General features: G+C 69.4%; 209 protein-coding genes, 1 tRNA gene and 3 rRNA genes (2 of these 213 cut by a window edge). 56 read left to right on the top strand and 157 right to left on the bottom strand.

The annotated features are described in order from the left end of the window. The 6 genes from rapZ to coaE all read right to left on the bottom strand — a co-directional run. Positions 1 to 687, bottom strand: the 5' portion of a protein-coding gene (gene rapZ, locus NFR93_RS01335; RefSeq protein WP_251449534.1) for an RNase adapter RapZ. Its footprint begins 195 nt before the window's first position; the window shows 687 of its 882 coding nt (coding positions 1–687); the start codon lies at positions 685 to 687; its stop codon lies beyond the left edge, outside the window. Positions 688 to 712: 25 nt separating this feature from the next. Further along, a complete protein-coding gene (uvrC, locus tag NFR93_RS01330; protein WP_251449533.1) occupies positions 713 to 2,620 on the bottom strand; it encodes an excinuclease ABC subunit UvrC in 1,908 nt (635 codons plus the stop codon). Positions 2,621 to 2,633: 13 nt separating this feature from the next. Beyond that, positions 2,634 to 5,534 carry an excinuclease ABC subunit UvrA gene (gene uvrA, locus NFR93_RS01325; RefSeq protein ID WP_251449532.1) on the bottom strand — a complete coding sequence of 967 codons (2,901 nt, stop codon included), beginning with the start codon at positions 5,532 to 5,534 and terminating at the stop codon, positions 2,634 to 2,636. A 66-nt stretch (positions 5,535 to 5,600) separates the two neighbouring features. Continuing rightward, a complete protein-coding gene (gene uvrB, locus NFR93_RS01320; protein ID WP_251449531.1) occupies positions 5,601 to 7,682 on the bottom strand; it encodes an excinuclease ABC subunit UvrB in 2,082 nt (693 codons plus the stop codon). A 68-nt stretch (positions 7,683 to 7,750) separates the two neighbouring features. Beyond that, positions 7,751 to 8,374: a hypothetical protein gene (locus NFR93_RS01315; RefSeq protein WP_251449530.1), complete on the bottom strand. Its 624-nt coding sequence runs from the start codon at positions 8,372 to 8,374 to the stop codon at positions 7,751 to 7,753. Between the two features lie 61 nt (positions 8,375 to 8,435). Beyond that, entirely contained in the window at positions 8,436 to 9,059 is a 624-nt protein-coding gene (gene coaE / locus NFR93_RS01310) for a dephospho-CoA kinase (RefSeq protein WP_251449529.1), read from the bottom strand. A gap of 151 nt (positions 9,060 to 9,210) precedes the next feature. Between coaE and NFR93_RS01305 the strand changes: the two genes are divergently transcribed. After that, entirely contained in the window at positions 9,211 to 9,357 is a 147-nt protein-coding gene (locus NFR93_RS01305; protein ID WP_251449528.1) for a hypothetical protein, read from the top strand. After that, a complete protein-coding gene (locus tag NFR93_RS01300) occupies positions 9,354 to 10,208 on the top strand; it encodes a response regulator transcription factor (RefSeq protein ID WP_251449527.1) in 855 nt (284 codons plus the stop codon). The genes NFR93_RS01305 and NFR93_RS01300 overlap by 4 nt, the downstream gene beginning before the upstream one ends. On the opposite strand, the gene NFR93_RS01295 is transcribed toward NFR93_RS01300, so the two are convergent. Both NFR93_RS01295 and NFR93_RS01290 read right to left on the bottom strand, forming a co-directional pair. Next, a complete protein-coding gene (locus NFR93_RS01295; RefSeq protein ID WP_251449526.1) occupies positions 10,187 to 11,383 on the bottom strand; it encodes a hypothetical protein in 1,197 nt (398 codons plus the stop codon). The two genes, NFR93_RS01300 and NFR93_RS01295, sit on opposite strands and share 22 nt — an antisense overlap. Beyond that, on the bottom strand, positions 11,383 to 13,068 hold the full coding sequence (locus NFR93_RS01290; RefSeq protein WP_251449525.1) for a sensor histidine kinase: 1,686 nt from the start codon (positions 13,066 to 13,068) through the stop codon (positions 11,383 to 11,385). Before NFR93_RS01290 ends, NFR93_RS01295 begins: the two co-directional genes overlap by 1 nt. A 49-nt stretch (positions 13,069 to 13,117) precedes the next feature. Here NFR93_RS01290 and NFR93_RS01285 point away from each other — a divergent pair, with 49 nt between their 5' ends. Next, positions 13,118 to 13,720, top strand: coding sequence for a DUF4126 domain-containing protein (locus NFR93_RS01285; RefSeq protein ID WP_251449524.1), 603 nt, complete (start codon positions 13,118 to 13,120; stop codon positions 13,718 to 13,720). A 1-nt stretch (position 13,721) separates the two neighbouring features. Here the strand turns inward: NFR93_RS01285 and NFR93_RS01280 are convergent, their stop codons facing one another. From NFR93_RS01280 to NFR93_RS01260, 5 genes are all read right to left on the bottom strand, one after another. Further along, complete coding sequence (locus tag NFR93_RS01280; RefSeq protein ID WP_251449523.1) at positions 13,722 to 14,393, bottom strand: hypothetical protein; 672 nt, start codon at positions 14,391 to 14,393, stop codon at positions 13,722 to 13,724. A 98-nt stretch (positions 14,394 to 14,491) separates the two neighbouring features. Continuing rightward, entirely contained in the window at positions 14,492 to 15,052 is a 561-nt protein-coding gene (locus tag NFR93_RS01275; RefSeq protein ID WP_251449522.1) for a GIY-YIG nuclease family protein, read from the bottom strand. An 87-nt stretch (positions 15,053 to 15,139) separates the two neighbouring features. Beyond that, on the bottom strand, positions 15,140 to 16,585 hold the full coding sequence (rpsA, locus tag NFR93_RS01270; protein ID WP_251449521.1) for a 30S ribosomal protein S1: 1,446 nt from the start codon (positions 16,583 to 16,585) through the stop codon (positions 15,140 to 15,142). 216 nt (positions 16,586 to 16,801) lie between these two features. After that, complete coding sequence (locus NFR93_RS01265; protein WP_251449520.1) at positions 16,802 to 17,452, bottom strand: SDR family oxidoreductase; 651 nt, start codon at positions 17,450 to 17,452, stop codon at positions 16,802 to 16,804. A gap of 40 nt (positions 17,453 to 17,492) precedes the next feature. Beyond that, entirely contained in the window at positions 17,493 to 17,990 is a 498-nt protein-coding gene (locus NFR93_RS01260) for a DUF427 domain-containing protein (RefSeq protein ID WP_251449519.1), read from the bottom strand. 97 nt (positions 17,991 to 18,087) lie between these two features. On the opposite strand from NFR93_RS01260, the gene NFR93_RS01255 reads away from it, so the two are divergent. The 3 genes from NFR93_RS01255 to NFR93_RS01245 all read left to right on the top strand — a co-directional run bounded on the left by NFR93_RS01255 (position 18,088) and on the right by NFR93_RS01245 (position 20,774). Then, positions 18,088 to 18,948: an LON peptidase substrate-binding domain-containing protein gene (locus NFR93_RS01255; RefSeq protein WP_353049891.1), complete on the top strand. Its 861-nt coding sequence runs from the start codon at positions 18,088 to 18,090 to the stop codon at positions 18,946 to 18,948. A gap of 63 nt (positions 18,949 to 19,011) precedes the next feature. Further along, a complete protein-coding gene (locus tag NFR93_RS01250) occupies positions 19,012 to 20,610 on the top strand; it encodes a sodium-dependent transporter (protein WP_251449518.1) in 1,599 nt (532 codons plus the stop codon). After that, the gene (locus tag NFR93_RS01245) at positions 20,607 to 20,774 is read left to right on the top strand and encodes a methionine/alanine import family NSS transporter small subunit (RefSeq protein WP_251449517.1); all 168 of its coding nucleotides are present in this window, start codon (positions 20,607 to 20,609) and stop codon (positions 20,772 to 20,774) included. The genes NFR93_RS01250 and NFR93_RS01245 overlap by 4 nt, the downstream gene beginning before the upstream one ends. Before the next feature lie 15 nt (positions 20,775 to 20,789). Here the strand turns inward: NFR93_RS01245 and NFR93_RS01240 are convergent, their stop codons facing one another. Further along, positions 20,790 to 21,194, bottom strand: a complete 405-nt coding sequence (locus NFR93_RS01240) for a YchJ family protein (RefSeq protein WP_251449516.1) — start codon at positions 21,192 to 21,194, stop codon at positions 20,790 to 20,792. Positions 21,195 to 21,840: 646 nt separating this feature from the next. Here NFR93_RS01240 and NFR93_RS01235 point away from each other — a divergent pair. Both NFR93_RS01235 and NFR93_RS01230 read left to right on the top strand, forming a co-directional pair. Then, a complete protein-coding gene (locus tag NFR93_RS01235; protein ID WP_251449515.1) occupies positions 21,841 to 22,374 on the top strand; it encodes a hypothetical protein in 534 nt (177 codons plus the stop codon). A gap of 86 nt (positions 22,375 to 22,460) precedes the next feature. Then, positions 22,461 to 23,165 (top strand): hypothetical protein, encoded by a 705-nt coding sequence (locus NFR93_RS01230; protein WP_251449514.1) that lies wholly within the window; start codon positions 22,461 to 22,463, stop codon positions 23,163 to 23,165. Here NFR93_RS01230 and NFR93_RS01225 read toward each other — a convergent pair. From NFR93_RS01225 to NFR93_RS01210, 4 genes are read right to left on the bottom strand one after another with little or no spacing between them, the layout of a single operon-like run. Then, a complete protein-coding gene (locus tag NFR93_RS01225; protein ID WP_251449513.1) occupies positions 23,084 to 24,421 on the bottom strand; it encodes a DUF6716 putative glycosyltransferase in 1,338 nt (445 codons plus the stop codon). The genes NFR93_RS01230 and NFR93_RS01225 overlap by 82 nt on opposite strands. Continuing rightward, the gene (locus tag NFR93_RS01220) at positions 24,418 to 25,290 is read right to left on the bottom strand and encodes an N-acetylneuraminate synthase family protein (RefSeq protein ID WP_251449512.1); all 873 of its coding nucleotides are present in this window, start codon (positions 25,288 to 25,290) and stop codon (positions 24,418 to 24,420) included. Before NFR93_RS01220 ends, NFR93_RS01225 begins: the two co-directional genes overlap by 4 nt. Further along, positions 25,287 to 26,483 carry an acylneuraminate cytidylyltransferase gene (locus NFR93_RS01215; protein WP_251449511.1) on the bottom strand — a complete coding sequence of 399 codons (1,197 nt, stop codon included), beginning with the start codon at positions 26,481 to 26,483 and terminating at the stop codon, positions 25,287 to 25,289. The genes NFR93_RS01220 and NFR93_RS01215 overlap by 4 nt, the downstream gene beginning before the upstream one ends. Next, on the bottom strand, positions 26,480 to 27,397 hold the full coding sequence (locus tag NFR93_RS01210) for a hypothetical protein (protein ID WP_251449510.1): 918 nt from the start codon (positions 27,395 to 27,397) through the stop codon (positions 26,480 to 26,482). The genes NFR93_RS01215 and NFR93_RS01210 overlap by 4 nt, the downstream gene beginning before the upstream one ends. A 195-nt stretch (positions 27,398 to 27,592) precedes the next feature. Here NFR93_RS01210 and NFR93_RS01205 point away from each other — a divergent pair, with 195 nt between their 5' ends. After that, the gene (locus NFR93_RS01205; protein WP_251449509.1) at positions 27,593 to 28,516 is read left to right on the top strand and encodes a 5'-3' exonuclease; all 924 of its coding nucleotides are present in this window, start codon (positions 27,593 to 27,595) and stop codon (positions 28,514 to 28,516) included. A 30-nt stretch (positions 28,517 to 28,546) separates the two neighbouring features. Here the strand turns inward: NFR93_RS01205 and NFR93_RS01200 are convergent, their stop codons facing one another. From NFR93_RS01200 to trpD, 3 genes are read right to left on the bottom strand one after another with little or no spacing between them, the layout of a single operon-like run. Then, positions 28,547 to 29,809: an MFS transporter gene (locus tag NFR93_RS01200; RefSeq protein ID WP_251451419.1), complete on the bottom strand. Its 1,263-nt coding sequence runs from the start codon at positions 29,807 to 29,809 to the stop codon at positions 28,547 to 28,549. 20 nt (positions 29,810 to 29,829) lie between these two features. Further along, positions 29,830 to 30,825, bottom strand: coding sequence for a PHP domain-containing protein (locus NFR93_RS01195; RefSeq protein WP_251449508.1), 996 nt, complete (start codon positions 30,823 to 30,825; stop codon positions 29,830 to 29,832). An 18-nt stretch (positions 30,826 to 30,843) separates the two neighbouring features. Further along, positions 30,844 to 31,902, bottom strand: a complete 1,059-nt coding sequence (gene trpD, locus NFR93_RS01190; RefSeq protein ID WP_251449507.1) for an anthranilate phosphoribosyltransferase — start codon at positions 31,900 to 31,902, stop codon at positions 30,844 to 30,846. 123 nt (positions 31,903 to 32,025) lie between these two features. Here trpD and ctaE point away from each other — a divergent pair, with 123 nt between their 5' ends. The 5 genes from ctaE to NFR93_RS01165 all read left to right on the top strand — a co-directional run bounded on the left by ctaE (position 32,026) and on the right by NFR93_RS01165 (position 36,944). Continuing rightward, complete coding sequence (gene ctaE / locus NFR93_RS01185; protein ID WP_251449506.1) at positions 32,026 to 32,670, top strand: aa3-type cytochrome oxidase subunit III; 645 nt, start codon at positions 32,026 to 32,028, stop codon at positions 32,668 to 32,670. Between the two features lie 20 nt (positions 32,671 to 32,690). Then, entirely contained in the window at positions 32,691 to 33,494 is an 804-nt protein-coding gene (qcrC, locus tag NFR93_RS01180) for a cytochrome bc1 complex diheme cytochrome c subunit (protein WP_251449505.1), read from the top strand. 36 nt (positions 33,495 to 33,530) lie between these two features. Next, on the top strand, positions 33,531 to 34,610 hold the full coding sequence (gene qcrA, locus NFR93_RS01175) for a cytochrome bc1 complex Rieske iron-sulfur subunit (RefSeq protein WP_251449504.1): 1,080 nt from the start codon (positions 33,531 to 33,533) through the stop codon (positions 34,608 to 34,610). Further along, positions 34,607 to 36,451: a cytochrome bc1 complex cytochrome b subunit gene (gene qcrB / locus NFR93_RS01170; protein WP_251449503.1), complete on the top strand. Its 1,845-nt coding sequence runs from the start codon at positions 34,607 to 34,609 to the stop codon at positions 36,449 to 36,451. The genes qcrA and qcrB overlap by 4 nt, the downstream gene beginning before the upstream one ends. 73 nt (positions 36,452 to 36,524) lie before the next feature. Then, positions 36,525 to 36,944, top strand: coding sequence for a rhodanese-like domain-containing protein (locus NFR93_RS01165; protein WP_251449502.1), 420 nt, complete (start codon positions 36,525 to 36,527; stop codon positions 36,942 to 36,944). Positions 36,945 to 37,024: 80 nt separating this feature from the next. On the opposite strand, the gene NFR93_RS01160 is transcribed toward NFR93_RS01165, so the two are convergent. From NFR93_RS01160 to NFR93_RS01140, 5 genes are all read right to left on the bottom strand, one after another. Beyond that, positions 37,025 to 37,489, bottom strand: a complete 465-nt coding sequence (locus NFR93_RS01160; protein ID WP_251449501.1) for a cytochrome c oxidase subunit 4 — start codon at positions 37,487 to 37,489, stop codon at positions 37,025 to 37,027. Further along, positions 37,490 to 39,253, bottom strand: coding sequence for an aa3-type cytochrome oxidase subunit I (gene ctaD / locus NFR93_RS01155; protein ID WP_251449500.1), 1,764 nt, complete (start codon positions 39,251 to 39,253; stop codon positions 37,490 to 37,492). A gap of 2 nt (positions 39,254 to 39,255) precedes the next feature. Continuing rightward, positions 39,256 to 40,140 (bottom strand): aa3-type cytochrome oxidase subunit II, encoded by an 885-nt coding sequence (ctaC, locus tag NFR93_RS01150; protein WP_251449499.1) that lies wholly within the window; start codon positions 40,138 to 40,140, stop codon positions 39,256 to 39,258. A gap of 156 nt (positions 40,141 to 40,296) precedes the next feature. Then, a complete protein-coding gene (gene erpA / locus NFR93_RS01145; protein ID WP_251449498.1) occupies positions 40,297 to 40,662 on the bottom strand; it encodes an iron-sulfur cluster insertion protein ErpA in 366 nt (121 codons plus the stop codon). Between the two features lie 77 nt (positions 40,663 to 40,739). Then, positions 40,740 to 42,140 carry a dipeptidase gene (locus NFR93_RS01140; RefSeq protein WP_251449497.1) on the bottom strand — a complete coding sequence of 467 codons (1,401 nt, stop codon included), beginning with the start codon at positions 42,138 to 42,140 and terminating at the stop codon, positions 40,740 to 40,742. A 48-nt stretch (positions 42,141 to 42,188) separates the two neighbouring features. On the opposite strand from NFR93_RS01140, the gene NFR93_RS01135 reads away from it, so the two are divergent. After that, positions 42,189 to 42,755: a DUF3043 domain-containing protein gene (locus NFR93_RS01135; RefSeq protein WP_251449496.1), complete on the top strand. Its 567-nt coding sequence runs from the start codon at positions 42,189 to 42,191 to the stop codon at positions 42,753 to 42,755. Here NFR93_RS01135 and NFR93_RS01130 read toward each other — a convergent pair. The 5 genes from NFR93_RS01130 to dnaE all read right to left on the bottom strand — a co-directional run bounded on the left by NFR93_RS01130 (position 42,733) and on the right by dnaE (position 50,375). Continuing rightward, positions 42,733 to 43,764, bottom strand: a complete 1,032-nt coding sequence (locus tag NFR93_RS01130; RefSeq protein WP_251449495.1) for a quinone-dependent dihydroorotate dehydrogenase — start codon at positions 43,762 to 43,764, stop codon at positions 42,733 to 42,735. The two genes, NFR93_RS01135 and NFR93_RS01130, sit on opposite strands and share 23 nt — an antisense overlap. 10 nt (positions 43,765 to 43,774) lie before the next feature. Then, positions 43,775 to 44,257 carry a transcriptional regulator NrdR gene (gene nrdR, locus NFR93_RS01125; protein ID WP_251449494.1) on the bottom strand — a complete coding sequence of 161 codons (483 nt, stop codon included), beginning with the start codon at positions 44,255 to 44,257 and terminating at the stop codon, positions 43,775 to 43,777. A gap of 12 nt (positions 44,258 to 44,269) precedes the next feature. Then, a complete protein-coding gene (gene hisD, locus NFR93_RS01120) occupies positions 44,270 to 45,571 on the bottom strand; it encodes a histidinol dehydrogenase (protein ID WP_251449493.1) in 1,302 nt (433 codons plus the stop codon). Positions 45,572 to 45,600: 29 nt separating this feature from the next. Further along, positions 45,601 to 46,788 carry a hypothetical protein gene (locus NFR93_RS01115; protein ID WP_251449492.1) on the bottom strand — a complete coding sequence of 396 codons (1,188 nt, stop codon included), beginning with the start codon at positions 46,786 to 46,788 and terminating at the stop codon, positions 45,601 to 45,603. A gap of 74 nt (positions 46,789 to 46,862) precedes the next feature. After that, positions 46,863 to 50,375: a DNA polymerase III subunit alpha gene (dnaE, locus tag NFR93_RS01110; protein WP_285814529.1), complete on the bottom strand. Its 3,513-nt coding sequence runs from the start codon at positions 50,373 to 50,375 to the stop codon at positions 46,863 to 46,865. A gap of 138 nt (positions 50,376 to 50,513) precedes the next feature. Between dnaE and NFR93_RS01105 the strand changes: the two genes are divergently transcribed. Further along, on the top strand, positions 50,514 to 50,990 hold the full coding sequence (locus NFR93_RS01105; RefSeq protein WP_251449491.1) for an NUDIX domain-containing protein: 477 nt from the start codon (positions 50,514 to 50,516) through the stop codon (positions 50,988 to 50,990). 9 nt (positions 50,991 to 50,999) lie between these two features. Here NFR93_RS01105 and NFR93_RS01100 read toward each other — a convergent pair whose 3' ends face one another. From NFR93_RS01100 to NFR93_RS01010, 19 genes are all read right to left on the bottom strand, one after another. After that, positions 51,000 to 51,920 carry an RluA family pseudouridine synthase gene (locus NFR93_RS01100; protein ID WP_251449490.1) on the bottom strand — a complete coding sequence of 307 codons (921 nt, stop codon included), beginning with the start codon at positions 51,918 to 51,920 and terminating at the stop codon, positions 51,000 to 51,002. A 5-nt stretch (positions 51,921 to 51,925) separates the two neighbouring features. Then, complete coding sequence (gene lspA, locus NFR93_RS01095) at positions 51,926 to 52,519, bottom strand: signal peptidase II (protein WP_251449489.1); 594 nt, start codon at positions 52,517 to 52,519, stop codon at positions 51,926 to 51,928. Between the two features lie 8 nt (positions 52,520 to 52,527). Continuing rightward, positions 52,528 to 53,121 carry a DivIVA domain-containing protein gene (locus NFR93_RS01090; protein ID WP_251449488.1) on the bottom strand — a complete coding sequence of 198 codons (594 nt, stop codon included), beginning with the start codon at positions 53,119 to 53,121 and terminating at the stop codon, positions 52,528 to 52,530. A gap of 134 nt (positions 53,122 to 53,255) precedes the next feature. Further along, positions 53,256 to 53,555 carry a YggT family protein gene (locus tag NFR93_RS01085; protein WP_251449487.1) on the bottom strand — a complete coding sequence of 100 codons (300 nt, stop codon included), beginning with the start codon at positions 53,553 to 53,555 and terminating at the stop codon, positions 53,256 to 53,258. 3 nt (positions 53,556 to 53,558) lie between these two features. Next, positions 53,559 to 54,017: a cell division protein SepF gene (locus tag NFR93_RS01080; protein ID WP_251451415.1), complete on the bottom strand. Its 459-nt coding sequence runs from the start codon at positions 54,015 to 54,017 to the stop codon at positions 53,559 to 53,561. Positions 54,018 to 54,049: 32 nt separating this feature from the next. Beyond that, on the bottom strand, positions 54,050 to 54,739 hold the full coding sequence (locus tag NFR93_RS01075) for a YggS family pyridoxal phosphate-dependent enzyme (RefSeq protein ID WP_251449486.1): 690 nt from the start codon (positions 54,737 to 54,739) through the stop codon (positions 54,050 to 54,052). Between the two features lie 19 nt (positions 54,740 to 54,758). Then, positions 54,759 to 55,907 (bottom strand): cell division protein FtsZ, encoded by a 1,149-nt coding sequence (ftsZ, locus tag NFR93_RS01070; RefSeq protein ID WP_251449485.1) that lies wholly within the window; start codon positions 55,905 to 55,907, stop codon positions 54,759 to 54,761. Positions 55,908 to 56,061: 154 nt separating this feature from the next. Further along, on the bottom strand, positions 56,062 to 57,075 hold the full coding sequence (locus NFR93_RS01065; protein ID WP_251449484.1) for an FtsQ-type POTRA domain-containing protein: 1,014 nt from the start codon (positions 57,073 to 57,075) through the stop codon (positions 56,062 to 56,064). Positions 57,076 to 57,081: 6 nt separating this feature from the next. Further along, positions 57,082 to 58,545, bottom strand: coding sequence for a UDP-N-acetylmuramate--L-alanine ligase (gene murC / locus NFR93_RS01060; protein WP_251449483.1), 1,464 nt, complete (start codon positions 58,543 to 58,545; stop codon positions 57,082 to 57,084). Positions 58,546 to 58,612: 67 nt separating this feature from the next. Next, positions 58,613 to 59,698 (bottom strand): undecaprenyldiphospho-muramoylpentapeptide beta-N-acetylglucosaminyltransferase, encoded by a 1,086-nt coding sequence (gene murG, locus NFR93_RS01055; RefSeq protein WP_251449482.1) that lies wholly within the window; start codon positions 59,696 to 59,698, stop codon positions 58,613 to 58,615. Positions 59,699 to 59,708: 10 nt separating this feature from the next. Then, on the bottom strand, positions 59,709 to 60,959 hold the full coding sequence (gene ftsW, locus NFR93_RS01050) for a putative lipid II flippase FtsW (RefSeq protein ID WP_251449481.1): 1,251 nt from the start codon (positions 60,957 to 60,959) through the stop codon (positions 59,709 to 59,711). Further along, positions 60,913 to 62,460 (bottom strand): UDP-N-acetylmuramoyl-L-alanine--D-glutamate ligase, encoded by a 1,548-nt coding sequence (gene murD / locus NFR93_RS01045; RefSeq protein WP_251449480.1) that lies wholly within the window; start codon positions 62,458 to 62,460, stop codon positions 60,913 to 60,915. Before murD ends, ftsW begins: the two co-directional genes overlap by 47 nt. Next, entirely contained in the window at positions 62,457 to 63,569 is a 1,113-nt protein-coding gene (mraY, locus tag NFR93_RS01040; protein ID WP_251449479.1) for a phospho-N-acetylmuramoyl-pentapeptide-transferase, read from the bottom strand. The genes murD and mraY overlap by 4 nt, the downstream gene beginning before the upstream one ends. Then, positions 63,566 to 64,996, bottom strand: coding sequence for a UDP-N-acetylmuramoyl-tripeptide--D-alanyl-D-alanine ligase (locus NFR93_RS01035; RefSeq protein ID WP_251449478.1), 1,431 nt, complete (start codon positions 64,994 to 64,996; stop codon positions 63,566 to 63,568). Before NFR93_RS01035 ends, mraY begins: the two co-directional genes overlap by 4 nt. A gap of 25 nt (positions 64,997 to 65,021) precedes the next feature. Further along, positions 65,022 to 66,818 carry a peptidoglycan D,D-transpeptidase FtsI family protein gene (locus NFR93_RS01030; protein ID WP_251449477.1) on the bottom strand — a complete coding sequence of 599 codons (1,797 nt, stop codon included), beginning with the start codon at positions 66,816 to 66,818 and terminating at the stop codon, positions 65,022 to 65,024. A gap of 4 nt (positions 66,819 to 66,822) precedes the next feature. Further along, entirely contained in the window at positions 66,823 to 67,401 is a 579-nt protein-coding gene (ftsL, locus tag NFR93_RS01025; RefSeq protein ID WP_251449476.1) for a cell division protein FtsL, read from the bottom strand. Continuing rightward, complete coding sequence (gene rsmH, locus NFR93_RS01020; protein ID WP_251449475.1) at positions 67,398 to 68,351, bottom strand: 16S rRNA (cytosine(1402)-N(4))-methyltransferase RsmH; 954 nt, start codon at positions 68,349 to 68,351, stop codon at positions 67,398 to 67,400. The genes ftsL and rsmH overlap by 4 nt, the downstream gene beginning before the upstream one ends. Before the next feature lie 101 nt (positions 68,352 to 68,452). After that, positions 68,453 to 68,884 (bottom strand): division/cell wall cluster transcriptional repressor MraZ, encoded by a 432-nt coding sequence (gene mraZ, locus NFR93_RS01015; protein ID WP_251449474.1) that lies wholly within the window; start codon positions 68,882 to 68,884, stop codon positions 68,453 to 68,455. A 161-nt stretch (positions 68,885 to 69,045) separates the two neighbouring features. After that, positions 69,046 to 69,417, bottom strand: a complete 372-nt coding sequence (locus NFR93_RS01010) for an SCO2097 family morphological protein (RefSeq protein ID WP_251449473.1) — start codon at positions 69,415 to 69,417, stop codon at positions 69,046 to 69,048. A gap of 67 nt (positions 69,418 to 69,484) precedes the next feature. On the opposite strand from NFR93_RS01010, the gene NFR93_RS01005 reads away from it, so the two are divergent. Beyond that, positions 69,485 to 70,579: a polyprenyl synthetase family protein gene (locus tag NFR93_RS01005; RefSeq protein WP_251449472.1), complete on the top strand. Its 1,095-nt coding sequence runs from the start codon at positions 69,485 to 69,487 to the stop codon at positions 70,577 to 70,579. Positions 70,580 to 70,591: 12 nt separating this feature from the next. On the opposite strand, the gene NFR93_RS01000 is transcribed toward NFR93_RS01005, so the two are convergent. Next, positions 70,592 to 70,918 (bottom strand): Rv2175c family DNA-binding protein, encoded by a 327-nt coding sequence (locus NFR93_RS01000; RefSeq protein ID WP_251451413.1) that lies wholly within the window; start codon positions 70,916 to 70,918, stop codon positions 70,592 to 70,594. Between the two features lie 173 nt (positions 70,919 to 71,091). Here NFR93_RS01000 and NFR93_RS00995 point away from each other — a divergent pair, with 173 nt between their 5' ends. Both NFR93_RS00995 and pknB read left to right on the top strand, forming a co-directional pair. Then, a complete protein-coding gene (locus NFR93_RS00995) occupies positions 71,092 to 72,294 on the top strand; it encodes a LysM peptidoglycan-binding domain-containing protein (RefSeq protein WP_251449471.1) in 1,203 nt (400 codons plus the stop codon). Between the two features lie 61 nt (positions 72,295 to 72,355). After that, complete coding sequence (gene pknB / locus NFR93_RS00990) at positions 72,356 to 74,296, top strand: Stk1 family PASTA domain-containing Ser/Thr kinase (RefSeq protein WP_251449470.1); 1,941 nt, start codon at positions 72,356 to 72,358, stop codon at positions 74,294 to 74,296. Between the two features lie 656 nt (positions 74,297 to 74,952). Here pknB and NFR93_RS00985 read toward each other — a convergent pair. The 4 genes from NFR93_RS00985 to NFR93_RS00970 form a co-directional block, all read right to left on the bottom strand. Beyond that, positions 74,953 to 76,038 (bottom strand): hypothetical protein, encoded by a 1,086-nt coding sequence (locus NFR93_RS00985; RefSeq protein WP_251449469.1) that lies wholly within the window; start codon positions 76,036 to 76,038, stop codon positions 74,953 to 74,955. Positions 76,039 to 76,555: 517 nt separating this feature from the next. Beyond that, positions 76,556 to 77,893, bottom strand: a complete 1,338-nt coding sequence (locus NFR93_RS00980) for a class II 3-deoxy-7-phosphoheptulonate synthase (protein ID WP_251449468.1) — start codon at positions 77,891 to 77,893, stop codon at positions 76,556 to 76,558. A 156-nt stretch (positions 77,894 to 78,049) separates the two neighbouring features. Beyond that, complete coding sequence (locus NFR93_RS00975) at positions 78,050 to 78,748, bottom strand: lysophospholipid acyltransferase family protein (RefSeq protein WP_251449467.1); 699 nt, start codon at positions 78,746 to 78,748, stop codon at positions 78,050 to 78,052. A gap of 2 nt (positions 78,749 to 78,750) precedes the next feature. Further along, a complete protein-coding gene (locus NFR93_RS00970; protein WP_251449466.1) occupies positions 78,751 to 79,686 on the bottom strand; it encodes an ROK family glucokinase in 936 nt (311 codons plus the stop codon). A gap of 144 nt (positions 79,687 to 79,830) precedes the next feature. Between NFR93_RS00970 and NFR93_RS00965 the strand changes: the two genes are divergently transcribed. Continuing rightward, positions 79,831 to 81,657: an AMP-dependent synthetase/ligase gene (locus tag NFR93_RS00965; protein ID WP_251449465.1), complete on the top strand. Its 1,827-nt coding sequence runs from the start codon at positions 79,831 to 79,833 to the stop codon at positions 81,655 to 81,657. A 54-nt stretch (positions 81,658 to 81,711) separates the two neighbouring features. Here the strand turns inward: NFR93_RS00965 and NFR93_RS00960 are convergent, their stop codons facing one another. From NFR93_RS00960 to NFR93_RS00950, 3 genes are read right to left on the bottom strand one after another with little or no spacing between them, the layout of a single operon-like run. Further along, complete coding sequence (locus tag NFR93_RS00960) at positions 81,712 to 82,203, bottom strand: peptide deformylase (RefSeq protein ID WP_251449464.1); 492 nt, start codon at positions 82,201 to 82,203, stop codon at positions 81,712 to 81,714. Positions 82,204 to 82,209: 6 nt separating this feature from the next. Continuing rightward, positions 82,210 to 83,955 (bottom strand): MinD/ParA family ATP-binding protein, encoded by a 1,746-nt coding sequence (locus NFR93_RS00955; protein ID WP_251449463.1) that lies wholly within the window; start codon positions 83,953 to 83,955, stop codon positions 82,210 to 82,212. 48 nt (positions 83,956 to 84,003) lie between these two features. Then, positions 84,004 to 87,411 carry a pyruvate carboxylase gene (locus tag NFR93_RS00950; RefSeq protein ID WP_251449462.1) on the bottom strand — a complete coding sequence of 1,136 codons (3,408 nt, stop codon included), beginning with the start codon at positions 87,409 to 87,411 and terminating at the stop codon, positions 84,004 to 84,006. Between the two features lie 72 nt (positions 87,412 to 87,483). On the opposite strand from NFR93_RS00950, the gene NFR93_RS00945 reads away from it, so the two are divergent. After that, positions 87,484 to 88,293: a ParA family protein gene (locus tag NFR93_RS00945; protein WP_251449461.1), complete on the top strand. Its 810-nt coding sequence runs from the start codon at positions 87,484 to 87,486 to the stop codon at positions 88,291 to 88,293. A 1,294-nt stretch (positions 88,294 to 89,587) separates the two neighbouring features. Here the strand turns inward: NFR93_RS00945 and NFR93_RS00940 are convergent. The 3 genes from NFR93_RS00940 to NFR93_RS00930 form a co-directional block, all read right to left on the bottom strand. Continuing rightward, the gene (locus NFR93_RS00940) at positions 89,588 to 90,133 is read right to left on the bottom strand and encodes a MerR family transcriptional regulator (RefSeq protein WP_251449460.1); all 546 of its coding nucleotides are present in this window, start codon (positions 90,131 to 90,133) and stop codon (positions 89,588 to 89,590) included. A gap of 110 nt (positions 90,134 to 90,243) precedes the next feature. Next, positions 90,244 to 90,936: a transcriptional regulator FtsR gene (gene ftsR / locus NFR93_RS00935; RefSeq protein WP_251449459.1), complete on the bottom strand. Its 693-nt coding sequence runs from the start codon at positions 90,934 to 90,936 to the stop codon at positions 90,244 to 90,246. Next, positions 90,936 to 91,445, bottom strand: coding sequence for an FHA domain-containing protein (locus NFR93_RS00930; protein ID WP_251451411.1), 510 nt, complete (start codon positions 91,443 to 91,445; stop codon positions 90,936 to 90,938). The genes ftsR and NFR93_RS00930 overlap by 1 nt, the downstream gene beginning before the upstream one ends. A gap of 171 nt (positions 91,446 to 91,616) precedes the next feature. Here NFR93_RS00930 and NFR93_RS00925 point away from each other — a divergent pair, with 171 nt between their 5' ends. After that, positions 91,617 to 91,976, top strand: a complete 360-nt coding sequence (locus NFR93_RS00925; protein WP_251449458.1) for a hypothetical protein — start codon at positions 91,617 to 91,619, stop codon at positions 91,974 to 91,976. Positions 91,977 to 91,998: 22 nt separating this feature from the next. Here the strand turns inward: NFR93_RS00925 and NFR93_RS16090 are convergent, their stop codons facing one another. Further along, positions 91,999 to 92,310 carry a four-helix bundle copper-binding protein gene (locus NFR93_RS16090; RefSeq protein ID WP_502846266.1) on the bottom strand — a complete coding sequence of 104 codons (312 nt, stop codon included), beginning with the start codon at positions 92,308 to 92,310 and terminating at the stop codon, positions 91,999 to 92,001. A 192-nt stretch (positions 92,311 to 92,502) separates the two neighbouring features. Between NFR93_RS16090 and NFR93_RS00910 the strand changes: the two genes are divergently transcribed. Together NFR93_RS00910 and lpdA are read left to right on the top strand one after the other, a co-directional pair. Then, positions 92,503 to 93,153, top strand: coding sequence for a copper resistance CopC family protein (locus tag NFR93_RS00910; protein WP_251449455.1), 651 nt, complete (start codon positions 92,503 to 92,505; stop codon positions 93,151 to 93,153). Positions 93,154 to 93,163: 10 nt separating this feature from the next. Beyond that, a complete protein-coding gene (gene lpdA / locus NFR93_RS00905) occupies positions 93,164 to 94,561 on the top strand; it encodes a dihydrolipoyl dehydrogenase (protein WP_251449454.1) in 1,398 nt (465 codons plus the stop codon). Positions 94,562 to 95,038: 477 nt separating this feature from the next. Here the strand turns inward: lpdA and NFR93_RS00900 are convergent, their stop codons facing one another. Continuing rightward, complete coding sequence (locus tag NFR93_RS00900; RefSeq protein ID WP_251449453.1) at positions 95,039 to 95,662, bottom strand: CYTH domain-containing protein; 624 nt, start codon at positions 95,660 to 95,662, stop codon at positions 95,039 to 95,041. Next, positions 95,649 to 95,882, bottom strand: a complete 234-nt coding sequence (locus tag NFR93_RS00895; RefSeq protein WP_251449452.1) for a response regulator — start codon at positions 95,880 to 95,882, stop codon at positions 95,649 to 95,651. The genes NFR93_RS00900 and NFR93_RS00895 overlap by 14 nt, the downstream gene beginning before the upstream one ends. 235 nt (positions 95,883 to 96,117) lie before the next feature. Between NFR93_RS00895 and NFR93_RS00890 the strand changes: the two genes are divergently transcribed. Both NFR93_RS00890 and NFR93_RS00885 read left to right on the top strand, forming a co-directional pair. After that, positions 96,118 to 98,661, top strand: coding sequence for a rhamnogalacturonan lyase (locus NFR93_RS00890; protein ID WP_251449451.1), 2,544 nt, complete (start codon positions 96,118 to 96,120; stop codon positions 98,659 to 98,661). 147 nt (positions 98,662 to 98,808) lie between these two features. Further along, a complete protein-coding gene (locus NFR93_RS00885) occupies positions 98,809 to 99,543 on the top strand; it encodes a glutamine amidotransferase (RefSeq protein WP_251449450.1) in 735 nt (244 codons plus the stop codon). 96 nt (positions 99,544 to 99,639) lie between these two features. Here the strand turns inward: NFR93_RS00885 and NFR93_RS00880 are convergent, their stop codons facing one another. Beyond that, the gene (locus NFR93_RS00880) at positions 99,640 to 100,377 is read right to left on the bottom strand and encodes an NAD(P)H-hydrate epimerase (protein ID WP_251449449.1); all 738 of its coding nucleotides are present in this window, start codon (positions 100,375 to 100,377) and stop codon (positions 99,640 to 99,642) included. Beyond that, positions 100,374 to 101,375, bottom strand: coding sequence for a YihY/virulence factor BrkB family protein (locus NFR93_RS00875; RefSeq protein WP_251449448.1), 1,002 nt, complete (start codon positions 101,373 to 101,375; stop codon positions 100,374 to 100,376). Before NFR93_RS00875 ends, NFR93_RS00880 begins: the two co-directional genes overlap by 4 nt. A gap of 157 nt (positions 101,376 to 101,532) precedes the next feature. Between NFR93_RS00875 and NFR93_RS00870 the strand changes: the two genes are divergently transcribed. Then, positions 101,533 to 103,146 (top strand): GspE/PulE family protein, encoded by a 1,614-nt coding sequence (locus tag NFR93_RS00870; protein WP_251449447.1) that lies wholly within the window; start codon positions 101,533 to 101,535, stop codon positions 103,144 to 103,146. A 327-nt stretch (positions 103,147 to 103,473) separates the two neighbouring features. On the opposite strand, the gene NFR93_RS00865 is transcribed toward NFR93_RS00870, so the two are convergent. From NFR93_RS00865 to NFR93_RS00805, 13 genes are all read right to left on the bottom strand, one after another. Further along, positions 103,474 to 104,706: a type II secretion system F family protein gene (locus NFR93_RS00865; RefSeq protein WP_251449446.1), complete on the bottom strand. Its 1,233-nt coding sequence runs from the start codon at positions 104,704 to 104,706 to the stop codon at positions 103,474 to 103,476. Position 104,707: 1 nt separating this feature from the next. Then, entirely contained in the window at positions 104,708 to 105,847 is a 1,140-nt protein-coding gene (locus NFR93_RS00860) for a type IV pilus twitching motility protein PilT (protein WP_251449445.1), read from the bottom strand. 1 nt (position 105,848) lies between these two features. After that, on the bottom strand, positions 105,849 to 106,529 hold the full coding sequence (locus tag NFR93_RS00855) for a hypothetical protein (RefSeq protein WP_251449444.1): 681 nt from the start codon (positions 106,527 to 106,529) through the stop codon (positions 105,849 to 105,851). Continuing rightward, entirely contained in the window at positions 106,529 to 107,182 is a 654-nt protein-coding gene (locus tag NFR93_RS00850; protein ID WP_251449443.1) for a PilN domain-containing protein, read from the bottom strand. Before NFR93_RS00850 ends, NFR93_RS00855 begins: the two co-directional genes overlap by 1 nt. After that, a complete protein-coding gene (gene pilM, locus NFR93_RS00845; protein ID WP_251449442.1) occupies positions 107,179 to 108,234 on the bottom strand; it encodes a pilus assembly protein PilM in 1,056 nt (351 codons plus the stop codon). Before pilM ends, NFR93_RS00850 begins: the two co-directional genes overlap by 4 nt. 28 nt (positions 108,235 to 108,262) lie before the next feature. Next, the gene (locus NFR93_RS16085) at positions 108,263 to 109,129 is read right to left on the bottom strand and encodes a prepilin peptidase (RefSeq protein WP_251449441.1); all 867 of its coding nucleotides are present in this window, start codon (positions 109,127 to 109,129) and stop codon (positions 108,263 to 108,265) included. A gap of 3 nt (positions 109,130 to 109,132) precedes the next feature. Continuing rightward, positions 109,133 to 110,698, bottom strand: a complete 1,566-nt coding sequence (locus tag NFR93_RS00835; RefSeq protein WP_251449439.1) for a hypothetical protein — start codon at positions 110,696 to 110,698, stop codon at positions 109,133 to 109,135. A gap of 50 nt (positions 110,699 to 110,748) precedes the next feature. Further along, positions 110,749 to 111,282: a PilW family protein gene (locus NFR93_RS00830; protein WP_251449437.1), complete on the bottom strand. Its 534-nt coding sequence runs from the start codon at positions 111,280 to 111,282 to the stop codon at positions 110,749 to 110,751. A gap of 440 nt (positions 111,283 to 111,722) precedes the next feature. After that, the gene (locus NFR93_RS00825; RefSeq protein WP_251449436.1) at positions 111,723 to 112,127 is read right to left on the bottom strand and encodes a prepilin-type N-terminal cleavage/methylation domain-containing protein; all 405 of its coding nucleotides are present in this window, start codon (positions 112,125 to 112,127) and stop codon (positions 111,723 to 111,725) included. A gap of 306 nt (positions 112,128 to 112,433) precedes the next feature. After that, positions 112,434 to 112,733, bottom strand: a complete 300-nt coding sequence (locus NFR93_RS00820; RefSeq protein ID WP_251449435.1) for a DUF1905 domain-containing protein — start codon at positions 112,731 to 112,733, stop codon at positions 112,434 to 112,436. Further along, positions 112,730 to 113,137: an SRPBCC family protein gene (locus NFR93_RS00815; RefSeq protein WP_251449434.1), complete on the bottom strand. Its 408-nt coding sequence runs from the start codon at positions 113,135 to 113,137 to the stop codon at positions 112,730 to 112,732. The genes NFR93_RS00820 and NFR93_RS00815 overlap by 4 nt, the downstream gene beginning before the upstream one ends. A 70-nt stretch (positions 113,138 to 113,207) precedes the next feature. Further along, on the bottom strand, positions 113,208 to 114,875 hold the full coding sequence (locus NFR93_RS00810; RefSeq protein ID WP_251449433.1) for a PxKF domain-containing protein: 1,668 nt from the start codon (positions 114,873 to 114,875) through the stop codon (positions 113,208 to 113,210). A gap of 176 nt (positions 114,876 to 115,051) precedes the next feature. Further along, positions 115,052 to 115,588 carry a hypothetical protein gene (locus tag NFR93_RS00805; protein ID WP_251449432.1) on the bottom strand — a complete coding sequence of 179 codons (537 nt, stop codon included), beginning with the start codon at positions 115,586 to 115,588 and terminating at the stop codon, positions 115,052 to 115,054. Positions 115,589 to 115,719: 131 nt separating this feature from the next. On the opposite strand from NFR93_RS00805, the gene NFR93_RS00800 reads away from it, so the two are divergent. Continuing rightward, the gene (locus NFR93_RS00800) at positions 115,720 to 116,337 is read left to right on the top strand and encodes a GNAT family N-acetyltransferase (RefSeq protein ID WP_251449430.1); all 618 of its coding nucleotides are present in this window, start codon (positions 115,720 to 115,722) and stop codon (positions 116,335 to 116,337) included. Between the two features lie 120 nt (positions 116,338 to 116,457). Continuing rightward, the gene (locus NFR93_RS00795) at positions 116,458 to 118,020 is read left to right on the top strand and encodes an HNH endonuclease (RefSeq protein WP_251449428.1); all 1,563 of its coding nucleotides are present in this window, start codon (positions 116,458 to 116,460) and stop codon (positions 118,018 to 118,020) included. A 365-nt stretch (positions 118,021 to 118,385) separates the two neighbouring features. Here NFR93_RS00795 and NFR93_RS00790 read toward each other — a convergent pair whose 3' ends face one another. Continuing rightward, positions 118,386 to 119,378, bottom strand: a complete 993-nt coding sequence (locus NFR93_RS00790) for an aldo/keto reductase (protein WP_251449426.1) — start codon at positions 119,376 to 119,378, stop codon at positions 118,386 to 118,388. Between the two features lie 57 nt (positions 119,379 to 119,435). Continuing rightward, complete coding sequence (locus NFR93_RS00785; RefSeq protein WP_251449424.1) at positions 119,436 to 120,056, bottom strand: LOG family protein; 621 nt, start codon at positions 120,054 to 120,056, stop codon at positions 119,436 to 119,438. Positions 120,057 to 120,166: 110 nt separating this feature from the next. On the opposite strand from NFR93_RS00785, the gene NFR93_RS00780 reads away from it, so the two are divergent. Further along, on the top strand, positions 120,167 to 120,772 hold the full coding sequence (locus NFR93_RS00780) for a TetR/AcrR family transcriptional regulator (RefSeq protein ID WP_251449422.1): 606 nt from the start codon (positions 120,167 to 120,169) through the stop codon (positions 120,770 to 120,772). Beyond that, positions 120,769 to 121,860, top strand: a complete 1,092-nt coding sequence (locus NFR93_RS00775; protein ID WP_251449420.1) for a glycosyltransferase — start codon at positions 120,769 to 120,771, stop codon at positions 121,858 to 121,860. Before NFR93_RS00780 ends, NFR93_RS00775 begins: the two co-directional genes overlap by 4 nt. Positions 121,861 to 121,883: 23 nt before the next feature. Here the strand turns inward: NFR93_RS00775 and NFR93_RS00770 are convergent, their stop codons facing one another. The 3 genes from NFR93_RS00770 to NFR93_RS00760 form a co-directional block, all read right to left on the bottom strand. After that, positions 121,884 to 123,242, bottom strand: coding sequence for an MBL fold metallo-hydrolase RNA specificity domain-containing protein (locus NFR93_RS00770; RefSeq protein WP_251449418.1), 1,359 nt, complete (start codon positions 123,240 to 123,242; stop codon positions 121,884 to 121,886). Between the two features lie 62 nt (positions 123,243 to 123,304). Next, complete coding sequence (locus tag NFR93_RS00765) at positions 123,305 to 124,210, bottom strand: L,D-transpeptidase (protein WP_251449416.1); 906 nt, start codon at positions 124,208 to 124,210, stop codon at positions 123,305 to 123,307. A 183-nt stretch (positions 124,211 to 124,393) separates the two neighbouring features. Further along, positions 124,394 to 124,963, bottom strand: coding sequence for a mismatch-specific DNA-glycosylase (locus NFR93_RS00760; RefSeq protein ID WP_251449414.1), 570 nt, complete (start codon positions 124,961 to 124,963; stop codon positions 124,394 to 124,396). A 54-nt stretch (positions 124,964 to 125,017) separates the two neighbouring features. On the opposite strand from NFR93_RS00760, the gene NFR93_RS00755 reads away from it, so the two are divergent. The 7 genes from NFR93_RS00755 (at position 125,018) to NFR93_RS00725 (ending at position 132,015) form a co-directional block, all read left to right on the top strand. Continuing rightward, positions 125,018 to 126,052, top strand: coding sequence for a winged helix DNA-binding domain-containing protein (locus NFR93_RS00755; RefSeq protein WP_251451409.1), 1,035 nt, complete (start codon positions 125,018 to 125,020; stop codon positions 126,050 to 126,052). A gap of 30 nt (positions 126,053 to 126,082) precedes the next feature. Continuing rightward, positions 126,083 to 126,835, top strand: a complete 753-nt coding sequence (locus tag NFR93_RS00750; protein ID WP_251449412.1) for an SDR family oxidoreductase — start codon at positions 126,083 to 126,085, stop codon at positions 126,833 to 126,835. Positions 126,836 to 126,972: 137 nt separating this feature from the next. Continuing rightward, a complete protein-coding gene (locus tag NFR93_RS00745) occupies positions 126,973 to 127,725 on the top strand; it encodes an enoyl-CoA hydratase/isomerase family protein (protein ID WP_251449410.1) in 753 nt (250 codons plus the stop codon). Further along, positions 127,722 to 128,576 carry a 3-hydroxyacyl-CoA dehydrogenase family protein gene (locus tag NFR93_RS00740; protein ID WP_251449408.1) on the top strand — a complete coding sequence of 285 codons (855 nt, stop codon included), beginning with the start codon at positions 127,722 to 127,724 and terminating at the stop codon, positions 128,574 to 128,576. The genes NFR93_RS00745 and NFR93_RS00740 overlap by 4 nt, the downstream gene beginning before the upstream one ends. A gap of 1,070 nt (positions 128,577 to 129,646) precedes the next feature. Continuing rightward, entirely contained in the window at positions 129,647 to 130,567 is a 921-nt protein-coding gene (locus NFR93_RS00735) for a restriction endonuclease (protein WP_353049890.1), read from the top strand. Between the two features lie 274 nt (positions 130,568 to 130,841). Beyond that, a complete protein-coding gene (locus tag NFR93_RS00730; protein ID WP_251449404.1) occupies positions 130,842 to 131,369 on the top strand; it encodes a hypothetical protein in 528 nt (175 codons plus the stop codon). A 103-nt stretch (positions 131,370 to 131,472) separates the two neighbouring features. Further along, positions 131,473 to 132,015 carry a hypothetical protein gene (locus tag NFR93_RS00725; RefSeq protein ID WP_251449402.1) on the top strand — a complete coding sequence of 181 codons (543 nt, stop codon included), beginning with the start codon at positions 131,473 to 131,475 and terminating at the stop codon, positions 132,013 to 132,015. A 66-nt stretch (positions 132,016 to 132,081) separates the two neighbouring features. On the opposite strand, the gene NFR93_RS00720 is transcribed toward NFR93_RS00725, so the two are convergent. Together NFR93_RS00720 and NFR93_RS00715 are read right to left on the bottom strand one after the other, a co-directional pair. Then, a complete protein-coding gene (locus NFR93_RS00720; protein WP_251449400.1) occupies positions 132,082 to 136,158 on the bottom strand; it encodes a PDDEXK-like endonuclease domain-containing protein in 4,077 nt (1,358 codons plus the stop codon). A 107-nt stretch (positions 136,159 to 136,265) separates the two neighbouring features. Then, positions 136,266 to 137,141: a hypothetical protein gene (locus NFR93_RS00715; RefSeq protein WP_251449398.1), complete on the bottom strand. Its 876-nt coding sequence runs from the start codon at positions 137,139 to 137,141 to the stop codon at positions 136,266 to 136,268. A 357-nt stretch (positions 137,142 to 137,498) separates the two neighbouring features. Here NFR93_RS00715 and NFR93_RS00710 point away from each other — a divergent pair, with 357 nt between their 5' ends. Further along, a complete protein-coding gene (locus NFR93_RS00710) occupies positions 137,499 to 138,341 on the top strand; it encodes a hypothetical protein (protein ID WP_251449396.1) in 843 nt (280 codons plus the stop codon). A 162-nt stretch (positions 138,342 to 138,503) separates the two neighbouring features. Here the strand turns inward: NFR93_RS00710 and NFR93_RS00705 are convergent, their stop codons facing one another. From NFR93_RS00705 to NFR93_RS00690, 4 genes are all read right to left on the bottom strand, one after another. Further along, positions 138,504 to 141,599 (bottom strand): type I restriction endonuclease subunit R, encoded by a 3,096-nt coding sequence (locus NFR93_RS00705; protein ID WP_251449394.1) that lies wholly within the window; start codon positions 141,597 to 141,599, stop codon positions 138,504 to 138,506. Further along, positions 141,596 to 142,816 carry a restriction endonuclease subunit S gene (locus NFR93_RS00700; protein ID WP_251449392.1) on the bottom strand — a complete coding sequence of 407 codons (1,221 nt, stop codon included), beginning with the start codon at positions 142,814 to 142,816 and terminating at the stop codon, positions 141,596 to 141,598. Before NFR93_RS00700 ends, NFR93_RS00705 begins: the two co-directional genes overlap by 4 nt. Next, a complete protein-coding gene (locus tag NFR93_RS00695; protein ID WP_251449390.1) occupies positions 142,813 to 144,381 on the bottom strand; it encodes a type I restriction-modification system subunit M in 1,569 nt (522 codons plus the stop codon). Before NFR93_RS00695 ends, NFR93_RS00700 begins: the two co-directional genes overlap by 4 nt. A 239-nt stretch (positions 144,382 to 144,620) precedes the next feature. After that, positions 144,621 to 144,848, bottom strand: coding sequence for a hypothetical protein (locus tag NFR93_RS00690; RefSeq protein WP_251449387.1), 228 nt, complete (start codon positions 144,846 to 144,848; stop codon positions 144,621 to 144,623). Between the two features lie 373 nt (positions 144,849 to 145,221). Here NFR93_RS00690 and NFR93_RS00685 point away from each other — a divergent pair, with 373 nt between their 5' ends. Both NFR93_RS00685 and NFR93_RS00680 read left to right on the top strand, forming a co-directional pair. Beyond that, on the top strand, positions 145,222 to 146,502 hold the full coding sequence (locus tag NFR93_RS00685) for an HAD domain-containing protein (protein ID WP_251449386.1): 1,281 nt from the start codon (positions 145,222 to 145,224) through the stop codon (positions 146,500 to 146,502). Between the two features lie 30 nt (positions 146,503 to 146,532). Continuing rightward, on the top strand, positions 146,533 to 147,348 hold the full coding sequence (locus NFR93_RS00680) for a metallophosphoesterase family protein (RefSeq protein ID WP_251449384.1): 816 nt from the start codon (positions 146,533 to 146,535) through the stop codon (positions 147,346 to 147,348). 89 nt (positions 147,349 to 147,437) lie between these two features. Here NFR93_RS00680 and NFR93_RS00675 read toward each other — a convergent pair whose 3' ends face one another. Continuing rightward, on the bottom strand, positions 147,438 to 147,995 hold the full coding sequence (locus NFR93_RS00675) for a hypothetical protein (protein ID WP_251449382.1): 558 nt from the start codon (positions 147,993 to 147,995) through the stop codon (positions 147,438 to 147,440). A 181-nt stretch (positions 147,996 to 148,176) separates the two neighbouring features. Here NFR93_RS00675 and NFR93_RS00670 point away from each other — a divergent pair, with 181 nt between their 5' ends. The 4 genes from NFR93_RS00670 to NFR93_RS00655 all read left to right on the top strand — a co-directional run bounded on the left by NFR93_RS00670 (position 148,177) and on the right by NFR93_RS00655 (position 152,414). Further along, a complete protein-coding gene (locus NFR93_RS00670; protein ID WP_251449380.1) occupies positions 148,177 to 148,500 on the top strand; it encodes a hypothetical protein in 324 nt (107 codons plus the stop codon). 164 nt (positions 148,501 to 148,664) lie between these two features. Then, positions 148,665 to 149,408, top strand: a complete 744-nt coding sequence (locus NFR93_RS00665; RefSeq protein ID WP_251449378.1) for a hypothetical protein — start codon at positions 148,665 to 148,667, stop codon at positions 149,406 to 149,408. Positions 149,409 to 149,505: 97 nt separating this feature from the next. Continuing rightward, entirely contained in the window at positions 149,506 to 150,498 is a 993-nt protein-coding gene (locus tag NFR93_RS00660; protein ID WP_251449376.1) for a tyrosine-type recombinase/integrase, read from the top strand. Positions 150,499 to 150,611: 113 nt separating this feature from the next. Beyond that, positions 150,612 to 152,414, top strand: coding sequence for a hypothetical protein (locus tag NFR93_RS00655; RefSeq protein WP_251449374.1), 1,803 nt, complete (start codon positions 150,612 to 150,614; stop codon positions 152,412 to 152,414). A gap of 260 nt (positions 152,415 to 152,674) precedes the next feature. Here the strand turns inward: NFR93_RS00655 and NFR93_RS00650 are convergent. Continuing rightward, positions 152,675 to 152,748, bottom strand: a tRNA-Pro gene (locus NFR93_RS00650). A gap of 108 nt (positions 152,749 to 152,856) precedes the next feature. On the opposite strand from NFR93_RS00650, the gene NFR93_RS00645 reads away from it, so the two are divergent. Together NFR93_RS00645 and NFR93_RS00640 are read left to right on the top strand one after the other, a co-directional pair. Continuing rightward, positions 152,857 to 153,465, top strand: a complete 609-nt coding sequence (locus NFR93_RS00645) for a GNAT family N-acetyltransferase (RefSeq protein ID WP_251449372.1) — start codon at positions 152,857 to 152,859, stop codon at positions 153,463 to 153,465. Between the two features lie 12 nt (positions 153,466 to 153,477). Then, positions 153,478 to 153,849, top strand: coding sequence for an RNA-binding S4 domain-containing protein (locus NFR93_RS00640; RefSeq protein WP_251449370.1), 372 nt, complete (start codon positions 153,478 to 153,480; stop codon positions 153,847 to 153,849). 15 nt (positions 153,850 to 153,864) lie between these two features. Here NFR93_RS00640 and NFR93_RS00635 read toward each other — a convergent pair whose 3' ends face one another. After that, positions 153,865 to 154,512: a TetR family transcriptional regulator gene (locus NFR93_RS00635; RefSeq protein ID WP_251449368.1), complete on the bottom strand. Its 648-nt coding sequence runs from the start codon at positions 154,510 to 154,512 to the stop codon at positions 153,865 to 153,867. A 56-nt stretch (positions 154,513 to 154,568) separates the two neighbouring features. Here NFR93_RS00635 and NFR93_RS00630 point away from each other — a divergent pair, with 56 nt between their 5' ends. Next, complete coding sequence (locus NFR93_RS00630; RefSeq protein WP_251449366.1) at positions 154,569 to 156,059, top strand: MDR family MFS transporter; 1,491 nt, start codon at positions 154,569 to 154,571, stop codon at positions 156,057 to 156,059. Position 156,060: 1 nt separating this feature from the next. Here NFR93_RS00630 and NFR93_RS00625 read toward each other — a convergent pair whose 3' ends face one another. The 34 genes from NFR93_RS00625 to pheS form a co-directional block, all read right to left on the bottom strand. After that, complete coding sequence (locus NFR93_RS00625; protein WP_251449364.1) at positions 156,061 to 156,969, bottom strand: NUDIX domain-containing protein; 909 nt, start codon at positions 156,967 to 156,969, stop codon at positions 156,061 to 156,063. A gap of 40 nt (positions 156,970 to 157,009) precedes the next feature. Further along, positions 157,010 to 158,548, bottom strand: a complete 1,539-nt coding sequence (der, locus tag NFR93_RS00620; protein WP_251449361.1) for a ribosome biogenesis GTPase Der — start codon at positions 158,546 to 158,548, stop codon at positions 157,010 to 157,012. Further along, the gene (gene cmk, locus NFR93_RS00615; protein WP_251449355.1) at positions 158,538 to 159,248 is read right to left on the bottom strand and encodes a (d)CMP kinase; all 711 of its coding nucleotides are present in this window, start codon (positions 159,246 to 159,248) and stop codon (positions 158,538 to 158,540) included. Before cmk ends, der begins: the two co-directional genes overlap by 11 nt. Then, positions 159,241 to 160,362, bottom strand: a complete 1,122-nt coding sequence (locus tag NFR93_RS00610) for a prephenate dehydrogenase (protein ID WP_251449354.1) — start codon at positions 160,360 to 160,362, stop codon at positions 159,241 to 159,243. Before NFR93_RS00610 ends, cmk begins: the two co-directional genes overlap by 8 nt. Continuing rightward, positions 160,359 to 161,147: a pseudouridine synthase gene (locus NFR93_RS00605; RefSeq protein WP_251449353.1), complete on the bottom strand. Its 789-nt coding sequence runs from the start codon at positions 161,145 to 161,147 to the stop codon at positions 160,359 to 160,361. Before NFR93_RS00605 ends, NFR93_RS00610 begins: the two co-directional genes overlap by 4 nt. After that, on the bottom strand, positions 161,144 to 161,758 hold the full coding sequence (gene scpB, locus NFR93_RS00600; protein ID WP_251449352.1) for an SMC-Scp complex subunit ScpB: 615 nt from the start codon (positions 161,756 to 161,758) through the stop codon (positions 161,144 to 161,146). The genes NFR93_RS00605 and scpB overlap by 4 nt, the downstream gene beginning before the upstream one ends. Next, on the bottom strand, positions 161,748 to 162,551 hold the full coding sequence (locus NFR93_RS00595) for a segregation and condensation protein A (RefSeq protein WP_251449351.1): 804 nt from the start codon (positions 162,549 to 162,551) through the stop codon (positions 161,748 to 161,750). The genes scpB and NFR93_RS00595 overlap by 11 nt, the downstream gene beginning before the upstream one ends. Further along, on the bottom strand, positions 162,535 to 163,398 hold the full coding sequence (locus NFR93_RS00590) for a ParA family protein (protein WP_251451407.1): 864 nt from the start codon (positions 163,396 to 163,398) through the stop codon (positions 162,535 to 162,537). The genes NFR93_RS00595 and NFR93_RS00590 overlap by 17 nt, the downstream gene beginning before the upstream one ends. A gap of 122 nt (positions 163,399 to 163,520) precedes the next feature. Next, positions 163,521 to 164,459 carry a site-specific tyrosine recombinase XerD gene (gene xerD / locus NFR93_RS00585; RefSeq protein ID WP_251449350.1) on the bottom strand — a complete coding sequence of 313 codons (939 nt, stop codon included), beginning with the start codon at positions 164,457 to 164,459 and terminating at the stop codon, positions 163,521 to 163,523. Beyond that, the gene (locus NFR93_RS00580) at positions 164,460 to 165,074 is read right to left on the bottom strand and encodes an NUDIX domain-containing protein (RefSeq protein WP_251449349.1); all 615 of its coding nucleotides are present in this window, start codon (positions 165,072 to 165,074) and stop codon (positions 164,460 to 164,462) included. It abuts the gene before it with no gap. Then, positions 165,071 to 166,798 carry a CTP synthase gene (gene pyrG, locus NFR93_RS00575; protein ID WP_502846242.1) on the bottom strand — a complete coding sequence of 576 codons (1,728 nt, stop codon included), beginning with the start codon at positions 166,796 to 166,798 and terminating at the stop codon, positions 165,071 to 165,073. Before pyrG ends, NFR93_RS00580 begins: the two co-directional genes overlap by 4 nt. 14 nt (positions 166,799 to 166,812) lie before the next feature. Continuing rightward, positions 166,813 to 168,507, bottom strand: a complete 1,695-nt coding sequence (gene recN, locus NFR93_RS00570) for a DNA repair protein RecN (RefSeq protein ID WP_251449348.1) — start codon at positions 168,505 to 168,507, stop codon at positions 166,813 to 166,815. Then, positions 168,504 to 169,484: an NAD kinase gene (locus NFR93_RS00565; RefSeq protein WP_251449347.1), complete on the bottom strand. Its 981-nt coding sequence runs from the start codon at positions 169,482 to 169,484 to the stop codon at positions 168,504 to 168,506. The genes recN and NFR93_RS00565 overlap by 4 nt, the downstream gene beginning before the upstream one ends. Continuing rightward, complete coding sequence (locus NFR93_RS00560; RefSeq protein WP_251449346.1) at positions 169,481 to 170,281, bottom strand: TlyA family RNA methyltransferase; 801 nt, start codon at positions 170,279 to 170,281, stop codon at positions 169,481 to 169,483. Before NFR93_RS00560 ends, NFR93_RS00565 begins: the two co-directional genes overlap by 4 nt. Then, positions 170,278 to 170,430: a hypothetical protein gene (locus NFR93_RS00555; protein ID WP_251449344.1), complete on the bottom strand. Its 153-nt coding sequence runs from the start codon at positions 170,428 to 170,430 to the stop codon at positions 170,278 to 170,280. Before NFR93_RS00555 ends, NFR93_RS00560 begins: the two co-directional genes overlap by 4 nt. A gap of 26 nt (positions 170,431 to 170,456) precedes the next feature. After that, on the bottom strand, positions 170,457 to 171,500 hold the full coding sequence (locus NFR93_RS00550; protein ID WP_251449342.1) for an HAD-IIA family hydrolase: 1,044 nt from the start codon (positions 171,498 to 171,500) through the stop codon (positions 170,457 to 170,459). Beyond that, positions 171,500 to 172,555: a tetratricopeptide repeat protein gene (locus tag NFR93_RS00545; protein WP_251449340.1), complete on the bottom strand. Its 1,056-nt coding sequence runs from the start codon at positions 172,553 to 172,555 to the stop codon at positions 171,500 to 171,502. The genes NFR93_RS00550 and NFR93_RS00545 overlap by 1 nt, the downstream gene beginning before the upstream one ends. 359 nt (positions 172,556 to 172,914) lie before the next feature. After that, positions 172,915 to 173,031, bottom strand: a 5S ribosomal RNA gene (rrf, locus tag NFR93_RS00540). Positions 173,032 to 173,135: 104 nt separating this feature from the next. After that, positions 173,136 to 176,242 (bottom strand): 23S ribosomal RNA (locus NFR93_RS00535). Between the two features lie 425 nt (positions 176,243 to 176,667). Then, positions 176,668 to 178,190: ribosomal RNA gene (locus NFR93_RS00530) — 16S ribosomal RNA — on the bottom strand. The 16S, 23S and 5S rRNA genes sit together here, the layout of an rRNA operon. Positions 178,191 to 178,654: 464 nt before the next feature. After that, on the bottom strand, positions 178,655 to 179,455 hold the full coding sequence (locus tag NFR93_RS00525; RefSeq protein ID WP_251449338.1) for a DUF4184 family protein: 801 nt from the start codon (positions 179,453 to 179,455) through the stop codon (positions 178,655 to 178,657). A gap of 21 nt (positions 179,456 to 179,476) precedes the next feature. Then, positions 179,477 to 180,790 (bottom strand): tyrosine--tRNA ligase, encoded by a 1,314-nt coding sequence (gene tyrS / locus NFR93_RS00520; RefSeq protein WP_251449336.1) that lies wholly within the window; start codon positions 180,788 to 180,790, stop codon positions 179,477 to 179,479. Between the two features lie 34 nt (positions 180,791 to 180,824). Further along, on the bottom strand, positions 180,825 to 181,598 hold the full coding sequence (locus NFR93_RS00515) for a hypothetical protein (RefSeq protein WP_251449334.1): 774 nt from the start codon (positions 181,596 to 181,598) through the stop codon (positions 180,825 to 180,827). Continuing rightward, positions 181,595 to 182,239, bottom strand: a complete 645-nt coding sequence (locus NFR93_RS00510; RefSeq protein WP_251449332.1) for a SatD family protein — start codon at positions 182,237 to 182,239, stop codon at positions 181,595 to 181,597. The genes NFR93_RS00515 and NFR93_RS00510 overlap by 4 nt, the downstream gene beginning before the upstream one ends. A 72-nt stretch (positions 182,240 to 182,311) precedes the next feature. Further along, entirely contained in the window at positions 182,312 to 183,742 is a 1,431-nt protein-coding gene (argH, locus tag NFR93_RS00505; protein ID WP_251449330.1) for an argininosuccinate lyase, read from the bottom strand. Between the two features lie 9 nt (positions 183,743 to 183,751). After that, complete coding sequence (locus tag NFR93_RS00500) at positions 183,752 to 184,855, bottom strand: heparan-alpha-glucosaminide N-acetyltransferase domain-containing protein (protein ID WP_251449328.1); 1,104 nt, start codon at positions 184,853 to 184,855, stop codon at positions 183,752 to 183,754. Next, positions 184,834 to 185,757, bottom strand: coding sequence for an ornithine carbamoyltransferase (gene argF / locus NFR93_RS00495; protein ID WP_251449326.1), 924 nt, complete (start codon positions 185,755 to 185,757; stop codon positions 184,834 to 184,836). Before argF ends, NFR93_RS00500 begins: the two co-directional genes overlap by 22 nt. Continuing rightward, positions 185,754 to 186,968 (bottom strand): acetylornithine transaminase, encoded by a 1,215-nt coding sequence (locus NFR93_RS00490; RefSeq protein WP_251449324.1) that lies wholly within the window; start codon positions 186,966 to 186,968, stop codon positions 185,754 to 185,756. Before NFR93_RS00490 ends, argF begins: the two co-directional genes overlap by 4 nt. Then, complete coding sequence (argB, locus tag NFR93_RS00485; protein ID WP_251449322.1) at positions 186,965 to 187,864, bottom strand: acetylglutamate kinase; 900 nt, start codon at positions 187,862 to 187,864, stop codon at positions 186,965 to 186,967. The genes NFR93_RS00490 and argB overlap by 4 nt, the downstream gene beginning before the upstream one ends. Further along, complete coding sequence (gene argJ / locus NFR93_RS00480; RefSeq protein ID WP_251449320.1) at positions 187,861 to 189,018, bottom strand: bifunctional glutamate N-acetyltransferase/amino-acid acetyltransferase ArgJ; 1,158 nt, start codon at positions 189,016 to 189,018, stop codon at positions 187,861 to 187,863. Before argJ ends, argB begins: the two co-directional genes overlap by 4 nt. Beyond that, the gene (gene argC, locus NFR93_RS00475; protein WP_251449318.1) at positions 189,015 to 190,061 is read right to left on the bottom strand and encodes an N-acetyl-gamma-glutamyl-phosphate reductase; all 1,047 of its coding nucleotides are present in this window, start codon (positions 190,059 to 190,061) and stop codon (positions 189,015 to 189,017) included. Before argC ends, argJ begins: the two co-directional genes overlap by 4 nt. Positions 190,062 to 190,354: 293 nt before the next feature. Beyond that, a complete protein-coding gene (locus NFR93_RS00470) occupies positions 190,355 to 191,341 on the bottom strand; it encodes an NAD-dependent epimerase/dehydratase family protein (RefSeq protein ID WP_251449316.1) in 987 nt (328 codons plus the stop codon). A gap of 38 nt (positions 191,342 to 191,379) precedes the next feature. Beyond that, positions 191,380 to 193,881, bottom strand: coding sequence for a phenylalanine--tRNA ligase subunit beta (gene pheT, locus NFR93_RS00465; RefSeq protein ID WP_251449314.1), 2,502 nt, complete (start codon positions 193,879 to 193,881; stop codon positions 191,380 to 191,382). Then, positions 193,881 to 194,921, bottom strand: coding sequence for a phenylalanine--tRNA ligase subunit alpha (gene pheS / locus NFR93_RS00460; RefSeq protein ID WP_251449312.1), 1,041 nt, complete (start codon positions 194,919 to 194,921; stop codon positions 193,881 to 193,883). The genes pheT and pheS overlap by 1 nt, the downstream gene beginning before the upstream one ends. A gap of 153 nt (positions 194,922 to 195,074) precedes the next feature. On the opposite strand from pheS, the gene NFR93_RS00455 reads away from it, so the two are divergent. From NFR93_RS00455 to NFR93_RS00445, 3 genes are read left to right on the top strand one after another with little or no spacing between them, the layout of a single operon-like run. After that, positions 195,075 to 196,103, top strand: coding sequence for an iron ABC transporter substrate-binding protein (locus NFR93_RS00455; RefSeq protein ID WP_251449310.1), 1,029 nt, complete (start codon positions 195,075 to 195,077; stop codon positions 196,101 to 196,103). A 41-nt stretch (positions 196,104 to 196,144) separates the two neighbouring features. After that, the gene (locus NFR93_RS00450; protein ID WP_251449308.1) at positions 196,145 to 197,674 is read left to right on the top strand and encodes an ABC transporter permease; all 1,530 of its coding nucleotides are present in this window, start codon (positions 196,145 to 196,147) and stop codon (positions 197,672 to 197,674) included. 1 nt (position 197,675) lies between these two features. Next, positions 197,676 to 198,785: an ABC transporter ATP-binding protein gene (locus tag NFR93_RS00445; protein ID WP_251449306.1), complete on the top strand. Its 1,110-nt coding sequence runs from the start codon at positions 197,676 to 197,678 to the stop codon at positions 198,783 to 198,785. 17 nt (positions 198,786 to 198,802) lie between these two features. On the opposite strand, the gene NFR93_RS00440 is transcribed toward NFR93_RS00445, so the two are convergent. The 8 genes from NFR93_RS00440 to infC form a co-directional block, all read right to left on the bottom strand. Continuing rightward, positions 198,803 to 199,738 (bottom strand): amino acid ABC transporter permease, encoded by a 936-nt coding sequence (locus NFR93_RS00440; RefSeq protein WP_251449304.1) that lies wholly within the window; start codon positions 199,736 to 199,738, stop codon positions 198,803 to 198,805. Next, complete coding sequence (locus NFR93_RS00435; protein ID WP_251449302.1) at positions 199,735 to 200,382, bottom strand: amino acid ABC transporter permease; 648 nt, start codon at positions 200,380 to 200,382, stop codon at positions 199,735 to 199,737. Before NFR93_RS00435 ends, NFR93_RS00440 begins: the two co-directional genes overlap by 4 nt. Positions 200,383 to 200,448: 66 nt before the next feature. After that, positions 200,449 to 201,318: a glutamate ABC transporter substrate-binding protein gene (locus NFR93_RS00430; protein WP_251449300.1), complete on the bottom strand. Its 870-nt coding sequence runs from the start codon at positions 201,316 to 201,318 to the stop codon at positions 200,449 to 200,451. A gap of 81 nt (positions 201,319 to 201,399) precedes the next feature. After that, complete coding sequence (locus NFR93_RS00425) at positions 201,400 to 202,197, bottom strand: amino acid ABC transporter ATP-binding protein (protein WP_251449298.1); 798 nt, start codon at positions 202,195 to 202,197, stop codon at positions 201,400 to 201,402. Between the two features lie 81 nt (positions 202,198 to 202,278). Beyond that, entirely contained in the window at positions 202,279 to 203,082 is an 804-nt protein-coding gene (locus NFR93_RS00420) for a TrmH family RNA methyltransferase (protein ID WP_251449296.1), read from the bottom strand. Positions 203,083 to 203,150: 68 nt separating this feature from the next. Then, positions 203,151 to 203,534 carry a 50S ribosomal protein L20 gene (gene rplT / locus NFR93_RS00415; protein ID WP_251449294.1) on the bottom strand — a complete coding sequence of 128 codons (384 nt, stop codon included), beginning with the start codon at positions 203,532 to 203,534 and terminating at the stop codon, positions 203,151 to 203,153. Positions 203,535 to 203,563: 29 nt separating this feature from the next. Beyond that, complete coding sequence (gene rpmI / locus NFR93_RS00410; protein WP_191718014.1) at positions 203,564 to 203,758, bottom strand: 50S ribosomal protein L35; 195 nt, start codon at positions 203,756 to 203,758, stop codon at positions 203,564 to 203,566. A gap of 70 nt (positions 203,759 to 203,828) precedes the next feature. Further along, entirely contained in the window at positions 203,829 to 204,518 is a 690-nt protein-coding gene (infC, locus tag NFR93_RS00405; RefSeq protein ID WP_251449292.1) for a translation initiation factor IF-3, read from the bottom strand. 207 nt (positions 204,519 to 204,725) lie between these two features. Here infC and NFR93_RS00400 point away from each other — a divergent pair, with 207 nt between their 5' ends. Beyond that, positions 204,726 to 205,136 (top strand): DUF1844 domain-containing protein, encoded by a 411-nt coding sequence (locus tag NFR93_RS00400; RefSeq protein WP_251451403.1) that lies wholly within the window; start codon positions 204,726 to 204,728, stop codon positions 205,134 to 205,136. A gap of 31 nt (positions 205,137 to 205,167) precedes the next feature. Here the strand turns inward: NFR93_RS00400 and NFR93_RS00395 are convergent, their stop codons facing one another. The 6 genes from NFR93_RS00395 to NFR93_RS00370 are packed head-to-tail and all read right to left on the bottom strand — an operon-like array spanning position 205,168 to position 209,484. Next, a complete protein-coding gene (locus tag NFR93_RS00395; protein WP_251449290.1) occupies positions 205,168 to 205,947 on the bottom strand; it encodes an SseB family protein in 780 nt (259 codons plus the stop codon). Next, positions 205,931 to 206,677 (bottom strand): bifunctional 1-(5-phosphoribosyl)-5-((5-phosphoribosylamino)methylideneamino)imidazole-4-carboxamide isomerase/phosphoribosylanthranilate isomerase PriA, encoded by a 747-nt coding sequence (gene priA, locus NFR93_RS00390; protein WP_251449288.1) that lies wholly within the window; start codon positions 206,675 to 206,677, stop codon positions 205,931 to 205,933. The genes NFR93_RS00395 and priA overlap by 17 nt, the downstream gene beginning before the upstream one ends. Before the next feature lie 55 nt (positions 206,678 to 206,732). Then, entirely contained in the window at positions 206,733 to 207,383 is a 651-nt protein-coding gene (gene hisH, locus NFR93_RS00385; protein WP_251449285.1) for an imidazole glycerol phosphate synthase subunit HisH, read from the bottom strand. Beyond that, the gene (gene hisB / locus NFR93_RS00380; protein WP_251449283.1) at positions 207,380 to 207,988 is read right to left on the bottom strand and encodes an imidazoleglycerol-phosphate dehydratase HisB; all 609 of its coding nucleotides are present in this window, start codon (positions 207,986 to 207,988) and stop codon (positions 207,380 to 207,382) included. Before hisB ends, hisH begins: the two co-directional genes overlap by 4 nt. Next, positions 207,985 to 209,070, bottom strand: coding sequence for a histidinol-phosphate transaminase (locus NFR93_RS00375; RefSeq protein WP_251449282.1), 1,086 nt, complete (start codon positions 209,068 to 209,070; stop codon positions 207,985 to 207,987). Before NFR93_RS00375 ends, hisB begins: the two co-directional genes overlap by 4 nt. Before the next feature lie 45 nt (positions 209,071 to 209,115). After that, a complete protein-coding gene (locus NFR93_RS00370) occupies positions 209,116 to 209,484 on the bottom strand; it encodes a LysM peptidoglycan-binding domain-containing protein (RefSeq protein WP_251449281.1) in 369 nt (122 codons plus the stop codon). Between the two features lie 251 nt (positions 209,485 to 209,735). On the opposite strand from NFR93_RS00370, the gene lexA reads away from it, so the two are divergent. Continuing rightward, a complete protein-coding gene (lexA, locus tag NFR93_RS00365) occupies positions 209,736 to 210,410 on the top strand; it encodes a transcriptional repressor LexA (protein WP_251449280.1) in 675 nt (224 codons plus the stop codon). 53 nt (positions 210,411 to 210,463) lie between these two features. Further along, the gene (locus tag NFR93_RS00360; protein ID WP_251449279.1) at positions 210,464 to 211,486 is read left to right on the top strand and encodes a hypothetical protein; all 1,023 of its coding nucleotides are present in this window, start codon (positions 210,464 to 210,466) and stop codon (positions 211,484 to 211,486) included. Here the strand turns inward: NFR93_RS00360 and metE are convergent. Together metE and NFR93_RS00350 are read right to left on the bottom strand one after the other, a co-directional pair. Beyond that, positions 211,405 to 213,741: a 5-methyltetrahydropteroyltriglutamate--homocysteine S-methyltransferase gene (gene metE / locus NFR93_RS00355; protein WP_251449278.1), complete on the bottom strand. Its 2,337-nt coding sequence runs from the start codon at positions 213,739 to 213,741 to the stop codon at positions 211,405 to 211,407. The two genes, NFR93_RS00360 and metE, sit on opposite strands and share 82 nt — an antisense overlap. Beyond that, positions 213,738 to 214,697 (bottom strand): methylenetetrahydrofolate reductase, encoded by a 960-nt coding sequence (locus NFR93_RS00350; RefSeq protein ID WP_251449277.1) that lies wholly within the window; start codon positions 214,695 to 214,697, stop codon positions 213,738 to 213,740. Before NFR93_RS00350 ends, metE begins: the two co-directional genes overlap by 4 nt. Before the next feature lie 307 nt (positions 214,698 to 215,004). Between NFR93_RS00350 and NFR93_RS00345 the strand changes: the two genes are divergently transcribed. Continuing rightward, a complete protein-coding gene (locus tag NFR93_RS00345; protein WP_251449275.1) occupies positions 215,005 to 216,915 on the top strand; it encodes a prolyl oligopeptidase family serine peptidase in 1,911 nt (636 codons plus the stop codon). A gap of 15 nt (positions 216,916 to 216,930) precedes the next feature. On the opposite strand, the gene hflX is transcribed toward NFR93_RS00345, so the two are convergent. Then, positions 216,931 to 218,481 carry a GTPase HflX gene (gene hflX / locus NFR93_RS00340; RefSeq protein ID WP_251449273.1) on the bottom strand — a complete coding sequence of 517 codons (1,551 nt, stop codon included), beginning with the start codon at positions 218,479 to 218,481 and terminating at the stop codon, positions 216,931 to 216,933. Between the two features lie 100 nt (positions 218,482 to 218,581). Between hflX and NFR93_RS00335 the strand changes: the two genes are divergently transcribed. Further along, positions 218,582 to 219,223, top strand: a complete 642-nt coding sequence (locus tag NFR93_RS00335; protein ID WP_251449271.1) for a class I SAM-dependent methyltransferase — start codon at positions 218,582 to 218,584, stop codon at positions 219,221 to 219,223. A 6-nt stretch (positions 219,224 to 219,229) separates the two neighbouring features. Here the strand turns inward: NFR93_RS00335 and dapF are convergent, their stop codons facing one another. The 13 genes from dapF to NFR93_RS00270 all read right to left on the bottom strand — a co-directional run. Further along, on the bottom strand, positions 219,230 to 220,102 hold the full coding sequence (gene dapF, locus NFR93_RS00330) for a diaminopimelate epimerase (RefSeq protein ID WP_251449269.1): 873 nt from the start codon (positions 220,100 to 220,102) through the stop codon (positions 219,230 to 219,232). Between the two features lie 39 nt (positions 220,103 to 220,141). Next, complete coding sequence (locus NFR93_RS00325; RefSeq protein ID WP_251449267.1) at positions 220,142 to 220,564, bottom strand: GNAT family acetyltransferase; 423 nt, start codon at positions 220,562 to 220,564, stop codon at positions 220,142 to 220,144. Continuing rightward, a complete protein-coding gene (gene miaA / locus NFR93_RS00320; protein ID WP_251449264.1) occupies positions 220,561 to 221,508 on the bottom strand; it encodes a tRNA (adenosine(37)-N6)-dimethylallyltransferase MiaA in 948 nt (315 codons plus the stop codon). The genes NFR93_RS00325 and miaA overlap by 4 nt, the downstream gene beginning before the upstream one ends. Continuing rightward, the gene (gene miaB / locus NFR93_RS00315) at positions 221,505 to 223,055 is read right to left on the bottom strand and encodes a tRNA (N6-isopentenyl adenosine(37)-C2)-methylthiotransferase MiaB (protein WP_251449262.1); all 1,551 of its coding nucleotides are present in this window, start codon (positions 223,053 to 223,055) and stop codon (positions 221,505 to 221,507) included. The genes miaA and miaB overlap by 4 nt, the downstream gene beginning before the upstream one ends. Positions 223,056 to 223,100: 45 nt before the next feature. Then, positions 223,101 to 223,838 carry a regulatory protein RecX gene (locus tag NFR93_RS00310; RefSeq protein WP_251449260.1) on the bottom strand — a complete coding sequence of 246 codons (738 nt, stop codon included), beginning with the start codon at positions 223,836 to 223,838 and terminating at the stop codon, positions 223,101 to 223,103. Next, the gene (gene recA / locus NFR93_RS00305; RefSeq protein WP_251449258.1) at positions 223,838 to 224,890 is read right to left on the bottom strand and encodes a recombinase RecA; all 1,053 of its coding nucleotides are present in this window, start codon (positions 224,888 to 224,890) and stop codon (positions 223,838 to 223,840) included. Before recA ends, NFR93_RS00310 begins: the two co-directional genes overlap by 1 nt. Before the next feature lie 282 nt (positions 224,891 to 225,172). Continuing rightward, entirely contained in the window at positions 225,173 to 225,394 is a 222-nt protein-coding gene (locus NFR93_RS00300) for a DUF3046 domain-containing protein (RefSeq protein ID WP_251449256.1), read from the bottom strand. Positions 225,395 to 225,416: 22 nt separating this feature from the next. Continuing rightward, a complete protein-coding gene (locus NFR93_RS00295; protein ID WP_109211855.1) occupies positions 225,417 to 225,725 on the bottom strand; it encodes a helix-turn-helix domain-containing protein in 309 nt (102 codons plus the stop codon). A 153-nt stretch (positions 225,726 to 225,878) separates the two neighbouring features. Beyond that, positions 225,879 to 226,346 carry a CinA family protein gene (locus NFR93_RS00290; RefSeq protein WP_251449254.1) on the bottom strand — a complete coding sequence of 156 codons (468 nt, stop codon included), beginning with the start codon at positions 226,344 to 226,346 and terminating at the stop codon, positions 225,879 to 225,881. Further along, entirely contained in the window at positions 226,343 to 226,915 is a 573-nt protein-coding gene (pgsA, locus tag NFR93_RS00285) for a CDP-diacylglycerol--glycerol-3-phosphate 3-phosphatidyltransferase (RefSeq protein WP_251449252.1), read from the bottom strand. The genes NFR93_RS00290 and pgsA overlap by 4 nt, the downstream gene beginning before the upstream one ends. Next, positions 226,912 to 229,608: an FtsK/SpoIIIE family DNA translocase gene (locus NFR93_RS00280; protein ID WP_251449250.1), complete on the bottom strand. Its 2,697-nt coding sequence runs from the start codon at positions 229,606 to 229,608 to the stop codon at positions 226,912 to 226,914. Before NFR93_RS00280 ends, pgsA begins: the two co-directional genes overlap by 4 nt. A gap of 70 nt (positions 229,609 to 229,678) precedes the next feature. Continuing rightward, the gene (locus NFR93_RS00275) at positions 229,679 to 230,173 is read right to left on the bottom strand and encodes a GNAT family N-acetyltransferase (protein WP_251449248.1); all 495 of its coding nucleotides are present in this window, start codon (positions 230,171 to 230,173) and stop codon (positions 229,679 to 229,681) included. Positions 230,174 to 230,210: 37 nt separating this feature from the next. Further along, positions 230,211 to 230,686: the 3' portion of a ribonuclease J gene (locus NFR93_RS00270; protein ID WP_251449246.1), read on the bottom strand. 1,111 nt of this gene lie beyond the right edge of the window; the window shows 476 of its 1,587 coding nt (coding positions 1,112–1,587); its start codon lies beyond the right edge, outside the window; its stop codon occupies positions 230,211 to 230,213.

Here is a 230,686-nt window from a genome sequence, read left to right as displayed (position 1 = left end):
GACGAACTCGGTCGCTCCGCGCTGGGCGAGAACGTAGTCCCGGACTTCGGCGTCCTCGCCGGTCTGCGCGCGAAGGGCGTCGTTCCAGAACGGGTTGGGCAGGAAGCGCATGTCGGCGACCAGATCCGCGTCCGGCGGCAGTCCGTACTTGAAGCCGAAGCTGACCACCGTGAGGGTGTGCCGGGCATCGGTCTCATCGGCGAAGAGGTCCACGATGCGCGAGGCGAGCTGATGGATGTTGAACTGCGACGTGTCGATGATGACGTCGGCGTCCTCCCGGACCACCGCCAGTCGCTCGCGCTCCTGCACGATGCCGTCCAGCAGCGTCCCGTCGCCTTGCAGCGGGTGCGGCCTGCGAACCGCCTCGAAGCGGCGGACCAGCACGTCGTCCGCGGCGTCGAGGAAGAGCACGCGCAGCTTCGATCGCTCACGGAGGGCCTGCACGGCCCGGGGCAGCTCCGAGAAGAGATCGCGACCCCGAACGTCCACGACCACGGCGATGCGTGGCAGCGACTCCCCCGCGAGGCCCGTGAGATCGAGGAGCGGACGCAGCATCTGCGGCGGCAGGTTGTCGACGACGTACCAGTCGAGGTCCTCGAGGGCGTTGGCCGCTGTCGAGCGGCCGGCACCGGACATCCCCGTCACGATCAGGATCTCGCCCGGTTCCCGGCGTTCTCCGTCGGTCATGACCACCCCCGTCGTCGGACCCAGCCTAGCCGCTCGCCAGATGCGCGTGCACCGCGGCGGCGAGCTTGGGCCCCACGCCGGGCAGCGCCTCGATCTCGTCCGGACTCGCGTTCTTGAGCGCGGCGACCGAACCGAAATGCCGCAGGAGCGCGCGGATGCGCGCCTCCCCCAGCCCGGGCACCTCGGCCAGCACGCTCTGGATGTCGCGCTTGCGCTTGCGGCGCTGGTGCGTGATGGCGAAGCGGTGGGCTTCGTCGCGCAGCCGCTGCAGCAGGTAGAGCGCTTCGGAGGTGCGGGGCAGGATCACCGGATAGTCCTCCCCCGGCAGCCAGACTTCTTCGAGCCGCTTCGCGATGCCGCAGAGGGCGAGCTCCTCGTGACCGGCGTCGCGCAGCGCACGCGCCGCCGCCTCCACCTGCGGGCGCCCGCCGTCGACGACGAGCAGCTGCGGGCGGTACGCGAACCTCGGCTTGCGACGTTCGGTCACCACGGGCGCGTCCGCATCGAGCACGGCGTCCGGCTCGGGCCGCTCGTCGGCCTCGTCGGGGCGGTCGAGGTAGGCCAGGCGGCGCATCAGCACCTGGTGCAGGGAGTCCGTGTCGTCCGTCGTCTCGGCGACCGAGAACGATCGGTACTGGTCCTTTCGCGGCAGCCCGTCCTCGAAGACCACCATCGAAGCCACGACGTTGGTCCCGCCGAGGTGCGACACGTCGAAGCATTCGATGCGCAGCGGCGCCTCGTCGAGCCCGAGGGCGGACTGAAGATCGGTCAGAGCCTGGGACCGCGCGACGTAATCGCTCGTTCGCCGGGTCTTGTGCAGCATCAGCGCCTGCTGGGCGTTGAGCGTCGCCGTCTTCATGAGGTCCGCCTTGCGCCCCCGCTGAGCGACCTGGATCGTGACGTTGCGCCCGCGACGCTCGCGCAGCCACTGCTCGAGCTCTCCGGCGTCATCGGGCATCGTCGGGACGAGCACCTGCCGGGGGATGTCGGCGGGGGCCGCGTCGCCGTAGGTGCGCTGGAGGATCTGATCGACCAGATCGGCGCCCGTGATGTCGAGCTCCTTCTCGATCGTGGTCGCCCGCACACCGCGGACGCGACCACCGCGGACGACGAAGTGCTGGACCGCGGCGGCCAGCTCATCCTCGGCGATGCCGAACAGGTCGGCGTCGGTGTCGGGGGCCAGCACCAGCGCGCTCTTGCCGAGCACGGCTTCGATGGCCTGCAGCTTGTCACGGTACGAGGCGGCCGCCTCGTAGTCCATGGCCGCGGAGGCCTCGCGCATGCGCGCGGAGAGCTCGCGGGCGAACCGCTGATCGCCGCCGGACATGAAGGCGACGAAGTCGTCGACGATCGCTCGGTGCTCCTCGATCGTCACCCGCATCGAGCACGGCCCACCGCAGCGGCCGATCTGACCGGGGAAGCACGGTCGACCGGTCGCCATGGCCTTCTTGTACGACGAGTCGCTGCAGGTGCGGATCGGGAAGACCTTGATCAACAGGTCGATGGTGTCGTGCACGGCCCACACCTTCGGATACGGCCCGAAGTACTTCGCACCGCGGATCCTGCCGTTGCGCGTCACGATCACGCGGGGCGCTTCGTCGCCGAGGGTCACCGCCATGAAGGGGTAGGACTTGTCGTCGCGGTAGCGGACGTTGAACGGCGGATCGAACTCCTTGATCCACTGGTACTCCAGCTGCAGCGAGTCCACGTCCGTCGCCACGACCGTCCACTCCACGGACGCGGCGGACAGCACCATGCGGCGCGTCCGCTCGTGGAGCGTGCGGAGGGGCGCGAAGTAGTTGGAGAGGCGGGCGCGGAGGTTCTTCGCCTTGCCGACGTAGAGCACCCGGCCGCTCGCGTCGCGGAACCGGTACACGCCGGGGTTGGTGGGGATCTCCCCCGCCTTCGGCTTGTACGGGAGCTGGTCTGCCATCGCGGTGGGGCGCCTAGCCGGCCTTGCGACGCTGCTGCGCGGCGCCGAGGATCTCGGCGAGGAACGCACCGGTGTGGCTGCGCTCGACGCGGGCGACCTGCTCGGGAGTGCCCGTCGCGACGATCTCGCCGCCGCCGGAGCCCCCTTCTGGTCCGAGATCGATGATCCAGTCAGCCGACTTGATGACATCGAGGTTGTGCTCGATGACGATCACGGTGTTCCCCTTGTCGACCAGTCCGTTGAGCACCTCGAGCAGGCGCTGCACGTCCTCGAAGTGCAGCCCGGTGGTCGGCTCGTCGAGCACGTACACGCTGCGGCCGTTGGATCGGCGCTGCAGTTCCGTGGCGAGCTTGACCCGCTGGGCCTCTCCACCCGACAGCGTGGTCGCGGACTGGCCGAGGCGCACGTAGCCGAGCCCGACGTCCACGAGGGTCTTGAGATACCGGTGGATCGCCTGGATCGGCTCGAAGAACTCGGCGGCCTCGGCGATCGGCATCTCGAGCACCTCGGCGATGTTCTTGCCCTTGTAGTGCACGGCGAGCGTGTCGCGGTTGTACCGCTTGCCGTGGCACACCTCGCAGTCGACGTACACGTCGGGAAGGAAGTTCATCTCGATCTTGATCGTGCCGTCTCCCGAGCACGCCTCGCAGCGCCCGCCCTTGACGTTGAAGCTGAAGCGCCCGGGCTGGTAGCCCCGCGCCTTGGCCTCGGGGGTCTCGCTGAACAGTGTGCGCACCCGATCGAACACGCCGGTGTACGTCGCCGGGTTGGAGCGAGGGGTGCGTCCGATCGGAGCCTGATCGACGTGCACGACCTTGTCGAGGTTGTCGAGCCCGGTGACGCGCGTGTGCTTGCCGGCGACCCGTCGGGCACCGTTGAGGCGAGTGGCCAGCACTTCGTAGAGGATGCCGTTGACCAGCGACGACTTGCCCGAACCGCTCACGCCGGTCACGGCCGTGAGGACGCCCAGCGGGAAGTCCGCGGTGACGTTCTTCAGGTTGTTCTCGCGCGCGCCGACCACGGAGATCTGCCGCTTCTTGTCGATGCGTCGACGCTTCGCCGGAGTGGGGATCTCGCGTCGTCCCGCCAGGTAGTCGCCCGTGATCGAGCCGCTGTCGGCGAGCATCTGGTCGAGGGGGCCCGAGTGAACGACGTTGCCGCCCTCGACGCCGGCCCGCGGTCCGATGTCCACGATCCAGTCGGCCGCGTGGATGGTCTCTTCGTCGTGCTCGACGACGATAAGGGTATTGCCGAGGTCGCGGAGTTTCACGAGCGTCTCGATGAGCCGGCGGTTGTCGCGCTGGTGGAGTCCGATCGACGGTTCGTCGAGGACGTAGAGGACGCCGGTCAGACCCGAGCCGATCTGCGTGGCCAGGCGGATGCGCTGCGCCTCGCCGCCCGACAGCGATCCCGCGGAGCGACTGAGGCTGAGGTAGTTGAGACCCACCTGGATGAGGAAGTCCAGACGCGCGCGGATCTCGCGGAGCACGGCGGCGGCGATCTTCGCCTCGCGGTCGGTGAGCTGCAGCTTCGCGAAGTAGTCCTGCGCTTCGGCGAGGCTCAGCCGGGACGCGTCGGCGATCGAGTGTCCGTGGACCTGAACGGCGAGGACCTCGGGCTTCAGCCTCGCGCCGTCGCAGACCGGGCACGGCACCTCGCGGAGGTACTCCGCCCAGCGCTGTCGCTGGGTGTCGGACTCGGCCTGCAGGTACTGCCGCTCGATGTAGGGGACGACTCCCTCGAAGCCCGAGGCGTATCGCATCTCGCGCCCGTAGCGGTTGCGCCACTTGACGGTGACCTTGTAGTTCTCCCCGCGCAGCACCGCCTCGCGGACGTCGGAGTGCAGCTTCTTCCAGGGCGTGTCGAGCGAGAAGTCCAGGTCGCGTGCCAGTCCTTCGAGCAGCCGCTCGTAGTACTGGAAGAGGCCCTTGCCCTGCGTGGTCCACGGCAGGAGAACACCCTCGCGGATCGACAGCTCCTCGTCGCCCAGCATGAGCTCGACGTCGACGGACATGCGGGTGCCGAGGCCGGAACAGGCGGGGCAGGCGCCGAACGGCGCGTTGAACGAGAAGGTGCGCGGCTCGATCTCGGTCAGCTGCAGGGGGTGCCCGTTGGGGCACGCGAGCTTCTCGGAGAAGGACTGCCACGCGTCGTCGCCCTCCTCGTCGACGAAGTTCACCTGCATGACCCCGCCGGCCAGGCCCAGCGCCGTCTCGACGGAGTCGGTGATGCGGCCGAGGATGTCGGAACTGGCGACCAGGCGGTCGACGACGACGGCGATGTCGTGCTTGTAGCTCTTCTTCAGTGCGGGCGGCTCGGCGAGCTGCACGAGCTCTCCGTCCACGACGGCGCGGGCATAGCCCTTGGCGGAGAGCTCCTTGAAGAGGTCGACGAACTCGCCCTTCTTCTGCGTGACCACCGGCGCGACGATCTGGTAGCGCGTGCGCTCGGGGAGCTCCATCAGCTGATCGGCGATCTGCTGCACGGTCTGGCGCTGAATCACCTCGCCGCACTCGGGGCAGTGGGGCACGCCGATGCGCGCCCACAGCAGACGCATGTAGTCGTGGATCTCGGTGATGGTGCCCACCGTCGAGCGCGGGTTGCGGTTGGTCGACTTCTGGTCGATCGACACCGCGGGGCTGAGCCCTTCGATGAAGTCGACGTCGGGGCGATCGACCTGACCCAGGAACTGGCGCGCGTAGGCGCTCAGCGACTCGACGTAGCGGCGCTGCCCCTCGGCGAAGATCGTGTCGAACGCCAGCGACGACTTTCCCGACCCGGACAGGCCCGTGAACACGACGAGGGAGTCGCGCGGGATGTCGAGATCGACGTTCTTCAGATTGTGGACGCGTGCGCCGCGGACACTGAGCTTTCCGCTCGTGTGGGCGTGCGTGGAGACGGGGACGATGGGCACCCGTCAAGTGTAGGCGGGGCCTCCGACACGGGCTCCGGGGTTCGTTTGCGGCGAAACGGCGGGCGCCTACGCGTGGCCGGCGCGCTCCATCGCTCGGAGCTCCTTCTTGAGATCCTGGACCTCGTCGCGCAGCCGTGCCGCGAGCTCGAACTTCAATTCCGCCGCGGCCGACAGCATCTGATTGCTGAGGTCGGCGATGGTGGACTCGAGCTGCTCGGCGCCCTCGGCTGCGATGCCCTCGCGGCGCAGCTGCGGGGTCGGCGACTTGCCCTTGCCCGACTTCGCACGGGCGGCATCCTTCTTCGACAGCATCGCCGCCGTGTCGGATGCCTCACGGGCGAGCACCTCGGTGATGTCGGCGATCCGCTTGCGCAGCGGCTGCGGGTCGATGCCGTTGGCGAGGTTGTAGGCGACCTGCTTCTCGCGCCGGCGATCGGTCTCGTCGATCGCATTGCGCATCGAGTCGGTCATCTTGTCGGCGTACATGTGCACCTGGCCGGACACGTTCCGCGCCGCGCGCCCGATGGTCTGGATGAGGGACGTGCCCGAACGGAGGAATCCCTCCTTGTCGGCGTCGAGGATCGACACCAGGGAGACCTCGGGCAGGTCGAGCCCCTCGCGCAGCAGGTTGATGCCCACCAGGACGTCGTAGACGCCCGCGCGCAGCTCGGTGAGCAGCTCCACGCGCCGGAGGGTGTCGACGTCGGAGTGCAGGTACCGCACCCGGACGCCGTGCTCGCCGAGGAAGTCGGTGAGCTCCTCTGCCATCTTCTTCGTCAGCGTCGTCACGAGCACGCGCTCGTCCCGATCGGCGCGGATGCGGATCTCTTCGAGCAGATCGTCGATCTGTCCCTTGGACGGCTTGACGATGATCTCGGGGTCGACCAGCCCGGTCGGACGGATGATCTGCTCGACGACGCCGTCGGCGATGCCCATCTCGTACCGGCCGGGGGTCGCCGACAGATACACGGTCTGCCCCACGCGATTCTTGAACTCGTCCCAGCGCAGCGGTCGGTTGTCCATCGCGCTGGGCAGCCGGAAGCCGTGCTCCACCAGTGTCCGCTTGCGCGACGCGTCGCCCTCGTACATGGCGCCGATCTGCGGCACCGTGACATGGGACTCGTCGATCACCATGAGGAAGTCGTCGGGGAAGAAGTCCAGCAGGGTGTGCGGCGGCTCGCCCGGCATCCGCCCGTCGAGGTGCCGGGAGTAGTTCTCGATGCCCGAGCAGAAGCCCAGCTGCTGCAGCATCTCGAGGTCGAAGGTGGTGCGCATCCGCAGTCGCTGCGCTTCGAGCAGCTTGTTCTGCGACTCGAGCTCCTTCAATCGCTCCTCGAGCTCGTGCTCGATCGTGCCGATGGCCCGCTGCACCGTCTCGGTGCCCGCGGCGTAGTGCGTCGCGGGGAAGATCGGGACCGAATCGAGTTTCTGCACGACGTCACCGGTGAGGGGATGCAGCATGTACAGGGCCTCGATCTCGTCGCCGAACAGCTCGATGCGGATGGCGTACTCCTCGTAGACCGGGATGATCTCGATGGTGTCGCCCCGGACGCGGAAGTTGCCCCGCGAGAAGTCGACGTCGTTGCGGTTGTACTGCATCGCGATGAACTTGCGGATGAGCGCGTCACGGTCGTACCGCTCCCCCACCTGGAGCGCCACCATGGCGCGCAGGTACTCCTCGGGGGACCCGAGACCGTAGATGCACGACACCGTGCTCACCACGATGACGTCGCGTCGCGAGAGCAGCGAGTTCGTCGTGGAGTGGCGGAGACGCTCGACCTCGGCGTTGATCGAGGAGTCCTTCTCGATGAAGGTGTCCGTCTGCGGGACATACGCCTCGGGCTGGTAGTAGTCGTAGTACGACACGAAGTACTCGACGGCGTTGTGCGGCATCAGCTCGCGGAATTCGTTGGCCAGCTGCGCGGCGAGGGTCTTGTTGTGCGCGAGCACGAGGGTGGGGCGCTGGACGGCCTCGACCAGCCACGCCGTCGTCGCGGACTTTCCGGTGCCGGTCGCGCCGAGGAGGACCACGTCGGTCTCACCGGCGTTGATGCGCGCGGACAGCTCGGCGATCGCCTGTGGCTGGTCGCCGGAGGGCTGGTACTCGCTGACGACCTCGAAGGGCCGGACGGATCGGGTGGTCTGCACCCTTCAAGCGTAGGCGCGGGCGCCGACACCGGCGCCCGCGCGGGCACCGACGGGCGCCGACCTGCCGCTCAGGCGAACCCGCCGCCCCCGTCGAACCCGCCCATGCCGCCGTCGAACCCACCGCTGAAGCCGCCGTCGAATCCGCCGCCGACGGAACCGTCGAACCCGGCCGCCCCCGCGTCGAACGTCTCGCCGACCCAGCCGGGCTCGTCCGACAGATGCAGCGAGCCGGCTCCGGCCGTGAAGTACAGCGCCACCGCGCTGGTCATGACGAACTGGTGGGCGATCAGGGCCATCGCCCCCGTGGTCAGGAGGATCGCGCGGGAGTCGACAGCGTCCCTCGGGTCGGCGGACAGCGCGGTCAGCACTCCGTTGCCCTGATCGGCGCCGTCCTGATCGGTGCCCTGGGCGCGGCGCGCCCGATGCTCTTCGGCCCGCCTCATCAGCCGCGCCAGCACGATCGGATCGTCGGATGCGGCATCCCGCTCGGATTCGGCCATGAACGGCCGCAGCTGCTCGAACAGCTCGCGGCGGCGCTCCGGCGGGAGATCCTTGAACGCCGACGCGTGAGCACTCTCGATGACCGACGCGGGAAGAGTGTTGAGCAGATAGACGTAGCGGGCCATCCGCTCCTCGTCGGTGAGCGCGGCGTACGGACGCCGCCGCCGGCGGAACCTGTCCAGCATCCCCATGCGGCACCTCCTCGTGGCACCTCCAGGGTACGCCCGGCATGCGGGCGCGGGGCCGGCGCCGTCAGTCTGCCGCGCGCCGATGCGCGATGTGCTCAGGCAGCGAATCCCACATCCGGTCCACCTGGCGTTCGGTGTCGGCGAGCGACCCGGTCGTGTTGATGACGACGTCCGCCACCTGCAACCGGGCTTCGTCCGACACCTGTGCGTCGATCCGCGCCGCCGCCTCCCGCTCGCTCATGCCCCGCAGCGACACCAGGCGCTCGCGGCGCACGTCGGCCGGGGCGTGGGCGACCACCACCAGGTCCCACGGATCGTCCACCCGCGCCTCGACGAGGAGGGGCACGTCGTAGACGACGACCGCATCGGGGGCCGACGCCAGCGTCTCGGCGAAGCGCCGACCCGACTCGGCGCGCACCGCCGGATGCACTATCGCGTTGAGACGCTCCACTGCGGCGTCGTCGCCGAAGACGCGCGCGCCCAGCGCGGCGCGATCGAGCGACCCGTCGGACCGGATGACGTCCGCGCCGAACGCGGTCGCGATCTCATCGAGCACGGGCGATCCCGGATGCTGCACCTCGCGGACGATCTCGTCGGCGTCGACCACCACGGCACCGTGGTGGGCGAGACGGCGGGCGATGGTCGATTTGCCCGAGGCGATTCCCCCGGTAAGTGCGACGAGCGGCATCCGTCGATGATGGCACGGGCCCACCGCGAAGCGCGCCCAAGCTTTGGGAGGTGCTGAGGTGGGCTTGAGCCGACGCTGAGCAAGCGGCGGTAGCGTCGGCACACGCCGAGAGAACCGGACCCGTTGAGACGGCGTTCCTGGGGAGGACGAAGTGATCGACCACCACGACACCGTGTCGTCGGTCGATGACGGCATCCGTGGTGGACGACCCGAACGTCCACGGCAGTTCCTTTTCTCGCGCTGCGGTGCGGTGGCGATCGTGGGGGCGATCGCCACCGGCACACGCATCTTCCGATGAGCCACCGAGCTCGTCCCTTCGAAGCGGCGTTCTGGGATATCCTGACCGACGTCCACTCGCCGGCCGAAGAAGCGCCGGCATCGGGGGGTGCATCGGTGGAGGAGTCCCGCGTCGCGGTCGTCATCGAGGACGAGGCCGACATCCGCGGCCTGCTGTCCACCGTGCTCTCGCAGGCAGGTTTCACCGTCCACGGTGCCGCCAACGGCGCGGACGGCATCGACCTCGTGCGCACCCACCAGCCGCTCGTGACCACGCTCGACGTGAACATGCCGGGGATGGACGGGTTCGAGACCGCAAAGCGCATCCGCCTCATCAGCGGAACGTACATCGTCATGCTCAGCGCCCGCACCGAAGAGATCGACGCCCTGCAGGGGCTCGAGGCGGGAGCCGACGACTACGTCGCCAAGCCCTTCCGGCCGCGGGAGCTGCGGGCTCGCATCGACGCGATGCTCCGGCGCCCCCGGCACCACGTCCTCGCGGCGACCGACGCCGACGCCGACGCCGGACGCGTCGTGCCCGAGGAGAACGGGTGGGTCGAGCATCGCGGGCTGCGGGTCAACCCGCAGATGCGCATCGCGACGGTCGAGGGCCGCGATCTGGATCTGACGCGCAGCGAGTTCGACATCCTGGCCGACCTGCTCGGCTCGGGCCGGCGGGTGCGCGCCAAGTCTGAACTGGCGCTCATGCTGCGGGGCGAGGCGTTCACCGGCACCGAGTTCGTCAGCGACAGCGACGCACGCGCGATCGAGGTGCACATGGCGAACCTGCGCCGCAAGCTCGGCGAGTCGCCTGCCACGCCACGGTGGATCGAAACGGTCCGCGGGGTCGGCTACCGACTCACCGCCGCCTGAGCATCCTCTTCGCCGTCGGGCTCGCCGAGCAGCACCGCCGCGTCGACGCTCGCTGCCGCTCGGGCGGCGGTCGCGCGGGCCACGTCGATGAGCTCGGCCACGTCGTATCCGACCGTGCTGCTCAGCGCGATGCCCACGCCCACGACGGGGATGACTCCCCCGGCCACCTCGCCCAGCGCATCGATGAGTCCGCGGTAGATGTCTCCACCGCGGGACTCGGCCTGCCGCGCCGAGCCCATGATCGCCCCGACGAGCATGCCCGCGGCCGCGTCGTCGCCGACGAGGGCGTCGGACGGCGCCCACCGGCGCACGCCCGCCCGCCACGTCTCGCTGACATCGCGCGCCACCTCGCTGCCGAATGCGGTCGAGATCTCGTCGAGGTCGGCGATCCGCACCGCGATGACGCCCACCAGCTCCGCCTTCGGCTGCGCGCGCCCCACCAGGGCGGTGAAGGCCGCCGGGAAGGCGTCGTCCGCGAGGATCCCGTCCCCTGAGGGCTCCGCCGGCGCCGCACTGAGGTAGCCGCGCATCGGGGCGCGCCCCGCGCGGAGGACCGACGCGACCACGACCGCGACGATCGTGAGGACGACGGTCAGGAAGCTGGTCTGCACGGTGCCGAAGGCGTTCTGGAAGAGCGGACTGTCGGGGCCGGAGGTGACGAACGCGGTCGTGCGCGAGACGTAGTACAGGGCCTGGACGGCTAGTACCGCGCCGAGCACCCACGCGGTGCGCGATTCCCGCAGCGCGCCGCGGTAGCACTCGACGGCGCCCACCGCCGCGAAGCCCAGTAGCGGCACGAACATCCACAGCGCGCCCGCCCAGGGATCGCCCGATCCGCCCTCCACCGCCGCCGAGACGGCCGCACCGCCGACGCCCGCCGTCACCAGGAGGCACGCCCACAGCATCCGTCGCCCGTTGAATCGCCGACAGCCCAGCCACATGCACCCCGTTGCGGCGACGAACGCGCCGTTGCCGGCCGCGACCGCCCACCACGCGTGCGGGCTCTGCGTCCAGATGAGGTACGCGAGCGTGGTGAGCATGCCGGCCAGGAACGCGAGCGTCCAGATCCGGCCGGCGCCCTCGTCCCGGCGCAGCAGGGTCTCGACGATGAAGACGATGCCCGAGACGTTCACCACGAGTGCGGTCACCACCAGCACGCTGTACATGTCGAACATCACTGCACTCCCCCGTCGTTGCGTTCGCGTGCGGCAGGCAGCTTGACGATGAACGTGGAGCCCAGACCCACGGTGCTGTGGAGGGCGATCTCGCCGCCGTGCGCGCGCACCAGGTCGCGGGTGATCGCCAGCCCGAGGCCGGTGCCGGAGCCCGCTCGCGCGCCGGCCCGGTAATAACGCTGGAACAGTCGGGAGCGATCGGCCTCGCTGATACCGGGCCCCGTGTCGCGGACGAGGATCCAGGTCGCACGACCATCCGTCGTCGTGCCGAGGTGGATCGAGCCGCCCGCGCGGTTGTAGGCGATCGCGTTGGCGACGAGGTTGTCGACCACCTGCCGCAGGCGCAGCGGGTCGGCACGGACGGGCGCGCTTTCGAGCCCCGACAGATCGACCGTCACCGCGCGCGCCCGGGCACGCGGAAGCGCAGCCTCCGCCGCGGCTCTCACCAGCTCGGCGGCGTCCAGTTCACGCGGCGACAGGGAGGCCTCGATCGTCGACGAGGACGAACTGGATGCCGCGAGGATGTCGGCGACGATGCCGAGAAGCCGCTCGGCGTTGCGCTCGGCGATGTCCAGGTCCGAGCGCACCGCCTCGGGGACGTCGGGATTCTCGATCGCCAGATCCAGGTAGCCGAGGATCGACGTCAGGGGTGTCCGAAGCTCGTGCGAGACCGAGGCCACGAGGTCGTCGCGCGCGCGGAGCGCGGACAGCTCGGCGGTGACGTCGCGCGAGACCAGCACCGCGCCGAGGTCGGCGCCGCCCGTCCCGGTCAGCCGCCGCACCGTCATCGACAGCGCCTGGCGGGGCTCTCCCGGCTGCCCGAACCACACCACGGCGCCGTCGAACGCTTCGCCGCGCAGGGCTCTCGCGAGCGGGGTCTCATCGCGCGGCAGCGGGGTGACGCCGTCGTCGCGGAACATCGGGATCTCGGCGTCCTCGTCGTCCCACCTCGCGATCTGCTGCAACTGCGCGTGCGCCTCGTTCGTGATGGCGACCTCGCCCGCCGGACCGATCCGGACGACGCCGAAGTCGAGCGCGTCGAGGACCTCGGTGACCTCCTGCTCCTGGCGGCGCGTACGCGCCAGCACCCGCCGCAGCAGCACCGACTGCTTGGCGAGAAGGACGCGCTGCGCCTCGGTGCGACGGGTGTTGAGGTAGCTCGTCGCCGCGCCCGCGACCAGCACGAGCGGCAGGAGGAAAGTCGAGAAGGTCTCATCGCCGCGGTCGGCCGGAAGCAGCAGAGCGGTGATGCCGGCGATCGACACCGCCACGGCGAACAGCCCGAGGAGCCCGAAGCTGCCCGCCAGCCAGGTGATCGGGAACACCCACAGAAGACCCAGGGCCGAACCCGGCGCCGACAGCTGGAGAAGCCCGATGGCGATGATATCCACGGCGGGGATGACGGCCACCCACCCGAAACGCAGTCGATTCCAGGGCACCACGAGTGTCGCGCCGGTGAGGACGAAGACGACCACCACGCCGAGGAAGAACAGCGCCCCGTCCCCGCTGAACGGCCCCACCGCGACGAACGCGGCGAGCACGAACACCACACCTGCCAGAAGCAGCTGGTTGAGGGTCGCCGCGCGCTCCTGGGTCTGATCCGAGAAGTCCCGCCCGCCCCACAGACCGTGGAGGCGGGCCCGCACGGCACCCGTGTGCGGCGGACCGGGCATGGCGGCGGTCATACCGTGACGCTAATGGATGCCGGGGTCCGGACGCACATAGAGTGAAGGTGTGCTCGAGATCCTGACCGGTACCGGCCTCGCGGCGGCGGCGGGCCTCAATGCGTGGATGCCGCTGTTCGTCCTCGGATTGGCAGACCGCCTGCTGCCGGCGGTCCAGCTGCCCGCGGCGTGGTCCTGGCTGTCGAGCGACCTGGCGCTGTGGATCACCGGCATCCTGCTGGTCGTCGAGATGATCGCCGACAAGGTGCCGGCGGTGGACTCCGTCAACGACATCATCCAGACGGTGATCCGCCCTGCGGCGGGCGGCGTCGTGTTCGGGGCCGGAGCAGGCGCCCAGACGGTACGGGTGGACGACCCCGCGTCACTGTTCGCCGATGCCGGCTGGGTGCCCATCGTCGTCGGCGTGCTCATCGCCCTGGTCGTGCATGTGGTGAAGGCCGCGGCCCGCCCGGTGGCCAATGTCGCGACGGCGGGCGTCGCCGCGCCGGTCGTGAGCAGTGTCGAGGATGTCGCCGCCTTCGCCCTGACGGCGCTCGCCATCTTCTTCCCCGTCCTCGTGGTCGTGGCGCTGGTCGGGCTGGTGGTCGGAGCGGTCGCGCTCATCCGCCTGGGCCGCCGGCGCAGGAGCGCGGCGTCGACGACCCCGGCGTGAGTCAGAACCCGAAGTCCCCCACGTCGCCGAAGCCACCGGCGTCCGCAGCGCCCGCATCGCCCCACCCGCCGTCGCCCCAGCCACCGGCGTCGCCGGACGCGTCGGCGCCGCCCGCGGAGGGGTCGTCGGCTCCGGCATCCGCTGATCCGGCATCCTCGGCACCGGACCCGCCGTCGGCGAAGGCGGGAGCCAGGAACGCCCCGACCAGCGCCGAGCCGATGACGTAGCCGGCCACCGTCCCGAGAAGCGACGATCCGACCATGGCGCCGAACGAGGGTCCGCCCTGGGGGCCATCCCTGCGGGGTCCGAGGGTGCGCTCCATGAAACCCGGGTTCATGTACTCCGCGCGGGTGGCCGCGCGCGCCATGGACTGCGGATCACTCGATCGCGGCTGCTCGGCTGCGGGAAGTCCCGCCGACAGCTCCGCCAGCACCTGCTGCCGCTGGGGCTCGGTCAGCTTGCCGAACGCTTCGGCGTGCACCTGCTCGATCGTCTCGGGCGGCGCGGTCCGCAAGAGGTAGCGATAGCGTTCGATCGCCGCCTCATCCTCGCTCTGCGGGGGCTGCGTCGACACGGGCTGCGCACCCCCTTGCGGGTGGCGTGGGGCGTTCTGCGGCACCGGCGGCGGGGTGCGCTCCGGCTCGGTGCCGAACAGTCGGTCCAGGAATCCCATGATGCCTCCTCGAGTGCTGAGATCGCTCACGTTAGGGCTGACGCCTATGAGCATGCTGACACCTCGCCCTCGTTCCGCAGAGCATCAGCCGCGAAGTGTCAGCCGCGGAGGGCCAGCGCTTCGCTGCACCAGCGGGCGTATCGCTCCCACGGGTCGGGTTCGCCGGCGCGCACGATCTCGAGATGCGCACGCAGCGCCTCTGACAGCCGGAACCACTCCGTACGGTCCCACCTGTCCTCGGCGAACTGCTCGTGCCGACGGCGCTCCAGACGGCGGTCGCCACGCTCGAACGCCAGCAGCTCGTCGTGCCGGATGGCGGACAGCCGCGCCGCCGGACGCGCGGACGTGCCGATCTTCACGCGATCGTCGAAGCGCAGGTAGTAGACCACGTCCACCCGCGGGGGCGGAAGCTCGTCGTCGACGGTGTCGCCGAGGCGCCACTCGCACACCCCGCAGGTCCACCCCGATCGATGCCGCACGCCCCAGCGGCATCCGCACAGCCGGCACGGCGCGGGGAGCACATCGGTGACGCCGTATTCGTCGTCCACCCATTCGGCCGCCGCGGCGAGATGCCCCCGGCACAGGCGCACCGGCGCGTCCGGCCGCACGGGACCCCGGCATCCGTCATCGGCGACGAGGCACGCGGATCCGGTGGTCACGGGGGCGACACTACGCCGCACCTCCGACACTCCCCCGGGAACGCGGAACGGGCCGCCACCCGAAGGTGACGGCCCGTTGCGTGTGGATCAGCGACCCGAGAGCTTCTCGCGCAGAGCGGCGAGGGCCTCGTCGTCGGCGAGGGTGCCGACCGGGCCGCTCTCCGAAGCGAAGGACGGAGCGGCCTCTTCGGGAGCGTTGGCCTCGGCCTCCATGGCCTTGACCACGGCAGCCTTGTGGGCCTCCCAGCGAGCCTGGGCGGCAGCGTACTCCTGCTCCCACTTCTCGCGCTGCTCGTCGAAGCCTTCCTTCCACTGGTTGGTCTCGGAGTCGAAGCCCTCGGGGTACTTGTACTCCCCGTTCTCGTCGTACTCCGTGACCATGCCGTAGAGCGCCGGGTCGAACTCGGTGCCAAAGGGGTCGACCGACTCGTTCGCCTGCTTCAGCGACAGCGAGATGCGGCGACGCTCGAGGTCGATGTCGATGATCTTGACGAAGACCTCTTCGCCGACCGACACGACCTGCTCGGCGAGCTCGACGTGCTTGCCCGACAGCTCCGAGATGTGCACGAGGCCCTCGATGCCGTCTGCGACGCGGACGAACGCACCGAACGGAACCAGCTTGGTGACCTTGCCCGGAGCGATCTGTCCGATCGCGTGGGTGCGGGCGAAGACCTGCCAGGGGTCCTCCTGCGTGGCCTTGAGCGACAGCGAGACGCGCTCGCGGTCCAGGTCGACCTCGAGGATCTCGACGGTGACCTCCTGGCCGACCTCGACGACCTCGGACGCGTGCTCGATGTGCTTCCACGACAGCTCCGAGACGTGGACGAGACCGTCGACGCCACCGAGGTCGACGAACGCACCGAAGTTGACGATCGACGAGACCGTGCCCTTGCGGACCTGGCCCTTGTGGAGGTTGTTGAGGAAGTTGGAGCGCGACTCGGACTGGGTCTGCTCGAGCAGGGCCCGGCGCGACAGCACCACGTTGTTGCGGTTCTTGTCGAGCTCGAGGATCTTCGCCTCGATCTCCTGGCCGAGGTACGGCGTGAGGTCGCGGACCCGACGCAGCTCGATGAGCGAGGCGGGCAGGAAGCCGCGGAGCCCGATGTCGACGATGAGGCCGCCCTTGACGACCTCGATCACCTGACCGGTGACGACACCGTCGTTCTCCTTGATCTTCTCGACGTCGCCCCAGGCGCGCTCGTACTGGGCGCGCTTCTTCGACAGGATGAGGCGGCCTTCCTTGTCCTCCTTCTGGAGAACCAGGGCCTCGACCTCGTCGCCGACCTTGACGACCTCGTTCGGGTCGACGTCGTGCTTGATCGAGAGCTCGCGCGAGGGGATGACGCCCTCGGTCTTGTACCCGACGTCGAGGAGGACCTCGTCGCGGTCGATCTTCACCACGGTGCCTTCGATGAGGTCGCCGTCGTTGAAGAACTTCAGGGTCTTCTCGACCGCGGCCAGGAAGTCCTCAGCAGATCCGATGTCGTTGATCGCGACCTGCTTGGTGGCCGGGGCGGTCGTTGCGGTAGTCATGTAGTGGGTTGTCCTTGTGGTTGGTTGTCTCGGGCTCCGACACGCGGTCGTGCCGATTCCGATCGCGGAGCGAGCGGAGGCACGGATGCGGCCGAAGCGAAGCGGATTGTTCGTGCGATGTCACCTGGACGTCGACAGGAGCCGGCGCCCGGGCGTGGCTGAAAAGCCACACGGGTGACGGTCCAGGGTAGCACGGAGAGGGGGCCGTGCACCCAATCAGCGAGCGTTGCGGAGGGCGTCCTCGATGGGCGTGTCTCCGCCCCCGAAGCGGATCGTGCGGCCCGCCGTGGCCGGGTCTTCGACGGCCGCGACGATCACCCGTGCGACATCGGCGCGCGAGACGGAACCCCGACCCCGGGGGTCCAGTTCGATCGCGCCCGTGGGCTCGTCCATCGTGAGGCCGCCCGGGGCGAGGATCGTCCACTCCAGCCCGGTCGAGCGCAAGTGCTCGTCGGCAGCCCACTTCGCGTCGGCGTAGGCATGGAACGGGTCGTCGGCGGGCACGCCGTGGTCGGCCCGGGATCCGAGCCACGACACCATGACGTAGCGAGGCACCCCGGCGGCCGTTGCGGCATCCATCGTCCGCACGGCGGCATCCCGGTCGACGGCATAGGTGCGTGCGGCGTCCCCGCCCCCGGCCCCTGCGGACCACACCACCGCGTCGTTGCCGCTCAGGAGGTTGGTCAGCTGCTCGACGTCGAGCGTCTCGATGTCGACCACGACCGGCTGCGCGCCGGTGGCGACCACATCGGCCTCGTGCGCGGGATTGCGGAAGACGGAGGTGACCGTGTGTCCGCGCTCGACCAGAAGGGGGGCCGCGAGGAGGGCGACCTTGCCGTGTCCGCCGAGAATCATGATGCGCGCCATGTCGCTTCCTTTCGCCCGCCCGCAGACGGGATCGTGTTCGTCACCAGCCCAGCGAGCCCGGGCCGCCCTTGAAGGGACCGACGACCCATGAGGTGATCCAGCCGCCGTAGAACCCGCCGGGCTGCGGCACCACCTCTTCGCCGCCGACGGTGCATCTGTCCATCGGACGCGGATACACCGCCACGCGGCCGGCGAGTTCGGCGTATGCACCCGTGGGCGTCGGATACGTCCACCCGGCCCGCTCGGCGACCGTCTCGCCACCGACGACGTCGAAGTAGGTGGCGGCCCCCTTGAATTCGCAGAACGACGACCCCGCCGCGGGCCGCAGCGCCCCGACGGCGAACGCGTCGATGGGCAGGTAGTAGACCGGCGGGTGGCTCGTCTCCAGGACGCGCACGACATCGTCGGTGTCGACGATGCGCTCGCCGCCCAGGTCGATGGTCACCCGCTGCGCGACCCGTTCGAGCCGTGGCGGACGCGGATAGTCCCACACGGACTCCTGGCCGTCGCGGACCGGATCAGGCGAAGGATGCCGCATGCACACCAATCTACGGCGGCTTGCGGTCGCAGGCTCCGATCAGCCCAAATGCCGGGTCGCCCGCCCGTGCACCCCCGCCCGCTGGTTGACTGGGGGCATGACGGCCATCGCCATGTTCCCGCTCGGATCGGTGCTGCTGCCCCACATGCCGCTGCCGTTGCGCATCTTCGAGCAGCGGTACCTCATCATGCTCGGCCGCCTGCTCGAGGAGGAGCGCCCCGAGTTCGGCGTCGTGCTCATCGAGCGCGGCTTCGAGGCGGGCGGCGGCGATCAGCGCTTCACGCTGGGCACGCTCGCGCGCATCACCCACGTGGTCCCGCGCGCCGAGGACCTGCAGCTGGTGGCCGTGGGAGGACGGCGGTTCGAGGTCACCGCCTGGCTCGAGGACGATCCCCACCCGGTGGCCGAGGTGCGGTTCCTGCCCGAACTGACCTGGAGCGCGGGGCTCGAGGGGCTGCGCACGGATGCCGAGCGCACGGTGCGCCGCGTGCTCGCCCGCTCAGCCGAGTTCGCCGACACCGTCTGGGACCCCGACATCGAGCTCTCCGACGACCCGATGGAGGCCAGCTGGCAGCTCGCGGGCATCGCTCCGCTCGGGCCGATCGATCAGTTGAGACTGCTCCGCTCCCGCAGCGCGTGGGAGCTGCTGACGCACATCATCGAGCTGACCGAGGCCGCCGAGCCCGCGCTGACCACCGCTCTCGGCGGCGCCGCCCTCGACGACGAGCTCGAGCGGATGCTGCAGCCCGACGGCTCCGAGCCGGCCGAGGCCGGGCCCGGTGACGCCCAGCCGGGTCGGCCCGAGCCGGACGAGCCGGCGCCCGGTGGGGCTGCGCCGGACGAGCCGACGCCCGGTCGGCCCGAGCCGGACGAGCCGACGCCCGGTCGGCCCGAGCCGGACGAGCCGGCGCCCGGTGGGCCCGAGCCGGAGGAGCCCGACGACGCCGCGCCGCGCTGACCGTGGCCCCGGCACGCACCCGCTGGTAGCGTTCGGTCACCGGACGAGGACTGGAGGTACGCGATGACCGACTCCCGCAGCCCTGGGGCCGCCGCGAAGCCGCGCGAGGAATGGACCGGCCAGGTCGGCTTCATCCTCGCCGCGATCGGCTCGGCGGTCGGACTCGGCAACATCTGGCGCTTCCCCGGCGTCGCCTATGAGAACGGCGGCGGCGCGTTCCTCATCCCCTACCTGGTCGCCCTCGTGACCGCGGGCATCCCGATCCTCTTCCTCGACTACGCGATCGGGCATCGCTTCCGCGGCGCCGCACCCACCGCGTTCCGCCGGCTCGGCGGTCCGTCCGGACGGTGGCTGGAGTCACTCGGGTGGTTCCAGGTCGCGATCGCATTCGTCATCGGCCTCTACTACACCGCGGTCATCGCGTGGGCGCTGAGCTTCTTCGTCTTCTCCTTCGACCTGCGCTGGGGCGACGACCCTGCGGGCTTCTTCTTCGGCGAGTACCTCCGCACCGCCGACCCAGGCGTCAGCTTCGAGTTCGTCCCGGGTGTGCTGATCCCCCTGGCCCTGGTCTGGATCGCGGCGATCGTCGTCCTCGCCCTCGGTGTCGCCAAGGGACTGCAGCGCGTCAACGTGATCTTCCTCCCGCTGCTCGTCGTCGCCTTCCTCGTGCTGGTGATCCGGGCCCTCTTCCTCGACGGCGCCGCCGACGGGCTCAACGCCCTGTTCACTCCGAACTGGCCCGCCCTGGCGGACCCCAACGTGTGGATCGCCGCCTACAGCCAGATCTTCTTCTCGCTGTCGATCGCGTTCGGCATCATGATCACGTACGCGTCCTACCGCCGCCGCCGCGCGAATCTCACCGCGCCGGGCCTCGTCGTCGCGTTCGCGAACTCGTCGTTCGAGATCCTCGCCGGCATCGGCGTCTTCGCCACCCTCGGCTTCCTCGCGTTCCAGCAGGGCATCGCCGTCGGCGAGCTCGAGAGCATCGCAGGGGTGGGCCTGTCGTTCGTGACGTTCCCCGCGATCGTGGCCCAGATGCCCGGCGGTCCGCTGTTCGGCATCCTCTTCTTCGGCTCGCTGACCATGGCGGGATTCACCTCGCTCATCTCGGTGCTGCAGGTCGTCTCGGCCGCGATCCAGGAGAAGTTCGGCTTCAGCCCACGCACGGCCGCGATCGGACTGGGCGGCGTCTCGGCGGTCCTGTCGATCCTGCTGTACTCCACCACCACCGGCATCCTTGCTCTGGACGTCACCGACAACTGGGCGAACAACATCGGCATCGTGCTCTCGGCGATCCTGATGACGGTCTTCGTGATCTGGGTGTTCCGTCGCGGTGGCGAGCTGCGCGCCCACCTGAACGCCGTCTCGACCTTCCAGGTCGGACGCATCTGGGTGCTGCTGGTCGGAGTCCTCGCCCCCGTCGTCCTCGGCTACATGCTCATCGCCCGCATCATCACTCTCGTGACCGAGGGCTACGGCGGCATGCCCGGTTGGTACCTGCTGGTCTTCGGCTGGGGAACCGTCGTGTTCCTCATCGTCGCGGCCATCGCGATGTCGCTGGTGTCGTGGCGACGGAACCCCGACGAGCTGCAGACCTGGCCGCCGGTGATCGTGCCGCCTGCCCGCAGTAACCGCACCCTCAGGAAGGAGGGCTCGTCATGACCGGCGTGGCCATCGCATTCCTCATCCTCGCCATCGTCGTGGTGTGGGGCGGACTCATCGCCAGCGCGCTCTACCTGCGATCCCGTCCCGAGCCGTCGAGCTACCCGCCCGGCGGCACCGACGACCACCGCGAGGACAGCGCGCCCATCGAGCACGACACCTGAGCGGATGCCGCACCGCTAGTCAGAGATCACACCGTCCAGGTACCACCAGCGCTCGCTCTGCTTCACGAAGCGGCTGCGCTCGTGCAGATCGCCCGCGCCACCGGGCTCGCGCCATCCCGCGCGGAACTCCACGATGCCGCGCTTGTGGGCCTCTCCCCCGTCGACGACGTCGAGGATCTCGAGGCCGGTCCAGCGCACCGCCGGGTCGAGGTGGAGGGTTGCGGGCGCAGTGCCCGGATGCCACGTCGCCGTGAGGTGTGCGGCATCCCCGACGACGAAGGCGCTGTAGCGGGACCGCATCAGCGCGAGGGCCGTGGCCGCGGGCGTTCCCGCGAGGATCGGGGCGCAGCACGCGTCGAAGCGCGCGCCACTGCCGCACGGGCACGGGTCTGCGCTCTGCACTTTCGCGAATGCGGGCATCGGGCACCTCCCGCTCGAAGGGTACGGTCGCTCCGTGGCCGGTCGCACGAGGCGCACCGCGAGTCTCTCCGGCCGCCCCTCGCGGGTGTGGCGTGCGGGCCGGCGTGGGGCCGACGTGGGAGCCGGCGTGGGCGCCGGTGTGGGGCCGACGTGGGGCCGACGTGGGGGCCGGCGCCCAGTGTGGGGGCCGGTTGGCGCCATCCACCCCGGATGCCGGAGTTGGCGCCATCCACCCCGGATGCCGGAGTTGGCGCCATCTGTCGCCATGCACCCCCATCACCGCAAACCGCGCCCACTCGCAACCGGTCACTTGGCGCCATCCACCCCGGATGCCGGAGTTGGCGCCATCTGTCGCCATGCACCCCCATCACCGCAAACCGCGCCCACTCGCAACCGGGCACGCGGCGCTATCCACCCCTCGGATGCCGCCGGTTGGCGCCATCCACCCCGGATGCCGGAGTTGGCGCCATCTGTCGTCATGCACCCCCATTACGGCAAACCGCGCCCACTCGCGAGGGGTCACTTGGCGCCATCCGCGGTTTCGCGAGCGGATGACACCATCCTGCGCCAACCCCGGGCCGCTCACCCTGCCTCGGAGGTGTGGATAACTGCGGCGCGGCTGGCTCGGGATGGTTACCGTGGTCGGGTGACCGCACGCCTCGCTCCGACGATCCTCGCGATCGGACTGCTCACCGCCGCGCTCACGGCGTGCGACGCGACTCCCGACCCCGTCGAGACTCCCCCGGCCTTCGCATCGGAGGAGGAAGCCTTCGCGGCGGCGGAGGAGACCTACCGCGCCTACGTCGATGCTGTGAATGAAGTCGATCTATCGGACCCTTCGAGCTTCGATCCTGTCTTCGAACTAACGACGGGCGAACTCAACGCTAGCGATCGAAGAAGCTTTTCGGACTGGCATGCCGAGGGGTATGTGAAGTCAGGAGCGGCCAGCGTCGTTGAAGTTCGATCCGTCGGGGTAAATGAGTCGTACACGTCCGTCACCATTGACGTGTGTTACGACGTCAGCCAGGTGAAGGTGGTCGACGAGAACGGTGCGTCCCTAGTGGGCGCGGACAGGCCCGACATCCAGCCGCTCCGGATCTTTCTATCCCGCTCCGCAACCGCTGAGCCGACTTTGAGAGTGTCCTCGATTGAATCAAGCGGAGCCAGTCTCAGATGCTAGACGCGTTATTGCTCCTAGTCGCGCTGACCTTGGGCCCCGCAGTCAGCGGGATCTGCGACTCTGCCTCAACACTCGTTGGCCCGTGCGTGTCGAACTCCGGGTCGCAGGTCGATCTCAGCGCCGGCGGAACCGTTCCTGGCAACGGCGGCGCCGCCAACCCCGGCGGCGGCGTTCCCCCGGCGGGCGGGGGAACGGGAACGGCCCCAGGGGCCGCACAGCCCGACTCCGTCGCCCCCGCCGAGGACGCGGAGGAGGAGGACTGCGGTCCGCTGAACCGCTGCGGCGGGTACACGGTGGTGATGATCCCCGACGTGACGGTCGACGATCTGGCGTCCTTCCGCCCGGACCGTCCGACGCTCTCGGGCGAGCCGGCCGGTTTCGGCGTCGTCGGCATGCCGACGAACCTGGTGGCGACGGCATCCGAACAGGTCCTGACGGGAACGCTGCTGGACTGGGACGTCACCGTCCGCTTCACCCCGTCCGGCTACGTGTTCGACCACGGCGACGGCACGAGTGCGCGACACAGCACCGGCGGGTCGACATGGGCGGCATCCGGCGCGGCGCAGTTCACCCCGACCGAGACCTCGCACGTCTACCGCGCCCGCGGCACCTACGACGTCGGCGTGACCGTGCAGTACGCCGCAGCGGTCGACTTCGGCGACGGCCGCTGGCGCGATGTGCCGGGGTTCGTCACCGCGACGACCGGCGGCTACGGGGTGCGGGTGGTGGAGGTGCGCACGGCACTCGTCGAAGAGACGTGCGCCGAGGATCCGGGCGGTCCCGGCTGCTGACCCCGCAGCCGTCGGAAGAGGATGAGCGCCTGCCGAGCGGGCGCCCCGACCACGAGCGCCACCCAACCCAGCAGGGTTCGGTCCTCGGATCCCAGCACGCGCTTGCGCTCCCACGCCGCCCGCAGCGGCCCGCCGCGCACGGGCAGGGCCGTGCGCGGCGCGAGGTCGCCACGACGGCGGTCGTGGACGAGTCCCGCGACGGCGTCGATCCAGTCGTCGAACACCTCCTCGTGGAAGTAGTTCTCGCGAAGCCAGTCCTCATCGGGATGCCGGAACCACCGTGCGATCACCTCCCCCGTCCCGCCGAAGAGACCGCTGCCGGTGAACACGCCGTTCAGGAGCGGATCCCCCACCCCGAACGTGTCCAGGGCGATGACCGGGATGCCGCGCGCGATCGCCTCGATCGCGCTGGTCGAGCTCACCGTCACGAGGCCCTGCGCGCGCGACAGGGCGCGCGCCATCGGCTCGTACGAGACCACGAGGTTCGCGGGCGCGCCGCCGAGATCGTCGATGAGGTCCGGGTACGCGAACCGCTCGTGATGAGTCTCGCGCTCGCCCTTCGCCGCACGGAGCTTGAGCACCACCCGCCGTGACGGATCGGCCTCGGCGGCATCGATCAGCATGCGCGCGACGACGAGGCGTTCCGCCTTCTCGCGCGGCACGATCGCCTGCGCGGCGAACACGAGGTCGCCTCCGCCGGCGGGCGCGGCGCCGATCCCCCCGGACGCGAAGGGCAGCTGGGCCAGCGCGAACCGCATCGGGATGCTCACGCGGTCCGACAGCTCGCCGAAGGCCTCGACCTCGCGCTGCGAGTGCAGGATGAACAGATCGCACTGCGCGCGATAGATCAGGGCCGCGCGCCGCGCCGGAAGGGAGATCCCGGGCAGGCCGGTCGCGATCACCGGGCGCGGTGACAGATCGGCGACGAGCGCCGTGAGCACCCGGACGAGCGGCCCGCGCGCACCGAGGACGACGGCATCCGGACCGAAGAACCCGAGCCAGGCCGACAGCTCCGCGAATGCGACACGGTGCACCCGATCAGCCCCGAGCCCGCTGCCCTCGAGGGCCGCGCGCTCCTGCGCCGCGCTCACGGTCAACGGAGTGGACACCAGCACGAGTGCGATCTCGGCATCCGGGATCGCAGCCACCAGGGCGCTCGCCCATTTGACGTACGAGTCGCTGTCGGCGATGGCGACGACCCGCAGCCGGGCGGGCTCGTCGTGCTGCGGTCGAGGCGGGTCGGCCGCGGCTGTCACGCCGGGACCCGCCGGAGCTTGGCCATCGGGGCCAGCTCGCCGGGGAAGACACGCTTGACGCCGTCGCCCATCGCCGCCTCGACGATGCGGATGTCGCGCACGAGATGCGCCAGCCCGGTCGGTTCGAGGGATGCCGCGTGATCGGATCCCCACATCGTGCGGTCCAGGGTGATGTGACGTTCGACCGCGACGGCGCCCAGCGCGACGGCGGCGACCGAGATCTGCAGGCCTCGCTCGTGCCCCGAGTACCCGACGGGGACGCCCGGGTAGCGGTCGCGCAAGACCGGGATGACCCGCAGGTTCGCCTCCTCCGGCTCCATCGGGTACGTCGAGGTCGCGTGCATGAGCACGACCCGGTCGGTGCCGACGATCTCGAGGGCGCGGTCGATCTGCTCGATCGTCGACATGCCGGTGGACAGGATCACGGGCTTGCCGGTCTGCCGCAGCGCTTCGAGCAGCTCGACGTCGGTGAGCGACGCCGAGGCGACCTTGTGGGCGACGACGTTGAGGTCTTCGAGGAAGTGCACACTCGGCACGTCCCACGGTGAGGCGAACCAGTCCAGGCCGCGCAGCGTGGCGTGATCGCCGACCTCGATGTACTGGTCGCGGTCGAACTCGACGCGGTGCCGGTACTGCAGGTACGTCATCGTGCCCCACGGCGTCTCACGCGGCACGCCGCGCATGTGCTCGGGGGTGCAGATCTCCGGGGTGCGCTTCTGGAACTTGACCGCGTCGACGCCCGCGTCGGCGGCCACGTCGATGAGGCGCTTGGCGAGCTCGACATCGCCGTTGTGGTTCAGTCCGATCTCGGCGATGACATAGGCGGGCCGGCCGCCGCCGACGACGCGGTTTCCGATGGTGACGGTCATGAGGACTCCGTAGCTGTGGGAAGGGTGGCGAGGGGTGCCGCGGCGCGGGCGTCGAGCACGCGCTCCGCGAGCTCGCGCACCGCGCCGTGGCCGCCGCGGTGGTCGAGGACGACGCGCGCCGCGGCGAGCACGGTCGGGTGCGCCTCGGGGACGGCGACGGGCCAGCCGACGGCGTTCAGACACGCCAGGTCGTTGACGTCGTTGCCCAGGTAGGCCACGCGTGAGAGGGGGATGCCGAGCCCGTCGCACCAGTCGCGCAGCACGCCCAGCTTGTCGTCGAGACCTTGGTGGGCGGGGATGCCGAGCTTCGCGGCCCGCGCCGCGACGACCGGATTCACTTCGGTGGAGAGGATGGCGATGGGGATGCCGGCGCGACGCAGCGCCGCCACCCCCCACCCGTCGGATCTGCTGACCACGACGGATTCGGTGCCGTCCTGCGCGACGGAGGCGGTGTCGTCGGTGTGGACGCCGTCGAAGTCGGTCACGACGGCGTCGGCGGCGACGGGCTCCCGTCCGTCGATGAGGGGCGCGAGCGCGCGCGCGACGGCGAGCTCGCTCTCGGTGTCGATCTCGATCGCGGTGCGCTCGGGCACCTCGACGACACCGACACTGCCGAAGAAGCGGTGGCGCGTCGCGCGGAAGCCGGCCGCCCGCAGCACGTAGAACGCGCCCGTTTCGAGATAGTGCGGTTCACGGTCCTGCCGGCGCGGGCGGTGATCGGCATCGTGATTGACGGCCGCGGCGGCGCCTGCGGCGGACTTCTCCCAGAGGAAGCCGTAGGTCGGCACGGCCGAGAACACGCTGTCGCGGCGGCGGGAGCGCACCAGGCGGATCGCCTCGTCGAGAGCGTCCGAGACGATGAACGGCGAAGTCGCCTGCAGGAACGCCACGACACCGACGTCAACGCCGCGGGCGGCGAGTTCGTCGAGCGCGTGCAGGAGTGCGCTCTCGGATGTGGCGGTGTCGCCGGAGAGCAGCTCCGGACGCTCGACGAGCTCGGCACCCCACTCGGCGGCGACGGCCGCGATCTCGGCGTCGTCGGTGGTGACGACGACACGATCGACATGCTCGGCGCGCGCGGCGGCGGCTATCGCCCGCGCGATGAGCGGGATGCCGCCGACACGGCGCAGATTCTTGCGGGGAACGCCCTTCGAACCGCCCCTGGCGGGGATGATCGCGACGGTCTCGCTCATCGCCGCACCGCCGTGCGCACGGGGCTCGTCCGGGGCGCGGAGCGGATGACCGAGCCGGTGCCGTCGAGGACGTGAGAGAGCGTGGTGGTCGTGCTGGACGGGAGCGTGAACAGCTCCAGGGGACGGGAGTGCCCGGCCAGCACCAGCTCCGCGGGCAGTCCGGCCTCGATGACGTCGACGCCGTCGATGCCCGCCACGGCAGCGAGCTGAGCCTGCGGCTCGCGCCGGTGAGGCAGATACACCGCATCGCCGTGCTCGGCGATACGAGCGACCCACTCGAGGTACTCGTCTCGCGGCATCCGGCCGTCGACGGGTCGCGCCGAGCCGAGGATCACTCGATCCGCGGCGAGCCGATCGCCCTTCGCGGTGGCGCGGGTGAACCCGAAGCGGTGCTCGGCGACGGACACGCCGCGAGCTTGCAGCCGGGTCCTGCGGGACGCGCCGAGGTCGAACGCGGTGAAGAGCTCCACGCCGCCGCGTGCGGCCAGGCGGAGGACGCGGTCGAGGGCGAAGGGCGCCGTGAGCGCCGACGCGCGACCCTCGACGATGCCGGGCCGGGTGTAGCCGCGGTCGCCGAGGAGTGTGTCGGCGTAGGCGATCGCATTCGCCCCGTCGTCCAGGAAGGTGATCCGCCGGGGCCGCAGGACGCTCGCGGCGAGCCGGAACTGCCCCGAGAAACCGTCGCCGACCAGCCAGTGAGCATGACCGCGCAGCGCATTCCACGGCACGCCGAGATACGGTTCGCAGGCGCCGAAGAGTGCACCGCGGTCGATGAGGTCGTCGGCGGTCGTGCCCATCTGCGCCGTCAGCCGGCCGGCGATCGGCACGGAACGACGGTGGAGATGAGCCCATTCGGCTGCGCCGATCAGCTGCAGGGGGGACTCGACCCAGGCGATGACGTCGTCGCGATGCATCGGCGCCTTCCTGTCGTTCGCGCCGGCCCTGGATACGCGGTCCGGCTGTGCGCGACTCCACGTTCACGTACGCGCATGACGGCACGACCCCCGCGGAGCGGCCGGACGGCAACGCTTCGGTGAACGCTCGACATCGACCGCCCGCGCCGCGTCGACCGCCCGCGCCGCGTCGACGCCTCGTGCCAGGATGACCAGGTGACCGATCGACTGATGCTGCTGGACTCCGCCTCGCTGTACTTCCGCGCGTTCTACGGCGTACCCGACACGGTCCGCTCCCCCGACGGCACTCCCGTCAACGCGGTGCGGGGCTTCCTCGACATCATCGCCAAGCTCGTGACCACGTATGAGCCGACGCACCTGGTGGCGTGCTGGGACGACGACTGGCGCCCGCAGTGGCGGGTGGACCTGATCCCGTCGTACAAGACCCACCGCGTCGCCGAGGTGGTCGAGGCCGGCCCCGACGTCGAGGTGGTGCCCGATCCGCTGGAGGCGCAGGTGCCCGTCATCCGCGAGGCGCTCGCCGCGTTCGGCATCGCGGTCCTCGGCGCGGCCGACCACGAGGCGGACGACGTCATCGGAACGCTCGCGACGCGCGCGACCATGCCCGTCGACGTCGTCACCGGGGATCGCGACCTGTTCCAGCTGGTCGACGACTCCCGAGGTGTGCGGGTCATCTACACCGCGCGCGGGATGAGCAACCTCGAGGTGCTCACCGACGCCGCCGTCGTGGCGAAGTACCGGGTCCTGCCGAGCCAGTACGCCGACTTCGCCACGCTCCGCGGCGATTCGTCCGACGGACTCCCCGGCGTCGCCGGCGTGGGCGACAAGACCGCGGCGACCCTGCTGGCCGCGCACGGCGACCTCGACGGCATCATCACCGCGGCCGCGGCGGGCGAGGGCGTGTCGGCCGGACTCCAGGCGAAGATCACCGCGGCGCTGCCCTATCTCGAGGTCGCCCCCACCGTCGTCAACGTGGTCCGCGACCTCGACCTGCCGACCCTCGAAACACGCCTCGACCCGCTGGACGAGACGCAGCGTGCGGATGCCGCGAAGCTGGCCGAGCGGTGGGGACTCGGTGGCGCCGTGGACCGACTCATCGCGGCCCTCGACCGCACCTGAGCGCTCGGGCGCTCAACCCGCACCGGCCGGTCAGGCGGTTGCCCTCCGCGCCGCGGCGACCGCGCCGAGGAGCAGTGAACAGTACACGGCGGACATCACCAGGACGACCGTCAGGGGCACGTCCCAGCCGCCGGTGAGCTGGAACACCGCGCCCATCATCGGACCGCCCGAGGCTGCCACGACGTAGCCTGACCCCTGCACGAGAGCCGACATCCCGGCAGCCTCGCGGTCGCTGCGCGACACCTCGACGAGCGCCGCGAAGATGACGACGAATCCGCCGGCGTGCCCGATCGCACCGAACGACAGCCAGACCCACAGCAGTTCGGGCGCCGCGAGCAGACCGATCGTGAGGACGAGCCAGGACGCGCAGATGACGCTCGGCGCCACGAAGCGCGGTGTGAACCGCGCGAGCAGCGGGACGACGAAGGCTCCCAGGATCCCGGCGCCCTGATAGAGAGAGGCGACCGCACCGGCGGCCGATCGCTCGAGTCCCAGCTCGTCGGCCGCGAGCGTCGGCAGCCACGTCGACAGGGCGTAGTACATGGTCGTCTGCACGGCGAAGGCGCCGACGAGCAGCCACGTCACCGGCCGTCGGAGCATCGACCGACCACCGCCGTCGATCACCGGGAGTGGACCGGTGATGGTCTCGGGGTCGACCGACCCGCCCGCGGACGCTGCGCCTCCACCCCCTCGGGCGGGCACCGACTGCCCCGAGAACCGATCGCCGGTGCCGGCGCGGCGCATGTGCGCGCCCCACAGGAGTATCCCGGCGAGGGTGAGCGACGACCAGACCAGCAGCGCGGCGTTCCAGCCGACGATCTCGGCCAGAGGCGCCGTCAGCAGCGACGTGAGGAGGGAGCCGACGTTCACCGTCGCGGCATAGGCCGCGGTCACGAGCGCCACGCGGGGCGGGGCGACCTCTCGCCGGATGATCACCGGGATGACGACGTTCCCGATGGTGATGGCCGCGCCGATCACGAGCATGCCGGCCAGCATCCAGCCGAACCCCGGCAGCGCGCGCACGAACGTGCCGATGAGCACACCGCCGAGCGATGCCATCAGCGCGATCTCGGCTCCTGCCCGGCGGATCGCCACGGCGGCAAGCGGAGTGAGGGCGGCGAACATGAGCACCGGCGCGGTGGTGAGCAGTCCCGCCGTCGAGGACGCGATGGAGAGGTCGCGCTCGATGTCGCGCAGGACGGGCGTGACGGCCAGGATGGGGCCGCGCATGCTGACGGCGGCGACGAGGACGCCCGCCACGACGAGCCAGGGGGCGCTGCGCCGCGCGTTCATCACTCCCTCACGCTATCGGCTCACCGCGGGCGACCCGTCCATTCCCGCAGCCGCACGAGCGGCCACGTCGTGACGATGCGCTCCGGCGGGACTCCAGCCCGTTCGGCGCGGGCGGCGCCGTGGTCGATCAGCGAGAGCTGGCCCGGGGCGTGGGCGTCGGAGTCGATCGAGAAGAGGCACCCGGCCTCGAGCGCGAGGGCGAGGAGGTCGTCGGGCGGATCCTGCCGTTCGGGCCGCGAGTTGATCTCGACCGCCACGCCATGCGCGGCGCAGGCGGCGAACACCTCGACGGCGTCGAAGGTCGACGGCGGGCGGGTCCCGCGCGATCCCTCGACCAGTCGTCCGGTGACATGGCCGAGCACGTCGACACGGGGGTGGGATGCCGCAGCGACCAGTCGCCGCGTCATCGGCGCCCGCTCCATCCGCAGTTTGGAATGCGCCGAGGCGACGACGACATCGAGACGCTCGAGCAGGTCGTCCTCCTGATCGAGCGACCCGTCGTCGAGGATGTCGACCTCGATCCCCGACAGCAGCGTGAAGGAATCGTCGCGGAAACCCTCGACGACGGTCATCTGTTCGCGCAGCCGCTCCGGCGACAGTCCGCGTGCGACGCGCAGCCGTGGCGAATGGTCGGTGAGGGCGAGGTACTCGTGGCCGAGCGCGCGGGCGGCGGCGACCATGTCGTCGATGGGGGTGAGCCCGTCCGACCACTCGCTGTGACTGTGCAGATCACCGCGCAGCCGGCCGCGCAGACCCGACGGGACCTCGCCGCCGGCGCGCTCCCGGAGATCGGCGAGGTACGAGGGAACTCCGCCTCCGAGGGCTTCCTGGATGACGGCCAGCGACGACTCGCCGATGCCCTTGCGGCGACGCAGCCCGGCGGTGTCGCGCAGCTGCGCGTCCGTCAGCCCGGCGATGGCTCCCGCCGCAGTCCGGAACGCCTGCGACTTGTAACGCGAGGACCGTTCGCGTTCGAGGAGCGTCGCGATCTCGAGGAGGGCGTCGTGCGGGTTCATTCCGGGCCCGGAATCCGTCTACGCCAGCGTCCGGGTCGTCTCGGCCCACGCGGCCAGCTTGGCCGCCGCGGCACCGCTGTCGATCGCGGCGGCGGCGTCCACCTTCGCCTCGGCGAGGCGTTCGACGATCGGCCGCTGCACCTGACCGGTGTCCTGGAAGAGGCGATACGCGACCATGCCGGCCGCGGCATTGAGCAGGACGATGTCGCGCACCGGACCCGGCTCCGCGTCGAACACGCGATGGACGACCTGGGCGTTCTCAGCCGGCTCACCCCCGAGCAGGTCGTCGATGTCAGCCAGGGGGATGCCGATGTCCCGCGGGTCGAGGTCATGCTCGTGCACGTCGCCGCGGCTCACCTCCCAGATACGGCTGTGCCCGGTGGTGGTGAGCTCGTCGAGCCCGTCGTCGCCGCGGAAGACCAGCGCGGTCGCACCGCGCGTGCGGAACACGCCGGTGATGAGCGGCACCCTCTCGAGCTGCGCGACTCCCACGGCGTTCGCCTCGGCGCGCGCCGGATTGCAGAGCGGGCCGAGGAAGTTGAACACCGTGGGCACGCCGAGCTCGGCCCGCGTCACGCCGGCATGGCGGAAGCCGGGGTGGAAGGCCGCCGCGAAGGCGAACGTGATGCCGACCTCGGCGAGGGTCTGCGCGACCGCCTCCGGCGACAGCGTCAGGTCCACGCCCAGCGCCGCCAGCACGTCGGACGACCCCGACTTCGAGCTCGCCGCGCGGTTGCCGTGCTTGACCACCGGAACCCCGGATGCCGCGGCCACGACGGCTGCCATGGTCGACACGTTCACGGTTCCGAAGCGATCGCCGCCGGTCCCGACGATGTCGAGGACCGCGGCGTCGACGGGGAGCGGGCGTGCGGCCTCGAGGATGGCGTCGCGGAAGCCCACGACCTCGTCGATCGTCTCGCCCTTCGCCCGCAGCGCGATGAGGAAGCCCGCGAGCTGCGAGGGCGATGCCTCGCCGGCCATGACTCGCCTCATCGCCCATGTCGATTCCGACACGCTGAGGTCGCGCCGCTCGAGAAGCGAGGTGAGCAGATCGGGCCACGTATACAGCTCTGCCATGAGCCAAGAGCCTACTCGGCGACTTCGAAGCGCACTCGCAGGCGGCTCGAAGGGGGATCAAAGTCCGAATCGAGGCTAATCAGTGACCTGGGATGCGAATCTCCCCCCTCTGCATCGGCCATAATGGGGAGCGTGACGACCTCCACTGCGACCTACTCTCAGGCGATGCGGTCCGTCAAGCGGCCGGATCCGGTCGCCGTCGGCACCATCGTCTGGCTCGGCAGCGAGGTGATGTTCTTCGCGGGTCTCTTCGCGATCTACTTCACCCTCCGCAGCACCTCCCCTGAAATGTGGGCTGAGCGCACCGAGCTCCTGAACGTCCCGTACGCGACGGTGAACACGATCATCCTGGTGCTGTCGTCGGTGACGTGCCAGATGGGCGTCTTCGCCGCCGAGCGCTTCCAGCCGTACACCACCAAGTCGAACTCGTTCTGGCAGCGCTGGGGCATGGTCGAGTGGTTCTGGCTGACCTTCGCGCTGGGCGCCGTCTTCGTCTCGGGGCAGGTCTGGGAGTACGCCCAGCTGGTCGCCGAAGGCATGGCCATCGACACCGACCCGTACGCGTCCGCCTTCTACCTGACGACCGGCTTCCACGCCCTGCACGTCACCGGCGGGCTCATCGCCTTCCTCCTCGTCATCGGCCGCGCATACGCGGTGAAGAACTTCGGGCGCAAAGAGATGACCTCCTCGATCGTGGTGTCCTACTACTGGCACTTCGTCGACGTGGTCTGGATCGCCCTGTTCCTCGTCATCTACTTCCTGAAATAAGAGCGGAGCTGAAACCCCCCATGGCACGAGCAACAACGCGCCGCTCGAACGGACGCCGCAGCCCCTGGGCTGCCGCAGCCCTCATCGGCATCGGCCTGCTCATCACCGGCGGCGCATACGCCGGCGCGTCGGCTGCGGTGGCAGCCGCCGAGGAGCCGGCCGCGGTCAACACGACGCTCACCGTCGACGACGGGCAGAAGCTCTTCCAGGCCAACTGCGCGACCTGCCACGGTCTCGACCTGGAGGGCACGCCCGATGGCCCCGCGCTGTACGGCGTCGGCGAGCTCGCCGTCCACTTCCAGATGAGCACGGGTCGCATGCCGCTGCAGGCGCAGGGACCCCAGGCGCCGCAGAAGCCCGTCCAGTTCACCGACGAGCAGATCGCGGCGATCGGCGCCTACGTCCAGGACGTCGCCCCGGGACCGAGCTTCCCCGACGACGAGGTCCTCGACGGCGAGGGTGACGCCTCCCACGGCGGCGAGCTCTTCCGCATCAACTGCGCGATGTGCCACAACGTCGCCGGCGCCGGTGGAGCACTCACCGAGGGCAAGTACGCGCCCGGGCTGCAGAACACCACGCCGCTGAACATGTACGCCGCGATGGTGACCGGCCCGCAGAACATGCCGGTCTTCAACGACATGACGCTGACGCTCGAAGAGAAGCGCGACATCGTCACCTACCTCCTCTTCCTGCAGGAGAACGAATCCGCCGGCGGCTTCAGCCTCGGCTCCCTCGGCCCCGTCTCAGAGGGCCTGTTCATCTGGATCTTCGGCATCGGCTCGCTGATCGCCATCACCGTGTGGATCACGGCGAAATCCAACTGATGACCGAACGACACACCCCGAAGAACTAGGAGCACCATGGCACACGAGGAAGACGCACTCGTGCACGAGCGGGATTCGTGGAAGCCGTCCTCGGGCCTGGCTGTCGCCGTCAGCGATCCGCTGCGCGCCCCGGGGCTCCCCCCGCACCGCGAGCGGATGACCGACAAGGACCCCGCGGCGATGAAGCGGGCGGTCCGCACGGTCTACACGCTGTTCTACCTCTCGGTCGCGGCGAGCATCTGGGCGATCGCCGCCTATGTGCTGTTCCCGATCGAGAGCGGCCTGATCGTCGACATCCGGGCGAACAACCTGTTCATCGGGCTCGGCATCGGCCTGGCCCTCCTCGCGATCGGCATCGCCGCGATCCACTGGACCAAGGCGATCATGTCCGACAAGGAGCACATCGAGCCCCGGCACGCCACGCGCGGCCGTGACGCGACGCGCGCCGCCGCGGTGCAGGCCTTCGCCGACGCGAACGAGGAGTCCGGGTTCGGCCGTCGCGCCATGATCCGCAACTCGCTCATCGCCGCCGTCGTCGCCTCGGTCGCGCCGGGCATCGTCCTGTTCCGCGGTCTGGCCCCGCACAGCTCGGCGGCCAACCCGATCGCCGGCGACCCGGTCGCGCTGCTCGAGCACACCATGTGGGAAGAGGGCATGCGTCTGGCCCACGACCCGACGGGCAAGCCGATCCGCGCCGCCGACCTCACCCTCGGCTCCGCCGTGCATGTCATCCCCGAACCGCTCGCCGAGCTTTCGCACGAGGACGGATACCTCGAGGAGAAGGCCAAGGCCCTCGTGCTCCTCGTCCGCCTCCTCCCCGAGCAGCTCATCGAGTCCGAGGAACGCCGGGACTGGTCGTACAACGGCATCGTCGCGTACTCCAAGGTCTGCACCCACGTCGGCTGCCCGGTCGCCCTGTACGAGCAGCAGACCCATCACCTGCTGTGCCCCTGCCACCAGTCGCAGTTCGACGTCACCGACGAGGCGAAGGTCATCTTCGGCCCGGCCGCCCGGCCGCTCCCGCAGCTGCCGATCACCGTCGACGACGAGGGGTACCTCATCGCCCGCAGCGACTTCACCGAACCTGTCGGCCCGAGCTTCTGGGAGCGTCATTGAGCACCTCGACCGTCACCGACGACACCAACGCCTCGGCTGAGACGCGCGAGAAGCCGCTCGGCGGCCGATTCGTCGGCGCCACCGCCAACTACATCGACGAGCGCACGAGCCTCTCCGGGTTCGTCAAGGAGCTCGGACGCAAGGTCTTCCCCGACCACTGGTCGTTCATGCTCGGCGAGATCGCCATGTGGAGCTTCGTCGTCGTGCTCATCACGGGCACGTTCCTGACCTTCTTCTTCCAGGCCTCCATGTCGGAGGTGCACTACACCGGTGCGTACATCCCGATGCGCGGCATCGAGATGTCGGCGGCGATGGCCTCCACCCTCGAGATCTCCTTCGACATCCGAGGCGGCCTGCTCGTCCGTCAGATCCACCACTGGGCGGCTCTGGTCTTCGTGGCCGGCATCGGCGTGCACATGCTGCGCGTCTTCTTCACCGGTGCCTTCCGCAAGCCCCGCGAGCTGAACTGGGTGATCGGCTTCGTCATGTTCGTGCTGGCGATGGGCGAGGGCTTCACCGGGTACTCCCTTCCCGACGACGTGCTCTCGGGCAACGGACTGCGCATCATCGACGGAATGATCAAGGGCATCCCCTTGATCGGCACGTGGACGTCGTTCCTGCTGTTCGGCGGAGAGTTCCCGGGCACCGCGATCGTCGGCCGCCTCTACGCGCTGCACATCCTGATCCTGCCTGCGATCCTCGTCGGTCTGCTGGTCGTGCACCTCATGCTGATGATCATCAATAAGCACACGCAGTTCGCCGGCCCTGGCCGGACCAACAGCAATGTCGTGGGCTTCCCGATGATGCCGGTCTACATGGCGAAGATGGGCGGGTTCTTCTTCATCACCTTCGGCGTGATCGTGCTCATCGCCTCGATGTTCACCATCAACCCGATCTGGAACTACGGGCCCTACGACCCCTCCCCGGTGTCGGCGGGAACCCAGCCTGACTGGTACATCGGCTTCGCCGACGGCGCGCTGCGTCTGGTGCCGCCGCACCTCGAGTTCGTGTTCCTCGAGCGCACGTGGTCGATGAACATCCTCATCCCGCTGGTCGGCCTGGGTCTGTTCATCGTGCTGGTCGCCCTCTACCCCTTCATCGAGGCGTGGATCACCGGCGACAAGCGAGAGCACCACATCGCGCAGCGTCCCCGCAACGCCGCCACCCGGACCGCCATCGGCGCCGCCGGCGTCACCTTCTACGCGGTCCTGTGGGCAGCGGCATCCTCCGACATCATCGCGACCCACTTCTGGCTCACGATGGAGGGCGTCATCCACACGCTCCAGGCCGCGCTGATCCTCGGGCCGATCATCGCTTACTTCGTGACCAAGCGGATCTGCATCGCCCTGCAGAAGAAGGACCGCGAGATCGCGCTGCACGGCTACGAGTCCGGTCGCATCGTCCGCCTCCCCGGCGGCGAGTACATCGAGGTCCACCAGCCGGTGGACGAGTACGAGCTCTACAAGCTCGTCGACTTCGAGACCTACGAGCCGCTGGTCGTGCGTCCCAACGCCAAGGGCCGCATCGCGTGGCACCAGAACCTGCGGGCCTCGTTCTCGCGCTGGTTCTTCGAGGACCGGCTGACCCCGATCACCCAGGCCGAGCTCGAAGAGGCCCGTGCTCACCAGCACCACGCTCTCGAGCACATCGCCGCCGAGGAGGACGCTGAGATCCAGGGCGCTCACGAGCGCGCGGGTGTGCCGGACGCACCGCACGTTCCGATCGACGACGGACACAACTCCGAGACGGCGGTCCGCCCCTCGAATGTGATCGTCCCCGAGAACCCCGAGACGGCTCCGCGCGGGAAGAAGCCCAAGGGCGGCAAGCCCGACAACGGCTGATTCGGCAGGAATCCGACGGCGCCTGGCCCCCTCGCCTCTGAGGGGACCAGGCGCTTCGTCGTACGGTGAAGACATGATCGACGCACTCTCGTACTTCACCGCCAAGCTCACCCACGAGACCGACGCATCCGACGTCTACGCCGCACAGAAGGCCGGCGACGCCTTCACCTTGGTCGACGTCCGCGACGATCCGGCATGGCGCCAGGGACGCATCAGCGGCGCCGTGCACATGCCGTACCGCGAGATCGCGGCACGGGCCGCCGCCGAACTGGACCCCGACGTCCCCGTCGTCGTGTACTGCTGGAGCCCCGGCTGCAACGCCGGAGCCAAGGGCGCCGTGGAGTTCGCGGCCCTCGGCTACCAGGTGAGGGAGATGATCGGCGGGTACGAGTACTGGGTGCGCGAGGGACAGCCCACCGAGAACGACCAGGGGCCCCTCCCCCGCACCTTCGATCCGCAGGTGATGGTGGTCCGCACGTCGAGCGAAACCTGACGAGCGACCCGTTACGCATACAGAGAACCGCCCCTGTTCCCGAAGGACAGGGGCGGTTCTCTGTATGCTCTGCGGTGCGCTCAGCGCGCGAAGTGACCGCGGTAGTACTCGTAGACCCAGCCGACGATCGCGACCAGGAAGACGGCGATGCCGATCGGCATCATCCAGGCGCCGACCGCGAGGCCGATCATGCCGAGCGCCGCCGAGAACGCCAGGACGATGGGCCACCACGACCAGGGGCTGAACTCGCCGAGCTCAGGGTCGCCGTCGTCGATGTCGGCGGTCAGGACGTCCTCGGGCAGCTCGCCGCCCTGCGCCTTGTGGACCTTGCCGACGTAGAAGGCGATGAGCGCCGACATGAACGCCGTGAAGAGCAGCGCGACAGACCCGACCCACTCGATCGACAGGGTGACGTTCTCCCAGTACGACTGACCGCCGGTGAGGTTGGTGTCCCACCGCGAGATGAGGTTCCAGACGGTGTAGATGACGAAGACGAGACCGAAGAACCCGGTCAGCAGCCACCAGAGGCCGGCATTCGTGCGCACTTACTTGACCTTTCCATCTGCGGCGTCGACCACGGGCGCCTCGGGCGCGTCCTTCGCCGGTCCCACTCCGACCGGGATGCCGGCCTCGGGGTGGTTCAGGTCGAAGGCGGGACGCTCGCTGCGGATGCGCGGGATCGAGGTGAAGTTGTGACGCGGCGGCGGGCATGACGTCGCCCACTCCAGCGACGCCCCGTAGCCCCACGGGTCGTTGACCGTGACCTTGGGCGCCTTGCGCGAGGTGATCCACACGTTGAACAGGAACGGGATCATCGAGGCGCCGAGGATGATCGCACCGATCGTCGACACCTGGTTCTGCCACGTCCAGCCGTCGGCCTCGGAGTAGTCCGCGTAACGACGCACCATGCCGTCCACGCCCAGCCAGTGCTGGATGAGGAACGTCATGTGGAAGCCGATGAACAGCAGCCAGAAGTGCACCATGCCGACGCGCTCGTTGAGCATGCGGCCGGTCCACTTCGGCCACCAGAAGTAGAACCCGGCGAACATGGCGAACACGACGGTGCCGAAGACGACGTAGTGGAAGTGGGCGACGACGAAGTACGAGTCCGACGTGTGGAACGTCAGCGGCGGCGAAGCCAGGATCACGCCGGTGAGACCACCGAAGACGAACGACACGAGGAAGCCCAGGGCGAAGACCATCGGGGTCTCGAACGTGACCGAGCCTCGCCACATCGTGCCGATCCAGTTGAAGATCTTCACACCCGTGGGCACGGCGATCAGCATCGTCATGAGCGCGAAGAACGGCAGCAGCACCGCGCCGGTGACGTACATGTGGTGGGCCCACACCGCCACGGACAGGGCGGCGATGGCGATGGTCGCGTAGACGAGCGTCTTGTACCCGAAGATCGGCTTGCGGCTGAAGACCGGGAAGATCTCGGACACGATGCCGAAGAACGGCAACGCGATGATGTACACCTCGGGATGGCCGAAGAACCAGAAGAGGTGCTGCCAGAGCAGCACACCGCCGTTCGCCGGGTCGTAGATGTGCGAGCCCAGCACGCGGTCGGAGGCGGCGGCGAGGATCGCGGCGGCCAGCACGGGGAAGGCCATCAGCACGAGGATGCTGGTCACCAGCGTGTTCCACGAGAAGATCGGCATACGCCACATCGTCATACCGGGCGCGCGCATCGTGATGATCGTGGTGATGAAGTTCACGGCACCGAGGATCGTTCCGAAACCGCTCATGCCGAGCCCCAGCATCCACAGGTTGCCACCGGCACCCGGAGAGAACGACGCGTTGGCCAGGGGCTGATACGCGAACCAGCCGAAGGCTGCCGCGCCCTGAGGGGTGAGGAAGCCGGCGACGGCGATGGTGGAGCCGAAGAGGAACAGCCAGAATGCGAACGCGTTCAGCCGCGGGAACGCGACGTCGGGAGCGCCGATCTGCAACGGCAGGATCGCGTTGGCGAACCCGGCGAACAACGGCGTCGCGAACATCAGCAGCATGATCGTGCCGTGCATCGTGAACAGCTGGTTGTACTGGTCCTTCGTCGGGACGATCTGCATGCCCGGCTCGAACAGCTCGGCGCGGATGATGAGGGCCATCACGCCGCCGAGCATGAAGAACACGACCGAGGCGATCAGGTACATGTACCCGATGGTCTTGTGGTCGGTGGAGGTGATCCACTTGACGACGATGTTGCCCTTGTGCTCGACGCGCGACGAGCTGAGCAGCGCCGCCTGACGGGGCGGCAGGGTCGTGGGCCGGCCGGACGGCTTGGCCTGAAGCGGAAGCGTCGTCGCCATGATCACTCGTCTCCCTCGGAGTCTGCGCCCGTGCCGGGCAGGTTCTGCAGACGGTCGTATGCGTCGTCGATGTCACCGGTCTGGCCGGCGGCCTCGAGCGAGGCGAGATAGTCCTCGTACTCGGCTTCGCTGACCACTTCGACGTTGAAGAGCATCATCGAGTGGTACTCGCCGCAGAGCTCGGCGCACTTGCCGGCGTACGAGCCCTCGCGAGTCGGCGTGAAGGACCAGTAGTTGTCCTTGCCGATGTACATGTCCTTCTTGTAGAGGAAGTCGATGATCCAGAAGGAGTGGATGACATCTCGCGACTGCAGCTTGATCTGCACCGTCTGGTCGACGGGCAGGTAGAGCGTGGGCAGCTCGGAGATGATGTCGCCGCGCTCGTCGGTCTGGGCCTGAACGCCCATCGACCACACGGTGTCGTCCTCGGACTCGCCGTTGTACTGGAAGTCCCAGGCCCACTGCTTTCCGATGGCGGTGATCGACACGTCGGGGTCGTCGTACTGGGTCTCGAGGATCGTCTGGTCGCGTGCGGTGAACGCGAAGAACCCGACGACCAGGATCAGCGGAACGACCGTGTAGAAGATCTCGATCGGCATGTTGTACCGCAGCTGCACGGGAAGGCCGGTCTGACCCTTCCGGCGGCGATACGCGATGGCCGCCCAGCCCATGAGGCCCCACGTGATGACACCCACCACGAGCAGCACGATCCAGGAGTTGGTCCACAGACCCGACACCATCTCGGTGCGGTTCGTGGTGGGCTCAGCCCCCTCCACGAAGCCGGGCAGATAGCCGTTCAGCTCGGTCGGCGTGCAGCCGGCGAGGGCGACGGCCGCGGCGATCCCCACGGGGATCAGGGCCCAGCGGAGGCGGCGTTTCGAGGGCACGGGCGCACCTTTCCAGTTTCGAAATGTGACTGTCGCCAGTCTAGGGCAACCTCTCACGGTTCTCCGGCCAACCACCCAGGTTGACCGGCCTCCGTGGCGGGCAGGAGAACGGCCCGGACCGCTCTGGCGAGCTCGGTCCGGGCCGCGGGATCATGCTCAGTGGAAGCTGTCTCCGCAGGCGCAGCTGCCGGCAGCGTTGGGGTTGTCGATGGTGAACCCCTGCTCCGAGATCGTGTCCTTGAAGTCGATCTGGGCGCCGTCGAGATACGGGACGCTCATGTCGTCGATGATCACCTCGACGCCGTCGAAGTCGACGGTCTTGTCGCCGTCGAGATAGCGCTCGTCGAAGTACAGCTGGTAGATGAGACCGCTGCAGCCCCCGGGCTGAACGGCCACGCGCAGACGAAGATCGTCGCGACCCTCCTGCTCGAGCAGGCTCTTCACCTTCAGTGCGGCGGCATCGGTCAGGACGACGCCGTGCTCGCGGACGGACGGGTCGGTCGTCAGTGCGGTGTCGGTCATGGCACTCCTCCGGACGGGCCGCTCGCGCGGCGGGTTCGGTCCGATTCTACGCCCCGCCCCGCGACGCGGCGCCGCGCTCAGGCCTCGAGCGTCCGCGCGTCGAGCTTTTCGAGCAGCAGCGCCTCGGCCAGCAGCGCATGGCGGAACGTGTCCAGGTGCAGCGACTCGTTGGGGCTGTGGGCCCGGGCGTGCGGGTCCTCGACCCCGGTCACGAGGATCTGGGCGCCGGGGAACTCGCGCACGAGGTCGGCGATGAACGGGATCGACCCGCCCACGCCCATGTCCACCGGCGCGGGTCCGTAGGCCTGCTCGAGCGCCACGCGCGCGTCGGCGACGGCCCAGCCGGTGGTGTCGACGAGGAACGGGTTGCCGAAGTCCTGGTCGAAGAACTCCAGCTCTGCGCCGAACGGAGCGTGGGCGCGCAGGTGCGCCTCGATGGCGGCGTAGGCCTCGCGCGCGTCCTGCCCCGGCGCGACGCGTGCGCTGATGACGACGGTCACTTCGGGCGACAGCGTGTTCGACGCGTTGACGACGCTCGGCGCGTCGATGCCGGTGACGGTGATCGAGGGCTTGTTCCAGATGCGTCCGAGGATGCTGTCGCGACCGATCGGGCGCACACCGTCGGGAAGACCGGCCTCGTCGCGGAGCGTCTGCTCGGAGTACTCCGGGGTCTCGACGTCGCGCTCGGTCAGGCCGTCCACCGCAACGGCGCCGTCGGCGTCCCACAGCGTGGACAGCAGCGTGACGGCCGCCATCATCGCGTCCGGGACGGCGCCGCCGAACATGCCCGAGTGCGACGCGTGCTCGAGCGTGCGCACGCGCATGGTGAACCGCGTGTTCCCACGCAGCGACACCGTGAGGGCGGGAGTGCGGGAGTCCCAGTTGCCGGAGTCGGCGACCACGATCACGTCCGCCCGCAGCACGTCGGCGTTCTCGCTGAGGAACGTCGCGAAGGAGCGCGATCCGGCCTCTTCCTCACCTTCGATGAAAAGGGCGACCCCGAGATCGAAGTCTTCGCCGAGCGCCTCTTTCAGCGCGCGCAGCGCGCCGATGTGCACCATGATCCCCGCCTTGTCATCGGCTGCCCCGCGACCGTAGAGCCGGCCGTCACGGACCGTCGGCTGGAAGGGCGGCGAGTCCCACAGCGCCTCGTCGCCGACGGGCTGGACGTCGTGGTGGGCGTACAGGAGGATCGTCGGCCTGCCGTTCTTGGCCGCACGGCGGGCCACGACGGCGGGCTTGCCGATCTCGTCGGCGCCCGGGATCGACGCGCGCCTGATCTCGACCGTCTCGAACAACGCGGTGCCGCGGACGAGGTCGGCGACGGCCTCGGCGCTGCGCTCGACGTCGGCCGGGTCGAATCCCGGGAAGGCGACGGACGGGATCCGCACCAGTCCTCCCAGATCGGCGATGGCGGTCGGGTAACCGGAGGCGGCCGCGTCGTGCACGGCCTGGTGTCGGGAGGGCGCGGATGTCATGCGGGTAATCTTAAGCGCACCCCCGTCCCGCACTCTCGAGGATCTCCTGTGGCCAAGACACCCGCCTCCCCCGCACCCGAGGATGCCGGCGACGTCGCCGGCGCGTCGGGCAAGGGGCGCCCCACGCCCACCCGCGCCGAGCAGGAGGCCGCCCGCAAGCGCCCCCTCGTCGCCGACACGAAAGAGGCGAAGGCACGCGCCCGAGCGGAGCTGACGGCCCAGCGCGAGAAGGCCCGCGTGGGCATGGCGGCGGGCGACCCCCGCTATCTTCCGGCCCGCGACCAGGGGCCGCAGCGCAAGTTCGCGCGCGAATTCGTCGACTCCGGCTGGCACCTGGGCGAGGCTGTCATGCCGGCCATGATCCTCGTCATCATCGCGACCTTCATCCCCGTGGCCGCCGTGCAGTTCTACTCGTTCGTCGTGCTGTGGGTGTTCATCTTCTTCGTCATCGGCGACATGATCCTCACGGCCATCAACGTCAAGCGGGGCGCGAAGGCGCGCTTCGGCGCGGATCGACTCGAGAAGGGTCTCGGCTGGTACGCGGCGATGCGCAGCATCCAGATGCGGTTCCTGCGTCTGCCGAAGCCTCAGGTCAAGCGCGGGCAGAAGCCCTGAGGCCGCGGTTGATCTGACGGGCCCACAGCGGTCCGCGATACAGGAACGCGGTGTAGCCCTGCACGAGGTCGGCACCGGCATCCAGTCGCTCGCGGACGTCGCCTGCCGTCTCGACGCCGCCCACCGACACCACGCAGAAGTCCGCCGGCACGACCGAGCGCACACGTCGCAGCACGGCCAGTGAGCGCTCGCGCAGCGGGGCGCCCGACAGGCCGCCCTCGCCCGCAGCCGCCACGACCGCCGGCGGCGTGGAGAGCCCCGCACGCGAGATGGTCGTGTTCGTCGCGATGAGTCCGTCGAGGCCGAGGTCGACGGCCAGGCGTGCCACGGCCTCGACCTCGTCATCGGGGAGGTCGGGCGCGATCTTCACCAGCAGCGGGGTCGCACCGGCAGCGTCGTGCACGGCCGACAGCAGCGGACGAAGGGTTTCGACCGCCTGGAGGCCGCGAAGGCCCGGCGTGTTCGGAGACGAGACGTTCACGACCAGATAGTCCGCGAGCGGCGCCAGCAGCGTCGCGCTGCGTACGTAGTCCGCCGTCGCCTCGGACACGTCGACGACCCGGCTCTTGCCGATGTTGACACCGACGACCGCGCGCCGACGGCGTCGTCGCAGCTTCTCGAGCCTCTTCGCGGCGGCTTCGGCGCCGGCATTGTTGAAGCCCATGCGGTTGACGACGGCGCGATCCGGGATGAGGCGGAACAGCCGCGGGCGCGGGTTGCCGTCCTGCGGGATGGCGGTGACGGTGCCGACCTCGACATGACCGAAGCCGAGGGCGCGCAGGCCCGCGACGCCCACGACGTTCTTGTCGAAGCCGGCTGCCACGCCGAAGGGCGAGTCGAAGCGCAGGCCGAGCGCGGTGGTGCGCAGCCTCTCATCGGGTCGCGTCAGCGCACGGGCCGCCCACGACAGCGGCGGGACGCCCAGCATCCGGACGACGAACATGCCGGCGTGGTGGGCCGTCTCGGGATCCATGCGGGCGAGCACGGTCCGGAAGAGGAGGGGATACATCCGTCCCAGATTACTGGTCGGCGTCCGCCCGGCCCGACAGGCGGTCGACGTGGTCGGCGCGCAGCTGCGCGATCGACGACTCGAAGTCCTCGAGCGAGTCGAACGCCTGATACACGCTCGCGAAGCGCAGGTAGGCGACCTCGTCTAGTTCCCGCAGGGGCCCGAGGATCGCCAGACCGATCTCGTTCGTGTCGATCTGCGAGGCACCCGTCTGGCGGACCGACTCCTCGACCTTCTGAGCGAGCATGGCGAGGTCCGCCTCGGTGACGGGGCGCCCCTGACAGGCCTTCCGCACGCCGGACATCACCTTCTCGCGGCTGAAGCTCTCGATCACACCCGATCGTTTGATGACGTTGAGGCTCGCGGTCTCGATCGTCGAGAACCTTCCGCCGCATTCCGGACACTGCCGGCGCCGACGGATGCTGAGGCCGTCGTCGCTGGTGCGCGAGTCGATGACGCGGGAGTCGGAGTGACGACAGAACGGACAGTGCATGGCCCCGACAGACTACGCCTCGAAGCGGGCCTCGACGGCCTCGCCGTGCGCGGGAAGGGCCTCGGCCTCGGCGAGGGTCACGATGGCGTGGCGCACGTCGGCCAGCGCGGCGCGGTCGTACTCGATGACCTGCTGGGGCCGGAGGAACGTCGACGCGGACAAACCGGCGGCGTAGCGGGCCTGCCCGCCCGTGGGCAGGACGTGGTTGCTGCCGGCGAGGTAGTCGCCGAGACTCACCGGCGAATCGGGGCCGACGAACACGGCACCGGCGTGGACGAAGTCCTCGGGACGCGGATCGGCGAGGTGCAGTTCGAGGTGCTCCGGGGCGTAGGCGTTGCTGAAAGCGGTGGCCGCGACACGGTCGTCGACGATCACGACGGCGGACTGCGGGCCCTCGAGCGCCGTCTGCACGCGCTGCGCGTGCCGGGTGCGGGGCGCGCGCTCGCGCAGCTCCCCCGCCACGGCGTCGGCCAGCTCAGCGGACCACGTCACGAGCACGGCGGACGCCTGCTCGTCGTGCTCGGCCTGGCTGATCAGGTCTGCGGCGATGAGGCGCGGGTCGCCGCTGTCGTCGGCGACGATGAGGATCTCGGTCGCGCCGGCCTCGGAGTCGGTGCCCACCAGACCCGCGACGGCGCGTTTGGCCGCGGCGACGAAGTTGTTGCCGGGTCCGGTGACGACATCGACGGGTTCGAGGCCCAGCGATGGCACACCGTGAGCGAAGGCGCCGATCGCGCCCGCGCCGCCGACCGCGTAGACCTCGTCGACGCCGAGAAGCCGCGCGGCCGCCAGGATCACGGGGTGCACGCGACCGCCGAACTCGCGCTGCGGCGGAGAGGCGACAGCCACCTCGGACACCCCCGCGACCTGCGCGGGAACGACGTTCATGACGACGCTCGAGGGATACACCGCCTTGCCGCCGGGCACGTACAGACCGACCCGCCGGACCGGCTGCCATCGCTGCCGGACGCGGGCACCCGGACCGAGGACCGTCTCGCTCGGCGGCGGCACCTGAGCCGCCGACGCGGCCCGCACCCGGGCGATCGCCTCTTCGAGCGCCGCCCGCACCTGCGGGTCGAGCCCGTCCAGCGCCTCGGTCAGGTGAGTCGCGGGGACGCGCAGCTCGTGGCCCGAGACGCCGTCGAACCGATCGGCCTGCTCGCGCAACGCGACCTCGCCGCGGGCGGCGACGTCGGCGACGATCGCCGTGGCCGCGGCCAGGGCCTCGGCCCGCGCCGCCGCGGCGCGCGGCACCGTCGCCAGCAGTTCGGCGGGCGCCAGGGCGCGCCCGCGCAGATCGATGGTGCGAAGCATCCTTCTACGGTATCGCGGGCGTGCCCGGCTCAGCCGCGCGTGACGCCCTGGACGTCGTGGAGGTAGCCGATGCGCCCGTCGTCGTGACGGACGACGAACGTCTCACCGCGGTCCTCGATGACGAGGGCCCACGCGGTCGGGCCGATCCGGAAGATCGGGATGCCGACCTCGTCGACGACGTCGCGCTCTTCGGGAGCGAGCGCCCAGAACGCCTGCTGGCGCGTGGGCGTCGCCTGCTCCACGGGCTCGTAGGTGCCTCGCGACTGGGCCGGAGCCCACGCGGCGGTCTCGACGTCGGCCGTCGATGCGGCGGGCGTCGCCGCTGCCGCAGGCTCGGCGTGGTCGTCGTCGGAATCGTCGGCACCCGCGAAAAGCTCGTCGACCGGGTCGGCGGGCGCTGTCGAGCGCGAGCGCTCGGGGACGGAGCGGGCGCTCTCGAGGGTGTCGTCGACGCGGTCGTACGCCGCGGTCGCCGGAGCCTCGTCGACCGGAGCTTCGTCGACGGGGACGTGAGCGGCGGGCCGCGGCTGCGCCTCGGCGCCGGCGGCGTCGTGATCGACGTCTGTGTCGGCGTGCCACACCGCGGTCGGCTCGCCGGCCGGCTGCGCCACGGGCGCGGCGGCAGGCTCGGGAGCGGGGCGCGGCGCCGGAGCCGGACGCGGCGTCACGGGACGGATCGGGCGCGCGTTGCGGTGCGCGGGGATTTCGCGGCGACCCGCGAAGTCCTGATCGAACGGAGCGATGAACGGGCCGAAGACGGTCAGCAGCACTCCGGCGAGCATGAGGAAGAACTCCACCCAGACGACCCATGTCGCGAGGAAGACGTCGCTGGAGGCCAGCGTGACGAAGGAGTTCCAGATCATCGACAGCCACAGGAACGCCGAGACCGAGAACGCGACCGAGGCGAACTGGTCGATGCCGAGAGACCCGACGCGGCGGATGCCGTCCGGCGACAGGCGACGCAGGACGATGAGGAACACCGCCGCGGTCGGCAGACCGATCGTGAGCACCCAGTCGATGCCGTTCGTCCAGACCGAGGGTCCGTTGCCGATGCGCCCGTAGATCGGGAAGAACGACACGATGAGCGCGAGGAGCCAGATGCCTCCGAGCGCGACCTCGCGGATGGAGAACGGCCCGACGCCGTACTGCGGCGCCTCGGTGTCGGTCGTCGACGCCTGCTCTGCAGGCTGGTTGTCGGCGTACTGCTGGTCGGTCACGATTGTCCTTCCCGGCCGCGCGCTGGCGGCTCGCGTCGTCGATGATACCCACGCGTCATGAGACGCACATGAGATCACCCCAGGCACTGGGGGCCGAGCAGGCCCTTGAGCTCCCCGTAGAGGTCGGCTGTCACCCGCACCGGCATGGGCACGTCGAACACCTTGGCGGCCGAGCCGCGATGCAGCCGCAGCGTCACCTCGGTGTCGCCGCGGTGACGCTGGAGCACCTCGGCCAGTTCGGTGACGATGCGCTCGGTCGCACGGCTCTCGGGCAGCAGCAGCGTCAGCGGTCCGGAGGCCTCGAGGCTGCCCAGATCCGGCGAGAACGCCGTCTGCGCGTGCAGGTTCATCCCGTCGTCGCGACGCGACACCCGGCCCCGCACGACGAGGATCGAGTCGGCCTGGAGCATCGACGAGAACTCGAGGTAGGTCTTGCCCATGAACATCACGGTGATCTCGCCGTCGAAGTCTTCGACGGTGATCATGCCGTACGGGTTTCCGCTCTGCTTGGCCACGCGATGCTGGACGCTCGTGACCAGCCCCGCGATGGTGACCTGCGATCCGTCCTCGATGTCGTCCGAGGCGAGCAGGTCGTGGATGCTGGTGGACGCCAGCTTCGCCAGAGGGATCTCGAGTCCGGCCAGGGGATGGTCCGACACGTACAGCCCCAGCATCTCGCGCTCGAAGGCGAGCTTGTCCTTCTTCGTCCACTCCGGACGGTCGGGCACCTTCGTGACCTGCTGGGGCTCGTCCCACAGCGAGTCGAAGTCGAAGCCCACTTCGCCGTTGGCCTCGCGGCGCTTGTCGAGCACCGCCTGCTCCGTGGCATCCTCGTGGATCTCCATGAGGGCACGGCGCGTATCGCCGAGCGAGTCGAAGGCGCCCGCCTTGATGAGCGACTCCACGGTGCGCTTGTTGGCCACATGGACCGGCACCTTCGACAGGAAATCGTGGAACGACGTGAACGGCGCCTCTTGGCGGGCGGCCACGATCGCGTCGACCACGTTGGCGCCGACGTTGCGGACGGCCCCGAGCCCGAAGCGGATGTCCTCGCCGACGGCGGCGAAGTACCGGATCGACTCGCCCACGTCCGGCGGCAGCACCTTGATGCCCATCCGGCGGCACTCGTTGAGGTACACCGCCAGCTTGTCCTTGGAGTCGCCGACGCTCGTCAGCAGCGCCGCCATGTACTCGGCCGGGTAGTGGGCCTTGAGGTACGCCGTCCAGTACGACACCAGCCCGTACGCGGCGGTGTGCGCTTTGTTGAAGGCGTAGTCGGCGAACGACTCGAGGACCTTCCAGAGTGTCTGCTGCGCGGCATCCGAGAAGCCGCGCTCGGTCATGCCGCCGAAGAAGATCTCCTGCTGCTTGTCGAGCTCGGACTTCTTCTTCTTGCCCATCGCGCGACGCAGCAGGTCGGCCTGACCCAGGGTGTAGCCGGCGACGCGCTGCGCGACGGCCATCACCTGCTCCTGGTAGACGATGAGGCCGTAGGTGGTGTCGAGGATGTCGGACAGCGGCTCGGCGAGCTCGGGGTGGATCGGCTCGATCTCCTGCTGCCCGTTCTTTCGCAGCGCGTAGTTGATGTGCGAGTTCACGCCCATGGGGCCCGGGCGGTACAGCGCGAGCACGGCCGAGATGTCTTCGAAGTTGTCGGGCTTCATCAGCCGCAGCAGCGACCGCATCGGACCGCCGTCGAGCTGGAAGACCCCCAGCGTGTCGCCGCGGGTCAGCAGCTCGTACGACGCCCGGTCGTCGAGCTCGAGGTCTTCGAGCACCAGCGGGTGGCCGCGGTTGGCTTCGATGTTGTCGAGGGCGTCGTTGATGATGGTGAGGTTGCGCAGCCCCAGGAAGTCCATCTTGATGAGGCCGAGGGACTCGCACGCGGGGTAGTCGAACTGCGTGACGATCTGCCCGTCCTGCTCGCGCTTCATGATCGGGATGATGTCGATGAGCGGCTCGCTCGACATGATCACGCCGGCCGCGTGCACACCCCACTGGCGCTTGAGGTTCTCGAGGCCGACCGCGGTGTCGAAGACGGTCTTCGCCTCGGCATCCGTCTCGATGAGCGCGCGGAATTCGCTGGCCTCTTTGTAACGGGGATGCTGGGGGTCGAACATGCCCTCCAGCGGCATGTCCTTGCCCATGACCGCGGGCGGCATGGCCTTGGTCAGCCGCTCCCCCATGCTGAACGGGAAGCCCAGCACCCGGCCGGCGTCCTTGAGGGCCTGCTTGGCCTTGATCGTGCCGTAGGTGACGATCTGGGCCACGCGCTCGTCGCCGTACTTCTCCGTGACGTACTGGATGACCTCGCCGCGGCGGCGGTCGTCGAAGTCGACGTCGAAGTCGGGCATGGAGACGCGGTCGGGGTTGAGGAACCGCTCGAAGATGAGGCCGTGCTGGAGCGGGTCGAGGTCGGTGATCTTCATGGCGTAGGCGGCCATCGATCCCGCACCCGAGCCGCGACCGGGGCCGACGCGGATGCCGTTGTCCTTCGCCCAGTTGATGAAGTCCGCGACCACGAGGAAGTACCCCGGGAAGCCCATCTGCGCGATGACTCCCGTCTCGTACTCGGCCTGCGCGCGCACCTCGTCGGGGATCCCCGCGGGGTAGCGGTCCTTGAGGCCGTTCTCGACCTCTTTGATGAACCAGGACTCCTCGGTCTCGCCGGGCGGCACCGGGAAGCGGGGCATGTAGTTGGCGCTGGTGTTGAACTCGACCTCGCACCGCTCCGCGATCAACAGGGTCGAGTCGCAGGCCTCGGGGTGGTCGCGGAAGACCTGGCGCATCTCGGCGGGCGACTTGACGTAGTAGCCGTCGCCGTCGAACTTGAAGCGCTTGGGGTCGTCGAGCGTCGATCCCGACTGCACGCACAGCAGCGCCGCGTGGCTGTTCGCGTCGTGCTGGTGGGTGTAGTGCAGGTCGTTCGTGCCGACGAGCGGGATGTCGAGGTCCTTCGAGATCCTCAGCAGGTCGCTCATGACCCGCCGCTCGATCGACAGGCCGTGGTCCATGATCTCGGCGAAGTAGTTGTCCTTGCCGAAGATGTCCTGGAACTCGGCCGCGGCGGCGCGCGCCGCCTCGTACTGTCCGAGTCGGAGACGCGTCTGCACCTCGCCCGAGGGGCAGCCGGTGGTGGCGATCAGTCCCTTGCTGTAGGTCTGCAGGAGCTCGCGGTCCATGCGGGGCTTGAAGTAGTAGCCCTCCATGCTGGCCTTGGACGACAACCGGAACAGGTTGTGCATGCCCTCGGTGGTCTCGGAGAGCAGCGTCATGTGCGTGTACGCGCCGGCGCCCGACACGTCGTCGTCGCTCTGCTCGGGCGTTCCCCACCGGACGCGGGATTTGTCGGTGCGGTGCGTGCCCGGGGTGACGTAGGCCTCGATGCCGATGATCGGATTGATGCCGGCGTCTTTCGCGGTCTTGTAGAACTCGTACGCGGCGAAGGTGTTGCCGTGATCGGTGACCGCGATCGCCGGCATCCCGAGCCTGACCGCCTCTTGGATCATCGGCCCGATGCGGGCGGCCCCGTCGAGCATCGAGTACTCGCTGTGCACGTGCAGGTGAACGAAGGAGTCGGATGCCACCCGTCGAGTCTACGGACGCCTCCGACATCGACCGCGGGGCCGCCGGGCGGTTCGCGGCGCGCGTTCGCGAGGTCGTTTCACCCTCGAGCTGAGGGTGAAGGTTCGAGCTCTCGACCGACGTCATCGTAGGGTGGCATCGTGCCGATCCCCGACTTCATCGTCGACCTCCGCCGCCTCGTTGGCACCCGCCCGCTCTCACTCGTCGGGGTGACCGCCGTCGTGGTGCGCGGCGACGAGCTGCTGCTCGGGCGGCGCAGCGACAACGGCGCCCTGGGTCCGGTCACGGGCATCGTCGATCCCGGCGAGGAGCCCGCCGACGCCGCGGTGCGCGAGGCCGAGGAGGAGGCCGGCGTGCGCATCCGCGCCGACCGGCTGGCGTGGGTGCATCAGATTCCGCGGATCGTCTACGACAACGGAGACCAGGCCGACTACCTCGACCTCACCTTCCGCTGCAGCTGGATCTCCGGCGAGCCGTTCCCCGTGGACGGCGAGATGACCGAGGTCGGGTGGTATCCGCTCGCCGAGCTGGACGCGCTGCCGCTGGACGACGACATGCGCGCGCGCGTCGCTCACGCGCTGGCGGAGGCCCCGGCTCGCTTCGAGCAGCGGAGCTGAGGCCGCCGGTCAGTCCGCGCGCAGCACCTCGAGCGCGTGCGCGAGATCGGCGGGATAGTCCGAGGAAAACTGCACCCACTCCCCCGTCGCGGGGTGCGAGAACGCCAGCTGCCGGGCGTGCAGCCACTGCCGCGTGAGCCCCAGTCGCGCCGACAGCGTCGGGTCGGCACCGTACAGCGGGTCGCCGGCGCACGGGTGCCGGTGAGCGGCCATGTGCACGCGGATCTGGTGGGTCCTGCCCGTCTCGAGGTGGATCTCGAGAAGCGACGCCCCCGGGAACGCCTCGAGGGTCTCGTAGTGCGTGACCGACTCCTTGCCGTCGGGCACGACGGCGAACTTCCAAGAATGAGACGGATGCCGCCCGATCGGCGCCTCGATCGTGCCGGTCAGCGGGTCGGGATGCCCTTGGACCACCGCGTGGTAGATCTTCTCGACCTCGCGCTCCTTGAACGCGTGCTTGAGCGCCGTATAGGCGCGCTCGGACTTCGCCACGACCATGAGCCCGCTCGTGCCGACGTCGAGCCGGTGCACCACGCCCTGGCGCTCGGCGGCGCCGCTCGTGGTGATGCGGAAGCCCGCGGCGGCCAGCGCTCCGAGCACCGTGGGGCCCTCCCAGCCGAGCGAGGGGTGGGCGGCCACGCCCGCGGGCTTGTCGATCACGACGAACTCGTCGTCGTCGAAGACCACCCCGAGGTCGGGCACCGCCATCGGCACCACGACGGGCTCCTCTTTCGGCCGCCAGGACACCTCGAGCCACGCGCCGCCTCGGAGCCGATCGGACTTGCCGAGCTCGCGCCCGTCCTGCCGCACGCCGCCGGCGTCGGCGACGTCTGCGGCGAAGGTGCGCGAGAATCCCAGCATCTTCGCCAGTGCGGCATCCACGCGCGCCCCGTCGAGCCCATCGGGTACGGGCAGTGTGCGTGACTGCATGCGGGTCAGCCCCGCTCCGGCGTGCCGTCGGCCGGATCCGCGGACCCCGTGTCGATGCGCTCGGCGTCCGTCGGCTCCTCCACGCGGCGCTCGCGCGTGCCGTCGAAGCCGATTCCGACCAGCACCAGCAGAGCGACGGCGATCATCATCGAGACGATGAAGATGTCGGCGACGTTGTAGATCGCCGGCATCATCCACGGGGTGTTGATGAAGTCGACGACGTGGCCCACCGGGAAGCCGGGGGTGCGCAGGACACGGTCGGTGAGGTTGCCCAGCACGCCGCCGAGCAGCAGCCCGAGTGCCACCGCCCACAGGCGGGAGCGCACCCGCATGATCGCCAGGTAGACGATGATGACGGCGACGGCGGCCAGAGCCAGCGTGAAGATCCAGGTCACGCCCTCACCGAGCGAGAAAGCGGCGCCGGGGTTTCGCACGAGGTAGAAGATCAGGAACTCGCCGAGGACCGGAACAGGCTCCTCGGGAGGAAGCCCCTGGATCGCGAGGTGCTTGGTGAACTGGTCGGCGGCCATCACGACCACCGCGAGGATCGCGATGATGGTGCTGGCCGCCGCCCGATGCAGGGGTGTTCGGCCTGCCAAAGGCCGGCCTACAGACCGATGGCCGAGACCGGAGTGGCACCCGACGTGGTCGCAGTGGTCTCGAGGTCGCGGAGCTTGCCCTCGATGTAGCTGCGCAGCTGCGAGCGGTAGTCCCGCTCGAAGTTGCGGAGCTCCGAGATGCGGTTCTCGAGGTTCGCGCGCTCGCGCTCGAGGCGGGCGACCTCTTCGCGGCCGCGGGTCTCGGCCTCGGAGATGATCGAGGCGGCCTGCGCCTTCGCGTCGGCGATGAGCTGGTCGCGCTGCGCGCGTCCCTCGGCGACGTGCTCGTCGTGCAGGCGCTGGGCGAGCTCGATGATGCCGGCACTGGCAGCGGGCGCGGTGGCGTCGGATGCCGGGGCCTCGACGGCGGGAGCCGGGGCGGGGGCTGCGGCAGCGGCCGGAGCGGGGGCCTCGGCCGGAGCGGATTCGCCGGACTCGTACGCAGCCAGCTTCGCCTTCAGCTCCTCGTTCTCGGCCAGGGCCTTGCGCCACTCGACGACGATCTCGTCGAGGAAGTCGTCGACCTCGTCCGGGTCGAAGCCTTCCTTGAAACGGACGTGCTGGAATTGCTTCGTGACGACGTCATCGGGGGTCAATGCCATGGTGATTCCTCTTTCGAGCGCTCAGGTCGCTGGCCGATGTCGGGTGACCGCCGCGATGAGCGGTCGTATCTGGAAAGCATAGTCGCGGGCTCGGGGCCTGTCGAAGGCACCGCCGCGTGGGCGCGTCGCCGCCGTCAGGACGCCAGCGCGCGCGTGACGCTCAGCAGGATGAACACCAGGAGCATCGTGAGCGCGAAACCGAAGTCGATGGCGATGGCGCCGACGCGCAGGGGCGGGATGAAGCGACGGAAGAACTTGATGGGCGGGTCTGTCACCGTGTAGATGACCTCCGCGGCGACGAGTCCCGCGCCGCGCGGCCGCCATTCGCGGTTGAACAGCGGCACCCATTCGAGCACCAGCCGTGCGAACAGCACGAAGACGTAGATGAGAAGCGCGAAATTGAGTACTGCTGCGATGAGCCGGATGATGTCCACGAGTCAATGCTGGACGAACGGAACCGCTTCCGGGTCGGCCTGAGCGACCGCCCCGTCACCGGAGACCGCCACATTCTCGGGCGAGAGCAGGAAGACCTTGCTCGTGACGCGCTCGATGCGGCCGAAGAGGCCGAGCGAGAGACCGCTGGCGAAGTCGATGAGGCGCCGTGCGTCGGCGTCGCTCATCTGCGAGAGGTTGATGATGACGGGCACGCCGTCGCGGAAGTTCTCGGCGATCACCTGGGCGTCGCGGTACTGCTTGGGGTGGACCGTGAGGATCTCGCTGATCGCGCTGGGCGCGGGCTGGCGGACGACGGTCGGACGGTGCAGAGGGGTCACGGGTGCTGCCTTCTCGACGGACTTCTCCTTGCGGGCGGTCGACTGGGGCGCAGGCTCGTCGTACATCTCTTCCTCGTCGGCGAGGCCCAGGTACACCATGGTCTTCTTGAGCGGGTTCGACATCGCATCCTCCGTTGTGCTCATCTGTGTCGAGGCTAACGGCGCTCGGGCCGTGGGCCGGTGATTGCCGAGCCGATCCGCAGGTGTGTCGCACCGGCAGCGATCGCCTCGGCGAAATCGGCGGACATCCCCGCCGAGATCCAGTCCGCGGAAGGCGCCACCGCGCGCAGGCGCCCTGCGTAGTCGGCCAGCCGGGCGAACGCCGCGGCGGGTTCCTCATCGAGCGGGGCGACGGCCATGATGCCCCGCAGCCGCAGCGTGCCGCACGACAGCACATGCTCGGTCAGCGACTCGATGTCGGCGGGAGCGACGCCTCCGCGGTCGGGGTCCTCGGTGAGGTTGACCTGGATCAGCACGTCCAGCGGCGCCGCCCCGTCGGCGCCTGCGCGGTCGAGCGCGTCGGCCAGGCGCGCCCGGTCGAGGGAGTGGACGACGGATGCCGCCTCGCGCACGGCGCGCGCCTTCTTGGTCTGCACCTGGCCGACGAAGTGCCACGTGAGGCCCTCGGGCCGGCCGAACTCCGCGACCTTCTCGGAGATCTCCTGCTGACGGTTCTCGCCGACGTCGCGCACGCCCAGGTCGACGAGGTCGCGGATCAGCGAGAGCGGGTGGAACTTCGTGATGACGATCCGGGTGACCGCGGCCGGGTCGCGTCCCGCGGCACGCGCAGCGCCCGCGATGGACGCATCGACCTCGTCGAGACGGGCGGCGAGATCGGCGTCCACGCGGGCGTGCGCTTTCGGCTTACTTCAGGAAGTCGGGGATGTCGAGGTCGTCGTCGCCGAACGCGGAGTCGTAGCTGCTCTCCGCGGGAGCACTGACGCTCACGCGAGCGGGCTCGGGCTCGGGACGGCTTTCACGCGCGGCATCTTCGGCCGGCACCGCCGGCAGCACCGGGGGCGCGACGACGCGCGAGGTCGTCACCGGGTCGAGGCGCAGCGTGGGCTCTCCGCTGTCGAAGCCCGCCGCGATGACGGTGACCCGCACCTCGTCGCCGAGCGTGTCGTCGATCACGGTTCCGAAGATGATGTTGGCCTCGGGGTGCGCGGCCTCCTTCACCAGCTGCGCGGCATCGTTGATCTCGAAGATGCCGAGGTTCGATCCGCCCTGGATCGACAGCAGCACGCCGTGGGCGCCTTCGATCGACGCCTCGAGCAGCGGCGACTCGACCGCGAGCTCGGCGGCCTTGATGGCGCGATCCGCCCCGCGCGCCGAGCCGATGCCCATGAGGGCGGAACCTGCTCCCTGCATGACGGACTTCACGTCCGCGAAGTCGAGGTTGATGAGACCGGGGGTCGTGATCAGATCGGTGATGCCCTGCACACCGGCCAGGAGCACCTGGTCGGCCGTGGCGAACGCTTCGACCATCGAGATGCCGCGATCGCTGATCTCGAGCAGCCGGTCGTTCGGGACGACGATGAGGGTGTCGACCTCTTCCTTCAGGCGGGCGACGCCGGCCTCGGCCTGACTCTGCCGGCGGCGTCCCTCGAACGAGAAGGGCTTGGTGACGACACCGATGGTCAGCGCGCCGATGGACTTGGCGATCTTGGCGACCACGGGCGCTCCACCGGTGCCCGTGCCGCCGCCTTCACCGGCGGTGACGAAGACCATGTCGGCCCCGCGCAGGGCCTCCTCGATCTCCTCGGTGTGATCCTCCGCTGCGCGGCGCCCCACCTCGGGGTCGGCGCCCGCGCCGAGCCCGCGTGTGAGCTCGCGCCCGACGTCGAGCTTGACGTCGGCGTCGCTCATCAGCAGCGCCTGCGCATCCGTGTTGATCGCGATGAACTCGACCCCGCGCAGACCAAGTTCGATCATGCGGTTGACGGCGTTGACTCCGCCGCCACCCACACCGACCACCTTGATCACGGCGAGGTAGTTCTGGTTCTGGCTCATGCCGGCCTCCGTCTTCCCGAACCCGAAACCTTAAACCTCTAGTAGAGGTATAAAGAATTGCTCGGTATGCAATTCCTGCATTGAAAGTAAGCGCGCGCGACCCCGCGAACCGGCACCGTGCGGGCGTGTCGCGACATCTCCCGCGATAGTCGTCTCAGCGGACGACGATGGCGTCCGGCGACGACACGTCGTAGACGCTCACGTCGGCCGGCGGCCGGGCCGCCATCGTGGTCTCGAGGACGACGGCCTTCAAGGCGGATTCGTCGGCGCTCCCCCACACGATGTCGGTGTCGGTCTCGCCGAGGGTGAGGGTGACGTCGTCCGGCGTCGACGCCGACACCGCCGTCACCTGCACGCGGATCGTCTCGGGAAGCGTGCGCATCACCTGCCCGACCGCGTCGAACGCCTCGGAGTCGGTGCCGCCGCGGATCTCGAGCAGGGGCCTGCCGGCCGCGGGCTTCTCGGTCGTCGAGAGAGCGACGCCCGCGGCATCCACGAGGGTGTATCCGGCCTCGGACGAGATGAGCCCGATGGGGGTGCGCTCGACCACGCGCACCACGAGCTCGTGCGGCGGCCGCGCCTCGAGGGCGTACGACTCCACGAGCGGGAAGGCGATCAGCGCAGCCTTGACCGCGCTGTCGTCCACGAGGGGCAGCGGCGTGCCCAGCTGATCCGCCAGGGCCTCCTCGACCGCCGCGGCGTCGAGCTCCGACGCGCCCACCACGGTGATGTCCTCGACCGCGAAGAGGGGGCTGTAGGCCGCGCCCAGGCTGCCGACGACGAGAAGGGCGAGGGATGCCGCGACGCCGAGCCCCAGCATCCGTCGACGCCGCTGCCGCCCCGTGAAGCGCCGCACCTCGCTGCGCAGCGCGCGCCGGCGCGCCCACGCGGCCCGCCACACGGTCGCCAGACTGATCGGCTCGTCCGCCGCCGCGGAACCCGGCGCCGCGCGATCGGGCGGGGCGGAATCCGGCGTCGCCGGATCGGACGCCGCGGCGAGGGGTATCACGGGGGCGAGTTCGGTCGTGTCGTCGCGTTCGGTGCTGCCCGACCCCTCGCCGACGCGGTCCTCGCGCGCGCGGCGCCGGCCGTCGTCGTCGTCCCGCCGCGCCGACGCCGCGGGGGGCGATCCGGCCGGTGGCGGCGGCAGCGGAGTGGGCCGGCGCATGGAGTGCTACTCCCCCGCGCCGTGCGCGGCCGAGTCGTCCGAGACGGCGGACGCGGAGCCTCCCGCAGCGCCCGGCCCGTGAAGGGTGAGGGCCTGCAGGACCTGCGGGATGATCTGGTAGACGTTGCCGCAGCCGAGGGTGATGACGTAGTCGCCGGGTCGGGCGACTTCGGCGGTGTAGTCGGCCGCCGCCTGCCAATCGGCGACGAAGTGGACGTGGCCGGGATCCTGGAACGCATCGCTGACCAGTTCGCCGGTGACTCCGGGGATGGGATCCTCGCGCGCACCGTAGACGTCGAGCACGACGGTGTGGTCGGCGTGCTGCTCGAGCACGTCGGCGAACTCGCGGAACATCTCCTGCGTGCGCGAGTAGGTGTGGGGCTGGTGGAGGGCGATGATGCGTCCGTCGCCGACCACCGTCCGCGCGGCGGAGAGGGCCGCGGCCACCTCGGTGGGGTGATGGGCGTAGTCGTCGTACACACTGACCCCGCGCTCGACACCGTGCAGCTCGAAGCGGCGGATGGTTCCGGCGAAGCCCTCGACGGCGCGCACCGCGGCCTCGAGGCCGTGGCCGAGGGTGACCAGGACCGCGACGGCCCCGGCCGCGTTGACGGCGTTGTGGCGGCCGGGGACCGGAAGCCGCCCCTCGACCGACGAGCCGCCGTGGACGATGGTGAAGGACACCGGCCCGTCGGTGGCGATGTCGGTGACGCGCACATCCGCCTCTGGCGCCTCGCCGAAGCTCACGACGTTGCGGTGCGAGAGGGCGGCGGCCACGCGACGGGCGCCGGGGTCGTCGGATGAGATCACCACCGCTTCGCGGGCCTCATCGGCGAAGCGGACGAAGGCGTCGTAGAACGCCTCGCGCGTTCCCCAGTGGTCGAGGTGGTCGGGGTCCACGTTCGTGATGAGGGCGATCGAGGTGTCGTACAGCAGGAAGGTTCCGTCCGACTCGTCGGCCTCGATGACGAACAGGTCGTCCGAGCCCGTGCCGCTGGACGTTCCCAGCTGGGCGATGACGCCGCCGTTGACGAACGTGGGCTCCTCGCCGAGGTCCCGCAGCGCGGTGACGATCATGCCGGTCGAGGTCGTCTTGCCGTGGGCTCCGGCGACGGCGACCAGGCGACGACCTCCGATGAGCCAGTGCAGCGCCTGCGATCGGTGGATGACGTGGAGGCCGCGCTCCTTGGCGAGGAGGAACTCGGGGTTCTCCGGCCAGATCGCCCCGGTGTGCACGACGGTGTCGGCATCATCCGGAAGATGAGAGGCGTCGTGACCGACGAACACCGTCGCGCCGCGCGCGGCGAGGTCCCGCAGGGCCGCACTGTCCGCGCGGTCGGAGCCCGAGACCCGGATGCCCCGGTCGAGGAACATGCGGGCCAGTCCCGACATGCCCGAGCCGCCGATGCCGATGAAATGGGCAGCGGTGATGTCGGCGGGGATGGGCAGCGAGAGGTCGGGTCTGATCATGGCCCGTCAATCCTAGATCGGCGACCCGGGGGCGCGGTCCCGGCGCGCTGGTCGCGCGAGCGGCCGGTCAGCGGGCGACGGCGTGATCGATCATCGCGATGAGGTTCTCGGAGCCGGAGCGGGTGCCGACGGTCGCCGCCGCGACCGCCATCGCCGTGCGACGCTCGGCGTCGCGCAGGAGCGGCAGGACGTCACGGCGCACGCGGTCTCCGGTGAACTCGGCATCGGAGATGATCAGGGCGGCGCCCGCGGCGACGGCGGCGGCGGCGTTGAGCGCCTGCTCTCCGTTGCCGACCGCATACGGTACGTACACGGCGGGGATGCCGAGGGCGCTGATCTCCGAGACGGTGGCGGCTCCTGCGCGCGAGACGATGAGGTCTGCCAGCGCGAAGGCGAGGTCCATGCGGTCGACGTACCGTCGCACGGCGTAGCCCGCAGCGCCCGGGTCGGCGAGTGTCGAGCGCTCCCCCGTCACGTGGATGAGCTGCCACCCGGCCTCGATCACGTCGCGCCAGGCCGCGTCATGACCCTCGCCGAAGGCCTCGTTGAGGCGCTGCGCGCCGAGCGAGCCGCCGAAGACGAGAAGAGTGGGCCGGTCCGCCTCGAGCCCGAAGTGCCCTGCCGCCTCCGCGCGGAGTGCGGCTCGGTCGAGGTCGACGATCTCGCGGCGCAGCGGCATCCCGACCATGTGGGAGCGCGCCAGCCGCGTTCCGGGGAAGGCGACGCCGACCCCGGCAGCGCGTCGCGCGCCGAGGACGTTCGCCAGGCCCGGTTTCGCGTTGGCCTCGTGGACGACGACGGGGATGCGCGCGCGGTTGGCGGCGACGTAGGCGGGTGCCGACGCATAGCCGCCGAAGCCGACCACGACGTCCACGTGACGATCCCGCAGGTGCGCGCGCACCTGGGCGATCGCCCGGCTGAAGCGGGCAGGGAAGGCGACCGCGGCCCGATCGGGGCGCCGCGGGAAGGGCACCTTGTCGACGAAGAGCAACTCGTAGCCGCGTTCGGGCACCAGGCGGGCCTCGAGACCCTCTCGGGTGCCGAGGACGAGCACGGTGGCATCGGGGTCGCGCTCACGCAGAGCGTCGGCCACGGCGAGCAGCGGATTCACGTGCCCGGCGGTTCCTCCGCCGGCCAGAAGGTACGTCGTCACCCAGGCGAGGTTACCGGGTCGGGCGCGCGCGGACCGGCGTCGGGCGGGCCGGCGGCAGCGGACGACGCACGGGCAGGGAGCGCGCGAACGCGAGCAGCACACCGCACGCGATGAGCACCGACAGCAGTGACGTGCCGCCCTGCGACATGAACGGCAAGGGCACGCCGAGCACGGGGAAGACCCGCAGCACGACGCCGATGTTGATGAGCGCCTGGCCGACGATCCAGACGGTGATGGCGCCCGAGACGATGCGGACGAACGGGTCGTCGGTCTTGCGGATGACGTGGAAGGCACCGACCGCGAAGAGGGCGAAGAGGGCGAGCACGACGACGCAGCCGATGAGACCGAGCTCTTCGCCGACGATCGCGAAAATGTAGTCGTTGGCGGCTGCCGGCAGCCAGTCGTACTTCTCTTTCGAGTTGCCCAGCCCCAGCCCGAAGATGCCGCCGCCGGCGAGGCCCCAGATGCCGTGGAGGGGCTGGTAGCAGTCGCCGTAGTAGTCGGCGAGGCAGTCGGGGTTGAGGAAGCTCATGATGCGGCGCATGCGGTCGGGGCTGGTGACCGCGAGGGCGGCGACCGCGCCGAGCACGAGCAGCGCCGGCAGGGCGAACAGCCGGAGCCGCACGCCGGAGAAGAACAGCGCTCCGAGGACGATGAGGAACAGCACCATGGCGGTGCCGAGGTCGGAGCCTGCCAGGACGGTGGCGATGACGAGACCGGCGACGGGCACGACGGGGATGAACACGTGCTGCCACTTCGTCAGCAGCGACCGTTTGCGGAAGAGGACGAAGCCCAGCCACAGTGCCAGCGCCAGCTTGAGGAACTCCGCGGGCTGGGCCTGCAGGCCCGCGATCATGATCCAGTTGCGGTTTCCGTTGGCCGTGACGCCCAGCGGGGTGAAGACCAGCAGCTGGAAGATCACGGCGCCGATGAGCGCAGGCCAGGCGATCCGCTTGAAGAACTTCACCGGGAACCGGCTGGCGATGAACATGATCGGGATGCCGAGCAGGGCGAACACGCCCTGCTTGACCATCGCGTCCCACGCGGGCTGCCCGGCGGCGGTGGCGATGGCGCTCGTGGCCGAGAGGACCATGACCAGGCCGAAGCCGGTGAGCAGGAGCGCGGTGGACGCGATCAGCAGGAACTCGCTGGGGACCGGCGCGAACACACGGCCGAGCGAGACGCGGGCGGCGAGCCCGCGAGGGTCCTCGCCGTCAGCGGGCTGGGCCGGCGGCCGGGTCGGCGGAAGCGTCGTGGTCACCGCCGCCCCTTCCGATCCGCTGTCTCACCGCGTCGGCGAAGCGCCGCCCGCGGTCGGCGTAGGACGAGAACTGGTCGAACGACGCCGCGGCGGGGGCGAGCAGAACCACGTCCCCGTCACGGGCGACTCCGGCCGCGATCTCGACGACCCGCGCCATGACGTCTTCAGTCTCGGCGGAGTCGACCTCGAACACCGGCACCGCCGGCGCGTGTCGCTCGAACGCGGCCACGACGGGCGCGCGGTCCTCGCCGATGATCACCGCGGCCGACACCGCGGCTCCGCGCCGGGCGACCAGGTCCGAGATGTCCACCCCTTTGAGGAGCCCTCCGACGATCCACACCGCGCCCGGGTACGCGGCGAGGGAGGACGATGCCGCGTGGGGGTTGGTGGCCTTGGAGTCATCGACCCACGTCACACCGTCGTGGCGCGCGACGACCTCGATGCGGTGCGGGTCGAGCCGGAAGCCGCGCAGCGCGTCGCGGACGGCGGCGGGCGCGATGTCGAGCGACCGTGCGAGGGCCGCCGCGGCGAGGATGTTCGCCGCGATGTGCGGAGCGCCGAGACCGAGCTCCTGCAGCTCCTCGACGGTGGTGAGCTCGAGCGCGCTGGTGCGGCGGTCCTCCAGGAACGCACGGTCGACGAGGATCCCGTCGACGACGCCGAGGTCGCTCGGGCCGGGCACGCCCAGGTCGAAGCCCACCGCCCGGGCGCCCTCGACCACCTCTGCGTCCTCCACCATGCGGCGCGTCGCGGCATCCGCTTTGTTGTAGACGCACGCGACGCGGGTGTTGTCGTAGACGTGCGCTTTGGCGTCGCGGTAGGCATCGGCCGATCCGTGCCACTCGAGGTGGTCGTCGGCGAGATTCAGGCAGACGGCGGCGTGGGGCGAGAGCGGCTGAGGGCCGGTCTGCCTGCCGAGGTACCACAGCTGGTGGCTCGAGAGCTCGACGACGAGGGCGTCGAACCCCTCGGGGTCGCGCACGGCGTCGAGCACCGGTGTGCCGATGTTCCCGACGGGAGCCGCCCGCAGTCCCCCGGCGACCAGCATCGAAGCGGCGAGGCGGGTCGTGGTGGTCTTGCCGTTCGTGCCGGTGACGAGCAGCCACGGCGCGGTCGAGCCGTCGGCGCGGCGCACCTTGTCGCGCACGCGCCACGCGAGCTCGACGTCGCCCCACAGCGCGACGCCGGCCTCCTGCGTCCACATGATGAGCGGATGCGTCGGCGCGAAGCCGGGCGAGGCGATGACGACCTCGGGTTCGAACGAGACGAGCTCGGCGGGCGGCTCGGCGAGGGGCCCGGTCCACAGGCGCGCGCCGATGACCGGCAGCAGGCGCTCGTACTCCTCGTCGGCCTTCTCGGTGACCACGAGGACGTCGGCACCGAGCTCCATGAGCGTGTCGGCGACGGCGAATCCCGTGACGGACAGGCCGAGCACCGCGACGCGCAGGCCCTTCCAGTCGCTGTGCCAGCTCGTGAGGGCGTCCAGCCGTGCCGCGCTCATGTGGCGATGAGCCACTCGACGTAGAAGAAGCCGATGCCCGAGACGGCGAGCAGGCCCGCGATGATCCACATCCGCACGACGATCGTGATCTCCTGCCACCCGCGCATCTCGAGGTGATGGTGCAGCGGGCTCATCAGGAAGAGCCGCTTGCCGCGCGTGAGCTTGAAGTACAGCCGCTGCAGGATGACCGAGCCGGAGGCGATGACGTAGACGCCCGCGACGAGCACCATGAGCAGCTCGGTGCGGGTCAGGATCGCCATCGAGGCGAGCACGCCGCCGATCGCCATCGAGCCGACGTCTCCCATGAAGACCTTCGCCTTCGGCGCATTCCACCACAGGAATCCGACGAGCGCGCCGACGAATGCCGCCGAGACGATCGCGAGATCGAACGGGTCGCGGACCGCATAGCAGGCCGGCTGCACCGTCGGGGCGAGCGCCTCGCCGCCCCAGCACGCCTGGTTGAACTGCCAGAAGGCGATGAGGCTATAGGCGCCCACGACGAAGATGCCCGCGCCGGCGGCCAGTCCGTCGAGGCCGTCGGTGACGTTGACCGAGTTGGACGAGGCGACGCCGATGAACGAGATCCACGTCATGTAGAGGATCCAGCCGATGATCGGGCCGAGCGCCATGAACGACAGCATCGGCACGTCGCGGAAGATCGAGATGTACGGGGATGCCGGGGTCTGACCCCACGCGTTGGGGAAGTTCAGCGCGACGACGGCGAACGGGACGGCCACGAGGATCTGCCCGACGATTTTCCGCCAGCCCGACAGGCCGAGGCTGCGCTGACTGCGCACCTTCATGTAGTCGTCGATGAAGCCGACCGCGCCGAAGCCCACCATCATCCACACCACGAGCCAGCCCGAGATGGTCGGCGGGTTGTTGCCGGTGTACGCGCCGACGAGATAGCCGACGATCGTGCCGACGATGAAGATCGTGCCGCCCATGGTGGGCGTGCCGCGCTTGGCGCCGTGGCTCGGGTTGTAGATGTTCTCGGGCGTGCGGATGACCTGGCCCCAGCCCCACGAACGGAACAGCCGCAGGAAGACGGGGGTGAGGAAGAGGGTGAAGGCCAGCGAGATCGCCGCGGACGTCAGAAGGGATCTCACGAGAACGATTCTCCCAGACGATCGCCCAGGAACCGCAGACCGGCGGAGTTCGACGACTTGACCAGCACGCGATCCCCGTCCCGGAGCTCGCCCTGCAGGTAGTCGAACGCCTCGTCGGCGGTGGCGAAGAACACCGCCTCGCCGTCCCAGGAGCCCTGCGCGACGGCCTCGAGGAACATCCGGCGGGCCTCGGGCCCGACGATCACGATGCGCTGGATGCCGAGGCGCACGGCGAGCAGGCCGATGCGGTCGTGCTCCTCCTCGGCATACTCCCCCAGCTCGCTCATGGCGCCGAGCACGGCGACGGTGCGCTCGCCCGGCCGGGTGATCTGGGCGAGGGTGCGCAGCGCCGCGGCCATCGAGTCGGGGCTGGCGTTGTAGGCGTCGTTGATGATCCGGACGCGATCGGAGCCGAGGGGCTGCATCCGCCAGCGTTCGGCGATCTCGACCGTCTCGAGTCGGGCCACGCAATCGGCGAGCGACACGCCGAGCGCCGTGGCGGCGGCGATCGCAGCGAGGGCGTTCATGACGTGATGCTCGCCGAGGACCCGCAGGCGCAGCGTCGCCGTGTCGTCGTCGGCGTGCACGGTGAACGTCGTGCCGTCGGCGGTCACCTCGACGTCGTCCGCGCGGACGTCGGCTTCGGGCCCGCGGCCGAACCAGCGGACCTCGGCGCCGCGCTCGGCGGCGATCGCGGCCATCGTCGCCACGCGCGCGTCGTCGGCATTGAGCACCGCGAGCCCCCCGGGCCGGACCGCGCGGATCAGCTCGGACTTGGCCGCGAGCGTCGCCTCGATGCCGCCGAACCCGCCTGCGTGGGCCATGCCCACCATCAGCACGATGCCGACGTCGGGGTCGACGAGTCCTGCCAGCCGCGCGATCTCGCCGGGTGCGCTGGCGCCGAACTCGCTGACGAGGTAGCGCGTGTGATCGCTGACCCGAAGCATCGTCAGCGGAGCGCCGACCTCGTTGTTGAACGACGCCTTGGGCGAGACGGTCTCGCCCTCGTCCTCGAGGATGCGGGCGAGCAGGTTCTTGGTCGTGGTCTTGCCGTTGGAGCCGGTGATCCCGATCACGCGCAGGGCGCCGTGCTCGTTTCGCGCGCCGTGCTCGCGCACGCGCCGCACCACCTCGCGGGCGAGGTCGGACAGTGCGGCCACCGCATCGGCCACGACGATCTGCGAAACGGCCGCCGCGACGGGGCGCTCCACGAGCGCCACCGCGGCTCCGGCGGCGGCCGCGGCATCCACGAATTCATGCCCGTCGGTGGTCTCTCCGGGCTTGGCGACGAAGACGTCACCCGGGCCGATGAGGCGGGAGTCGGTGTCGACGGTTCCCGACACGACCGTGTCGGGTCCGTCGCCGCCGGCCGGGCGCAGCCGTCCTGAAACGGCGTCGGCGAGCTGTGCAAGAGTGAGGGCGATCATGTTCTCTCCGGCCTGATCCAGGTGCTCACCCGAACTTGGGGAGCTCCTTGGGCGCCGTCGTGGCGGGCATGACGCGGTAGGTCTTCAGCACCTGGGTCATGGCCTGCTGGAACGCGGTCGCATTGGCCGCAGACGACTTTACCTTCGTCGGCTCGTCCAGCGTGACGACGACGAGGTACTCGGGGTCGTCGGCCGGGGCGAAGCCGATCATCGTGGTGTAGTACGCCCCGGCCTTGTAGCCGCCCTGTCCGTTGGACTTCTCGCCGGTGCCCGTCTTGCCGGCGACGCGGTAGCCGGGGATCTCGACGGCGTCGGCGTACGTGGCCTGCAGGAAGACGTTCTCGAGGATGCCGCGCATCTGGGCGGAGGTCTTCTCGCTGACCACCCGGGTGGGCTCGGGGAGGTCCGGTTCGACGACGGTGCCGTCGGGCAGCGTGCACGCCTCGACCAGGGACAGCGGCATGCGCACCCCGCCGTTGGCGATGGCCGTGTATGCGCCGGCGAGCTCGGGCATCGTCGTGGTGAGGCCCTGACCGTACGCGGTGTTGTAGGTCGTCTGATTGTCCCAGCGCTCGGCGGGGTAGACGAGACCGGACTGCTCGCCCTGGAAGCCCACGGCGCTGCCCTCGCCGATGCCGAACTTCTTCAGGTAGTCGTAACGGGTCGCCGGGCTCACCGTCTCGCTGAACTTCGAGATGCCGGCGTTGGACGAGTCGATGAGCACCCCGGTCAGGGTGTACTCCAGGGCGGGGTGGACGAACGAGTCCCGGACGAACGCTCCGTTGGGGAAGGTCTCGGTGCTCGAGGCGACGACGGTGGATGCCGGGGTCTGGCCCCCCGCGTCGATGACCGTCGCGGCGGTGAGGGCCTTGAAGGTGGAGCCGGGTTCGAACCAGCCGCCGAAGATGCGGCTGCCGCGGTCGTCGGCGTCCGTCGCGAGGACGTCGTTGGGGTCGACCGAGGGGTACTCGGCGGCCGCGCGGATCTTGCCGGTCTTGGTCTCGACCACGAGGATGGCGCCGCTCTGGGCGCGCATCGCCTGCGACTGCTCGGCGATCAGCTGCTGCATGTACCACTGCAGGTCGCGGTCGACCGTGAGCTGCAGTGTCCCGCCGTCCGTGGCGGGCTGGGTGGTCGCGGTGCCGGGGATCACGACGCCGTCCTTGCCCCGCTGGTAGGTGACCCGGCCGTCCGTGGCGGCCAGGCACGAGTCCTCGGTGAGCTCGAGCCCGGCCAGAGCGCCCTCGGCGCCCATGAAGCCGACGAGGTTTCCCCCGACCGCGCCATCCGGATATGTGCGCGCGGGGTGCTGGTCGAAGGTCAGGTAGGGCGCGCCGATGTCGACGAGTGCCCGGTACTGCTCGGTGGTCAGCCCGCGCGCCAGATAGGCGAACTGCGACTGGGGGTTGTCGGCGATCGAGTCGGAGACCCCGCGGCGGATGGAGGCGGCATCCTGCCCCGTGATCTCGGCCATCTCGGAAGCGGCCTGCGCCCACGGGACGCGGACGGTCTCGCCGTCGACCTCGCGCGGGAACCCGCCCTTCTCCTCGTACCCGGTGATGTTGAGCGGGTCCAGCACGCCGTCGTAGGTGAGCACGCTGCCCGCGAGGGTCTGCCCCTGCGCGTCGACGATGGTTCCGCGCGATCCGTACAGCGTGCGCGAGCCGGCGAGGGCGTGCGACATCGAGTCGTCGATGTGCTCCTCGGCGTTGACGACCTGGATGTCGACGAGCCGGACGATGAAGCCCGCGAGGACCGCGAGGACGACGGCGAGGGCTACGACGGTGCGACGGCGGGGGCTTCGGGTGCTGGCCGAGGTCATGAGGTCAGTGTGTGCTCGGAGTGGGCAGGCCGTCGGTCAAGGGCGGCGGCGTGTCGGTCGGCCCGGCCCCCGGGGTCGCTGCGCCGTCGGCGTCTCCGGCCATCGTGGCGCCCGGGTCGGTCACCAGCGGCGTCTCGGCGAGGAGCGCGTTGGGCACCGAGGCACGGCCGAGGGCGTTGACCGAGGCGCGGCCCTCTGCGGCCTCGGAGACCCCGAGGATCTTGCCGTCGCTCAGGCGCAGGTAGTTGGGCGACTCCTCGATCACCATGCCCAGCGCGGTGGCGTTCGCCGCGAGGTACTGCGGCGAGCTGAGCCCCGCCACCTCGTCGTAGAGGATCTGCGCCTGCCAGTCCAGCTCTCGCTGCTGCTGGGTGAGCGCCGACATCTCGTAGGAGGACTGCGTGGTGAGGATCGACAGCGACATCTGCGCGATCGCGATCCCCACCGCGCCGAGGACCGCGATGATGCCGTACGCCAGCCGGGGCCGGCGCCGCGGCAGGGGCTCCGCGACGACGTGGAGCCGCCGGCCCGGGGACGTCGTCCGCTGGGGTGCGAGCGTGGCCGCTGTGGCGATCGTGCTCATGACGACGTCCTCACTCGCTCGGCGGCGCGCAGCCGCACGGGGGTCGCACGCGGGTTGCGTGCGCGTTCTTCTTCGCTCGCCAGCTCGGCGCCCTTGACGAGCAGGCGGAACCGGGGAGCGTGTTCGGGAAGCTCGACGGGCAGACCCGCGGGCGCGGTGGACTTCACGGCATCCGCGAGTTCGCGCTTGACCAGACGGTCCTCGAGGGATTGGTACGACAGCACGACGATGCGCCCGCCCACCGGCAGGATGTCGAGGGCCGCCGGCACCGCGCGCTCCAGAACCGCGAGCTCGCGGTTGACCTCGATGCGCAGCGCCTGGAAGACCCGCTTGGCGGGGTGCCCGGAGCGCTGCGCGACGTACGGGGTCGCCGCGATGAGGATCTCGACCAGGCGACCCGAACGGTCGACGGGCGCCTGGGCGCGGGCGGCGATGATCGCCCGCGCGTAGCGGCCGGCGAGCTTCTCTTCGCCGTAGCGCTCGAAGATGCGACGCAGGTCGCCCTCGCCGTAGGTGGCGAGGATGTCGGCCGCCGTCGTGCCGGCCGACTGGTCCATGCGCATGTCGAGTGGGGCGTCCTGCGAGTACGCGAATCCCCGATCGGCGACGTCGAGCTGAAGGGACGAGACGCCCAGGTCGAAGAGGATGCCGTCGGCCGCGTCGAACCCGGCGCCGGTCACCGCCTCGGCGATGCCGTCGTAGACCGTGTGGACCAGCGTGACCCGGTCGCCGAAACGCGCCAGGCGCTCGCCCGCGATCCGCAGGGCGTCCTGGTCGCGATCGAGACCGATGAGGTGGATGCCGGGGAACCGCTCGAGGAATGCCTCGGAGTGACCGCCCATGCCGAGCGTGGCATCGACGAAGACGGCGCCGGGGCGCTCCAGCGCAGGGGCGAGGAGTTCGACGCAGCGCTCGAGGAGGACCGGGGTGTGGATATCGCGGAGGCTCATGATGGCGGGGCCTTGTCCCTAGACCCTGATCCCCATCCGCTCGGACCTGGCGCCGGGGAAGTGCGACAGGGCGGGAGCGGCTGGGAGTCAGGATCGAGGGCTCAGAACAGGCCCGGGATCACCTCCTGCTCCAGCTCGGCGTACGTCTCTTCGTTGCTCTCCGCGTAGGCGTTCCACGCGTCGGTGTTCCAGATCTCGGCGTGTGCCCCCACACCCGTCACGACGAGCTCCTTCTCGAGCCCGGCGTAGGCGCGCAGCGGCGGGGGGATGGTGATGCGGTTCTGGCTGTCGGGCTTCTCGGCGCTTGCTCCCGAGAGGAACATCCGCAGGAAGTCGCGGGCCTGCTTGTTGGCCAGCGGAGCTTCGCGGATGCGCTCGTGCACTCTTTCGAACTCCTCCGTGCTGAAGACGTAGAGGCAGCGATCCTGACCGCGGGTCACCACCACGCCGCCGCCCAGATCGTCACGGAACTTCGAGGGCAGGATGACCCGGCCCTTGTCGTCGAGCTTCGGAGTGTGGGTACCGAGCAGCATGTCGGCTCCCCCCTCTCCTCCGCCCCCCGACGGCTTGACGCCACTTTACTCCACTTTCCTCCACTTAAACACCCCTGTGATGAGGAATTCTCCCCCACGCTCCCCGGGCACAAAAAGCACCGACCCGGAGGTCGGTGCTTTTCGAGGGGTGGGCGGGCGGGTCAGCGCTCTTCTTGGCGACGGTCCCACCGGTCGTTCATGCGGTCCATGAACGAGGAGCGCGGGGAGGGAGCTCGAGCCGGGCGGGCGCTGTCGGAGGGGACGGCCTTCAGCGGATTCCGGCTCGGGGTGACGGCGAGGACGACGCCGGCCAGCATCACGATGAAGCCGATGACGCCGACGACGATGAGCGGAACGGACACGCCCACCAGCAGACCGCCGAGCCCCAGCAGCACGAGGATCGTGCCGTAGACGATGTTGCGGTAGCTCAGGCTGCGACCGTCGCGAGGCGCGGTGACGACGTCGGCGTCGTTGTGCATGAGATGGCGTTCCATCTCATCGAGCAGGCGCTGCTCCTGTTCGGAGAGTGGCATGCGTCCCCCTCTAAGTGCTCGGATATCGCACGATTCTACGCGTGCGTCTGATCACTAGGCTAGGCCCGTGCGCCCCTCCCACGACCCGATTCAAGCGATTTCCCAGCGACTGGACACGTTCGTGGCCGCACAGCGGGAGGCCACGGCGGGTCTGGGCGACGAGGCCCGACTCCTGATCGACGCCGCGGCGACCGCGCTCAGCGGGGGCAAGCGCCTGCGCGGCCGTTTCTGCCTCGCGGGATGGCAGGCCGTCGCCGGCGCGGGTGGCGCAGCGCCCGAACCGAGCGAGGACGTCCTCGCGGCGGCGGCCGCCCTCGAGATCTTCCACGCGGCCGCGCTCGTCCACGACGACATCATCGACAACTCCGACACCCGGCGAGGGCGGCCCGCAGCCCACCGCTCCCTCGAGTCCGCCCACCGGGCAGCCGGGTGGACCGGCGACCCGGACTCTTTCGGCAGGTCGGGCGCGATCCTGCTCGGCGACCTCCTCGTGGCGTGGAGCGCCGACCTGCTCGACGAGGGGCTGGCGACGGCTCCCCCCGGGACGACCCGCGCGGCGCGCAGCGAGTACACGGTCATGCGCCAGGAGGTGACGATCGGCCAGTTCCTCGACATCGCCGAGGAGTCGGCGTTCGTGAGCGAGCCCGACGAGCGGCACGCCGAGCGCGCGCTGCGCGTGGCGTCGCTGAAATCCGCGCGCTACAGCGTGCAGCAGCCCCTCGCCATCGGAGCCGCGCTGGCGGGCGCGGACGACGCGCAGGCGGATGCCCTCGCGCGCTTCGGGCACCCGCTCGGCATGGCCTTCCAGCTGCGTGACGACGTGCTCGGCGTCTTCGGCGATGCCAGCGAGACCGGCAAGCCCTCGGGCGACGACCTGCGCGAGGGGAAGCGGACGGTGCTGATCGCCTACGCCCGCGAGCGCCTTCCGCTTCCCGCCCGGCGGATCATGGACGAGATGCTCGGCGATCCGACGCTCGAGGCGGGTCAGGTGGCGTCGCTGCAGCAGACGATCATCGACACCGGGGCGCTCGAGCGCGTCGAGACGCTCATCACCGACTTCGCGCGCGAGGCCGATCGCGCACTCGCCGGCGCGCGGCTCGAGAACGCCGCCGTCGGCCGGCTGCGGGACCTGCTGCGCGCGGCGACCGTGCGGGTCACCTGAGCTGACGTCGGGTCAGGCCAGCGTGCGCGCCACGCGGCGCACTTCGCTCTTGCGACCCGCCTGCAGCGCCTCGATCGGGGCGACGCCGATGGTCTCATCAGCGGTCAGCAGCCAGTCGATCGCCTCGTCGTCGCTGAAGCCCGCATCGTGCAGAACGATGACGGTCCCCCGCAGTGACGACAGTGGCCGGTCGTCCTTGAGGAAGACCGCGGGCACCTTCACCGCGCCGTCGCGGCGCGACCCGATCAGGTAGTGCTCGTCGAGGAGCTTCCGGACGCGCCCGAGCGGCTCGCCGAGGATGTCGACGAGTTCGGGAAGCGAGAGCCAGGTGGTTTCGATGCGAGGCGCGGATTCAGCGTTCACCCTGCCACTATTCCACTTCTGCGAGACCTCATCATCGCCTGTCGACATCACTTTCGTCACAGCAGTCACACCAGCCCCAGTGGGTAGCACGTGTTGACACCTGTACACATACGTGACACGGTTCTTCTCAATCCACCCGAGGGGGCACTGTGCGACGTGACATCCGACGAGGCCGCATTCCGGCGACCGTGTCCGCGGGACTTCCGGCGGTGGTCGCCGGCTCGATCGCGCTGGCGCTGACCGCCGCGCCCGCCGCGGTGGCCGTCGAGCCCGCCCCCGCGTCGGATCGCATGCAGCGCGGAGCCGGCGGCGTGTTCACCGCACCCACGACCGCGCCCGCTGCGGCGCCGGTGGCCGCAGCATCCGCCCCGCGCACCTACAAGGTGCGGCCCGGGGACACCGTGAGCACCATCGCCGCACGGCACGGTCTGCGCACGCAGGACGTCCTCAGCCTCAACGGACTTACCTGGAAGTCGGTCATCTACCCCGGGCAGGTGCTGAAGCTGAGCGGTGGTGCCGCCGCGCCCGCCGCGGCAGCCGCACCCAAGCCCGCCGCCCCGGCCGCGACCACCCACACCGTCCGTGCGGGCGACACCATCAGCTCGATCGCCGCACGTCACAAGGTGTCGGTCGGCGCCGTCTTCTCGGCGAACGGCCTCGGCTGGTCGTCGATCATCTACCCCGGCCAGAAGCTCCGGATCCCCGGCGCCGCAGCCGCGTCCGCTCCCCAGCCCGCGCCGGCCGCGTCCGCTGCGTCGGGCATGACGAACGCCGCGGTGACCACGGCGCTGGGCAGCCACACCGTCCGCGCCGGCGACACCATCTACGCCATCGCCGTTCGCTACAAGCTCTCGACCGCGGCCGTGCTCGCCGCCAACGGCCTCTCGACCTCGTCGATCATCTACCCCGGTCAGAAGCTCGTCATCCCGGTCGCCTCGATCGCCGGACTCGATGCCGAGCAGGTCGACAACGCGCGGCTCATCATCCAGGTGGGTCGCGAGCTCGGCGTCCCCGACCGCGGCATCGCCATCGCCCTCGGCACCGCGATGCAGGAGTCATGGATCCGCAACCTCGACTGGGGCGACCGCGACTCGCTCGGGCTGTTCCAGCAGCGACCGAGCAGCGGCTGGGGCACCGCGGCGCAGGTGCGCGACCGCGTGTACTCGATCAAGGCGTTCTTCGGCGGACCGAGCGACCCGAACGGCTCCCGCACGCGCGGCCTCCTCGACATCCCCGGGTGGCAGAGCATGTCCTACGCGGATGCCGCCCAGGCGGTGCAGATCTCGGCGTACCCCAAGCGGTATGCGAAGTGGGAGAAGCCCTCGTACCAGTGGCTCGCCGCTCTCGGGTGAAGCACCACCAGGGGGTGAGCCGTTCCGCGGGCTCACGGCCAGGCATCCGTAGACTCTGAGCGTGAACACGAGCCAGCAGACGGACCCGCTGATCGGCCGTCTGGTCGACGGCCGGTATCGCGTCCGCGCTCGTATCGCCCGGGGCGGGATGGCGACGGTGTACGTCGCTACGGATCTGCGGCTCGAGCGGCGCATCGCCCTGAAGGTGATGCACGGCCATCTGAGCGATGACACGGTCTTCCAGAGCCGGTTCATCCAAGAGGCGCGCGCCGCCGCCCGCCTGGCCGACCCGCATGTCGTGAACGTCTTCGACCAGGGCCAGGACGGCGAGATCGCCTACCTCGTGATGGAGTACCTGCCCGGCATCACGCTGCGCGAGCTGCTGCGCGAGCAGCGGCGCCTCTCGGTGCCGCAGGCGATCACGATCATGGATGCCGTCCTCTCGGGTCTCGCCGCCGCGCACCGCGCAGGCATCGTGCACCGCGACGTCAAGCCCGAGAACGTGCTGCTGGCCGAGGACGGCCGCGTCAAGATCGGCGACTTCGGGCTCGCGCGCGCCACCACGGCCAACACCGCCACCGGATCCCAGCTGCTCGGAACGATCGCCTACCTCGCCCCCGAGCTGGTCACCCGCGGCACCGCGGACGCGCGCAGCGACATCTACGCGCTCGGCATCATGCTGTACGAGATGCTCACCGGCGAACAGCCCTACAAGGGCGAGCAGCCGATGCAGATCGCGTTCCAGCACGCCACCGACTCGGTGCCGCGCCCGAGCGTGAAGAACCCGGGAGTGCCCGAGCAGCTCGACGAGCTGGTGCTGTGGTCCACCGAGAAGAATCCCGACGAGCGGCCCTCCGACGCCCGGGAGATGCTCGACCGGCTGCGCGACATCGAGCGCGAGCTCGGCATCACCCCGCAGGTCACCCGCACCGGCACCACCAGCGTCACGCACGACACCGGTTCGACCGACGAGCTCACGGCCGTCATGCCGGTCGCTCCGACCGGCCCGATCGCCACGGTCGACGACGGCGACAACGCCACCCGCCTTCGGCGCGCGACCAGGCGGCGCCAGGCGAAGGGCGCGTGGCTGGTCGCGCTCGTGCTGGTGCTGGCAGGTCTCGCCGGGGCGTCGGGATGGTGGTTCGGCTCCGGTCCCGGTTCGCTGGTCGCCGTGCCGCAGGTCGAGGGCCTCAGCTTCTCCGAGGCGCAGGCCGTGCTCGCCGACGAGGGGCTCCTCGCCGAGGAGGAGGGCCGCAGCAGCCTCGAGGTCGAAGCGGGTCGGATCATCGAGAGCGAGCCCGCTTCGGGCGCACGCGTCGACAAAGAGACCACCGTCACCGTGTTCGTCTCGCTCGGGCCCGCCGAGGTGCAGGTGGCGGGGCTCATGGGTCGCTCCGAGGGTGAGGCGCGCAGCGCGCTCACCGAATACGGCATCACCCCTCGCGAAGACACGGCGAAGTACTTCCGCGGCGAGGCCCCCGGCACCGTGCTCGGCGTGCTCATCCATCCGGCCGCCGGTGGGGACGACATCGCGTGCGGCGAGGGCTGCACCGCGAACGAGGGCGACGAGGCGACCCTGTGGGTGTCGCTCGGTCCCGTGCCCGACGTCGTCGGCGACAGCGAGGACGCCGCGCGCAGCGAACTGCAGAACGCGGGACTCGAGGTGGCGGGCGACGTCATCGCACAGACCAGCGAGTCCATCGGCGCGGGCCGTGTGATCGGGATCGCCGAGCGCGACGGCGGCGGGAGCTGGCGCCCCGGCGACACCGTGCGTCTCATCGTGTCTACGGGTCCCCCGCTGTTCGCCGTGCCGAACGTCGTGGACATGACCCGCGACGAGGCCATCGCCGCGCTCGAGGCCGAGGGATTCCAGGTCGACTACGCCGTCTTCTGGGCCGCCATCCCCAACTCCCTCACCCAGGTGACCGGCTCCGACCCTGCTGCCGGCGAGATGGTCGTGCGCGGAACCCGCGTCTACATCTTTATCACCGCCTCCGGCTGACACGCTCGCGTTCGCGAGCCGTCACGTGTGGCCGGTTCGGGCGCGACGCGCCGACACGAGTGACGGCTCGCTGGGGTCGGGTGGCGTCGGCTGGATGCCGCGGGTGTGAGTCGCGGCATCCTGTGGGTGTCTGGGGCCGGCGCGTGGGCCGGGGCGCGTGTCGGGTAGGTCAGGGCGCGAGCCGTCACGTATGTCACCCCGCGGCACCCGCACCCGACACACGTGACGGCTCGGAGGGTCTGCGGATGCCGCGGCTGCCAGTCCCGGCATCCTCTGGGGTGTCCGGTCCCTCCGCACGGGACGCCAGGGCGCGAGCCGTCACGTATGTCACCCCACCGCAGCCCCACCCGACACAAGTGACGGCTCGAAGGGTCTACGGATGCCGCGGCTGCCAGAACCGGCATCCTCTGGGGTGTCCGGTCCCTCCGCACGAGACGCCAGGGCGCGAGCCGTCACGTATGTCACCACACCGCAGCCGCACCCGACACAAGTGACGGCTCGGAGGGTCTACGGATGCCGCGGCTGCCAGAACCGGCATCCTCCGGTTGTCCGCCCCTCCCCCTGCACGCCGCAACGCGAGCCGTCACGTATGACACCCCGCCGCAGCCGCACCCGACACAAGTGACGGCTCGCGAGCTCGGAACGGGGCGGCGGGCTCAGCGTCCGAACGACTCCCCCGCCAGTGCCCGCCGAACGCGAGCGGCCAGGGCGACGAGGCCGGGGCCGGGCAGAGGTCCGAATCCCGCGGCCGAATCTCCCGAGGAACCACCACCCGATCCCGACATGGTGCCCGACCCCACCGCGTCCCCTGCGTCCGCCCTGCTGGCGTCGGCATCGTCGACGTCGTCGGCACCGACGAGCATCACGTGGAAACCGGCGTCCTGCATGAGTTGCACCCGCCGGAGGTCCCGCAGCCACCGCTGGCGCGACACGCGATGCTCCTCGCCCTGGTACTCGAGCAGCAGCCGCGCGCGCCGATACCCGAGATCCGCATGCTGAACGCCCTCGGCGGTGTCGACCGCGACCTGGACCTCCGGCTCGGGAAGCCCGAGCGCCACCAGTCCCATCCGCAACTGCGTCTCTTTCGGCGAGTCGACCGGTTCGCGCACCCGCTCGAGCGCCCACTCCAACGCCCGCGCGCCTCTCGCGCCGCGACGCCGGGCGGCGGCGTCCTCCAGCTGCGCCCGCGTGCAGAGCGGATGACGCCGACCGTGCAGACGCGGCCCCGTGAGCAGGTGATCGCCGACCGCCACCAGCCATTCCCGCGTGAGCGTGACTCCCGTGGCGGTCGCCCCACGCGTCGCGAGCTGACCCCACACGTCCGCCGGGCTGATGACAGGCAGGATGCCGCGCACCTCACCCCGCGCGCTCCGACCCTCCCAGCCGGACACACCCGGCCTGCGCATCCGGAGCGACCGACCGTTGGCCTCGTCGTCGGCGAGCGAGATCACATGGAGCGTCTCGTCGTCGCGGTACGGCTTCGGAAGCGGCATCCCCCACAGTCGCGCCGCCGTCGCGTGACTGAACCACTGGCCGGGACCCAGCAACGGGAGCAGCGCTTCACAACGACCCTCGATCCCCTCCGGCACCGTGCCGGCGGGGACGTAGAGCCCGCGGTGCGGATGCGAGATGTCATCGCGCCGCAGTCGGCCGCGCCCGATGTCGGCCTCGCGCGCCTCGCCGAACTCGAAGGGTCCGCTCCCGAGCGGGTCGGGCAGAGGGTCGCGTGCACGTCTCGGCATCCGTCGATCCTGCCCGGCCGCGGCGACACGGCCGCCGAGTTCTCCACAGCCCCGGAGATCAGCGCCGCTCACACGGCCGTCACGTTCGCCGAGCCGTCATTCCTGTCGTCTTCGCGGTCGCAATCCCGACACACGTGACGGCTCGCGCACCGGAGCGCTCGCGACCCCCCGCCGGGCCGGATGCCGCCCCCACAGCCCTCACCGAGCCGTCACTCCGGTCGCCTCAACCCCACCCGAACCCGACACAACTGACGGCTCGCGCACCAAGAAAACCCACGGGCCGGATGCCGCACCCACGGCCCTCACCGAGCCGTCACTCCCGTCGCCTCAACCCCCGCGAACCCGACACAACTGACGGCTCACGCACCAAGAAACCCCCGGGCCGGATGCCGCACCCACAGTCCTCACCGAGCCGTCACTCCCGTCGGCTCAACCCGCCCGAACCCGACACAACTGACGGCTCACGCACCAGACGACCCGCGCCCCGCGCGTCTCCCGGCAGCGCGCCCCGCGCAGGTCAGCGCTTCTCGAGCTCCTCGGCCACGAGGAAGGCCAGCTCCAGCGACTGCATGTGGTTCAGGCGCGGGTCGCACAGCGACTCGTACCGCGTCGCGAGCGTGGCCTCGTCGATCATCTCGGAACCGCCGAGGCACTCGGTGACGTCGTCACCGGTGAGTTCGACGTGGATGCCGCCCGGGAAGGTCCCGACGGCACGGTGCGCCTCGAAGAACCCGCGGACCTCGTCCACGACGTCGTCGAAGCGACGCGTCTTGTAGCCGGTGGGGGTGGTGATGCCGTTGCCGTGCATCGGGTCGGTGACCCACAGCGGGGTGGCGCCGGCGTCGCGCACGGCCTCGAGCAGCGGCGGAAGAGCGTCGCGGATCTTGCCCGCTCCCATGCGCGTGATGAACGTCAGACGCCCGGGCTCGCGCTCGGGGTCGAGCTTGTCGATGAGCGCGAGGGCGGTGTCGGCCGAGGTGGTCGGACCGAGCTTCACGCCGATCGGGTTGCGGATCTTGGAGAAGTAGTCCACGTGCGCGCCGTCGAGCTCGCGGGTGCGCTCGCCGATCCACAGGAAGTGCGCCGATGTGTTGTACGGCGTGCCGGTTCGCGAGTCGATGCGGGTCATGGGGCGCTCGTAGTCCATGAGCAGGCCCTCGTGCCCGGTGTAGAACTCCACCCCGCGCAGCTCGTCGAAGTTCGCTCCGGCGGCTTCCATGAACTTGATGGCGCGATCGATCTCGGACGCCAGGCGCTCGTACTGCTGATTCGCAGGATTCTGCGCGAAGCCCTTGTTCCACGAATGCACCTCGCGAAGATCTGCAAAGCCACCCTGCGTGAACGCGCGGATCAGATTGATCGTCGACGCGGCGGTGTGGTAGCCCTTCAGCAGACGCTGCGGGTCGGCCTGGCGCGAGCCCTCGGTGAAGTCGAACCCGTTGACGATGTCGCCGCGGTAGGCGGGAAGCGTCACGTCGCCGCGGGTCTCGGAGTCGCTCGAGCGCGGCTTGGCGAACTGACCCGCCATGCGTCCCATCTTCACGATCGGCATCGAGGCGCCGTAGGTCAGCACGACCGCCATCTGCAGGACGGTCTTGATGCGGTTGCGGATCTGCTCGGCCGTCGCGCCCGCGAAGGTCTCGGCGCAGTCGCCGCCCTGCAGCAGGAAAGCCCGACCGGATGCCGCGCGCGCCAGTCGCTCGCGGAGGTTGTCCACCTCGCCGGCGAACACCAGCGGCGGGAGCGTGGCGATCTCTGCCGAGACCGCGGCGACCGCCTCCGCGTCGGGCCACTTCGGCTGCTGCTTGATGGGCAGGGTCCGCCAGTGGTCGAGCGCGTCGATCTGCTGAAGCATCCCTCGATTCTAGTCGCGCACCCGGGCGCCGATCCGCCGCATGACGGCGGGCGTCACCGCCCTGCGCCCGCGGGCGTCACCGCCCTGTCCCGACGGGCCTCACCGCCGGGTGTCCGCGGCGTCACCGCCCTGCCCCGCGCGCCGCGTCGAGCGGGGTCAGCGAGTGGCGACGGCGCGGGGCTTCAGCCGGTCCTTGACCGTCGAGGCGTACACGTCCTCGTACTCCTGCTCGCCGAGTCGCTGCAGGGCGACCATGATCTCGTCCGTGATCGAGCGGAGGATGTAGCGGTCGGATTCCATGCCGGCGTATCGCGAGAAATCCAGCGGCTCGCCGATGACGATGCCCACCCGCACGACGCGGGGCACGCGGTGTCCGATCGGCAGCATCGTGTCGGTGTCGACCATGACCAGCGGCACGACCGGCACCCCTGCCTCGAGCGCCATGCGCGCGATGCCGGTGCGACCCCGGTACAGCTTGCCGTCGGGGCTGCGCGTGCCCTCGGGGTAGATGCCCAGCAGGTCTCCCCCGCCGAGCACCTGCAGTCCGGTGTTGAGCGATGCTTCGGAGGCCTTTCCGCCGGAGCGGTCGATCGGCAGCTGTCCGGTGGCCTTGAAGAAGACGCGGGTCGCCCAGCCCTTGAGACCTTTGCCGGTGAAGTAGTCGCTCTTGGCGAGGAAGGACACCGGCCGGTCGATCATGAGCGGCAGGATGACGGAGTCGACGAACGACAGGTGGTTGCTCGCGAGGATGGCGCCGCCCGTGGCGGGGACGTTCCGGCGGCCGACGATCCACGGGCGGAAGATCGCTTTGACGATCGGTCCGATCACCACGTACTTCATCAGCCAGTAGAACATCGTCAAGCCTCCACGACGGCCAGATCCGCGGCGCCGATCAGACCGGCGTCGTTGCCGAGCTGGGCGATGGCGAATTCGGCGACGGGGCGGTCGCCGTAGCCCGGCAGCGACGTCTCGTACGCCAGCCGCACGGGACCGAGGAGGTCCTCGCCGAGCTGGGCGACGCCGCCGCCGATGACGAAGAGCTCCGGGTCGAGGGCGGCCTGGAAGCCGCCGCACGCCTCGCCGAGAGCGGTCGCGACGCGGCGGAGCGCTTCGACAGCGCCCTCGTCGCCGGCCAGCACGAGTCGCGAGATCGCCGGACCGCTGATGGTGCCCTTCTCGGCGCGGAGCGCGGCCAGTCCCGCGCCGATGCCCCCGGCAACCGCGATGCTGTTCGCCTCGCGCTGCAGGGCGCGGCCCGACGCGTACTGCTCGAGGCAGCCGTTCTGCCCGCAGCCGCACGGGAGTCCGTCGCGGGTGAAGCGCACGTGGCCGAGTTCGCCGCCGATGCCGTGGCCGCCGCGGTAGAGCTTGCCGTCGAGGATGACCGCGCCGCCGACGCCGGTGCCCATGGTCAGCATCATCATGTGGTCGACGTCGCGGCCGGCGCCGTAGCGGAACTCGGCCCAGCCAGCGGCGTTGGCGTCGTTCTCGATCGCGACGGGCATGCCGAGGCGGCTCTCGAAGATGGCCTTGAGCGGCTCGTTGCGCCACGCGATGTTCGGGGCGTGGATGACGGTCGCGCGATCGCGGTCGATGAACCCGGCGGCGGCGACGCCGGTGGCGACGACCTCGTGGTGCAGTGAGAGGTGACGGACCATGTTCACGACGGCGTCGGCGAGTTCGACGGTGTCGGTCGGGGTGTCGACGCGGACCTTCTCGATGATCCGTCCGGTCTCGTCCACCACGCCGCCGGCGATCTTGGTTCCGCCGATGTCGATTCCGACCCTGAACACCGCACTCCCTCCGGCCGGCGCGGGCGCGACGGCGCCTTGCAGTCTAGCCGCGGCGCGTCCCGCGCACTCCCGCTGTGACGCCGGTCCGTGTGGTTAGACTCGATCACGACCTCCCCCTGCCCGACCGGTACCGAAGGAGTTGCCGTGGTCCAATTCGAAGTCCCCGCCATCGTCACAGCCGACCCCCAGGCGGGGGTGTCCGACCTCCTCGCCGAGCGTGTCAAAGCGACCCCGAATCTCGCGCTGTTCGCCGTTCCCGACGGCGACGGCTGGCGCGACGTCACCGCCGCCGATTTCGAGAAGCAGGTGATCGCCCTGGCCAGGGGCCTGGTCGCCGCCGGCATCGAGCCCGGCGACAAGGTCGGCTTCATCGCCAAGACCACCTACGACTGGACGCTCGTCGACTTCGCCCTCTTCTACGCCGGCGCGGTCATGGTCCCGATCTACGAGACCAGCTCGCCCGACCAGATCTCGTGGATCCTCTCGGACTCCGGCGCGATCGCCTGCATCACCGAGTCCGCCGACCACACCTCGCGCCTCGAAGAGGTCCAGGCCGACCTTCCGCTCGTGCGGAAGGCGTGGGAGATGCACCGCGGAGACCTCGACACGCTGGTGTCGGAGGGAACCGGTGTCAGCGACGACGAGATCCAGCGCCGCCGGCAGATCGCCGTGGGCTCCGACATCGCCACGCTCATCTACACGTCGGGCTCGACCGGCCGCCCGAAGGGGTGCGTGCTCACGCACAGCAACTTCGTGGAGCTGTGCCGCAACTCCGCCAAGGCCCTCAGCGAGGTCGTCTCGGTTCCGGGCGCGTCGACGCTGCTGTTCATCACGACCGCGCACGTGTTCGCGCGGTTCATCTCCATCCTCGACATCCACGCCGGCGTGAAGACGGGCCACCAGCCCGACACCAAGCAGCTGCTGCCCGCGCTCGGGTCGTTCCAGCCGACGTTCCTGCTGGCCGTGCCGCGCGTGTTCGAGAAGGTGTACAACTCGGCCGAGCAGAAGGCCGAGGCCGGCGGCAAGGGCCGGATCTTCCGCACCGCCGCCCACACGGCGATCGAGCACTCGAAGATGCAGCAGGAGGGCAAGAAGATCCCGCTCAGCATGCAGCTGAAGTTCCGCCTCTTCGACAAGCTCGTCTACAGCAAGCTGCGCACCGCCATGGGCGGCAAGGTCGTCTACGCCGTGTCGGGCTCGGCGCCGCTGGGTGAGCGCCTCGGGCACTTCTTCCACAGCCTGGGCGTGACGATCCTCGAGGGCTACGGTCTCACCGAGACCACCGCGCCGGCGACGGTGAACCTCGCCACGAAGTCGAAGATCGGCACCGTCGGTCCCGTGCTCCCCGGCGTCGGCGTTCGCCTCGGCGAGGACGGCGAGATCGAGGTGCGCGGCATCAACGTCTTCAAGGAGTACTGGCGCAACCCCGAGGCGACCGCCGAGGCGTTCGACGGAGACTGGTTCCGCACCGGCGACATCGGCTCGTTCGACAGCGAGGGCTTCCTCACGATCACCGGCCGCAAGAAGGAGATCATCGTCACCGCCGGCGGCAAGAACGTCGCGCCCGCGGCGCTCGAGGACCCCATCCGCTCCAACCCGATCGTCGGCCAGGTCGTCGTCGTCGGCGACCAGAAGCCGTTCATCTCGGCGCTGATCACCCTCGATTCCGAGATGCTGCCGACGTGGCTGTCGAACAACGGTCTGCCGGGCGACATGTCGCTGGACGAGGCGGCGAAGAACGAGGCCGTGCGCGCCGAGGTGCAGAAGGCCGTCGACATCGCCAACAAACGCGTCTCGCGGGCCGAGTCGATCCGCAAGTTCACGATCCTCCCCACCGAGTGGAGCGAGGCCAGCGGTCACCTCACGCCGAAGATGAGCATCAAGCGCAACGTGATCATGTCGGACTTCGCCAAGGACATCGACGAGATCTACGCCGCGCCCGTCAACACGTCGAACGTCTCGCTGCCGTAAGGCAGAGCGGATGCCGGAGCCCCACGCCTCTGCGGAGGTGTGGGGCTCCGCGCGTCAGAACCAGTCCGACTCGCGGATCTCCTTCATCGCGATCCGGCGCTCCTCGGGCGTGAGCCGCTGCAGGTAGAGCATGCCGTCGAGATGGTCGGTCTCGTGCTGCAGGGCCTGGGCCATCAGCCCCTCCCCCTCGAGCACGACCTCGTTGCCGTCGAGGTCGATGCCGATGACCTTCGCCCACGGGTGGCGGAGCGCATCGTGCCAGAGCCCGGGCACCGAGAGGCAGCCTTCGCCGGTGGGCTCGGGGTCGCCCGAGACCTCGACGAGCACGGGATTCAGCACGTACCCGATGTCCCCGTCGATGTTGTAGCTGAAGGCGCGCAGGTTCACGCCGATCTGCGGCGCGGCCACACCGGCGCGGCCGGGCAGCTCCACGGTGTCGAGCAGGTCGCGCACGAGCGCGCGGACGCCGTCGTCGATGGTCTCGATGGGCGCGCTCGGAGCGCGCAGGACGGGGTCGCCGAAGACGCGGATGGGCCGGACTGCCATGGCGGGTTAAGCCGCCGAAGCCATCGAGCGCAGACCCTCCACGATCACCGCGGCGAGCTCGCGAGCGGCCTGCCGCGTCTCGGGGGCGAGGTCGCGGTAGTGGATCGCGCTGCCGGCGGCGATGTGCGGGTCGTACGGCATCCGCACGACGGCGCGGACACGCGAGCGGAAGTGGGAGTCGAGCTCCTCGGGGCGCACGAGCGGCGTGCCGGGGCGGGAGTTGTTGAGCACGACGACGGCGTTCCGCACCCGGTCGGCGTAGCCGTTGGTCTCGAGCCACGTGAGGGTCTCGGACGCGAGGCGGGCTTCGTCCACGCTCAGCCCCGACACGATCACGAGCTGGTCGGAGCGGTCGAGCGTCGCTCCCATGACCGAGTGCACGATCCCGGTGCCGGTGTCGGTGAGGACGATGGAGTAGTAGTGCGCGGCCAGCGAGGCGACGTCGTCGTAGTCCTCGTCGCTGAAGGCCTCGGCGACGTGGGGGTCGGTGTCCGAGGCGATGACGTCCAGCCGCGTCTCGTCACGCGCGACGATCGCCGAGAGGTCGTTGTAGCCGACCACCTCGTCGCGAGCCCGGACGAGATCGCGGACCGTCTTGCCGCTCGCGCGTGCGATGCGCTCGGCCAGGGTGCCGCGGTCGGGGTTGGCGTCGATCGCGATGACGCGGTCGTCGCGGGCATCCGCGAGAGCCTGCCCCAGCAGGGTCGTGACGGTGGTCTTGCCGACTCCGCCCTTGCGCGAGAGCACCGGCACGAAGCGGGCGCCGCCGGTGAGCGGGGCGGCGATGCGGCCGTCGAGCTCCTTGCGGGCACGGGCGCGCTTGCTGTCGCCGAGGTTGATGCGGTGGCCCGAGAGCGTGTAGACGAGGTGCTGCCAGGCACCCTCGGGCTCGGGGCGCGCGACGTGGGTGGGGTCGAGCAGACGATCCGCAGTGAGCAGGTCGGCGGTCTCGCGGTCGGCTTCGAACTCGCCCAGCCGCTTCGACGCGAGCGTGACCTCCGGACGCGGGGGACGGTGGTCGCGCCGGCCGAGCTCGGCGCGACGCGCGGGCGGTGTCGCCGCGGCGGTCGCCGCCGGCACGGTGGGCGCGGGCGGGGCGCCGACGGGCGTCGATCCCGTGGCGGGGGCGGCCTGCGGCGCCGAGGCAGCGGGTGCGACGGGGTACGACGCGGCGTGGTTCGTCACGGCGTGGGACACGGGTGCGGGCGCGGGCACGGACGTGCTGCCGGTCTCCACCGGGTGCTCCCCCGCATCGGATGCCGCACGCTGCGGTGCGGACGGCTCGACCTCGGGGCGAGCGGGCTCGGCCTCGGGCGCCGCGGACTCGTACTCCGGCGCGACGGTCTCGGCTTCCGGCGACGCGAACGCGTACTCGGACTCCGCTTCGGCCTCGGGCGCGAAGCCCGACGAGGGCACGTCGTCTTCGATCACGTCGGCGTCGGTGATGTCGTCGGACGGGTGCGCGAGCGCCCACGCGTCGGGTGCGGCATCCGTCGACGGCTGTGCGTCGTCTTCGACGATCTCGCCCTCGGCGGTCACCGCGGGCACATCGTGCGGCAGCTCGTCGCCGGTCACGTCGTCATCGGACCAGTCGTCATCGGACTGCGCGGGCATCACGACGGCCACCTGTTCGGTGGCCCCGCCGAGGAAGCCGAGCGAGGCCGTGTCGATTCCACCGGTCTCTTCGAGGACGGCGTTCTCGTCGTCCTCGTGCGGTGTGTGGTCGGGTCGGTCGAGCGTCACTGAGGGCATCTCCAAGTAGCAAGGGGCGTGCCGGGTGCGCTCACGCCGCCCCCCAGGCTAATGCGCCGGACGGATGACGACCAAAAGGTCGCCCGCCTCCACCTGCTGCGTCGCCCCGATCGCGAGCCGTTCGACGACCCCGTCGATGGGCGCGGTGATGGCCGCCTCCATCTTCATCGCCTCGATCGAGGCCACCGGCTGACCGGCTTCGACGGTGTCTCCGACAGCGGACTTGACCGTGACGACCCCCGAGAACGGCGCGGCGACCTGGCCCGGCTTCGTGGTGTCGGCCTTCTCTGCCTGCCGCGCCTCGACCTCGATGCTCCGGTCGCGGACGAACACCGGTCGCAGCTGGCCGTTGAGGGTCGTCATGACGGTGCGCATGCCCTTGTCGTCGGCCGCGCCGATCGCCTCGAGGCCGACGAAGAGCTGCACGCCGCGTTCGATCTCGACCACGTGCTCGGTACCCGCGGCGATGCCGTACAGATAGTCGGCGGTGTCGAGCACGCTCAGGTCACCGAACACCTCGCGGGTCTGCTGGAACGCGCGGGTGGGCGCGGGGAACAGCAGCTGGTTCAGCATGTCGCGACGCGAGAACGAATCCCCGTCGAGGCCTGCCGTCTCGGCATCCGTCAACGGGGTGACCGCGATGTCGACCGTCCGGCCCTGCAGCACCTTCGTGCGGAAGGGCTCGGGCCAGCCGCCCGGCAGATCGCCGAGCTCGCCCGCCATGAAGCCGACGACCGAGTCCGGAACGTCGTACTTGTGGGGGTTCTCCTCGAAGTCCGCCGGGTCCGCCTTGACGGCGGCGAGGTGCAGCGCGAGGTCGCCGACGACCTTCGACGACGGCGTCACCTTCGGCACGCGGCCGAGGATGCGGTTCGCCGCGGCGTACATGTCCTCGATGAGCTCGAAGTCCTCCGACAGTCCGAGCGCGATCGCCTGCTGGCGCAGGTTGGACAGCTGTCCGCCGGGGATCTCGTGGTGGTACACACGACCGGTGGGGCCCGGGAGCCCCGACTCGAACGGGCTGTACAGGTGGCGCACGGCCTCCCAGTAGGGCTCGAGGTCGCTCACGGCGCCGAGGTCGATTCCGGTGTCGCGCTCGGTGTGCGCGAGCGCGGCCACGAGCGCCGACAGCGACGGCTGGCTGGTCGTTCCCGACATGGGGGCGGATGCCGCGTCCACGGCGTCGGCTCCGGCGGCACTCGCGGCGAGCAGCGTCGCCAGCTGTCCCCCGGCGGTGTCGTGGGTGTGGACGTGAACGGGCAGATCGAAGCGCTCGCGGAGCGCCGACACGAGCCGCGCGGCCGCCGCGGGGCGCAGGAGGCCCGCCATGTCCTTGATCGCGAGGACGTGAGCTCCGGCATCCACGATCTGCTCGGCCAGGCGCAGGTAGTAGTCGAGGGTGTAGAGGTCCTCCCCCGGATTCAGCAGGTCGCCGGTGTAGCAGACGGCGACCTCGGCGATCGAGGTGCCGGTGGCGAGCACCGCGTCGATCGCGGGGCGCATCTGCGACACGTCGTTGAGGGCGTCGAAGATGCGGAAGATGTCGATGCCGCTCACGGCGGCCTCGCGGACGAACGCGTCGGTGACCTCGGTCGGGTAGGGCGTGTAGCCGACGGTGTTGCGCCCGCGCAGCAGCATCTGGATCGCGACGTTCGGCAGAGCGGTGCGCAGCTTGTCGAGGCGCTCCCACGGGTCTTCGCCGAGGAAGCGGAGGGCCACGTCGTAGGTGGCCCCGCCCCACGCTTCGACCGACAGCAGCTCGGGGGTCATACGGGCGACGTAGGGCGCGACGGCCGCGAGGTCCTTCGTGCGCACGCGGGTCGCCAGCAGCGACTGGTGCGCGTCGCGGAACGTGGTCTCGGTCACGGCCAGCGACGTCTGCGCGCGCAGCGCCTGGGCGAAGCCGGCGGGGCCGAGCTCCTGCAGCCGCTGGCGCGACCCCGCGGGGGCGTCGGTGTGCAGGTCGATCGCGGGGAGCTTCGCCCGGGGGTCGACGGTCACCGGGTTCTCGCCGTTGGGCTTGTTCACGGTGGTGTCGACGAGCCAGTTGAGGATCTTCGTGCCGCGGTCCTTCGATGCGCGGCCCTTGAGCAGCTCGGGGCGCTCGTCGATGAAGGAGGTGCTGACGTCGCCGGCGACGAACGCGTCGTCGTCGAGCACCGCCTGCAGGAACGAGATGTTGGTGGAGACGCCGCGGATGCGGAACTCCGCCAGGGCGCGGCGGGCGCGCAGCACCGCAGCGCCGAAGTCGCGGCCGCGGCACGTCAGCTTGGCCAGCATCGAGTCGAAGTGCGGGCTGACCTGCGAGCCGGCCGCCGTCGTGCCGCCGTCGAGGCGGATGCCCGCACCGCCCGGTGAGCGGTAGGTCGTGATCTTGCCGGTGTCGGGGCGGAAGCCCTGCGTGGGGTCCTCGGTCGTGATGCGGCACTGCAGGGCGGCGCCGCGCAGATGGATCCGGTCCTGGGTGAGCCCGAGCTCGTCGAGGGTCTGACCGGCCGCGATGCGCATCTGCGACTGCACGAGGTCGACGTCGGTCACCTCTTCGGTGACGGTGTGCTCGACCTGGATGCGCGGGTTCATCTCGATGAAGACGACCTCGCCGATGCGCGGCCCTGCGGTCTCGAGCAGGAACTCCACGGTGCCCGCGTTCTGATACCCGATCGACTCGGCGAAGGCGATCGCGTAGCGGTGCAGGTCCTGGCGGACCGTGTCGTCGAGGTTCGGCGCCGGGGCGATCTCGATCACCTTCTGATGACGACGCTGCACCGAGCAGTCGCGCTCGAACAGGTGCGCCGTCGTGCCGGCGGCGTCCGCGAGCACCTGCACCTCGACGTGGCGGGGCCGCTGCACCGCCTGCTCGAGGAAGACGCGCGCATCGCCGAATGCGCTGTGGGCCTCGCGCATGGCCTCGGCCAGGGCGGGCGGAAGCTCGGCGGGGGTCTCGACCCGCCGCATCCCTCGCCCGCCGCCGCCGGCGACGGCCTTGACGAAGATGGGGAAGCCGATGTCGGCGGCCTGGCCGACGAGGGTGTCGACATCGTCGGACGCCTCGGTGGAGCGGAGCACCGGCACGCCCGCGGCGATCGCGTGGTGCTTGGCCGTGACCTTGTTGCCTGCCATCTCGAGCACCGAGGCCGGCGGGCCGATGAAGGTGATGCCGTTCGCGGCGGCCTTCTCGGCGAGCTCGGGGTTCTCGGACAGGAAGCCGTAGCCGGGGTAGATGGCGTCGGCGCCGCTCTCGCGCGCGACCCGGATGATCTCGTCGACGTCGAGGTAGGCCCGCACCGGATGCCCGACCTCGCCGATCTGATACGCCTCGTCGGCCTTCAGCCGATGCAGCGAATTGCGATCCTCGTAGGGGAACACCGCCACCGTGCGGGCCCCCAGTTCGAAGGCGGCTCGGAATGCGCGGATGGCGATTTCACCGCGGTTCGCGACAAGGATCTTTCGGAACATGCTCACCTCGCGTGCAGCGTCGGGGGGCGGCTGAGTGTGCTCTCAGCCTAGGGGACGGTAACGTGGAGCCTTGTGCACGTGCTCTCGGTCAGCTCACTCAAGGGCGGCGTCGGCAAGACGACCGTGACACTCGGCCTCGCCTCCGCGGCGTTCGCCCGGGGTGTCCGGACTCTTGTCGTCGATCTCGACCCGCAGTCGGACGTGTCCACGGGCATGGACATTCAGGTCGCCGGACGGCTCAACATCGCCGACGTCCTCGAGAATCCCAAGGAGAAGACGGTCCGTCAGGCCATCACCTCCAGCGGCTGGGCGAAGGTGCATCCGGGCACCATCGACGTCATGATCGGCAGCCCGTCCGCCATCAACTTCGACGGTCCGCACCCGTCGGTGCGCGACGTGTGGAAGCTCGAAGAGGCCCTCGCGACCATCGAGTCCGAGTACGACCTCGTGCTCATCGACTGCGCCCCGTCGCTGAACGCCCTCACCCGCACCGCGTGGGCTGCGAGCGATCGCGTCATCGTCATCACCGAGCCGGGCCTGTTCTCGGTCGCCGCCGCCGACCGCGCCCTGCGCGCGATCGAGGAGATCCGCCGCGGCCTCTCCCCCCGCCTCCAGCCGCTCGGCATCGTCGTCAACCGCGTCCGCCCGCAGTCGATCGAGCACCAGTTCCGCATCAAGGAGCTGCGCGACATGTTCGGCCCGCTCGTCCTCTCGCCCCAGCTGCCCGAGCGCACGTCGCTGCAGCAGGCGCAGGGGGCGGCGAAGCCGCTGCACATCTGGCCCGGAGACTCCGCGCAGGAACTCGCCGCCGACTTCGACGCGCTGCTCGACCGCATCATCCGCACCGGCCGCATCCCGACCACGAGCGACGTCCGCGCCTGACCCTGCGGGACTCTCGGACGCGCGAGCCGTCACCCGTGTCGGCTATGGCGCGCCGCCGCCGACACACGTGACGTCTCACCCCGGCATCCGGAGCCGCACCGCCACCCGGCGCACTCTGCCGGCACGTGAGCCGTCGCCCGTGTCGGCTATTGAGGAGCGCTGCGGACACAAGTGACGTCTCACCCCGGCATCCGGAACAGCACCACCCACCCGGCGCACTCTCGGACCCGCGAGCCGTCACCCGTGTCACCTATGGCGGCTCGCCACGGACATAAGTGACGGCTCGCGCCGGCATCCGGAACAGCACCGCCCACCCGGCGCACTCTCAGACCCGCGAGCCGTCACCCGTGTCTTCTATGGCGCGCCGCCGCCGACACAAGTGACGTCTCACCCGGCATCCGGAACAGCACCGCCCACCCGGCGCACTCTGACGGCACGTGAGCCGTCACCCGTGTCGGCTATGGCGGGCCGCCGCGGACACAAGTGACGTCTCACCCGGCATCCGGAACCATGTGTACCCCGCGGCCGCCTGCGCCGGCATCCTGGATTCAACTCCCGCGGTCGGCGCGGTGGCGGCTCAGCGAGCCGTCACGTGTGTCGGCACCGACGGCCCGCCCCGGACATAAGTGACGGCTCGCTGCCGTGGGTGGCCCACGGGGTGGACCGAGGGTCCGGAAACCGGAGGTCTCCCCTCCGTCGAGAGTCCGGAAACCGGAGGTCTCCCCTCCGTCGAGAGTCCGGAAACCGGAGATCCGGCCGATACCCGGATGTTTCTCGTTCAGGAGTCCGCGAACCGCGCCGATCTCCGGTTTCCGGAGTCCGGCGCCTCCGGAAACCGCTGCGGAACGCGGGAGTATCCGGAATCCGGAGTCAGGGAATCGGAATCCGCGGGATGCCGCACCCCGCGCCTCGGATGCCGCGCCCTGCGCACCCGGGAACCGGATGCCCCGCCCTGCGCACCCGGAGACCGGATGGCCGAGACCCGCGAGCCCCGGATGCCGCGCCCTGCGCACCCGGTGACCGGATGGCCGAGACCCGCGAGCCCCGGATGCCGCAACCCCGCCCCCGCGCGCCGTCAACAGGACGGCCGAAACCCCGCGAGCCCCGGATGCCGCACCTCGCACCCCCTGAATCAGACGCCGAGCGCGCGAAACCCGACGCACCCTGAAACGAGACGCCGAGCGCGCCAAAACGGGCACGCCCTGAAACGAGACGCCGAGCGCGCGAATACGGGCACGCCCCGAAACCAGACGCCGGGCGCCGAACATCGACCCGAAGCGAAACCCCTACCGCGTCAGGCGGTGCGGGCGGCGCGACGAGCGGCGAGCTCGTCCATGGCGTCGGGCGACTCGGGAGAGAACTCCACGAGAGTCGACTCGACCTCGCGCAGCACCTTGCCGACCGCGATGCCGAAGACGCCCTGGCCGCGGCTGACGAGGTCGATGACCTCGTCGTTCGACGTGCACAGGTAGACCGAGGCGCCGTCGCTCATGAGCGTGGTGCCGGCGAGATCACGGATGCCGGCGGCGCGAAGCTGGTCGACGGCGACGCGGATCTGCTGGAGCGAGATGCCGGTGTCGAGGAGGCGCTTGACGAGCTTCAGCACGAGGATGTCGCGGAAGCCGTAGAGACGCTGCGAGCCGGAGCCGCTGGCGCCGCGCACGGTGGGCTCGACGAGCTCGGTGCGGGCCCAGTAGTCGAGCTGGCGGTAAGTGATCCCGGCTGCGCGCGCCGCCTGGGCACCGCGGTAGCCGACTTCGTCGTCCATCTGCGGCAGACCGTCGGTGAAGAGCAGGTCTGCGACGAACGGCTGTCCGTCGGCCGCTTCGCGAGCAGTCATGCGCTCTCCCATCCGGATGCCAACAGTTCAACGTTAGGTGAGCGGGGGCCCCGCGGCAACGACATCGGCTGTTCGGGCGCGGCGTGTCGTCGGCCGCAACCGAATCGTGATCAGCCGAGCAGGCGGTCCAGCGCCGTGCGGATGAAGATGCCGCGCACTTCATCCAGACGCTTGGCGAGCTCGGTGCCGACTTCTCCGGCACGACCGCGCGAGGCGGCATCCGTTCGCCGGAGGACGGGGGCGATGGCAGATTCGATCAGCGCGACGTCGCGCTCGGCGTTCTGCCGGAGCGCCCTGACGTGGCGCGGCTCGATCCCGTGCCGGTCGAGGGCGACGAGGGCACGCAGCAGCGCGACGTGCTGGTCGGTGTAGGCGTCCGAGCCGGCGAGCACGCCCGTGCTGATCGCGTCGTTGAGCAGCTGGGGCGCGGCGCCCGCCGCGGTGAGCAGCTCGGCGCGACGGTAGCGGCGCGGGGCCGCCACGATCGACGGCGGCGGCATCGTGCTCTGCGGCGACGGGTCGCGGCCGGCGTCGACGTCCTCGAGGTACTCGCGGATGACGTTCAGCGGCATGTAGTGGTCGCGCTGCAGGGTGAGCGCCAGACGCAGCCGGTCGAGGTCGGCCTGCGAGAACTTGCGGTAGCCCGACTCGGTGCGGGTGGGCGAGACGATCCCCTGCACCTCGAGGAAGCGCAGCTTGCTGGAGGTGAGGGTCGGGAACTCCGGCGTCAGCCGGGCGAGCACCTGGCCGATGCTCAACAGACCCGCGGACGCTGAGCGTTCGCGGGCGGAGGCAGCCGCCATCAGGCGACCGGCGGGTGGGCGAGGTCGGCCGGTGAGACGAAGAAGTTCAGACGGAACTTGCCGACGCGGACCTCGGCGCCGTTGGTGAGCGCGGCGCGGTCCACGCGCTCGCCGTTCACATAGGTGCCGTTGAGCGAACGCTGGTCGACGAGTTCGAACGCCGAGCCGGTGCGGGTGATCTCGGCGTGACGACGCGAGACGGTGACGTCGTCGAAGAAGATGTCGGCCTCGGGGTGACGGCCGACGGTGGTCACGTCGCTGTCGAGGAGGTAGCGCGCCCCGGCGGTCGGGCCCGAGCGGACCAGCAGCAGCGCCGCACCCGAGGGGAGCGCCTCGATGGCGTCCAGCTCGGCGGTGTTCAGCTCGCTGCCGAAGGGCACGAACGACAGATCGGAGTCGTGCCCGAAGGTCTGCGTGGTGTCGGATCCGCGCTCGAAGCTGCGCGTCTCGTCGCCTGCGCCACTTCCGCGCCGGATGTCACCCGGCTCGGGTCGGCGATTGTCGTCCACAGTGGACCTCCTCATGCGGATGCAAGCCTAACGGATAGGGATCGCATCGTCTTCCGGCTTCTCCCGCCTCACAGCAGGTACGTATGTTTCGGCCTGTGTCGAGCGGCGTGCTCTACGGAGCGCCGCGTCTTAGCCTGGCTGAGCAACGAACCTACTGACTGGGAGTCCATCGTGTCGAGTCCGCAGAGCCACATTCCGCCCCTCGAGGTGCGCGAGCGTGCGATCTGCATGTGCTTCGACGGCGGACCCTGCACCTCGTACGCCCCCGGCCACGCGCTTCACCTGATCCAGGCGCGCCTGGCCTCGGCGACGCCGTCCGACTGGGTCGACGGCATCGTCGCAGAGGCGGATGCCGCGACCGGCGTCGTCGTGGTGACGAGTTTCGTCGACGACACCGCGCACACCGTGTGGAACGGTGCGGGCGCCGCGGCGCGGGTCCAGGTGGGATCGCCGGTGGCGCTGCACGCGCGTTACGACGTGCTGGCCGCCGGCTCTGCCCGGTTCAACATCGCGCCGCTCCGCGCGGCCTGACTGCGGGTCCGACGCCTCGGACTCAGGCGGCCGCCATCATGGCGTCCTTGACCGCCATGCACGCGTCCATGCAGGCCTGGCACGACTGAGCGCACATCTTGCAGACGTCGCTGTGGTCGGCGTGCTCCATGCACTCGTCCATGCAGGTCTGGCACATCGCGATGCAGGCGTCGAGCATGGCCATCATCGAGGCCGGTGTCATGCCCTGCATCCGCATCATGGAGCGCATCATCGTGTTGCACATGTCGGCGCAGTTCATGCACGCCGGCGCGCACGACATCATCTGCGTCGAGCAGACGGTGCATGCCTGCTCGCAGGCCGAGCAGGCGTCCATACAGGCCTGCATCACGGACATGTCCATCGTGTCCATGCCGGGCATCGACATCATGTCCTTCGACATGGCGTCCATCATCATGGTGTCCATTGCGCGTCTCGCTTCCCGTCGGTGAGACGGGCAGGTAGCCCGCCTGCGGCCAGGCTAGACGCGTGGGCGGCCCGACGGAAGACCCCCGGTACGCTGGATCGAGTGCGTTCACCCCAGACCCCGCCCCGTCGCCGAAACCTGCTGCTGAGTCTGATCGCGGGGGCGGTGATGCTCGCCGGAGCGCTCGCGCCGGCATCCCCCGCCTTCGCCCACGATGAGCTCGTGGAAAGCGACCCGGCCGCCGATGCCGCCCTGACGGAGCTGCCCGACGAGCTGACCCTGACCTTCAGCGCGGCGATCTCGTCCGAGCCCGGCGCCACCGAGATCGAGGTGACGGATGCCGCGGGCGAGAGCCTCGCCGACGGCGAACCGTCCATCGCCGATAACGTGCTGACGCAGCCGCTCGCCGGCTCCCCCGCGGGCGATGTGACGGTGCTGTGGAAGGTGGTCTCCAGCGACGGCCACCCCATCTCGGGCGAGTACGCGTTCACCGTCGAGGCACCCGCGCCCACGGCCGAGCCGACCACGACGGCGGAGCCCGAGCCCACCGAGACCGCTGAGCCCACCGAGACCATCGAGGCGACCGCGTCACCCGATCCCGCGGTTCCGGGTGAGCCGGCATCCGCAGACCCCACCGCATGGATCATCGTGGGCGTGCTGGCCGCGCTGGGGCTCGGGGCGCTCGCGTGGCTCGCCGTCTCGCGCTCCCGCAGGGGCGACACCGGCACCTCCGATCCCTCCACCGACCGATAGGCTGGGAACCATGCCTCACTACGACGTCGCCATCCTCGGCGCCGGGCCCGGCGGGTACGTCGCGGCCGTGCGCGCAGCTCAGCTCGGACTCTCGGTCGCGATCATCGAAGAGAAGTACTGGGGCGGTGTGTGCCTGAACGTCGGGTGCATCCCTTCCAAGGCGCTTCTGAAGAACGCCGACCTCGCTCACACCTTCAACCACAAGGCCGAGCTGTTCGGCATCGGCGGCGACGTGTCGTTCGACTACGGCGTCGCGTGGGACCGCAGCCGAAAGGTCGCCGACACCCACGTCAAGGGCATCCACTTCTTGATGAAGAAGAACAAGGTGACCGAGTACGAGGGCCGCGGCTCGTTCGTCGACGCGAACACGATCGACGTCGCCAAGGCCGACGGCTCGTCCGAGCGCGTCACCTTCGACAACGCGATCATCTCCACCGGCTCCAAGGTGCGACTGCTCCCGGGCGTCGAGCTCAGCGAGAACGTCGTCACCTATGAGGAGCAGATCCTCACGCGCGAGCTGCCGTCGTCGCTCGTCGTGGTCGGCGCCGGCGCGATCGGCATGGAGTTCGCCTTCGTGATGTCGAACTACGGCGTCAAGGTCACGATCATCGAGTTCCTCGACCGCGCACTGCCGAACGAGGACGCCGACGTCTCGAAAGAGATCGCACGCCAGTACAAGAAGATGGGCGTCGAGATCCTGGTGTCGACCAAGGTCGAGTCGGTCACCGACGCGGGCGACAAGGTCACCGTCGCCTACACCGCCAAGGACGGCACGCAGGGCTCGATCGACGCCGACAAGGTGCTCATGTCGATCGGCTTCGCCCCCAACGTCGAGAACTTCGGCCTCGACAAGACCGGTGTGAAGCTGACCGAGCGCGGCGCGATCGACATCGACGACTACATGCGCACCAACGTGCCGCACATCTACGCGATCGGCGACGTCACCGCCAAGCTGCAGCTCGCGCACGTCGCCGAGGCGCAGGGCGTCGTGGCCGCCGAGACCATCGGCAAGGCCGAGACCATGCCGCTCGGCGACTACCGCATGATGCCGCGCGCGACGTTCTGCTCGCCGCAGGTGGCGTCGTTCGGTCTGACCGAGCAGCAGGCGCGCGACGCCGGCTACGACGTCAAGGTGGCGAAGTTCCCGTTCTCGGCCAACGGCAAGGCGAACGGCCTGGGCGAGCCCATCGGCTTCGTCAAGCTCATCGCCGACGGCGAGCACCTCGAGCTGCTCGGCGGGCACATGATCGGCCCCGACGTCTCGGAGCTCCTCCCCGAGCTGACCCTTGCGCAGAAGTGGGACCTCACCGCTCTCGAGGCCGCCCGCAACGTCCACACGCACCCGACGCTCTCAGAAGCCGTGCAGGAAGCCTTCCACGGCCTCGCCGGACACATGATCAACATGTGAGACCCCGTCTCGCACCGCGAAGCCCCCGCACCGTCAGGTCGCGGGGGCTTCGTCGTCTGTCGGGCGGGTGTTTCGGATGCTGAGCCGTCACTTGTGTTCGGTTGCGGTGGGCGTGGTCGACACACGTGACGGCTCGCACCCGGCGCACGGCGGGTCGGGTGAGCGGGGACCGTGAGCCGTCACTCGTGTGCGGTTGCAGCATCCGGATCGGACACACGTGACGGCTCGCGCACGGTGCGTGGCGGGGTCGGGCGAGCGGGGCTGTGAGCCGTCACTCGTGTGCGGTTGCGGCATCCGGGACGGACATACGTGACGGCTCAGCGACGCCAGCCCCAGCCCCCACCAGTCCCCAGCGCCCCCAGCCCCAGCCCCGCCCCAGCCCCAGCCCCAGCCCCAGCCCGAGCCCGAGCCCAGCCCCAGCCCCAGCCCCAGCCCGAGCCCCAGCCCGGCCCCGCCCCCGCCCCGCCCCAGCCCGGGTCAGAACCCGAGCGCGCGGGCCAGTTTCGAAGCGGATGCCGCGGGCCGGCCGCCCACGGCGCTGACGGCTGCGGCGACGGCACGGAAGAACGTCTCGCGTCCGGCGTCGTCGTGCGGGCCGGCGGGTCCGAGTTCGACCTCCCACTCCCGCCAGCCGCGCTCGGCGCCGGAGCGCTCGTCGCGTGTCTGGACGCGGTCATCGGCGAACTCCGCCACCAGTCCCCCGTCGGCGTCGCGGAGCGCGTACGCCACGCGCGTGTTGCGGATGCGGGCGAGCGGCGACACGTCCGCCTCGGTCACGCCCGCGTACGCAGCACGCACGGCATCCGGCACCGTGTCGTCGCCGGTGAGCGGCCACTGGGTCTCGGCGCGGCCGTGGCCGTCGCGGGGCCCCTTGATGTGCCAGCCCGCGTCCGGTCCGCCGGTGCGTCGCCGCAGCGCGTACCCCGCGCGGGCGAGCGCGTGGTCGGCGGTGTCGAGGTAGAGGGCATCGAGCTCCCGCACCTCGCCCACGCCGACCGACACGACGCCCGGCAGAGCGGACCAGTCCGGCAGTGCGGTGATCTCGTCGACGTCGAACTTCAGCTCGACCTCGACCGAGCGCGAGGGCTCAGCGCCGGTCACGCGCCGAATCGCTGTCGGGGTCGATGTCGTCCTGCGCCTCGACGAACCAGAACTCCGCCTGGGTGGGGCCGTCGGCCTCACCCGTGTTCTCGGGAGCGCCCTTGCGCTCGTAGACCACCTGGGTCTCGCTGTAGGGGACGATGAGCCGATCGAGGTCGGCGTCGTCGAGGGGCAGAACCTGCCCGTCGAGCGGGCCTCCGTGAAGTCGTGCGATTGCCATGCCCAGAGCCTAGACCCGGGTGCCGTCATCGCCGCCGCCCTTGACAGCCGCACGCGAGAACCACCTCGACCCAGCCCGGACCCGAAATCGTGAGAACTCCCTCATGAAACGTGTCAACAGCCCGCCCGCGGGGTTACCGTCGACCCTGCGGGAAAGCGTTTGCTGTTGCCGACCGCACCCGCGCACCACACCAACGAAGGACGCAGAAGCAGTGCGTCCACAGGAGGGTTCGACGATGAACATCAGACAGACGTCCGTGCGGGCGCTGTGCGCCGGCGGGGCTGCCGGGGTACTCATCCTGGGGCTGGCGCAGCCGGTCTCAGCCGCCCCTGCGCCGCAGGGTCCGCCGCAGGCACCCGGCTCCGCCTCACTCCCCCAGCTCGAGCAGCTCGACCGCGGCCTCGTGGCCGTGTCGACCGACGACGGGGTCTTCCTCAGCTGGCGGCTCCTCGGCTCCGAGACCGCGCCGGCGACCGACTCCGGCGTCGGCGGGCCGGCGTTCGCGATCTTCCGCGACGGCGAGCGGATCGCCACCGTCGACGACAGCACGAACTACGCGGATGCTGCAGGCTCGGCATCCTCGGTGTACACGGTCGCTCCGGTGTACGACGACATCGTCGGCGAGGTCTCGGCCGAGGCGAGCCCCTGGGCCGACGGCTTCTACGACCTGCCGCTCACCAAGCCCGCCGACGGCGTGACGCCGGCCGGCGAGGCCTACACGTACTCCGCGAACGACGCGTCGGTCGCCGATGTGGACGGCGACGGCGCGTACGAGTTCGTCGTGAAGTGGGATCCGTCGAACTCGAAGGACGTCTCGCAGAAGGGCTACACCGGTCCGGTCTACATCGACACGTACGGGCTCGACGGCACGCTGCTGAACCGCCTCGACCTGGGTGTGAACATCCGCGCCGGCGCGCACTACACGCAGTTCATGGTCTACGACTTCGACGGCGACGGTCGCTCCGAGACCATGCTCAAGACCGCGCCCGGCACGAAGTCGATCACGTACAACGCCGACGGCAGCGTCGCGGACGAGCGCTACATCACGATGCCGCAGGACGACCTCGACGCCGGCTACGGTCACGACGACGACTACCGGCTGAGCGCCGCGGACTACCGCGAGCACCTGATCGACATGTTCCTCGACTGGCACGCGCACCCCGAGGTCGTCGCCGGCAACTGGCCCGCGACCCTCGAAGAGGCGTGGGGCACCGAGGTCGCCCACGAGTATCCGCTGAGCGAGGAGTCCGCGGCCGAGCTCGCCGACTACTTCATCGACGTGTACGCGCCGGCACGCAGCTCGCGCAACGACCTGACGACCTTCGAGGGCTTCATCCTCGACGGGCCCGAGTACCTCACGGTGTTCGACTCGGCCACCGGTGAAGAGCTCGAGACCGTCGACTACGAGCCGGGCCGCGGCGACGACGGCCTGCTGTGGGGCGACTACGCGATGAGCCGTATCGAACCGGGCAACCGCGTCGACCGCTTCCTCGCCGGAGTGGCCTACCTCGACGGCAAGAACCCGTCGGCGATCTTCGCTCGCGGCTACTACACGCGCTCGACCATCGCCGCATACGACTGGGACGGCGAGAGCCTGTCGCAGGAGTGGTTCGTCGACAGCGGCCACGCGCCGATGACGAACCCGTTCAACGACGGCCCGCACGGCCGCGACGGCACCGACCCCGAGTTCGGCACGATCACCACGCAGGGCTTCCACTCGCTCAGCGCGGCTGATGTCGACGGGGACGGCAAGCACGAGATCGTCTACGGCGCCGCGACCATCGACGACGACGGCAGCCTGCTGTACAGCTCGTTCGACACCCTGCCCGAGGGCAGCGCCGACCCGGGCGCGGACGTTCGCCTCGGCCACGGCGACGCGATGCACGTCACCGACATCGACCCGGCGCGTCCGGGCCTCGAGATCTGGACGTCGCACGAGGGCGGCGCGTACGCGCCCTACGGTTCGGTGCTGCGGGATGCCGCAACCGGCGAGGTGATCCACGGCGCCTACTCGGGTCGTGACACCGGCCGCGCGATGATCGGCGACGTGCGCCCCGATGTCGACGGCATCGAGACCTGGGCGAGCATGCCCAGCGGCTCGGACGGCTCGGGACTGCTGAGCGCCACCGGCGAGCAGCTCGACACCCGCACCCCGGGCACGAACCAGTCCATCAAGTGGGCGGCCGACCTCACCACGCAGATCGTCAACGGCAGCATCGACCAGACGCCGACCATCGACGACTGGACGCGCGGCCGCATGCTGACCGCCGAGGGCACGCGGACGAACAACTACACCAAGGGCAACCCGTCGCTGGTGGCCGATGTCTTCGGCGACTGGCGCGAAGAGCTCCTCGTCCGCACCACCGACTCCGACGCGCTGCGCATCTACACCAGCACCCAGGTCACCGAGCACAAGCTCCCGACCCTGATGCACGATCTGCAGTACCGCGTCGAGGTTGCCCGCCAGAACACGACGTACAACCAGCCGTCGTACACCAGCTACTACCTCGCGAGCGACATGGACTTCTCGCAGGTGCCGCTGTGGACGACGCCGGCCGAGCCGAAGGGTCCGAAGTTCCAGGACGCCAAGCGCGGCGACGACCGCGTCATCGTCCCGGGCGACCCGTGGTTCGACTACTACGTCGACGGCGAGCTCGCCAAGGCCGGCGCGACGAGCGTCGATGCGGGTGCCGAGGTGACCGTCACGGCGGTTCCGAAGGCGTTCGTGTCGGTCGCCGAGGGCGCTGACACGACCTGGAGCCACGCCTTCACCGGCTGATCAACCCGGGTTGATCACACCCCGTTGATTACACCTCCACAGAGCGGATGCCGCGGACCTCGGTTCGCGGCATCCGCTCTCTTTCTGCGCTTCGCACCCGGGCCGACCCTGCGCGCCGGGCTGCGCGGCGCACCGTAGGCTTGCGGGGTGAAGCCGTTCGTCCTCCTCGCCACGCGCGCCGAGGACGTTCCCGCCGACGAGGAGTACGCGCTCTTCCTGCGCTACACCGGGCTCGACGAGCGCGACCTCATCCGAGTGCGGCTCGAGGCCGGGCCCATGCCGGAGTTCGACCTCGACGAGCTGTCGGGCATCTTCGTGGGCGGGGGTCCGTTCAACGCCTCGGATCCGCTCGAGAAGAAGTCGCCCGTGCAGCAGAGGGTCGAGGGCGAGTTCCAGACATTGCTCGAGCGCGTGGTCGCCCGCGACCTGCCGTTCCTCGGCGCCTGCTACGGCGTGGGCACGGTCGGCGCCTTCCTCGGCGCGACCATCGACCGCACCCATGGCGAGCCGATCAGCGTCGTGCCGGTCACCCTCACCGACGCCGGGCGCGACGATCCGCTGCTGGCCGGGTTCCCCGACACCTTCGACGCGTTCGTCGGGCACAAAGAGGCGATCTCGTACCTACCCCCTTCGGCCACCCTGCTGACGTCGTCGCCGAACTGCCCGGTGCAGATGTTCCGGGTCGGGCGGAACGTCTATGCCACGCAGTTCCATCCCGAGCTCGACGTCGACGGCATCACGACGCGCATCCACGCGTACGCGTCGCACGGCTACTTCGCCGCACACGAGCTCGAACTGACGCTCGCCGCGGTGCGCCGGGCGGCGGTGTCGCACCCCGCGCGCATGCTGCGCACCTTCGTTGAGCGCTACGCCCGCGACTGAGCCGGCCGTTCGTCAGCGCGGCGCGCGTGACTGAGCCGGACCGTTCGTCGGAGCGGCGCGGGACGGAGCGGCCCGGTCAACACCGGCCGCCCCGGCTCAGCGCGGCGCACGGACGATCCGTGAGACGTCCGCCCACTCCGACGGCTCGAAGCCGTCTAGTTCGTCGAGCACGTCGATGTCGACCAGCACGATGTCGCCGGCCAGCTCGGGTCCGCGGCCGCGCACCAGGCCGGGCTTGACCGCGCCGAAGGTCACGGTGACGGACGCCGGAAGCACCGAATCTCCGGCCTCGCCGGTGTCGGGGTGCAACCCGCTCGGCAGGTCGACGGCGATGACGCGCGTCTTTCCCTCGCGCACCGCGGGGAGGAGGGCTTCGACCGCTTCGCGGGCGTTCCCGTGCAGGGCCGGGTCGGCCCCCGTGCCGATGCCGAGGATGCCGTCGAGGACGAGGTCGTACGGCTCGACCGCGTCGCGCACGGCGGGGATCTCGACGCGGCGGGCCCCTGCTGCCATCGCGGCGGCGAGGCCGCGCTCGTGCACGCGGGCGCCGACGACGAGGATGTCGACGTCGACCTCTTCGGCCAGGTGCGCGGCGGCGTAGAGGGCGTCGCCGCCGTTGTTGCCGCTGCCGGCGAGCACGAGAAGGTGGCGGGCGTGGGTGGTGGGGTGCGGGTGCAGCGGGGCGGCATCCGGGTCGTCGGCGAAGCCGCCGATCTGTCGCGTGAGCTTCGCCAGGGCCGCTGCGGCGCGTGCCATGAGCGGTTCGCCGTTCGCGAGGAGCGGCGCCTCGGCGATGCGGATCTGCTCGGACGTGTAGGCGGGGGTGTGGGTCATGCGCGCGTCCTCTCCTCTTCTTCGAGCTCTCGCGCCCGGCGCAGTTCGTCGGTGGCGAGCTGAACGGCGACCTCGGCCTGGCGCACGCGGCGCTGCAGGAACGTCGACGCGCCGAACTTCGTTCGCACGCGGTCGCGTGACTCGTCGACGCCGACCACGATGTAGGCGGTGGCGATGAGGATCACCTGCGACGACAGGTTCACCCACAGCAGCAGCGCGATGAGCGAGGCGAACGAGGCCAGCAGCGGGTTGGATCCGGCTCCCCCGACGAACAGTCCCGACAGCTGCTGCAGCACGGTGAGGCCGATGGCGCCGAGGATGGCCCCCGACCAGAGGGCGCGGGCCGGGGGTCTGATGCCCGAGAGCACCACGAAGAGCACGGCGATCGCCGCGGCATCCAGGATGAAGACGACGATCACGCCGATGACGCCGGTGAGCACCGCCACGAGCGGGCTGTCCTGGGGCATCCCGAACCAGTCGGCGAGGATGCTGACGCCGAAGGTCGCGAGGAACGTGATGACCGCCGACGCGCCCAGAGCAAGTCCGATGCCGATGGCGAGGGCGAGGTTCCGCAGGATCACCCAGATGAAGAGGATGTCGTCGTTGAGGGTCGCGGCGATCGAGCGCATCGCCATCCGCATCGAGCCGATCGCTCCGATCGCGGCGAGCAGCAGACCGATGGTCGCCAGGATGCCGGCGACGGTCAGCCCTGCGGGCGCGTCGATGTCGGACGGGTCGATGAGTCCGCCCTCGCCGACGAGGCCGGGGATGACGGCATCCACCGAGGAGATGAGGCTCTGAAACGCCGCCGGATTGCCCGCGAACCAGAGGGCGGCGAAGGAGAACCCGAGGAGCACCCCGGCGAAGATGCTGAACAGTGCACGGTAGGTGACGCTGTCCGCGAGCATGGGCCCGCGCCGCTCGCTGTAGAGAAGGAATGCCCGCACGAGCTTCACCGTCAACACCCAGGCGATGATCTTCGCGATAATGGCGGGCATGGCCCCACCCTACCGATCGCGTCGCGAGGCACGTCGAAGTGCCTCCGCCCCTCCCCCTCCGGTCCCGGTGGCCGTAGGATACGGGGAAGCGATTGGGGACGCTGTGAGAGGTCTTGCACAAACGCTCGTCTTGACTGGGGCAATACGAGCATCTGAAATGTCCGCCGCACTGACGCAGTATGGCGATACACCGGATTTGATCGAGCATCTGGCCGGTCAGTCTTTGGTGACGCAGTCGCAGATCGCCGAGGCGATCGCGCTGAACACCGGGCACCGGTTCGTCGATCTGTCCGAGATGCCGCTGGATCCGAGCATCGTCGCGATGGTGCCGACGGCCGTGTGTCGGAAGTACGGGTTGATACCCATCGACAAACGCGGCGACCGGCTCATCGTCGGCACGCTCGACCCGACCGACATCGTCGCGCTCGACGACGTCGCATCGGTCACCGACCTGTTCGTCGAACCGGTCGTCGTGGCACGCGATGCGCTGTCGCAGATGTTCGAGCGGTTCCTGCGCTCGGACGAAGAGCTCAGCGAGCTGACCGCCTCCATCGAAGAGACGTCGACGTCGTCGGCGGCCTCGTTCACCGAGGAGCTGGGCGAGCAGGACAGCGACGCGCCCGTGGTCAGGTTCGTGAACCTGCTGATCGCGCAGGCCATCAACGACCGTGCGAGCGACATCCACGTCGAGCCCGGCGAGAAGCAGCTGACCGTGCGGTTCCGCATCGACGGCGTTCTGCACGAGATGCAGAAGGCCGATCGCGGCATCCAGGACGGGATCATCTCGCGTCTGAAGATCATGTCGTCGATCGACATCGCCGAGAAGCGCAAGCCGCAAGACGGCCGCCTGTCGGTGTCTCACGACGGGCGCACGGTCGACCTGCGCGTGGCGACGCTGCCGACGGTGTGGGGCGAGAAGATCGTCATGCGAATTCTCGACAACACCGGCCAGACCATGGCCATGCGCGACCTGATGTTCTCGAAGATCAACGAGACGCGGTTCCGCGAGGCCATCACGCGCCCGCACGGCATGATCCTCGTCACCGGCCCCACCGGGTCGGGCAAGTCGACGACCCTGTACACGGCGCTGCGCGAAGTGGCGAACCCGAAGATCAACGTCATCACCGTCGAAGACCCGGTGGAGTACCGGCTCGCCGGCATCAACCAGGTGCAGGTGAACAACCGCGCCGGACTGACGTTCGCGTCGGCGCTGCGGTCGATCCTTCGAAGCGACCCCGACGTCGTGCTCGTCGGTGAGATCCGCGACAAGGAGACCGCGGTCATCTCGATCGAAGCGGCCCTCACCGGTCACCTGGTGCTCTCGACGCTGCACACGAACGACGCGCCGTCGGCGCTCACGCGACTGACCGAGATCGGCTCCGAGCCGTTCCTCGTCGCCACGGCCCTGTCGGCCGTGATCGCCCAGCGCCTCGCACGCCGGCTGTGCCTGAAGTGCCGTGCTCCCTACACCGAGCCGTCCGAGGTGCTCGATTCGCTGGGCTTCCCGCACGACCCGCAGGACGTGCCCGAGATCTATCGCGCCGTGGGCTGCGAGTCGTGCTCGGGCACCGGCTACCGCGGGCGTCTGGGTCTGCACGAGGTGATGACGATGACCGACGAGCTCGAGCAACTCGTCGTCACCCGCTCCACCGGCACCGAGATGCGTCAGGTCGCCATCAAGCAGGGCATGGTCTCCCTGCGCGAAGACGGCTGGGCGAAGGTAGCCCAGGGCCTGACGACAATCGAAGAGGTCCTCCGCGTCTCGCTGTAATCGGCCCGGGCCAAGGCCCGGACCCCGCCTTCTCTGCCGCGCGCCCTCCGGTCGCGCCCGCGCCGCACCCCCGGCCGCTGAGCGAGCGCAGCGAGACGAAGCTCACTCCCGGTCGCTGAGCGAGCGCAGCGAGACGAAGCGCACTCGCGGTCGCTGAGCGAGCAAAGCGAGACGAAGCGCCTCCCAGTCGCTGAGCGAGCAAAGCGAGACGAAGCGCCTGCAACCCCCGCTCCGCGCACCGTCCCCGGGCGCTGGGGGTATCCCGGGGACGGCTCTACACGCCGTCATCGCACCGACGCGGTCGGGTGCGGCGGCGGAGCTGTACTACTACTGTCCGAGTTCACCGTACAGCGAGAAGATCGGCAGGTATAGCGAGATGACCATGCCGCCGATGACGATGCCGAGCCCCACGATGAGGATAGGTTCTATGGTGGCCGAAAGCTGCTCGGTGGCCGTCTCGACCTCATCCTCATAGAAGTCCGCGATCGACGCGAGCATCTCCGACAAGGTGCCGGACTCTTCACCGACCGACACCATCTGCGGCACCATCGCGGGGAAGACGCCGGCCTTCGCCAGCGGGGACGCGAACGACTTGCCGTGCCTGATCGACTCCTGCACGTCGTGGATCGTTTGCTCGATCTTGTAGTTGTTCGAGGCCTGCGCGACGATCGCGAGGGCCTGCATGATCGGCACGCCCGCCTCGAGCATCATCGACAAGTTCCGGGCGAACCGGGCAACGGCCATTTTGGTAGCGAGCTTGCCGAAGATCGGCAGCTTGAGCTTCAGCGGATCCATCACCTTGCGCACGCGCTCGGTGTGACGGTTGCGCATCCACCACATCCACGCAACGAAAATAACGACCGCCGTGACGGGAAGTATCCACGCCATGTTCTTCGACAGCGCCACGAGGATGAGCGTCGGCACCGGCAGGGTCGAACCGAGGCCGGCGAACATGTTCTCGAAGACGGGCACGATGAAGGTGATCATCGCGAGCACGCCGAGGACGGCGACGATGAGCACGATCGTCGGGTAGGTGGTCGCCGAGCGGATCTTGTTCTGCAGCTCCGCTTCCTTGCGGTAGTTCTCGGCGATCGACGTCAGCGCCGCCCCGAGAAAGCCGCCCGTCTCGCCGACTCGCACGATGCTGAGCAGCAAAGGAGGGAAGACATCTGGGTGCCGCGCCATGGCGCCAGAGAGGGATGAACCAGATTCCACGTCGGCGTGCACAGCCACGAGCGCGGGTTGCAGGCGCTTGTCGTCGCTCTGCTCGATGAGGATCGACAGCGTTCGCATGAGCGGCAGACCGGCGTTGATGAGGCCGGCCATCTGCTTGGCGAAGATCGCCAAGGACTTCGCCTTCACGTGGCGCGTCAATCCGGGGATCTTGATCTCCATGTTGAGACCGGTCTTCGACAGCTCGATGACTTCGAGCGGTGTGAGTCCCTGGGCTTTCAGCTTGCCAGTGACTTGGGCCTCAGTTGCGGCTTCGATGGTCCCCTTGACCACAGCTCCCCCGCGCGGGTCGATCGCCCGGTAGCGGAACTCCTGCAAAATAGCCATGTCAGACTCCCGCGTCCTCGTGATGCCACTCGCTGGCGCGGTTGCTCCACTCGTCCGCGTCGAGGTCGCGTGGGCGCACGTAGACGTTCTCGAGGGTCGACGGATCGACGGCGTACGACTTGGCCACGGTGAGCGAGATAACGCCCTCTGACACCAGACGTTTGAGGTCCTGGTCGAGCGTGTGCATGCCGACCGCCTGCCCAGCCTGCATCGCGGAGTACAGCTGCGCGACCTGGCCCTCGCGGATCATGTTGGCCACAGCCGGTGTGTTCACGAGCACCTCGGTCGCGATCGTCCGGCCCTCGGTCTGGGATAGCGGCATGAGCGTCTGGCTGATCACACCCTGCAGGGTGTCGCCGAGCTGAGCGCGGATCTGGTGCTGCTGGTCAGCAGGGAACACGTCGATGATGCGGTTGACGCTCTTGGCGGCACCCTGCGTGTGGAGGGTCGAGAGCACGAGGTGACCGGTCTCCGCCGCCGATAGCGCGGTGCGGATCGACTCTGGGTCGCGGAGCTCGCCGACGAGGATGACGTCGGGGTCCTGGCGCAGCACGCGACGAAGGGCCTCGGCGAACGAGTTAGTGTCCGACCCGATCTCGCGCTGGTGGATGAGCGAGCGCTTGCTCTCGTGCTGGAACTCAATCGGGTCTTCAATAGTGATCACGTGAGCAGGCACCGTGTGATTGATGATGTCGACCATCGCCGTCAGGGTTGTCGACTTCCCCGATCCGGTCGGGCCGGTGAGAAGGACGAGACCACGGGGCTTCAACGCGAGCTCGCGCGCGATGACGGGCGCGCCCAACTGCTCGAGCGTGTACACCTTGTTCGGGATGAACCGTAGGGCGACCGCGACGGCCCCCAGCTGCCGGTAGACATTGATGCGGAGTCGACCGAGGCCGTCGATCGAGTGCGCGAGGTCGACCTCGTGATGCGTCTGGAACTCTTCGCGCTGTGATGCCGACATCAACTCGTACGCGGCGGCTTCGAGCCATGACGCAGAGATGATGTCGGAGTATCCCGGAATCGGCTCCAAGTCGCCGTCGACGCGCATCAACGCCTGCGCATCGGCGGTGAGGTGGACGTCCGATGCGCGGCCGCGAGCCGCCGCGCCGAGCAGCTCGTCGAGCATGTTCGCGGTCATGTCAGTTCTCCGGGAGGACGTAGGTGAGCGCCGAGACCAATACGTCGTATCCCGTCCCCGTGGGGACGACTGTCGTATCGATGGCGGTCAGTAGGCGGGGCCCGGTGCGCAGCCGGTCGAGGAAGCCGATGGCGTCCTGCAGTTGCGTGGCTGTGACGGTGATGGTGAAGTCGACCTGTTGACGCCCCTCGAGCGGTGCTCCCTCGACGGGAGCAGGCAAGGGCTCGGGGGCTGCTGGCTCGGCGGGGTCCGTCGCCTCACCGGCGGCGGGGTCCGCGGTCTGCTCAGCGGGCGCCGGCGCTTCGGGCTCCTCGCCGATTGCCAGCGGTGCGGTGCGAACGGCGAACGCCGCGTTCTCCCCGGCCGTGATGGTCTGCACCTGCACGTTGGCATCGGACGCCGACCGCGCGACGAGTTCGAACACATCGTCGAATTCATTCGCGGCGGGCATCTGCGTTCGCAACTCGGAGACGGATGCTTCGATCTCACCCATCCGCTCTTCCTGCGCGCGCAGCCCCTCGACCTGTATCTGATAGACGTCATTGGTCTGATCAACCTCGGCGGTCTGCGTGCCCGTCGCGAGGGACTGGAAGTAGATCGGAAGCGCCACAACGGCCACCGCCAGGCCGAGGATGCCTGCGCATACGACGATGCCGATGAGGTTGATGAGCTGCTTGGGCATCACTGCTCCCCTTCCGTGGCGGCGAAACGGCCCGAGTAGATCGACTGGTCGAAGGCGATAGAGATCTCGTAGGTGTAGGCACCGACGGACTGCTGGCTCGTCGACACGAGCCTGCCGTCCGCGTCCGCAACGCCCGCGAGCGCACGCATCGCGCGCACGGTCTGCGCGATGTCGATGGCGTTCGGGCTGCTGAGCGTGAGGCTTCCCGCCAGCCCCACCCCGGCGGCGGGATCCTCGCCCTGTGGGACACCGCCCGTTGTCAGGGCGAAGCCGCCCAGTTCGACTCCCGAGGGGAGCGAGCGACGCAACTCGGCCACGACCGGGGCCCAGGCGAAGTCCGAGCCTGACGACTGAGCCCGGAAGTCGATGAGCTCGCGCTCGGCCGCGATGGCACCGCTGACCTCTGACAAGCTCCCCAGTTCGGTCAGCAGAGCGTTGGTGCGCGCCTGCTCGGCGAGAAGGCGCTGATCCGCCAGCCAGTTGATGGTCATCGCCCCTGCGATCAACGCCAGCGAGGCGAGCACCGCGCCAATGACTCCCCAGATCCACTTGCGCACAGTGCTGGCACGCTCGCGACGATCGAGCTCCGATCGTGGAATCAGGTTAACGCGCGGTACCCCGCCGAACGGGATGCTGGATACGGCGCTGCTCATTTCGCCCCCTGTCCGAGCAGCACGCCTGCGGTTGCGACAGCGTTGAAGGCAAGATCGTCCGCGAGTGGGCGGCCCTGCGTATTGAGTATTTGCTCGAGCCTGACAGGCGCGACCGGAATGTCGAAGGCCCGCTCGATCGCATCAGCGACGCCGTCGGCGTTGTACCCCGCGCCGCTGATGAGCGCGCGGGAGATCCGGGTGCCGCCGTCACGCCCTTGGAAGAATGAGACCGTGCTGCGCAGTCGAGAGACGAGGTCGGCGACCGCGGGCGCGGTGGGCGCGGGGCCTCCGCGCAGCGATGCGCGCGTGCCCGTGACGTCCCCGGCGCGGCGAGGGATGATCCCACTCGCGCCGACGTGTTCGAGGACCTCTTCTTCGCTCGGTTCGGGTTCGATCGCGCCCGCCTCAACTCGCAGGGCGGCCGCAGTAGCGATTTCCACGGGGATGATGCGCACAAAGTGCGGAACGCCGTCCGTCACGACCCCGACAAACGACGTGTGGTCGCCCAGGTGAATCATCGCGACGGTCTCGCCCGGCCGGGCAAGGCCTTTGGCGATGCGCGCGAGTCCGAACGGAACCAGGTCGACCCGATCGACGCGCACCTTCGCCCTCCCGAGGGTTTCGATCATCTGCTCGATGTTCTCCGACACCGCCGCAACGAGGAGCCCCGACACCTGGTCGCCGATCTGGGAGGCGGGATAGAAGTCCAACACCGCCTGCGAGACGGGGACAGGCAGGAGATCCTGGACCTGGTAGGGCAGTGCCTGCTTCAGCAATTGCGGCGGCATGGCCTGCGTCGTGTATTCGCGCACGAGGATGCGGCGACTTCCCACCCCCAGAGTCACGCTCTTGCCCTTGAACCCGCTCGCTGCCCATAGTTGCCGGAGGGCCAACGCGACGGCATCCTGGTCGAGCACCTCGGAGTCGCGCGCAGCCTCACGAGGCAACGGAACCTCACCGACAGCGACCAGTGACGGCGACCGCCCCATCGTCATCTCGAGACCGCGCACGCTCTCTTCGGTAATCTCGAGCCCTACGAGTGTCTTGGCCATCGGCTCTCACCTTCCCCAATAGCAGTCTTCACACTGTCACAAACAATCCGATGTACCAGCGGGCTATGACTTCACCCACGAGCAATCCCACCCAGGCGCCGAGGATCATCCATGGGCCGAACGGTATCGCGGACTTCCGGCTGGCGCGACGCATCAACATGAGCGCCACGCCGTAAATCCCGCCGATCACGAATGCGACGAATGCCCCCACGACGAGAGCTCCCCACCCTACGTAGCCGAGGTAGAGCCCGAGCACGCCCGCGAGCTTCACATCGCCACCTCCCATGCCATCCGATCGAACCAGCCTCAGGACGAAGTAGAAGGCGTACAGCGCGGCCATGCCGATCCCGCCCCGAAGTAAGGCCACCCAGTCTCCGGTGAGCAGACTCGCGAGAGCGAGCAGTAGTCCACCAACGATGTAACTCGGCAAAACAATCGCGTTCGGCAGCCGGTGGGTGTCGAGGTCGATCAGCGCTAGCACGATGCTGACACTCGCGAGGTAGAGGCACGCGACGACGAGCACCCAAACTCCCCCCTCGGACCCCGCACTCGTCTCCCCGGTCGCTGAGCGAGCAAAGCGAGACGAAGCGCCCACCCCGCCAGCGAGGACCCACCAAGTGACGCCCGCGAACGCCACGCCGGTGATCGCCTCCACGACCGGGTACCGCACCGAGATCGAAGCCCGACAGGAGGCACACCGTCCTCGCAAGGCAAGCCACCCGAAGACAGGCACGTTCTGCCATGGTCTCACCCAGGCATCACAGTGTGGGCAACGGCTCTCGCGCATGAGAGAGACCCCGGCCGGAACTCGATAAGCGACCACATTTAGGAATGACCCGATCAAGGCTCCGAAAAGCCCCGTGACAACGACAATGAATAATTCAAGCGGCCCCACGGGTTATCGCTCAGTCTGGTAAACGAGCTCGCCGAGTTCCTGAATGATCGTTGTCGAGTCGATGATTCCACCGGAGCCCTTTATCGCGCACCCGAGGCTGGGAAGCGCCCCGGGCCACGACATTGGTCGGCATGTGTAATTCGAGCCTGCATGGAAGTTAGTAGTGTCGTCGGTGTAAAGCTGGCCCTCAAAGCTCGCGGTAACTGTGCCCTGGAGGCCGCACGGGGAGTAGATCATCACCCGTATGTCAGTGTCAATCGGGCCCGTGGTATCGAATCCGTCCTGGCCACCGATTCCGCACGTCGGCTTAGGATCTCCAGCGACGTCGCGATCATCTCGGTTGGCGTCTTCGTGGACAAGCAGCAACTGGCGCGCGGCGTCAGCACTCAGCCCGCTGCCAAGTTCGAACGTCATGGAACTGTTGCGCGGGACCAGAACAACGGCATCCCGCCTTATCGTCGCGCCGACGTCGAGCTTCACGCTCACGTTCTTATTGCACGCAGTGAAGTCGATTATCACGGGCGCAGTGCCAGCGCCAAGAACGCCACGTACATACGTTGACGCGGAAGCCTGGTTCTGAAGCACAGTGTTGCAGCTTGAGGAAACGACCGACTGCATCTCGACCCCTGCACCATTCCAACCGGACGTGCGATCCAGGTCTATCCACTTCGACGCGTCCTCAAGCCAAGCCAGAGTGGGGACGAACGGAGGCTCGGTGCTACTTCCGAGAGAAACCGCGCCTGTAGTCCAGGCGCCCGTGTCGACCGAGTCAGTGGGGTTCATCGACGTGACAGTTCCACCCACAGTACCGATACCACCGCCCGCCGCAGACAGCGCTACCTGCCCCCGCGAATGAATGCTTCCCGCCACACTAGGGTCACCGTTGGAGGTGAAACTCACCGTACCGTCGGTGACGATGTTTCCCGGACTTCCGCTCGCGAGACGCTCTCTTACATGCCAGTCCTGTGAATTGCTACCCACGTTACCCCTGGCAAATATGTCACCGTTGATGACGCAATTATTGCTCAGCGTTACTGACCCGTTGAGCACGTAGAGGTCCCCGGTCAGGGTCCCTCCCTCGGTGCACGTCCAGTTGCCATTTCGGAGCACCAAGTCTCCCGTGTAGTGGGATACACCCTGGGAGACCGAGCCCGAAAAGTAGGTCACGACGCCACCGGGAACGTCCGAATATCGGGACGACCAGCGGTAGACGCTATCGATGGTGGATGTACCGCCGCGCACTCCCGTTCCGATAGATCGGATGACGACGTAGTCAGTGTCGGCCGTAGGGCAAGCGTTCGATGTCAGCGCATCGAAACTGGTCGGTTCTGGTCCATCTACCGTTCTGATCTCGTAGCTGTACACAGGGATGGTTCCACTACCGGACATGTCAGCAGCCGTGCACCCGTCGACGATCGCAGCTACGGCCACGTCCCGACCAGACTCGGCCGCGACGAACGCGTCCAGATCGTCGCCGTTCCCAAGGTTGGCGTCGATCGTGTGCACGACTGCGGCTGCTATGGCGCTCGCAAGAACAAAACCCACGAACATAACCACAACAACGGTCACGAGCACTGCCCCTCGCTCGTTGCGCCCAATGACTTGCCGTAAACGCGCATTCACAGCCAGCACCCCCCGTTGTCTGCGGCCGGGCTCGACCGCGGCGAGATCTCGCCTGCGAACCGCACCGGCGCCGATTCGGTACCGATCTGGAATCGATAGCTTATGCGGCCCGGCAGCGAGTCGTTGAAAATCTCCGCCCCCCCATCGGCAGTGATTCCGTTTTGCCACTCTGGCCACGTTGTCGAATCGCCGAGCGCCGATCCCGACGTAATGAATCGCGCCGACCCCCCGGGTGAAAGCTGAAACGCCTGACACCGGAGATTGCCCCCAAGGGATGTGCTGACGCGTAGTACGGTTCCGGCATCGGCGACCTCGATGAACAAGGCATTTCTCACAGCTCTCTCAATCGCAGCGCCAACCACCTGGCCACGATTTGTCGCATGCGAAACCGACATGACCTCCTCTTGTGTTTGCCAGGATCGAGCAAAGACTGTCGCGACTCCCGCTAGAACAATCCCAGAAACAACGATCGCCACGATGAGTTCGATGACGCCTACTCCCGCATCCCTCACATCGCGTGCAAGCCTCATGGAATGTAGATTCTGGCCGTCGTGCTTGCGAGAGTCTCGCCCGCGCTGCTGATCGAGATGCTTATCGTCGCGGCTACGCCCGGGGCGCACCCCGCAGCGAGGCTGCCAGAACTGGTGAGGGTATTTCCTTCACCATCCGTCGTGGAGCGTCCAAGGACGGACGACAGAAAGGCACAGTTCGGAGACTCGCGAGCCTCTTCAACCAGAGAATTCAAGAAGCGTGTCGCGGTCGCTGTTGAGGACTGTTGCGAGGAGTACATGACTCCCTGCCAGAGCGCGGGCAGGATTGCGATGGCGATGACCCCTAAGAGCAGCATCGCCACGACGACTTCGATCAATCCGAAGCCACCCGTAGCCGCATCATCCTGCGATCGCATAACATCTAGCCGACCTTGTGGTGGGCAGGCAATACGGGGGCCCGCCCACCACTAGATCATCTACTAGCAACCAGGCCCGGCGTAGGCGTTTGCGGAACCATCAACGACGGCCCACACGCAGATGGTTTCGATCGTCGTCGGCGGCGTGACGGTCGCTGCGGTGTCGCCGGAGGCGTCGACAAACTCCAACTGATCCACGTTGCCCGTGTCGAGGTTCGAGATGTCGAGCGGGTCACCCTGTGCGATCTGCGAAGCGGCCTGCGTTGCGGCGGTGGCAGCCACACTCCCCGCGGCGTTATCACGAGCCTGCCCCTGGATGTTCAGGAACACCGGGATCGCGATAGCGACCAGGATGCCGAGGATGACGACGACGACGATGAGCTCGATGAGCGAGAAGCCAGCTTCGCGGCCCTCTTCCTCACGACGGGCCTTCTCGGCCGCGATGTAGTTCTTGATGAATGCACGCATGAGCGCAGTACTCCCCTGTTAGTTGAACATGACAAGCCCTGAGTTTCTCGATTCGTTCGGACTGGATCCCCAGTGATCCGCGAACTGTCCTATGAGACGATCAACTCAGTTGTGGGGACGGCCTGCACGGGTGTGATGCCACTGATTCCCCCTGCCGACGATCCTGGCGTTATCCGTCCCACCGCGTCAACGAAATCCGCTGTTGCTTCGGTAAAGAATCCCTCAGGAAAACCCCCACCCGGATGCTAGCGGGATCGTGTTACTCGTGTGAACAGAGTGAGAGTTGTATATCGGATCACGATCTGGTCACGCGTCGAGGACGACCAGCTGGACGGTGACGGGGCCTTCGTCTGCAAGACCTTCAGCGTCGCGCACGGACCTCTTCAGCGGAAGCACGTACGTGCCGAGGCCCTTGTCGGGGAAGATCGACGTCGTCCACTCTGAACCGCCTACCCGAACGCGCACGCGGACCGATCCGAAACCGCGGGTCGGGCGCGGGATCTCACGGATCTCTTCGCTCAGCTCGGGCGGCAGCGCGGCGAAGTACCACGAGGAGTCCTCGCGGCCCGACCAGCGGAAGACCGTGGAATCGAACTCGAAGTTCACGCGTATCGCTCCACCAAGCGGGAGAGGCAGTCGGACCACCCCTGCTGGTGCGACGCGCACTCCTCGGGGGTGCGCAGCCCGGAGTGGACGACGCGCACGCGCGTGGAACCGGCATCCGCGGTATCGAGACTCACCTCGACCTCAGAGCTGAAGTCCTCGCCCTCCCACGCCCACTGCAGCCGCATCACATGCGGCGGGCTGAGCGACACGATCGTCCCGAGCACGGCCATGTCGGCCGGTACGGAACGCACCAGCCAGGTACCCGATGTCTCGGGCACGATGTGAGCGGCGGGCTGCAGGCGCGGGGGCCAGAACCACTCCTCGACCGCGGCGGCGTCGGTCCAGTCGTTCCACACGGTGTCGAGTGGGGCGGCGACACGCACTTCTTCGGTGAGCTCGTCCATGGGGTCAGCGTATGCGGGGTTGCGGGATCTCGGTACGGCGGATTCGCGCCCCCACGACAGCGCGCGGCGGCTACTTGCGGAACGAGACGTCGAAGGTGTGCGTCGAACCGTCGGAGAGGGTCATCTCGAAGTGGCCGGTGTGGTTCGCCCACGCCTTGCTCGTCTTCCACACGTAGGTATAGGTGTCGCTCGCGGCGTCGTAGGTCAGCCCGGAGTTGCCGGCCGCCGCGGCATCCACCCACTCCCCCGTCGGGTTCAGCACCGTGCCCTCGTCGCGGAATCGCGCGGTCACCAGCACCTCGAGCCCACGGTCGCCGCCGAGTGAGAACTTGACGGGAATCGCCTGCCCCGCCTTCGCGAGGTTGGGCTCGCCGTCGGCGACGGGTGCGAGGAAGCCCGAGAACGGGAACGCGTCGGGGATGGCGAGCACGAACGGCGAGAAACTCGACGTCGTGCCGCACACCACTCCGGGCGAGCGTGAGGTCGTGATCTGCTGCCACTCGAACAGCACGGGGTCGAAGTGGTAGATGTGCGGCGGAGTCGCGAACTGGGTCTCGTCGTAGGCGAAGCACACCGTGACCGCTCCGTCGAAGTCGACCGTCGAGTCGATGTGCAGGTACAGCGGCGGGTCCGAGGTCAGCTGGAACCCGGTGGGCAGCGGACCGGTCGAACTCGGGATCACCGTCGTCTCGCCCGCGCTCGCGCCGCTCGGGAACGTCAGCGACACCGTCGTGGCTCCGTCGACGGCGATCGACACGGGCTCGGTCGGGCTCGCGGGCGACGCCGCGGTCAGCACGGTCAACGGCTGACTCACCTGGAAGTCGTCGTACGTGCCGGCCGGCCAGTACCGCTCGGCGCGCACTCCGGCGAGCAGCTGGTAGATCCCGTCCGGCGTGCCGGTCGGTACGGTGAAGGTGGCGGCGAGACTCCCGTCGGGCGCGACCGTGCCCTCGCCGACCTTGATCGACCCGACCGCGAGTCCGCCGCCGAAGATCTGCACGAACGCGTAGCTGGTGTCTTTCGTGATCCACAGCTCGAGCTGTTCCCCCGGCGGCAGATCGGATGCCGTCACCGTCGCCGTCACGCCCGCGAACACCTCCGGAACCGGACCGCTGCCCGACACCGTGGCACGCTCACCCATCGCGGCCGAGATGTTGTCGAGGTCGCCGACGGTCAGGTCGGCGGGGACATGGCGGCCCGGAGTCGTGATCGACAGCAGCGGCGTCGCGGCCGGGGCTGCAGCGGGCGCAGGCGCGGGTGCGGTGTCGAGTTCGAAGATCGTGATCGTGTGCCCCGACCACGCCGGCAGCCCGTCGGGGAACCGACCGGTCGCTGACATCGACTGGCCCGGAAGCAGTTCGTACCAGAACTCCCCGGCGAGTCCGACGTCCACGGCCGCCTCGCTGAAGGCACCCCAGCCTTCCGGCATCCAGATCTCGTCGATCACGCCGGGGGTGACGAAGTCGGTGCCCAGCGCGAAGTAGCGCGTGCGGTCGGAGTCGTTCACGACGTCGGGCCGATACACCGGCATCTCGTCGAGCATCTCGGTGCCGCCGAACGGCGAGAAGCGCGACGTCGCCGTCTGCCACGACACCGTCGCGTCATCGACGACGACCGACGAGTGCGGCTGCCAGTCGGGTGGGGGCGGGCCGTCTGCGACGGCGGGCGCGAACACGCCCCCGACAAGGAGTGCCGCGAGGGCGACGGCGAACACGGGACGGAACGATCGGACGGCCATGACCGGAACCCCTTGCCGCGGCGGATGGCGCGACGCCGCAACGCTGCGACGGCCCCACACCGTCGATGGGATCACTGTCCTCCCGCGCGAGCGCGAGATCAAGAGGGGTGGATGCCGGGCGCGCGGGCTTGCGGCGGCGCGGGTGCCGGGTGATCAGACGGTGGGCAGCTTCGGGGTCAGAAGGTGGGCAGCTGCAGGTCCAGCACCTGGCCGGCGGCGAGGTAGAGGGCCCCGGCGAGCGAGGCCACCGCGAGCAGCAGCGCGATCGCGGGCGCGATCCACCCGGTGCGGCGGCTGATGCCGACGACCAGCGAGCCGATCGCGAGTGCCGATGAGAGCACGAGCAGCACGACGGCGAGGGCACTGGCGATGCCGGCGAGCATCACATCGCTCGCGCCGAGCCGCCATAGCGAGGCGCCGGCGGCGACCATGCCGAGGCCGGTGAAGACGAGTGATGCGGCGACGAGTCGATTGCGACGTGCGGGGACGACCACCGGCATCCGATCGCCATGGGCAGCAGTACCGGCGGCCCAGCCCGGGCGGTGAGCCGGAGTCTGCGGAGCGAAGCGCTCACGAGCGGGCGGGACGAACCCGGGCACCACGACGTTGTCGTGAGCGGACGGCGGGGTGCGCCGCGAGGCAGGACCGTCGGAGTTGTTGCGGGACGAGCGCAGCATGGGCTGCGCAGGCGCGTACGGCGAGAGCGTGTTCATGTCTTCTTCCCCAGCGAGAGTCATCAGGTTCTTCCCACAAGAACCGGTTCGGGGATCAAGCTACTCCGGGAGTCCCCGGCGTAACCGCAATGTCGCCTGAATTTTTCGCTGAGAATCCGTAAGTTGGGCGCATGCCGGGGAGGACGAGGGCGGGCGACATCGACGGGCTGCGGATCGTGCCCGCGAACGAAGCGTCGTGGGATGACCTGCAGGCGATCCTCACCGGCACGGCCGGACGCTGCCAGTGCCAGCGTCAGCGCCTAGGCGATCGCGACTGGTGGTACCTCCCCGTCGCCGAGCGCGGCGCGATCCTGCGGGCCGAGACCCACTGCGACGACCCCCGCGCGACCGAGACCATCGGGCTGGTCGGCTACCTCGACGACGAGCCCGTGGCGTGGTGCGCGGTCGACCGGCGCTCGGTCTACGGGCGCCTGCGCGGGTCACCCGTGCCATGGAAGGGCCGCACCGAGTCGCGCGACGACCCGGACGTGTGGGCGATCCCGTGCCTCGTGGTGCGGCGCGGGTACCGGGGGCGCGGGCTGACCTACCCGGTGGTCGCGGCGGCGGTGTCGCACGCGCGCTCGCGCGGGGCCCAGGCGATCGAGGGCTATCCGATGGTCACGGGCGGGCAGGAGATCACGTGGGACGAGATGAGCGTCGGCGCCGTCGGGCCCTTCCTGGCCGCCGGATTCCGCGAGGTCAGCGCGCCGACGAAGCGACGACGGGTCATGCGGTTGGAGTTTGCTTAGTTTCGTATCTTTGTTCGTACAGGTGCGGCATCCCGGTCAGTGCTGGACTGGTTCCGCGGCTGCCCGGGGCGGCATCCGCTCGAAGATGCAATGTCGGAGGCCCTCTCTAGTATCGAAGACATGATCGATAGCCCGACATCGCATGAGGTGGATCCGCTCGCGCCGATCCGCGATGCGCTGTCGGTTCTACAGGCGGCGTGGACGGGTCAGGATGCCGCGGGCACAGCCCCCGCCACCGTCGAAAGCCTCGGTCGGTCTCGACTCGTCGCCGCGAACGACGCGCTCGGAGTGCTCGCCCGCGCGGTGAACGGCCTGCAAGCCGCGACCGCCGCCGAGATCGCCCGCGAGTCGCGCCCCGAACTCGGGCCCGACGCCCTGGCCAAGCAGCAGGGTTTCCGCAACCCGGTGACGCTGATCGCCGCCACCACCGGAACGACGATGGGCGAGGCGAGCCGTCTCGTGAAGGTCGGGCAGGCGACGGCTCCGCGCACGTCGCTGACCGGCGAGCCCATGCCCGCCAAGCACCCCTACGTGGCTGAGGGCCTCAAGTCCGCGTCGATCGGAACCCAGGCGGCCTCGCTCATCATCACGATGCTCGACCGCGCCGCGCTCCGTGCGGATCTCGCCGCGCTGCAGAAGGCCGAGCGGATGCTGGTGGAACAGGCCTCCGGACTCTCGCTCGACCTGCTCAAGAAGATCATCGCCCGCGCCGAGGCCTACCTCGACCCCGACGGCATCGCCCCGCGGGAGCGCGATGCCCGCGGCGAGGGCAGTCTGCGGATGTTCGAGCGCGACGGGTTCTTCCACATGGAGGTCAAATGCGACGCGGCCTCGGGCGCGCCGCTGAAGCTGGCGATCCAGGCGATCGTCTCAGCGGACTACCGAAACGCGTTCGGCCGCGCCGCCGGTGACGGGGACTCGGTCGGCAGCGACGGGGGCGGTTTCGGCGACGCGGGTCGGGGCTTGGGTGACGGCGGGGGCTTCGGTGACGGCGGCCGGGGCTTCGGTGACGCCGGGGCGCACGGGCACGATGGCGGTCACGGGCACGGCCACGGCGGCGGGGACTCCCCCGGGCCGCTCGGCACCGAACCGGATCTGCGCTCGCACGCTCAGCGTCAGCTCGATGCTCTCCTGCGGCTGGTGACGCACGCGGTCGGCTGCGACAACAACGATCTACCGCTCGGCGGCGCCACCGTCGTCGTGCGGATGACGCTCGACGACCTGCAGACGGGCAACGGCCACGCGCTCGTCGACGGTGTCGACACCCCGATCAGCGTCGCCGCGGCACGCAAACTGGCCGCGAGCGGTGGTGTGATCCCCGCGGTGTTCGACTCCGAGGGCGAACTGCTCGACTGGGGGCGGAAGAAGCGGTTCTTCACCCAGGCTCAGCGGCTCGCACTCGTCGAAAGAGACGGCGGATGCGCCGGATGCGGCGCTCCACCGGGAATGACGAGAGCCCATCACCTCGATTGGTGGGCTCGGGACAACGGAAAGACCGACCTCTCGAGGGGCGTGCTGCTCTGCGAGTCGTGTCACCACCGCGTTCACGACAACGGGTGGGAGATCCGGATCGACGGCGGGACCATCGCAGCGAAAGTGTGGTTCATTCCGCCTCCGCATGTCGATCCGCACCGCACACCGCGCCTGGGCGGCCGAGCCCGCTATGACTACAACGCCGCGTGAGCGTGCCGCCGCGCTTCGTCTCGTCGCTGCGCTCCTCGCTCAGCGACCGGGAACGCACGGACGCTGAGCTAGCGCAGCGAGACGAAGCGGGCCACGCACGGCAGCCACGCTTGGTCTCGTCGCTCCGCCCCTCGCTCAGCGACCGGAACCGCACGGACGCTGAGCGAGCGCAGCGAGACGAAGCGCGCCACGCGCGGCAGCCACGCTTCGTCTCGTCGCTCCGCTCCTCACTCAGCGACCGGGGCCCCGCCCGCCAGAACCCGGACGCTGAGCGAGCGCAGCGAGACGAAGCGCGCCGCGCTCGGCAGCCACGCTTCGTCTCGTCGCTGCGCTCCTCGCTCAGCGACCGGACACGGCGCCGCGCCTCACCACTGCGGGTGGATGACCTCGCGCAAGCGCCGGTCGTACACGTCGCGGACGACGGCGTCGAAAGCCTCGACGTCGAAGCCGCCGTCGATGAGGGCTGCGGCATCCGCGTTCGACGTCGCCTGGTCGACGTTGCGCGCGCCAGGGATGACGCTCGTCACACCCGGCCGCGTCGCGATCCACGCGAGCGTCGCCTGCGGCAGCGACACGTTCGGCGGCAGCGCCTCGGTCAGCTCGCGAACCGCGGCGAGCCCCTCGTCGAAGTCGACGCCCGAGAACGTCTCGCCCTTGTCGAAGGCCTCGCCCTGCCGGTTGTAGGTGCGGTGGTCGTTGTCGGCGAAGGTGGTCGACGGCGAGTACTTGCCCGACAGCAGCCCCGACGCCAGCGGAACCCGCGCGAAGATCGCGACCTTCGCCGCCTCCGCCGCCGGCAGCACCTCGTCCATGGGCTTCAGCCGGAATGGATTGAAGATGATCTGCACGTTCGTCACGTTCGGACGCCTGATCGCGGCGAGCGCCTGCGCCGTCGTCTCGACCGACACCCCGTACGCGTTGATCGCACCGTCGGCGACGAGGGCGTCGAGTGCCTCGTAGGTGGCGTCGTCCTCGATCACCGCGGTCGGCGGACAGTGCAGCTGCACCAGATCCAGCGTGTCGACGCCGAGGTTCTCGCGCGAACGGGCCGTCCACGCGCGGAAGTTCTCGGGCGTGTAGTTCCCGGGCTCCTGCGCCATGCGCCGGCCCATCTTCGTCGCCACGGTCACGCCGTAGGCATCGTGCGACGACATGAAACGCCCGATGAGCGTCTCGCTCCGACCGTCGCCGTACACGTCGGCGGTGTCGAAGAGCGTCACCCCCGAAGCGACGGATGCCGCAAGCACGGCCTCGGCCTCGGTCTCACTGACCTGGCCCCAATCGGCGCCGAGCTGCCAGGTGCCCAATCCGATCGCCGAGACGTTGCGGCCGGTACGGCCGAGCGGGCGCTGCTGCATGGGGATCCTCCTCGATGTCCGACACCCAGCATCCCACGCCCGCGAAGCGCCGGGGCCTCAGGGACGGATGCCGGGAAGCTCAGAACTCGACATCTCGGCCCCCGGCGACTGGTACACCCGTGTCGGCGGCTCGTACGCCTGCAGCCGATCGAGCACGTCGTCGATGTCGTCGCCGATCACGAGCATGTCGGTGTAGCGCCGGTGGGTGAACCCCCTGTCGCGCATGTTCTGCACGAGTGCGATGAAGGGGTCGTAGTAGCCGTCGACGTTCAGCACACCGCACGGCTTCTCGTGGATGCCCAGCTGCGCCCACGTCCACTGCTCGGTGAGCTCTTCGAGCGTTCCCGGCCCGCCGGGGAGGGCGAGGAACGCGTCGGCCCGCTCCGACATGATCGTCTTCCGCTCGTGCATCGTGTCGACCACGATCAGCTCCGTCAGATGCTCGTGCATCGCCTCGCGCGACTGCAGCGCCCGCGGGATCACGCCCGTCACGGTCCCGCCGGCGGTGAGCGCTCCGTTTGCGGACGTCCCCATGAGTCCGACGTGTCCGCCGCCGTACACGAGGTGCATGCCGCGTTCGCCGATCACCGACCCCACGTGCGCGGCGGTCTGCACGTAGACCGGGTCGAAGCCGGGGGCAGACCCGCAGAAGACAGTCACGGTGAAGGGGGTGCTCATGGGTTGGCACGCTAGCACCGCGCTGTTTCCCGTCGGTTTCGCCGACCGGTATCCCATTTCGTGTGAGTGGGTATTGACACGAAAATGTACGCGGGTCTAGCGTGCGTGGCATGAGCCAGACCCGCACCTATCGGCAGTCGGCCAGGGCCGAGGCCACGGCCTCGACGAAGACCGCCATCGTCGAGGCGACCATCGCCGCGGCGCGCGAGCTGCTCACGCTCGAGATCACGCTCGACCAGATCGCCGAACGTGCCGGAGTCTCGGTGCAGACCGTCCTCCGTCACTTCGGCTCCAAGGACGCCCTGTTCGCCCACGCCCTGGGCGCGGCGAGCGCGCAGATCGCCGACGACCGTCGCGTCGAGCCCGGCGACATCGACGCCGCCATCCGCGCCGTCGTCGACCACTACGAGGTCTGGGGCGAACTCGTGGTGCGCCTCGTCGCGGCCGAGACCAGCGACGACCGCATCCGCCGCTTCACCTCGGTGGGCAAGGGAGTCCACCGCCGCTGGGTCGAAGAGTCCTTTGCCCCGCAGTTGACGCACGTCCGCGACCGCGACGCGCTCGTCGACGTCCTGTCCGTCGCGACCGACCTGCAGGTGTGGAGCCTGCTGCGCCGAGACCGCGGACTGGCACCCGGAATCGTCCGCCAGCGGATGCGACTCCTCATCGACGGAGCCCTCTCCGCCGCCGCTTCACCCGAAAGAACACGGACATGACCACTGTCCTCTTCGCCACCCTCGACGCGGGCGGCAACCTGCCCCCGGCCCTGGCCATCGCGCGGGCCGTCGTCGACGCCGGCGGCTCGGCCCGCTTCCTCGCCGCACCCGCGCAGCAGGCCCGGATCGCCGCCGCCGGATTCCCCGTCGAGCCCTACGTCTCCGCACGCCGATTCGTGGCGACCGAGCCCGGCAACCTCGTCGCCGTCTCGCTGCGACAGGCGCGCGCGTTCGCGGACCGCGGCGCCGGGCGCGACATCGTCGCGTCGTACCGGCGCTCCCCCACCGACGTCGTCGTCGTCGACTGCCTGCTCGTCGGCGGCGCCGCCGAGGCGCTGGCGGCGGGGCTTCCCGTCGTCAGCCTCGTCCACACCCTCTTCAGCTTCTTCGACCGCGCCGTCGACGGTCCCCTCGGGCGGGTGATCCGGATGCTGGGCGTCGACGCCCCCGCCATCCTCCACGCTCCGGGCACGAAACTCGTCACCGCGATCCCCGAGTTCGAGTCGCCCGTCGATGCCGCGGGACTGCACCACGTCGGCCCCACCGAGGCGATCGGCGCCGTCGCGGCCGCTCCCACCCGCCCGCGCGTGCTGGTCAGTCTCAGCACCGCCGCCGTCCCCGGGCAGGACCGGATGCTGCAGCGCATCCTCGATGCCCTCGACGGACTGTCCGCGCTCGTGACGACGGGCCCCGCGATCGACCCGCGCCGCCTGCGCGTCCCCGCGGGCGTCGACCTGCGCGCGTACGCCGACCACACCGCGGAACTGCCCACGGTGTCGCTCGTCGTCTCGCACGGCGGACACGGCACCACCGCCCGCGCGCTGGCCCACGGCATCCCCGTCCTCGTGCTGCCCGCCAACCCGCTGACGGATCAGCCGGTGATCGGCGCGGCCGTCGCCCGGCTCGGCGTCGGCGAGGCCCTGTCGGCGCGTGCCAACCCCGCCGTCATCCGCGCCGCGATCGACAGGTTGCTGGCCGACGGGCCGGTTCGCGATGCGGCGAGCGCGCTCGGCCGGCGACTGCGGGACCAGCATCCGGGCGAGGCGGCCGTGCGCGTGCTGGAGGAGGCCGCGCATCGCGTCAGATGAGCACCCGTCGGATGAGCACCGCGTCACATGAGCACGGACTCCCCGAGCCGCGGCACCCGCACCTTCCAGCCGAGCCGCCACTCGATCTGCTGACGCAGGGCGTCGGCGGCCTCGGGCTCGCCGTGGGTCAGGAACGTCTGACCGGGCGGCTCGGGGGCGGTGCGCAGCCAGTCCATGATCTGCCGCCGGTCGGCGTGCGCCGACAGCGACCCGATCTGGTGCACCTCGGCCTCGATCTCGACGTCGCGTCCGAAGATCCGCAGGCTCCGCTGCCCGCGCTGCAGCGCCGCCCCGCGCGTGCCGCCCGCCTGGAAGCCGGTGAGGATGATCGCGTTCCGCGGGTCGGACCCGTAGGCGTTCACGTGGTGCAGCACACGTCCGCCTTCCAGCATCCCGCTCGCGGAGATGATGACGCACGGTCCGCCGCGCAGGTTCAGCAGCTTGGAGTCGTCGACCGTCCGCACGAGCGTCGGCAGCTGGTACATGTGCGCGAACTCGTCGTTCGAGATGCGGTGCTCGTCGCGGTGCCGCTGGTAGATCTCGGTGGCGTTGATCGCCATCGGGCTGTTGAGGAACACCGGCACCTCGGGGATGCGCCCGGCCTGACGCAGCCGCGCCAGCTGCAGCAGCAGCGACTCGGCCCGCCCGACCGCGAACGCCGGGATGATCACCACCCCGCCGCGCCCGCACACCCGCCCGATGACGTCGGCGAGCACATCCGCCGGGTCCTCTTCGGCGTGATCGCGATCGCCGTACGTCGACTCGGTCACCAGCACGTCGGTCATCTCGAGCGGCCGCGGCGGATTCATGAGCGGATCGTCGGCGCGTCCGAGGTCGCCGGTGAAGTGCGCCGTGCGTCCCTCGGTCTCGATCCGCACCTGCGCCGCGCCCAGGATGTGCCCGGCCGGCACGAACCGCACGCGCACGCCGCCGAGGTCGATGTCGTCGTCGAAGGAGTGCGAGACGAACCGGTCGACGGCGGCATCGGCATCCGCTCGCGTGTACAGCGGCGCGGGCCGCTCGTGCTTGGACGTGCGGTGGCGCGCCCGGAACCGCGCCTCCTCCTCCATGAGGTACCCGCTGTCGGGAAGGATGAGTCCGCTCAGCTCGGTCGTGCCGGTCGTGGCGTGGATCCTGCCGCGGAAGCCGTTCTTCACCAGTGCCGGCAGGTAGCCGGTGTGGTCGAGGTGCGCGTGGGTCACCACGACCGCGTCGATGCTCGCCGGCGGCACCGGGAACGGCTGCCGGTTGCGCTCGCGCAGCGCCTTGAAGCCCTGGAACAGGCCGCAGTCCACCAGGATGCGCGTGCCGCCGCCTTCGACGAGCGTGCGGGATCCGGTCACGGTGTCCACGGCTCCGTGGAACGTCAGTCGAGCGGTCATGTGGGCCCCTGGCGCTCACGGTACTCCCGGGGGGACGGGCCCGACAGGACCTTCGTCACGCGCTACGGGCGGATGTGAACCGGCGTTCCGAGCGGCAGGGCGGCGAGCGCCGAGATCGCCGCAGGGTCGAGCCGGATGCAGCCGTTCGAGATCGCCCCCGACCTCTCGTCGTGGTAGTGGAACGCCGTCACGGCGACATCCGCTCCCCCGAACCCGTCGAGCGTCGGCGACTGCACCGCCAGGTACACCAAGGGATGACCGCGCGTATACGCGAACTCGGGCACGACCCGCGTGGTCATGATGAAGGTGCGACCGGTCGGTGTGGGCGTCGCATCGGTTCCCCACGCGAAATCGGTCGCCACGCGCTCAGGCTCGCCGTCGCGGACGATGTCGATCGTGCGGTCCGAGATGTCGACCTCGACCGCCACCTCGGATGCCGCCACCTGCACGTCCGCGGCCCGCAGCCATCCGGTGATCTGACCCGGGTCTCCGCCCGACGGCACCGCCTGCCGACCGACGAGCAGCACCTTCAGCCAGTGCTCGTGCCGTTCGACCACCGGCACCGTCGTTCCGTCGAACCGCAGCTCGCTCGGCAGGTAGGCCACCGGCTCACCTCGCGGGTCGGCGAACACCGGGGCACCCGCGCCTCGCGGCGTCGCCAGGGCTCCCGTGAGCGCGGCGGCCGGCTCGTCGTCGACCGGCAGCGCCGGGATCACGGCGAACACGCTCACCTCGGGGAGCGTCCCCACGTCGTACGAGGCGGTGTTGGCAGGGAGGGCGGCGGGGCTCGGGGTGGGCGTCGGCGTGGGAGTCTGCGTCGGCGTCGGGGTCGGGGTCTGCGTGACCGCGACCTCGGGCTCGGGCGGGACGCCGGGGCGCAGCATCCACAGTGCGGCCAGCGCGATCACCACGACGAGCGCGCCGGCGACGATCCATCCGGCGCGCGACCGTCGGCGACTCGCGTGCACGAGTCCATTCGACCCGTGCCGAGCGGATGCCGCAACCCCGGATTCCTTCGTGGTTCCCCGCGTTGCTCTTCGTCCAGATCACGTCATATCGCCGAGCGCACAGGTTGCGTGCGCGCCTGACGTGTGTGCTCGGCGAGAACACGTGATCTGGACGCCGGAGGTGGTGTCCCGGAACCCGCGCGATCAGGGCAGGATGCCGGCGGCCCGGGCCGGGGCGGCGTACGCCTCGGCGAGCGTGGCCACGGTGTCGTGCGCGTTCAGACCGCTCGGGTTCGGAACGACCCACAGTTCGGCGCCTGCCAGCATCCCGTCTTGACGACCGGCGAGGGCCTTCGGCCGTCGGAAGCCCTGCCGGTACGCCGTGAGCCCGACCACCGCGACCACGCGCGGCTTCCACTGGGCGACCGCGCGGGTGAGGTCGGCGGCACCCTCGCGCAGCTCGTCGCGCGTGAGCTCGTCCGCGCGGGCCGTCGCCCGTCGCACCAGGTTCGAGATGCCGATGCCGGCGTCGAGGAACATCCGCCGATCGGCCTCGGCCATGCCGTCGTCGTCGATGCGCGGCAGGCGCGAGATGATCCCCGCGGCCGCGAGCGCGGGATAGAAGCGGTTGCCCGGGTAGGCGAAGTGCGCGCCGGTCGCCGCCGTCCACAGTCCCGGGTTGATGCCGACGAAGACCAGCCGAGGATGCTCGGGCATCAGATCCGGCACGCTGCGGCCGCGGAAGGCCTGCAGCTCGGCGCGTGTGAATCCCATGGTGCCCGCCAGCCTACGACCGGTGTCGGGGTGTGCCGCTAGCGTGGGCGGGTGATGGACATCACGGCGACGCACGCACGGCGGATGCGGTGGCGGGCGCAGCTGCTGGGCGGATCCGCCCTCGCGCCCGCCGACGTGGCGCGGCACATGGTGGCGCTGCAGGGCCAGGACCTGCCCGCCGTGCTGCGGGCTGTCGCGCTCCGCGCCGACGTGGGCACCACCGTGGCCGACGTCGTCGCCGGCTTCGACGCCGGCGAGCTGGTGCGCAGCTGGCCGATGCGCGGCACCCTCTTCGTCACGACACCCGACGGCCTCGCCGTGCTGCTGTCGTTCACGGGCGACCGCATCCGCCAGGCCACCGTGCGTCGGCGGGCGCAGCTCGACCTCCACGACCGGACCATCGGGCGGGCGCGCGACCTCGCCCTCGAGGCGCTGGAGGGCGGTGGCCTGCGCCGGGGCGAGATACTCGCCGTGTGGGAGTCCGCCGGGATCAGCACCGAGGCGGGACGCGGCTACCACCTGCTCATGCACCTGTGCGTCGAGGGGCTCATGCACTGGGGTCCGTTCGCTCCGGGCGGCGGCGAGCAGCTGCTGACCCGCTCGGATGCCGCAGCCACGGCCGACCCCGACGCGGCGCTCGCGGGCATCGTCCGCCGGTACGTCGCCGCACGGCAGCCCGTGACGCTGACCGACCTGGCGTGGTGGACCAAGCTGCCGAAGACCGCGCTGCGGCGCGTCGCGGCATCCGTCGAGGATCTGGTCGAGGTGACGGTCGACGGTCAGCCGGCCTGGGTGATCGGCGAGCCCGGGGTGGGCGATCACACGGGGGTCACCCTCGTGCCGGGCTTCGACGAGTGGATCCTCGGTTACGGCGACCGATCGCTCGTGGCCTCGCCGTCGATGCTGGCGGCGCTCGTGCCGGGCTCGAACGGCGTGTTCCGCCCCGCCGTGCTCGTGGACGGCGTCGTCGTGGGGACGTGGCGGCCCGCTCGCGGCCGGACCGAGGCCGTGATCGACCTCGTCGAGAAAGTGCCGGCGGCGACGCGTCGCGACATCACGCGCGCCGTCGCGGACTGGCCGCACGGATAGCCGCCTGGCCGCACGGATAGGAGAAGCAGGATGAAGATCGCCGTCGCCGGGGGCACCGGCCTGATCGGAACGATGGTCGTGGCCGAGGCTCGGACCCGCGGACACGACGTCGCCGTCGTCGCGCGATCGACGGGGGTCGACCTCGTCGCCGGGACGGGTGTCGCCGAGGCGCTGGCCGGCACCGACGTGGTGATCGATGTCACCAACGTGTCGACGTTGAAGGCGGATGCCGCCACCGCATTCTTCTCGGCCGTCACGCGCTCGCTGCTGGAGGCCGAGCACGCGGCCGGCGTGACGCGACATGTCGCGCTCTCGATCGTGGGCGTCGATCGCGCGCCGCACGACTACTACGCCGGCAAGCGCGCGCAGGAGCTGCTGGTCGAGAAGGCGCCGCTGGACTGGACGATCCTGCGGGCGACGCAGTTCCACGAGTTCGCGCCGCAGATGTACGCGGCGGCGAAAGCGGGACCGCTTCACCTCGCCCCGCGCATGCGCACGCAGCCGATCGCCGCCCGCGAGGTCGCGGCGCGGCTGGTCGATCTGGCCGAGGGTCCTGCCCGCGGGTACGTCGAGATCGCCGGTCCGCGCGAGGAATCCCTGGTCGACATGGTGCGCCGCTTCGCCCGCGCGTCGGGTCACCGCGGCTGGATCCCCAGCATCCCCCTGCCCGGCCCTCTCGGCCGCGCCCAGCGCGACGGCACGCTACTTCCGGGCCCCGACGCCGAGCGCGGTTCCGAGACCTTCACCGCCTGGCTCGCCCGCACCGCGCCCTCCGCCCCCTGACGGACTGGACCGCGAGAGTACATCTGGCGGACGAGACGGTGGGGCGCACCCGCACTCTGGCGCGTCAGGTGTTCTCTCGCGGGCCGGCCGGACGCGGCGCATTGGACGCGCGGGGCGCGAAATGGCAACCTGGCCGGATGAACACCCTGCTTCTCCGCGAAGGCGCGGATCGGATCACCGTCGAGCTGCATCGCCCTGACGTGCGCAACGCCATCGACGACGAAATGGTGTCCGAGCTGCACGACGTCTGCTCTCAGCTGGAGCGGGATCCCCGCATCCTGATCCTCACGGGTGCGGATGCCGGTGGGAAGGGCGTCTTCGCGGGCGGCGCCGACATCCGCACTCTGCGGGAGCGGCGACGCGACGACGCGCTTCAGGGGATCAACTCGACCCTGTTCTCGCGCATCGCCCGGCTGCCGATGCCCGTCATCGCCGCCGTCGACGGCTACGCGCTGGGCGGAGGCGCGGAGCTGGCCTACGCCGCCGACATCCGTGTCGCCTCGACGCGAGCCGTCTTCGGAAACCCGGAATCCGCGCTGGGGATTATGGCCGCCGCAGGTGCGACCTGGCGGCTCTTGGAACTGGTCGGAGAGCCCCTCGCGAAGGAGATCCTCTTCACGGGCCGCCGTCTCACGGCCGACGAGGCCCTCCGCGTCAACCTCGTCGCTTCCGTCCACGAGCCCGAGGACCTGATCGCCGCTGCCGACGCGATCGCCGACCGCATCTGCGAGCAGGACCCCCTGGCCGTCCGGCTGACGAAGCGCGTGCTCGCGGCACCGCGCTCGGCGCATCCGCTCGTCGATGACCTCGCGCAGGCGATCCTCTTCGAGTCCGAGGCCAAGACCGAGCGCATGACCCGATTCCTGGACCGGTCGAAGGAGACCTCATGACGCTGCCCGCAGCCGTCGGCGTGATCGGGAGCGGCAGGATGGGCGCGGGTATTGCGCAGGTCTTCGCCCAGGCCGGGGCCGAGATCACGGTGATCGAACGGGATGACACCGCCGCTGAGCATGCGCGAGCGCGCCTCGAGGACGGCGTCGCCAAGGCCGCCGCACGGGACGCCTCCGTCGACGCCGAGCGCCTGCTCACCCGCGTGCGCGTGGGCACCGACTTCGCCCACCTGGCGGGTGCCGAGCTGGTCATCGAGGCCGTTCCGGAGGCGTTCGAGATGAAGGTCGAGGCGCTGACCGCGGCCGAGAAGGTGCTCGGCGCATCCGCGTGGCTCTCCACTAACACGTCATCGCTCTCGGTCACCGACCTGGCCGGCACGCTGCAACGGCCGGAGCGATTCTGTGGCCTGCACTTCTTCAACCCCGTCCCCCCGTCGGCACTCGTCGAGATCGTCATCACCCCGCGGACGGCGCCCGAGCTGCGCGCGCAGGCGGAGACCTGGGTGGCTGCCCTCGGCAAGACCCCGATCGTCGTCAACGACGCCCCGGGTTTCGCCAGTTCTCGCCTGGGTGCGGCGATCGCGCTCGAGGCGATGCGGATGCTGGAAGAGGGCGTCGCCAGCGCCGAGGACATCGACACCGCGATGGTGCTCGGCTACCGGCACGCCACCGGCCCGCTGCGAACCTCCGACCTGGTCGGCCTCGACGTCCGGCTGGGGATCGCGGAGTACCTGCATGAGACGCTCGGCGACCGCTTCGCACCGCCGCAGATCCTCCGCGACAAAGTCGCCGCGGGCGACCTGGGCCGCAAGTCCGGTCGCGGCTTCTTCGACTACCCCGCCGGTTCCTGACCCCGCCGCGGCCCGCGCGGCGCCGCCCCGCGCACCCACGCCGGACCGCGAGAGTACATCCGACCGCCGAGACGCGGGCGCACCCCCACCCCCTCGTCCGCCAGATGTACTCTCGCGGTCCAGACGGGCCCGTGGGGTACGACAGCACGGGGGACGCGAAAGGGCCCGCCGAACGGCGGGCCCTTTCGTTGTCCGGTGGGTTGTTGGCAAAAACTGTGGTGACGCCGGTGGGCGCCGACTTATAAGGGAGCGTTTCCTGTCGGTCCAGTTCGATTTTCCTGTTGCCATCCGCGCTGGGGCGCCTCACCGAGTCAAGGGACGCGGAGTCCGGCGCCCCGGTGACCACGACGTCAGCGACAGAATCAGCCCATGGGTGAGGTCACGCGGCACCGCGTGTTCAGATTCTCCTGGGTCCCGAGGGAGGACGTCCGAAACTGATCGTGGGTGGGTTGGCGCCGACCTCACGAACCTCACTCCGGAGCGAGGGCTAGGGTGCTCGTCCCGGGCGTTGCAGCCCGGGACGAGCGAGGATGCCGCCAACGGCCAAGTCGCGGCATCCGATTGATCGGATCGAAGGGAACCAATCGCGATCCACACTACACATGCGTGTAAGTGCGGGTGATACTGGGGGGCGTGACTGTTGAGTACCTGTCTTTACAAGGCGTGGCCGACCGGCTCGGCGTCTCCCGAAACACGGTCGCGAAGCTGCGTCTGCCTGAGCCTGACGTGCGCGTCGGGACCGGGCGGAACGCGCCCCGTGGGTGGTCCGAGCAGACAATCGACCGCTGGAACGCGAAGCGTCCGGGGCCGGGGAACTGGGGCCCGCGGACGGCCGACGCGTCGAAGAAAGCGAGTGAATGATCTCGCACGAGCGATCAAGCCAAGAGGTTGCGGAGCGGTCCAGCCAACACCCTCTTCGCGCACGTGCCCGGCCGGAATGCGAGGCACCGGTAGGGAGGGGCATCCGTAGGGTGAATGCCAGTCCAGTTCGGCAACGCTGACATGACAGCGGGGCCGTCTGGCCGACGACCCGGGCTGTCCAGAACCGGGGGGAATGACGAATGACAAGCATGCCGACATGGGAAGAGTTCATGATTCCCACTCTCCGGGTGCTGAGCGACGGGGCCGTTCGTACGCGACGTGACCTCTGCCCACGTGTGGCACAGGAAGCGAGCCTCACGGAGGCGCAGACACGGGAAGTGCTCGCCTCGGGTCAAGCGCTTTACGAGAACCGCATCGGATGGGGCCTGTCGTTCCTGACGAACATCGGCGCGCTCTCCCGCCCCGCACGCGGGAACTACGCCATCACCGACGCCGGCCGAATGGTCCTCGAGCACTTCCCCACAGGCGTCCGCGAGCAAGAGCTCAGGGCCTTGGGACGTGATCCCTCCTCCCCCATCCGGGCTTATGAGGTCACCGCTCCCCGGATTCCACGCGACACCGCCAGCACGACGGGCGTCACCGTGGAGACGACCTCGATGACCCCGACCGAACAGGTTCAAACAGGCACGGAGCGTATCCGTGCGGAGGTGGCCGGCGAACTGCTGGCCCGACTACAGGGAAAGGACCCCGCGTTCTTCGAACAGGCCGTCGTGAAGCTCCTGGTCGCGATGGGGTACGGGGGCACATCGGGCCAAGGATCGGTGACCCAGCTCAGTAACGATGGTGGAATCGACGGAGTCATCGATCAAGATGTCCTCGGGCTGAGCCGCGTCTACATCCAGGCCAAACGGTACGCATCCGACAACGTGGTGCAACGGCCCGACCTTCAGGCGTTTGTGGGCGCACTCAGCGGCAAGGCCGACCGCGGCGTCTTCATCACGACAAGCCGCTTCTCGGAAGGTGCGCGGACCTACGCCAACAGTGTTCCCACCCGCGTCATATTGATCGACGGCAGCCGCCTTGCAGACCTGATGATCCGATACCGGGTCGGTGTCCAGATCCGCGACACATACGACATCGTCGAGGTCGACGAAGACTTCTTCGCCTAGGACCGCACAGCACTGCGTCGGCGTCGTCAGCCTCGAAGTCCTTCTCGCCGCTCACCTGCCGCGCGCGCACGCGATATCGACTGCCGCACTTGGTCGCACACGAGGGCATCGCAGATCGCTGAGAGTACGACGCTCGTCCCGAGGTCACGCCCCGGGAGCTGATGGCCTGTGCGGCTAACGGCTCCAACCCCTCTCTTGCTCGATTATTGGGTAATGGGTTACTCTGATCCGCAACAGCCCGACGAAGCCGTTTGAAGACGTGGAGATGCTCATCATGGGAACTGATTGGATGCTGCTCGCCGTCCCGAAGCAGGACTACGACGAGCTGAAGCACATGATCGACTTTCGGCAGGAGCAGCGTGGCGAGCCGCCCGCTCCGAGCGCGGAAGCGCTCCGTGATACCCAGCTCGCTGTGGAGGCGGTCAAGCGGAAGGTTCTCGATGAGCACAAGCCGTGGCCCCTCGAGGCTCTTTCCCGGCTGGCGGAAGGGTCCACGATCACTACCGAGCGGTTCTCGCGAGTGATGGATCTGTGCGCTCACACGCCCGGCGAGTTCATCTCGACTGAGGGGATCGCCGAAGAGACCGAGATGACGGTGAACGAGTGGCGGGCTGCGTGCCGCAAGCTCGGCGCACACCTGCGCAAGCACTACCCCGATGTGCCCACCTGGGAGCGGGAGCCGAACGCCGCGCAGCCCATGTGGCCGCTGGCCAACGTGGCGGGGAGGAATCTCCAAGCTCGCGATCAGCTCTACGTGGCGATCACCGCTGAGCAGGCGCACCGCTGGAGCGAGGTGAGGTGAGGTGAGGTGAGCACCGTGCTCGATCGCCCGACCCGACGAGACACTTGTGACCGTACGCGCGTGACACCGATGTCACCCGCCTGACGATTGGGAGCTTTCACTGATGGCCGACCTAAAACTCGTGGACCCGGAAAACCTGCGCCAGCCTGACACCCCGGGCCAACAGGATCTGAGGGGCTGGAAGTTCCGAGCCAAGTGGTGGAACGACGACACCTCTACGGTCCTAGCGTGGGCTGGACCTCACGGGTGCGTGTTCCACGAAGTCAGCTGCACGCACGCTTCGAGGACCGAGGAACCGACGGCCTTGTGCCGGATGGACCGGGTCCGAGAGATCTTCGATACCGAACAGGCCAAAGGGACCTTTCGCTACTTCGGGTTTTGTGGCCACTGCCTCGCCGAACGGATCGCGAACTACAACTGGAAGCCCGATACTCGCCATCTGCACCAGGTGAGCATCATGCGACAGGTCCTCAATGACGTCCGCGTGCTTGGCGAAAGCGCCATCCCGTGGAACGAGTTGATCACGCGGATGAAGCGATACGACAGCGGCGACCTCACCAAGCGAGAACTCAAGCGACTCGTCGACTACTACCGATACAACCGTGGAGACGAAGAAGACGACCTCACCGCATACGTCTCGCTGTAACGGCCAGTCGCCGCAACCTCGCGCACACGCACTAGCCATAGCGCGCTGCCCAGCTCCCGTTGAACGCTAGGCAAGCTCCTGGGCACGGGATAGTACGGCTTGGATTCTGCTTCCCAGGCGCGAGTAGCCAAGTTCATTCAGCAGCAGACGCTGCTCGTCCTCCTTGGAACGGAGCACGTCGTCGGAGCGGACGAAACGAACGAGTTCGATGAGCGTGGACATGGAGTAATCGGTGATCTGTTCCCGCCGCTCGAACCGTGGGCGGGCCCGCTTGCGCTCAGTTGTCCCTTCGTTCCACACCTTGAGCGGAGTCGGGGCAGAATGCGGGTTGGGCGTATCACCCCGCCGGAGAGTTTCTTCGTAGGCGGCCACGGCCCGCTTGACCTCGCGGTCAGCGTTGTTGAACCAGTCAGTGCTCCAGATCCTGTGGAAGGTCCATCCGCGGCGCTCGAGGAGTTCTTGACGGAGGCGGTCGCGTTCGCGAGCTGTGTGACCGGAGTGGTATGCGGCACCGTCGGCTTCGATGGCGAGGACGTGCCTGCCCGGAAAGTCGGGGTGTCGCACGGCGAAGTCGAGCCGGTACCCGGCCACGCCCACCTGGCAGTCGAGCGCGAGTCCGGCATCTTCCAGGCGGCGTTTGATGTCGATTTCGAACGGATTCAGGCCGACCGTCCGTGCGGTTCCGTCGGCGAGGTCGCGACCACCGGAGTCCATGAATCGGACGAAGTTGAACATGAGGCGGTATCCGGCCGAGGGGTGCCCGTCAGCCGGAACGTCGTCCTTCGAGAAGCTGGTGACGAGGGTCATCCGCCTCTTCGCCCGGGAGATCGCGACGTTGAGTCGGCGTTCGCCGCCTTCTTTCAGGAGAGGGCCCCAGAAGTAGCGAAGCCGGCCGTCAGCGCTCTTTCCGTATCCGACTGACAGGATGATCGCGTCGCGTTCGTCGCCTTGGACGCGCTCGATCGCTTTCACGAACCAGGGCTCGTCACGGTTGGCGTTGAGAGACCTTTCAAAGGCGGCGTCTTCTTGCATGGCGAGCTCGAGGGCGCGTTCGATGCGTGCCTCGTGCTTGATGCCGAATGCGATGATGCCGACGCTTTCGCCTGGGTGCGCTGTGACCTGTTCGCGAACGAGTTCCACGATGCGGCGGACTTCGAGTTCAGGACTATTGGTGCCGCCGGAGATGCCCGGGCTATACGGAACGACCTCGTGCCGGATGGACTTGAGAGCGTCGGGCGCTGGAAAGGTCGTCAGGCTCCCGTCATACACGTGCTTATTGGATACGGCGATCAGGCGTTCGTCATAGGAACGGTAATGCCACTGGAGGCTTCGGCTCTGCCCGGCGAGGAGTCGGTCCATAGCGAACAGGACACTCTCCGCATCTCGGGTGTACGACGAGCGCGGCCTTGTTGCCGGCTTCGCTGGCAATACCTCATCGGTGCTTTCCAGCGGGGCATCGTCTTCGGGTTCTTCCTCGTCTTCCAGGACCTTGGTGAAGAACTCCGTCGGCGGGAGCTGGCGAGAGTCACCTGCCACGATCGCCTGCCGGCCGCGTACCAGGGCGGGGATAGCGTCAGCCGGTTTGACCTGACTGGCCTCATCGAAGATCACGACGTCGAAACACTGCGCAGCCGGGAGAATCCGCGAGACCTGCAGTGGGCTCATCGCCCAGACGGGCTTAGCCGCGAGCAGGACGTCAGGTACCTCGTCGAACAAGCGCCGTACGGGGCGGAAGTTCCGTTTCCTGGTGACCTCGGTCTTCAGGGCGCTGTGCTGGTCCGGAAAGGTGTCGAACGCGTGCTTCAGGTAGACCGCCGCCTTGCGGCGCACCCGGGCGGCATTGGCCTGGAGGTGGCTGCTGTCCAGCTGCTGAAACGCCGCGGTCGCGTCGCTGAGCACGTCACCGCGAACCCCAGCGATCGCGGGGTTCGCCAGCTCTGCCGCCTCGAGGACCGAGCGGACGCACACCCACCGAAGAACTTCGCTCGGCCGTGCGAGCCCGAGTTCGCGTGTGGCGGCGCGCGCGCGCAGCAGCGCGACCACGGGGCCGAGCCCGAGGCGGACCAGATTCTGCTCGAGTCCGTGGGCGCGCATCATCTGACCCGTGCGTGTATCCGCGAGCACGGTGTCGAGCGCGGAGGCGGCGGCATCGAAGTTCATCGACGCCAGCGACACGCCCTGGAGGGCACGATCGATGTGAGCGATGCTTTCCCTCGCTTCCCCGTACGCGCTGACCATCGTCTCTGCTGCGAAGTAGGGCGTGACCGGGGTGTTCTGCCATGCGGTTCGGACAGCGCGGGCGATGAGGAGGAGGTTCACGCGGTCACGTGCCGAGGTCCCGGGCATGAGTCGCGCGAGTGCTTTCTTGCCTTCCCGCCGGCGCGACCAGGTCATGCCGGTCATTTCCCGGCGGTGGGGCTTGGATACCCCCGCGAGCATCGCATCGAGGTCCGCTCCGTTCAGCAGTTCGGCGCTGACTGCGGCGACGCGCGCTGCGTCGTGATGCATCGCGGTGAGCGCGTCTGACTCCTGGATCCCGCGTGGAGCGCTGTGCCCGCTGAGGGCCGCTGCTTCGGAGAACTGGTGGGTGAGCGCGGGGAGGGTTGTCCACCGCAGGTCGAGCGCGAGCTGACGGAGTCGTTCGGCCTCGTCTGCGCTCGTCATCGCCGCGGGCGACCAGCCGGGGTGGGTGTTCCATTCGGGGTCAAGTGCACCGAGTCTGCCGAGTTCGTCGATGTCTGTCTGGGCGGAACCGAGCGTGTCCAGCTTCCACCCGTTGAACGTTGCGGGGTTCAGCCGTAGAGGAGTCTGCGCTTCGGGTGGGAACCCGAGCGATGCGACGCGCAGTTCGTGGATGCTGGCACCCCAGCCGTGCGTGGGCGCGAAGAGCGCATCGTTGTGGCGGACGAGGCGGTCGCGCGATGAGGTCAGCCGCGCGTGCAGGTAGGACGTGTCTGGCTCGCCGATCTGCTGCTGCCGGTCCAAGACGGTACGAAGCTGCTCAGCAATGACACGTCGCGAGCCGTCCGCGGCGAACAGATCAAGAAGCAGATGCGAGAGGTCCGCGCCCTGTAGTCGGTCCAGGACAGCCGTGATTGCCGCGCGCTTCTGGGCGACGAACAGCACGTGCTTGCCGTCGGCCACCAACGCGGCAATCACATTCGCGATCGTTTGGCTTTTTCCCGTCCCGGGAGGCCCCTGGACGACAAGGTTCTTTCCGGCGAGCGCTGCGTTGACGACGTACGACTGGCTGGCGTCCGCGTCAAGGACCAGGTATTCCGAGTCCACTGGCGCGTAGTCCGGGTCGGCCTCGGTGACCGCGATGTGGGATGCCGCTGCCCGGACTCGTGCGGCGGCTTCAACGTCACCGGCGAGGGCGGCGGCCAGGTCCGAGCGGGTCAGCGCCGCGAGGTTGGCGACGTCGTTGACCATCGGCTGCTTCTGGTAGGAGAAGGTGCCGATGACCATGTTGCCGTGAGCGGCGAATCCGGCGATGTCGGCGCAGCCGCTGCGGACTGCGTCGAGGACGCCTTGCAGGGTGGTGTTGATGCCAGGTGTGATGGTTGCGGTTTCGAAGTCCGCCGTTGGTTCGAGGAGCTTTTCCTCGAGGATTCGTGGGCGGTCGGAGTTGACCACGTGGAGGAGGACGCCGTTGACCTGGAAGTCGTCGACGAGCTTGATCTCCCAGTCGTCGGTGACGCCGCGGCGGCGGATGACCTCGACAGGGCGCAGCAGGACCGGCGCGTTCGGTGAAGGCCCCCGCCGTACGCGGGCGGGTACCTCTTCACCAAGCTCGTCGGCTTCCGCTTCGGCGAGTGCCCGGTTGCTTTCCGGGTCCCAGGTCGCGAAGCCGAGAGCGAGGTAGGTGACCGAGACGCCGTACTCCTCGGTAGCTTCGCGTTGCTTGCGGTGCAGCGCTGCGGCAGCGCGGGCGGCGTGGTCCGCGGCGGTTCGATCCGCGTACAAGTCGCGTACCGAAACGCCGTCGCCCCGGAACAGGCGGAGCAGACCGCGTTCGGTCGCAGAAGAAAGGTCAAGCGTGGTGCTGGTGGGTTTGAAGTGCAGCAGGCGGTTCGTGCCGCTGACGTCGATGAGGGCGCTCTTCCACTCTTGCGATGCACGAGCAACGTTGTCGTTCACCATGGATGCGTCACTCACTCATTGCCCCCGCCCCCACACGCATAGCGTCGAGTCTGCCACCGTGGGACGACAGTGGATCACGCGTCCCATGGCACGCCTGCCTGTGTTCCCTAGTTGCCGACGGCGTGATAGCGGTGCCTTCCGGCGAACCATAGGCCGGTTGACCAGGAGTGGCGGTACTCGCCGAGGTAACCGATCGGCTGCACGAAGACGTCGACGCGCCAGCTTCGTCCGCCTGGCCGTGGAGGGAGTGTGGCCCCGAGGTCGGCCAGAGTGCTGTACCAGCCGGTGACGTGCTCGGTCACAAGGGTGGCTCGCCCCCTGGCGGGGTCGCTGTGACTGATCCGTGCGGATTCGGCGAGTTCCGCAGGTACCGGGAGGTGTTTCCACTGCCGTCCAGAGGGCGCGCCGATGTGACCTCCGTCCTCGAGGTGCATTCCCCAGGGGCTGGCGCAGAGGTCGCCGGACTCCGCTAAGCGCCGCTGCGCGTTCAGCCTCTCCCGATCGGCTTCGGTGAGAACAGCGGGCGCCTGGTTCAGGTGCTTCGCCCAGTGACGAATGGGGGTACCCGGGCCAGCCTTCCACTCACCGGGGCCGTGGTCGATGCACCACGCCATGTATCGCTCGAGCATCCCATCGGCGTCCCATATCTCCCGGAGCAGGGCCATACGAGGATCGTCGACCGGCCTGTCGTTCCGGTACCACCACAGCAGCCCGAGGTCGTGGCGCGTCCAGCCGAACGAATATGTGAGGAAGGACTGCAAGGTGGCGAAGTACGCCAGGCCGTGGTGAAAGTTTCCCTTTGGATGGCCCGCTTCGTTTCGGCGGATCGTGTCAGCTGGCGAGATAGGCATCACGCAGATGCCGTGCGGATCCGCGAGCGCCCGGTACGGCATAGGAACCGCCCACGTCCACTCGAACTGTCCGCCGGTCAACAGGACATCTTCCGGCCCGTTGCTGCTGGCGGGTTTCTCGACCCGGATCACCGAGCTGAACCTTCGCTGCATCGCTCCCCTATTGCTTCGTATCGCAACTCATATCCGACTGGCCGCCGCGCGGGCCCGTACCGCAGATCTTCTCAGATCGATATCGGTGGACCGAGCATCGGCGGCGGTGCACCTCCAGGGAGTGCGATGCCGCGGGTTTCCCCGTTTCGTCAGCGGATGAGGGTCAACAGCTCACCTGCACCCCTCTGCCACGTCGTAACCCTCTTGTCGATGACTCGGCGGAATCGAGCGGGCTCGTGAGGCTAGCGTGAGGGTTCACGCGAGCCCACGCAGTGCACATCGCGGGGAGGCAGTGCTATGTCGAACGAGGCTTTCCGTCCCGTTGTCGCCATCGAGGTGACCGGACTGCTCGGTCTTCCCCTGCCTGCCTCTCTCGAGACGAGGTTCTTGACGGGCACCGGCGCGGAGATCACATTCCGCCGCGACGCGTACCCGACTCGCTTCGTCGGCGCTCCCGGCTGGGATGAACGCGGCGAGCACATCGAGCGGTGGGCGTTTCTCGGCCGCGGGGTGCTCTGGGTCAAGGGTGCGCTGGAGCGAGGTATCGAGGTCGTCTGGTCGAGCCGGTACGAGCAGTACGCGAACACATACTTCAGCCCTGCGCTCGGCCTCCCCGAACTCCCCGTTGCGACAACCGACGACGGGCGATTCCACACGACCGAAGCCGACTGGAAGGCCAGCCAGCTGAGTCAGGCGGCCTATGCAGATCGACCGCTCTTGTGGGTTCACGACGAGCTGACGAGCGCTGGACGGCATCTACTGGAGCGCTATCGCAAGCCGAAGATGCGGGCGTTGACGTGGTCGAGGTTCATTCCGGGCGGTGCGTCCGATGGCGATGTGCGGTTCATGGATGAGTGGCTCCGGCACGCCGTCTCACCTGCAGGTCACGCGGAGCTCCGCGCGATGAGAGCACGGCTCGTTGACAAGCGACGGCGTCTGGACCTCTCGACCGAACGTGTTCAGCGGGAGTGGGCTACCGTTCGATCGCGGCTCGCGGACGTCGTCGATGCCGGGTCTGGTCTCGCAGCGCCGCTCGCCGCGTATGCAGTAGACAGCGCGGGTGCGCTGGACCTCCGGGTTGTCGAGCGGATTCGGGAGGACTGGGGACTTCCTGTCGATCCGCCGGCTGAGGCGCTTCTTCCGCTCCTCGATCTTCCCCGGGGCACAGGGTCGTCGTGACTGACAGGTGAGGTGGCCATGCTCGCTCACGGTCCCTTTCGCGCTGTCCGCGCAAGTGCGCCGGGGTGTCCGCCGTCGTCGGCATGACTGAGGCTGAGGCTCGAGAGAAGAGCTATTGCGAGCGACGGGCCGCTGACGACGACCTGACGGGACCGGGTCTTCCTAGATGTCGCTGCCTAGTCCGAAGAACCGCTCGAAGAACGCGCCGAGCTTCTCGATCACGCGCTGCTTCTTCTCGCCGTGTCCGCCATCCGCTGCAAACCGGGAAGCGGGCGGCAGGACCTTCGTGATGGCGGTGCCGGTCGTGCGGAGCGTGCCGTCGCGGAACGCGGTCTCGATGAACGCGCGAGTGGCGTCGGCCCGGAGTCGCTCGTTCTCGATGATCGCCGCGAGCTCGGCTTCGCGCTTGGCGGCGATGAACGCCTGCCATTCTTCGTCGATGGCACCGTCGACGGAGACGGAGTCAACGAATGCTTCGATGAGGTCCTTCTTGTTGCGCAGGGTCGGGCTCGCGTCGACGGCGCGGGAGATCTCAGCGCGGATCTCCTTGTCCTCGCCGTCACCGTGCTGGCTGCGGTACTTCTGGACGAGCATCAGGATGTAGTCGACGTTGATCTCGACCTGCTTGATCAGCTCGATCTCGAACACCACGTCGTCGTTGATGAGTTCCTTGTCGGCGTCCTTGAGCGTGCGGAACTCGGCGTACAGGTCAAGGTAGACGCTGCGATAGTCCTGCACCTGGCGTTCGGTGAGGCTCTCGTGCCCGGCGAAGTCGTCGAAGGAAGTGAGGATGTTCTCCAGCCGCAGGATGGCGCCGAACAGTTGAATGAAGTCTTTCTGCGCGGCTTCTCCGACTATCTGCTGGCCGAGGGGGAACGATGCCAGCAGCTCGTCGGCCTTCTCGGTGTACTCGCCGTAGTACTCCCCATAGGGTTTGAGGAGCACGACACCGCGGGCGTCCTTGTTGCCGAACAGCTCGAGGGCGGCGTTGGTCTCTTCCTCAAGGTCACGGAAGGCGACGATGTTGCCGTACGTCTTCACCGAGTTCAGGATGCGGTTGGTGCGCGAGTACGCCTGGATGAGGCCGTGCGCCCGCAGGTTCTTGTCGACGAAGAGGGTGTTCAGAGTGGTCGCGTCGAAGCCGGTGAGGAACATGTTCACCACGATCACCATGTCCAGCTCCCGGTTCTTCAGCCGCTGGGAGAGGTCTTTGTAGTAGTTCTGGAACTTGTGCGCGGTGGTGTCGTAGCTCGTGCCGAAGATGTCGTTGTAGTCCTGGATCGCATCCTCGAGGAAGCCCCGCGCGTCCGTACTGAGCGCGTCGGTGTCGAAGGCTTCGTCGTCGAGGATGCCGTCGTCGCTGGCGTCGTTCGCCCCGTACGAGTAGATGAGACCGATCTTCAGGCGCCGGACGGCAGGGAGGGCTTCCTGCTGAATCTGGAAGTGGTTGTAGTAGCGGCGCGCCGCGTCGATCGACGCGGTGGCGAAGATGGCGTTGAAGCCGCGCACCGACCTGGGGGCATGCACAGCCTCGGCTTGACGGCGGGCGCGGGTCGACGCGGCAACGTTCGTCACCACCGAGTGCTGATACGTCGAGGAGCGTTTGGTCTTCTGGTCGAAGTGCTCCAGCGTGTACTGCACGACCTGGCTGATGCGCTCAGGCGCCAGCAGCGCCTTCTCGGTGTCGATGGCCGACACCTGCTTGTCAACGACGGTGCCGACCTTGACGGTGTTGACGTAATCGATCCGGAACGGCAACACGTTCTTGTCGGTGATCGCGTCCACGATCGTGTAGGTGTGCAGCTTCTCACCGAACGCCTGCTCGGTGGTCTTCAGCTGGGGGTTGCCGCCGGCGCCGGCGTTGGCGGCGAAGATCGGTGTCCCGGTGAAGCCGAAGAGGTTGTAGCGCTTGAACGCGCGGGTGATGTCGGTGTGCATGTCACCGAACTGTGAGCGGTGGCACTCGTCGAAGATGATCACGACGTGGTCGTTGGTGATCGCATGCCCCTTGTTCGCTTTGATGAACGTCGACAGCTTCTGAATCGTTGTGATGATGATCCGCGCGCCCGGGTCCTCCAGCTGCGTCTTCAGCACCGCTGTTGAGGTGTTGGAGTTGGCCGCGCCTTTCTGGAACCGGTCGTACTCACGCATCGTCTGGTAGTCGAGGTCCTTGCGGTCCACGACGAACAGCACCTTGTCCACACTCGGCAGCTTCGACGCCAGTTGTGCTGTCTTGAAGCTCGTCAGGGTCTTGCCGGACCCGGTGGTGTGCCAGACATAGCCGCCCGCGGCGACCGTGCCGAGTTGCTTGTAGTTCGTGGCGATGTCGATGCGCTGCAGGATCCGCTCGGTCGCGACGATTTGGTACGGGCGCATCACCAGGAGCAGCCGGTCGGCAGTGAGGACGCAGTAGCGGGTGAGGATGTTCAGCAGCGTGTGCTTGGCGAAGAACGTCCTCGCGAATGAGGTTAGATCCTGGATCGGCTTGTTCTGTGCGTCCGCCCACCAGGACGTGAACTCGAACGAGTTCGACGTCTTGCGGCCCTTGGTCTGCTTCTTGCCCTCACTGATGTGCTGCGTGCGCGTCGTGTTCGAGTAGTACTTCGTCAGCGTGCCGTTGCTGATCACGAACAGCTGCACATACTCGAACAAACCAGACCCGGCCCAGAAGCTGTCCCGCTGATAGCGGTCGATCTGGTTGAACGCCTCACGGATGTCGACGCCGCGGCGCTTGAGCTCGATGTGCACCATCGGCAGGCCGTTGACGAGCACCGTGACGTCGTAGCGGTTGGCGAAGTTCGCGCCGCCTCCACCCTGGCCGATTTCGTACTGGTTGATGACCTGTAGGCGGTTGTTGTGGATGTTCTGCTTGTCCAGCAACGTGATGTTCTTCGTCGAGCCGTCATCACGCTTCAGGAGCTGGACGTGGTCCTCCTGGATGCGCACGGTCTTCTCGACGATGCCATCGTTCTTGCCGGCGATCTTGTTGTCGAAGAAGTCCGCCCACTCCGCGTCGGAGAAGGTGATGTGGTTCAGTGCCTCAAGCTGAGTGCGCAGGTTCGCCACGAGCTGCGCCTCGGACGTGACAGGAAGGTACTCGTATGCCTGCGACTCGAGGAGCCGAATCAGCTCGTGCTCGAGCGCGGACTCCGACTGGTAGGCCGCCGAGGCGTGAGCGTCGGGGACGTACTCTGCGACCACAGTCGACTCTGCCGAGACGGCGATCGGTTCGTACTTGCGAGGAGAGGCGTCGCTCATGCCGCGGCCTCCTCGAAGGTGAGGAGCTTGTCGCGGTAGTACTCGTACTGCTGGCGGCGTGCAGCCAGTTCGGCGGGGAGACCGACGCGGAGGTCGTTGACGAGCGTGTCGAACCCATCGAGCAGCGCCACAATGCGCTTCTGTTCGGCGGGGCCTGGCACCGGGATCGTGATCTTGGCGAGTCCGGCAGATGAGAGCCGCTTCACCTTGCCGCGCGCGACATAGTTCGCCTTCTGAGCATGAAAATCCTTGGTCTGAACTGCATAAGCGACGTACTTCGGGTCGAGTCCGGACGTGAACGAGAACGTGTCGTCGTGCACCGCGACCGGCCCGTCGCCCAGCCAGGCGACCGCCTTGCCAACGTCTTCGACGGTCTCGCCAACGCCTGCAAAGATCACGTCGCGAGGTTGTGCGTACCTAAGCTGACCCGCCATGTCCGAACGCAGCTCCCGATTCGCGCGGGATGCGGATACGCCGTAGTCGGTGTAGATCTCGCCGTAGTGGATGCTCGGAATGCCCTCATCTACAACGTCGTTCTTGGTAAACCGTCGACCTCGGATGAACGTGCCGAGTTGACCCAGGGCGACCACATCGCCATCGACGGCACGCACCAGCGAGTCCCGGTAGTAGGCATACTGCTGTCGACGGGCCTCCAGCTCCGCCTCCAGCTCCGCCTCCAGCTGAGTGAACTGATCCAAGATTCGCACGATTTCACGCTGCACATCGAGAGGCGGCACGGGGATTCGGACTTTCGCTAGTTGGCGTGCCGAGACATCAATGACTTTTGTGCCGGTCGCCAGAGCCTTCTTTTGTTTGCGGAATGACTCCGACTGAAACCAGTACGCGAGATACTTCGGATCCTGACCATGGCGTATGACCGTCGCGTGACCGCCGGTCACGATCGGCAGTTCACCGAGCCATGCCACCGCCTTACAGACGTCTTCGACGTTCTCGCTGGTGTTGGTGATGATGATGTCACCCGGATTCGCCTTTGCGAGCTTGGCTGCGGTCTCCGGAGCGACGTAGGAGAGGGTGCTGGTGGTCCAAACGCCGTAGCGCGTGTAGATCTGCCCGTAGTGGATAGCACCGACGCCGGCCTCGGTGAGGTCTGTCTTTGGCATGCCATTTCCGCGAACGAGTTCGGCGATTTCACCGAGCGTCCTGAACTCGATGCCCTGCGGAGCAGCTGAGGCGATCAGATCATCGATGTGACTCATACGGCGGAACCTTCGAGATCCGCAACAATCGCGTCAATAGAAACGCGGAGTTCGGACTGCCGAGCTACGATGCGCGCGATGTCTGCGTTCAGCACTGTGATATCGATGACGTCGCGCGTGTCCTCCTGCTCGACGTACGACGACACTGAGATGTTGTAGTCGTTTGCGGCAACCTCCTCGTTCGGCACCAGCTTGACGAAGTGGTCTTCGTCCTCGCGGTTCTCCAGCGCAAGGAGGATGTTCTGCTGGTGGTCAGGCGTGAGCTTGTTCTTGTTGCCGACCCGCTTGAACTCGTCCGACGCGTTCACGAACAAGACCGCGTTGTCGGTCTTTGACTTCTTGAGCACGATGATGCAGGTCGCGATCGTGGTCCCGAAAAAAAGGTCGGGCGGCAGCTGGATCACGGCGTCAACGTAGTTGTTGTCGATGAGGTACTTGCGGATCTTCTGCTCCGCTCCCCCGCGGTAGAGCACACCGGGGAACTCGACGATGGCGGCCGTGCCGTTGACGGCGAGCCAGCTCAGGATGTGCATGGTGAAGGCGAGGTCCGCCTTCGACTTCGGCGCCAGCACCCCAGCTGGCGCGAAACGCTCGTCGTTGATCAGGAGCGGGTTGGCGTCGCCGTCCCATTTGATGGAGTAGGGCGGATTGGAGACGATCGCTTCAAAGGGTTCGTCGTCCCAGTGGTGCGGGTCGGTGAGGGTGTCGCCGTGGGCGATGTCGAACTTCTCGTAGTTGACGTCGTGGAGGAACATGTTGATCCGGGCGAGGTTGTAGGTGGTCAGGTTGATCTCCTGACCGTAGAACCCGCCGATGTTCTCGCGGCCGAGCACCTTGGCGAACTTGAGCAGCAGCGAACCGGATCCGGCAGCGGGGTCGTAGACCTTGTTGACGCGGGTCTTGCCCATGACGGTGATGCGGGCGAGCACCTCGGAGACTTCCTGCGGTGTGTAGTACTCACCACCGGACTTGCCTGCCTGCGAGGCATACATCTGCATGAGGTACTCGTAGGCGTCGCCGAACAGGTCGATGGAGTTGTCCTCGAAGTTGCCGAGGGGGAGGTCGCCGATCGCGTCGAGCAGCTTCACTAGCTTTTCGTTGCGTTTGGCGACGGTGTTGCCGAGCTTGGAGCTATTGATGTCGAGGTCGTCGAAGAGGCCTTTGAGGTCGTTTTCGCTGTCAGTGCCGACGGCCGAGCCTTCGATGTTCTTGAAGACTCGTTCAAGGGTCTCGTTGAGGTTGTCGTCCTTCGGCGCGCGCCTGCGGACGTTCTGGAAGAGTTCGGAAGGCAGGACGTAGAACCCCTTTTCCGCGACGGTTTCCGTGCGGCCGAACTCGGCCTCAGCGTCGGGGAGGCGTGCGTAGTCGAAGTCGGTCTCGCCGGCTTCGTGTTCGCCGTTGTTGATGTAGGCGGTGAGGTTCTCGGAGATGAAGCGGTAGAACAGCATGCCGAGCACGTAGCTCTTGAAGTCCCAGCCATCGACCGACCCGCGCAGGTCGTTCGCGATCCGCCAGATGGTCTTGTGCAGTTCTGCGCGCTGGGCTTCTTTGGTGGTCGGCGTCATTGGCCTGTACTTCTCCTCGCGCCGGTGCGGCGCTCTTGGTGTGGTCTTCGCGGGGTGCTCTCAATGTATCGGCGCATCGCGACATGACCGGGAAGACGGCCCTCACCTGCCCTCATCTGTCGCGCGAAGTTCGCGTGCAGGGGCGTGCCCGCCGGTGGAGGCAGATCGTCGGCGGCGCCATTGACCGCAGCGACGCAGAGTGCGGGCTAAGGGCGCCACACGTTTGGCAGGGAGCATCCTTACACACCAACGAGCCCTTCGAGCTCATCGACCATGCGAAGTGTGCGCCGGTCGGCTCCGAGTGCGCGGAGGGTGTCCTTGAGTTCTCGAGTTTTGGCTTCGACGCGCGGGGTGACCTCGGACAGACGGATGGTGTCGCCGTCGAACTCGAGCGCGGGGTCATCGGCCTCGTCGGATGGGGCTCGTGCGTCCCACCGCTTCCGCGCCCAGTCGCTGATCCGGTTCACACCGACGACCGTACCGTGAGTCAGCCGTGGTCGGTGCCGAGCAGCGAGCCGGGTGTCCCGATACGTCGCCGAACGGTCTGGCGACCGTCAGGCCATGACGGCGAAGGTCCGGCGGTGAAGCTGCGACGGTTCACCGACTCATCGACGAATCACGACCGAAGGAGCGCACGGCGGCGGGAGCCGGTGCGACACTCCGGGTGGTGACCCCTTCGGGTCACACCCCGGGGTGTCACAACGAGTCCCGATGTCAGCCACCACACGGCAGGAGGTAGGCATGGGGGCGCTCGATCGCTATCGACCGGTAGTGGCACTCGACGTGGATGGTGTGCTGCGAGTGCCTCCGCCACCGTTTCCGGAGTTCGAGGCAGAGTCCGTGACGATCACAATGACCCGTGACGAGTATCCGGACGTCTTCCACTCGCAACCGCCATGGGACTCGACGGGCAAGTGGAGACAGGAGCATTTCTTCTCCGCCGCAGGAGCACGATGGGTCAGGAGCCTCGTCGAGCGGGGCGTCGATGTCCAGTGGTGCACGACCTGGCAGGAGCACGCGAACCGGTACTTCGCGGGCCCTCTGGGTCTGCCCCAGTTACCGGTGGTGCCGGACACGGGTGCGGGATTGTCGGAGACGTCCGCGCAGTGGAAGGCGCGGAACATCGCGGCCGCTACCGCAGGACGTCCGGTGCTGTGGGTCGATGACCGTCCCGGGCCGCTGCGGCATCACCGAGGGCGTCTGGATCGGACCCTCACCTACGTGCATCGGGTGACCGACCCGCACACGGGGATCACGGCCCAGGACGTGGCGGTGATGTCGGAGTGGTTGGAGCTGGTCAGCAGCCGGGAGGGGCAGGGGGAGTTGCGGCGGCGGCAACATGGGCAGATGAATCAGCGTCGGAGGCAGCGGATCCAGGAACGGTGGGGCACCGTCGAAGGTCACGCCCGCTGGGTCAGCGCCCGGGCGGCGCTGACCCAGGCGTTCCCGTCAGACAGCGACACCGCCCGGTACCTCGCCGCCCTCGCCCGCGCCCAGGTTCTCGACATCGAAGAGCTCCAGCACGCGTACCGACAGAACCCGCACCCGGATGACCCGTCGTGGTCAACGGTGCTGCGCCTGGTCGGCACCCTCCACCGGTACCGCGGCGGCCGGCTCCGCGCCGCTACCGGAAACGCCTTCTGCCGCAGCACCGGCCTAACCCAAGAAGAGAAGCAGTTTGCCGTCGAGGGCGGGGTCCCTCCGCTGCTCCCCGACTCCCCCGAACAGAACGATCACCTCAAACGCACACTCGACCCACCCGGAAACGCCGGCGGTGTGGCGTGGGCATCGACGGGTGAGTTGGCGAGCAAGTGGGGGGTGTCGGCGTCCACGGTCCGGGCGCGACGGGCGCGTGGGGAGATCATCGCCGACGCCACCGCGCAGGGACTGATGTTCCCCGTCTGGCAGTTCGATCACACCGGGCGGCCCCTCCCCGGGCTGCATCAGGTGCTGCTCACCATCGCGGCGCCGGGCAGACCCACGAAGGACGTCACAACGATCATGACCACGCCATGGGAAGAACTCGACGGAACTACCCCTGTCGATTGGCTGCAGCAGGGCCGCGACCTCACTTGGCTGCTGGACCTGCTCTGGGAAGCGGACAACCTCACACGACCCTAGTGAGCGACATAACGACGAAGAGGAGGCCGCGTGAGGGTGTGGGAGACGGCGGACAGCATCGACCTGCCGGCGCAACGGGTCGCGGTGTGCGGGGACTGGCACGGCAACACCGGGTGGATCCGGCGCGTGGCACGGGCGATCAGCCGTATCGCGCCCGGGATGGACACGATCCTGCAGGCCGGGGATTGGTGGACCCACCCCGAACGCAGCGATGACAGTTTCCTCACCGCCGGGATCACCCGCGTGTACGTCACGCTCGGCAACCACGAACCCTGGAACCAGCTGACCCCATTGCTCGACGCGCACCCCGGGCACGCAGTGCGGGTGTCGGCAGTGACCTGGATCCTGCCTCGCCCCTACCGGCTCACCATCGGAGGTCGACGCATCCTGTCCCTCGGAGGCGCGACCTCGGTGGACCGGCGGTGGCGCACCGAAGGACGAGACTGGTGGCCCGACGAGGAGATCACCGACGCCCACGTCGCCGCCGCGATCGCTGGCGGTCCCGCCGACATCATGATCACCCACGAATCCCCGGCCCATACCCCTGTCCGCGCCGTCGGCGACTCCCTCCGCATCAACCCCCTCGGCCTCGACAGGGACACGCTCGCCGCCTCCGCCGCCTCCCGCAGAAGAATCACGGACGTGTTCGACGCCGTCCGCCCCGAACTGCTTCTCCACGGCCACATGCACGCCCCCGGCGGCGGCATCACCGCCGACGGACGCCGCGTCATCAGCCTCGGCTGCGACGGCCAATACGGCCACGCCTCGATCGTCGACCTCCACCGACTACACATCCACACCCTCACCCTGCACGACATCCGTACCGCCGGAGCCCCACCCGCATGAGGGTTGCTCCACAAGGGACAAGGGCGGCTTGTTGTAGGGGGATCCGAGCCGGCGTTGCTCGAGGTCCGCGCCGACAGGGACGACTCTCGTCAACGGGGGCGTGGATCGTGGGCGAGGAGGAGGCTCAGTTGTCGGGTTTGTGCGGGGGTGAGGTTTCCGAGTTGCAGTCGGCGGAGCTGACGGCCGAGCCATCGCGCGAGAGCGAACTCCTCGGTGTCGTCGGCGTTCAGCCGGGGCAGCTGTCCGCTTTCGGCTCGGTGTGCGTGGCAGGCGATGAGGTGGCGGTGCCAGTTCGCGCCGCGAAGATCCCACACGAACGCCGGTGACACCTCGAGCCGGCCGAGCTGGTATCCGTTGAGGTGCTCCTCGAAGCGTCTCTGATACCGCGCCCATTCGCCGAGGTGACGTTCGGCGGCGGGGAGGGTGCTGCGCGCCCGGGTGTTCTCGCGTGGGGTCCGGTCGTGCTGCTCCCAGAACCGTTCGTATGCCCTCAAAGTGAGGATCCATTTGGTCGGCCGGACGTACACCACCGGAACACCCGAGAGGAAGTGCTCGGCGGCTGCGGCGTAGCGCGCGGCGGCGGTGTCGCCGGGGTCGGCGGCGCGCCAGATCGCGTCCGCCATCGCATGGAGGTGGGGTTCGTTCACGACGGTCCGGTGGTCCTTTCGGGGACGCGGAGGTGCGCCCCATGGACCTATGCGCAGTGGGTGTGCGCCGTGTGACCGCGCGGCGTGGCGCTGTCGTTGTCGCTGAGTCGGCGGACTCGGGCATGCGCGGATTCGTACCGTGGCGATGTCGACGAAGCCGGTATACCGAAGGGGGTTGGACGTGGACGCTGCGCTCTCGGAACCGTTTCTCACCGATGACATGAGCGGCGTACACCTGGTGGAGACCGACGACGGGACCGTGTTGCGTGTCGACCTTGACACCCGCACAGTCGCCACCTTCCCCACCTCCGGCAGTCCGATTCAACGTCGCAGTCGTGAAGAGGTGGACCTCGTCCTCCTCGCCACCTGCCGTGTCGGGGAGCCGATGGTGCTTCTGCTCGACCTCGACATCCCTGGCGTCTGGTTCACCCGGCGCACCACCGAACCTGTCGCTGGCATCCTGCGAGGGGTACCGCGTCCCCCTCGATCGGGGGCGGGGAGGTGAACCAGCCCACGCCAACGCCCGGGAGCGGCTCGGGGTTGTCAGGCCCCGCAGATCCGACGCCCTACCGGCCGGTGAAAGCCGGCGCGTACTGGACTGAGCTCGAACCAGCAGTCACAGGCGCCGTGGCCGTTGCGGCCCGCAGGTTGAACCGGGACGAGCGCAGCTTGTTCCCGCCTGCGACCGCGTTCGCACTGTGGGCGTGGCAGACGCGGGGTATCCCCGCCGAGATGGATCGGATCTTCCGGCGGCGTCTGGTGGAGGAGTTCGTTCACCGCGGGATGCCCGAGTTCTCTCGCAGCAGCCGCGCCACGTACCGGTCGACGCTGCTCGCCATCGTGGAGGCGGTGACACCCGCGCACGACAGGACGCTCCCCCTTCCGAGATCGGAGCCGACCCCGCCGTACACGATCGCGGAGGTGGCGTCGCTGAGGAGCTGGGCGCTGCGACAGGGTCGTCCGAGTCGGCGTCGTGATGCGCTCGTGCTGCTCGCTCTCGGCCTGGGCGCGGGACTTGCCACCCGTGAGCTGCTGGCGGTCCGAGGCACCGACCTCGAGTGGCGCAGCGGGATCCTCCATGTCGCGGTATGGGAGTCGCGGGCACGCCTCGTGCCGGTGCTTCCGCACTGGACGGCACCGCTCATCGACTCCCTCGACGACGAACGAGACCGCTGGGTGTTCAGACCCGGACGGCAAGGAGTCCGCGGCGCTCAAGTGACCGACTTTCTCCACCGGGGTCAGCAGACCGACCTGGACGTGCGGCCAGCCCGGATGCGCACCACCTGGCTGCTGACACACCTGCTCGCCGGCACCGCCCCGCAAGAACTGCTCCAGATCGCGGGGCTGGAGAACCACGCCGCGCTGGACCGGATCGCGAAGTTCGTCCCGCCGCCGGTTGAGCCCGTGGACTGACAACCGGTCGAGCGCCGCGAAGCCAGGGTGGCAGGTCATGAGAGGAGCCGATCAGCTCGCCGCGCGGGTTTTTCGAGCCGCCGCGTACATGCTCGGCATGACCGCAAAACACCGACTCAACGACATCCTCCGCGACGCCGACACGTACGCGCACCTGCGCGACATCAACCCCGAGATGCCCGACTTCGTCTGGCACATCATGCTCGGCTACCGCCCACACGTCAGCTCGGTCCAGTGGGATGCCGTCCGCGACTTCACCCTCGCCGCCGCCGTCGCGCTTCGCCCCACCACCTACGACTCCACCCGACGCCTGATGACGATGTCAGCCCGCTTCCACGCCTGGCTATGGGCGACCAGCGGCATCGAACTGACCGTCGACCGCGTCTACACACAGAACAACATCGACCTGTACCTGCAGAACCAGCTCGGTCGGCGCTCCAAGACCCACAAGTGGGGCGTCGCCCGCCAGCTCGTCGCGAACGGCCGCGCGCTCACGGATGCCGAGTTGAAGGGACTGCCCGCCCCTGACCTTCGGCTTCGCGCCCCGTTCACGACGCCGCAGATCGCGACGATGCACAGTTGGGCAAACAGCCTCACCACGCTGAAGAAGCGGCAGAACGCCTGGGGGCTGCTCGGACTGGCTGGCGGCGCCGGACTCCGCGCCGAAGAGATTGTCGACACCACCGTCGGCAATATCGACGCCGTCAACGGTCGCGTGTTCGTCAACGTGCCCGGCCCGCATCCCCGCCGCGTGCCGGTACGGCACGCCTGGGCACGCGTACTCCTTCGCAGCATCGAGGGCCGCAACGCAACGGACGCCGTGTTCCGGGGCCCGTACATCGAGGAGTATCCACCCCGTATCATTCAAGTTTTCCTCACCGACCACCCCGCACTTGTGCGGCCGACACCGAGCCGCCTCCGCGCGAGCTGGCTCATTCACCACATCGACAGCGGCGTCCCCCTCCCGGTGCTGAAGGAAGTCGGCGGTTTCGACAGCTACCACACGCTCTTCCGCTACCTCGAACTCGCCCGTCCCCTCACGGCCTCCGACTTCACCGGCCTGCTCATCGGCGAGGAGATCGTCCGATGACCGCCGGCGACGTCGACTACCTGATTCCCGGGTATGACCTCGACATCGGCGGCATCAGCCCCGCCGAGGTCTTGGGCCGCGGCAGGAACACTGACCTCATCGACGACGCCACCGTGGCGCTCGCCGAAGCCCGCGTTCGGAAGGCCGGTGTTCTGGAGCGGCTCGACCAGTGGGCTTTCGAGGACCGGAACACCGACGGCATGGGCGGCAGACCCGCCATGATCTCGTCCCGGGCGGTGCTCACCGCATTCCTCCTCCTGGCGCGGGAGAGCTCGCCGATGCATGTGCGCCGCGCGGCGCTACTGCTTCAGGTCAGGCTCTCACCCGCGTCGCAGGAACTGCTCGGACTTCCGCAGAGCAACCGCGACCTTGTCGACCCGAGCGTCTCGAAGGACCGCTGGTACAACAACACCATGCGCGCCTTCCAGCGGATGAACTCGCTCATGGACCCGTATCCCCAGGAACGCTACACAGCGAAGACGCACGAGATGATCCAGGCCATCCTCGACGCGCACGACCCGGTCCGCGCGGCCAAATACAAGGCACGGCTCAACGAATACACGCGCCTATTCCTTCGCATGACCGTCATGGAACAGCCCCGCGCCATCCGCCGCCGATACAAGAAGCTCGACCTGTCATTCGACCAGACCTATGTCGGCACGCCCACCACCCGCGGCTTCTCGCACAACACCATCAAAGACAAGATCGCCGTTGAACGCAGGACGGCCGACTTCGGCCAGATCGCCCCTGGCCCCGTGGACGCATTCGCCGGCTGGCACGTCGGGAACGGCGAACGCACCGACTACAAGCGCGGCGAAGTCGACCAGACCAACCCCAAGGACAAGGCCAACGCCGGCAAGGTGTTCGACTGGGGATGGGTAGCCAACCTCGCCGTCAGGGTGGACTCTGAGGAGCCCGGCAGCAAGCGATTCCCCACCATCGTCGTCGCCGCAAGCCTCAGCATCCCCAACCGCGAAGTCGCTGAGGAAGCCGTCGACCTGCTCCGGGCGGCCACGACGCTCGGAATGGAGCCCGGAGTCGCTGACGCCGATAAGCAGTACTGGGCAAACAGCGTGCCCAGCCGCCTGCTCGAACCCGCCCTCGAGACCGGCTTCACCCCGTCCACGGAATACCGTGCGGACCGACTCGGGGTGCAGGGCGGTCAGCACGGCGCCCTCGCAGTCGAAGGCGACATGCTCTGCCCCAACACGCCGAAGCCGCATGTCACTGCGACCCCCGACGTTCAGAAGGGCATCATCGACATCGCGACCTATAAGGCACGCATCAAGGAACGGAAGGCATTCGCAGCGCACGTCAAGGAGAAGGCGAAGACGCCCGGTGGAAAGGTGATTCTGCGATGCCCCGCACTTGGCCCGAGCCCGACCGTCACCTGCCCGCTCCGAGAGACGATGGTGTCCGCAGCGAAGAAGGCACGTCCGCACGTCGAGCCCGAAACCCTCGAGAGGGAGTTCCTCGACAAGATATGCACACAGGACTCTGTAGCATTCGACCTCACCGCCATGCGGCAGCCGGCACAGGCCTTTGATTACGGCACCGACGAGTGGGAGGAGTTCCACCACCACGCTCGCAATACTGTCGAGTCCGAGAACCAGCAGCTGAAGGCATCTGGCGACGAAGACATCGAAACAGCCGGCCGCCGGCGCGTCCGCGGGATCAGCGCAGCGCAGATCATCATCACGGTGCTGCTCGTCAATCACAACATCCGCAAGATCGCATCCTTCCTCGACGACGAGCAGCGACGGGAGCGCAAGACAACTCCGGCCGCACCGGCACCTCCGCGCCGCCGCGAACGGTGGGCGAACAAATACACCAAGACCACAGGCAACGGCGACATCCGCGTCTACAACACGAAGGACCTCAAGCGCACCGCGGAGCCACAACCCCTACGAACGTGACGGCGACCCTCGCCCGCTGACACCGCCGACGCCAGACGAACGGCAAGCTCACCCGCCGGACCATCGGACATCCGGCGAGCCCGAAAACTCCCCGCAGCGACCCGAGCGCGGAAGTGACCCGCAATCGGCGTCTACGACCCGCCCGAAACCAGCGTCCAGACGCCAGGCAACACGAAGGCCCCCCGCGAATCGCGGGGGGCCTTCGTGTTTTCCGACCTAGTCGAGCTGTTCTGCTATCAGTTCTGCCAACAACCCTCCGGTCGGGATGACAGGATTTGAACCTGCGACCCCTTGACCCCCAGTCAAGTGCGCTACCAAGCTGCGCCACATCCCGGACGTCGTCACCTGCGTGAAGACAACTCCCCTATCGTAGCCGCTCCGGGGACCGCCCGCGAACCGAGACACTTGCCGCATGTCGGATGCCGCGACTACGGTCGCCGCCATGACCGAACACACCGCAGGTGTCACCATCGAACCGGCCACCGCCGACCGCTTCGACGACGCTCAGCACGCGCTGACCGGCGGAGGCGACGGCAAGAGCTGCCAGTGCCAGTGGTGGACGATCACCAGCACCCGGTTCAACGCGACCTCCGCCGACGAGCGCCGCACGATGCTGCGAGACGAGATCGCCGCCGGGCCGCCGCCCGCCCTCATCGCCTACATCGACGGCGAGGCGGCGGGCTGGGTGCGGGTCGGCCCCCGCACGGCTCAGCCGCGCCTCGGTCGGACCAAGGCGTACGCCACCGTGTCCGAAGAGCCGTGGGACGACCCGGCCGTGTGGGCGATCAGCTGCTTCGTCGTGCGGCGGGAGCACCGCGGGCGGGGGCTCAGCGCACATCTGCTCGACGCCGCGGTGCAACATGCGCGCGACAACGGGGCGAGAGTCGTAGAGGGCTACCCCGTCGATCCGGATGCCGGCCACGCGCACTCCGCGAACAGCCTGTACCACGGTGTGGTGAGCACCTTCCGCGACGCCGGCTTCCGCGAGGTGGGCCGCTCCCGCGCCGACCGCGCCGTCATGGCCCTCGACCTGGCGGCACCGCGGGTTTGAGATCATGGTCGGATGACCGCAACCGCCCGCGTCGACGCCTGGCTCTGGGCCGTGCGCGTCTACAAGACCCGGTCACTGGCCACGACGGCATGTCGCGCGGGGCACGTGCGGGTCAACGGCGAACGGGCCAAGGCCGCTCAGCCGGTACGGCCGGGCGATGAGCTGCGCGTCCGTATCAACGGCTTCGACCGGATCCTCGTCGTGAAGACGACGATCACCAAGCGGGTGGGCGCCGCGCTGGCGGCAGAGGCCGTCGAAGACCGCACGCCCCCGCCGCTCCCGCGCGAAGAGACGCCGTTCGTCCCCATCCGCGACCGCGGCGCCGGCCGCCCGACCAAGCGCGAGCGCCGCGACCTCGACCGCCTGCGCGGTCGCGACGACTGACCGGAACGACCGCGCTCAGCCGGCGAAGTGCTCGGCGAAGCCCCGCACCGCCCCACGCAGGTCGAGATACACCGAACGGGGCGCGACGTCGTCGCCCGCATCGCGCCGGCGCGCCCACACGTCGAAGGTCTGCCGGCCGAGCGTCCCGAACAGCGCCACGAGCAGTTTCAGCGAGGCGGGGTCCGCCCCCGACGACCCCGCAAGGGCTTCCGCCAGCACCTGCGCCTGCTCGGCGTCACGGCGAAGGGCCACGGCGAGCAGCGCCGGCTCGGAGAAGATCAGCGCGTGCAGCCGGCGTCCGCGGGTCTGGCCCTCGACGTCGCCGGCGACGATGTCGAACACGGCGAGCCAGCCCGCCTCGAGCGCGGCGGCGGCCGACGCGCCGGCGTCGAGCGCCCGCAGCGTCTCGCGCACGAGCAGGTCGCCCTCGGGGTCGTCGAGGAACGCCGCCTGCTCCTTGGTGGCGAAGTACCGGAAGAACGTCCGCGGCGAGATGCCGGCGGCATGCGCGATCTCGTCGACCGTCGTGGCGTGGACGCCCTGTCGCTCGAAGAGGTCGAGAGCGGCATCCGAGATCTCGCGCGTCGTCTCGAGGCGGCGTCGCTCGCGCAGGCCTACGGGCGCGTCGACCGCGTCGTCGTCCACCACCGAGGAAGTGCTCATCCCGGCCCAGTGTACATCAGGTGCCAACTTGACAGTGTCTGCCATAATTGCAGGTGATGACTCTTGAAGACTCGCGCACCGCGTCCACTCCGGTGCCCACCGCCCCCGCCGTCGATCGCCGCACCGGCTCGGTGATCGCCCTCCTCGTCGCCTCGGCCTTCGTCGTGATCCTCAACGAGACGATCATGAGCGTCGCGCTCCCCCGCCTCATGAACGACCTCGCCATCACCGCGAGCACCGCCCAGTGGCTGACCACCGGCTTCATGCTCACCATGGCCGTCGTGATCCCGCTCACCGGCTTCCTGCTCGCGCGCTTCCCCCTGCGGAACATCTACTTCACCGCGATGGGGCTCTTCACCGCGGGAACCCTGATCGCCGCGCTCTCACCCGGCTTCGAGGTGCTGCTGGCCGGCCGCATCGTGCAGGCGTCGGGCACCGCGATCATGATGCCGCTGCTGTTCACGACGGTCCTCACGATCGTCCCCGCCACCCATCGCGGCCGCATGATGGGTGTCATCTCCATCGTGATCGCGGTCGCCCCGGCCATCGGGCCCACCGTGTCGGGCATCATCCTCTCGGCGCTCGACTGGCGCTGGATGTTCTGGCTCGTCCTGCCCATCGCCGTCCTGGCGATCGCCCTGGGCGCGGTGTGGGTGCGCAACGTCACCGAGACCGTCCCCGCGACCCTCGACGTCCCCTCGGTCATCCTGTCGGCGCTCGGCTTCGGTGGACTCATCTTCGGCCTCAGCTCCATCGGCGAAGCGGCGTCGGGCCACGCGCCCGTCCCGGTGTGGATCCCGCTGGTGGTGGGCGCGGCCAGCCTGATCACCTTCGTCGTCCGCCAGATCCGCCTGCAGAAGACGGATGCCGCACTGCTGGACCTCCGCACCTTCCGGTCGCGCACCTTCAGCCTCGCGGTGTCCCTCGTCGTCGTGGTGTTCGCCGCGCTGTTCGGCTCGCTCGTGCTGCTGCCGATCTACCTGCAGCAGGTACTGGGCCTGGACACCCTCGCCGTCGGCCTGATGCTGCTTCCGGGCGGCATCCTGATGGGCGTCATCGCGCCGATCGTCGGCTCGCTCTTCGACCGCTTCGGACCGACCCCGCTCGTGATCCCGGGCATGGCCGTGGCCGCCGCCGCACTGTGGGGCATGGCGACCTTCGACGAGGGCACCACGGTGGCGTGGGTGATCGCCGTGCACGTCGCCCTCAACCTCGGCCTCGGCTTCGTCTTCACCCCGCTCATGACGTCGGCCCTGGGGTCGCTCCCGCGCCACCTGTACCCGCACGGCAGCGCGATCGTCGGCACCATCCAGCAGGTCGCCGGCGCCGCCGGCACGGCCCTGTTCGTCACGCTCATGTCGGTGCAGGCCGCCGCATCCGCCTCACGCGGCGCCGACGCGGTGGCCGCGACCGCCGACGGCGTGCACGCCGCGTTCCTGGTGGGAGCCATCATCGCCACCGCCGCCGCGGGACTCGCGCTGTTCGTCCGCAAGCCGGTCGAGCCGTCGGACGCGGTCCCGGGGGACGCTCCCGCGTTCGCTCACTGATTCAGGATGCCGGGGTCACCAGGTCCAGCAGCCATCGCGCGCCGCGGACCGTGCCCCCGGCATCCGTCACGCGGGCGGCGAGCTCGCGGTCGCTGGTGACCACCGTGACCTGCTCGCCCCGCCCGAGCCTGCGGCGGGTCTCGGCCACGATGGCATCGTCTCCGGATGCCGGAGCCCGCACCACCTCGACGCGACCGGCAGCGGGAGCCTGCCGCGCCTGACCTTCGACGACCGCCGCGATCGCCGGGAACCAGCGGTGCTCCGAGAGCCCGAGCTCACCGCCCGGGATGCCGTCGACCTCGAGCCCCGCCACGCGCGCGATCAGGCGCTCGGCCGCTCCGCGGCGATCGCGCCACCACCCGTCGGGGACGGCGCCCATGACGTTGGCGACGTCGACCACGAGAGCGGGCCGCACCTCGAGCAGCTCACGAAGCGCCGGCCACGAGGCGGCGAACCCCGGGTGCAGTGGCCGGGCGACGACCTCTTCGACGGGAACCCACGCCAGCTCGACGCTCTCGGGGTCGCTGATCACCGGCTCGAACGGCCGCTCGACGTCGGCGACGAGCGTGGCGTAGCTCCAGTAGTCGAGGTCGAGGACGCTCAGCAGGCGCGGCCGCACGGCCCCGTCGGGCACGCCGGCCTCTTCGGTCGCCTCGCGGATCGCGCCGTCGGTCGCCGACTCGCCGTCATGGCGCGCGCCGCCGGGCAGCGCCCACGTGCCGCCGAAGTGGCTCCACGACACGCGATGCTGCAGCAGGATGCCGCGCTCGGCGTCGTGGGCCAGCAGACCCGCGGCACCGAAACGCCCCCAGTACCGCTCTCCGGTGGGGGCGACGACCCAGGCGTCACCCGGGTCGCGCGGCCCCGTGCGGGGCGGCGGGCCCCCGGCATCCGGCTGTCGCGTACTCACCGTGTCAGCCTGACACACCACCGCACCGGCGGCGCCGGCCTCAGCGCTGCCGGCGCTCGCGCACCCGCATGTTGATCACGATCGGCGAACCCTCGAAGCCGTACAGCTCGCGCAGTCGTCGCTGGACGAAACGGCGGTAACCGGCATCCAGGAAGCCCGTCGTGAACAGCACGAAGGTCGGCGGACGCGTCGACGCCTGGGTGCCGAACAGGATGCGCGGCTGCTTGCCGCCGCGCAGCGGGTGCGGATGCTCGGCGACGAGCTCGGACAGGAACGCGTTGAACTTACCCGTCGGGATGCGCTGATCCCACGAGTCCAGCGCCGTCTCGAGCGCGGGCACCAGCTTCTCGAGGTGACGTCCGGTCTTGGCCGAGATGTTCACGCGAGGCGCCCACGCCACGTGGGCGAGATCCTGCTCGATCTCGCGCTCGAGGTAACGACGGCGATCGATGTTCTCCATGTCGTCGTCGTTCAGGCGATCCCACTTGTTGAACGCCAGCACGAGCGCGCGGCCCGATTCGAGCACGAGGTCGATGATGCGCACGTCCTGCTCGCTGAGCGATTCGCTCACGTCGAGCACGACGACGGCGACCTCGGCCTTCTCGAGCGCCGCCGAGGTGCGAAGCGATGCGTAGAAGTCGGCGCCCTGCTGCAGATGCACACGACGACGGATGCCGGCCGTGTCGACCAGGCGCCAGAGCCGCCCGCCGAGTTCGACCACCTCGTCCACCGGGTCGCGAGTGGTGCCGGCGAGCTCGTTCACCACGACGCGCTCCTCGCCGGCTGCCTTGTTCAGCAGCGACGACTTGCCGACGTTCGGGCGACCGAGGATCGCCACGCGACGGGGACCGCCGATCTCGCCGCGTGCAACGGTCGAGACCTCGGGGAGCTTCTTCATGATGTCGTCGAGGAGATCCGCGACACCGCGGCCGTGGATGGCCGACACCGGGTACGGCTCGCCGAGCCCGAGGTTCCACAGGGCGGCGGCCTCGGGCTCCTGGCGGGCGTCGTCGACCTTGTTGGCGACGAGGAACACCGGCTTGCCGCTCTTGCGCAGCAGTCGCACGACGTGCTCGTCGGTGGAGGTCGCCCCCACCATCGCGTCCACGACGAACAGCACCACGTCGCACAGGTCGATGGCGACCTCGGCCTGCGCGGCGACCGAGCGATCGATGCCCCTGGCGTCGGGCTCCCACCCACCGGTGTCGACGAGCGAGAACCGGCGGTTCATCCACTCGGCCTTGTAGGTGACGCGGTCGCGCGTAACGCCCGGGGTGTCTTCGACGACCGCCTCGCGACGGCCGAGGATGCGGTTCACCAGCGCCGACTTGCCGACGTTCGGGCGGCCGACGATCGCGACCACCGGAAGGGCGGGAAGGATCTCGATGCCCTCGCCGCCGTCGACCAGGCCCGCCAGCAGCGCGGCATCCTCTTCGTCCAGCTCGTAGTCGTCGAGGCTCGCGCGCAGGGCCGCCGCGCGCTGGTCCGCCAGCTCGTCGTCGATCTCGTCCAGCGTCTCGGCGAGGTGGTCCTCGCCATACTCGTCTTCGGTTCCGTGTTCGGTTCCGTCAGCTGCCATGTCGTGCTCCCGCCTCTGTGGGGATGGCCCGTCCGACGACGCCGAGGACGGCGTCGACGGTCTGGGCGAAGTCCAGTTCGCTCGAATCGACCACGGTCACGCCCGGTGCCGCGGTGAGGAAGTCCACCACCGCCGAATCCGAGGCGTCGCGCTTGGCCATCGCCTGGGCGACCTCGATCGCATCCTGCGAGGTCAGCTCGGCGCTGCGCCGCGCCGCCCGCACCTCGGGCGAAGCCGTCAGAAGGATGCGCACAGGTGCGTCGGGGGCGACGACGGTCGTGATGTCGCGGCCCTCGATGACCACGCCCGGCGTGCCCGCCCGCCCCGCCAGGGCACGGAAGAGCGCGCTCGCGGACTGGCGGACGGCGGGCACCCGGGCGACGCCGCTGACGGCGTCGGAGACCCGGGGCTCGCGGATGGCCTCGGTCACGTCGGTACCGCCCACGCGCACCCAGAAGTCGTCGGGGTCGGTCGAGACCTCGTACTCGAAGTCGCCGGTGACCTCGAGCACGCTCGTGGCGTCGGATGTGTCGACCCCGTGGTCGAGGGCGTGCCACGCCAGCGCGCGGTAGGCGGCGCCGGTGTCGAGATAGCCGTAGCCGAGCCGTCGCGCGACCTCTTTCGACACGCTCGACTTGCCGCTGCCGGCGGGACCGTCGATCGCGACGATCACCGGATCGGTGTGGACGGAGTCAGTCATTGGTGGTGCTCGCAATCTTCCATCCGCGGGCGTCGAGCCCGTCGATCGCCCGGCGGACGGCGGTGGGGGCGACGCTGATCTCGGCGAGACCGAACTGCGCACCCGGGGAGTGCTCCAGGCGCAGGTCCTCGACGTTGACGTCGAGCTCGCCGAGCTCGCCGAACAGCCGGCCGAGCTGGCCGGGGGTGTCGTCGACCATGACGACGATCGTCTCGAACCGGCGGTTCTGGCCGTGCTTGCCCGGCAGCCGCTCGACGCCGTCGTTGCCGCGGCGGATCGTGTCGGCGATCGCGCGGCGCGCTCCGGGGGCGTCGGGTGCCCGGAGCGCGGCGGCCACGTCGGTGAGGTCGGCGGCGAGGGCGTCGAGGACGTCCACGACCGGGGTGGCGTTCGCCCCCAGGATCTGGACCCACAGCTCGGGCGCCGACGCCGCAATGCGCGTGGTGTCGCGCACACCCTGCCCGGCGAGGCGCAACGAGCCGTCGGGCGCGTCGACGAAGCGGCCCGCGAGCAGGCTCGCGACCAGCTGGGGCACATGCGAGACGAGCGCCACGGAGCGGTCGTGGTCTTCGGGCGACATCTCGATCGGCATCGCGCCGAGATCCAGCGCCAGGCCCTCGACGAGGGCGAGATCGGATGCCGAGGTCTCTTCGTCGCGGCACACGACCCACGGCCGGCCGACGAAGATGTCGGCTCGGGCGGCGATGGCTCCCCCGCGCTCGCGGCCGGCGAGGGGGTGCGAGCCGATGTAGCGGGCGATGTCGACGCCACGCTCGCGGAGCGTGCGCAGCGGCTCGAGCTTGACGCTCGCGACGTCGGTGACCACGGCATCCGGGTACGCGGCGAGTTCGCGGGCGATCACGTCGGCGGTGACGTCCGGCGGCACGGCTACGACGACGAGGCTCGGCCGGTCGTCGTCTCGGGCGGCGCGTCCGGCGCCGTAGTCGACGGCGAGCCGCAGCTGCGCCGGCGAGGTGTCGGACAGGGCGACGTCGACCCCGAGCCCGGTGAGGGCGTGGCCGATGCTCGACCCGAGCAGGCCCGCTCCGACGATGCGAACCGTGCCGTGAACGCGCGCGCGCACGCGCGCGGACGCTGTCGCGGTATCGGTCACGTGTTCTCCTGATCGCTGCGACCCTCGGACGTCGGGTCGCCGGTCGCCTGGCGCGCGAGAGTGAGCAGCGCGCCCCGCTCCACCTTAGTCAACTCGCGCGCCTCGCCCGCTGGAAGGGTTCCCAGGTGCAGCGGGCCGAACTGCCGCCGCACGAGCTCGACGACGGGGTGACCGACCGCGGCCATCATCCGCCGCACGATGCGGTTGCGCCCGGAGTGCAGGGTCAGCTCGATGAGCGACCCGCCGCCGGCGTCCGAGCTCGAGAGCAAGCGCGCCTTGTCCGCGGCGATGGGGCCGTCCTCCAGGTCGATCCCCCGCGTCAGCCGGGCGACGGTCTGGGGCGTCACCCGCCCTTCGACCTTGGCGATGTAGACCTTGGTGACGCCGAACGACGGGTGGGCGAGCACGTGCGAGAGCTCCCCGTCGTTGGTGAGGACGAGCAGGCCGCTCGTCTCGGCATCCAGTCGCCCGACGTTGTACAGCCGCTCCGGCCAGTCCTTCGTGAACCGGCGCAGGTCGGGACGCCCTCGGTCGTCGCGCATCGAGCTCACGACGCCGGTGGGCTTGTTGAGCATGACATAGCGCTTGGTCTGGTCGAGCTGCACGGCGGTGCCGTCGACGTCGATCAGGTCGGTGTCGGGGTCGACGCGCGAGCCGAGCTCGGTGACCACGGCGCCGTTGACCCTCACGCGCCCGTCGACGATCAGCTGCTCGGCGACGCGGCGCGACGCGACGCCGGCGTTGGCCAGGGCCTTCTGCAGCCGGACGCGGCCCTCGTCGCTCATCGGATCACCTCCGCGTCGAATCCCTGCGCGCCGTCGTCGAGGAGGGGCGAGATGTGGGGCAGCTCGTCGAGGGAGTTGATGCCGAGGTGCACCAGCAGCGCGTCGGTGGTGCCGTAGTGGATCGCGCCGGTCTCCGGGTCGGCGAAGCGCTCCTCGATGAGGCCGCGCGACAGCAGCGTCCGCACGACGGAGTCGACGTTGACCGCGCGGATCGAGGCGACCTGACCGCGCGTGACGGGCTGCTTGTAGGCGATCACCGCGAGGGTCTCCAGCGCCGCCTGCGACAGGCGCGACGGCGCCTGCGAGTTGACGAACTCGCTCACCAGGTCGTCGTGCTCGTCCCGCACGTAGAGCCGCCAGCCGCCGCCGACCTCGCGCAGCTCGAAGCCGCGGCGCGGACCCCCGGCGAGTCCGTCGTAATCCGCGACGAGCCCTTCGATCGCCTGGCGGACGGCGGGCACGGGCGCCGAGACCGCGGTGGCCAGCGCCACCAGACTCTGGGGCTCGTCGACGACGAGCAGGATGGCCTCGAGCCGGCGGGCCACGTCGGCGGTCGTCCGCGGCCGCGCCGACGCGTCGACGTCATCGGTGGTGGTCGTGTCATCTGTCATAGTCGGCCCCCAGGGTCGCGAGGTTCTCATCGGACCACCGGTCGGCGGTCCAGCGCAGGGTCAATTCGCCGAGCGGCTCCAGCTGCTCGAAGCCGATCGCCGCGTGACGGTAGAGCTCGAGCACCGAGATGAACCGCGCCACGACGACACCCGGCTGCGAGACCCCGGCCACGAGCTCCCGGAAAGTGAGCGTTCCGGCATCCCGCAACAGGGTGACCACGACGGCGGCCTGTTCCCGGATGCTGATCAACGGCGCGTGCAGGTGATCCAGTCGCACCGACGGGATCTCCTTCGGCGTCATCGCCAGCAGCGCGAGGGCGGCGAAGTCGTCGGGGCTCAGCGTCCACACGAGCTCGGGGACGGCGTTCCGGTACTTCTCGTCCAGGCGCACCGCGCGGACGTGTCGGCGCTCTTCGCGCTCGAGGCATCTCGCGAACCACGTCGACACCTCTTTGAACGCCCGGTACTGCAGCAGGCGGGCGAACAGGAGGTCGCGCGCCTCGAGCAGCGCCACCGACTCGGCGTCGACGAACTCGCCCTGCGGCAGCAGTCCCACGACCTTCATGTCGAGCAGTGTCGCGGCCACGACGAGGAATTCGGACGCTTCGTCGAGATCACCCTCGGGCCCGGCGTCCCGCAGATACGCGATGAACTCGTCCGTCACCCTCGACAGCGACACCTCGGTGATGTCGAGCTCGTGCTTGGAGATGAGGTTCAGCAGCAGGTCGAACGGACCGTCGAAGTTGGTCAGCGAGACCCGGAACCGGTCGGGCTCGTCAGGCGACGGCGCCACGCGAGACCAGCTCCCGGGCCAGTCGCAGGTACGCCTGGGCGGCCGCGTGCTCGGGCGCGAACTCGGTGATCGGCATGCCCGACACCGACGCGTCGGGGAACTTCACCGTGCGCCCGATGACCGTCTCGAGCACGTCGTCGCCGAACGCGTCGACGACCCGTTCGAGCACCTCGCGCGAGTGCAGGGTGCGCGGGTCGTACATGGTCGCCAGGACGCCGTCGAGGGTGATGGCCGGGTTCAGGCGGTCGCGGACCTTGTCGATCGTCTCGATCAGCAGCGCCACGCCGCGAAGCGCGAAGAACTCGCACTCGAGCGGGATGATGACGCCGTGGCTGGCGGTCAGCGCATTGACGGTGAGCAGCCCGAGCGACGGCTGGCAGTCCACCAGGATGACGTCGTACTCGCCCGACACCTTGCGCAGCGCGCGCGAGAGGATCTGCTCGCGTGCCACCTCGTTGACCAGGTGCACCTCGGCGGCTGAGAGGTCGATGTTCGCCGGCATCACGTCGAGGTTCTCGACGGAGGTGTGCACGATGACCTCGTGCGGATCCTTCTTGGAGTCCAGCAGCAGGTCGTAGATCGTCGGGATCTCGTGGGTCTGGATGCCCAGGCCCGCCGACAGCGCGCCCTGCGGGTCGAAGTCGACCGCGAGCACCTTGCGGCCGTAGTTGGCGAGGGCCGCCGCGAGGTTGATGGTGGTCGTCGTCTTGCCGACGCCGCCCTTCTGGTTGCACAGGGCGATGATGCGCGCGGGGCCGTGGCCGTCGAGCTTCGGCGGGGTCGGGAAACCCTGGTAGGGACGACCCGTGGGACCCATCGGGGTGTCGCCCACCGAGGCCTTGGCCATCCCTCGCTTGCTGCCCGGCTTGCTGACCGCCACCGACTCTCCTGCCTTCGCGTACGTTCGCTCGATTCTAGTCACGCCGGTTCGCTTCGCCCGCGAGGCGCAACGCGCGGGGGCGGGATCGGTCAGCGCGCGCGGGGGTGCGAGGTGGCGTAGACGTCGCGCAGCGCGTCGACGCTGACGTGCGTGTAGATCTGGGTCGTCGCCACCGAGGCGTGGCCGAGGAGCTCCTGCACGACGCGGACGTCGGCGCCGCCCTGCAGCAGGTGGGTGGCGAAGGAGTGCCGCAGTGTGTGCGGCGACACGTGCGCGGTCAGCTGCGCGCGCTCGGCCGCCTGCTGGATCACCGCCCACGCGCTCTGGCGCGACAGCGGCGCGCCGCGCACGCCCAGGAAGAGCCGAGGCGTCGCACGCCCGCGCCGCGACAGCTCGGGCCGCACCCGGGTGAGGTAGGCCTCGACCGCGCGCTGCGCGTACGAGCCCACCGGCACGATGCGCTCCTTGTCGCCCTTGCCGCGCAGCCGCAGGACGTCGCGGTCGGCGACGTCGTCGACGTCGAGCTGGATCACCTCCGACACCCGTGCGCCGGTCGCGTACAGCAGCTCGAGCAGAGCCCGGTCGCGCACGCCCGCGAAAGCCTCGGGTCCGGTCGCCGCGGCCGGATCATCCGAGGGCGCGGGGCCCGCGGCATCCAGCAGGGTCTCGACCTGGTCGATCGTCAGCGCCTTCGGCAGGCGACGGGGCAGCTTCGGGGGGCGCAGTCGTCCGGCCGGATCGGCCTCGTCGATGCCCTCGCGCACCAGGAAGCGATGCCACCCGCGCACCGTCGACTGCAGCCGCGCGATGCTGGATGCCGCCACCGGCGGCTCGGCGCTCGCACGCTCCGCCGTGAACCGATTCACCAGGTCGGCGGTCACGTCGGCCGAGTCCTCGACACCCTGCGCGCGCAACCATCCGACGTAGCCGGCGAGGTCGCGCCGGTACGCGGCGACGGTGTGCTCGGACAGTCCGCGCTCGATCGTGATGTGCCGGAGGTACCGGTCCACCCCGCGATCGAGCCGCATTCACTCCCCCGCGCTGGCGCGGCGTCGCAGCGTCTCGGCCGCGGCGAGGACTCCGGCCACGAGGATGCCGTTGCGGAGCCTCCCGGCCAGCACGCCGTCGACGGCGTCGGCGAGGGGCACCCATTCGAGCCGGATGTCGGCCTCCTCCGCCTCGCGCGGGTGCGGGGTGTGATGCGCCGACAGGCCCCGGGCCAGGAACAGGTGCACCACCTCGTCGTTGCCGCCCGGCGTCGTGAAGATGCTCACGAGGGGCTCGCACGTCTCGGCGACGAGGTCGGCTTCCTCGGCAAGCTCGCGGAGGGCCGTCTCGCGCGGCGACTCCCCCGCGACGTCGAGGAGCCCGGCGGGCACCTCCCAGTCGCGGTGCCGGATCGGATGCCGGTACTGCTGGATCAGCAGGACGCGCTCGTCGTCGTCGATCGCCACCACGGCGGCCGCGCCGGGGTGGTCGACGTACTGGCGGACGATCTCGTCGTCGCCGTAGCGGATGGTGTCGCTGCGGACGTCCCACACCCGCCCCTCGTACACCAGATCGCTGTCGACGACGTCGGGGTCGACCGGCTCGTCGCGCAGGTCGGCGCCCGCGCCGGCGACCGCTGCGGCGCGATCCGTCACGCGCGCGCCTCCTGCGCGTCGTCGAAGGGCTCGACATCGAACAGCTCGCTGGCGCGGTGGCGTTCGAGGGCCGCGCCCACGAGTCCCCGGAACAGGGGGTGCGGCTCGGTGGGCCGCGAGCGCAGCTCGGGGTGCGCCTGCGTGGCGATGTAGTACGGGTGCACGTCGCGGGGCAGCTCGACGAACTCGACCAGGTCGAGGTCGGGGTTGACGCCCGAGAACACCAGACCGGCCTCGGCGATCTGCTCGCGGTAGCGGTTGTTGACCTCGTACCGGTGGCGGTGGCGCTCCTGCACGAGCGTCGACCCGTACACCTCGGCGGCCAGCGAGCCGTCGGCGAGGTCGGCGGGGTACAGCCCCAGCCGCATCGTGCCGCCGAGGTCGCCCCGGTCGAGGATGTCGACCTGCTCGGCCATCGTGGCGATGACGGGGAACTCGGTGTCGGGGTCGAACTCGCTCGAGGACGCCCCCGCGAGACCGGCCATGGTGCGGGCGTACTCGATGACCATGCACTGCAGGCCCAGGCAGATGCCGAGCGTCGGAATGCCCTGCTCGCGCGCGAACCGCAGTGCGCCGAGCTTGCCCTCGATACCGCGGATGCCGAACCCGCCGGGAACGATGATGCCGTCGAGCTCGCCCAGCGCCTTGGCCGCGCCCTCGGGCGTCTCGCACTCGTCGGACGGGATCCACCGGATGCTGACGTGGGTCTCGTGCGCGAAGCCGCCGGCCTTGATCGCCTCGGTGACCGAGAGGTACGCGTCGGGCAGGTCGATGTACTTGCCGACGAGGCCGATGGTCACCTCGTGCTTGGGGTTGTGGACGGCGCCGAGCACCCGCTCCCACCGGGACCAGTCGACGACTCCGGCCCGCTCCAGGCCGAGCGAGCGGACGATGTACTCGTCCAGCCCCTGGTCGTGGAGCATCGAGGGGATGTCGTAGATGCTCGGGACGTCGACGGCGTTGACCACGGCATCCTCATCGACGTCGCACATCAGGGCGATCTTGCGCTTGTTCGACTCGGTGACGGGCCGGTCGCTGCGCAGCACGAGTGCGTCAGGCTGGATGCCGATCGAGCGGAGGGCGGCGACGGAGTGCTGCGTGGGCTTGGTCTTCTGCTCGCCCGAGGCCCCCATGAAGGGCACGAGCGAGACGTGCACGAAGAAGACGTTGCCGCGCCCGAGCTCGTGACGGATCTGCCGGGCGGATTCGATGAAGGGCTGGGACTCGATGTCGCCGACCGTGCCGCCGATCTCGGTGATGATGACGTCCGGCTGAGGGCGCTCATCCGCTTGCAGGCGCATGCGCCGCTTGATCTCGTCGGTGATGTGCGGAATGACCTGCACGGTGTCGCCGAGGTACTCGCCGCGACGCTCCTTCGCGATCACCTGCGAGTAGATCTGGCCGGTGGTGACGTTGGCCGCCTGGCTGAGCTCGATGTCGAGGAAGCGCTCGTAGTGTCCGATGTCGAGGTCGGTCTCGGCGCCGTCGTCGGTGACGAAGACCTCACCGTGCTGGAACGGGTTCATCGTCCCGGGGTCGACGTTGAGGTAGGGGTCGAGCTTCTGCATGACCACCCGCAGTCCCCGCGCCGTGAGGAGGTTGCCGAGACTGGCCGCCGTGAGGCCCTTGCCCAATGAAGAAACGACACCGCCGGTCACGAAGATGTGCCGAGTGGTGCCGATCGAAGAGCCGTCCGAAATACTTGCCGATTGAGTTTCCGCCACGGGCTTTTATCCTATCAGTCGGGCTGGACCCGGAGGCCCAGCAACTCGCGCGCGTGGGTCAGGGCGGCGTCGGAGTCGGGCATGCCCGACAGCAGTCGCGCCATCTCGGCCTCGCGGTCCGGTCCTTCGAGGCGCCGGACATCCGACGCGGTGACCGAGCCGTCGCTGGCCTTCACGACGGTCAGGTGATTGGTCGCGAACGCGGCGACCTGGGCGAGGTGCGTGACCGCGATGACCTGCGCGGACTCGGCCAGGCGGGCCAGGCGCCGACCCACCTCGATGGCGGCGGCACCGCCGATCCCGGCATCCACCTCGTCGAAGACGAACGTGGGGACCGGATCGGTTCCTGCGATGACCACCTCGATGGCCAGCATCACCCGGCTGAGCTCCCCGCCCGAGGCCCCGCGCGAGACCGGGCGCGGCTGGGCTCCCGGGTGCGGGGCGAGAAGGATGGCGACGTCGTCTCGTCCGGCCGCGGTCTCCGGGCCCGGCCCGACGTCGACGGTCACTGTCGCATCGGGCATCGCCAGGGCTCGCAGCTCGGCGGTCACCGCCGCGCCGAGGCGCTCGGCGGCGCTCCGCCGCGCTTCGGTGAGGATCTCGGCCGCCTCGTCGAGGGCCGTGGCCGCGGCATCCCGCTGCGTCGTCAGCCGCTCGATGCGGTCGGAGTCGTCGTCGAGCTCGAGAAGACGCTCGGAGCCGGTCTGAAGCAGGTCGATGGCCGCATCGAGCGAGCCGTGCGTGCGCGCGAGTCCGGCGAGCACGGCGCGGCGCTCCTCGACGGCGGCGAGCTCGTGGGGTCCGGTCTCGTCGAGGTCGGCGAGGTAGCCGGCGAGAGCGGCCGCGAGGTCGGCGGCGCGGTAGCCGAGATCGGCCGCCTGGGTCGCGAGCTCCTCCAGCAGCGGGTCGTGCGCGGCGCGCTCGAGCTCGCGCCGCGCGGCGCCGAGCAGCGTGAGCGCATCGGGTCCGCCGGCCTCACTCGAGAGGGCGTCGTGCGCGGTCGCCGCAGACAGCCGCAGCTCTTCGACGTTCGCGAGCCGCTCGGCGCGAACCGCCAGATCGGCGTCCTCGCCCGGCTGCGGCGCCGCCTCCTCGATCTCGACGATCTGCGTGCGCAGCTCGTCGGCTTCGCGGGCTCGCGATTCGCGATCGCCGGTCAGTCGCGCCAGTTCGCTCTCGAGTCCGCGGGCCCGTTCGTAGGCGTCGCGGTAGGCCGCCTTGACCGCGTGCAGGGCCGGACCCGCGAAGCGGTCCAGCGCATCGCGTTGGGCGACGCCGGAGCGGAGGCGCAGCTGATCGGACTGGCCGTGCACGACGACGAGGTCGTCCGCCAGATCCGACAGCACGCCGGCCGGCGCCGCACGACCGCCCACCGAGGCACGGCCCCGGCCCTCGCTGGAGATCGACCGGCCGACGAACAGCTCGGCGCGACCGTCGCCCAGCGGCTCGAGGTCGCCGCCGGCTTCGCGCACCCGCTCCGCCACCGAGCCGTGCTCCGGGACGATCCACACGCCGTCGACCGACGCCTGGGACGCGCCGGCGCGCACGGCGCCGGAGTCCGCCCGCTGGCCGAGCAGCAGCCCGAGGCCGGTGACCACCATCGTCTTCCCGGCCCCCGTCTCACCGGTGATCGCGGTGAATCCGGGGCCGATGGGCAGCGTCGCCTCGGCGATGACACCGAGGTCGCGCAGTCGCATCTCCTCGATCACGCCGCGCCGCCGCCTTCGACCGGCGGGGCGGATGCCGGTGACGAGCCGTTCGAGATCCCGTTGGAGATCGTGGGGCCCCGCCACCCTTCCACCGGAAGCCGGAACTTGCGCACGAGCCGGTCGGTGAACGCGGCCGGGTGCAGGCGTGCGAGGCGGACCGGGCGCTCCGAGCGTCGCACGACGACGCGGGCACCCGGCGGAAGGTCGTGCGAGCGGCGGCCGTCGCACCACAGCACACCGTCGCCTCCGGTGCGCTCCAGCAGCTCGATGGCCACGGCGTGCTGCGGGCCGACGACCAGGGGCTTGGCGAACAGGGCGTGCGCCGACAGCGGCACCACCGAGATGGCCTCGACGGTGGGCCAGATGACGGGGCCGCCGGCAGAGAAGTTGTACGCGGTCGATCCGGTCGGCGTCGAGACGACGACGCCGTCGCAGCCGAAGCTCGACAGCGGTCGGGCGTCCACCTCGATGACGACCTCCAGCATCCGCTCGCGGCTCGCCTTCTCGACGGTCGCCTCGTTGAGGGCCCACGTCTCGTAGACGACGGCGTCGGCGGAGTCCTTCACCCGCACCAGCAGCGCCATGCGGTCCTCGACCCCGTAGTCCCTGGCGATCACCCGGCGCACCGCGTCGTCCATGTCGTCGCGCTCGATCTCGGCGAGGAAGCCGACGTGCCCCATGTTGATGCCGAGGACCGGCGCCGTGCCGTCACGGACGAGCTCGGCAGCGCGCAGGATGGTGCCGTCACCCCCGAGCACGATCGCCAGCTCGACGTCGGCGACGGCGACGTCTTCGCCCAGTACCGCGGTCTCGCCCAACGCCGGGACGATCGCCGAGAGCTCCTGGTGGTCGGAGGGCGCGAGGACGGGGCGGGCGCCCGCGCCGCGCAGAGCGGCGATGACACGCTCGGCCGCCTGCACGGTGTCGTCGCGGCCGGCGTGGGCCACGACGAGGATGCTGCGGTCGTCGGCTGTCATGTGCTCCCCGTCAGTCGGTTCACGATGTCCAACCATTCTGTCGGATTGGTTCCGCGACCCGGCGCGAGGTGGACGATGTACTCGGCATTGCCGTGCGTGCCCAGGATCGGGGAGGAGACGACGCCGCACGTGCCGAGACCGGCATCCCACGCCGCCCACAGCACCGTCGCGACGGCGTCCGCGCGCAGAGCTGCGTCGGTGACGAGCCCGCCCCGGACGGCGGTGCGGCCGACTTCGAACTGGGGCTTGACCAGCAGCACCGCGTCCCCGCCGGGCGCGATCACCGCGTTCACCGCGGGAAGCACATGCGTGAGCGAGATGAAGGACAGATCACCGGTCACGACGGCGGGCGCTTCATCGACACCGGATGCCGCGGCCAGCGTGGCGGGCGTCATATAGCGCACGTTGAAACCCTCGACGGCGACGACCCCCGGGTCGGCCTGCACGAGCGGCGAGAGCTGTCCGTGGCCGACGTCGACGGCGATGACGGACTGCGCGCCGCGCTCGCGCAGCACCTGCGTGAACCCGCCGGTCGATGCGCCCATGTCGAGGGCGAGACGACCCCGCACAGCGACGCCGAACGCGTCGAGACCGGCGATGAGCTTGTGCGCCGCGCGGCTGACGTAGTGGTCGGTCGCGGCGACCTCGAGGGCAGCGTCGTCGTGCACCCGCGTGGACGCCTTGACCACCGGGACACCGTCGACGGAGACCACGCCCTCTGCGATGAGCGCGGCAGCGTGGGTGCGCGAGCGGGCAAGGCCCCGCGCGGCCAACGCCGCGTCCAGGCGCTCCGTCATGGACGGGACACGCCGGCCGGCCCGGATTCCAGCCGGCGGGCGAGGGCGTCGTGGAGCGCCTCGTACGCTTCGGCGCGCTGCGCCAGCGGCTGGGACTCGATGATCTCGAGATCACTCAGCAGGTCGCTGCGGTCCGTCGCGGGTTCCATCCCCTCAGGATACGTGCGGGAGGGCCTCAGGGCCGGTGAAACGGGTCGGCGTAGAGGATCTCGGGCACCCGGAACCCGAAGATCGCGCGCCCGGTCTGCCAGATCGCCGCCGCAGCCGCGCGCAGGAGGTCGATCTGCGGCCCGGCGGCCGACAGGATCTCGATGTCCGCACCCGCGATGCGCACCGTGGACTCGCCCACCGTCACCGCGCCGTCGCGGACGATCGTGCGGGGATAGGGTTCGTGAAGATCTCTGAGGTCCCCGAGGATGAACGTCGGCTGCGAGCCGGCAGGGGCCGCCAGCACGTGCTTGGGCCGGTCGATGCCGGTCAGCACGAGCGCGGACGGCACGCCGGCGCGGTTGGCGCCGAGGATGTCGGTGTCGAGACGGTCACCGAGGAAGAGCGGCCGAGCGGCGCCGAAGCGCGCGACCGCCTCGTCGAAGATCGGCACCTCCGGCTTGCCCGCCACCGTGGCGAGTCGGCCGACAGCGGTGTGGACGGCGGAGACGAGCGTGCCGTTGCCCGGGGCGACACCGCGCGACTGGGGGATCGTCCAGTCGGTGTTCGTCGCGATCCAGGGGATGCCGCCCTCCTCCTCCGGCACGGCCAGGGCGTACGCCGCCTCGGCGAGCTGCGTCCATCCCACCTCGGGCGCGAAGCCCTGCACGACCGCCGCGGGCGCATCGTCGGCACTTCGGGTGACGGTGAAACCGGCCTTCTCCACCTCGACGACGAGTCCTTCGCCCCCAACGACGAGGATCGTCGACGCCGGCGCGACGCGGTCGGCGAGCAGCCGCATGGCGGCCTGCGGGCTGGTCACGACGTCGGTCGGTCGTGTGTCGAGGCCGAGCCCGGACAGATGCTGCGCCACGGCGGCATCCGTTCGGGAGGCGTTGTTGGTGATGTAGCCCAGGCGACGGCCGTCGTCGCGGGCGCGGGTGAGACTTTCGACCGCGTGAGGAATGGCGCCCGAACCGGCGTAGACCACCCCGTCGAGGTCAGCCAGCACCACGTCGATGCCGTCCAGCGGCGTCGACTGCTGCTCCGCGCGCCGCGAGAAGAGCCCCATCAGGCCTCGTCCCGGGTCGCGTCGTCCTGTTCCGAGTGCTCCTCGTCGGAGACGTCGGGCGACTGATCGTCCACCGGAGCCGTCGCGGCCGGATCGGGCATGGGCTCGTCGTCGACGTCGTCGATCTCGTCGATCTCGTCGATCTCGTCGATCTCGTCGATCGTGATGGTCTCGAGATCGCCGAGACCGGATGCGGCGTCCAGCGCGTCGGCGGCGATGACGGCGCGCTGGTGCCAGCGGTCCGCCTCGTCGGTGCGCCCGAGTTCCTCGAGCACGGCTGCGCGGGCGGCGAAGAGGGCCGGGCTCCATTCGAAGGCGCGATCAGGATCGAGTTCGGGGATGTCCAGCTCGAGCAGAGCGCGTTCGGCGTCGCCGAGGTCGAGACGAGCGCCCGACATGGCGATCGCGAGTTCGACGCGCACCGGCGCGGGCAGGTCTTCTCTCGAGACGGAGCGGCCGACTTCGAGCGCCCGATCGGGACGTCCGACGCCGCGCTCGCTGTCGACCATGAGCGCGATCTGATCGTCCTTGCCCGATATACGGCGGTAGGTGCGCAGTTCGCGCAGCGCCAGGGCGAAGTCGCCGATCGCGTACGCGGTGATGGCGAGGGTCTCACGCACGATCGCGATACGGCCAGCGCGGCGTGACGCGGCCAGGGCGTGCCGGTGGGCGAGCTCCGGGTCCTCGTCGATCAGCTCGGATGCCATCGCGAGATGGCGGGCCACCTCGTCGGCGTTCTCCTTGCTGAGGGTTTTCAGCTCGTTGCGTGCCCCGGTGTTCAGGTCGTGGGGCGTGATCTCCTCGGGGATCGGCGGGTCATCGTGCCGCGGCCGGTCGGGTCGGGCTTCGCCGGGACGCACGGCACGGTCAGGACGACCCGCGCCGGCGCGCGTCGGCCGCGCGGACCGAGCACCCGCTCCCTCGCGAGGTGTGTACGGCTTGCGGTCGCCGTCGCGCTTCACATACGGCTTACGCTCACCGTCACGGGGTGCGTAGGGCTTCCGGTCGCCGCCCTCGCGAGGTGTGTACGGCTTGCGGTCGCCGTCGCGCTTCACGTACGGCTTACGCTCACCGTCACGGGGTGCGTAAGGCTTCCGGTCGCCGTCGCGCTTCACGTACGGCTTACGCTCACCGTCACGGGGCGCGTAAGGCTTCCGGTCACCGTCGCGCTTCACGTACGGCTTACGCTCACCGTCACGGGGTGCGTAGGGCTTCCGGTCACCATCGCGCTTCGCATAGGGCTTCTTGCCGGGTGCGCCGCTGCGCCGATCGGACGAAGCGCGCGAGGAGCCTTCCTCGTCACGAGGGTTCTGCTCTGCCATGGCTTCGATCCTCTCGTCCGCGACCGGGGCGCGCAATCGTCGGGTTAACGTGAAAGGGCCACCCAGCGTTGGGTGGCCCTTTCATGAAAGAAGTCCGGCGGTGTCCTACTCTCCCACAGGGTCCCCCCTGCAGTACCATCGGCGCTGAGAGGCTTAGCTTCCGGGTTCGGAATGTGACCGGGCGTTTCCCTCTCGCTATGGCCGCCGAAACACTATTGATGTTTCAATCAGTCACACGACAAGTATGTTGTTGTGTGTGTTCTCGACCGTACATCGAGAACCACTCAGTGGACGCAAGCACCAGAAACGGTGTGTTATCAAGTCATCGGCTTATTAGTACCAGTCAGCTGCACGCATTGCTGCGCTTCCACATCTGGCCTATCAACCCAGTAGTCTGGCTGGGAGCCTCTCACCCGAAGGTATGGAAGTCTCATCTTGAGGCCGGCTTCCCGCTTAGATGCTTTCAGCGGTTATCCATCCCGAACGTAGCTAATCAGCGGTGCTCCTGGCGGAACAACTGACACACCAGAGGTTCGTCCAACCCGGTCCTCTCGTACTAGGGTCAGATCCTCTCAAACTTCCTACGCGCGCAGCGGATAGGGACCGAACTGTCTCACGACGTTCTAAACCCAGCTCGCGTACCGCTTTAATGGGCGAACAGCCCAACCCTTGGGACCTACTCCAGCCCCAGGATGCGACGAGCCGACATCGAGGTGCCAAACCATGCCGTCGATATGGACTCTTGGGCAAGATCAGCCTGTTATCCCCGAGGTACCTTTTATCCGTTGAGCGACAGCGCTTCCACAAGCCACTGCCGGATCACTAGTCCCGACTTTCGTCCCTGCTCGACCTGTCAGTCTCACAGTCAAGCTCCCTTGTGCACTTACACTCGCCACCTGATTGCCAACCAGGTTGAGGGAACCTTTGGGCGCCTCCGTTACTTTTTGGGAGGCAACCGCCCCAGTTAAACTACCCACCAGGCACTGTCCCTGAACCGGATTACGGTTCGAAGTTAGATATCCAGAGTGACCAGAGTGGTATTTCAACAATGACTCCACGAATACTGGCGTATCCGCTTCAAAGTCTCCCACCTATCCTACACAAGCCACACCGAACACCAATACCAAGCTGTAGTAAAGGTCACGGGGTCTTTCCGTCCTGCTGCGCGTAACGAGCATCTTTACTCGTAATGCAATTTCGCCGAGTTCGCGGTTGAGACAGTTGGGAAGTCGTTACGCCATTCGTGCAGGTCGGAACTTACCCGACAAGGAATTTCGCTACCTTAGGATGGTTATAGTTACCACCGCCGTTTACTGGGGCTTAAATTCTCAGCTTCGCCTTGCGGCTAACCGGTCCTCTTAACCTTCCAGCACCGGGCAGGCGTCAGTCCGTATACATCGTCTTGCGACTTGGCACGGACCTGTGTTTTTAGTAAACAGTCGCTACCCACTAGTCTCTGCGGCCTCCAAACGCTTTCGGAGCAAGTCCTAATACGCCGAAGGCCCCCCTTCTCCCGAAGTTACGGGGGCATTTTGCCGAGTTCCTTAACCACGATTCTCTCGATCTCCTTGGTATTCTCTACCTGACCACCTGAGTCGGTTTGGGGTACGGGCGGCTTGAACCTCGCGTCGATGCTTTTCTTGGCAGCATAGGATCACCCACTTTTCATCCGCATCGTGTCTCAGCCTGTATGAGTCACGGATTTGCCTATGACTCGGCCTACGCACTTGCCCCGGGACTACCATCGCCCGGGTTGGGCTACCTTCCTGCGTCACACCTGTTAATACGCTAGCCGCACCAGCATGGGGTCGAGCGTTCGCCAGGACGCCTTCACCCCGAAGGGATCCGTGCATTCCTGGTTAGGACTCTTAGCACCACTGGATTAGCTTGGGCGGTTCTTCGCCGGTACGGGAATATCAACCCGTTGTCCATCGACTACGCCTGTCGGCCTCGCCTTAGGTCCCGACTTACCCAGGGAAGATTAGCTTGACCCTGGAACCCTTGGTCTTTCGGAGGACGTGTTTCTCACACGTCTTTCGCTACTCATGCCTGCATTCTCACTCGTGTAGCGTCCACGGCTGGTTCACACCGCCGCTTCACTCGCCACACGACGCTCTCCTACCCATCAACACGGCTGGACCACGAAGGCCTACCAATAATGTCAATGCCACAACTTCGGTGGCGTGCTTGAGCCCCGTTACATTGTCGGCGCGGAATCACTTGACCAGTGAGCTATTACGCACTCTTTCAAGGGTGGCTGCTTCTAAGCCAACCTCCTGGTTGTCTAAGCAACTCCACATCCTTTCCCACTTAGCACGCGCTTAGGGACCTTAGTTGGTGGTCTGGGTTGTTTCCCTCTCGACTATGAAGCTTATCCCCCACAGTCTCACTGCTGCGCTCTCACTTACCGGCATTCGGAGTTTGGCTGACGTCAGTAACCTTGTAGGGCCCATCGGCCATCCAGTAGCTCTACCTCCGGCAAGAAACACGCAACGCTGCACCTAAATGCATTTCGGAGAGAACCAGCTATCACGAAGTTTGATTGGCCTTTCACCCCTATCCACAGCTCATCCCCTCAGTTTTCAACCTAAGTGGGTTCGGCCCTCCACGACGTCTTACCGTCGCTTCAGCCTGGCCATGGATAGATCACTTCGCTTCGGGTCTAGGACACGCGACTGAATCGCCCTATTCAGACTCGCTTTCGCTACGGCTACCCCACACGGGTTAACCTCGCCACGTATCGCTAACTCGCAGGCTCATTCTTCAAAAGGCACGCTGTCACCCCTACTAAGGAGGCTCCAACGGTTTGTAAGCAAACGGTTTCAGGTACTATTTCACTCCCCTCCCGGGGTACTTTTCACCTTTCCCTCACGGTACTTGTCCGCTATCGGTCATCTGGGAGTATTTAGGCTTATCAGGTGGTCCTGACAGATTCACACGGGATTTCTCGGGCCCCGTGCTACTTGGGATACTCTCCACGCTGCGTCCGACATTTCGGTTACGGGGCTGGCACCCACTCTGGCCGGCCTTTCAAGACCGTTCACCTATATCGACGCATCACGTTCACTGCTCGGCAGAACAGTACGGAAAGTCCCGCAACCCCCAACATGCAACTCCTGCCGGATATCACACACACTGGGTTTAGCCTGATCCGCGTTCGCTCGCCACTACTGACGGAATCACTGTTGTTTTCTCTTCCTGTGGGTACTGAGATGTTTCACTTCCCCACGTTCCCTCTACCCGCCCTATATATTCAGGCGGGAGTCACCAGGCACGCACGCGCCCTGGCGGGGTTTCCCCATTCGGAAATCCTCGGATCAAAGTGTGCTTATCCACTCCCCGAGGCTTATCGCAGATTGCTACGTCCTTCTTCGGCTCCAGATGCCAAGGCATCCACCGTTTGCTCTTAAAGACTTGAAATCACATGAGTTTTCATCAAGAAACAAGCCAGGCACAAAGCCTGACCAGAAATTGACTAATGATCTTTAAGATCATCAATATGAACCAGTCCGAAGACCGGTCCAAAAGATGCTCGCGTCCACTGTGTAGTTCTCAAAGTACGGGCGGTACCCACCCCGCAACCAGCAAAAGCCGGAAAACAAGGATGGGCCCAGAGGTTCGTCAAGCCCGAATCCGAAGACCCGAACCATCCGGTCCCTCAGGACCCAACAGCGTGCATGTGCAAGATCAGAACAACCCCACCCTTCCAGCTGCAAGCAGCGTACTAAGTGAAGAAACCCATCCCTCGCACCCCATCAAATGTTCCACCCATGAGCTAACCAGCAGCACACATTCGGTGCTGACCTGGCGCCTGGACACCCCAAGAGGTGCCAGATGCTCCTTAGAAAGGAGGTGATCCAGCCGCACCTTCCGGTACGGCTACCTTGTTACGACTTAGTCCTAATTACCGATCCCACCTTCGACGGCTCCCTCCACAAGGGTTGGGCCACCGGCTTCAGGTGTTACCGACTTTCATGACTTGACGGGCGGTGTGTACAAGACCCGGGAACGTATTCACCGCAGCGTTGCTGATCTGCGATTACTAGCGACTCCGACTTCATGAGGTCGAGTTGCAGACCTCAATCCGAACTGGGACCGGCTTTTTGGGATTCGCTCCACCTCGCGGTATTGCAGCCCTTTGTACCGGCCATTGTAGCATGCGTGAAGCCCAAGACATAAGGGGCATGATGATTTGACGTCATCCCCACCTTCCTCCGAGTTGACCCCGGCAGTATCCCATGAGTTCCCACCATTACGTGCTGGCAACATAGAACGAGGGTTGCGCTCGTTGCGGGACTTAACCCAACATCTCACGACACGAGCTGACGACAACCATGCACCACCTGTTCACGAGTGTCCAAAGAGTTCTACATTTCTGCAGCGTTCTCGTGTATGTCAAGCCTTGGTAAGGTTCTTCGCGTTGCATCGAATTAATCCGCATGCTCCGCCGCTTGTGCGGGTCCCCGTCAATTCCTTTGAGTTTTAGCCTTGCGGCCGTACTCCCCAGGCGGGGAACTTAATGCGTTAGCTGCGTCACGGAATCCGTGGAAAGGACCCCACAACTAGTTCCCAACGTTTACGGGGTGGACTACCAGGGTATCTAAGCCTGTTTGCTCCCCACCCTTTCGCTCCTCAGCGTCAGTTACGGCCCAGAGATCTGCCTTCGCCATCGGTGTTCCTCCTGATATCTGCGCATTCCACCGCTACACCAGGAATTCCAATCTCCCCTACCGCACTCTAGTCTGCCCGTACCCACTGCAGGCCCGAGGTTGAGCCTCGGGTTTTCACAGCAGACGCGACAGACCGCCTACGAGCTCTTTACGCCCAATAATTCCGGATAACGCTTGCGCCCTACGTATTACCGCGGCTGCTGGCACGTAGTTAGCCGGCGCTTTTTCTGCAAGTACCGTCACTTTCGCTTCTTCCTTGCTAAAAGAGGTTTACAACCCGAAGGCCGTCATCCCTCACGCGGCGTTGCTGCATCAGGCTTCCGCCCATTGTGCAATATTCCCCACTGCTGCCTCCCGTAGGAGTCTGGGCCGTGTCTCAGTCCCAGTGTGGCCGGTCACCCTCTCAGGCCGGCTACCCGTCGACGCCTTGGTGAGCCATTACCTCACCAACAAGCTGATAGGCCGCGAGCCCATCCCAGACCGAAAAATCTTTCCAGACACTAACCATGCGGTTGCGTCTCGTATCCAGTATTAGACGCCGTTTCCAGCGCTTATCCCAGAGTCCGGGGCAGGTTGCTCACGTGTTACTCACCCGTTCGCCACTGATCCACCCAGCAAGCTGGGCTTCACCGTTCGACTTGCATGTGTTAAGCACGCCGCCAGCGTTCATCCTGAGCCAGGATCAAACTCTCCGTAAAAAACGATTGCCACCAACCACCGGAATAAGGCGCGAAGGCAGCGAGTTCAACCTGACCAAAAACGAATGTCACTGACATCCATAAATTGATCCAAAGGAATCTCAACCCAGCCGAAGCTGGACGAGGTTATTTGGCATTTGACAAGTGCACGCTGTTGAGTTCTCAAGGATCGGACGCTCCCCCCAACCAGCCTCACGACCAGCCCAGGAGGGCAACTTCACTATCTTATCCCCATCGTTCCGTCTGTCAAATCGACAGCCGGGATCTTCAGATCGCCGGCAGCAGTCGATGACCACGGTCCACGAGGTGGGGGATCCTCATCATAGCCCCCGCAGACGCGAATCTGCCAGGCCTACTGTGTGGGGATCTGTTCTCCACTTGAGGTTGCGGGGCCCTTGGCCTCTCCGCTCTCCCTTTGGGGCGAACAACAAGAACATTACGCGGCGTCGGCGGAGCCCGCCAAATCAGCCGCGCAGCCCGGGCGTGTCGCGCCTCGCGGAACGTCGCCGGAGCTGCACGGCGACGCAGAGCACCACGGTGGCGGCGCCCCACACAGCGCACGCCGGAGGCAGCACCCGGTAGGCCAGATGGGCGATGGTGAAGCTCTCGTCGAGCGGGCCCATCGCCGCCAGCCCACCGGCCCACGCCACCGTCAGGACGAGCGGCAGCGAAGCCCACCATGCCAGCCGGGCTCCCCCGCCGAGGATCTCGAACGCCCGCGGAGCCGGATCGCGCTGCGCGAGCCAGCGGATACCCCACACCGCCAGGATCCCCAGCCCGATCACGCTCGACCCGTGCTGGAGCCATTTCAGCCCCGGAAGGGGCCCCCACTGCTGCTGCAGGGCGGGAAGGGCTTCGACCCCCCACCTGCCCTCGTGCGTGAAGAGGTCCCACACGACGTGCGTGACGACACCGAGCGTCAGCGAGGCCGGCAGCGCCCACCACGCTGCTCCGGTGACCGTCTCGCGCCACCCCTCGGCAGCACCTCGATCCCATTGCGGCGGGAGGCGGTCCGAGAGTGTCCGCGGAGCCAGCTCCCGCACGGCGGGTCGCAGCACGCATCGCCACAGGACGAGCAGACCGAAGGCGACGATGAGGGTCGCCGGAAGCCACACCAGGTCATGCGAGATGCCGTAATGGAACGGCGTGCCGCGTACGAACAGCGGCAGGTCCGGGGTCATCGCCCCGACGGCGATCGCGGCGGGAACCAGCGGAGTGCGCACGAACGGCAACGCCACCACGGCGTGGCTGAGTGTGAACGGCACGCGCGGCCCGGATCGGCGAGGTCAGCGACCCGCGGGGAGGACGACGAGTCCGGCGAGGGTCTTCTTGCCCCGACGCAGCACCGACACCCCGCCTGGCAAGGTCCCGGTCACCGTCACGGCATCGTCGTCGACTCGATCGCCGTCGAGGGTCACTCCCCCTTGCGCGATCGCGCGGCGCGCCTCGCTGAGACTCGCCACGAGACCCGTCTGGACGAGCGCCTGGACGACGGGCGTGCCCGTCTCGACAGCCGCGCCCGGGAGTTCCTCCAGAGCAGAGCGGAGCGTCGCGGCATCCAGCGTCGACAGATCGCCCTGACCGAAGAGCGCGTCCGAGGCGGCGATCACCGCGGATGCCGCGTCCGCACCGTGCACGAACGTCGTGACCTCGAGGGCCAGACGCTTCTGCGCGGCACGACGGAAGGGCTCGTCCTGCACGAGACGCTCGTACTCCTCGATCTCGGCACGCGTGAGGAAGGTGAAGACCTTCAGACGCGAGATGACGTCCGCGTCGTCGGTGTTGAGCCAGAACTGGTACATCCGGTACGGACTGCACATCGCGGCATCCAGCCAGATGGCGTTGCCCTCGCTCTTGCCGAACTTCGTCCCGTCGCTGTTGGTGATCAGCGGGGTGCCGATCGCGTGCACGTGGACACCCTCGACGCGATGGATCAGATCCGTGCCGCTGGTGAGGTTGCCCCACTGGTCGCTGCCGCCGGTCTGGAGCACGCAGCCGTACTGGCGGTGCAGCTCGAGGTAGTCCATGCCCTGCAGGATCTGGTAGCTGAACTCGGTGTAGCTGATGCCCGCCTCGGAATTCAGGCGTGCCGCGACGGCATCCTTCTTGAGCATCGTGCCGACGCGGTAATGCTTGCCGATCTCGCGGAGGAAGTCGATGGCGCTCAGCGGAGCCGTCCAGTCGAGGTTGTTCACGATGCGCGCGGCGCTGTCGCCGTCGAAGCTCAGGAACCGCTCCACCTGCGACCGCAGGTAGCCCACCCACTCGGTCACCGTCTCCTTGGTGTTGAGGGTGCGCTCGGCGGAGGGTCGGGGATCGCCGATGAGACCGGTCGAACCGCCGACCAGCCCCAGGGGGCGGTGCCCGGCCAGCTGCAGGCGCCGCATGAGGAGCAGCTGCACGAGGTTTCCGAGGTGCAGGCTCGGCGCGGTCGGATCGAAGCCGCAGTAGTACGTGATCGGGTCCCCGGCAAGGAGCGCGCGGAGCGCCTCGGTATCGGTGGACACATGCACGAGCCCACGCCACACGATCTCGTCCCAGACGTTCTCGAACGTCGGGTCGTTGGCGGGCGCGGTCGCGCTCACGACGGTTTCAGACACGCGTTTCAGGCTATCAGCGGCGCCCGCGCCCGACTCACGCGATGGACAGCGACCACCACACCAGCGCGGCGGCGGACAGCGCGACGACCCAGCTGACCATGCTGCCGATGAGGAAGTACTCCGCACTGTCGCCGTGGGCGCTGTCGCGGGAGATCTCGGGGAAGCGGACGATGCCCTTGGCCGCGAGGAAGGCCGCCACCAGGGTGTATGCCGACAGCAGCGTGAGCGCGAACACCAGGATGCGCTCGAGCGGCCCGATCAGGCGCCCTCCCTTGAGAGCCGGGCGTTCGTCGAGCGGTTGCGGTTCGGCCGGCTGCTCCCCAACGCGGCTCGGGGACGTGGAAACCGCGACGGTCACCCCGGACGGGTCGCCCGGTGCAGCGCGCTCGGAGTTGAGCGCGATGCGCACGATGACGTTGGCGGACTCCATGAGGAACACCACCGCCCCGCACACGAGCACCGCCGCGTCGAAGGAGAGCTCGCCGGCGGGCGTGGGGAAGCGCCAGACACCCCCGATCGGCCCGGTCTGCTCGCGGGGCGGGATGCTCATCACCGCGAGTGCGCACAGGACGCCGATCCCGAGGGCCGGCCAGAAACCCGCGCGCACGCGTCGATCGCTGGGAACCGACCAGATCCAGGCGCTCGCCGCCAGCAGGGCGACCGCGGTCTCGATGATGGCCCCCGCGGCGATGCCGAGCGCGACCGTCGCCGCGCCCACCACGACGTAGCCCGCCCAGCGCCGGGCGAGGAACGCGCGCACCAGATCGAGACCGCCGATCGTGAGGAGGGTGAGGCCGGCGAGGATCACGCGCGCCCTCCGCTCAGTGCGACATAGCCCTCGACGAGCGCGGCCGACCCGGCAGTGCTCATGGCCTGCGACACCGCCGACTGGGTGACGCCTTCTTCGCGGGCGAGATCGCTCTGCCTGCGGCCGAGGCATCGCCCGTACGTCAGCCGGCGCGCGCGGTCGCTCATCGCGGTGACGAGCTGGTCTCTCGACAGGGCGTAGGCGTTGGCCATCTCGACGGGGGATCGCATACCGGCATCCTCGCCGGGGGCGGCGACAATCCACGTCCGTGCGCCCGGCGCGGCGCGCTGCTGCATGGCGGTCAGCGCGTTGACGGCATCCCGGGCAGCCCACCACCCCGGCCCGTCCGCGAGTGTCGCCCCGTCGTACGGAACGTCGGAGATCGCGCCGATACCGACCCCGAACCGGCATTCGAGGCCTGCCGGAAGCGCCAGCCGCAGAAGCAGCAAGGAGCAGAGCGCGTCTTCGAGCGTGCGGTAGATTCCCTGCAGCTCGTCGCCGACGGTGGCGCGCAGCCGGGAGACCGCGAGTGGTCGGTCCGTCTCGACGCGGGCGATCGCGTCATCGAGGTCGCGTTGAGCGGCGCCACGGTCCGGGAGGCGTCGCGATCCGATGATGTCGGCGATGACCGCTATAGGCATGCGATCAGTATAGCGCTTATTCTCCAGCGAAATAAGCTCTGGACTGATTATCCACGATGATAAGCCGAATGCTCATAGTCCGAGCGTGTGTGCCACGCGCTGCACCCGCGCGATCAGCTCGGCCCGCTGCTCTTCGACCCGTACGGGTGCCGTCCCACCGACTCCGGCCCGCGCCGCCACGGACCCCTCGACCGTCAGCACCTCGCGCACCTCGGGCGTCAGATCCGAAGAGATGGCCGCGAGGGCCGCATCGTCGAGTTCGTGCAGCTCGATGCCGCGCTCCTCGCAGGCGCGCACGACGCGACCCGACACCTCGTGGGCATCCCGGAAGGGAACGCCGCGCTTGACCAGCCATTCCGCGACGTCGGTCGCCAGGGAGAAACCCTGGGGTGCGAGAGCGGCCATCCGGTCGGTGTGGAAGCGCATGGTCGCCACCATGCCCGCGAACGCGGGGAGGACGACCTCGAGCGTACGGACGGAGTCGAAGACCGGCTCCTTGTCTTCCTGCAGGTCGCGGTTGTAGGCCAGCGGCAGGCCTTTCAGCGTCGTGAGCAGGCCGGTGAGGTTGCCGATGAGTCGTCCGGACTTGCCGCGTGCGAGCTCGGCGATGTCGGGGTTCTTCTTCTGCGGCATGATGCTCGACCCGGTGGAGTAGCCGTCGTCGAGGGTGACGAAGGCGAACTCGCGCGTGTTCCAGAGGATGATCTCCTCGGCGAACCGCGACAGGTCGACGCCGATCATCGCGGTGACGAACGCGAACTCCGCCACGACGTCGCGGGCCGACGTCCCGTCGAGCGAGTTCTCCGCCGGGCGCGCGAGACCGAGCTCGTCGGCCACGAGCTGAGGATCGAGTCCCAGCGTCGAGCCGGCGAGTGCGCCGCCGCCGTACGGTGACACGGAGGCCCGTGCGGACCAGTCCCGCAGCCGCTCCAGGTCCCGGACGAGCGGCCATGCGTGCGCGAGCAGATGGTGGGCCAGCAGCACCGGCTGAGCGTGCTGGAGGTGGGTGCGGCCCGGCATGATCGCGCCGGGATGCGCTTCGGCCTGCGCCACGACGGCGTCGACCAGGCGGAGAATCTCGCGGGCGATGGTGCGCGAATGGTCGAGGAGGTACATCCGCACCAGGGTCGCGATCTGATCGTTCCGGCTGCGACCCGCGCGCAGCTTCCCGCCGAGCTCCGGCCCCACCTCGGCGATGAGCGCCTGCTCCAGCGCGCCGTGGACGTCCTCGTCCGCCGGCCCCGGCCGCAGCGATCCGTCCCGCACGGCGCGGGCCAGGGCGTCGAGGCCGTCGTGCATCGACGCCTCCTCGGCGGCGCTGAGATAGCCGGCCGCCGCGAGGGCCTTGGCGTGGGCGTGCGACCCGGCGAGGTCGTACAGCGCCAGATCCCAGTCGAAGTGGGTGGACCGGCTCAGCGCCGCCAGTTCGGGCGACGGTCCCGTCGCGAAACGGGCGCCCCACAGCGCGCCCTCGTTGGTGCCGTCGCGCTTCGCATCACTCACCGCACCAGCCTAGCGAGGGCGGACCACGACCCGCGCGAGCCCCTCGATGCCGCGCTCGAGGGGCCCCCTTCCGAGGACGAGGGCCCACAGTGTGCAGCCCGCGAGGATCCCCAGCGTCATCGGCCAGAAGGGCTGTGCCTCGCGGAAGCCGGCGAGATCGCCCGGCGCGCCGAGCGCGGCGGCCGCGATCGCCCACACCACGATCTGCGAGGCGTACGCCGTCAACGGCATCGACCCCGCGGCCCGCAGGGGCAGGAGGATCCTTCCCACGATGCCGCCGCCGTCGTCGCCGCGGCACAGCAGCACGCACGCGGCGATGATCGCGACCGCGAGTCCGCCCGAGCCCCACACCTCCAGCAGACCGCTGGAGTGCGGCTCGGCCGTCCACACCCGCACCCCATCGTCGTCACCGGATGCCGCCCCCGACGCCCGCGCGCCGGTCGCGGCATCCAGCGCGAACGCGATACCGCTCACGAGCGCGCCGCCGAGGAGGGCCGCGACCAGCACGGGCGTGCGATCGAGCCCCGAGCGTGCCAGCGCGAGCCCGGCGACGACGAACGCGATCCAGACCTCGAACGGGTAGTGCCAGCCGATGAGCAGCGACACGTCGCCGCCGAGCGGGGTCTGCCAGCCCGGCCACGAGGCGGCGAACGCGTGCACGAAGGGCATCACGGCCGAGAGCCCCCCGGCGAGGATCCACAGCGGCCGGGCGGTGAGACCCACCAGCGGCACGGCGAGGGCGAACATCACGGCGTACGCCGGAAGGATCACGTACACCGGCACGCCGAGCAGCATGAGCGCGAGCCCGACGATCCACAGCGCCGCCGCGCGCACGAGCAGTCGTCCCTGCAGGATGCCGCGCCGCGGCGCCGCGACCGGTCGCCGTCCGCCGGTGAGCAGACCGATCGACACCCCGGCGAGCGTGGCGAACAGGATCGAGGAGTTCCCGTTCACCACGCCGTCCCACGTGGACGCATCGGTCGGATCGACCGCGTCGTCGGTCACCAGGAGGTGGGCGGCCAGCATCCCGATCACGGCGAGGCCCCGTGCCAGGTCCGCCCCGGCGATGCGGCCGGGAGCGTCGAGCCGGCTCAGCCCTGGCGCAACAGCCACACCAGCAGCGCCTTCTGCGCGTGCAGGCGGTTCTCGGCTTCGTCCCACACCACGCTCTGGGGGCCGTCGATGACCTCGGCGTCGACCTCGTAGCCACGGTCGGCGGGGAGGCAGTGGATGAAGATCGCGTCGTCCTGGGCGAGGCCCATGAGCTCCTGGGTCACCTTGTAGGCGCCGAGGTCCCGGAGGCGCGCGAGCTTCTCCTCCTCTTTGCCCATGGACACCCACGTGTCGGTGACGATGACATCCGCCCCGGCGGCGGCTTCGTTGGCGTCGGTGTACAGCGCCACCGACCCGCCCGTCTCGGCAGCACGCCGGTCCGCATCGGCGATGACGTCCTCGCGCGGTGCGTAGTCCTCGGGTGAGGCCACACGCACGTGCATACCTGCGGTGACGCCGGCGAGCACGTACGAGTGGGCCATGTTGGACTTGCCGTCGCCGAAGAACGCCAGCGTCAGCCCTGCCAGATCGCCCTTGTGCTCCTTGATCGTGAGCAGGTCGGCCAGCAGCTGACACGGATGGAAGTCGTCGCTCAGCGCGTTGACCACCGGGACCCGGGTGTCGCGCGCCATCTCCTCCAGCCCCGCCTGCGCGTACGTGCGCCACACGATCGCGGCGACCTGCCGCTCCAGGACGCGGGCGGTGTCGGACGGGGTCTCCTTGCCGCCCAGCTGGCTGTTGGCGGTGGAGATGATGAGCGGGGACCCGCCGAGGTCGGCGATGCCCACCGCGAACGAGACGCGCGTGCGCGTGGAGGACTTGTCGAAGATCACCGCGACGGTCTGCGGGCCCTCGAGAGGCTTCAGCTTCCAGCGGTCCTTCTTCAGAGCGACGGCGAGATCCAGGATCTCGGCCTGCTCGTCCGCGGTCAGGTCGTCGTCGCGAAGCAGGTGGCGGGTCATGCGGACACCTCCGAGGGTGCATCGAGGACGAGGGCGTCCTCCACAGTGTGCAGCGCGGCGGCGAACAGCTGCAGGAACTCGTCGATCTCGACGTCGCCGATGGTGAGGGCGGGAACCAGACGGATCGTGTCGTCGTTGGGCGCGTTGATCACCAGCCCGTGCTCGAGCGCGGCCGCGACGACGGCCTTGGCGACCGGATGCCGCAGCGCCACCCCGATGAGCAGACCCTGGCCGCGGCATCCGCTCACCAGTGTCGAATCGAGTCGCATGATCGCCTCGCGCAGCTGCGTACCGCGCTCTGCGGCGTTGTCGACCAGACCCCCGCGCTCGATCTCGGCCAGCACCGCCCCGGCCACGGCGGTGCCGAGAGGGTTTCCGCCGAAGGTCGAGCCGTGGGTACCGGGGTAGAACAGGTCGCCGGCCGCGCCGAAGGTGATGAGCGCGCCGATGGGGAAGCCGCCGCCGATCCCCTTGGCGACCGTGATCGCGTCGGGCGTGATGCCGGCGTGCTGGAAGGCGAACCACTCCCCCGTCCGGCCGGCGCCGGTCTGGATCTCGTCGACGATCAGCAGGGCACCGTGGCGTTCGGTGAGCTCGCGCGCGGCCCGCAGGTAGCCCTCGGGGAGGTCGATGACGCCGGCTTCTCCCTTGATGGGCTCGAGGAAGAGTGCGGCGACGCGGTCGTCGAGGGCTGCGTCGAGGGCCTCGACGGTGGTGTCGATGAACTCGACGCCGCCGACCATGGGCAGGAACGGCTCCTGCATCCATGGCTTGCCGGTGAGGGCGAGCGTGCCCATGGTGCGGCCGTGGAACGCGTCCTTCAGCGAGAGGATGCGGGGGCGGTCGGCCCCGCCGTGCAGTCGCGCGAGTTTGAACGCGGCCTCATTCGCCTCGGCCCCCGAGTTGCCGAAGTACACCCGGCCGTCCGGTCCCGTGCCCGCAAGGCGCTTCAGCCGCGAGGCGAGCTCGAGCTGCGGCGGGGTCGCGAAGTAGTTCGAGACGTGCGACAGCGTCGACGCCTGGCGCGTGATCGCCTCGACGAACGCGGGGTGCGCGTGGCCGAGCGAGTTCACCGCGATCCCGGCGAGGAAATCGAGGTAGCGCTTGCCGTCGGCATCCCACACGTACGCACCCTCGCCGCGGACGAACATCGCCATCCGATCGCCGAAGCTGCGCACCAGGTCCCGGCCTGCGTCGTCCTGCCAGCTCATCCCTGCACCACCTCTGTTCCGATTCCCTTGCTGGTGAAGATCTCCACGAGCACCGAGTGCGGCACACGGCCGTCGATGATCGCCGCGGTGTCGACCCCGCCCTCGACCGCCTCGAGGCACGCGGCCATCTTCGGGATCATCCCCGACTCGAGCCGGGGAAGCATCTCGCGCAGCTGCGTCGACGTCAGATGCGACACCAGCGAGGTGCGGTCGGGCCAGTCGGCGTACAGGCCCGGCACGTCGGTGAGGACGACGAGTTTGGAGGCCTTGAGCGCGACGGCGAGAGCGGCGGCAGCGGCATCCGCATTCACGTTCAGCGAATGCCCGGTGTGGTCGAGGTCGGGGGCGATGCTCGAGACGACCGGCACCCGGCCCGCCGCGAGCTGGTCGAGAACCGGCTGCGGGTCGACCTCGACGACATCGCCGACGCGACCGAGGTCGTGCTCGACGCCGTCGACGACGACGCCGCGCCGGCGACCACCGAACAGGCCGGCGTCCTCGCCGCTGAGACCCGTCGCCAGCGGACCGTGGGCGTTGATCTTGGCGACCAGCTGCGGGTTGATCTGGCCGGTCAGCACCATGCGCACCACCGAGATCGCCTCGGTGGAGGTGACCCGATACCCGCCTTTGAACTCGCTCGGGATGGCGAGGCGATCGAGCATCGACGAGATCTGCGGTCCGCCGCCGTGCACGACGACCGGCTTGACCCCGACGTAGCGGAGGTAGGCGATATCGGCGGCGAAGGCGTCCTGGAGCTCCTCGCTGACCATGGCATTGCCGCCGTACTTGATGACCACCACCTGGTCGCGGAAGCGGCGCACCCACGGCAACGACTCGATGAGGGTCTCGGCCTGGGCGCTGGCGGCGGCGGGATCGGTGTCCTGGATATCGGTCATGACGAGTAGGCGCTGTTCTCGTGGACGTAGTCGTGGGTGAGGTCGTTGGTGAAGATGGTGGCCGACTCGGCGCCGACCCTCAGGTCGATGAGCACGCTCGTCGCCCGCGGGGTGAGGTCGACCTCTTCGCGGGGCCGGTCCGGCCCGCCCGCGGTGCACACGCGCACGCCGTTCATCCATACATCCACGTCGTACGGGTCGAACGCGGCGCCGGTGGTGCCGATCGCGGCGAGCACGCGCCCCCAGTTGGGGTCGTTGCCGAAGATCGCCGCTTTGAAGAGGTTGTTGCGGGCGACCGAGCGTCCGACCTCGACGGCGTCGTCCTCGGTCGCGGCGCCGCGCACCTCGATCGTGATGTCGTGGCTCGCCCCCTCGGCATCGGACTGGAGCTGCACGGCGAGGTCCGTGCAGACCCCGATCAGCGCGCGGCGGAAGGCGTCGGGATCGGGCGTCACCCCCGAGGCGCCGCTGACCAGCAGCGACACCTGGTCGTTGGTCGACATGCAGCCGTCGGAGTCGAGACGGTCGAAGCTCACCCGGGTCGCGCCACGCAGGTGGGCATCGGCCTCGTCGACGGAGAGGACGGCATCGGTGGTGAGGACGACGAGCATGGTGGCAAGTCCGGGCGCCAGCATCCCGGCGCCTTTGGCCATGCCGCCGATCTTCCAGCCGTCGCCGTCGTGGACGCTGGTCTTCGGTACGGAGTCGGTGGTCATGATGGCCAGGGATGCCGCCTCGCCGCCTTCTGCGGACAGCTCGGCGATCCCGCGCTCGGTGCCCTCGAGGACCTTGCCACGGAAGACCTCGTCACCGGTGCCGATCAGGCCGGTCGAGCACACCAGGATGTCGCCGGCGCTGACCGCGAGCAGCTCGGCGGCCTTCTCGGCCGTCTGATGCGTGGTCTGGAAGCCGAAGGGTCCGGTGAAGCAGTTCGCGCCGCCGGAGTTGAGGACGATCGCCTCGACGGTGCCGTCGTGCATGACCTGCTGCGACCACAGGATCGGGTTGGCCTTGGCCCGGTTGCTCGTGAAGACGGCGGCGGCGACCTTCAGCGGACCGCGGTTGACGACGACGGCCACGTCGGGCTTGCCGGTGGATTTCAGGCCCACGGCGACGCCGGCCGCCTCGAAGCCCTGAGGGGCGGTGACGCTCACGGGGCGACTCCGTTCACGGTGAGGCCGGTGCCTTCGGGAAGACCCAGCGCGATGTTCATGGATTGGATGGCGGCGCCGGCGGTGCCCTTGACGAGGTTGTCGACCGCGGTGACGACGACGACGCGGCCCGCGGCCCGGTCGACCGCGAGTCCCATGAGCGCCGTGTTCGCGCCGAGGACGTCCGCCGTGCGGGGGAACTGCCCGGCCGGAAGAAGCTGGACGAAGGTCTCGTCGCCGTACGCCGCCTCCCATGCACCGCGGATCTCGGCATCCGTCGCGTCTCCGGCGATCGGGGCCGTGGACGTCGCGAGGATGCCCCGCGCCATGGGGACCAGGACGGGGGTGAACGAGATGCGCACGTCTCCGGTGGCTCCGGCGGCGACGAGAGCCTGACGGATCTCGGGGATGTGACGATGGCTGCCGCCCACCGCGTACGGGTTCGCGGTGCCGAGGATCTCGCTGGCCAGGAGGTTGGTCTTGAGGCTCTTGCCGGCCCCGCTCGGCCCGACGGCGAGCACGCTGACGATGTCGCCGGGGTCGATGACGCCCGCGGCGACGCCGGGCGCGAGGCTGAGACTCACCGTCGAGGCGTTGCAGCCCGGAGCGGCGATGCGGCGCGTGCCGACGAGGTTCGCGCGCTGCGTCCCGCCGGCGGTGGGGAGCTCGGGCACGCCGTAGGTCCACGGGTCGTGGAAGGCGCCGCCGTAGAACGCCGCCCACGCGTCGGACGACGTCAGCCGGTGGTCGGCGCCGGCGTCGATGACGAGCGGGGTGTCGCCGAGCGCCTCGGTGTACTGTCCCGACTGGCCGTGCGGAAGCGCCAGGAAGACGACGTCGTGACCCGACAGGATCTCGGGCGTGGTGTCCTGCAGCGTCAGGTGCGCGAGCGAGCGCAGGTGCGGCTGGTGTTCGATGAGCGGCTGACCGGCGTTGGAGTGCGCGGTGACGGTGCGGATCTCGACGTCGGGATGACCGGCGAGGATCCGCAGGATCTCACCGCCCGCATAGCCGGATGCGCCGGAGACGGCGACCGAATAGGTCATGGGTTCCACCTTAGAGTCTGGGTGTTCGGGCCGGAGACGGCGACGCCCGCGCGACGGCCCTCGACGGACCCGCAGGGTCGCCTAGAGTCGGCGCCCGCCCAGACGGCGTCGGCGCACGGGAACGGAGCTCGGAGCGAGCTGCGCAGGACCCTGATTCGCCGACGGCATGCGCCGACGATAGCCGTGCGGTTGCGGCATCCGCAAATCGTCACCCGCCCCCACGGGTGCCCAGATCACGTGTTCTCACCCAGCGCACACGCTGCGCGCGCGAGCAACACGTGCTCTCGGCCAGATCACGTGATCCGGGCGCCGAGGGCGGCGATGATCGCGAGCTCGTCCGCGCGAGCGAGTCCGGCACGGCGCTCGCGTTCGAGCCCGCGGGCCCGTTCGTCGGCGAGGACCTCGGCGAGGGTGGTCTCGAGCGGCCGGGTGCGGCCACCGGCTCGCCGATACCGCTCGCCGAGGCGGGTGGCGAATCCGGTCATCTCGGACGGGATCCACAGCGGCAGAGACCGCGGCCCCGCCCAGTAGGCGACGTCGTGCGCGAGCAGATCGGCATCGGATGCCGCGACGACGGCGCCGGTGTGTCCCGCGACGCGTCGCGCGTCGTCGATGACGTCACGCAGCGGCGTCGACGGACCGACGGCGTCGACCTCGCCCACCCACCCGCGGCCACCGGCACCCACGACGAAGTCGGTCAGATCGGCGACGTCGATGACCTGGGATCGGCGATCGCCCGCCGGCACCAGCACCGGCCCCTCGCCGGCGAGGGCGAATCGCGCGACCCAGTAGCCGAAGCGATCGGTCGGGTCGCCGTCGCCGACGATGAGGCCCGGTCGAATCACCGCCGCTCGATCGGCGAGGGCTTCGTGCACCGCATCCTCGGCGGCCGCTTTGGCCCGGGGGTATTCCGCGGCCTCGCCGGGGGCCGCCGGAGCGACCAGCTCGGCGCTCTCGTCGTCGCCGACGCGGTCGGCCGCGGCGTACACCGAGACCGAGGAGACGTAGGTCCAGTGCCGCGTCCTCCCGGCGAGCATCGCGAGGGCCCCCGCGACGTGCGCCGGCTCGGACGACACGTCGACCACCTCGTCCCACTCGCCCGTCGCGAGCACGTCGTACGCACGGGGGTCGTCGCGGTCGGCGATGTGCAGGGCCGCACCCGCAGGTGCCGGCCGCGACCCGCGTCCGACGCACGTCACGCGGGCGCCCCGCCGCAGCCATTCCGCGGCGACGCGGCCGCTGACCCATCCCGTTCCGCCGAGCACGAGCACATCCGTCATGCGCCCAGTCTGCCCGCGCGCCGGCGCCGCGGCGCTGCTTACTCGCGCAGGGTGGCGCCGAAACGCTCCTGCGCGACGGCGACGCCGGCGAACTTGGCGTCCGAGGCCTCCGCGGCGGTGAGCGTGCGGTCGTCGGCGCGGAAGCGCAGCGCGAAGGTGAGGCTCTTCGCGCCGTCCGGCAGACCCGTCCCGCGGTAGTCGTCGACGAGCCGCAGCGACTCCAGCAGCGGGCCGGCGCCGTCTCGCAGCGCCGCGCGCACCTCGGCGGCCGGCACGGCGGCGTCGACGACGAGCGAGACGTCCTGCGTGGCGGCCGGGAATCCCGAGAGGGATGCCGCGACGACCCGGTCTCCGGCCAGCGCGAGCAGCCGGTCGAGGTCGAGCTCGGCCACGACGACACGGCCCGGGAGGTCCGCAGCCTCGGCGACGGCGGGCAGCAGCTCGCCGACGTAGCCGACCTCTTCGCCGGCGACCGTGATCACGCCGGTGCGTCCCGGGTGCAGCGCGGCGCGCCGCCCCTGGACGACGTCGACGGCGACGCCGGCCGCCGAAGCGATCGTGCGGACGGCGTCGAGGGCGTCGGCGACATCGGCGGCCTCGGCGGGCTGGCCGGGCTGCTTGGCGACGCGGTTGCCGGTCAGCAGCACGGCGACGTGGCGCGGCTGGGGCGGGATGGCGTCGTCGAGCTCGGCCAGGGTCGCGGCATCCGGACGCACCGCCAGCGGCGGCACGAACGGCGTGCCGTACGACACGCCCGGCTCCGGCAGGAAGACCGCGCCGGTCTCGAACAGGGCGAGGTCGGTGAGGCCGCGTGAGACGTTGCGGTGAGAGACCTGCAGCATCCCGGGGATCAGCGAGCGGCGCAGGAACGGCGCCTGGCCGTCGAGCGGATTGGCGAGCTTGACGCTGGGCAGATGGTCGCCGGAGGCGGAGCCGTGCAGGTCGTTCTGCTGTTCGGTGGTGAACGGGAACGACGGCGTCTCGACGAAGCCCGCCGCGGCGAGCGCGTTCGCCACCCGACGGCGACCGTGCTGGGCGGCGGTGAATCCGCGGCCCGACGGCGGCACCGGCAGCACCGAGGGCACCTTGTCGAGCCCGTCGATGCGCGCCACCTCTTCGGCGAGCGTCCACTTGTCGGTGAGGTCGGGGCGCCATGTCGGGGCGGTCACGCGCCACACGTCGCCGGCGGGGTCGACGTCGCAGCCGATCATCTCCAGCGCGCCGCGCACCTGCGCCGCGCTGTAGTCCACGCCGATCAGCTTCGCGACGAACCCTGCGGGCAGGTCGATGACCGTGCGGCGCACCTCGGTGCCGAGCGATCCTCCGAAGGCGTCGTCGCTCGTGCCGCCGGCGTACTGCACCATCAGGTCGGCCACGCGTCGAGCGGCGACGAACGGGATCGCCGGGTCGACGCCGCGCTCGAAGCGGCGGGATGCCTCGCTCGGCAGTCGGTGACGGCGGGCGGTGCGGGCGATCGAGACGGTGTCGAAGATCGCCGCCTCGATGAGGACGTTGCGCGTGGCGGCGCTCATCTCGGTCGGGCCCCCGCCCATGACGCCCGCGAGGCCGATGGGTCCGGACCCGTCGGTGATGAGCAGGTCGTCGGTGTGCAGGGTGCGGACCTTGCCGTCGAGGGTCTCGAGCTTCTCGCCGGCGACGGCACGACGCACGGTGATGCCCCCGGTGAGCGTGTCGAGGTCGTACCCGTGGATCGGGTTGCCGAGCTCGAGCATCACGTAGTTGGTGATGTCGATGAGGATGCCGAGCGATCGGATGCCGGCCAGCGCCAGTCGCGCGGTCATCCACGCGGGGGTGGGCTTGCCCGGGTCGACGTCGCGCACGACCCGCACGACGAACTCGCTCGCCCCGACCCGGCCTCGGATCGGCGCGACGTCGTCGACGACGACCGGGAAGCCGGTTCCGGCCGCGACGTCGGCCGTCGGACGCAGGCCCGGGTCGCGGAACGCCGCGCCGGTGGCGTGGGAGTACTCCCGTGCGATGCCGCGGATCGAGAGCGCGTAGCCGCGGTCGGGGGTGACGTTCACGTCGACGGCGACGTCGTCCAGGCCCAGCAGCGCGATCGCGTCGGTGCCCACCGGGGCGTCGATGCCGAGCTCGACCAGCCGCAGGATGCCGCTGTGCTCGTCGCCGAGTCCCAGTTCCTTGGCCGACGCGATCATGCCGTCCGAGACGTGACCGTACGTCTTGCGGGCCGCGATCGGGAACGGCCCCGGCAGCACGGCGCCGGGGAGGGTCACCACGACCTTGTCGCCGGCGAAGAAGTTGCGCGCGCCGCACACGACGCCGCGGGACTCGCCCTCGCCCACGTCGACCTGGCACCACCGGATGGTCTTGCCGTTGGACTGCGGCTCCTCGACGAAGCTCACGACCTCGCCGACGACGATCGGGCCGGTCAGGTCGAAGTGGTGGACGTCCTCCTCTTCGAAGCCGACAGACACCAGCGCCGCGAGGACGTCCTCGGGCGTGGCGCCCTCGGGGACGTCGACGAACTCACGCAGCCACGAAAGCGGGACGCGCATCAGACCACCAATCCGAACTGCTCGCTGAAGCGCACATCGCCCTCGGCCATGTCGCGCATGTCCTGCACGTCCGAGCGGAACATCAGCGTCCGCTCGATCCCCATCCCGAAGGCGAAGCCCGAGTACTCCTCGGGATCGATCCCCGCCGCGCGCAGCACGTTCGGGTTCACCATTCCGCATCCGCCCCACTCGATCCAGCGCGCGCCCCCCTTGAAGGTGGGGTGCCAGAGGTCGAGTTCGGCCGACGGCTCGGTGAAGGGGAAGAAGTTGGTCCGGAACCGCGTCTTGGCCTCGGCGCCGAAGAGAGCCCGGGCGACGTGATCGAGTGTGCCCTTGAGGTGGGCCATCGTGATGCCCTTGTCGATGACGAGGCCCTCGAACTGGCTGAACACGGGCAGGTGGGTCGCGTCGAACTCGTCGGTGCGATAGGCCCGGCCCGGGCAGACGATGTAGATCGGCAGGTCGCGCTCCAGCATCGAACGCACCTGCACCGGGCTGGTGTGCGTGCGCATCACCAGGTGTCGCGCGACCGGGTCGACGTAGAACGTGTCCTGCATCTGCCGCGCCGGGTGGTCCTCGTCGAGGTTCAGGGCGTCGAAGTTGAACCACTCGTGCTCGAGCTCGGGCCCTTCCGCGACCTCCCAGCCCATGCCGGTGAAGATGTCGCCGATCTGGTCTTGCAGCAGGGTGAGCGGATGCCGCGCCCCCACCCTCGCGCGCTGGGCGAGCGCGGTGATGTCGACCCGCTCCGCCTCGAGCTTGGCGGCCGTCTCGGCTGCGGCGAGCGCCTCCTCCCGTGCGGCGAGCGCCTGGTTCACCTCAGCGCGGGCCTGCCCGACGAGCTTGCCGAATTCCGCCTTGCGCTCCTTCGGCACGTCGCGCATGCGGGCGTTCAGAGCCGCCAGGGGCGAGCCCTCGGCGGTGTGGGCGGAGCGGACGGCCTTGAGAGCGGCGGTGTCGCCCGCGCCGGCGATCGCCGCGAGGGCGTCGGCGACGGCCGCGGAGACCGCGTCGGGGGTGATTTCGGGAGCGTCGGACACGAGAGTCGAGTCTACCGATGCCGCATGACGCCGCCTGTCGGCGAATGACGTCCGCTTTTGCGTTCGACGGCCGCACAGGTTAGGTTCGCCTTACCTTGTCGCGTGCACCGCGGCATCCCCCCGTTCCTCCTCCCCCGGAGTCCTGACATGCGCATGCCCCGCGTCCTGATCCCCGCCACCCTCCTATCGGCCGTCCTGCTCTCGGGCTGCACGGCGGCCACGACCCCCGAACCCGCCGCCAGCGCCGAATCCGACGGCGAGGTCACCCTCTATGCGGGGCGCGATGAGGAGCTCATCGCCCCCCTCATCGAGCAGTTCACCGCCGACACGGGCATCGAGGTGGAGGTCCGCTACGCCGGCACCTCCGAACTGACGGCGCTGCTGCTCGAAGAAGGCGATCGCACTCCCGCCGACGTCTTCCTCTCGCAGGACGCGGGCGCCCTCGGCGCCGTCGCGGACGCCGGCCTCACCTCCCCCGTGCCGGCCGATCTCGCGGACCTCATCCCGGCCGGCTTCACCTCGCAGGACGACAGCTGGATCGGGGTGACCGGCCGCGCCCGCGTCATCGCGTACGACGCCGAGACGCTCGACGAGTCGGACGTGCCCGACTCGGTGCGCGACTTCACCGAGGAGGAGTGGGCCGGCCGCGTGGGCTTCCCGCCCGGAAACGCCAGCTTCCAGTCGTTCATCACCGCTCTGCGCGTGCTGGACGGCGACGAGGCGGCCGAGGAGTGGGCCTCGGCCATGGCGGCGAACGATCCGGTCATCACCGAGAGCAACGGCGCGACCCTCGACCTGGTGAACGCGGGTCAGCTCGATGTCGCCCTCATCAACCACTACTACTGGTACCAGCGGGCGGCCGAGCAGGGCGAGGACGCGATGCGTGCCCAGTTGAAGTTCCTGCCGGGCGACCCCGGCGGAATCGTCAACGTCACGGGCGCCGCGATCCTCGCGGGCGCCGAGGGTGACCCGGACGCCCTGGCGCTCGTGGAGTACCTCGTCTCGGAGGCGGGTCAGCAGTACTTCGTGGAGCAGACCTTCGAGTACCCCCTGCTGCCGGGCATCGAGGCGCCGGAAGGTCTCCCGGCGCTGGATTCGCTGGTGAACCCCGAGCTGGATCTCAGCGACCTCGAATCGGTCGCCGAGTCGCAGGAGCTCCTCGCGCGCGCCGGACTCCTCTGAGTCCGAACGAGCGGCACCCCATGACCTGCGACTGACCGACCGTGGCCGACCAGACCGCGACGCGACGGCCGCCGACCGCCCTGTGGGCGGCGGCGGCCGTCGCGTGCGTCCTGGCGGCGGTGCCTCTGCTGTACCTCGTCGTTCGGATCGCGGGGGCCGGCGGTGACCAGATCGCCGAGGCTCTGCTGCGGCCGAGGGTTCCCGAGCTCGTCGGGAACTCGCTCCTGCTCGCGGGAGCCGTCACTGCGGCCGCGGTCGTGATCGGGGTGCCCGGGGCGTGGCTGCTGTCGAGGGCGGCGCTGCCCGCGCGGCCGGTGTGGGCCGCGCTGGCCGCCCTCCCCCTCGCCGTGCCGTCCTACCTGGCGGCCTACGGCTGGCTCGCCGCGCTTCCCCAGATGCAGGGCTTCTGGGCCTCGTGGTTCGTGCTGACCTGCGTGTGCGTGCCGTACGTGACGCTGCCGACCGCCGCGGCGATGCGCTCGGCGTCGACGAGGTTCGACGATCTCGCCCGCACCCTGGGCCGCCCACCGGTGGCCGCCTTCTTCGCCGGCACGTGGCCGCAGATCGCGCCGGCCGTGTCGGTCGGCGCGCTCCTCACCTTCCTCTACACCCTCAGCGACTTCGGCGGAGTCGCCCTCTTCCGCTTCCCGGTGCTGACGACGGCGATCCATCAGGCGTTCGGGGCGAGCTTCGACCGCGACTACGCCCTCGTGCTCTCGAGCGTGCTGGTGCTGATCGCTCTCGTGGTCGTCGTGGCCGAGCAGCTGCTGCGCCGGCGGGCGGCGGTTCCGGCATCCACCGGTGCGCGCAGCGCCCCCGTACGTCTTCGCGCCCTCCTTCCGGCCGGACTCGCGGTGCTGGCGCTACCGGCGACCCTCGCGGCCGGCGTCCCCTCGGTCATCCTCGTCGCGCGCGCCCTCGACGCCTCGAGCCTGCGGGCGTTCGATCCCGGCGAGTTCGCCTCGGCCCTGATCGGGACCCTCTCCTTCGCAGGAGCCGGTGCGGCGATCGCGGTCCTGCTCGCGCTCCCGGTCGGCGCGATCGTGGCACGATACCGCGGCCGGGGCGTGCGCGCCGCCGAGGTCGCCGCCCTCCTCCCCCTCGGCATCCCGGGCGTCGTCGTCGGACTGTCGCTGGTGTCGTTCTCGCTGACGGTCGTGCCCTGGTGGTACCAGAGCGCTCTCGTGCTGGCGTTCGGATACGGCGTGATGTTCCTCCCGAAAGCACTCGGCGGCGTCCGCAGCGCCATTGCGCTGGTGCCCCCGAGCCTCGAAGACCTCTCGCGCACGCTCGGCCGCACGGCCATGGCGACGTGGTGGCAGGTCACCGTCCGCCTGGCACGCCCGGGCGTCCTCGCCGCCGCGCTCCTGGTCGCGGTCACGGCGATGAAGGAGCTGCCGGCGACGCTGCTCCTGCGCCCCACCGGCACCGACACCCTCGCGACCGAGCTGTGGTCGCGCACCGATGTCGCGGCGTACGGTGCCGCGGCGCCCTACGCCCTTGCCCTGCTCGCGGTGGCGTGCGTGCCGGCCTTCCTGCTCTCCCGAGACCGCGAACCGGAGGATGTGTGACATGACCTCGCTGCGCGTCGATGCCCTGACCGTCCGTCTCGGCGATGCCGACATCCTTCGGGGCGTCGACATCAGTGCCTCCGACGGCGAACTGCTCGCCGTCGTCGGTCCGAGCGGATGCGGCAAGACCACGCTGCTGCGCACGATCGCCGGACTCGTGCGCGCAGCATCCGGCGACATCCGGCTCGGCACGCGGCTGGTCGCCACCCACGGAATCCACCTGCGCCCCGAGCGACGCGGCATCGGGTGGGTGCCGCAGGACGCGACGCTCTTCCCGCATCTCACCGTCGCCCAGAACGTCGCCTTCGGAATGCCGGGGTCGTCCGGCCGACGGTCGCCGCGGCGTCGCCGCGCCCTCGACCCCGAGGTCGGGCGGGTGCTGGCCCTGGTGGGCCTGGACGGCTTCGCCGAGCGGATGCCGTCGCAGCTGTCCGGGGGCCAGGCGCAGCGCGTGTCGCTGGCGCGCGCTCTGGCCTCGCGTCCCGCTCTCGTGCTGCTGGACGAGCCCTTCGCCGCGCTCGACCCGCTGCTGCGACACGAGCTGCGGGAGTCGGTGCCGGCGTGGCTGCGGGAGGAAGGCGTCACCGCGGTCCTCGTCACGCACGACCAGGAGGAGGCTCTGTCGCTGGCGGACCGGGTCGCCGTGATGCGGGACGGCCGAGTGCTGCAGGAGGACGCGCCGGCGATCGTGTTCGGCCTGCCGGCGACCGCGTGGGTCGCGGGCTTCGTCGGCGACGCGGTGTTCCTCGACGGCCAGTGGCATGAGGACGTGGTCGACACGGTGCTCGGGCGCCTGCCCGCCCAGTGGGCGGAGCACCACGTCGCCGGCGACGTCGCGGCACCGGCGGCCGGCACCGCGGTGACGGTGATGCTGCGACCCGAGCAGCTCGGCGTGACCTCCGACGCGGAAGGCGTCGGCGTCGTGCGTCGTGCGCGGTTCACCGGCCACAGCGCGCTGCTCGAGATCGGGCTCGCGGGGGGCGCGATCCTGCACGCACGTGTGGCCTCGCCCGCCGCCACCCCGCCCGGCACACGGGTGCGCGTGGACGTCGGCGGGAGCGCGCTCGCCTACCGCCCCGCCGACGACGAAGGGGTCAGGGCCACGGGCTGAGAGCCGTCTGGGGAGACCTAGATCCCGCCGCGGTATTCGGACGCGCGGGCGTCGGCGGTGGCCTCCACCTTCAGCAGCGCCGCGGGATTGGCGGGGTCATCCACCGGGCCCTTGCCGCCCTTGACGCGCGTTCCTCCGCTCGCGGTGCGACGCGACAGCCAGCGGGCGAACCACGACAGCGACAGGTTGATCGCGAGGTAGATGGCGAGGGTCACGGCGAACAGCGAGAACAGGTACCGGTTGCCGTAGAAGCTGCCCAGGTTGTTCATCGTGGTGCGGATGATCTCGTTGTAACCCACGATGTAGCCGAGCGAGGTGTCCTTCAGCAGCACCACGAGCTGGGCGACGATGATCGGCAGCATCTGCCGGAACGCCTGCGGGAACTCCACCAGCATCTTCGACTGGAAGTCCCGCATGCCGACGCTCAGGGCTGCTTCGCGCTGCCCGCGCGGCAGCGCCGCGAGTCCCGCGCGGAGCGCCTCTCCGATGAGCGTGCCGTTGTACACGATGAGGGCGATGACGACCGCCCAGAAAGCCTGCGTGGAGGCGACGAGAAGGATGAAGAGCATCATCAGCAGCACGGGCATGCCGCGGAAGAACTCGATGAACCACGCCGTCGGGATCCGCACCCACGCGATCTGCGAGCTACGCAGCAGCGAGAGCACGACACCGAGGACGATCGCACCCACCGCGGCGACAGCGGCCGCCTGCAGGGTTCCGAGGACGCCGCTGCCGATGAAGGTCCACACCTGCGGGTCGGCGAAGATGTCCCAACGGCTTCCATCGAACATCCCGGGCAGGGTGACTCCGCCCGACTGCCGGGGCGCGGCGAGCAGGAAGTACACCCACACCGCCAGTCCCGCGATCGCCGCGAGAGAGAGGATCGAGGCGATCAGCGACACCCGCTTGGCCCGGGGGCCGGGGACGTCGAACAGGACGCTGTTGCCGCTCATCGGCTGACCACCCATCGCTTCTCGAGTTGCCCGGCGGCCAGGCCGAGCGGCACCGTGATGACCAGGTAGAGCGCTGCCGCCACGAGAAGGAGCGGGATCACGATGTTCCCGTTGTCGTTGGCCAGCTGGCGCGTGGAGGCGAAGAGCTCCACGACGAAGAACCCGCCCGCCACCGATGTGTTCTTCGTGAGGGCGATGAAGACGTTGATGAGCGGCGGGACCGTCATGCGGAACGCCTGCGGCAGGACCACGAGCGATACGGTCTGGCCGAAGCCGAGTCCGATGCTTCGAGCGGCCTCGGCCTGACCGACCGGTACGCCGTTGATGCCGGACCGCAGCGCCTCCGCGACGAAGGGCGAGGTGTAATACGTGAGCGCGATGAAAGCCAGCAGCAGATACGGGGCCCGCACGCCCAGCATCGGCATCACGAACGCGGTGAAGAAGAAGACCAGCGTGAGCGGGGTGTTGCGCGCGATCTCGGTCCAGAACGCCGCGAAACCGCGCAGGACGGGAACCGGCGATATCCGCATCGCGGCGATGACCGTTCCGAGGACGAGGGCCAGGATGCCTGAGACGGCGAGCAGCAGCAGGGTGACGCGGAACCCCTCCCAGAACTCGGGCATGAGCGACCACAACTGGTCCATGCGGTCTCCTTTCGCGTGCGGGGATCGCCTCCCGCCGTCAGTGGCGGCGGGAGGCGATCGGGTCGATCAGTAGCGGTCGGGCGCCGGCGGGTCGACGAACGGCAGGACCGTTCCCGCGGTGCTGTTCCACGCCTCTTCGTACCGGCCGTCCTCGTACGACTCCTCGAGCACGTCGTTGATCCACATGCGGAAGTCGGTGTCGTCCAGCGCGAGGCCGATGCCGTAGGGCTCCTCGGTGAACGGCTCACCGGCGACCTTGAACTCGCCCTCGTTCTGCGCGGCGAGGCCGGCCAGGATGACGTTGTCGGTCGAGACGGCCACGACGGTCCCGTTGCGCAGCGGCTCGAGGCAGTTCGAGTACGTGTCGGTGAGGACCGGCTCGGCGCCGATCTCCTCGAGCATGGCGGCGGGCGTCGAGCCGGTCACCGAACACACCGGCTGTCCGACGAGGTCGTCCTCGGTGGTGATGTCGTCGTTGTCCGCCAGGACGAGGATCGACTGACCGGCCATGTAGTACGGCCCCGCGAACGACACGACCTCCTTGCGCTCGTCGTTGATCGTGTAGGTCGCGATGACGATGTCGACCTGGCCGTTCTCGATGAAGGGCTCACGGTTGGCCGAGACCGTCTCGACCCACTCGATGTTGTCCTCGGAGATGCCGAGCTCGGAGGCGATGATCTTGCCGATCTCGACGTCGAAGCCCTCCGGGACGCCCGAGGGGCCCATCAGGCCGAACAGCGGCTGGTCGAACTTCGTGCCGATGGTGATGGTGCCCGCCTCATTGAGCTCCGCCATCGTGGTGCCCTCTTCGAAGCTGACGTCTTCGGGTTCGGGAGCGGCGTCGTCGCCCGGCGTGGTCGTGCCGCCGGCACATGCCGACAGTGCGAGCGCGCCGGCCGCGGCCAGCGCGATGAGGGGAAGTCTGGATCGCTTCATGTTCTCGTCCTTTGCTGTGGTGCGGGCCGCGCGTGGCGGCCACCTCCGGTTTCCCGTCGCTGATGGCGGCGGGGGTCTGGGTCAGTGCTCGAGGATCTTCGAGAGGAAGTCCTTGGCCCGGTCGCTCTGCGGGTCGGTGAAGAACTTCTCGGGGGTGGCCTCCTCGACGATGGCGCCGTCGGCCATGAAGAGCACGCGGTCGGCGGCCTTGCGGGCGAAGCCCATCTCGTGGGTGACGACGATCATCGTCATACCCTCCGACGCGAGGCCCACCATGACGTCCAGGACCTCGTTGATCATCTCCGGGTCGAGTGCGCTGGTGGGCTCGTCCATCAGGATCAGCTTCGGGTTCATCGCGAGCGAGCGGGCGATCGCCACTCGCTGCTGCTGTCCGCCCGAGAGCTGAGCGGGCATCTTGGACGCCTGATTGGCCACTCCCACGCGGTCCAGAAGCTGCATGGCCTTCTGATCGGCATCCTTCTTCTTCATCCCCCGCACGCGCATCGGCCCGAGGGTGACGTTCTCGAGGACGGACTTGTGGGCGAACAGGTTGAAGGACTGGAACACCATCCCGACGTCCGCGCGCAGCCGTGCCAGGTCCTTCCCCTCGGCGGGGAGGGGCTGCCCGTCGATGGTGATGACGCCGGAGTCGATCGTCTCGAGCCGGTTGATCGCACGGCAGAGGGTGGACTTCCCGGATCCCGAGGGACCGATGACCACGACGACCTCACCGCGGTTGACCACGGTGTTGATGTCGCGCAGCACGTGCAGCTGGCCGAAGTGCTTGTCGACGTTCTCCACGACGACGAGGGGCTCGCCGCGGCGGACGTTGATGTTCGAGGTGCGCGGCGAAGCCGCCGGGGCATCAGGAGTCGCCATGGGGTTCACCCTAGGACCGCGAGGCATGCCGCCGCAGGAGCCCACGCAACCCTTTACCGATCTGAAACAAACGGGGGCGGGTCAGATCCCGGCAGCGCGCTGGGCGAACGCGGTCTCGTACAGGCACACACTGGCCGCGGTCGCGAGGTTCAGCGACTCCGCCTTGCCGAAGATCGGCAGGCGCAGCGCATCGTCGGCGAGCGCGAGCGCGTCGTCGTCGAGGCCTCGCGCCTCGTTGCCGAACAGCCACGCGGTCGGCTCCGCCAGGCGGTCGCGGGCGGCGAGGAAGTCGCCGCCGCCGACGTCGGCGGCGACCACGCGCATACCCGCCCCGTGGGCGCGCTCGATGGCGGTGGAGAGTTCCACCCCGACCGCGACGGGAACGTGGAAGAGCGAACCGGTGGTCGCGCGCACGACCTTCGGATTGTAGGGGTCGACGGTGCGGCCGGTCAGCACGACCGCGTCGGCGCCGGCCGCATCGGCCGCGCGGATGATGGTGCCGAGATTGCCGGGGTCGCGAACCTCCTCGCAGATCGCCACGAGCCGGGGTGAGGCGGCGAACACGTCGCGGACGGACGTCGGTGACTGGCGGGCGACAGCGACGATCCCCTGCGGGGTCACGGTGTCGGCCATCGCGTCGATGACGGCCTCGGAGGCGAACACGATCTCGATGCCGGCCTCGTCCGCACCCGCGCGCACGTCGGGGTGCTTCTCGAGTGCGGTCGGGGTCGCATACAGCTCGACCAGGGTGTCGGGGCGATACGCGAGGGCCTCGCGCGCGGATTGGGGGCCTTCGAGGAGGAACAGCCCCGTCTCCTGCCTGGCCGCCCGCTTGGTCAGCTTCGCGACGGCGCGCACGCGCGGGGACCGGGGGTTCTCGAGCACGCGACCAGTCTAGAGACACCGAAGGCGCCCTCCGTATGGAGGACGCCTTCGGTGAGGAGAACTGCGGGTCAGGCGCTCTTGGGAGCGTTGACGTTCTCGGGCAGCGCGTTCTTCGCGGTGGCGACCAGCGACGCGAACGTGGCCGGCTCGTTCACGGCGAGCTCGGCCAGCATGCGACGGTCCACCTGCACACCCGCGAGACCCAGGCCCTGGATGAAGCGGTTGTAGGTGAGGCCGTTCTGACGGCTCGCGGCGTTGATGCGCTGGATCCACAGACGACGGAAGTCGCCCTTGCGCTTGCGACGGTCGCGGTACGCGTAGACGAGCGAGTGGGTGACCTGCTCCTTCGCCTTGCGGTACAGGCGCGAACGCTGACCCCGGTAACCGGAGGCGCGCTCGAGGATGACGCGACGCTTCTTGTGGGCGTTGACAGCCCGCTTGACTCTAGCCATTTCTTCTGTTTCCTATCGTGCGTCGGCGCTCAGAGGCCGAGGAGCTTCTTGGCGACCTTCGCGTCACCGGGGGCCAGGACCTGCTCCTGGTTGAGGCGACGCGTACGACGGCTCGACTTGCCCTCGAGGTTGTGCCGCATGTTGGCCTGCTGCTTCATCAGCTTGCCGCTTCCGGTGACCTTGAAGCGCTTCTTGGCGCCCGAGTGGGTCTTCTGCTTCGGCATCTCTTCTTCCTTCGTTTCACTTCCCGCCCAGGCGGGAGTCGGTGTCCCGCGGTGCGGGAGTTCGTGGGTCCTACTCGGCGGATGCCGGCTCGGACGTGGCTTGGGGCTCGTCGTCGGCGTCCGCGGCGCCGCTGCGGGCGGACCGCGCGGCTTCCTTGTTCGCGGCGCGCTGAGCGTTCTGCTCGGTCTTCACCTCGGACTTGTTCTTGTGCGGGGCGACCACCATCACCATGTTGCGGCCGTCGATCGTGGGGTTCGACTCCACCGTCCCGAACTCAGCGACATCCTCGGCGAACTTGCGGAGCAGCCTCACGCCCTGCTCGGGACGCGACTGCTCGCGACCGCGGAACAGGATCATCGCCTTGACCTTGTCGCCGGCCTGCAGGAAGCCCTCGGCGCGCTTGAGCTTGGTGATGTAGTCGTGCGCCTCGATCTTCAGTCGGAACCGGACCTCCTTGAGGACCGTGTTCGCCTGATTGCGACGCGCTTCCTTGGCCTTCTGCGCAGCCTCGTACTTGAACTTCCCGTAGTCCATGATCTTGACCACGGGGGGCTTCGAGTTGGGGGCCACCTCGACGAGATCGAGGTCGGCCTCCTGGGCCAGGCGCAGCGCCACCTCGATGCGGACGACGCCGACCTGCTCACCCGCGGGTCCGACGAGGCGGACCTCGGGGACGCGGATGCGGTCGTTGGTGCGGGGATCGCTGATGCGGAACTCCTCTTTCATGCGGGTGATGACCACCGCGACACGGGCTTGCATCGCGAGTGGAAGAGGAGTCCATTCCACCCGCACGGCGATCGAGCGCCGGCTGCACCCTGGTCGACCCCGGCCGCAAGCGGTCGGGGCGGAGTGCGTGACCCGGTAGCCTGGAGCGGCAAGCGCGGGTGGGATGTGATCCTCTTTCGATTCCGAGACACATGGCCTCGGAGCCCGCCATAGTCTAGCAGAGAGCAGCACGTGGACACGATTCGGGATGCCGGCACCCCCTCGCACGATGAGCAAGGCCCACGCGATGCGTCGCGCGAGGCCCGGTGGGAGGAGCAGGAGCGCGCCGCCGCATCGGCCACGCGCGACATCGCCGACGTACCGGCGGTCGAGGTCATCACCACCACCGCCGTCCACCTGATGAGCGCCGCCGCGGTGAAGACCGGTCTCGCCGACGACCCGGCTCACCAGCTCGATCTCGATGAGGCGCGCAAGCTCATCAATGCCCTCGCGGGCCTCATCACCGCCGGAGCCCCGGAGATCAGCGACATGCATGCCCGTTCACTGCGCGACGGACTCCGCTCGCTCCAGCTGGCCTTCCGCGAGGCATCCACGATCCCTGATCCGATCGGCAAGGGTCCCGGCGAGAAGTGGACCGGCCCCGTCACCTGAGACGGACCACCCCGGGCCGGCGTCGCTCCCTTCAGCGGCCGCGCACCAGCTTCACCGTCAGCGAGTCCACGAGCACCGCGATGCGGTCATCGGCCGCCCAGCGCTGAGCCAGCCGTGCGAGGACGGCGTCAAGCGCGTCCTTCTCGAGGCCGTGGACGAGCTCCAGTCGCACGATGAGCTCCGGCCCGCGCAGCCGCGCGTCGGGGTCGCCGGCCTGCACCGCCAGGTCGAGCACCGCCAGCTCCGACCCGATGCTCTCCTGCAATCCGGCGTAGACCTCGGGAGACGTGAAGCTGGGTTCCCAGCGCTGCCCCTGGGCGATCGCCCAGACCGCCGGTCGGCGCAGCACGAACTCGGTGTCGCTGCCCGGGTCGACGACGATCAGATCGGTGTCGTCCTGCATCGCCGCCGCGGCAGTCCGCACACCTTCGGCGGGGATGGGCCGCGCGGTCGGATCCCACACGCCCATCGTCGCGACCGAGGTGAACACCGGCAGCACGCGGCGACCGTCGGGAGACGCGACGGTGACGATCGACAGCTCCTGCGTCTTGTCCACCGTCAGCCCGCCGGGCGCGGTCCCCTCGTCGCCGCGTTCGGCCACGAGAGGGATCAGCATGCGTGCCCGGCGGTACGCCTCGACGACCGACTCCTGGTCGCCGGTCCCCTCGCGGAACGAGGTCAGCGCCGCCAGCAGCTCCGGGTCAGCCGAGCCGTCGTCGGCGGCGTGGGGATTGCTCTGGAAACTCCGTCCCTCCCACGGCACACCCGCGGAGTCGGACGGACGGGACTGCGGGTCAGTACCCGGCGACATCCAGCGCCTCGGCGAGCGTGAACGCGCCCGCGTACAGGGCCTTGCCCATGATGGCGCCCTCGACGCCCAACGGCACGAGCTCGCGCAGCGCGGCGATGTCATCCAGGCTCGAGATGCCGCCCGAGGCGACCACGGGCTTGGGCGTGCGAGAGGTGACCTCGCGGAGCAGATCGAGGTTCGGGCCCTTCAGCGTGCCGTCCTTGGTGACGTCGGTGACGACGTAGCGGCTGCAGCCGGCGGCCTCCAGCCGCTGCAGGACGGTCCACAGGTCGCCGCCCTCCTGCGTCCAGCCCCGCGCGGCCAGGGTCGTGCCGCGAACATCCAGCCCCACGGCGATGACGTCGCCGTACCGCCCGATGACGTCGGCCGCCCACTCCGGGTTCTCCAGCGCGGCGGTGCCGAGGTTGATGCGGGCGGCGCCCGACTCCAGGGCCGCCTCGAGCGAACGGTCATCGCGGATGCCGCCGGACAGCTCCACCTGAACGCCCTTGACCTGCTTGATGACCTTGCGCAGAAGGCCGGCGTTGCTGCCGCGGCCGAACGCTGCGTCGAGGTCCACGAGGTGGATCCAGTCCGCGCCCTGCCGCGCCCATTCCAGAGCGGCGTCGACCGGGTCGCCGTAGTTGGTCTCGGTCCCCGCCTCTCCCTGGGTGAGGCGGACCGCCTTGCCGCCCGCGACGTCGACGGCGGGCAGCAGGGTCAGCATGGGCGTGGACGCGAAATCGTTCATGGCTCCTCGTGCGGGCGGGATCACGGGAGCGGACGCTCCCCGGGACGGCACGAACTCAGAGGGTAGCCCCGCTGAGCCCGTCGATCCAATTGGAGAGAAGTCGGATGCCGGCGTCGCCGGACTTCTCGGGGTGGAACTGCGTCGCCGCGAGCGGTCCGTTCTCGACCGCGGCGAGGAATGGCTCTCCGTAACGACACCACGTCAGCACCGGCTCGGGGAAAGGCGGCTGGACCTCGAGGGTCCACTGCCTGGCCCCGTACGAGTGGACGAAGTAGAAGCGCTCGTCCTCGAGGCCCGCGAACAGTCGCGAACCGGAGCCTGCCTCGACGGTGTTCCAACCCATATGGGGCAGGACAGGCGCCTGGAGCTGCGTCACCGCCCCGGGCCACTCCCCCAGGCCTTCGGTGTCGACGCCGCGTTCCACGCCGTGCTCGAACAGCACCTGCATGCCGACGCAGATGCCGAGGACGGGGCGCCCGCCGGCCAGCCGACGACCGATCAGCTCGTCGCCTCGGCTCGCGCGCAGCGCCGCCATGACCGCCTGGAACGCACCCACGCCCGGGACGACGAGACCGTCCGCGTCCATGATGAGCCCGCGATCGGCCGTGAGCCGCGCGTCGGCCCCCGCGGCGGCGAGGGCCTTCACCGCGGAGTGGACGTTGCCCGAACCGTAGTCCAGGACCGCCACGAGCGGCTTCGAGGTCACAGAGCGCCCTTCGTGCTGGGGATGCCCTCGACCTGCGGATCGAGGGCCTTCGCCTGACGGAACGCGCGGGCGAACGCCTTGTACTCCGCTTCGGCGATGTGGTGAGGATCGCGGCCGCCGAGGACGCGGACATGGACGGTGAGCGCCGCCTGGTACGAGATCGCCTCGAACGTGTGACGGACGAGGCTCCCGGTGAAGTGCCCGCCGATGAGGTGGTGCTCGAAGCCGTCGGGTTCGCCGGTGTGAACGAGGTACGGCCTCCCGCTGATGTCGACCACGGCCTGGGCGAGCGCCTCGTCGAGGGGCACCAGCGCGTCGCCGTAGCGGGAGATGCCCGCCTTGTCGCCCAGCGCTTCGCGGACCGCCTGCCCGAGCACGATCGAGATGTCCTCGACGGTGTGGTGCGCGTCGATGTGCGTGTCGCCCGAGGCCCGCACCGTGAGGTCGGTCAGCGAGTGCTTCGCGAACGCCGTCAGCAGGTGGTCGAAGAACGGGACGGAGGTGTCGATGCGGCTGCGGCCGGTGCCGTCCAGATCGAGGTCGAGCTCGACCGTCGACTCGCTCGTCGCGCGCCGGACGGACGCGGTGCGGTGCGCTGCGTTCATGAGCCCGAGTCTATCGACGCCAGCGCATCGAGGAATGCCGTCGTCTCGCTCTCGGTGCCCGCGGAGACCCGCAGGTGGTGAGGGATGCCGACGTCCCGGATGAGCACACCCCGGTCGTAGAGTCGTCGCCACGTGTCGGCCGGGTCGTCGACGTCGCCGAACAGGACGAAGTTCGCCCACGACTCGTACGGCGCGTACCCCAGCGCTTCGAGTGTCGCCGAGATCCGGTCGCGCTGTTCGACGATCTCATCCACCATCCCGAGCATCGTCGGAGCGTGCGCCAGAGCGGCGACGGCCGCGGCCTGCGTGAGCGCGCTGAGGTGGTACGGCAGCCGCACCAGACGCAGCGCGTCGATGAGCGCGGGGTCGGCCGCGAGATACCCGACCCGAGCCCCGGCGAACGCGAACGCCTTGCTCATCGTCCGCGACACCACCAGTCGCTCACGGCCGGGCAGGAGAGTCAGGGCGGACTGCTGCTCGTGCGGCGCGAACTCGTGGTAGGCCTCGTCGACGATCACGACGCCGGGCGTCGCGTCGTACACCGCCTCGATGACGTCGAGCGGCATGGGGGTGCCCGTCGGGTTGTTCGGCGAGCACAGGAACACCACGTCCGGCTGCGCGTCCGCCACCTGCGCGGCGGCGCTGTCGGCGTCGAGCGTGAAGGAGGCCCCGCGCACCCCCTCGACCCACGCTGCGCCAGTGCCCCGCGTGAGCAGCGGGTACATGGAATAGGTCGGAGAGAAGCCGAACGCCGTCCGGCCCGGGCCGGCGAACGCCTGGAGCACATGCTGCAGGACTTCGTTCGAGCCGTTGGCCGCCCAGATCTGCTCGCGGGAGAGCCCGTGGCCGAGGTACTCGGCGAAAGCCTCGCGAAGCGGTGTGAACTCGCGATCGGGGTAGCGGTTCACGTCCCGAAGCGCCCGCGCGATGCCGTCGAGGATGTCGTCGGCGACCTCCTGCGGAACGGGGTGGGTGTTCTCGTTCACGTTCAGAGCCACCGGCAGGGACGCCTGAGGCGCACCGTACGGGGTCCGGCCGCGAAGATCGTCGCGAAGAGGGAGGTCATCGAGTCGAGCGCTCATCCCCACCATGGTAGGGCCGCCCCGGCCTTCCGTCCGCGACGCGGCTCAGCCGGCGGGAGCGTACTCGGCCGGGATCGCGAGCCGCTGCCCCGCCTGCAGCCCGACGCCGTTCAGGGCGTTCAGGCTGGAGATCGCGGCCACGACGTCGCGCGGGTCAGCCGCCGGCGCGACCTCTTCTGCGATCGACCACAGCGAATCACCCGGGTCCACGGTCACCGTTGCGAACGTTCCTGCAGGAGCGCCCTCTTCGCGACCCGCCAACGCGGACCCGCCCCCGATGATCGCGCCCGCCAGCACCGTCGCCGCAGGAACGGCCGCGAGGACGGCCAGGACACGGCGTCCGCGCGTCGTCAGGCGCAGCCGGGTCGCGGGCACGCGGTCGGTCAGGGGGATGTCGAAGCTCAGTGCGGTCATTTCTCCTCCAACGGGGAAGAGTTCGCATCCGTCGATCGGCCGGGACCGGCGGATGCGAACCTCTCTTCCGAAGCTATCTTCGATATAATCGGGTGTCAAGCGACGAATCGGCGATCCTTCCGTCGAAGCGACACGCGGAGCGTCCTGCCCTGTGCCGCCCGGCGAACCGGATACCGTTTCGATAGCGACAGCCCACCACGGGCCTCCGACATTCGAAGAGACGCAACGGAATCAGGGCGAGAGGAGCCGACATGAGCGAGGCGACCGGGACAGGGCGGACCCGTCGGCGCAAGAGCCTGAGCGACAAGCAGATGGCGATCCTGGAGGTCATCCAGCGCTCCATCGGCAAGCACGGCTACCCGCCGAGCATGCGCGAGATCGGGGACGCCGTGGGCTTGAAGTCGCTGTCGAGCGTGACTCACCAGCTGAACCAGCTCGAGCTCAGCGGCTATCTGCGGCGCGACCCCGGAAAGACGCGCGCAATGGAAGTGCTGATCGACCTGCCCGGTTCGGCCGCCGAGAACCCGGCCGACTCCGCTCCGTCGGTCGGCGACGCGGCACTGGTGCCCCTCGTCGGGCGCATCGCCGCCGGCGTTCCCATCACCGCCGACCAGCAGGTCGAGGAGATCTTCCCCCTCCCCCGCCAGCTCGTCGGCAAGGGCGACCTGTTCATGCTGAAGGTGTCGGGCGAGTCGATGATCGACGCCGCGATCTGCGACGGCGACTGGGTGGTGGTGCGTTCCCAGGCCACCGCCGACAACGGCGACGTGGTCGCCGCGATGCTCGACGGAGAGGCGACGGTCAAGACGTTCCGTCAGCGCGACGGGCACACGTGGCTGCTGCCCCGCAACTCCGCGTTCGAGCCGATCCTCGGCGATGAGGCGGTCGTGCTGGGCAAGGTCGTCGCCGTGCTCCGCGCCGTCTGACGCCCGCCGCCGCGTGCGGCTAGGGTGGGCCCAGCAGCCGAGAGGAGCCCCGCATGACCCGGTTCCGGCGCGTGGCGTCCCTGGTCTGCGTCATCCTGATCGCACTCCTCGTCCCCGTGTCGATCGCCGTGAGCTGGGTACGGGTGCAGCTGGTGGACGAAGACGCGTTCGTCGCCACTCTCGCACCGCTGGCGGACGACCCCGACGTGCGCGGACTCGTCGCCGATCGCACGTCGGAGGTGATCCTCGAGACCGCCGACGTCCCGGGCCTGACCGACGACCTCTTCGACGGGCTGCAGACGCTGGACCTTCCCCGGCCGGCTCTCCGGGCGCTGGACCTGCTCCGCGAGCCCGCCGCGGTGGGGGCCACGCGGATGGTCGAGGATGCCGTCGCGCGAAGCATCGAGTCGGATGCCTTCCCTCGGGTGTGGAACGCGGCACTGGTCGCCAGTCACCGGGCCCTCGTCCTCACGGCGACAGCCGAGGGCGACGGGGCGCTCGCGATCGACGAGGAGGGGACGGTCAGCATCCGGCTCGGACCGGTGGTCGAGGCGGTCACCGAGCGCCTCGTCCGCGAGGGCGTCGCCCTCGCCCGCGTGATACCCGCGACCGATCGATCCATCGTCGTGCTGCAGTCCGACGCGCTGCCCGCCATCCGCGCCGGCTACACCGTCGCCGTGGCCGCCGGGCTCTGGCTCCCCGTCCTCACGCTGGCTGTCGGCGCGGCGGCGGTGGCGATCGCCCCCAGGCGCGGCCGCGCCCTGCGCGACGTCGGCATCGCCGCCACGCTCGGCGCCCTCGTCCTCCTGGCGCTGCTGTCGGTCGGCGACGCGGTACTGGCGGGTCGGAGCGAAGCCGCCGCCCTCCCGCCCGCCGCCACCGACGCCCTCTACGACACGGTCGTCGCGGCGATGCGCGCCTCAGCCCTGTCGGTCGCGGTCATCGGGGTCGTCCTGGCCGCCGCGGGCGGGCTCGTGGCGGCCAGGACGAAGCGCTACGCCGGAACCGACACCGACGCGCGCACCGAGCCGGCCGCGTCGACCATGTTGCGAAGCGACGCGACCGTCTCGTCGTAGCCGCGTGTCTTCAGCCCGCAGTCCGGATTCACCCAGATCTGCCGCAGCGGAAGCTCTCGCGCCGCACGCTCCAGCAGCGCGGTGATCTCGCCGACGGACGGCACACGCGGGGAGTGGATGTCGTAGACCCCGGGACCGACGCCGTGGGCGAAGCCCGACTCGGCGATGTCGGTGATCACCGAGCCGCGGCTGCGGGCCGCCTCGATCGACGTCACATCGGCGTCGAGTCCCGCGATGGCGTCGATGACGACGTCGAACTCCGAGTAGCACAGGTGCGTGTGGATCTGGGTGCGCGGCGCGGCACCCGCCGTCGCCAGACGGAACGAGGTCACCGACCACTCGAGATACGCCGCCTGGTCTGCCACCGCGAGCGGCAGCAGCTCCCGCAGCGCCGGCTCGTCCACCTGGATGATCCCGATGCCGGCAGCCTCGAGATCGGCGATCTCATCGCGCAGGGCGAGCGCCACCTGATCGGCGGTCGCGCTCAGCGGCTGATCGTCGCGCACGAACGACCACGCCAGGATCGTCACCGGCCCCGTCAGCATCCCCTTGACCGGGCGCGGGGTGAGCGACTGGGCGAACGTCGCCCACTCGACGGTGATGGGCGCGGGGCGCGAGACGTCGCCCCACAGGATGGACGGCCGGGTGGCGCGCGACCCGTACGACTGCACCCACCCGTTGCGGGTGACCGCGAAGCCGTCGAGGTGCTCGGCGAAGTACTGCACCATGTCGTTGCGCTCGGGCTCCCCGTGGACGAGGACGTCGAGCCCGAGCTCTTCCTGCAGCGCGATCACCCGGCGGATCTCGTCACGGAGGAAGCCCTCATACGCGGCCGTGTCGATCTCGCCGCGGACGTGCGCAGCCCGGGCGCGACGGATCTCGCCGGTCTGCGGGAACGAGCCGATCGTCGTCGTCGGAAGCGCGGGCAGCTCCAGCGCTGCGTCCTGGGCGGCGGCGCGCTCGGCGTCGTCGCCGCGGACGGCGTCCGCCGTCGAGAGCGCCGCCGTCCGCGCGCGCACGGCCGGGTCGGCCACGCCGGGCGCGCGGCGACGGTCGTCGAGCGCCTCGGATGCCGCGTCGAGCGCCGCCGCGATCGCGGCGGCGCCGCTGCGCAGACCGCGGGCGAGCGTGACCACCTGATCGACCTTCTGGTCGGCGAACGCGAGCCAGCTGCGCAGGCGCGGATCGAGGTCGGGCTCGTCGTCGACGTCGTGGGGAACGTGCTGGAGCGAGGTCGACGTGCCGGCTGCCACATGGGCGGCACCGAGTGCGCGTGCGGCGTCCAGCCGCTCCCATGCGCCGCGCAGGTCGCCGCGCCACACGTTGCGGCCGTCGACGACACCGGCGACGAGCACCTTGTCGGCCAGGCCGGCGTGAGCGTCGGGGGTTCCGCCGCGGTGCAGGTCGATCGCGATGCCCTCGACGTCCGAGCGCGACAGCGTCTCCCAGGCCGCGGCCGAGAGCGGACCGTATCCGGCGGCCACGAGGATGGCAGGACGGTCCTCACCCGCCGTCAGCGTCGCGTAGGCCCGCTCGGCCGCATCCGCCAGGGCGGCGGGGGCGGCCGGGAGGCTTTCGCTGACGAGCGCCGGTTCGTCGAGCTGCACCCACTCGGCGCCGGCCGCGCGCAGCGACGAGAGCAGACGGGCGTATACCGCGACGACGTCGTCCAGTCGCGACAGGGGGTCGAAGCCGTCGGGTGCGGCATCCGTCGCCTTCGCCAGCGCCAGGAGCGTGACCGGGCCGACGACCACGGGACGCACCGTCACGCCGTCGGCCACGGCCTCGGCGACCTGACGTGCGAACCGGTCGCTCGCGAGCGAGAATGTGGTCTCGGGGCCGATCTCGGGCACGAGGTAGTGGTAGTTGGTGTCGAACCACTTGGTCATCTCGAGCGGTGCGTGGGCGCCCTCGCCGCGGGCCGCCGCGAACAGTGCGCGCAGTCCGATGGCCCCGTCCGGCTCGCGCAGGTGGGCGAAGCGCTCGGGAAGCGCGCCGACCGTGAGGGCGGCGTCGAGCACCTGGTCGTAGTACGAGAAGGCCTCGGGGATCGACGAGTCGCCGCGCCCGAGTCCGCGCGTGGCGAGTCGGTCCCGCGTGGCGCGGCGCAGCTGCGCGGCGGTCCGCTCCAGCGCCGCCTCGTCGAGGGCTCCGGCCCAGTGCGCCTCGACGGCGCGCTTGAGCTCGCGGCGGCGCCCGATGCGGGGGTAGCCGAGGATCGTGCCGGAGGCGAAGGCGGGCGTGGGTGCGGTCATCGTGCGTTCTCCTGGCTGAGGTGGTGGTCGAGGATGCCGACCTCGCGGAGCACCGCGAGGACCGTGTCGTGGGTGTTGAAGGCGTACAGGTGGATGCCGGGCGCGCCGCCTTCCAGCACCTCGCGGGCCAGGCCCGCCGCGTGGGCGAGGCCGATCTCGCGCTGGGCGTCGGCGCGGGGCTCCACCTCGAGCGCCACGGCGAGCTCGCCGGGCAGCGCCTCGCCGGTCAGCTCGAGCACGCGCCGCAGCCGCTGCGGCGAGGTGATGGGCATGATGCCCGGCAGGATCGGGATCGTCACCCCCGCCTGGCGCGAGCGCTGCACGAAGGCGAGGTAGTCGTCGGCGTGGAGGAACAGCTGAGTGATGGCGAGGGTGGCGCCGGCGGCCTGTTTGGCCAGCAGCGCATCGATGTGCTCGTTCGGATGCCGCGAGCGCGGGTGTCCGGTCGGGAAGGCCGCGACGGCGATGTCGACCTTCGCCCCCCGCGCGACCCGCGCGGCTCCCGGGACTCCCGGGATCGGCGCCTCGGTGTACGGAGCCCGGGCCGCCTGCACACGGTCGATGAGCTGGACGAGCTGGGCAGCGGATTCCAGGTCGCCGAGGAACGCGTCCCCTTCGGCCATCCCCGCGGGCGGGTCGCCCCGCAGCGCGAGGAAGCTGGTGATTCCCGCATCCAGGAACTCGCGGATGAGCGCCGTGGCGTCGTCGTAGGTGCTGCCCACGCACGTCAGGTGGGCGAGGGGCTCGATGTCGGTGTTGCGCAGGATGTGCCGGAGGAGGTCGAGGGATCGCTCCGCGGTCGAGCCGCCGGCGCCGTACGTGACCGAGATGAAGCGCGGTCCCGCCGCTGCCAGATGCGCGATCGTCTCGTGCAGGGTGCGGGTGGCGGCGTCGGTGCGAGGCGGGTACACCTCGAACGAGAACGGGACCGGCGGCGCGGTGAGGTCGATCGACATGGCGAGCTCTTCGGTAGCGGGCGAGGGGGCCGGGCGGCCGCGGACGATCCGCCCCGGCCGAGCCGGAAGGGCGGTGTCATCGCGGGCGGGTGCCGGGCTCGGCTGTCGCTCCTGCCCGGTCCCGAGGGTTCGGGGACCGTCCGTGGGGACGACCGGGCGACGATGGCTCCACGCTAACGGAGCATCCGGGGGTGGTGAGGCGTATGACGGTCTGTTGCGTCCTCGGCCGGCGCCGCCCGCGAGCCGTCGGGATGCCGAGGGATGCCGCGGGATGCCGCATGGTGACGACGCGGCGTAGCGTTGACGCATGCCGATCGCACTCCCCTACGGATCCTGGCCCTCGCCGATCTCGGCCGCCGACGTCGCGCAGGCGTCGCCGCGCCTCGAGGGCGCCCGCTTCGCCGGGGACGAGGTCTGGTGGGGCGAGACGGTCCCCTCCGAAGGCGGTCGCACGACCGTGCGGCGGCGGCGCGTCGACGGAACGACAGCCGAGCTGCTGCCGGCGCCGTGGAACGCCCGCTCCCGCGTGCACGAGTACGGCGGCGGCGCGTGGTCGGCGGCCGGCGGCGAGCTCGTCTTCGTCGAGAAGACCGACCAGCGGGTGTGGGCGATGACACCCGGCGAGGCGCCGCGGGCCCTCACACCCGCCGATCCCACCGCACGGTACGGCGGTCTGGTGTTCCAGGAGGACACGCTCCTCGCGGTGCGCGAAGTGCACACCGGCCACGGCGGCCCGCGCCGCCACATCGTCTCGATCCCGATGGACGGCACCGGTGAGGTCCGTGACCTCGTGGGCGACAGCGACTTCCTCGCCCAGCCGGCCCTCTCGCCCGGCGGCTCCCACCTGGCGTGGGTCGCGTGGGACCACCCCGCCATGCCCTGGGACCGCACGCAACTGCGGGTCGGCCGGCTCGCCGACGGGACGGTGTCGGAGTGGACGACCGCGGCCGGGGGCGCCACCGCCCCGTTGCAGCCGACGTGGCTCGACGCCGAGGATCTCGTGTACGTCGACGATCCGACCGGCCGGTGGAATCTGCGCCGGCTCCGCCTCACCGCCGACCTCCTGTCCGAGGAGCTCGCCCCCGCCGACGCCGACACCGGCGGCCCGCTGTGGTCGCTCGGCATGCGGTGGCATGGGCTGCTCGATGACGGCCGCGTCGTCGCGGTGCGCACCGACGGGTCGGACGAGATCGTCGTCGTCGACCCGCGCGCCGGCACGACCGGCATCCTGAACACTCCCGTGGTGGCGGGCGCCAACATCGAAGACACCGCCGGAACGCGCGTCCTCGTCTCAGGCTCGAGCCGGTGGGCGCCCTCGGGCCTGTGGGTGGTCGACGTCGACGCGCCCGAGCATGCGGTCGCCGTGCGCGGCGACGAGACACCGTGGGGTGAGGAATGGATGCCGGTGCCCCGATCCGTCACCTACGCCGGCCCGCATGGCGACGTGCACGCGTTCGCCTACGCCCCGACCAACCCCGACGTGGTCGGCCCGGCGGACGAGCGACCGCCCTACGTGCTGTTCGTGCACGGCGGCCCGACCGGCCATGTGGGGGGCGGGCCGTCCGCGAAGATCGCCTACCTCACCAGCCGCGGAATCGGGGTCCTCGACGTCAACTACGGCGGCTCCAGCGGCTACGGCCGCGCCTACCGTGAGCGGCTGCTCGGTCAGTGGGGGGTCGTGGACGTCGACGACGTCGTCGCCGCCGCACGAGGGCTCGCGGCCGACGGCGCCGCCGATCCGGAACGCATCGCGATCGCGGGAGGTTCGGCCGGCGGGTGGACGGTCCTGTGCGCGCTGTCACGATCGGATGTCTTCGCCGCGGGGATCAGCCGCTACGGGGTGGCCGATCTGCTGCGTCTCGCCGAGGACACGCACGATTTCGAAGCCCACTACCTCGACGGGATGGTCGGGCCCCTGCCGGAGGCGGAGGCCACGTACCGGGAGCGCTCGCCGCTGTCCCACCTGAGTGGCTTCACCACGCCGATGCTCATCGAGCAGGGGCTCGAGGACGAGGTGGTGCCGCCATCGCAGTCCGAAGCGGTGCGCGACGCGCTCGCGGCCAACGGGGTGCCCCACGCGTACCTCGCGTTCGAGGGCGAGGGGCACGGCTTCCGGCGAGCCGAGACGATCGTCGCGACTCTCGAGGCGGAGGTGTCGTTCCTCGGGCAGGTGCTGGGGTTCGCACCCGAGGGCATCACGCCGCTCGACCTGGAGTGAGCCGGCGACGCTCTGTCAGCGGAGGTAGTCGCCCAGGCGGGCCGCGAGGTGCTCCGACACGTGCGCGTGGATGGCGGTGCCCGTCTCCTCGTGCTCCTGCGAGACGATGATCCCCTGCTCGTGCACCGCGGAGACGAGGTCGCCGCGCTCGTACGGCACGAGTGCGTTCACCTCGACGGCCGGCATCGGCAGGGCCGCCTCGACCGCAGCCCTCAGCTCGGCCACGCCCTCACCGGTGCGCGACGACACGAACACCGCACGCGGCTCGAGTCCGCGCAGCAGCAGCCGCGTGTCGTCGTCGACGAGATCGGCCTTGTTGAAGACGACGATCTCGGGGATGTCGCGTGCGCCCACGTCGCCGATGACGTCGCGGACCGTGGCCAGCTGCGCAGCGGGATCCGGGTGCGAGCCGTCGACCACGTGGACGATGACGTCGGCCTGGCCGACCTCTTCGAGCGTCGATCGGAACGCCTCGACCAGCTGGTGCGGGAGGTTGCGCACGAAGCCGACCGTGTCGGTGAGGGTGAAGATGCGGCCGTCCTCGGTCTCGGTGCGCCGCACCGTCGCGTCGAGCGTGGCGAACAGAGCGTTCTCGACGAGGACGCCGGCGCTGGTGAGCCGGTTCAGCAGGCTGGACTTGCCCGCGTTGGTGTAACCGGCGATGGCGACCGACGGGATCGTGTTGCGCTTGCGCTCGGCGCGCTTGGCATCGCGGGCGGGGGCGAAATCGCGGATCTGCCGTCGCAGCTGCGCCATGCGGGTGCGGATGCGGCGGCGGTCCAGCTCGATCTTCGTCTCACCGGGACCGCGCGAGCCCATTCCCGCGCCGCCCGCACCGACCTGGCCACCGGCCTGACGGCTCATCGAGTCACCCCAGCCGCGCAGGCGCGGCAGGAGGTACTCCAGCTGCGCGAGCTCGACCTGGGCCTTGCCCTCGCGGCTCTTGGCGTGCTGGCTGAAGATGTCGAGGATCACCGTGGTGCGGTCGATGACCTTCACCTTCACGACGTCCTCCAGAGCACGGCGCTGGCTGGGGGCCAGCTCGGTGTCGGCGATGACGGTGTCGGCGCCGACGGCGGCGACGATGTCGCGGAGCTCTTCGGCCTTCCCGCGGCCGACGTAGGTGGCGGGGTCGGGGTGGGGCCGCCGCTGCAGCACGCCGTCGAGCACCACCGCTCCTGCGGTCTCGGACAGCGCGGCGAGCTCGCGCAGCGAGTTCTCGGCGTCCTCCTGCGCACCCTGGGGGTGCACGCCGACGAGCACGACGTTCTCGAGCCGCAGCTGCCGGTACTCGACCTCGGTGACGTCCTCGAGCTCGGTGGAGAGCCCGGGAACGCGGCGCAGCGCCGCTCGCTCCTCACGGTCCCACTGCTCGCCGTCGGAGTCGCCGGCACCGATGGTCGCGGCATCCTGCAGCGCCTGCGCCGCGCCCATGCCGCGGTCGGACCCGCGGTCGGTGAACGTGCTGACGCGCCGTTCCGATCGCGCCTGGGCGCGTGAGAGCACGCGATCCACCGGGTCCACCGGCGTCTCGTCGGTGCTTCCCGGAGTGGTCGTGTCGGTCATGTGTTCCTTTCACCGGCGCCGCGCCCGGCGTGCGCCGGGTGAAGCATCCGTAAACTCTACGCTCCCGGGTCCGGGCGGTCCTCCGCTACGCTCGACAGCCATGGGGGAGGACCACTACTTCAGCGCGTCGCCCGCCAGCGCTGAGAACCTCCGTCGTATCCGGGTGACCCTCGCCGGCCGCGACCTCGAGGTGACGACCGCGGGCGGGGTCTTCAGTCCGGCGCACGTGGATGACGGCACGGCCGTTCTGCTGGCCAACACCCCTCCCCCGCCACCGGGCGGCAACCTGCTGGACCTCGGCTGCGGGTGGGGGCCCATCGCGCTGACCCTCGCGATGGATGCGCCGCACGCGACCGTGTGGGCCGTCGACGTCAACGAGCGCGCGCTGGACCTCGTGCGCCGCAACGCCGATGCTCTGGGTCTGCAGAACATCAACGCCGCGCTCCCGTCGGATGTTCCCGGGGACGTCGTCTTCCGCACCATCCGGTCCAACCCGCCCATCCGGGTCGGCAAGAACGTCCTCCACGGACTCATGGAGCAGTGGATCCCCCGGTTGGACGAGCGGTCAGACGCGTGGCTCGTCGTCCAGAGAAACCTCGGCTCGGACTCCCTGCAGCGCTGGCTCGCCGCGACGTTCGACCGGGGGTACAGCGTGCACCGTGCCGCTACGGGCCGCGGATTCCGCGTTCTCAAAGTGCGCAGGCACGGCACGCCGCCGACGGCGGCCATCCCCCTCCCCTGAGTCCGATCAGGCGAGGGCGACCTGCCCCGAGTACACCAGGGTGGCCGGGCCCGACAGCAGCACATGGCGCTCGCCGTCGACCTCAGGCATCCGCACCCCGAGCGTGCCACCCGGGACGTCCACGCTCCAGCGGTCGGGCGCGGCGGCACCGGCCCACTCGCGCACGGCCAGCGCGGCCGCGGCCACACCCGTGCCGCACGACAGCGTCTCACCGACGCCGCGCTCGAACACGCGCATGCGGATCAGCCCGACGCCGTCCCGGACGAGCGGGTCGCTCGGCACGACGAACTCCACGTTCGCGCCGGCGGGCGGCTCGGGATGCAGCTGGGGCAGCGCGGTGAGATCGAGCGCCTCGAGTTCGCGCTCGTCGGGCAGCGCCACGACGACGTGCGGGTTGCCCACGTCGATGCCCAGCCCCGGTCGCGGCGCGCCGATGCCCTTGGCCCGCACGAGGACGTCGCCCGGCTCCACCCGCCACGGGCCGAGGTCCACCTCGAAGCCGAGATCGCTCGAGGTGACCGCCTTGACGCCGGCGCGCGTGCCGATCGCCAGCGGCGCGTCGCCGAGCGTCGCCCACCCCGCCTCGAGCAGGTAGCGCACGAACACCCGGACGCCGTTCCCGCACATCTCGGCGCGGGAGCCGTCGGCGTTGCGGTAGTCCATGAACCACTCCGCGCCGAGCTCGGCCGCGTGCGCGCCCTCGTCGATCGCCGCCGAGCGGACGACGCGCAGGATGCCGTCGCCGCCGATGCCGAATCGACGGTCGCAGAGGATCGCCACCTGGTCGTCGGTCAGGTCGAGTTCGCCGTCCGCATCGGGGATGATCACGAAGTCGTTGCCGGTGCCGTGGCCTTTGGTGAACGCGATCGTCTGCGGCATCGTCCCAGTCTACGGGCGGGGCGCGAGGAGCCCTCGGCCTCAGTCGGCGATCAGCCGCTTCCCGGTCGCCCATACCTCGAAGGGGACGTAGTCGAGCGACTCGTAGAACCCCTGGGCGATGCCGTTGTCGGGCCTCACCATGAGCTGCACCTTCGGGCAGCCGAGCGCGAGCAGCCGCTCCTCGGCCTCCTCGACGAGGCGCCGCCCGATCCCCTGGCCGCGACGTGACGGGTCGCTCGCGAGGTAGTAGAGCCAGCCGCGGTGCCCGTCGTAGCCGGCCATCACCGTCCCCACGATCTCGCCATCGGCGACGGCGACGAGGAAGAGCTCGGGCTGCACCGTCAGCTTGCGGCTGATGTCCTGGTGCGGATTGTTCCAGGGGCGGGTGAGCCCGACGGCGTGCCAGAGTGCGACGACGGCCTCGGTCTCGGCGACGTGGAAGGGTCGGATCTCGACAGTCATGGCGCCGAGTCTGCCAGGGTCCCGGCATCCGCGCCCGGTTCCACCCACCGGATCTCGGCGTATCGCCGGAACCACGAGACCTGGCGCCGGGCGTAGCGACGCGTCAGGGCCTGGGTCTCGGCGACGGCCTCGGCCTCGGTGAGCCGGCCTTCGAGCTGTGCCAGCGCCTGGGCGTAGCCGATGGCGCGCCGTGCCGTCACGCCCCGCTCGAGCCCCCGTGGCAGCAGAGCTCGCACCTCATCGACGAGCCCATCGCGCCACATGCCCTCCACCCGCGCGTCGAGCCGCGGGACGAGTCGGTCGCGGGGCACCTCAACCCCGATGATGCGTGTGTCGGCATGCCACAGGACCGGGGCCGCCGGCAGTGCCGCGCCGTGCGTCGCGGACCCCTGCGCGAGGATCTCGAGCGCCCGGACGATGCGTCGGCCGTTACGTGGATCCACACGCTCAGCCGTGGCGGGATCGACCGCGCGGAGGCGGGCGTACAGGGCCCCCGGGCCGTTGCGCTCGAGGTCCGCCTCCAGCTCGGCGCGCAGGGCGTCGTCGTGAGGGGGGAAGCGGAAGTCGTACGCGACGCTCGACACGTACAGACCCGAGCCGCCGACGAGAATGGCGTCCGCACCACGGTCGTGCACCTCGCCGATCGCGCCGCGCGCGGCATCCTGGAACCAGGCGACGGCGGCCTCATCCGTCACATCGAGCACGTCGAAGAGATGATGCGGGATGCCGCGACGCTCGGCCGCGGGGAGTTTCGCGGTGCCGATGTCCATGCCGCGGTACACCTGCATCGCGTCGGCGTTGACGATCTCCGCGAGGATCCCTCGCGACGCCAGGGCCTCGGCCAGGTCGAGCGAGAGCGCCGTCTTCCCGGTGCCGGTGGCGCCGACCACGACCCACAGCCGCCGGCCGACCGGGCGAGGTGCGTCCGGGTCGGAGTGCGTCACACGCCGAGGCGGAGCGACGGGAGCCCGAGCGACACCGCGCGCGCAGCACCCGCTCCGCCGGAGGGCGCGGGGACCGCGCAGGACTCCGCCTGAGCCCGATCCCACGCGTCGCCGGACCTCGTCCGGCGGATGCGCAGGGGCCGACCCGCGGGAGCGTCGGCGAGGAGGTGGAAGGGCGCGGCGTGGGTGACGACGACCGAGACGATGTCTCCGGGACGCGGAACGGCCGAGTTCTCCGGGACCTCGAAGTGCACGAGGCGGTTGTCTTCGGCCCGGCCGGTCAGTCGCCGGGTCTCGGCGTCCTTCTTGCCCTCGCCGGTCGACACGAGCACGTGCACCTCGCGGCCGAGCTGGGCGTGGTTCTCTTCCAGCGAGATGCGCTCCTGCAACGCCACGAGCCTTTCGTAGCGCTCCTGGACGACCGTCTTCGGAACCTGATCCGGCATGGTGGCGGCGGGGGTGCCCTCGCGGATGGAGTACTGGAAGGTGAACGCGCTCGCGAAGCGCGCCCGCTCCACCACGCGCAGGGTGTCTTCGAAGTCGGCGTCCGTCTCTCCGGGGAAGCCCACGATGATGTCGGTCGAGATGGCGGCGTGCGGGATGCGCTCGCGCACGCGGTCGAGGATCCCCAGGAAGCGATCGCTGCGATACGAGCGGCGCATCGCCTTGAGGACGCTGTCGCTTCCGGACTGCAGCGGCATGTGCAGCTGCGGCATCACGGCGGGGGTGTCGGCCATGGCGTCGATGACGTCGTCGGTGAAGGCCGCCGGGTGCGGGCTGGTGAAACGGATGCGCTCCAGTCCGTCGATCTCGCCAGCGGCGCGCAGAAGCTTGCCGAACGCCTGACGATCACCGAATTCCACACCGTAGGAGTTGACGTTCTGGCCGAGGAGGGTGACCTCGAGCGCGCCGTCGTCCACGAGCAGGCGGATCTCGCTGAGGATGTCGCCGGGACGGCGGTCCTTCTCCTTGCCGCGCAGACTCGGGACGATGCAGAAGGTGCAGGTGTTGTTGCACCCGACCGAGATCGAGACCCATCCGCTGTGGACGCTGTCGCGTTTGGTCGGGAGCGTGGAGGGGAAGACCTCGAGCGCTTCGAGGATCTCGAGCTCGGCCTCGCCGTTGTGCCGGGCGCGCTCGAGCAGGCTCGGCAGGGAACCCATGTTGTGGGTTCCGAAGACGACATCGACCCAGGGGGCCTTGTCGAGCACCGCCTGCTTGTCCATCTGGGCCATGCAGCCGCCCACGGCGATCTGCATCCCCTCGCGCTTGTCCTTGCGCGACTTCAAGTGTCCGAGGGTGCCGTAGAGCTTGCCGGCGGCGTTGTCTCGGACGGCGCACGTGTTGATCACGACGACGTCGGCCTCTTCGCCGCTCTCGGCACGGACATATCCCGCGCTTTCGAGCGAACCGGAGAGGCGCTCGGAGTCGTGGACATTCATCTGGCAGCCGAACGTGCGGACTTCGTAGGTGCGCGCGCGGCCGTCGATGCTCGTCGCCGCCGCGGACGGCGAGATGAGCGTGGGGGTGCTGGAGGGCATCGACATGATGGGTGCCATTCTACGAGCGGTTGCCGGGACCCGCCCCCGGGATCAGTCGAAGCGGACGCGCCGCGGCTCGTCGTACTCGGCGAGGGCCTGCTTCGCCGCCGACATGGCGGCGGAACCGCCGTAGCCGCGGCGGGCGAGCTGGCCCATGAGGCGGCGCAGGGCGGTGTCGCCGTCGAGCGAGGCCATGGACCGCGCCTTCGAGCGTGCGAACTCCAGGGCGCGCTCGGCGTCGTCGTCCGGAAGCGCCTCCAGGGCGGCATCGGCGACGTCCCGCGGGACGCCTCGCTTGGCGAGCGTCTGCGCGATGACGCGACGGCCGTGGCCCTTCCGGTCGACGGCCGCATGGGTGAGCTGCTCGGCCAGAGCAGCGTCGTCGAGATAGCCGCGATCGAGGAACGTCTGGAGGACGTCGTCGACCTCGTCGGTAGGAAGACCCTGTTCGCCGAGCACCGACCTCGCCTCGCGCACCGACAGCGAGCGGACTCGAAGCTTTCGCAGCAGCGTGCGCTCGGCCGCATCGCGCTCAGCGCCCTCGCGCGCTGCCTCGTCTCGATCGGGCTCGTCTCGATCGGTCTCGTCTCGCTCGGTCTCGTCACGCTCCCGGGCTCTGCGCGCCCCGCCGGCGAGTGGACGACGCCGGTCCTCAGCCCGCGTCGGCGCCGTGGACGCCTCGTGCTGCGTCCCACGGCGCTCGAACAGCGGAATGACGGGGGCGACGGGCCCGCCGGACGCCGTGTCGACGTCGGCGGGCTCGTCTCCCGCATCGATGAAACGGACCATCACGCGGGGCGGCGCGCCGCCAGCTCGTCCTTCGTGGGCGCATCGACGGCCTTGGGCTGCCCGATGCCGAGCTTGACCTTGATCTTCGATTCGATGTCCGCGGCGATGTCGGCGTTCTTCAGCAGGAAATTGCGGGCGTTCTCCTTGCCCTGGCCCAGCTGCTCGCCGTCGTAGGTGTACCACGCGCCCGACTTCTTCACGATGCCGTGCTCGACGCCGAAGTCGATCAGGCTGCCCTCGCGCGAGATGCCGACGCCGTAGAGGATGTCGAACTCCGCCTGCTTGAACGGCGGGGCCATCTTGTTCTTCACGACCTTGACGCGGGTCCGGTTGCCGACCGCCTCGGTGCCGTCCTTGAGCGTTTCGATACGCCGGATGTCGAGGCGCACCGACGCATAGAACTTCAGGGCCTTGCCGCCGGCGGTCGTCTCGGGCGAGCCGAAGAACACGCCGATCTTCTCGCGCAGCTGGTTGATGAAGATCATGGTGGTGTTCGTCTGGTTCAGCCCACCGGTCAGCTTGCGCAGCGCCTGCGACATCAGGCGCGCTTGCAGACCGACATGGGAGTCGCCCATCTCGCCCTCGATCTCGGCCTTCGGCACGAGTGCGGCGACGGAGTCGATCACGACGAGGTCGATCGCGCCGGAGCGCACGAGCATGTCGGCGATCTCGAGCGCCTGCTCCCCCGTGTCGGGCTGCGAGACAAGCAGCGAGTCGATGTCCACGCCCAGCTTCTGCGCGTAGTCGGGGTCGAGTGCGTGCTCGGCGTCCACGAAGGCGGCGATCCCGCCCGCACGCTGCACATTCGCGATCGCGTGGAGCGTCAGCGTCGTCTTACCCGACGATTCCGGGCCGTAGATCTCGATGATGCGGCCCCGCGGAAGTCCGCCGATGCCGAGGGCGACGTCGAGGGCGATGGAGCCGGTGGGGACGACCTCGACGGGAGCGCGCTCGTCGCTGCCGAGACGCATGACCGAGCCCTTCCCGAACTGCCGGTCGATCTGGGCGAGGGCCGATTCCAGGGCCTTCTCGCGGTCAACGGGTGATGGCATGGCGTGCTCCTTCTGCACTCGTCCCGTCTGCGGATGATTCCGCGAACGGAGATCCGTCGCCTATAGGCTGTCGCGCTCCGCCCGCCGGTGGGGCGGATGCTGCGACAAGGCGTGGGGTGTCTTTGCGACTCCGTTCACGTTACGAAGGGGTTCCGACATCGGCCGTGGCCCCTCTCGCATTGTGGACAGAATCGTCCTCGACACCCGCTGTGCAGGAGCCTATGCGGTCATCGAACACATCTTCGACGACACGCCGCGAATCGACAGCCCGAACGGCGAAGGTCAGCGTCGGGGCTCGAGGCGGCCCACACCGTATCTGCGGTCCGCGGGCACGTCGGTCTCGGCGCACAGCGCCGTCCAGATCTGGCGCGGCGGAACGCCCGCCGCCAGCGCCTGCTCCGCGGTCTGACCGCCCGCCCCGGGAAGGATCAGGTCGGCCAGGAGGGAGGTCGTTCGGGGGCCGAACTCGTCGGAGACCGCGCGCTCGAACTCGCTTCGTCGCATGCCGATGAGAGGCTCGCGGCCGTCAGCGCAGCGAAAGCTCGGCGTCCACGGACGCCACCAGGTCGTCGGGTACGACGTCCGGGAAGGTCTGCAGGCCCTCGAGCACGGAGATGCGATCCCCGACCTCGCGCATGATGGTCGAGATGGGAACGTCCAGCGCCTCGGCCACGGAAGCCAGGATCTCGCTCGAGGCCTCCTTCTGGCCTCGCTCCACCTCGCTCAGGTATCCGAGAGCGACGCTCGCGCGACTGGCCACTTGACGGAGGGTACGACCCTTCTGCTGGCGGAAGTCACGAAGCACTTCGCCGATCTCTTGTCGAACCAGGATCATGGGTCCCCTCCTCACGTCTGATTCACCCGCTGCCCGGGTGGACAACAGTACAACGGTGCTGGATGCCAATCTAATCCCGCGCGCTGTGCAATGGGTGGGAATCGCGGAATGTAACGGCGACGAAACACCGATTGTTCCCCTCGGCGACGTCTTTCACGACAGGTGGGCCACCACGGCTTCGAGCGCCCGCAACGTGCTCGCCGTGCGGATCTCATGACGCGATCCCGCCAGGCGCAGGTCGACGACATGCGAGCCCTCGGGGGTGGCGACGGCGACGAACACCGTTCCCACCGGCGTGCCGTCCTGGGCGTCCGGGCCGGCGACACCGGTCGTGGCGACCCCGACGTCCGCCGTCAGCAGGCGGCGCGCTCCCGCCGCCATCTGGCGGGCCACGTCTGCGTCGACGGCACCGCGGCGTCGCAGCAGTGCGCCGTCGACACCCAGGAGCGTGCGCTTGACATCGGTGGCGTAGGCGACCACGCCGCCGCGGAGATGGGCGGAGGCTCCGGGCACGGCGGCCAGCTCCGAGGACACCATGCCGGCGGTGAGGGACTCGGCCGTGGCGATCGTCCACTCGCGTCGCGCCAGGAGCGCCAGGACGGCCGCGGCAACCGAGGTCACGACGACCGGCTCCCCCGTCGCGCGCCGCGCACTTCCGAGATCACGTAGTCGATGCCGCTGGCGATGGTGAGGATCACCGCGACGGTCATCGTGACTCCGTTGACCCACCAGATCCACTCGCCGACGACGTTCCACAGCGGCAGCAGCGCGAGTGACAGCGCGAGAGCCTGGGCGACGGTCTTGAGCTTTCCCATCCATGCGGCGGCGAGCACATGGTCGCTGACCACCGCGAACCGGTAGACGGTGATGCCGATCTCGCGGATGAGCACGACGATGGTGATCCACCACGGCAGTTCGAGCAGGATCGACAGGCCGACGAAGGCCGCACCGGTCAGAACCTTGTCGGCGATGGGGTCGAGCAGCTTTCCGAGGTCGGTCACGATCTCGTGGCGACGAGCGAGATAGCCGTCGACGCCGTCCGTGGCGATGGCCACGACGAAGAGCACGGCCGCCCACCACCGGAGCGGGCCGTCGGCGCCGCCGTCGGCCAGCAGCATCCATACGAAGACGGGCGCGCAGAGGATGCGGACGATCGTGATGATGTTCGGAAGCTGGCGGGGAACGCTCATCGGTCGCGTCCCGTCAGGCCCCAGGCGTCCTCGTCGTCGTCGTCATCGACCTCTTCGACGGCGTACCCCTCGAACTGCTGCTCGACAGGGTCCGCCGCATAGGGGTCCGCGGGCTCGGACGACGGTGCGGGAGGCGTCTCGGGCACGTCGTCGCCGCGCATCCGCGCCATGACCCCCGGCAGCTGCTCGGCGGTGACCAGGACGTCGCGGGCCTTGGATCCTTCGGACGGGCCGACGATCTCGCGGGATTCGAGCAGGTCCATCAGGCGACCGGCCTTGGCGAACCCGACGCGCAGCTTTCGCTGGAGCATGGAGGTCGACCCGAACTGCGTCGACACCACCAGCTCGGCCGCGGCCAGCAGCAGCTCGAGGTCGTCGCCGATGTCGGCGTCGATCTCCTTCTTCTCCTGGGTGGCCTGAACGTCCGGACGGTATTCCGGGCGCGCCTGGGCGGTCACGTGGGCGACCACCTTCTCGATCTCCGTCTCGCTGACCCACGCGCCCTGCACACGGAGCGACTTCGACGCGCCCATCGGCAGGAACAGCCCGTCACCCTGGCCGATGAGCTTGTCGGCGCCCGGCTGGTCGAGGATGACGCGGGAATCGGTCACGCTCGTGACGGCGAACGCCAGACGGGAGGGCACGTTGGCCTTGATGAGGCCCGTGACGACGTCGACGCTCGGGCGCTGCGTGGCCAGGACCAGGTGGATGCCGGACGCTCGCGCCAGCTGCGTGATGCGCACGATCGAGTCCTCGACGTCGCGCGGGGCGACCATCATGAGGTCGGCGAGCTCGTCGACCACCACGAGGAGGTAGGGATAGGGCTTGAGAACCCGCTGGCTGCCCTCGGGCAGCTTCAGGTCGCCTGCGACCACGGCCTTGTTGAAGTCGTCGATGTGGCGGAATCCGAACGACGCGAGGTCGTCGTACCGCATGTCCATCTCCTTCACCACCCACTGCAGGGCCTCGGCGGCCTTCTTCGGGTTGGTGATGATCGGGGTGATCAGGTGGGGAACGCCGGCGTAGCTGGTGAGCTCGACGCGCTTGGGGTCGATGAGCACCATGCGCACATCGGAGGGCTTCGCCCGCATCAGGAGGCTCGTGATCATGGAGTTCACGAAGCTGGACTTGCCCGATCCGGTGGAGCCGGCGACCAGGAGGTGGGGCATCTTCGCCAGGTTGGCCACGACGTACCCGCCGCCGACGTCCTTGCCGACGCCGATGGTCATCGGATGCGTGGACTGTGCAGCCGCCTGCGAGCGCAGCACGTCGCCGAGCGTGACGATCTCGCGGTCGGCATTGGGGATCTCGACGCCGATCGCGCTCTTGCCGGGGATGGGGGCCAGGATCCGCACCTCGTTGGAGGCGACCGCGTAGGCGATGTTGTTGGTGAGGGCCGTGATCCGCTCGACCTTGACACCCGGGCCCAGCTCGATCTCGTACTGCGTCACCGTCGGTCCGCGCGAGAACCCGGTCACCCGGGCGTCGACCGAGAACTGGTCGAGCACGCCGGTGATCGCGCGCACCGTGTCGTCGTTGGCCTGCGACCGGGCCTTGTGCGGCGTCCCCTGCGCCAGCGCCTGCACCGACGGCAGACGGTAGGGCGTGTGGGGTGCGTCGTGCGGGCCTTCGGAGCCGAGCCCCGAGAGCCCGGGGAGCGTTCCGTCGTCCTGCGGGTCGGACGGCGAGTCGTCCTGCAGCGACGTCCCTCCCTTTCGCGCGCCCTTGGTGGCTCGAGCGAGGACGGCCGGGTCGATCACCTCGGTGAGAGCGTCGGGTGCCGCGGCGGCGGGAGCCGGCGGCTCGGGCTCGAGGGCCTGGTCGAAGCCGCCCTCCGCGTGTCCGGGAGTGAGCAGCTCGGTGAGGTCCTGCGACCCGAGCGTGCCGTCGGAGTCCTTCTCGCGCCCGGTCTTGTTCCGGCGCCACCACGGCAGCGCGTCATCCGCGTCGTCCGCGTCCGCGGTATCCGCGGCCGATGTCTGCGGACGGGGCTCGGCGCCGAACATCCAGGCGTACAGCTCGCCCAGCCTGGTGCCGATGCGGTTCGGCGGCGTCTTGGTGATGATGAGCACACTCAGCAGCGTGAGCGCGCTCAGCACGATGTAGGCACCGACATCGGTGAGGACCATCGCGAGCGGTTCGCCGACCATCCAGCCGAAGAGACCGCCGGCCTCGCTGAGGGCGGGCAGGCCCTGGTTGGGCTGCGGGCGGCCTCCGGCGACGTGGCAGAAGCCCGCGATCATGAGCACCAGCATCCCGAATCCGATGCCGATGCGTCCGTTGTCGTGCACGGACGAGGGATGCCGGAACATCCACCCGGCGAGGATGAGCAGGAGCACCGGCATCAGGAACGCCTCGCGGCCGAGAAGGCCGCCCACGGTGTAGGCGCTGATCGTGGCCGCGACCTCGGTGCCGATGAGGAACCACTCCACGACCGAGCCTGCGACGGCCAGCAGCACCAGGAGGAACGGGAACCCGTCGCGGCGCTCGTCCTTGGCGAGCGTCTCGGGGCCGAAGGCGCGGAACAGTCCGCCGACGGCGTGAGCGAGGCCCAGCCACGCGCGTACGGCCACGGGCGGGCGCTCGGCGTCGCCGACGTACCGCTTGGGCGCCGGATCGGGCTTGCGGGCGCGCGAGGTCGAGCCCTTCGCGGGCGCGCGGCCGGCGGCGGGCGCACTGGAACTGCGTGGCATGCCTTCCACGGTAGGCCGGATCGCCGACTTTCACCGGTCACCACGCGGAGCGCCGACCCGGCGGGTGCCCTCAGCCCAGACGCTTGACCATCGTGCTGCGCCCCACGCCGGCCTGCGTCACCGCGAAGCCCTCGCTGCGATAGAGCGTCGCGGCGAAGTTGCCTCGCTCGACGCTGAGGCTGATCCGCCCGTACCCGTGCGCGTTCGCGTGCTCGCAGAGACGCTGCAGCAGCTCGCGTCCGACGCCGTGGGCGCGCCACATCGGCCGGACGCCGATGATGAGCTCGGGTACGCCCGTTCCGACGTAGCCGAATCCGGGTTCGGATCGCGGGAACATGCGGTACCACGCGGCGCCGATGGCCTCGCCACTGGCGGCCTGGGCGACGAAGCCGGCGTCTCCCGGCCGCATCCATCCGGAGATGTAGCGACCGTGATCGGGGTCGGCGAGCACCTGGTGCTTGGGCCGCTCGCCGCCCGACCGCCAGTTCGCAGCCTCGACGACCATGTCGCCGAGGAACGCGCCGTCGGCCTGCGTGGCAGGTCTGAGGCGGAACGAGGCGGGCATGTCGCGATTGTACGGCCGCGCCGCCGCCGGGACCGGGTCAGGCCTCGATGACCAGCGGCACGATCATGGGGCGCCGACGCAGCCGCTGGTTGACCCACCGGCCGATCGTGCGCCGCACCACCTGCGACAGCGCATGCTGATCGCGGACGCCCGACTGCGCCGCCTCGGCGAGAGCTGCGGCGATCTTGGGCTTGACGTCCTCGAAGACCGCGTCCTGCTCGGCGAACCCGCGGGCGTGGATCTCGGGCCCGGTGATGATGCGGCCGGTGGCGGCATCGACGACCACGATGACCGAGATGAACCCCTCTTCGCCGAGTATGCGGCGGTCCTTGAGGTCGGCGTCGGTGATCTCGCCCACCGTCGAGCCGTCGACGTAGACGAAGCCGAGGTCCAGCTGACCGACGACCGTGGCGTCTCCGTCGCGCAGGTCCACGACCGTGCCGTTCTCGCCGAGGATCGTGCGTTCGGACGGGATGCCGCTGTCCTGCGCCAGCCGTGCGTTGGCCATCAGGT

Source organism: Microbacterium sp. Marseille-Q6648, from assembly GCF_943181415.1.
Classification (GTDB): Bacteria; Actinomycetota; Actinomycetes; order Actinomycetales; family Microbacteriaceae; genus Microbacterium.
The sequence above is the reverse complement of the archived record's forward strand: the minus strand, read 5'-3'. Positions and strand labels throughout refer to the sequence as shown.

Coding starts and splice junctions, on each gene's coding strand:
- NFR93_RS00870 (WP_251449447.1), top strand. CDS start 101,533: ATGTCCGCCGCACTGACGCAGTATGGCGATACACCGGATTTGATCGAG.
- uvrC (WP_251449533.1), bottom strand. CDS start 2,620: ATGGCAGACCAGCTCCCGTACAAGCCGAAGGCGGGGGAGATCCCCACC.
- NFR93_RS00745 (WP_251449410.1), top strand. CDS start 126,973: ATGAACACCCTGCTTCTCCGCGAAGGCGCGGATCGGATCACCGTCGAG.
- NFR93_RS00350 (WP_251449277.1), bottom strand. CDS start 214,697: ATGTCGATCGACCTCACCGCGCCGCCGGTCCCGTTCTCGTTCGAGGTG.
- NFR93_RS00445 (WP_251449306.1), top strand. CDS start 197,676: ATGACCTCGCTGCGCGTCGATGCCCTGACCGTCCGTCTCGGCGATGCC.
- NFR93_RS01220 (WP_251449512.1), bottom strand. CDS start 25,290: ATGACCGTCACCATCGGAAACCGCGTCGTCGGCGGCGGCCGGCCCGCC.
- NFR93_RS00980 (WP_251449468.1), bottom strand. CDS start 77,893: ATGCTTCAGCAGATCGACGCGCTCGACCACTGGCGGACCCTGCCCATC.
- rpmI (WP_191718014.1), bottom strand. CDS start 203,758: ATGCCGAAGCAGAAGACCCACTCGGGCGCCAAGAAGCGCTTCAAGGTC.
- NFR93_RS00975 (WP_251449467.1), bottom strand. CDS start 78,748: ATGTTCTACTGGCTGATGAAGTACGTGGTGATCGGACCGATCGTCAAA.
- mraZ (WP_251449474.1), bottom strand. CDS start 68,884: ATGCTGCTCGGTACCCACACTCCGAAGCTCGACGACAAGGGCCGGGTC.
- pgsA (WP_251449252.1), bottom strand. CDS start 226,915: ATGAGCGTTCCCCGCCAGCTTCCGAACATCATCACGATCGTCCGCATC.
- NFR93_RS00490 (WP_251449324.1), bottom strand. CDS start 186,968: ATGAGCTGGCAGGACGACGCAGGCCGGGACCTGGTGCGCAGCTTCGGC.
- NFR93_RS00425 (WP_251449298.1), bottom strand. CDS start 202,197: ATGGCGACTCCTGATGCCCCGGCGGCTTCGCCGCGCACCTCGAACATC.
- NFR93_RS01295 (WP_251449526.1), bottom strand. CDS start 11,383: ATGTTCGACATGTACAGCGTGCTGGTGGTGACCGCACTCGTGGTGAAC.
- NFR93_RS00895 (WP_251449452.1), bottom strand. CDS start 95,882: ATGGCAATCGCACGACTTCACGGAGGCCCGCTCGACGGGCAGGTTCTG.
- NFR93_RS00280 (WP_251449250.1), bottom strand. CDS start 229,608: ATGCCACGCAGTTCCAGTGCGCCCGCCGCCGGCCGCGCGCCCGCGAAG.
- hisB (WP_251449283.1), bottom strand. CDS start 207,988: ATGAACGCAGCGCACCGCACCGCGTCCGTCCGGCGCGCGACGAGCGAG.
- NFR93_RS00335 (WP_251449271.1), top strand. CDS start 218,582: ATGGGGGAGGACCACTACTTCAGCGCGTCGCCCGCCAGCGCTGAGAAC.
- rplT (WP_251449294.1), bottom strand. CDS start 203,534: ATGGCTAGAGTCAAGCGGGCTGTCAACGCCCACAAGAAGCGTCGCGTC.
- NFR93_RS00955 (WP_251449463.1), bottom strand. CDS start 83,955: ATGCCCTCAGTGACGCTCGACCGACCCGACCACACACCGCACGAGGAC.
- NFR93_RS01090 (WP_251449488.1), bottom strand. CDS start 53,121: ATGGCATTGACCCCCGATGACGTCGTCACGAAGCAATTCCAGCACGTC.
- NFR93_RS01250 (WP_251449518.1), top strand. CDS start 19,012: ATGACCGACTCCCGCAGCCCTGGGGCCGCCGCGAAGCCGCGCGAGGAA.
- argB (WP_251449322.1), bottom strand. CDS start 187,864: ATGACCGATATCCAGGACACCGATCCCGCCGCCGCCAGCGCCCAGGCC.
- NFR93_RS01200 (WP_251451419.1), bottom strand. CDS start 29,809: ATGAACGCGCGGCGCAGCGCCCCCTGGCTCGTCGTGGCGGGCGTCCTC.
- NFR93_RS00795 (WP_251449428.1), top strand. CDS start 116,458: ATGATCGATAGCCCGACATCGCATGAGGTGGATCCGCTCGCGCCGATC.
- NFR93_RS00275 (WP_251449248.1), bottom strand. CDS start 230,173: ATGCCCGCCTCGTTCCGCCTCAGACCTGCCACGCAGGCCGACGGCGCG.
- NFR93_RS00720 (WP_251449400.1), bottom strand. CDS start 136,158: ATGGTGAACGACAACGTTGCTCGTGCATCGCAAGAGTGGAAGAGCGCC.
- pilM (WP_251449442.1), bottom strand. CDS start 108,234: ATGGCCAAGACACTCGTAGGGCTCGAGATTACCGAAGAGAGCGTGCGC.
- NFR93_RS00370 (WP_251449281.1), bottom strand. CDS start 209,484: ATGACCGCACTGAGCTTCGACATCCCCCTGACCGACCGCGTGCCCGCG.
- NFR93_RS01265 (WP_251449520.1), bottom strand. CDS start 17,452: ATGGCGCGCATCATGATTCTCGGCGGACACGGCAAGGTCGCCCTCCTC.
- NFR93_RS00960 (WP_251449464.1), bottom strand. CDS start 82,203: ATGGCAGTCCGGCCCATCCGCGTCTTCGGCGACCCCGTCCTGCGCGCT.
- NFR93_RS00510 (WP_251449332.1), bottom strand. CDS start 182,239: ATGCCTATAGCGGTCATCGCCGACATCATCGGATCGCGACGCCTCCCG.
- NFR93_RS01260 (WP_251449519.1), bottom strand. CDS start 17,990: ATGCGGCATCCTTCGCCTGATCCGGTCCGCGACGGCCAGGAGTCCGTG.
- NFR93_RS00770 (WP_251449418.1), bottom strand. CDS start 123,242: ATGACCGCTCGACTGACGTTCCACGGAGCCGTGGACACCGTGACCGGA.
- hisD (WP_251449493.1), bottom strand. CDS start 45,571: ATGCTTCGCACCATCGATCTGCGCGGGCGCGCCCTGGCGCCCGCCGAA.
- NFR93_RS01100 (WP_251449490.1), bottom strand. CDS start 51,920: ATGCAGTCACGCACACTGCCCGTACCCGATGGGCTCGACGGGGCGCGC.
- NFR93_RS00300 (WP_251449256.1), bottom strand. CDS start 225,394: ATGCGACGAAGCGAGTTCGAGCGCGCGGTCTCCGACGAGTTCGGCCCC.
- coaE (WP_251449529.1), bottom strand. CDS start 9,059: ATGCCGCTCGTCGCACTTACCGGGGGAATCGCCTCGGGCAAATCGACC.
- NFR93_RS01255 (WP_353049891.1), top strand. CDS start 18,088: ATGACGGCCATCGCCATGTTCCCGCTCGGATCGGTGCTGCTGCCCCAC.
- NFR93_RS01010 (WP_251449473.1), bottom strand. CDS start 69,417: ATGCCACTCTCCGAACAGGAGCAGCGCCTGCTCGATGAGATGGAACGC.
- NFR93_RS00805 (WP_251449432.1), bottom strand. CDS start 115,588: ATGAACACGCTCTCGCCGTACGCGCCTGCGCAGCCCATGCTGCGCTCG.
- lexA (WP_251449280.1), top strand. CDS start 209,736: ATGAGCGAGGCGACCGGGACAGGGCGGACCCGTCGGCGCAAGAGCCTG.
- NFR93_RS00345 (WP_251449275.1), top strand. CDS start 215,005: ATGCCGATCGCACTCCCCTACGGATCCTGGCCCTCGCCGATCTCGGCC.
- erpA (WP_251449498.1), bottom strand. CDS start 40,662: ATGACCGACACCGCACTGACGACCGACCCGTCCGTCCGCGAGCACGGC.
- NFR93_RS00435 (WP_251449302.1), bottom strand. CDS start 200,382: ATGGACCAGTTGTGGTCGCTCATGCCCGAGTTCTGGGAGGGGTTCCGC.
- NFR93_RS00825 (WP_251449436.1), bottom strand. CDS start 112,127: ATGCGTGCATTCATCAAGAACTACATCGCGGCCGAGAAGGCCCGTCGT.
- NFR93_RS01290 (WP_251449525.1), bottom strand. CDS start 13,068: ATGACCGCCGCCATGCCCGGTCCGCCGCACACGGGTGCCGTGCGGGCC.
- NFR93_RS00645 (WP_251449372.1), top strand. CDS start 152,857: ATGACCGAACACACCGCAGGTGTCACCATCGAACCGGCCACCGCCGAC.
- NFR93_RS00750 (WP_251449412.1), top strand. CDS start 126,083: ATGAAGATCGCCGTCGCCGGGGGCACCGGCCTGATCGGAACGATGGTC.
- NFR93_RS00810 (WP_251449433.1), bottom strand. CDS start 114,875: ATGGCCGTCCGATCGTTCCGTCCCGTGTTCGCCGTCGCCCTCGCGGCA.
- infC (WP_251449292.1), bottom strand. CDS start 204,518: ATGCAAGCCCGTGTCGCGGTGGTCATCACCCGCATGAAAGAGGAGTTC.
- nrdR (WP_251449494.1), bottom strand. CDS start 44,257: ATGCACTGTCCGTTCTGTCGTCACTCCGACTCCCGCGTCATCGACTCG.
- NFR93_RS01140 (WP_251449497.1), bottom strand. CDS start 42,140: ATGACATCCGCGCCCTCCCGACACCAGGCCGTGCACGACGCGGCCGCC.
- NFR93_RS01080 (WP_251451415.1), bottom strand. CDS start 54,017: ATGTCGAACCCGCTCAAGAAGACCATGGTGTACCTGGGCCTCGCCGAC.
- priA (WP_251449288.1), bottom strand. CDS start 206,677: ATGAACGATTTCGCGTCCACGCCCATGCTGACCCTGCTGCCCGCCGTC.
- NFR93_RS00640 (WP_251449370.1), top strand. CDS start 153,478: ATGACCGCAACCGCCCGCGTCGACGCCTGGCTCTGGGCCGTGCGCGTC.
- hflX (WP_251449273.1), bottom strand. CDS start 218,481: ATGACCGACACGACCACTCCGGGAAGCACCGACGAGACGCCGGTGGAC.
- NFR93_RS00695 (WP_251449390.1), bottom strand. CDS start 144,381: ATGACGCCGACCACCAAAGAAGCCCAGCGCGCAGAACTGCACAAGACC.
- NFR93_RS01035 (WP_251449478.1), bottom strand. CDS start 64,996: ATGATCGCCCTCACTCTTGCACAGCTCGCCGACGCCGTTTCAGGACGG.
- NFR93_RS00740 (WP_251449408.1), top strand. CDS start 127,722: ATGACGCTGCCCGCAGCCGTCGGCGTGATCGGGAGCGGCAGGATGGGC.
- NFR93_RS00785 (WP_251449424.1), bottom strand. CDS start 120,056: ATGAGCACCCCCTTCACCGTGACTGTCTTCTGCGGGTCTGCCCCCGGC.
- NFR93_RS00985 (WP_251449469.1), bottom strand. CDS start 76,038: ATGCCGAGACGTGCACGCGACCCTCTGCCCGACCCGCTCGGGAGCGGA.
- lpdA (WP_251449454.1), top strand. CDS start 93,164: ATGCCTCACTACGACGTCGCCATCCTCGGCGCCGGGCCCGGCGGGTAC.
- NFR93_RS00855 (WP_251449444.1), bottom strand. CDS start 106,529: ATGCCCAAGCAGCTCATCAACCTCATCGGCATCGTCGTATGCGCAGGC.
- NFR93_RS00850 (WP_251449443.1), bottom strand. CDS start 107,182: ATGAGCAGCGCCGTATCCAGCATCCCGTTCGGCGGGGTACCGCGCGTT.
- trpD (WP_251449507.1), bottom strand. CDS start 31,902: ATGGCAGAGCTGTATACGTGGCCCGATCTGCTCACCTCGCTTCTCGAG.
- argC (WP_251449318.1), bottom strand. CDS start 190,061: ATGACCTATTCGGTCGCCGTCTCCGGCGCATCCGGCTATGCGGGCGGT.
- NFR93_RS00555 (WP_251449344.1), bottom strand. CDS start 170,430: ATGGAACCCGCGACGGACCGCAGCGACCTGCTGAGTGATCTCGAGATC.
- recA (WP_251449258.1), bottom strand. CDS start 224,890: ATGCCATCACCCGTTGACCGCGAGAAGGCCCTGGAATCGGCCCTCGCC.
- NFR93_RS00565 (WP_251449347.1), bottom strand. CDS start 169,484: ATGACAGCCGACGACCGCAGCATCCTCGTCGTGGCCCACGCCGGCCGC.
- murC (WP_251449483.1), bottom strand. CDS start 58,545: ATGATCAGACCCGACCTCTCGCTGCCCATCCCCGCCGACATCACCGCT.
- NFR93_RS00860 (WP_251449445.1), bottom strand. CDS start 105,847: ATGACCGCGAACATGCTCGACGAGCTGCTCGGCGCGGCGGCTCGCGGC.
- NFR93_RS00950 (WP_251449462.1), bottom strand. CDS start 87,411: ATGTTCCGAAAGATCCTTGTCGCGAACCGCGGTGAAATCGCCATCCGC.
- NFR93_RS00730 (WP_251449404.1), top strand. CDS start 130,842: ATGGGAACTGATTGGATGCTGCTCGCCGTCCCGAAGCAGGACTACGAC.
- NFR93_RS00830 (WP_251449437.1), bottom strand. CDS start 111,282: ATGAGGCTTGCACGCGATGTGAGGGATGCGGGAGTAGGCGTCATCGAA.
- NFR93_RS00735 (WP_353049890.1), top strand. CDS start 129,647: ATGCCGACATGGGAAGAGTTCATGATTCCCACTCTCCGGGTGCTGAGC.
- NFR93_RS01195 (WP_251449508.1), bottom strand. CDS start 30,825: ATGAACCCGCACGACGCCCTCCTCGAGATCGCGACGCTCCTCGAACGC.
- NFR93_RS00725 (WP_251449402.1), top strand. CDS start 131,473: ATGGCCGACCTAAAACTCGTGGACCCGGAAAACCTGCGCCAGCCTGAC.
- NFR93_RS00470 (WP_251449316.1), bottom strand. CDS start 191,341: ATGACGGATGTGCTCGTGCTCGGCGGAACGGGATGGGTCAGCGGCCGC.
- NFR93_RS00395 (WP_251449290.1), bottom strand. CDS start 205,947: ATGTCGCCGGGTACTGACCCGCAGTCCCGTCCGTCCGACTCCGCGGGT.
- NFR93_RS00440 (WP_251449304.1), bottom strand. CDS start 199,738: ATGAGCGGCAACAGCGTCCTGTTCGACGTCCCCGGCCCCCGGGCCAAG.
- NFR93_RS00865 (WP_251449446.1), bottom strand. CDS start 104,706: ATGGCTATTTTGCAGGAGTTCCGCTACCGGGCGATCGACCCGCGCGGG.
- NFR93_RS00755 (WP_251451409.1), top strand. CDS start 125,018: ATGGACATCACGGCGACGCACGCACGGCGGATGCGGTGGCGGGCGCAG.
- NFR93_RS00815 (WP_251449434.1), bottom strand. CDS start 113,137: ATGGACGAGCTCACCGAAGAAGTGCGTGTCGCCGCCCCACTCGACACC.
- ctaE (WP_251449506.1), top strand. CDS start 32,026: ATGGGGAGCGTGACGACCTCCACTGCGACCTACTCTCAGGCGATGCGG.
- NFR93_RS00880 (WP_251449449.1), bottom strand. CDS start 100,377: ATGACCCACACCCCCGCCTACACGTCCGAGCAGATCCGCATCGCCGAG.
- NFR93_RS00875 (WP_251449448.1), bottom strand. CDS start 101,375: ATGCCCGCCATTATCGCGAAGATCATCGCCTGGGTGTTGACGGTGAAG.
- NFR93_RS00890 (WP_251449451.1), top strand. CDS start 96,118: ATGAACATCAGACAGACGTCCGTGCGGGCGCTGTGCGCCGGCGGGGCT.
- NFR93_RS01245 (WP_251449517.1), top strand. CDS start 20,607: ATGACCGGCGTGGCCATCGCATTCCTCATCCTCGCCATCGTCGTGGTG.
- NFR93_RS00590 (WP_251451407.1), bottom strand. CDS start 163,398: ATGGCCAAGGCCTCGGTGGGCGACACCCCGATGGGTCCCACGGGTCGT.
- NFR93_RS00760 (WP_251449414.1), bottom strand. CDS start 124,963: ATGGGATTCACACGCGCCGAGCTGCAGGCCTTCCGCGGCCGCAGCGTG.
- argF (WP_251449326.1), bottom strand. CDS start 185,757: ATGACCCGCCACCTGCTTCGCGACGACGACCTGACCGCGGACGAGCAG.
- rsmH (WP_251449475.1), bottom strand. CDS start 68,351: ATGAGCCTCCGCGATATCCACACCCCGGTCCTCCTCGAGCGCTGCGTC.
- NFR93_RS00325 (WP_251449267.1), bottom strand. CDS start 220,564: ATGACTGTCGAGATCCGACCCTTCCACGTCGCCGAGACCGAGGCCGTC.
- NFR93_RS00295 (WP_109211855.1), bottom strand. CDS start 225,725: ATGATCCTGGTTCGACAAGAGATCGGCGAAGTGCTTCGTGACTTCCGC.
- NFR93_RS01240 (WP_251449516.1), bottom strand. CDS start 21,194: ATGCCCGCATTCGCGAAAGTGCAGAGCGCAGACCCGTGCCCGTGCGGC.
- metE (WP_251449278.1), bottom strand. CDS start 213,741: ATGACCGCACCCACGCCCGCCTTCGCCTCCGGCACGATCCTCGGCTAC.
- NFR93_RS01130 (WP_251449495.1), bottom strand. CDS start 43,764: ATGTATCCCCTCCTCTTCCGGACCGTGCTCGCCCGCATGGATCCCGAG.
- NFR93_RS00375 (WP_251449282.1), bottom strand. CDS start 209,070: ATGAGCGCTCGACTCGATGACCTCCCTCTTCGCGACGATCTTCGCGGC.
- NFR93_RS01300 (WP_251449527.1), top strand. CDS start 9,354: ATGAGCCACCGAGCTCGTCCCTTCGAAGCGGCGTTCTGGGATATCCTG.
- scpB (WP_251449352.1), bottom strand. CDS start 161,758: ATGACAGATGACACGACCACCACCGATGACGTCGACGCGTCGGCGCGG.
- NFR93_RS00940 (WP_251449460.1), bottom strand. CDS start 90,133: ATGACTGCTCGCGAAGCGGCCGACGGACAGCCGTTCGTCGCAGACCTG.
- xerD (WP_251449350.1), bottom strand. CDS start 164,459: ATGCGGCTCGATCGCGGGGTGGACCGGTACCTCCGGCACATCACGATC.
- NFR93_RS00705 (WP_251449394.1), bottom strand. CDS start 141,599: ATGAGCGACGCCTCTCCTCGCAAGTACGAACCGATCGCCGTCTCGGCA.
- NFR93_RS00430 (WP_251449300.1), bottom strand. CDS start 201,318: ATGAAGCGATCCAGACTTCCCCTCATCGCGCTGGCCGCGGCCGGCGCG.
- NFR93_RS00560 (WP_251449346.1), bottom strand. CDS start 170,281: ATGACGGAGCGCCTGGACGCGGCGTTGGCCGCGCGGGGCCTTGCCCGC.
- rpsA (WP_251449521.1), bottom strand. CDS start 16,585: ATGACTACCGCAACGACCGCCCCGGCCACCAAGCAGGTCGCGATCAAC.
- NFR93_RS01165 (WP_251449502.1), top strand. CDS start 36,525: ATGATCGACGCACTCTCGTACTTCACCGCCAAGCTCACCCACGAGACC.
- pheT (WP_251449314.1), bottom strand. CDS start 193,881: ATGCGCGTCCCGCTTTCGTGGCTGCGTGAGTTCGTCGACGTCCCCGAG.
- NFR93_RS16090 (WP_502846266.1), bottom strand. CDS start 92,310: ATGGACGCCTGCTCGGCCTGCGAGCAGGCATGCACCGTCTGCTCGACG.
- NFR93_RS00700 (WP_251449392.1), bottom strand. CDS start 142,816: ATGAGTCACATCGATGATCTGATCGCCTCAGCTGCTCCGCAGGGCATC.
- NFR93_RS00790 (WP_251449426.1), bottom strand. CDS start 119,378: ATGCAGCAGCGCCCGCTCGGCCGTACCGGCCGCAACGTCTCGGCGATC.
- NFR93_RS00635 (WP_251449368.1), bottom strand. CDS start 154,512: ATGAGCACTTCCTCGGTGGTGGACGACGACGCGGTCGACGCGCCCGTA.
- NFR93_RS01315 (WP_251449530.1), bottom strand. CDS start 8,374: ATGGGGATGCTGGACAGGTTCCGCCGGCGGCGGCGTCCGTACGCCGCG.
- NFR93_RS00630 (WP_251449366.1), top strand. CDS start 154,569: ATGACTCTTGAAGACTCGCGCACCGCGTCCACTCCGGTGCCCACCGCC.
- ftsR (WP_251449459.1), bottom strand. CDS start 90,936: ATGGCGGCTGCCTCCGCCCGCGAACGCTCAGCGTCCGCGGGTCTGTTG.
- qcrC (WP_251449505.1), top strand. CDS start 32,691: ATGGCACGAGCAACAACGCGCCGCTCGAACGGACGCCGCAGCCCCTGG.
- miaB (WP_251449262.1), bottom strand. CDS start 223,055: ATGTCGATGCCCTCCAGCACCCCCACGCTCATCTCGCCGTCCGCGGCG.
- qcrA (WP_251449504.1), top strand. CDS start 33,531: ATGGCACACGAGGAAGACGCACTCGTGCACGAGCGGGATTCGTGGAAG.
- NFR93_RS00550 (WP_251449342.1), bottom strand. CDS start 171,500: ATGGGGCTCTTCTCGCGGCGCGCGGAGCAGCAGTCGACGCCGCTGGAC.
- NFR93_RS01030 (WP_251449477.1), bottom strand. CDS start 66,818: ATGACCTCGGCCAGCACCCGAAGCCCCCGCCGTCGCACCGTCGTAGCC.
- NFR93_RS00455 (WP_251449310.1), top strand. CDS start 195,075: ATGCCCCGCGTCCTGATCCCCGCCACCCTCCTATCGGCCGTCCTGCTC.
- ftsZ (WP_251449485.1), bottom strand. CDS start 55,907: ATGAGCCAGAACCAGAACTACCTCGCCGTGATCAAGGTGGTCGGTGTG.
- NFR93_RS01280 (WP_251449523.1), bottom strand. CDS start 14,393: ATGGGATTCCTGGACCGACTGTTCGGCACCGAGCCGGAGCGCACCCCG.
- NFR93_RS00310 (WP_251449260.1), bottom strand. CDS start 223,838: ATGGTCCGTTTCATCGATGCGGGAGACGAGCCCGCCGACGTCGACACG.
- NFR93_RS01215 (WP_251449511.1), bottom strand. CDS start 26,483: ATGAGCGAGACCGTCGCGATCATCCCCGCCAGGGGCGGTTCGAAGGGC.
- cmk (WP_251449355.1), bottom strand. CDS start 159,248: ATGACTGACTCCGTCCACACCGATCCGGTGATCGTCGCGATCGACGGT.
- ftsL (WP_251449476.1), bottom strand. CDS start 67,401: ATGAGCACGATCGCCACAGCGGCCACGCTCGCACCCCAGCGGACGACG.
- NFR93_RS00800 (WP_251449430.1), top strand. CDS start 115,720: ATGCCGGGGAGGACGAGGGCGGGCGACATCGACGGGCTGCGGATCGTG.
- dapF (WP_251449269.1), bottom strand. CDS start 220,102: ATGCCGCAGACGATCGCGTTCACCAAAGGCCACGGCACCGGCAACGAC.
- ctaD (WP_251449500.1), bottom strand. CDS start 39,253: ATGGCGACGACGCTTCCGCTTCAGGCCAAGCCGTCCGGCCGGCCCACG.
- NFR93_RS01065 (WP_251449484.1), bottom strand. CDS start 57,075: ATGCGCCGGCCCACTCCGCTGCCGCCGCCACCGGCCGGATCGCCCCCC.
- NFR93_RS00360 (WP_251449279.1), top strand. CDS start 210,464: ATGACCCGGTTCCGGCGCGTGGCGTCCCTGGTCTGCGTCATCCTGATC.
- der (WP_251449361.1), bottom strand. CDS start 158,548: ATGGCAGCTGACGGAACCGAACACGGAACCGAAGACGAGTATGGCGAG.
- murD (WP_251449480.1), bottom strand. CDS start 62,460: ATGAGCGCGGCACGGCTGGACGCCCTCACGAGCTGGCACAGCGACTGG.
- NFR93_RS01210 (WP_251449510.1), bottom strand. CDS start 27,397: ATGCATCGCGACGACGTCATCGCCTGGGTCGAGTCCCCCCTGCAGCTG.
- NFR93_RS00660 (WP_251449376.1), top strand. CDS start 149,506: ATGACCGCAAAACACCGACTCAACGACATCCTCCGCGACGCCGACACG.
- NFR93_RS00775 (WP_251449420.1), top strand. CDS start 120,769: ATGACCACTGTCCTCTTCGCCACCCTCGACGCGGGCGGCAACCTGCCC.
- NFR93_RS00605 (WP_251449353.1), bottom strand. CDS start 161,147: ATGAGCGACGAGGGCCGCGTCCGGCTGCAGAAGGCCCTGGCCAACGCC.
- NFR93_RS00780 (WP_251449422.1), top strand. CDS start 120,167: ATGAGCCAGACCCGCACCTATCGGCAGTCGGCCAGGGCCGAGGCCACG.